This is a genomic window from Serratia sp. LS-1, assembly GCF_003719595.1.
In the GTDB taxonomy this organism is placed as follows: domain Bacteria; phylum Pseudomonadota; class Gammaproteobacteria; order Enterobacterales; family Enterobacteriaceae; genus Serratia; species Serratia ureilytica.
In genome coordinates this window covers 2,547,334-2,775,524 of sequence record NZ_CP033504.1, presented here as the reverse complement: position 1 = coordinate 2,775,524, position 228,191 = coordinate 2,547,334, and the positions used below count along the sequence as shown (strand labels likewise).

Here is a 228,191-nt window from a genome sequence, read left to right as displayed (position 1 = left end):
ACGTCGGTGGCACGGTGATCAAGGCCGGGCTGTACCGGGCAAGCGGCGAAGAGCTGGCGATCGCCGAGCGCGACGGCGCGGCGATTGCCGCCCAGCCGGGCTTCAGCGAACGCAATATGGACGCGTTGTGGGATGACGTTTGCGCGGCGATCCGCCAGACGCTGCATGCGGCGGGGCTGGCGGCCGGGCAGGTGCGCGGCGTTAGCTTTTCGGCGCACGGCAAAGGGCTGTACGCCATCGACCGCCACGGCAAACCGGTCGGCAACGGCATCCTCTCTTCGGACAACCGCGCAGCGGCCACGGCGGCTGAGCTGCGCCGCACCGGGGTGGACGCGCAGACCTACCCGCGCAGCCTGCAGCCGCTGTGGCCCAGCCACCCGGCGCTGCTGCTGCGCTGGCTGAAGCAGCGGCAGCCGGCGCAGTACGCCGCCGTCGATCGCATCCTGATGGCGCACGACTACCTGCGCTTTCGCCTCACCGGCGAGGCGGCGGCCGAGGTGACCAACATCTCCGGCAGCAACCTGTTTAACCAGCACAGCGGCGCTTACGATCCGGCGCTGATGGCGGCCTTCGGCATCGAAGAGGCGCAGGAGAAGACCGCGCCAACGATCGGCTCGGCGCAGCTGGCCGGGCGGGTGACGGCCGCGGCGGCGGCGCAGTGCGGCCTGCGAACGGGCACCGCGGTGTACGGCGGCCTGTTCGACGTGGTGGGCGCGGCGCTCAGCTCCGGCGTGGCCGACGATCGCACGCTCAGCGCGGTGGCGGGCACCTGGTCGATCGCCACCTGCGTGACCGAGCGCATCATTCCTGCCGATTACCCCTACGCCTGGGGGCGCTACTGCATCGACGGCCGCTATTTCGTGCACGAAGGCAGCCCGACCTCGGCCGGCAACCTGGCCTGGTTCCTGCGCCAGTTCTGCGCCGACGACCGGCAGCGCTACGCCCAGTTCAACGCCTGGGTGGCCGAGCGCCGCGAGCAGCCGAGCGGGCTGCTGTTCCTGCCTTATCTGTACGGCTCCAACCTCGGCGGCAACACGCCGGGCGGGCTGATCGGCCTGAGCGCCCACCACGAGATGGCGGACGTGGTGCAGGCGATCTACCAGGGCATCGTGTTTTCGCACCTGATCCATCAGGAGCGCATGGTGCAGCTGAACCCGCGCATCGAGCGGGTGCGCCTGACCGGCGGGCCGACGCAGTCCGAGGTCTGGATGCAGATGTACGCCGACGCCGGCAACCTGCCGCTCGAGGTGGTGGAAACGCGCCAGAGCGGCTGCCGCGCCGCCGCCCTGTGCGCCGCCGTCGGCGCCGGGGAGTACGCTGGGTTTGCCGAAGCGATCGCTGCCGCGCCGCCCAAACTGCGCTGTTATTATCCCGCGACCGCCGCCCACCGGCGCCTGCGCGCCCAGCAGGCGCGCTATCTGGCGGTCGCTCAGGCTTTGAGTGAGGTGACTGATGCAAACGACTAACGCCGCCTGTCTGGGGCTGTATGAAAAGGCGCTGCCCGCCGAACTGAGCTGGCCGCAGCGGCTGGCCACCGCCGCTGAGCTGGGCTTTGAATTTGTGGAGATGTCGATCGACGAACAGCCGGCGCGCCAGCAGCGGCTGGATTGGGATCGCCGTCAGCGGCTGGCGTTTATCCAGGCGCGGCTCGACAGCGGGGTGACGGTGCCGAGCCTGTGCCTGTCGGCGCACCGGCGCGATCCGTTTGGCAGCCATGACGCCGCCACCCGCGAGCGGGCGCGGGTGCTGATGAGCAAGGCGCTGGAACTGGCGACGGATCTTGGCATCCGCAACATCCAACTGGCGGGCTACGACGTCTATTACGAACCCGCCGATCGCCACAGCCGCGAACGCTTTATCGAGGGCATGCAGTGGGTGGCGGCGCAGGCCGCCAGAGCGCAGGTGATGCTGTCGGTGGAGGTGATGGACACGCCGTTCATCAACAGCATCAGCAAATGGCGCGACATCGCCCGCCACGTCAACAGCCCGTGGTTCACGGTGTATCCCGATCTCGGCAACCTCAGCGCCTGGGGCAACGACGTCGCCGCCGAGCTGGCGCTGGGCATCGGCAGCATCACCGCCATACACCTCAAAGACACCGTGGCGGTGGGGCCGGGCAGCGCCGGGCAGTTCCGCGACGTGCCGTTCGGCGAGGGCTGCGTGGATTTCGCCCACGCCTTTGCCGTGCTCAACGCGCTCGGCTATCGCGGCCCCTATCTGCTGGAGATGTGGGCGTGCGAAGACGGGCAGGATAAGCAACGCATCGCCCAGGCCAAGGCCTGGATCGAACAACAGATGAATGAGGGAGGCATCGCATGCTGAACGAACTCAAGCGGCAGGTGCTGGCCGCCAACCTCAGCCTGCCGGCATACGGGCTGGTGACCTTTACCTGGGGCAACGTCTCGGCGATCGACCGCCAGAGCGGGCTGGTGGTGATCAAACCTTCGGGCATCGCCTACGAGGCGATGACGCTGGAGGATTTGGTGGTGGTGGATCTGGAGGGCAAGGTGCGCGAAGGGCACCGCAAACCCTCATCCGACACCGCCACCCACCTGGCGCTGTACCGCGCCTTCGCCGATATCGGCGGCGTGGTGCACACTCACAGCCGCAACGCCACCATCTGGGCGCAGGCCGGGCAGCCGATCCCGGCGCTGGGCACCACCCACGCCGACTACTTTTACGGCGACATTCCCTGCACCCGGCCGATGAGCGAGGCGGAGATCGCCGGGGATTACGAGGGGGAAACCGGCAAGGTGATTATCGAGACCTTCAATCAGGCGGGGCGCGATCCGCAGCAGGTGCCGGGAGTGCTGGTCTATTCTCACGGCCCGTTCGCCTGGGGCAAGGACGCGGCGGATGCGGTGCACAACGCGGTGGTGCTGGAAGAGGTGGCGATCATGGCGATGGCGACGCGCCAGCTGGCGCCGGCCATCGCCCCGATGCAGCCGGAGCTGCTGGACAAACATTTCCTGCGCAAGCACGGCAAACACGCCTACTACGGGCAATAGCGCCCGTCAGCGATTCAACAGCGAGCCGGTGAAGAACTCTCTGCGCACCGGCAGTTCGCCGCGCGGGCTATTAATGGCGCTGAACAGCAGCTCCGCGGCGATCTCCCCCAGCTTTTGCGTATCGTGATACACCCCCGGAATGTGCAGGCCGTAAGCGCCGGCGCGCGGCGGCTCGTCTATCGAGAAGAACTTCACCTGCTGATAAAGCCCCATCTCGTGGCAGATGGCGATGGCGCCCAGCGTGATGATGCCGTTCAGGCCGATGATGTAATCCGGGCGGTTCTCCGGCTGCGCCAGATAGGCGCGCACCTCGCTTTCCTGCGAGGTGAAATCATAGTCGCCGTTGATGATATGAATCTCACGCCCGCTGCCCTGCAGCGCCGCGACGATGCCGGCGGTGCGCGTTAGCGTAATTTCGGAATCCGCCGGGCCGCCGATAATCAGCAGCTTCTTCTCCGGCTGCTCCGCCAGATAGCGCCCGGCCAGCACGCCGATCTCACGGTTATCGAGGAACACGCCGCTCAGCTTCTGATCGTAGAGATCGCGGTCGATCAGGATCAGCGGCACGCCGTACACCTCGGCCAGCTCGAGATAGGCGGGGCGGTAGCGCTTGTCGTCGCGCACCGCCGACAGCAGGATGCCGCGCGCCTTGTAGCCGAACAGCGCCTGAATGGCGCGCATTTCCGCCTCTTCGCTGCCGTCGGTGTCGAACAGCATGATCTGGTAGCCCTGCTGGCGCGCAATGCGCGACACGGTCTTGATCAGGCCGGAATAGAACGGGTTGTACATGCTGCTGGTGACGATGCCGATAATCTGGCTGCTGCTGCTTTTCAGACCCTGCGCGAAGGCGTTGGGCACATAGTTCAGCTCTTTGGCGATGGCGTGAATGCGCTCGCGAGTTTCCGGCTTGACCAGCTCGGGCTTATTGAAGGCGCGGGAAACGGTGATATTGGTCACCCTGGCGCGGCGGGCGATATCCACGATAGTGGCATTGGGATTGGCTTTCGACACCGTCTTTCCTTGCGTTATGCCTCAACAGATCCCTTATTGTAGGGAAAGGGCGGGGGCGGTGCTAGGGGGGAGTGGGGGGAGGGAAAATAATGGAATGAAAATAGAGGTAATAATGTCGTTGGTTTATTAATTTTGAGTTGAATCATTTTATGTGGTTATATTTTGTTGCGGCGGGATTTCGATAAGGTGTGTTTCATGGTCGAGGTTAGGTATCAATGGCTGTTTTGTGCCAGAAGCGGACATTGATAACATCACATTGCATTAATTATTTGGGAGCAGAACAATTCAATTGTAACAACCTGATATTAGGCGAATAACCAAATAGATATTTATAAAATTTCATTGAAATGATCTACGAAAAAATCAATAATGATGTTATTTCATACAAAAAAAAGATGTGGAAGATTATTAATAATACGAACGAAATACTGCATTTGTTTATTATGTAACATATGGTTTTGGAATAATATTAAGATATCGAGAAAAGGCATGTGAATATGGTTAATGTAAATAAGTACAATAATGAAGATAGAATCAAGTTGATTTTGAAAGGAGTGGAAAATGGCGATTATCCTGAAACTCTATTTAAGTATAGAGAGATAGAAAGAGCAATGCAGATTCTGAAGGATTGCACATTTAGGTTTTCCAGTCCTGCAAGATTTAATGATCCTTTTGATTGTTCACTTGACGAAGTTCTTAAATATGATCGCAATGAAATAAGTAATTGGCTAGATGTTATGTTTTCTTCAGAATCATCCTTAAATAATTCAGAAAAACTCAAAGGGATTAATAAAAATGATGTAATAGACGCTCTTTTGAATGACGAAGATAATCTTGTGTCTATTGTGAATGAATATAAAAACAAGGCTATAAACTCAAGAGGTGTTCTTTCCCTATCAAAGAAAGTAAATGAAATCCTTCTTTGGTCGCATTATGCAGGGAACCAATCAGGCGTTGCAATAGAACTTGAACTGAAGAAAGATCCATCATTCTTTCTCATGCCAAGAAATATGAATTATGTTGATTCATACAACCCTACAAACTACATCAATGATAGTTTAGAAACCATTAATCAAATTTTAAGTACTAAGTTTAGTCATTGGAAGTATGAGGATGAAGTTAGAATATATAAAGTTGATTCAGCAGATAAAGATGTAAAAATAAACCCGGAAGCTATTAAGGCGATTTATTTTGGTGTCAGAACTGAAGATAAAGATATACAAAGCATAAAGAAATTATGTCAATTATCTCACTTGCAACATGTTAAGTTTTTTAAAGGTGAAAAGGTTTATGGTCAGTTTAGTATAAAATTTATCCATATATGATGCATTAGTTATTATACTATAACCATTGATATTTTTCGCATTGATGACATTGCGATGTGAATAATATTGCAGTAAGCAGATGCGAACTTCCGCTACTCGCTTATAAGGGACAACCATACTCAAATTTCCCACATTGCAGGAGATTTGAGTATGAATACGTCACCGTGGAACAAAGACCGTATCATCGGCCAAAAAAGACCACTTCAGATATCTCATATCTGGGGGATCCGAATCCGGCTTGAACTGGAAGGTAAAACGCGCGATTTAGCTCTGTTCAATATGGCCCTGGACAGTAAGCTTCGAGGCTGTGATCTGGTCAAACTCAAAGTATCGGATGTGGCATATGGTAGCTCGGTTTCAAGCAGAGCAACGGTGTTGCAACAGAAAACCGGTAGCCCTGTGCAATTCGAGATAACCAAAGGGACAAGAGAAGCTGTTGCTGCATTGATAAAGCTTGGCAATTTGCACAGTAAAGACTTCTTGTTTCGGTCTCGGGTCGGAACTAACCAGTACATTTCAACCCGGCAATACAACCGAATCTTTCATGGGTGGGTAGAAAAACTTGGTCTCGAAGGTTCACTTTACAGCACACATTCAATGAGAAGAACAAAACCTTACCTGAGCTACAAGAAAACCAAGAATCTCCGGGTGATCCAACTTCTGTTGGGTCATAAGAAACTGGAAAACACAGTCCGTTATCTGGGCATTGAAGTCGATGATGCGTTAGAGATCTCTGAATCGATTGAAGTCTAAGGTTGTCAGGGCTGCAACAGCAGCCCTGTGCCAGGAGCGGACGTTACTAACGTGATGATGAGATCATCTACGAGAAACAAGTCATATGGGATATATTTCCAATAGAATATGAAAGATTAAACCCTGACTGGAGTTCATCCATTATTTATTACAAGTGAGATTTTATACAAGAAAAAGGATAAATATTAATTTTTCAGAAACCTCTAAATTCATGTAATTTTGAAGATAGCTCTTCATTCTTTTTTATGAAGTCTAATAAATACTCTTCAGTTATTATTACTTGATTTCCATCCTTATACTTAGTTGCTAACATCTGGTTATCATTATCTGATGAGATACCTTCCGGAGCGGTGATGCGAAAACTATGCATTATCCTATTGCGGATAATGACAAGCTCTTCAAAAAGAGTTGCAATAGTATCGTCTGATTTTTTTGAAATGGTTTCTTTGATAGGGATTTTAAGCTGGCCAGAAGTTTTATCTATTAACGCATACCAGTTGTAACTTTCATCATCATCTTCCCTTAAAATATTTTCAATGATAAAACCATTGTTGGAGTTGAAAACACAAACGGCAGTGCCAACAAGTTCTCTATATTTTTTTGACGGTAATGATTGGCGCGAAAAAACTTCATACATGATAATTTAACCCTCATGAAAGTAGGTGATAATATCAGAGTTGAACTCTGCTCCGGCAGTGGAGCGCAACCAAATTCGCAGCATTTTCAGTCCTATCCTAACTCTGCTCACTGTATGTCACAAGCGGAATTTAATAACATCAGGCTATCCCCTTAGCAGGACTGGTCACCAGTTATCTTTTGATAAATCAAGGGCTGCAGATTGAATCCATCGCTCATAGGCAGTTCCCAATTGCCCTATGCTTTGGATACCAGGGATATTCATTGTCAAAATAGCTTGATGGTTAACCTGTTTCGCCCCCCATAAATACCCATACTCTACGTACCCTCTGATTTTCAAAGCCCTACAAATTACTTCTTTTCTAAAAAAAGCATCAAGTTGAATGTTGTTTGTATAATTAAAGAGATGGTTCTCAGCATGCATCTCTATGAAGTCTTTTTTATTTTGTATTACTGACAACACTTTCTCTTTATTTAACACTCTACCATAATACGAGGTTCCATCATTGCAGTGTGCGTATATCTCATTGAAGTAAACGGATGCTCCTCGCCAATCAGCGAAGCTCAAGGACTCCCCGCTCAGGTGGTTATGATGCAAAACAAAGTTAGGCCAATTACTGATTGAGTCCAGCAATGCTGAAGAGGGATTTGCTCGGTTCTCTAGTTTTTCTGTACTGAATTCGAGTAGCGGACCTTTAGGGCAATGAAGTGAAGCAGAGTATTCCCAGCGTGCACACTCACCGGCTTCGACTAACAATAGTGCGGTTATTTGTTCTAAGTCAGTCATGTTTCTTAACATGCTTAGCTCCCATAGCTTATTGACTAATGTATATCGGCAACACGACTCCACATCTTGAGATATCTCTTCATTTTTTGAATCTAGATGTGAGCACAATCGTTTAGTTGCATCTTTATTACTTTTTTCACACTAGGTATGTCAATTTATAACGAAATTTAAACTTCCGCTCTTCGCTCACAGCAGACATGATGACTACTCATCGTGTCTGCTGCGTGCCAACAGCGGACATTGCTGGCACATGGTATGTTAGTTTAATGGGGGCAGGTCATCTCTTTACATGAAACCCATGCCATTGAATTATTTTTTGTCTGTTATTGCGCTGATCCCCCTTATTGTGAACCTCTTATCACCATTGAAATATAGAGGGGATTTGAAATAAGGACCATCTTTAATTCTTGTTGCTGTACTTATTAGATCCCCGATTGCTTTTTCGAGCCCTTTATCCGCAAATGCTATCGAGTCATCACCTATTGGATAACCGGGCGTTGTAACTGTACACGGTATATTAGGGTGATTAACACAATCTAATAAGTATTTGTAAAATACATCTTTGGGGATGACTAATCCAAACTCGCGCCATGCATATTTTCTCCCCCAATAGTAATCATTTTGCACAGCGTAATTTACTCTTGAATCATTCTTGCCTTTGTTTTCATCATGTTTTTCTCTTGAAACTAATTTTGCACATTCGTAGCTAATATATTGATTAACTACAGAGGACTTCGATACACAAGATATATCTACCATTTTAACTCCACCTGCTTCGGTAAATCCTATGTTGTATCTTTCTCCAGGGACTAGCTCGTTTTCAAAGTTAGCTTCGAATTGATAGGTTGTATCTGTTGTTGCTGGCTGGAATGTGTGTAGATAACGACCATTACCTAAATCATGTTTCTGGTAGTTCGTAACAATCAGGTCGTGAATTGTTTTTAAATCTCTCGACTTCATCATTTTATCCATTTTATAAAAGTGTATCGGTAAGCTTACCCCACTATCATACATCCGTACGCAGTGAGACTGAAAATAAACCTATATCAGATAACAGCCTTCTTTGTAAGAGCACTTCCTTTTCGTAGTTCCCTTCTGTGACAGTGCTTTGTGGTCAATTCATCGAAATACGGCGGGCATTTCTTGTGAGTTATTCCCGCATTCACTGCGGATATTCTCACCATGATTAGCAGATAACGCTCGCCGCAGTCTCATGACCGAACGGAGTTAGCGAATGAGCGCGGAAGCGGAAGAGCACCCGTTGCTGATGTGACCTGCTCCCTGTTGCTTACACGCCACAATTTAAGTAATGCCTTTATCAAATTGCGAACTTCCGCTTCTCGCTCAAAGCCGCCCTTCAAATGCCACCATTCAAAGCAATAAACCAGCGCCAGCAGCGCTGGAGCGATGGTGGTGAGGGGCTCTCATTGGGTGAAAACAACAATCCCCGCTTAAGAGCGATCGAAAAAGCAACGCGGACGATGAACTCTGCGATCGACCACCGGTAACAACACCGCTAATCTAGCAGCGACTTTTCACCCCCCAACCTCCCGCCACAACCCCGGCAACAGCCCCAATGTCTCATCAATCAGCGCCCGCCGGTCATTGCCCGGCTTCCAGATGGTCACCATGGTTTGGCTGATCCCCTGGTTGCCCACTTCGGTGCGCAGCGTGTTGACGTTTTTCCACCGTTCGGCATGCATATGCGTCGGCAGGAACCCCCAGCCGCAGCCCTGTTCGAGCAGGGCGCGCAGCATTTCCAGCTCGTTGGTGAAGATAGTGTGCCCGGAAATTTGCAGGCGGCGCGCCACCGGTTCGTCAGAATCCGGGTGCATGATCACCTGTGGCGCGAGCGAGAGCTCCAGCAGTGAAAGCGGCTGTTCCGCGCTGGGGAAAAGCGCTTTAGACGCGTAAAAATCCATCTCTATCGCCCCTAAGGCGCGCCACTCCATGGTGTCGCCCACGCTGCGGTTACGCGCCTGGCAGATGCCCAGATCGGCCTGGCCGTTTGCCAGCAGGCTTTCCGCTTCTTCGCGCGAGGCGTTAATCAGGCTCAAGCGCGTGTTGCGCTGGGCCATAGCGGCAATCAGCGCCTGCAGCAGCGCGCGGGGCGTAAAGGGATCGTAGACCAGCGAGATTTCCCGCGCCGCGCTCTTGGGCACGTCTTTGGCAAATGCCTCAAACGCTTTCACCTGGCGCATCAGCAGGTGTGCCTGGCGCTGCAACTGTTCGCCTTCCGGCGTCAGGTGCAGGCTGCGCCCCTCGCGCAGGAACAGCGCATAGCCCAAGCCATCCTCGAGAAAATCAATCAAATCGCGCAGCGTCGTGCGGTCTTTGCCCAGCTTGAGCGCGGCTTTCGCCAGGCTGCCGTGCTCGGCCACGGCGGTGAAGGCTTCCAGTTGGGCAAAGGAATAAATCAGGCTCGGCACGCGGTTCCCCCGTCGATTTTGCGGGGGATTTTCCCCCATCAGGCGTTTTTTATTATAGGCCGCGTTTTTTTAAGCTGAACGCCTTCCTGAGCTAAGCGAGAAAAAATATGAAAAGCAAAGTGTTTAACCGCAGCCTGTTGGCGGGCGTTGTCATCAGCCTCTGCAGCGGCCTGCTGGCGCCCGCCGCGCTGGCCGCCTGTGCGGGCTCCGAACTCAGCGCCTGTCCCGCACCTTTCGATGCCCGATTGCCGGACACGCACAAGATGCTCACCTGGAGCCAGAGCGACCGGGTGATCGGTTTTCGTAACGACTACCGCAACTATGCGGGGGATGTGTTTCATCACGGCAATGCCGCGCCGCTGGTGGCTGCCGCTAAACCGCTAACGGACGCCAGTTATCGGGTGAATGGCAAAACCTACAGCCTGCAGGACTATCTGCAGCGCCAGAACGTCAGCGGCATGCTGGTATTGAAAGACGGCAAAATCGCCTGGAAATATCTGGGGGAGGGCAATACCGACGCCACGCTGTGGACGTCGCGCTCGGTGGGCAAATCCGTGGTCGCCACGCTGGTGGGCGTGGCGATTAAACAGGGCAAGATCCGCTCGCTCGACGATCTCATCACGCAATACGAACCCGATCTGAAAGGCAGCGCGTGGGACGGCGTGACCCTCAGGCAGCTGATCACCCACACCTCCGGCGTGGCGTGGAATGAGGATTACACTAACCCGAAATCGGACTTCGCGCAGCTGACAGAGTGTGAAGCCAAACCCGGTACTTATGCCTGCGTGCGCAAGCTGGTGGCCGGTTTGCAGCGTGCACATCCGGCTGGGCAGAACTGGTCTTACTCCTCCGGCGGCGCGTGGCTGCTGGGCGACGTGCTGGAGCGCGCCACCGGCATGCCGCTGGCGGCCTATCTTGAGCAAAGCATCTGGCAGCCCTACGGCATGGCGAGCGACGGCGTGTGGCATGCTTACGCCAAAGGCCAGCACGACGTGGGTGCGCACGGCTTTAACGCCACGCTGGAAGACTGGGGGCGTTTCGGTGAGTTCATTCTGCATAACGGGACGTTGCCGAACGGCAAACAGATCCTGCCGGAAGATTGGGTAGCCCAGTCGGCCAACTGGACGCGGGCGGCGGGCTCGGTGTCGGCGGCGCATCCCAACGGCATCTACGGCTTCCAATGGTGGAACAACGAAGTGCCGGTGAATGCGGCCAACGTTGAGCCTGCTTCGCAGACCTCCCTCAAGCATTCCCTGTGGGCGCTGGGGATCTTCGGCCAGATGATCATGGTCAATCAGGCGGAGAATCTGGTGATCGTCCAGTGGTCCACCTGGCCGCAGGCGGAGCCGTCTTTCAGCGCGCAACCGCTGGAGGCATCGCTGATGTTTAGCGCGATAGCGAAGGAATTGCGTTAATTCCACAGAACGAGCAGGGGCGGTTGCCATTCCGCCCATGCATATAACAGCGCGGAAACGGCGGTCTGGGCTATGCTTTTCACCACATCCACTTTTCGCCGCAACGAGCGTGACAAAAGTGCGGCATGTCAGTCTAGGTTGGGGAGTGGCTAAATTGAAAATCGATTGGCATAGCGCATTGCTAACACGCGCCACGATCGTGGATAAAAGCTACAAAAATACGCAAAACGTTCGTCGTTTCATGGTTGAGGCGTGCGGAGAGGATTTTCGCTTCGATCGTGAATTTATGGCATGGATACGCAATGACATGCCAAAGACGTTAGGTGATGTCGTCGATGAGTGGCAGCGCAGGCACTCATAGTCGTTCGTAACCCCTAGCCGGTTAGGGTGCGGTTCGGGCAGCGCCTTATCGTTAGGTACTGGAACGGCCGTTCATTTTGCTCAAGTCTTCAAATGTTTCTCTATCATAAAGTCCGGCAAGGTGTGAAATTTCAGGGTGCCTTATTGGAATGAGGCATAGCGGTAAAATCGAGAGGGAGGAATAAGTAAGTGATTGGTCATTAATCCAGAACCAGATATTGACCAGCGGCGGTCGCATGATCTGGTGTTGATTATTTAGACAACAATAAACTTTCTCTCGTTCGCATCAATATCAGATGGCCTACCAACTTTTTTTCCAAGAGAAAAATTCCTTCCGTCGTGATAGATTGAATTCATGAAATATTTTTTTCAAATTCAAACTGTTTCAGATTTAATAATGAGGGAGTCATGGGTTTATTCACTTTGGAAGACCAAGAGTTCAAAAAGGTTGCTAAAACCACGTTTATGCGCGAATCGATCCTTGAACGCAGGGATATTCAGTCAGCAATAGCCAAGAATATGAGCGATTTTTTGCCCGATTGCTTGGTAATCCAGGAAGAGTTTAACAATTGGGAAAACAGCCAGCGTAGAATTGATTTACTCTGTATCGACAAGGCATTTAATCTGGTTGTTGTTGAGCTGAAGCGGGATGAACAAGGTGCGCATATGGAGCTTCAGGCGGTAAGGTATGCCGCTATGGTTTCACAAATGACGTTTAATGATGCTGCGGAGTGCTACCAAAAACATCTTGATAAAGAAGGTGTTGCTAAGAGCGCAGAGCAGGAGATACTCAAATTTTGTGAGCGAGACGAAAGCGAGATTGCTGACTTCAATACTCAGGTAAGGATTGTACTGATCTCAGCTGATTTCTCTACGGAAGTGACAAATACGGTACTTTGGCTGAACAATAATGGGCTAAATGTCAGCTGTTTCAAGTTAAGCCCTTATCTGCACCTTGATAAGGTATTGGTCAATTTTGAACAGATAATACCGCTGCCCGAAGCAAAAGATTTCTTGGTTAGACAGAAACGAAAAGAAACGGAAGCCAGGGATGCTAAAGAAAAAGGAGAGAGGGATTACTCGAAATTTATCTATAAGGGTGTGGTCTATAATAAAAGAAATCTGGCCTATGAGCTGATGAACGAATGGATTATGGATACTAATCCGTATGATATGCAGGTGATAGCGTCCATGTTTGGCGATGATATCCATCGCAGCCTTATTAAGGTTGAACAGGATGTGATTGCGTCACGGCGTAAACGATTTCATGATGAAACCATAGAGCTTGCCTCTGGTGAGATAGTGCTTATTACCAATCAATGGAGTATTGGCTCTATTCAAAAGTTGATAAATAAGTTTGTCAGCCTTGGCTATAACATTGAGACGCACCAGCAAGATTGATGTCAGACGGCCAATCAGATAGGCCTCAGCACACAAAGCGGAACCTTGCCCCTGCATGTGATGGCATTGTTCCGCCAGATACTCTCGGAACCATGCCAGGCACGCCTCTACACCAGCGCTTTCACTAACCCCGCCGATCAAACCGATGAACCAGCGCCAGCGCCAACGCCAGGAGCAACAGGGGCGGGGCAAGGGCGGTGAAGGGCGCGTTGAGGGCGAACAGCAACCCCAGATTGAGGACGATCTGGTAAGCGATGTAGGTCAGCAGCCCAATGATGACGCCGAGCGCTAATCGGCTGCCCATGCCGGGCGCACGTGGGGCGGTGAAGGTAAACGGGATGGCCAGCAGAATCATCGCCAGCACCAGCAGGGGCTGGCCGAGTTTTTTCCACAGCGCCAGGCGGTATTCGGTGCTGGGTTGCCCAGAGCCCTGTAGATAATCGATATAGCGATCCAGCTGTTGGAGTGAGAAGCTGCCGGCCGGCAGGGTCAGCTCTTTCAGGCTCGGCACGGCGAACAGCGAGCGCCAGAGCAGGCTATCTTGCCGATTAATCGTCTCCTTTCTGCCTTGCCAGCTTTTTTGCATCACGTTGTGCAGCAGCCAGTTGCCGTCGGCGGCGGTGCTGGCGCTGTCAGCGTAAATGTAAGACTCCAGCGCGCGGTTGGCCTGATAACGGAAGATCTCAATGCCGTGGGGCTGGTCGTTCTCATCGACGGTTTTGACCGTAACAAACTCGTTGCCGCGCCGCGCCCATAGCGGGTTCACGGTGACGTCGTTACTGTTCGACTGCGCCAGCGCGTTGTTCTTCATCTGCAGTGCGCGTTGCTGCAGCGGCGAAGCGGCCCATTCATCGAGGGCGCCGAGTGAGAGGTTCATCAGCAACCCGGCGGCGAGCATCACCAGCGCAATGCGGAATATCGACATCCCGGCGGAGCGGATCGCCGTCAGCTCCAGAGTTTTCGACAGCTGCCCCAGCCCGACGATACCGCCGAGCAGCGCGATAAACGGCCCCAGATCGACCAGGCTGCGCGGCAGGGTCATCACGGTCACCAACAGCGCCTGCTGCCAGCGGTAGCCGCCCGGAGTGACGTCCTCCAGCTCGTTGATCAGCGTGAAGGTGGTGAACAGCGGGATGAGCAACCCGGCCGCGGCGGCGAAGCCGATGAACACGTTGCGCATTAGGTAGCGGCTAAAAATAGTCATCGGGAGGGTTTCCGCAGCAGGGATAAGTCGCGCGCCAGCAGCAGGGCGATGCCGACAGCCATCGCTATCGGCACCAGCCAAACGCCGGGGATCGTCGGCAGAGAGCCGTTGGCCACCAGCGTGCGGCAAATGTTGCCGCCATAGAAAATCACGGTAAACAGCACCGTCAGGGGCAGCAGCGCGGCGTAGCGCCCCTGTCGCGGCTTGATGCGGCTCAAGGGGATCGCCAGCAGCACCATCAGCACGGTGGTCAGCCCGCGGCTCTCGCGCCATTGCAGTTCGGCGGCATCGCCCGGATCGGCGGAGCGCGCCAGCTCCGCCGGCGAGGCCGACTTGTGCCGGCTTTCGGCGCTGGGCACGAACGGTTTGAGCGCGATATCAAAGTTGTCGTAATTCTGCCCGTTGTCGTCGGCGCCCTCACGATCCAGCACATAGGCGGTGCCGGTTTTCAGCCGCACGGCGGGGCTGGCGGGGGAGGCGTCGAGCACCTCCACCGACTGCGCGCGGTACAGGTTGGTGTGATGGCCGCCGCGCACATAAATCAGGGCGTCCGTCAGGTGGTTGGCCGTTTTGTCGACGTGATTGGCGAGGATCATGCGGCCGTTGCCGCTGACGTTGAATTTGTCGGCCTGCAGGTGGCTCACGTCCAGCACCGACTGCGACTGTTGCTGGAGCTGATAAATATTGGCGTACGCCCAGGGCCTGCCATACAGCGACAGCAGCGTGACCGCGATCGCCAGCGGCACGGCGAGCAGCAGCACCGCCTTGTACAGCCGCAGCGGGCTGGCGCCGGCGGCCAGCATGGCGGTGATCTCCGCATCGCTGTACATCTGGCTCAGCGCCACCGCCACCGAGACATACAGCGCGACGGGCAATATCATCTCCAGCGCGATCAGCGATTTATAGAAAACCACGTCGGCCACCACCCGCAGCGCCAGCGTGCCGTTGGCGGCGTCGGTCAGGTAGCGCTGGGCGGAGTAGCTGGCGAACATGAAGATCAGAAACCCGGCGATCATCATCACCAGGCGGCGGATCTCAACCGTGATATAGCGTTCAATCAAAGGCATGCGTTATCGGCTCCCGGCGGCGTGCGCTTCATGGCGCCTCCCGCGCGATCAGGGCGCGCAGCAGGGCGATCACCTGGTCAACTTCCTGCGGGGTGAGTGCGCCGTCCTTCGCCCACTGCACGCGCCCGGCCTTGTCCAGCACTACGATGGTTGAGCTCTCCTCCGGCAGCCGCCAGGCCATGCGCCCCAGCCCGTCGCTGTCGACGATGAACTGCGCCCAGGGGTAATGCCGTTTGTTTTTCTCGATCTTGCCGCGCACGAAGAAGCCGGAGCCCGGTATCGCATCGTCGGTGTTGACGATGGTGGTGGGCTGGAAGCGGTCGCCCGGCAGGTTCGCGTCCTTGACGGCGTTGATCAGCAGCGAGTTCTTCTTTTTGGCGGAGGTGCGCCCGGCGATGTACTGGATCACCCGCACCTTGCCCGCCAGTTTTGCGCTGTTCCACGGCCGGTAGCTGAAATCGCCGTTGCGCAGCAGCAGCTCGCCGCGATCGGCGATGGCGATTGGCGCCACCGGCCGGCCCTGCACGAAGTTATGTGCCAGCGCCGCCAGCGGCGACAGCAGTAGCGCAAGGGCCAGCAAGCGAGGTAACGTCATCATGGCTACGGGCAACGCGCTTATCTGCCGGCCGCGACGGCCGACGGGGAAAACGACAGCGGAAAACGCGCCAGCAGCAGCTCCAGGCGCTGGCGGATATCGATGTCCAGCGTCGCCGGCCGGTCATAGATATCGCCGCCGGCCAGCTTGTCCGCCACCATCACGTCATGCCGGTCGCCCATCAGGCCGTTAATCGCCGCCAGGAAGCGCGAAATCTGCCGGGCCTCGCGGTTGTCCGGATCGATCGATCTCAGCGTGTCGTAAAACGACACCTGGCGACTGACGATTTTGCGCACGTCGTGGAACTGATGCCCGGTCAGCGCCGGGCCGGCGATCAGCGTCTGCAGCTGGCGCATCTGCTCCTGGCGGTAGGCGATAAAGCCCTGCGCGCTTTCCAGGCGGGTGTGGCGTAGCGCATAGCGCACGTAAGACCATACCGGCTTGCTGAGCAGCAGCCGCAGCAGGTTGCCGTAAAGCGTCAGGTTCTTCTGGTTGCCGTTGCGAAACGCGTCCTGAAAATGGCCGAGCACCACGGTGGTGGTGTGGAACAGGCGGTTGGCGCGGTGGGGCGCGCCGTACAGCTGCTGGGCGAAGCGCAGGTGCTTATAGCGGGCGCGGATATATTTGTAGCGCATGCGGGTAGCCGCCGCCAACTGCGGGTCTTGCAGGAAACCGTTCACCAGTTGCAGCAGCTCGCGGCGGGAAAAGCCGTCTTCCCAAAACTGCAGGCACAGCGCGTAGTTGTCCCGGATGCTCTCGGGGGAGCATTCCAGATCGATCTGCTGCGGCAGGCTGATATTCGCCTCGACCAGGTCATCCTCTTCCACGGCGACAAACAGCGCCTGGGTGGTTTCGGCGGAGAACTTCTTCCAATTCGTGTTAGCGGTCATTGATTACTCTCTTTGGGCACATTCAGCCCCAACATAAAGCGATTGCGGTAGGCGCCGATCGTCGGTATCAGGGATAACAGCACGTCTAAACATTGCCCCAGTAAATAAGCGAAGGCGGCGCCCTGCACGCCGAAGGCATACGCCATCGACACCAGCAGCGCAATGTAGGCCGCCGAGGCCGTCGCCTGCGCGATCAGGAAGGCACGCTGCTTGCCCGCCATAAACAGCAAGGATTCCTGCGGGAAGCCCATCATCGAGACGATGATCGCGCCCAGCATGATTTGAATCAGGTCATAGGCTTCCAGGTATTGCTGCCCGAAGACCGCGGAAATAAGCGGCTTGCCCACCAGCAACATCAACACCGCGACGGCCAGACCGATGCCGCCGGCCAGCAACGAAGAGCGCAGGCCCAGCAGCCACGGGGTCTTGGTGCGCGGATCCAGACGCATGATCTCGGGATAGAAGCTTTTCTCCAGCAGCTTGGCCGGGGTGCCCGTCGCATCGAAGAAGGTCATGGCGATCTTGAACAGCCCGGCGGCGGCCGGCCCGAGCACCACGCCCACCAGCACGGTGGTGCAGGAGTTGCGCGCGGCCCAGATGGTGTGGGCGATGTTGGTGGTCCAGACGAAGTTCCAGGCGCCCTCGATGCGGCGCGCGACGTTGAACAGGCGCGGCCTCAGCGCGCCGTGGATATCGCGACGGCGCAGCTCGCGCGCGGTGAACCACCAAAACAGCGTGCCGCCGATCAGGTTAGAGGCGTACCAGGTGACGATGAAACCGGGGAACCCCAGATCGAAATAATAGGAGATGACGCTGCCCACCGCCTGCAGGAACGGCTTGATCGCCTGCTGGATGGCGATGAGATCGAAGCGGTTGAAGGCGCGCAGCACGCCGGTCGGCGTGGACGAGGTCATCGACGGGATCAGGGTGCAGTACAGCATGGCGAGCCAGAAGCTTTCGCTGTCCAGCCCCAGGGCGTGTGACAAGAACGGCAGCATGATCATGCCGCCCAGCACGGCGATGACGCCGCTGGCGATATCCAGGCCGAAGGAGAACGCGACGACGTCGCGGAAGCGCCCGGTATTTTGATGCTCCAGCGCCGGGGTGCCGAATTGCACCACAAACTGCCAGGTCTGGAATTTGATGAAATCGCTGACCGCTTTGGTATAGGCCTGGATCACCACCAGCACGCCGAACATTTCAGGCGACATGCCCTTACCGGCGCAGGAGAGCGCCAGCAGGCCAAGCAGTGCGCTGGCGACGCTGCCGGAGCCTAAATAGGCGGCATTACGTAAAATGGAACGAAACGCGCCATCGGAAAACCATCGTTTCATAACTTAAACCAGCCATCATCATTATTTTTGTGCATCTTGTGTTCCGCACTCATGCGCTTGCCCTGCATCTTTTTAATAAACCTGAGTTTCTTTACCGGCGTTTTCGCCGGGTTGCCCGATGTCGCTCTGTGGGCGTTTCGCGGGATTCACCACGGCGGAAATGGCGTTGAGCGCGTTGCTCAGCACCTCGTCGTAAGGGGCTCTGGCGTCCAGCTCGATGATGCGCGCGCCGTTGTACTGCAGGCGCACCATGGCGGAAATCTTGTCTTTCAGCTCTTCATAGCTGTGATCGGGCTTGCGGGAAAACGCCGTATCGACGTCGATATCCAGGCGAATGATCAACTCCGGCCGATAGACGGCCATGCGTTGATATAAACGGCGTTCGCGCGCCGCCAGGCGGCGCAATAGCCGGCCTTTTGCGCGTTCCACGCCGATGCCGGGCCCATCGTAGTAAAAACCGGAAATTTCCGCCTGCGGGTAGCGATCGCTGATCACCAGCACGCCGCTCTGCGCCAGCCGCCGCACCTTGCGCAGGTTGGCGGCGCGCCACAGCGAAAAGCCGTACATGATCAGCGCCGCCCACAGCGCCGGCGGCCTGTTGCTCATGCGCTGGGTTTTATCGGATTTGGCCGCCAGACGCCGCTCCAGCCACACGCCGATGAACGGCAATTTCTTGATTTTGTCGCCGTCTTCGCCGGAGATCAGCCCTAAATAGCGGCGCTGCGTGGGGCGATGCTGCTGCAGGTTTTTCACCAGATCGGCGGTCAGCGTGGACTTGCCCGTGCCGTCGCTGCCCACCACGGCAATCAGCCCGGTGATGCAGCCGTGAGAGATATCCTGCTCGGCAGTGAGTTTATTTTTTTTCATCTGTTTCAGTACGAAAAGGTTATTTGGCGGCTAGGCATTGGCGGCCCTCAGCGATATTTTAACGGCGCGCAGCGAAGCATCGAAAATATGCTTGGCCGGCTCGCGGCCGTCCAAATCCAATATGTTAGCGCCGTTAAACGTCAGGTGCGGGATGACGGCGATCTTTTCACGCAACGCCGCCAACGAGTGATCGGGTTTGCGTGAATAGGCCGTTTGCTCGTCAATATCCAACCGAATTAATAATAAGGGCTGATAAGACGCCATCCAGTGGTACAGACGTTGTTCGCGTTTTCTCAGCCAGCGTATCCAGCGATTGCCGCCGGCGGTTTTCGCCAGCTGCGGGCCATCGAAACGAAATCCCGCCACTTCGGCCTGCGGATAACGATCGGTAATCAGCAATGCGCCGCGGCGACTTTTCTTCAGCATGCGGCGGAATTTAAAAACGCGCCAATAGGAAAGTAAAAAGATCACCAACGCCGTGGCATTATCAGGCGGCGTAGCAGGGCGATCGTGCACGCGCTGCGATTTCTTCAGCAAATAACGCCCGAAGGGTGCGCCAATAATCGGCAGCGAACTGATCCATTCGCCGATACGCCCGGAAGACTGGCCGAGATAAAGCAGTTCGGCAGGTTCTTGCGCCGATAAGGCCTCGACCAGACTGGCGGCCAGGGTGGATTTTCCCGAGCCGTCACAGCCGGTTATCGCTATTACGCGCACGGGCGAGCGATCAGATGAAGGTCTTATCTGCTGACTCACAATAATTAATCCAATGCGAAAAAAACTATTGTATTCCAATACGCCTTGGGTTCAAGATATTTATTGTGCTTTGCCGCGATAAAATAATGGGTTCGGTATTCCTGTTGGTTATTTGAATTGATATTTATGGCGTTCGTTCTTGTTATTTTGTGCTAATTGGCCGGGCGTGAGTCGGTTTCGCTTTTTATGTTAACTTTCGGCCTGGCTGACGGCGAAAAAAGAGCAGAGGTTTTCCATTTTCGCTTAATCTTTTGTGCGGTTTGGCGCGGCGTCATGGCAATTATCTTCGCGCTGCCGTCGCGGCCGTGAGCGATATTTCGTTTCAAATAGGGCATGCCGTTTCTGGTGTATTGAAAGAGAGTCTGATTATGAATGCAAAATTTCCGCCGCTGATTGCGGTTATCGGCAGCGACGGATCGGGTAAGTCCACCGTTTGTGAACATCTGATCGAATATGTGAAACATTATGGCCCGGCGGTGCAGGTGCATCTGGGCAAACAGGCGGGCAACGTCGGGCGCGCGGCGGCGAAACTGCCGCTGCTCGGGCGCTCGGTGGGCAAGGCTATCGAAAGCAATACCAAAAAAGTCAAAGCGAAGAAATCCCGCATCGGCCTGTTGCCGTCGGCGGTGATCATCGCCTTCGTGGGGCGGCGGCTGCTGCGGTTTCGCCGCATGCTGGCGTTTCGGCGGCAGGGGTTCATCGTGCTGACCGACCGTTTTCCGCAGGCGCAAATCCCCGGCGCTTATGATGGCACGGTATTTCCCGTCGATGTCGAAGGCAGCCGTTTCGTCCGTTGGCTGGCGGCGCGGGAGCGGGCGGCGTTTCAGTGGATGGCGAAGCAAAAACCGGATCTGGTGCTCAAGCTGAATGTCAGTCTGGACGTGGCCTGCGCCCGTAAACCCGATCACCGCAAAGCGGCGCTGGAGAAGAAGATCGCCGTCACGCCGTTATTGACCTTCGAAGGCGCCGACATCGTGGATCTCGATGCCGATCGGCCGATCGAGGAGGTGCTTTCGGCGGCGGAAAAAGCCATCGCGGAATTTATGGTGGTGCAGGGGTATCGCTATTCGGCTGATGGGGCATCAACGGCTGCGCACTGAGGTGCGCATCGGTTCGGCAGGGCGGCGTGGCCATTTTCGGCACCGCCGCCGCGGCCGAGAGGGAAAGCTTTATTTTTTCAGCGCCGCAAAGGCGCGCACGATGGTGTCGATTTCTTCATCGCTGTGCGCGGCATTGACGCTGCAGCGCAGCAAGGTCACGCCCGCCGGCGCGGCCGGCGGCAGCACCAGGTTCACATAGACGCCGTGGGCGATCAGCTCGCGCCAGAAACGCAACCCTTCTTCTTTTGAACCGATCATGACCGGCACCACCGGGCTGATGCGCGGCCCCAGGGTATAGCCCAGTTCGGCGAGGCCGTGGTACAGGCGGTGCGCATTGCTCCACAGTTTTTCCCGCAGCTCGGGATGGCGGGCGATTTTTTGCAGCGCCGTGCGCACCGAAGCGATGCTGGACGGCGACGGCGAAGCGGTAAAGATATACGGCCGGCTGCTGTAGCGCAGCACGTCCATCCCCTTGCCGCCGACGGCGAAGCCGCCGATCGAAGCCAGGCTTTTGCTGAAGGTGCCCAGGATGATATCCACGTCTTGCTCGACGCCCAGCGCTTCGGCCAGGCCGCGGCCGTGTTCGCCCATCACGCCGAAGGAATGCGCTTCGTCGACCAGCAGATACCCGCCCAATCGCCGCTTGATGTCGACGATTTCCACCAGCGGGGCGACGTCGCCCAGCATGCTGTAGATGCCTTCCACGATAATGATCGCTTCGCGCGCGCGTTCGCCCAGGCGCACCATGCGGCGCTCCAGATCGGCGGCGTCATTGTGGCGGAAGCGAATAATCTCCGCGCCGCCGAGGGCGCAGGCGTCGTAAATGCTCGCGTGGCTGTCCGCGTCGATCAGCACCACGGATCCCGGCCCCGCCAGCGTGCTGATGACGCCCAGGTTGGAGGTATAGCCGGTGGAGAACACGATGGCGCTCGGGCGATCGAAGAATTCCGCCAGCTCCCGTTCCAGCGTCAGGTGCGATCCGTAACTGCCGTTCGCCATGCGCGAGCCGGTGGTGCCGGTGCCGAGCGCGGCCAGAGCAGCCTGGCCGGCGGCGATCGCCTGCGCATCGAACGTCAGGCCAAGGTAATTATTGGTGCCGGCGAGGACAATCTTTTGATCGCCGATGCGCCCCTGGGTGGCGGAATACACTTCGTCGATACAGGTGCCGAACGGATTCAGACCGGACGTTTGAAATTGTTCACGGTCATTGGCGAGCCGCGCAAACTTATCATACAGTCCCATGGTTTTTCTCCAGATAAGGGCGCAGCGCGTCAAGCAGTTGCTCAGGCGTTCTGACATCAAGCAATATATTGATAGGAATGGAGATATCTAATTCATCTTCCAGCATCATCAGCAGATCCAAGACTCTGATGGATTCCAGGCCAAGATCATTGACGAGATCGCTATCAGGTTTTATTTCCACTCCGCCTTCGACGATACCTTGCAAACACGTCAGGATATAATCCATTACAGCATCGCGATTTAGCATAAGAACGTTGACACACCTCTACTTGGAATAATTAAAACAGCCCTTCACGCAGCGCGCGTTCCAAACTCACCTGTGGAAACCAATTAATCTGTTGCGACAGCGCCTGATTGTTGGCGGACCAGTCTTGATGGGTTAATTCGCGTATTTTGCTGCGCGTCAGCATCGGCTCCTGTTTTATCAGGCGGTTCCACACCACGCTGATATCCGCCAGGGCTTTCAGCAGCGGCAGCGGAATGCCCACCAGCCGCACCGGCCCGTGACGCACGGCGGCGCCGATGTCCCGCAGGCGCAGCCAGTCATAACCATCGGCCACGCCGTCGCACAGTTCGTAAATATTCGGCTGCGCGGGCTGCGCCAATAACCATTGGCCGACCGCCTTCGCCAAATCGCTCACGTGCAGAAAAGAGAGTCTGGCGTCAGGCGCGCCCAGCCGGGGCAGCACGCCGCGCAGCAGGCCGTTGAACAGCGGTTTCAGCTCTTTATCGCCCGGCCCGTAAACCGCCGTCGGGCGGAAAATCCCCAGCGCGATCTCGCCCGAAGCGGCGATCAATTGCTGCTCGGCGGCCTGTTTTGAATGGGCGTACCAGGACAGCGCCGGATGGCGCGCCGCCAGCGACGACATGAACAAGAAGCGATTGCAGCGGCCGTTCTGTTTGGCCGCCTGCATCAAATTCAGGCTGCCGGTGACGTTGCAGCGGGTGAACACCGCTTCCGCATGCCCGCGCACCTGGCCCGCACAATGCACGACGCACTCCGCGCCGCGCACCAGTTCGGTGAGCGAGGGCCGATCTTCCAGCGCGCCGGGGATCCACTGCAGGTTGTCTGCGGCGGCTTTGTCGGCTTGCCGCGTCAGGGCGCGCACGCTAAACCCCTGCGCCAGCAGTTCCCGGACGATATGCCGGCCGATAAAGCCGGTCGCGCCCGTCACCGCCACGGTGCCGCTCATTGCGCGAAACCGGCCAACTGCGGCATTTGCGGGTAGAGCGAAGCGCTCAGCCAGCGTTTCTTGGCTTCGGCGCGGGCGGGTTTGCCCGACGACGTGCGGGGAATGCTGTGCGGCGGCAGCAGCTCGATGTCCACCGCGATGCCGAATTCGCTTTGAATGCGCGCGCTCAGGGAATGCACGATCTGCTCCCGGCGCTCTTCCGAACTGACTCGGCATTGGATCTGCAAAATGATCCTGGCCGCTTCGTCGTGTTCTTCGGTCACGAAGGCGATCGCATCGCCGGAACGGATTTCCGGTTCGGATTCCGCGACGTACTCGATATCCTGCGGCCAGATATTGCGGCCGCGAATGATGATCAAATCCTTCTTGCGGCCGGTGACGTACAGATAGCCGTCCAGCAGGTAGCCCAGATCGCCGGTATCCATCCAGCCGGTCACCTGAATTTGCTGCTGGGACTCAGCATCGCAGAAATAGCCGTTCATCAGGCTGGGGCCGGAAATCGTGATATGGCCGACCTGGCGCTCCGGCAGCGGTTGCCCGGTTTCGCTGCGGATCTCGATGCGGTGGCCGGGCAGCGCACGGCCGCAGTTGACGAAGGTCGAGACGGCGCGGGTTTTTTTGCCCGGCGCGACCGCTTTACCCTCGTACTCCAAAATATCGCGGTCGACCGCGTTGGTTTGCGGGCCGGAGCAAGGATCGGAAAAGCTCACCGCCAGGGTGTTCTCGGCCAGCCCGTAGCACGGCATGAAGGCTTTGCTGTCGAAGTTGATGCTGCTGAAGTGTTCGCCAAACTGGCTGAGCAGCTCGGCCGGGATCGGCTCGGCGCCCACGCCGGCGACCCGCCAGCTGGAAAGATCCAGATCGGCCAGCTCTTTGGCGTTGCTGCGGCGCAGACACAGATCGTAGCCGAACGGCGGGGCGACGGACACCGTGCCGCGATTCTTGGCGATCAGTTTCAGCCACTGCATCGGGCGCATGGCGAAATCTTGCGTGCGCAGATAATCGACGGACAGCTGGGTCGCCACCGGCGTCAGCAGGAAACCGACCAGGCCCATATCGTGATAGAAGGGCAGCCACGACACGCAGCGATCGCCCGCGCGCAGCTTGATGCCGTCGCGACTGATCGCATTCAGGTTCGCCATCGCCGCCCGCTGGGTGATGATCACGCCGCGCGGGAAGCGGGTGCTGCCCGAAGTGTATTGGAGATAGGCGATATCGTCGGGCGAAGGCGCCGGCAGCGCGATCTCCGGCTCCGACAATGCGTTGAAATCCGCGTCGCTGAGAATGTGCATCGCTGACGCGTTTTCCGTGGCGGAGGCGATGAGCGGCGTCCACTCTTCGCTGCTGATGATAGCCGCCGGGTTGCAGCTGGCGATCAGCCCTTTCAGTTTGGCGGTGTAGGAGTCGCGCTGGCCCACGCCCATCGGGATCGCCAACGGCACCGCCACCAGGCCGGCATATTGGCAAGCGAAAAAGGCTTCGACGAACCCCGCGCTGGTTTCGGCGATAAGCGCCACGCGATCGCCTTTCTTGAGCTTCAGGGACAATAAACGCCGCGCGCCCGAGATCGCTTTTTGCTGCAGCGTGCGATAATCGAGAACGGTCACGAGTTGATTGCGCCGATCGTAAAAATTCATTCCCGTATTACCGAGCGCCGCGTAATCCAACGCGTCCACTAAAGTGGGGAAGTCCGCATAGCGCATGGGAAGAGAATGAACGGAACTTGTTTCAGACATAGACAAACTTAGCCATAGATTAAAAATCACCAAAAGAGTTAAATCACTCTTGGCGAGGTAATTGATGTTTTACTATGAATAGGTTTTGAATAAGTTTGTTATTCAACCATCTTCATTCCGCGAATTGCGTATATTGCCGTACTTGAGCGGCACGCCGGTTATTAACCCGGTAGCGCGTGAGCGGCCTGCATTATCAGCCTTGAGCGGCGACCTGGAGATATACGAGAGGTGATTGTAATACCCGAGGTTCGCCGTTCTTTAGTCTGCATCTGTCGGGCAGGAAATACCTGTCTGCTCATAGGTTATGACCTCATGCATGGCTATCTTCGAACTTAAACACTTCCTAAACAGTATGCCGCAAGAAATCAAAAAGTGAATGCCTCATTTAAGTTGATTCTTAAAAAGAGCATTAAGTGGTAAAAATGGCGGCGCGCCTCCTGATTAAAGTCGGTACACTTAAAGCGGCGGGTTTCTTTCGCCCAAATAGCACTAAATAATAAAAGAGCACGCATAGCGTAGCATGTCAGCGCCGCGTTGGGCTTTCCTTTTTTTGTTTAATCACGCCGCCTCAGTGCGCGTGATAGGCAAATAATGCGCTGGTTCACAGGGGGAAATATTCGGTTTTTCTTATCGTTGAACCGGAGGCGATACACAATCCAATAAAAGAGAACAGCATAAAAAATGCTAAAGGCGTTGTCGCGCTCATATTTAATTATTTTATTAAAACGTAAGGCTATTTATGATCCGTATTGAGAAAGTTCTGGATAAACGCGAACTTAAAGAATTTATTGCTTTCCCTTCGTTACTGTTTCGTGATGACCCGAACTGGATTGAGCCGCTGTATTTAGAGCGCGAAGAGCACCTGTCAAAGAAGAATCCCGGCACCGATCATATCGAATGGCAGGCGTGGGTGGCGAAAAAGCAGGGGAAGGTCGTCGGGCGCATCACCGCGCAAATCGATTCTCTGCACCGGGCGCTGCACGGAGAAGATTCCGGTCACTTCGGCATGATCGACGCCGTTGACGATCCCGCCGTGTTCAGCGCGTTATTCACGGCGGCGGAGGAGTGGTTGCGGTCCAAGGGCACGCGGAAAATCACCGGGCCGTTCAGCCTCAATATCAATCAGGAAAGCGGCCTGCTGGTCGAAGGGTTCGACACGCCGCCGTCGGCCCTGATGACCCATGCCAGACCTTACTACGCGGCCCAGATAGCGCAGCAAGGGTATAGCGAAGGGATTGATTTGCTTGCTTATTGGATGAAAAGAACCGACCTGCATTTTTCGCCGTCGCTGACCCGGATTATGGATCAGGTGCGCAAAAAGGTGACCGTTCGCCGCCTCAACCGCAAGCGCTTTCGCGAGGAGATGCAGGTGCTGCGCGAGGTATTCAACTCGGGGTGGCAGCATAACTGGGGGTTTGTTCCGTTCACCGAGCATGAGTTCGCCACCATGGGGGATCAGCTGAAGTTCCTGGTGCCCGACGATATGATCCATATCGCCGAGGTGGATGGCGCGCCCTGCGCCTTTATCGTCGGGTTGCCGAACATTAATGAGGCGATTGCCGATCTGCAGGGGCGGTTATTGCCGTTCGGTTGGGCGAAGTTATTGTGGCGGCTGAAAGTCAGCGGCGTTCGCACCGCGCGCGTGCCGCTGATGGGCGTTCGCCAGGAATATCAATTCAGCCGCATCGGGCCGATTATTGCATTGCTGTTGATTGAGGCGCTGCGCGAGCCGTTCGCCAAGCGCAATATCGACGCGCTGGAAATGTCCTGGATCCTGGAAACCAATACCGGCATGCGGACGATTTTAGAACGTATCGGCGCGGTGCCTTATAAGCGCTACCGTTTGTACGAAAAGACGCTTTAATCGACTGATATCGCATCGCCTTTTAACGCCATCAGGATAATAAGCGCATTGCGTGCGGCGCCGTTCGTTTTGGGGGACTGAGCGTGAGTGAAAGCATTGTCCCCAGAGTGGAACGGTTAAGGCCGTTAATTAATAAACCCGAGATAAATTCACGGCGCGTGATTTATTGAACCACGATCGCCGTGATGCTGAAGAGAGCAGAATGCATGCCTGTGGAAAAGAAAAAGGGAATAAGCCGATTAACCTACAGCATAAGGAACTCCTGGGCCGGCTTTATTGATGCCGCGCTGACCGAAAATGCGTTTCGTGAATTATTGGTTATTAACGCCATTTTACTGGTTGTTACATTTACTCTGGATATTACAAAAATGGAGCGGCTGTTATTAATCGCCTGCAGTTTCCTGCTGCTGGTGGTTGAGCTGCTTAATACGGCGATTGAAACCGTGGTCGATCGCATTTCGCTGGCGTTGCATCCGTTATCCAAACGCGCCAAAGATCTGGGCGGCGCAGCGCAGCTGGTGGCGGTGATAATGACCATCATTATTTGGGGGACGGTGCTGCTGGGAGGATAACGGCGAGGCGCGCTACGGCGTTAAACCGGTTGCTGCGGCTAAATAAGCGGCTATTATCGTTGCTTTACGCCTTTGGCGCCATGGTAAGGATAGGTTGCCGTTATGCCCGTGAATTTTGATCTCAACGATCTTTATGCGTTTCGCGCGCTGGTGGAGTACGGCAATTTTCGGCTGGCCGCAGAGTCCATCTGCCTGTCGCAGTCGGCATTGAGCCGCAGGATTGAGAAGCTGGAAAACGCGCTGGGCATCAAACTGTTCGATCGCACCACCCGGCGCGTGACCTTGACGCTGTACGGGCAGGCCTTCGCCGAACGTTCGGAGCAGTTGCTGATGAACGTCGAAGCGGTGATGGCTGATATCGATAAGGTCAGCCAAGAGCGGGTGGGGCTGGTCACCGTCGCCACGGTGCCGTCGGCGGCCTACTATTTCATGCCCGACGTGATACGCCGTTTCCGGCTTCGCTATCCGCGCGTGCGCGTTAAGCTGATCGACGGCAGCGCAGGCAATGTCATCGAGGCGGTCACCGGCGGCCAGGCCGATTTCGGCATCTGCTTCGCCGGGCGGCTGCAGCCTAATCTTGAGTTTGTGCCGTTGGTGGGGGACGTCTACGTGGCCGCCTGCCGGCGAGACCATCCGCTCGCCGGTAAAAAGAGCCTCAGCTGGCGGGAGTTTTATCAGCAGGATTACGTGTCGCTGGATAAAACCTCCGGCAATCGCAATCTGCTCGATCAGCGCCTGGAACACCTCGTGCCGGAACGCCCCAGCGTGTGTGAAACTCGCCATGTGACGACCATGCTGGGCATGGTTGAGGCGGGCATCGGCATTGCCGCCGTGCCCGCCATGTCGATGCCCGCTTCAGAGCACTCGGTGTTGACGTCGGTGCCGCTGGTCGATCCGGTGGTGAAACGCACCGTAGGCCTCATCAGACGCGGCGGCCGCATGCAGTCTTTCGTCGCCGCCGAGCTGGAAAAGCTGATTACTGAACAGTATCACTCTGCCTGACCGGCTGCGGCGCCGGCACGGTTCGCATGCCGGTCGCGCGAATGGTCGGCTGCGCCTGAGAGGAGGCGAGGAAGTCCAGCAGCGCTTTGCCTTCGCGGCGGTGTTCCGCCTTGGCGGTTACCGCGCCCGCGAAGCGGGTGATGTACTGCACGTTTTCAGGCAGCTCGCCGATAAAGGTCACGCCCGCCACGGGCAGCAATTCGCTGACCTGCTGGAAGCCCAGCGCGTATTTCCCCTGCGCCACTTCAGAGGCCACCGGGATGCGCTCAACCTTATGCGCTTTCCCTTTCACCTGTTCCTCGATGCCCAGCTTTTTGAACAGTTGGCCGCTGACATAGCGGCCGCTGGCGCTGTCGGAATAGGCGAAAGAGTCCGCCTGCAGCAAGACATTGCGCAGGTCGGCATCCGTTTTTATCACAGGCTTGGGCGCACCCTGTTTGACCACCATACCGATCGGCGAATCGGCCAGCTCCACGCGCGAACCCGGCTGGGTCCAGCCCTCTTTTTCCAGTTGGGTGAGCGCGTCGCCCACCATGATCAGCACATCGGCTTGCTCTCCGCGCGCCAGCCGCGCGGGGATCGCCTGCGGCGTTTTGCCCATCGAGGGGCCGGACACCAGAATGATTTTGTCGCCGCTTTGGGCTTCATATTCCGGGGCCAGCTTCTCCAGCGCGGCTTTGAAGCCGCCGGAGATCATGACGGTCACGTCTTTGGCCAGCGCCGCCGTACTGCAGGAGGCGCACACCAGCGCGGCGAGGATCGAACGAGTGAGTTTTTGCATGGCATCATTCCTTTTGAGATGGCGGCTTAGCGCGCGGTTTGCAGCGGCATGGCGATGCGGCGATACATATACAGCGTCGCCAGCAGGGCGCACAGCGCGGCGAAGCTCATCCAGTAACCCGGTGAAGCCTTGTCGCCGGTGTATTCGATCAACGCGGTGGAGACTACCGGCGTAAAGCCGCCGAATACCGCCGTCGCCAGGCTGTAGGCCAGCGAGAACCCGGCCACCCGCACTTCCGTTGGCATGATCTCCGTCAAGGCCGGGATCATGGCGCCGTTGTAGAGGCCGTAAATGAAGGACAGCCACATCAGCACGGCCAGCATCATGCTGAAGCTGGGCGCGGCGGCGAGCAGGCTCAGCGCCGGGTAGGCGGTGGCCAACGTCAGCAACGTCATGGCGACCAGCACCGGTTTGCGGCCGAAACGGTCCGACAGCGCGCCGCCGATGGGCAGCCAGATGAAGTTGGAGATCGCCACCAGCAGGGTGACCAGCAAGCTGTCGGAAGCGCTGAGCAGCAGCACCTTTTTGCCGAAGGTCGGCGCATAGACGGTGATCAGGTAAAACGCGGTGGTGGTCATGGCGACCATCAGCATGCCGGCGATCACCACCGGCCAGTTTTTCAGCAGGGTTTTAAACACGTCGCGCATCGCCAGGTGGTGACGGCGAGCGGTAAATTCCTGCGTCTCTTCCAGCTTGCGGCGCAGGAAGAAGATGAAGGGAACGATCAGGCAGCCGAACAGGAAAGGCAGGCGCCAGCCCCATTCGCGAATGGCGCTTTCTTCCAGCGCCGCATTGAGCGCGAAGCCCATGGCCGCCGCCACCATGATAGCCACCTGCTGGCTGCCGGACTGCCAGCTGGTGTAGAAGCCTTTACGGCCCGGCGTGGCGATTTCAGCCAGATAGACGGACACGCCGCCCAGCTCCGCGCCCGCCGAGAAGCCTTGCAACAGACGCCCGCACAGCACTAGCAGCGGCGCCCAAAGCCCGATGCTTTGGTAAGAGGGGATCAGCACGATCAGGAAGGTGCCCGCGGCCATGATCGACAGGGTCACGATCAACCCTTTGCGGCGGCCAACTTTATCTATGTAAGCGCCCAGCACGATGGCGCCGATCGGGCGCATCAGAAAACCTGCGCCGAATACCGCGAAGGTCATCATCAGCGAGGCGAACTCGCTGCTGGCCGGGAAAAAGGTGTGTGCGATGTAGGTAGCGTAAAAGCCGAACAGGAAAAAATCGAACTGCTCTAAAAAGTTGCCGGAGGTGACGCGCAGTATCGCGCCGGTTCTGGCCCGGGTGGTCATGGGTGAGGTAGAGGAATGCATCTTTATCTCCAGTTTGTTATTGGCGCTTGACGCTGCGCCTGTTGCTGAAGACTCGCTCAGGAAAATAAAGTAAATAAGCGCAATAAACTCATGGCGTGATGCGTTTGACGCATCAATCGGCGTTAACAATGTTGCCTAACCCGATGTAACGTGGCGTTAACAAGTTTGTCACTCATCGCCCGCTGCGCAGAACGCCGAAAACGTTATGCGCTTTTTGTGACAGGGTTCATAAAGGGGCGGCGGGGAAGCGCCCCGTGCCTCTGAACGATTGTTCGATACCGTGCGTAAAAAGGTGAATGCCTCGCACTGCGTTTGCAAAATACGTGGATGTACGTTCAGCCTTGCAGTATCCACGTATGCCTTTGCATGCTATCCCAGCGCCTCTCTGCTATAGCTTTACATCTATATAGTTACTGATCTATATTTTAGGGAGGTCCCGTGTGGGAAATTAAAACAACGGATGCATTTGATCATTGGTTCAGATCGCTTAGCGATGCCGATCGGGCCGGCGTACTTGCCGCATTGATGGTCCTGCGGGAAAAGGGGCCGGGGCTGCCCAGACCCTATGCCGATACGGTTAAAGGCTCACGTTACAGCAATATGAAAGAGTTGCGCATTCAGTGCCGGGGCGAACCGTTGCGGGCATTCTTCGCTTTCGATCCGTACCGTATTGGCATTGTGCTTTGCGCGGGCAATAAAGCCGGTAATGAAAAGCGTTTTTACGATCGGATGATCCAGGTTGCCGATCGGGAATTCACGAACTGGCTGAACACATTAAACGAGAAGGAGTGACGCGATGGGCAGAACGTTGGAACAGCTTATTGCGGATGAAAAGCCCGAGGTCGTGGCCAAAGCGCAGGCGCTGGCGGCGGACATCATGCTGAACATTCACCTTGCCGAGCTGCGTGAAAAAGTACAGAAAACGCAGGTTGAAATGGCGCAGGCGCTGGGGATCAGGCAGCCGACCGTTGCCGTGATGGAAAAACCGGGCCGCGATCTGAAACTGTCTTCGCTTAAACGCTATGTTGAGGCGGCCGGCGGCAAACTGCGCCTGGACATCGAACTGCCGGACGGCTCTCACTACGAGTTTGTGCTGTAAGCGCTAACGGCAGAAAGGCACAAAGCCCGCTCAGGTTCCCCGGAGCGGGCTTTGTGCACCAGGGAACCGTTGACACAAGCAGGCGGCCGTGAAAGCAACGAGGCTCAAGACGGGCAGGCTGTCTGAGCACTTTCGTTTGGGCCGGAAAGCGTTAAACAAGCCACCCGCACTCCCTTCGCGATGTCTTGCTTGCCCGTAACTGTCTCTTTGCTCCTTAGCTGAAACGATACAAATTATGTTGATAAATAGCTCGTTTCATGTGCAAAAACTCAACGTATTTCATTAAAACTGCGATGAAATTCGTATTTTTATCGCGCTATTTCTTCAAATACTCACCCGGTGAAGCTCATCACATTTCTTTAACCTGCTTAACAGTAGATTTTCCTTGTTTAGAAAAAAATCGATTCAGCTAAAGGGGAAGGGAAATGAAAAAGACATGGGTTGTGGCGGTGTTTTCGGCCCTGATTTCAGGGCAGGCGGCGGCGCAGAGTTGGGTGCTGACCAGCGCTGAAGATGGCGTGGAGAAAGGAAACTGGAAGATTTCGAGCGAGGCGCTGAAGGTGAAGGATAAAACGTTCAGCATTGAGCAGAAAGTGTTGCACGGCGGCAAGCAAGAAGGCAGCAAAGTCGTCATTATCCGCAGCGAGGATGGCCTGACCATCACGCTGAGCCCCACCCGCGGCATGAACCTCCTGCGGGCAGAAGGCTTTGGCGCGAAAATGGGATGGGATTCCCCGGTCAAAGAGGTGGTCAACCCCGCCTTTATCAACCTGGAAAGCCGCAATGGGCTCGGCTGGCTGGAAGGTTTCAATGAGATGATGGTGCGTTGTGGCTATGAGTGGACCGGGCATCCGGTGACCGACGCAGGGCAAATTTACACGTTGCACGGCAAAGCGGGCAATACGCCGGCCTCGCGGGTTGAGGTTGAGGTAGCGGATACGGCGCCGTATGAAATTCGTATTCGCGGCCTGATCAAAGAGAGCACATTCAAAAAAGCCGATCTGCAAACCCTGACCGAATTGCGCTATGTGCCCGGCAGCAACAGTTTCAGCCTGCATGATGTGTTAACCAACCGGGCGGACTATCCCCATGACTACCAGATTATTTATCACAGCAATTTCGGCGCGCCGATTCTGGAAAATGGCGCCCGCTTCCTGGCGCCGATGGCCAGCATCAGCCCGTTTAACGATTATGCCAAAGCCGGGCTGAAGACCTGGGGAACCTATGCCGGGCCAACCAAAGGGTTCGATGAAATGGTCTTTAACATTAAGCCATTATCGGATCCGAATCATCAAACGCTGGCGGCGCTGGTCAATAACGCAGGCGACAAAGGGGTGGCTATTCAGTTCGATACCCGCCAGTTGCCCGTTCTGACGCTGTGGAAGAATACCGATACGTTAAAACAGGGGTATGTGACGGGGATTGAGCCGGGCACCAGCTATGCCTACCCGGTCACTATTGAGCGCGAACAAAAACGCGTTAAGCAGCTGCAGCCTGGCGCCAGTGCGCAGTTTGATCTGACCTATACCTTGCTGCACAGCAAAGCGCAGGTGGCGGATCTGGAGAAGAAGATTGCGGATATTCAGGGCAAGGTAAAAATTGAAGAGAATGACGCGCCGATAGCCAAGGAGTAACGCTGCCTGTCCATGCATTCAGCGTTAAAGCAAAAAGCCCGCTTAAGTTTCCTTAAGCGGGCTTCTCTAAATATGGCTCCTCTGACTGGACTCGAACCAGTGACATACGGATTAACAGTCCGCCGTTCTACCGACTGAACTACAGAGGAATCGTTGGAACGGGGCGAATAATAGCGGGGCATCCGGGGTTTGTCAAAGCGCTAAACTGCAAAAAAAGCGCGTTTGCTGAGGGAATGAGCACCTTGCGCTGTTTTTCGGCATTTTCCATCGCTATGCGTTGATTTTTGCATCCCAAATCGTTTTGACGCCGCTTGCACACGCCTTTGCACGGCGATGGTGCAGGGCCGTTCTCCCACCCATACTTCCACTCGCGCTAACCGTATTGGCCAGACCCTGGTTAACGGCGCCACACGCCGCGCCGCAACTGATATGTAGGATGAATAAGCAAACAATATGTATTCGTCGTCACAATGGCTGGATTTTTGCTTACCCATTTTTGGGGAATGCGACTGCGCTCTCAAGAAAATTATTTTCCCCGTCTACACATAAAGTGACTGATCCGCGCCCCAGGGCGTTTCGCTACAACAGTGCTGAGGAAGATAACAATGTCATCGAAATTGATAAAAAGTCCGCTCGCTGCTTTGCTCATCGGTTGTTTAGGTACGGCGTTTTCCGCGCAGGCCGATATCGTCATCGGCGTCGCCGGGCCGTTCTCCGGGCCGAACGCCACCTACGGCGATCAGTATTGGCGCGGTGCTTCGCAGGCGGCGGCGGACATCAACGCCGCCGGCGGCATCAAAGGGGAAAAAATCAAGCTGGTGCAGGGGGATGACGCCTGCGAACCGAAACAGGCGGTCGCGGTCGCCAACCGGCTGGTGGATCAGGACAAGGTGTCGGCGGTGGTCGGCCACTTCTGTTCCTCTTCCACCATGCCGGCCTCCGAGGTGTATGACGAGGCCGGCATCATCGCCATCACCCCCGGCTCCACCAACCCGCATATCACCGAGCGCGGCATGAAGACCATGTTCCGCATGTGCGGGCGCGACGATCAGCAGGGGGTGATCGCCACCAACTACATGCTGGATACCCTGAAGGCCAAACGCATCGCGGTGATCCACGATAAAGACACCTACGGCCAGGGGCTGGCGGACGCCGCCAAGGCGGCAATGAACAAGCGCGGGGTTAAAGAGGTGCTGTATGAGGGGCTGTCGCGCGGCGAGAAAGACTTCAACGCCCTGGTGACCAAGATCGCCTCGGTCAAGCCGGACGTGGTCTACTTCGGCGGTTGCCATCCCGAAGCCGGGCCGCTGGTGCGCCAGATGCGCGAGCAGGGCGTGACCGCCAAGTTCTTCTCCGGCGACTGCGTGGTGACCGAAGAGCTGGTGACCGCTGCCGGCGGGCCGCAGTACACCAACGGCGTGCTGATGACCTTCGGCAACGATCCGCGCCAGATCGCGGAAGGCAAGGCGGTGATCGCCAAGTTCCGCGCCAGCGGCTTTGAGCCGGAAGGGTACACCCTTTACTCCTACGCTTCGATCCAGGCGATCGCCGCCGCCTTCAACGCCACCGGCGGCAAAGACAGCGCCAAGGCCGCCGAATGGCTGAAGTCGCACGATGTTGACACCGTGATGGGTAAAAAAGCCTGGGATCAGAAGGGCGATCTGAAGGTCTCGGATTACGTGGTCTATCAATGGGATGACAAGGGCAAATATCACCAACTGTAAACGGCCGAACATTGAGGGTGTGACCCTATGACCGACGGGCCGCCGCCTTGGCGCGCCCGTTCCGCGACTACCTTTGGGCCGCGTCGGACTGCGTTGGCGGCCTTACCAGGCGAGACTGCTCATTATGGATGTATTCTTTCTGCAACAGCTGATCAACGGCCTGACCCTTGGCGCGGTGTATGGCCTGATCGCCATCGGCTACACCATGGTTTACGGCATCATCGGCATGATCAACTTCGCCCACGGCGAGGTGTACATGATCTCCGCCTACCTGTGCGCCATCGGTCTGGCGCTGCTGTCGTTCTTCGGGCTGCAATCGTTCCCGCTGCTGATCCTCGGCACGCTGGTGTTCACCATCGTCATCACCGGGGTGTACGGCTGGGTGATCGAGCGTATCGCCTACAGGCCGCTGCGCAACTCCACCCGCCTGGCGCCGCTGATCTCCGCCATCGGCATGTCGTTAATCCTGCAAAACTATGCGCAGATAAGCCAGGGGCCGCGCCAGCAGGGCATCCCGACGCTGCTGAGCGGCGTGTTCCGCCTGGAATTCGACGGCGGCGTGGTGCAGATCACCTACACCAAGGTGTTCATTCTGGTGGCGTCGCTGCTCGGCATGGCGATCCTCACCTACATCATTCAGCGCACCCGGCTGGGGCGCATCTGCCGCGCCACCCAGCAGGATCGCAAAATGGCCTCGATTCTCGGCATCAATACCGATCGGGTGATCTCGCTGGTGTTCGTGATCGGCGCCGCCATGGCCGGGCTGGCCGGGGTACTGATCACCATGAACTATGGCACCTTCGATTTTTACGTCGGCTTTATCATCGGCATCAAGGCCTTCACCGCCGCGGTGTTGGGCGGCATCGGCTCGCTGCCGGGCGCGATGCTGGGCGGGCTGCTGCTCGGCGTGGCGGAGGCGCAGTTCGCCGGCATGGTGAATTCGGATTACAAGGACGTGTTCTCCTTCGGGTTGCTGGTGGCGATCCTGATCTTCCGCCCGCAGGGCCTGCTCGGCCGGCCGCTGGTCGCCAAGGTTTAAGGAGAACGCCATGTCGCAATCCGCAATCAACGGCGGGCTGAACGTCAAACGCAGCCTGCTGGATGCCGTTTTGGCCGGGCTGATCGCCCTGATCGTGTTCGGGCCGATCGTCGGCATCGTGCTGAACGGCTACAGCTTTAACTTCGAGCCGCACCGGCTGGTGTGGATCATCGTCGCGGTGATGGCCGGGCGGCTGCTGCTGAGCCTGTTCCTGCAAACCGCGCCGGGCCGCAAGGTGTTGGCGCGCTTCGACGGCGGCAACGACGGCGTTTACGTGCGTCCGCTGGGCTATAAATCCAATCTGCGCTGGTTCCTGCCGCTGATGGCGGCGATCGCGCTGCTGTTCCCGTTCGTCGCCACCAAATACCTGCTGACGGTGGCGATCCTCGGCCTGATCTACGTGCTGCTCGGACTGGGGCTGAACATTGTGGTCGGGTTGGCGGGGCTGCTCGATCTGGGGTACGTGGCGTTTTACGCCATCGGCGCCTACGGGCTGGCGTTGGGCTACCAGTATCTCGGGCTCGGTTTTTGGGCGATGCTGCCGCTCGGGGCGCTGATGGCGGCGTTGGCGGGCGCGCTGCTGGGCTTTCCGGTGCTGCGCATGCACGGCGACTATCTCGCCATCGTCACGCTCGGGTTCGGCGAGATCATCCGGCTGGTGCTGAACAACTGGATGTCGCTCACCGGCGGGCCGAACGGCATTTCGGTGCCGGCGCCGACAGTGTTCGGCCTGGAGTTCGGCCGGCGCGCTAAAGACGGCGGGGTGCCGATCCACGAGTTTCTCGGCATCGATTACAATCCTAATCTCAAGTTCATCTTCATCTACGCGATGCTGTTTTTGGTGGTGCTGCTGGTGCTGTACATCAAGCACCGGCTGACGCGCATGCCGATCGGCCGCGCCTGGGAGGCGCTGCGCGAGGACGAGATCGCCTGCCGCTCCCTCGGGCTGAACCACGTGCTGGTGAAGCTGTCGGCGTTTATGTTGGGCGCCTCCACCGCCGGGCTGGCGGGGGTGTTTTTCGCCACTTATCAGGGGTTCGTCAACCCGACTTCGTTCACCTTCTTCGAGTCGGCCCTGATCCTGGCGATCGTGGTGCTGGGCGGCATGGGCTCCACCCTCGGCGTGGTGTTGGCGGCCTTTGTGCTGACGGTGGCGCCGGAGCTGCTGCGCAGCTTCGCCGAATACCGGGTGCTGCTGTTTGGCGTGCTGATGGTGGCGATGATGATCTGGCGGCCGCGCGGGCTGGTGCGCATCAGCCGCGCCAGCTTTGCGGAACGCAAGGGGGTGGCGCCATGAGCGACGCCATTTTGCGGGTGGAACACCTGATGATGCGCTTTGGCGGCATCAAGGCGCTGAACGACGTCAATCTGGAGGTGGAGCGCGGTTCCATCACCGCCCTGATCGGCCCCAACGGCGCCGGCAAGACCACGGTGTTCAACTGCCTGACCGGTTTCTATCGCGCCACCGGCGGCGCGATCCTGCTCAATACCCACAAGCGGCCGACCGATGTGATCCAGGTGCTGGGGCAGAAGTTCCGCGCCGGCGACTGGATACGCCCGAAGCGGCTCGGTTCACGCCTCTATTACAAGATGTTCGGCGGCACCCACCTGGTCAACCGCGCCGGGCTGGCGCGCACCTTCCAGAATATCCGCCTGTTCCGCGAAATGTCGGTGGTGGAGAACCTGCTGGTGGCGCAGCACATGCAGAGCAACCGCAATCTGATCGCCGGGGTGCTGAATACGCCAGGCTACCGCCGGGCGGAAAGCGCCGCGCTCGATCACGCCTTCTACTGGCTGGAGGTGGTGGATCTGGCGGACTGCGCCAACCGGCTGGCGGGGGAGATGTCCTACGGCCAGCAGCGGCGGCTGGAGATCGCGCGCGCCATGTGCACCGCGCCGGAGATGATCTGCCTCGACGAACCGGCCGCCGGGCTGAACCCGGTGGAGACGGCCGCGCTGAGCCGCATCATCCGCTTCCTGCGCCGGGATCACGGCATCACGGTGCTGCTGATCGAGCATGACATGGGCATGGTAATGGAGATCTCCGATCGGGTGATCGTGCTCGATCACGGCGATGTGATCGCCCGCGGCACGCCGCAGGAGATTCAGCACAACGAGGCGGTGATCGCCGCTTACCTGGGCGCGGACGAAGAGGAGCTGGCGGGATGAGCGAAGCGATGTTGGAATTTCGCGAGGTCGATGTGTTTTACGGGCCGATCCAGGCGCTGCGCCAGGTGTCGCTACAGGTGAACGACGGGGAGACGGTGGCGCTGATCGGCGCCAACGGCGCGGGCAAGTCCACGCTGTTGATGTCGATCTTCGGTCAGCCGCGCATCGCCGGCGGGCAGATCCTGTTTCGCGGCGAGGACATCAGCCGCCGCTCCACGCACTTTGTTGCCAGCAGCGGCATCGCGCAGGCGCCGGAGGGGCGGCGCATCTTTCCGGACATGAGCGTGGAGGAGAACCTGCTGATGGGCACCATCACTGTCGGCAATCGCTACCTGGAAGAGGATTTACCGCGCATGTTCGAGCTGTTTCCGCGCCTGAAAGAGCGGCGCAACCAGCGGGCGATGACCATGTCCGGCGGCGAACAGCAGATGCTGGCGATCGCCCGTGCGCTGATGAGCCGGCCGAAGCTGTTGCTGCTGGATGAGCCGAGCCTGGGGCTGGCGCCGATCGTGGTGCGGCAGATCTTCGGGGTGCTGCGCGAACTGACCCGCAGCGGCATGACGCTGTTTCTGGTGGAGCAGAACGCCAACCATGCGCTGAAACTGTCCGATCGCGGCTATGTGATGGTCAACGGCCAGATCCGCCTCACCGGCAGCGGGGAAGAACTGTTGAACGATCCGCAGGTGAGAAAGGCGTATCTGGGCGGCGGCTGACAGCCGCCTGCGGGCAGGGAAGCCCGCGTTCATTTTTCGGCGTCGCGCTCTTGGCCATCGTAGTGCGAGCGGGCTGCCCTGAAGGCGTCGGCGGAGGAGATAATCCACGACCAGAGCGGCAGCATGTTGAGCAGCATTTCTTCCCCCGCCTCGGTGATGGTGTAAACCACGCGGGGCAGTTTTTCCTGATAATCGCAGCGCGATATCAACCCATCCCGCTCGAGATGGCGCAGCGTCCGCGTCAGCATTCTCTGCGTCACGCCCGCTAATTGGCGGCCTAGTTCGCCGTGGCGCAGCGGCCCGTGGGTGCCCAGGAGATGCAATACGCCCAGCGACCAACGGTTGCCCGCATGCGCGAGGATCTCGCGCTTCAACCCTTCATCGTCGTTGCTCAATGCTTCACAGAACGCTTGCGAAAATTGCAGCAGCGCTTCCCGATCGCTCGTCATATTCCTCCCCGGTATCATGCGTGTACCTAATTGAACCCGTTTTTGTCAGCTGTCAGGATGACGCAGTGTCAAGACAGGAGGCAAGCATGAAATCCACAAATCCATCCATCAATACCGTGCTCATACTCGGCGCCGGCGAACTGGGGCTGCCGGTACTGCGAGCGATGAGCCGGCAGGCTCAGTTATCTCCATCTTTAAAAATCAGCGTACTGCTCCGGCCGGAGGCCGCCCGCGCCGTGAGCGGCCCGCTCCGGGCGCGGCGGGATGAGCTGGCGCGGCTCGGGATCGCCGTGGTGGAAGGCGATCTGCAGCAAAGCGGGGTGGATGCGCTGAGCGTGCTGCTGCGTGGCTTTGATGCGGTAATCAACTGCAGCGGCTTCGTCGGCGGGGCGGGCACGCAGATAAAGATCACCCAGGCCGTTTTGCAGGCCGGCGTGGCGCGCTACTTCCCGTGGCAGTTCGGCGTGGACTACGATGTCGTCGGTAAAGGCAGCGGGCAGCCGGTGTGGGATGAACAGCTCGAGGTGCGTCACCTGCTGCGCGCGCAGAGCGCAACGGAGTGGGTGATTGTTTCCACGGGCATTTTCACCAGCTACCTGTTTGACTCGGGTTTTGGCGTGGTGGATGCGGAACGCAAAACCGTGCGCGCGCTGGGCGATTGGCAGTATGCGGTGACGCTGACCACTCCCGAGGACATTGGCCGGCTGACGGCCGCGATTTTTTTCCATCGGCCCGCGTTTCGCAACCAGGTGGTCTATATCGCCGGGGATACGCTGACCTACCGTGAGCTTGCCGATCTTATGCAGGCGCACTGGGGCGTGGAGGTCAACAGAGTCCTATTGGACAAAGAGCGGCTGCAGGCGGAGGTGCGGAATCATCCGCATGACGTCGGCGCGAAATACCGGTTGGCTTTCGCCCGACCCGACGGCGTGGCCTGGGATAAGGCGAACACCTTCAATGCGCGCCAGGGCATGGCCGCCACCACCGCCGGCCAGTGGCTGGCTTCTCAGGGTGGTTAATCGCCTGTGCGCCGCAGTCAGAACTGGCGCTGCATCCAGCGCACGTTCAGCCGCACCAGCGCGATGATGGCTCTGGAGAGCAGCCGCAGCCCGCCGGGCATGTCGCGGCGGCGAATGTCCAGCAGCAGCACGGTGCGCACCTGCGGGCTGTCGTTCCATACCTCGTGTTCGAAGGTATCGTCCCACAGCATGAACTCCCCTTCGCGCAGCCGGTATTCGCGGCCATCCACCTTCAGCACCGCCGCCGGCGCGCCGTCGGCGCGTTTGGGCATGTCCAGCACCAGATAGCCGCGCAGAATGCCGCGGAACGGGCCGCGATGGGGCGGCACCTGTTTGCCGGGCGCCAGGAAGGAGAGCGACGCGGACAGCACGTCCGGCGAGGAGGCGATCAGCGCCGCCAGCGTCGGGCAGCGTGCCAGGTTGCGGGGGATGGGCTGGCCATAGGCCTTCATGATGAACATGCGCCAGTCGCGCGCGTCGTTGGCGGAGATGGACGCCTGCTGGCTCATGATCTCGTGGAAGCGCGGGATATTGTGCAGATCGTGGGCGACCGTCAGCGCCTCTTCGCGGATCTGCCGCCATTGGGCGGTAAAGCGTTCGGCGTCGGGGAAGAGGGCCGCGCTGTCGAGCACCGGCTGGCCCTGGATGCGGCGATCGTAAACATTGCGCAGGGCAAGTACGGACCAATCATAAATCGCGGACATCATAATGACCTCGCCTCAGGAAACGCCAAAGGGACACTGCGCGGGTCTTCGGCGCGGCGCGTGGACGGCCGGGGAAGAGCGGCAGGAAAAATTGGTACGCTTCAATAGATTAGCACAGCATTTTGGCAACCGTGCGTCGGTGAGCGTGTCGATGGGCGGTGAAAAAAACCACACAATTAAAATGTGACGCGTATCGCATTTAGCGGGCCGGTTGGTTAAAATATCGCGACTTGCCCGCACCTGTCCGGATTTTTTTTACCATGGAACACGCTCCCGTTTCCCGCTCAACCGCCTGGTTGCGCGTGGTCATCCTCGCCGTCTCGGCCTTTATATTCAACACCACCGAGTTTATTCCGGTCGGTCTGCTGAGCGATATCGCCGCCAGCTTTTCGATGCAAACCGAACAGGTCGGCTTGATCATTACCATTTACGCCTGGATCGTCGCCGCCGCCTCGCTGGCGTGCATGCTGCTGACCAGCAAGATCGAGCGCCGCAAACTGTTGATCGGCGTGTTCATGCTGTTTATCGCCAGCCACATACTGACCGCCGTGGCCTGGAACTTTACCACGCTGGTTATCTCGCGCGCCGGCGTGGCGCTGGCGCACTCGGTGTTCTGGTCGATCACCGCCTCGCTGGCGATCCGCGTGGCGCCGCCGGGCAAGAAAGCCCAGGCGCTGAGCCTGCTGGCGGGCGGCACCGCGCTGGCGATGGTGCTCGGGTTGCCGCTCGGGCGGGTGGTGGGGCAGTTGCTCGGCTGGCGCATGACCTTTATCGGCATCGCGGTGTGCGCCACCCTGGCGCTGGTGCTGCTGTGGCGCCTGTTGCCGGTGCTGAAAAGCGAGCACTCCGGTTCGCTGGCCAGCGTGCCGCTGCTGTTCAAGCGCCCGGCGCTGGTGGCGCTTTACATGCTGACCATCATTGTGGTGACGGCGCACTTCACCGCCTACAGCTACATCGAGCCGTTTATCCAGACCGTGGCCGGGCTGTCGGAGAACTTCACCACGCTGATGCTGTTGCTGTTCGGCGCCGCCGGCATCGTCGGCAGCCTGCTGTTCAGCCGCTACAGCGAGCGTTTTCCTTCCGGCTTCTTTATCGGCGCCATTACGCTGCTGGCCCTGAGCCTGCTGCTGCTGTTGCCGGCCGCCGGCAGCGAAAGCCATCTGACGGTGCTGTGCATCTTCTGGGGCATGGCGATCATGGCGATCGGCCTGTCGATGCAGGCCAGGGTCTTGAGCCTGGCGCCGGACGCCACCGACGTGGCGATGGCGATCTTCTCCGGCCTGTACAACTTCGGCATCGGCAGCGGCGCGCTGCTGGGCAACCAGGTGAGCCTGCATCTGGGCATGGGCAACATCGGCTTCGTCGCCGCGCCGCTGGCGCTGATCGCCCTCGGCTGGTGCTTGCTGAGCGCCTACCGCAGCGAACGGCTGCAGCACCACCACAGCCGTTAACCTGCCGATTCGGGATGCCGCTGCGGCATCCCGCGCTACATTTTCCTGCTATAAAACAGGCTGCTGCAGCGTTTTATGCTTAACTTTTTTTCATAGTCTGCTAATTAAAAATTTAACTCCGACGCCGCTTCGCTAGCATAGAAAGTCATCAAAAATGTTAATGCGAGGTTAATGGTGAGTGAATCTGTAGCGGCGTCGCCGATCCATGCGCGGGATTTGGCGGCCAGAATCGACGCCTTGCCCGCGTCGGCCGGCCTGTGGCGCTTTATCATTCTGCTGTCGCTGGGCGGCTTTTTCGAACTCTACGATCTGTTCCAGACCGGCTATATCAGCACTGGCCTTATCGCCGACGGCATTTTCCACACCGGTGCGCAGGGCGTTTTCGGCGTGTCGGATCAGGCGGCCTTTGCCTCCGCCACCTTTCTCGGCCTGTTCGTCGGTGCCAGCCTGCTGAGCCCGTACGCCGATCGCTTCGGCCGGCGCGCCACCTTTATGTTCGCCCTGATCTGGTATGGCGCCTTCTCGCTGCTGTTGGCGTTTCAACAGCAGGCGGAATGGGTGATCTTTCTGCGTTTTCTGGTGGGCGTCGGGCTCGGCATCGAGTTGGTGACCATCGATACCTACCTGACGGAGTGGGTGCCCGCGCACTTGCGCACCCGGGCTTTCGCCTTCGCGTTCTTCGTGCAGTTTCTGTCGGTGCCGGCGGTGGCGCTGATGTCCTGGTGGCTGGTGCCGCAGACGATTTGGGGGCTGAGCGGCTGGCGCTATGTGGTGATCGCCGGCGCGCTGGCTTCGCTGGTGATTTGGCTGGTGCGCAAGGGGCTGCCGGAGTCGCCGCGTTGGCTGGTGCAACAGCGGCGCTATGCGCAGGCCCGGCAGGTAATGCGGGACATGGAACGGCGCTGCGGCGTGGCGGCCGCGGACTTCCCGTCGCGCCCGGTGGACGATGCCGAGGGAGCGCCGCTGCGCGGCCGCTTTCGCGACATCTGGGCGCCGCAATATCGCGATCGCACGCTGATGCTGGTAGTGATGAATTTCTTTCAGGCCATCGGCTTCTTCGGCTTCGGCAACTGGCTGCCGGCGCTGCTGTCGGGCAAGGGCGCGTCGGTCACCCACAGCCTGCTGTACGCTTTCTTTATCACGCTGGCCTACCCGCTGGGCTCGCTGCTGTGCAGCTTCTACGCCGACAAGATGGAGAACAAGTGGCAGATCGTGTTGTCCTGCCTGGTGACGGTGATCTTCGGCTCGCTGTTCGCACTGCAGAACAACCCGCTGTGGCTGATCCTGTGCGGTTTCTTCATCACCTGGTCCAACGCCTGGCTGACCTACAGCTACCACTCGTATCAATCCGAGATCTTCCCGACCCATATCCGCGCCCGCGCCGTCGGTTTCTGCTACTCCTTCAGCCGGCTGTCGACGGTGTTCAGCAGCATCATCATCGGCATTATCTTGCAGTACGGCGGTTCGCTGGGGGTGATCGCGTTTATCGTCGCCAGCATGCTGATCGTGATGCTGGTGATCGGGCTATTCGGCCCAAAAACGCGCGGTATCGATCTGGAAAACATCTGACGTTTTGCGCCGGCGGCGACGCCGGCTTCTTCAGCAAAAAAACTCGCGATCATGCGAAAATTATTCCGTTATCACTGCCTTTGCGCCTGCCGTACTGTTAACCCGTCCAAAATCCAATTCGATACCGAGCGGGGAACACGTCATGAGCACTCTTACCGCGCCCGATGGCGCACGCATTTTCTATAAGGATTGGGGCCGCGGCCAGCCGATCCTGTTCTCGCACGGTTGGCCGCTGTCCGCCGATGCCTGGGACAACCAGATGCTGTTTTTCGGCCAGAGCGGGTTCCGCGTGATCGCCCACGATCGCCGCGGCCACGGCCGTTCTGATCAAACCTGGCACGGCAACGACATCAACCAATACGCCGACGATCTGGCCCTGCTGATCGAAACGCTGGATCTGCGCGATCTGATCCTGGTCGGCCATTCCACCGGCGGCGGCGAAGTGGCGCGCTACATCGGCCGTCACGGCAGCGATCGGGTGGCGAAGGTGGTGCTGGTCGGCGCCGTGCCGCCGCTGATGCTGCAGACGCCGGTCAACCCAGAGGGCACGCCGATGGCGGCGTTCGACGGCATTCGCAGCGGCGTGGCGGGCAACCGCTCGCAGTTCTTCAAAGAGCTGGCGGTGCCGTTCTATGGCTTCCACTGCGACGAGGTGGAGAGCAACGCGGGGCTGATCGACAGCTTCTGGCTGATGGGCATGCAGGGCGGCGTGAAAGGGCAGTACGACTGCGTGCGCGCGTTCTCCGAAGTGGATTACACCGCCGATCTGCTGGCGATCGACAAGCCGACGCTGCTGGTGCACGGCGACGCCGATCAGATCGTGCCGATCGGCGCCTCGGCGCTGAAAGCCGCTAAGCTTATGCAACAGGCGGAGCTGAATGTTTACGCTGGCGGCTCTCACGGTTTGGCGCAGGCCGATCCCGATCGCTTCAACGCCGATCTGCTGGCCTTCATCCAGAATTCACCGTTTTAAGGGGGCGCGATGAACCTGACTGTTATCGCCGCCCGCTGCGCGCAGCGGCTGCACGCGCCTGCGGTGCGCTGGGTGCTGCTGCTCGCGATCTGCGCCGCCTATATTCAGGGCGGGCTGGTCAAGGCGCTGAACGTTGAGGGCGCCATCGCCGAGATGGCCCACTTCGGCCTGCAGCCGGCGGCGCTGTTCGCCGTGCTGGTGACGCTGCTGGAACTGGCGGCGTCGGCGCTGATCCTGAGCGGTTTTTATCGCTGGCTCGGCGCGTTGGCGCTGGCCGGTTTTACCCTGATGGCGACGCTGATGGCCAATCCGTTCTGGCAGTTCGACGGGGCGGAGCGCGACCTGATGATGAACGGATTTTTTGAACACCTCGGGCTGGCCGGCGCGCTGTTGCTGGTGGCATTTAACGATTTGAAGGAGCGAACGGATGGCTGAACAGACGGAAAACAAGGCGGCGGCGGGCGGCTTCGCGCCGCTGAAAATTCCATTATTTGCGGTGCTGTGGGGCGCCACGGTGCTCGGCAACGTCGGCAGTTTTATGCGCGACGTCGCCAGCTCGTGGCTGATCACCGACCTGTCGAGCAACCCTTCGGCGGTGGCGTTGATGCAAACCGCCGCCACGCTGCCGGTGTTCCTGCTGGCCATCCCGGCCGGGGTGCTGTCGGACATTCTCGATCGGCGACGCTTTCTGATCTTCGTGCAAATTCTGCTGGCCTGCGTCAGCGGCAGCCTGTTGCTGCTGTCGCAGACCGGCGCGCTGACGGTGGAATACCTGCTGGCGCTGACCTTCGTCGGCGGTATCGGCGCGGCGCTGATGGGGCCGACCTGGCAGGCGATCGTGCCGGAGCTGGTGCCGCGCGCCGAGCTGAAAAACGCCGTGGCGCTGAACTCGCTGGGCATCAACATCGCCCGCTCCATCGGCCCGGCGGCCGGCGGTTTGCTGCTGGCCAGCTTCGGTGCCGGCGCGGCCTACGGCGCGGACGTGATGAGCTATGTGCTGGTGATCGCGGCGCTGCTGTGGTGGAAGCGGCCGAAGGTTGAGGACAGCGGCCTGTCGGAACACTTCTTCGGCGCCTTCCGCGCCGGGCTGCGCTATGCCCGTTCCAGCCGCGAGCTGCACGTGGTGCTGCTGCGGGCGGCGGTGTTCTTCGCCTTCTCCAGCTCGGTTTGGGCGCTGCTGCCGCTGGTGGCGCGCCGCATGCTGGGCGGCAGCGCCGGTTTTTACGGTGTCTTGCTGGGGGCGGTGGGCGCCGGGGCGATCCTTGGGGCTATTGTGCTGCCGCGTCTGCGCCAGCGGCTGAACGCCGACGGGCTGGTGTTGCTGGCGGCGGTGCTGACGGCGGCGGTAATGGCGGCCCTGTCGCTGGCGCCGCCGCAGTGGTTGGCGGTGGTGCTGCTGCTGGTGCTGGGCGCCGGCTGGATTATTGCGCTGACCACGCTCAACGGCGCGGCGCAGGGCGTGCTGCCTAACTGGGTGCGCGGCCGCGGCCTGGCCATCTATCTGATGGTGTTCAACGGCGCGATGGCGGCGGGCAGCCTGTTGTGGGGGCTGGTGGCGCAGGAGCTGGGCGTGGCCGCCACGCTGCTGGTCGGCGGCGTCGGCCTGTTGGCGGCGGGGCTGCTGTTCCACCGCCTGCGTCTGCCGACCGGTGAGGCCGATCTGCAGCCGTCGAACCATTGGCCGGAGCCGTTGGTTAACACGCCGGTCGAGAACGATCGCGGCCCGGTGATGATTCAGGTGGAGTACCGCATTCGCGAGCAGGATCGGCCGCAGTTCTTGCGTACGCTGCTGATGCTGGAGCGGGCGCGTCGCCGCGATGGCGCTTACGCCTGGGGCATCACCGAGCACACCGGCGATCCGGAATGCATCATGGAGTGGTTCCTGGTGGAGTCCTGGGCAGAGCATCTGCGGCAGCACCAGCGGGTATCGCACGCCGACGCCGATCTGCAGCAGGAGGCGCTGCGCTTCCATATCGGCCCTGAGAAACCGGTGGTGCATCACTTCCTGTCGCTCGACCGGCGTCAGGTGAAGCATTAACTGCACGGCCAGGCGGTGAGAAGGTGCTATGCTTTTGGTCGGTTCGGCGGCGCGGCCGCCGTAAGACGAATGTAGTCAGCACAGGGAGACATATTGATGACGGCACCTTCTGCTTTTGCCCGCGAGCTTGGGCTGCGCTATCCGATCGTTCAGGGGCCGATGAACGGCGCGTCGCCGCCGGCGCTGGCGGTGGCGGTGAGCAACGCCGGGGCGCTGGGATCGTGCGCGGCGGCGCTGTTTTCCCCAGCGGTGATCCTCGAGCGCGTGCAGCAGATCCGCGCGCAGACCGCCGCGCCGTTCAACATCAACCTGTTTCTGCTCGATGAGCAGCACCCGGATCTCGCCGAGCTCAAGCGCGCCCAACACCTGCTGCGGCCGTTCCGTGAAGCGCTGGGGCTGAGTGAGCCGCCCATGCCAACCCAATTCGCCGAAAACAACCGCGACCAGATCGCGGCCCTGCTGGAGGCTGCGCCGCCGGTGGTCAGCTTCACCTTCGGCGTGCTGCCGCGCGCGACGGTCACGCAGTTCAAGAAGGCCGGCTCGCGGGTGATCGGCACCGCCACCACGGTGGCGGAAGCCCGCGCCTGGGAAGAGGCGGGCGCCGACTTCGTCTGCGTCTCGGGCGCGGAGGCGGGGGGGCATCGCCCGACCTTCCTTGGCGATATCGAACAGTCCTGCGTCGGCCTGATGGCCCTGTTGCCGCAGGTGGCGGCGGCGGTGAAGATCCCGGCGATCGCCGCAGGCGGCATCATGAACGGGCGCGGCATCGCGGCGGCGCAATTGCTGGGCGCGCAGGCGGCGCAGCTGGGCACCGCATTCCTGTGCAGCCCGGAGTCGGGCATCGCCGAAGCCTGGCGAGCGGCGCTGCGCAACGCTGGCGATGACAGCACGCGCCTGACGCGCGCCTTCAGCGGCCGCCCGGCGCGCGGCATCGTCAATGATTTCATGCGGCAGATGCGCGCGGAAGAGGCGCAGATCCTGCCTTATCCGGTGCAGAACGCGCTCACCGGCGATATCCGCCAGGCGGCGGCCAAGGCCGGACGCGCGGAGTTTATGTCGCTGTGGGCCGGGCAGGGCGTAGGCCTGGCGCGGCCGATGCCGGCGGCGGAGCTGGTCGCCACCCTGGCGGCGGAGCTGGAAGCGGTGTGACCTCGTCGGCGCGATTTATTGCTGTGGCAATGTAAAAAGACGCCGGGGTGAGGCCTGAGAGAGATAAACAGTCCGGCGTGAAGGCCGGACTGCGGGTTTGCCTTGGCTAGACGAGAATATCGGCGGAAGCGTCGACATGCCCAACGATTTTGACAAGGAAATCAGGCAATTGATTGCCGGAGAGATTGATGGCCAGATCGGTGACATTCTGCTGCGCGTCATAATTCAGCGCCGCTTCATACAACGAGCCGCTTAAACTATCCACGAAGTGCAATTCGCTCCCTTCGGCCTTAGCCGTCTGGTTGAGCCACGACAGGTCGATTTTATCCACCGCCGTCTGGAAATCGCGGATCCAATCCGGCGCGGCGGCTTGGCTGTCGCCGGCTTCGCGGAAGACGAAGGTGTCCGCGCCTGCATTGCCCCAGAGCTGATCGGCGCCGCCGGCACCGTAAATGATGTCGTTGCCTGCACCGCCTTTTAACGTATTGTTCAGCGCGTTGCCCACAAGAATGTCGGCGCCGCTGCCGCCGATGATATTTTCAATCTGCGCGCCGTAGGCGATGGCGATATTCGCCTTCAAGCCGCCGACATCAGAGAATGCGCCTTCGTTAATGTTGATGCGCTGATCCTGGCTGTAGCCTGAAAAATCCAGCGTGTCATTGCCGCCGGCATCCCAGATAGCCGCCACGATTTTGTCCGTGGACGCCTTAACGCTCAAAAAGTCTCGGTCCGTATTCGAGTTGAAACCATAGGTGGTATCGCCGGTGCGCGTGGTGGTATTCGCGCCGTAAAGCTTCTGTATGGCGGTAATATCATCCAGCTGCGGCCCCGATGGCCAAACGCCTTTATAGTCAGCGCTGGTGTATTGTTCGTTAAAATAGCTCATCAAAGAATATTGATGGTCGTCTTCATAATACTTCGCCGAGTTGGCGTAGGTGGGGTAGGTGGCATTTGACGCATCATAATTGCCGGGATGAGAAAGCCCCAACGCATGCCCTATTTCATGGGTGAGTGTATCCCTGGCGTAGTTATTGGTTTGCGGATTGGAGGCGTCGTAGCCGTTATTGCCGCTGATCCAAATGGTGCTTTTTAGATTGCTCTGCGTACTTTCATACGAGGTGTAATTGCCCCCGCTGGCCGCCTTATAAAAACCAAACTTGATATCTGCATTTTTCGCGTCGTTGCCTTTAACCTCGGTGAACGTGATGTTGGCCACATCCGACCAGGATTGCAATGAAAGCTTGGTTTGGGCTTGCTGGGCGGCGGTAAGCTGCGCGGCGCCCGTCTTGTCGCTGCCCGTATAGACGGGGAAAGAGTAGGTCAAGGTAGCCGCATGGTCGGTCACGCCTTTGCCATTGGCGGAATAATGGCTCCTCAGCAGCAGATCTGAAACCTCTTGCGTGGTATATGACGGTTTACTGCTCCCCGCGTGATCGCCTCTTTCATAACGGGTTAAATAATCGGAAATCTTATCGGTCGCTAATGACATATCAAACTCCTTTGGACGTTGACAATATTGCACCTAACGCTCTATATGCTCGTACACAGGTTTGAAAATCAGGGGTAATTAAAGTGATATCATTGGCTTGCCTCCTTGGTCCGGCTTGAATGTTGCGTTCAAGCGGAATATATCCTTATCATTAATCACGGTGAGGAATTAATTGTGCACTGTGATTGAGTTAAAGCAGTATAAACACAATTATTTTATTAATGAGTTATTCTTATATGAATCTTTTACATAAGATATGAGTAAAAGACGTGTTTAAATAACTCGTTGGAATTAAATCTTTATTTAATATTTCTCTGTAATCGGCGCGCGGCGTTTGCGTCGCTGATTTATCTTTCTGCTTTTCCAGCTTTTTATCTGTGAAATGCGGTGAGTAGCCGCCATTGCCGTAACGCATAGAGGCGGCCGCACGCCGGCTGTCGTCATTAATCGGATACGGGATTATTGAGGGCGCCCGCGTACACCGATTAACTTGCCTGATACTTAAAAACTGTAGGTGCCCTGCGCCAGGACGAAGTTCATGTTTTTTAGCCCGGCATGGTGCTGCAGGCTGTTGCTGACGTCGAAGTAGACATAGGCCACCTTGAACTGAAGATCGCTGCGCGGTGTCCAGGTTGTTTCGACCTGATACTGGTTGCCGATAAAGCGCGAGCCTTGCGCGCTGCCTTTCACCGGGCGCATCGGCCCGAGGTAGAAGGCATCCTCGCGGCGTTGCCGCCATAGCGCGTCCCAGCTGAAGTCGATGGACAGAGTTTGCCACGGCGTGATCGTGACCGAAGGATGAATGGCGATCAGGTTCGCCGGCGCCACCAGCCCGTTCTCGGTCAGGTAGGGCAGCTTGGGGTACATGGCGTTAAAGGTATTGAGCTGCCCGTCGTGACCGTTTTTATCGCCGCTGGCGATGCCGATTTTGCCGCCAAAGCGCGGCCGCCAGCGCCAGTCGTTCGCCGTATAGCCGGCGTGCGCCGACGCCGACCAGGCGCGGATGTCGCGCTGTTCCGCGCTGCCGAACTGCCAGGCGGCCTCATTGTCCCAGTCGAAGCCCTGCGCCGCGCCGAAAATGCGCGCGCCGACGGTGTAGCGCCGCTCTTGCCCGCTGAGCTGCGCGTAGTGGGCGTCGTTATCTTCAAAGCCGAAGGTATAAAGATCGAGCGAGGAAGCCAGCGGCGTCAGCGGTGTGGTGCCGTACAGCCCCCATACCTTTTGGCTGTTGTCGGTATCGTCGTCGAAACTGCCGGTTTTGAGCGTAATGGGGTGGCCGATAAAGGCGTCGAGGCGGTTTTTGTCCTTGACCCAACTGGCGCGGATAGCGTCGAAGGAGCGGCGCACGTTGGGGCCGTCGCGGGTGCCCAGCAGGTGCAGCGAGCCCAGCGCAATCTCCTGGCGGCCGATCCGCAGGGTGCCGAGGCCGTAGGCGGTGGGCAGTTTCATATCCACATAGTCCTGGCCGAGGTAGGCATGATCTTCGTCGGTCGGCTTGCGCCCGCGGTCGCGCGGCGTGGCCAGCGACGATCCCACCTGCACATAGGCGCCGACATAGTCGCCGTAGTCGAGGCGCGCGCCAACCAGCAAGCGCTGCATGAAGGTGTCGTCGCGTCCGCCGTTCAGATCCCGCTGATCCGTCCATTCATAGCGCTCGCGCAGTGAACCGTCGAAAGACAACGTGGCCGCATCGCCCAACGGGATGTTTTTCCAGGGGGAAGCGGCGGGCTCCGCCGCCAGCGCGGGGAGCGTGGAGAACAGCAACAGTGCGGGTAGCGTGCGTTTCATCATGGATATCCGAAGAAAAAAGCGCGCCGCAGCGCGCCTTGGGTTTATTTAGCCGTCTGGTGAATTTCGGCGATATAGCCGCCGGGGAAGCTCACCAGCGCCGAGGCGCGGCGTTCCGCCGCCGTCGAATGCCACAGCACCTGCGCGCCGCTGGCCGTCGCTTTGGCCAGCGTGGCCGACAGATCGTCGACGCCATAGCCGGTGCGCTCATGGCCGAACGGATAAGGCAGATGTCCGTCGGTGACGAAAATGCGCGTTTTGCCGAAGCGGGAGTCCAGTTCGATCTGGCGGATCTTGCCGTTGCCGTTACGGCCGATCGCCGCATCGCTGACTTGCGCGTCGCTCGCCACCTTGGCGTGCGAGAATGCCCGATAGCTGTTAAGGAAGTCGTCGACGCGATAGGCGGAGAGGTACAGGCGGTTTTCCGGCACGCTCAGCAGCGGCTTGTAGTTGGGCGCTTTGGTGTGCCAATAAAGCTGCATGTTGACGCCGCCGGGCCACTGGATCACCGCGTCGCGGCCAATCGGATCGTCGAAGGGTTCGACCTGCACATCGGCGCCGGCGGCCTTGGCTTGCTGAATGGCGGCGTCCATATCCCTGACCAGAAAACCGTTGCGCTCAGCGCCAAACGGATGCGGGATCGGCGTTTTGAAATCGAACACCGAGAAGCTGCCGGCCGGCGTAAGTATCAGCTGGGAGTAGGTTTCGCTGGGCGTGGGCGTGACGTTGACCAGCACGCGTTCGGTGCTGGTGCCGCCGAAGGTTTTCAGGATGCTGTCGACAAAGGCATCCATCTTGCCGCGTTCGACGTAGACATGGGTGGTGTCATACTGCGGCCCTACGGCGACAGACGCCGTATCGGCCGCCCATGACATCGCCGGGAGCAGCAGAGCAAGGGCCGATATTCTCAGCCGACGAGAAGAAATGCCGATAATATGTTGCATGTTGACCTCCAGGTAGCGGTTATATTCCTGAGTGAAGCGTAATTTTCCATGAGCTTTCCCGTCGGCTGAAAAATAAAAACCAAAAGCGCAATGCGCGCCGTGAAACATTAACGAAGGGCAAACGTCAGGCGCCCAGGCGAATATCGCGCAGGTGCAGAACATCTATTTTTATGGCGTAAAACGATGGGGCGCCTTTGCCGGCCAAACCCACTGCCGCTAAGGGACGGCGATGATGAGACCCGCCTCGCCGCGTGTTGAGGTGTATCGAGGATAATCCATAACGGTCATCTCCTTGATGGGATATATCGCATTAACGATGTGAGTTTACGCTCTTCATTGCCCTCTAAATATAAATACAGCATTAAAAGAATTGCCGCCCATCAAATTTTTATATGACTTGTTGAGTAAATACGAATAAGCGGGAAAAGAGAATATCGCGGCGCCTGACAGGGCTGACGGAGAGGGGGAGGCGGTGTTTATCTCGGGAGAGAAAACGGCCTGCCGAAGCAGGCCGTTGGAAGGCGTTACGCCAGATCGAAACGATCGAGGTTCATCACTTTGTTCCAGGCGGCGACGAAGTCGTGGGCGAACTTCTCTTGCCCGTCGGCGCTGCCGTAGACTTCGGCCAGCGCGCGCAGCTGCGCGTGCGAACCGAACACCAGATCGACGCGGGTGCCGGTCCATTTAACCGCGCCGCTGCGGCGATCGCGGCCTTCGAACAGGCCGTCTTCACCGACCGGGTGCCAGGTGGTGCCCATGTCGAGCAGGTTGACGAAGAAGTCGTTGGTCAGCGCCTGCGGGCGGTGGGTGAACACGCCGTGCTGCGTGCCGCCGACGTTGGCGCCGAGCACGCGCAGCCCGCCGACCAGCACCGTCATTTCCGGCGCGGTCAGGGTCAACAGCTGCGCCTTGTCGACCAGCAGCGTTTCGGCCGGCACGCGGTATTTGCCCTTCAGGAAGTTGCGGAAACCGTCGGCGAGCGGCTCCATCGCCTCGAAGGAGTCCACGTCGGTCTGTTCCTGCGAGGCGTCCATGCGGCCCGGGGCGAACGGCATCGTCAGGGTGAAACCGGCGTTCTTCGCCGCCTGTTCCACGCCCGCCGCGCCGGCCAGCACGATCAGATCCGCCAGCGAGACGCGTTTGCCGCCGGTCTGCGCATCGTTGAAGGCGCGTTGGATACTCTCCAGCTTGGCCAGCGTCGCGGCGAGCTGCGCAGGTTGGTTGACCGCCCAGTCCTTTTGCGGCGCCAGGCGAATGCGCGCGCCGTTGGCGCCGCCGCGCTTGTCTGAGCCGCGGAAGCTGGAAGCGGAAGCCCAGGCGGTGGAGACCAGCGCCGACACCGACAGGCCGGAAGCCAGCACGGCGTTTTTCAGCGCGGCGATGTCCTGCTCATCGATCAGCGGATGATCGACCGCCGGGATCGGATCCTGCCAAATCAACGCTTCCTGCGGCACTTCCGGGCCGAGGTAGCGCGCGCGCGGCCCCATGTCGCGGTGGGTCAGCTTGAACCAGGCGCGGGCGAAGGCGTCGGCCAGCTCCTCCGGGTGCTCATAGAAGCGGCGCGAAATCTTCTCGTAGGCCGGATCGAAGCGCAGCGACAGGTCGGTGGTCAGCATGGTCGGGCGGCGCTTCTTGTTCGGGTCGAAGGCGTCGGGAATGGTTTCGCCGATGTCTTTCGCCACCCACTGGTGCGCGCCGGCCGGGCTTTGGCTCAGCTCCCATTCGTATTCGAACAGGTGGCGGAAGAAGTCATGGTTCCACTGGGTCGGGGTGGTGGTCCAGGTCACTTCCAGGCCGCTGGTGATGGCGTCTTTGCCGACGCCGGTGCCGAAGGTGCTGTGCCAGCCGAGGCCCTGCGCTTCCAGTCCGGCCGCTTCCGGATCGGCGCCGACGTGAGACGCCGGGCCGGCGCCGTGGGTCTTGCCGAAGGTGTGGCCGCCGGCGATCAGCGCCACGGTTTCTTCGTCGTTCATCGCCATGCGGGCGAAGGTTTCACGGATGTCGCGCGCGGCGGCCACCGGATCAGGGTTGCCGTCCGGGCCTTCCGGGTTGACGTAGATCAGGCCCATCTGCACCGCCGCCAGCGGGTTTTCCAGATCGCGGTCGCCCGAGTAGCGGCTGTTCGGCCCGCCGCTCAGTTCCAGCCAGATCTTCTCAGACCCCCAGTAGACGTCGTCCGGCTCCCAGGTGTCGGCGCGGCCGCCGGCGTAGCCGAAGGTTTTGAAGCCCATCGATTCCAGCGCCACGTTGCCGGTCAGGATAATCAGATCGGCCCAGGAGATGTTGCGGCCATATTTCTGCTTGATTGGCCACAGCAGGCGGCGCGCCTTGTCGAGACTGACGTTGTCCGGCCAGCTGTTGAGCGGGGCGAAGCGCTGTTGGCCTTCGCCCGCGCCGCCGCGGCCGTCGCCGATGCGGTAGGTGCCGGCGCTGTGCCAGGCCATGCGGATGAACAGGCCGCCGTAGTGGCCGAAGTCCGCCGGCCACCATTCCTGCGAATCGGTCATCAGGGCGTGCAGATCCTGTTTGACCGCCGCCAGATCGAGGCTGTTGAAGGCATCGGCGTAGTTGAAGTCTTTATCCATCGGATCGGACAGGGGGGAGTGCTGGTGCAGCGGTTTCAGGCTGAGCTGATTAGGCCACCAATCCTGATTGGTGGGGCCGTTCTGCGGTGCGGGCTGCTTGCCGCCCGAAAACGGGCATTTGCTTTCAGTTGTCATAATGCGCTCTCTGCTTCCGTAAAGATGCTCCAGCCGCCGGGCGTGGAGCGGTTAACAAGGCATGCGGGTAAGGCTTGCGTCGGGTGTTGCGCTAAATAACTGAACTCAATCGATTGACGTCTCCCTCGCCGCCAACGGGCAAAGGGGGACATAGGGCTAAGCTTAGTCAGCGGCGGCGGAGAGATAAAATAGGAATGAGTGAATATTGTGATAGCTTGCGGCGATTTATGGGTGTGCTATTGATAGTCAACACGCCGCGTTATCGGCGCCGCAACATGAACGCGAGCACTGCGTCCGCCAGCTTGCCGAACGGCGCGCGCAGCAGGTCGGTAAAGCGCCAGCGGCTCTGGATGAAAACGCCTTTGGCGTGGCTCAGCGCCCGAAATCCTTCGATGCCGTGACAGGCTCCCATGCCGCTGGGGCCGATGCCGCCGAACGGCAGGTCGTCCTGGGCGAAGTGCAGCAGGGTGGCGTTGATGCTGACGTTGCCGGAGGCGGTGCGCGCCAGCAGCCGGTCCCGATCCTCGCCCGGCGGGCCGAAGTAGTAGAGCGCGAGCGGGCGGGGCGCGGCGTTGATAACGTCGATCGTTTCATCAAAGGCGGCGTAGGTGCGCACCGGCAGCAGCGGCCCGAAGATCTCTTCTTGCATGATCGCGCTGTCATCGGGGGCGCCGACGATAAGCGTAGGGGCCAGCGTGTTCGGCCGTTCAGACGCCGAGTCCGGGCGGTGGCCGACCGGATGGATTTTCGCGCCGCGCGCCTGGGCGTCGGCAAGCAGCGCTTGCAAGCGGCGATAGTGCCTGTTGTTGATGATGGCACCGTAGTCGTCGCCGGTTGGCCCGTCGGGATAAAAGCTTTTAACCGCCGCGTCATAGAGCGCCATGAAGCTTGCCAGATCGTCCTGATGAATCAGCAGGTAATCGGGCGCGATACAGGTTTGGCCCGCGTTCGACAGCTTGCCGAACGCCACGCTCTTGACGTTTCTGGCGTTAACCGCGCCGCGCGCCATAACGGCAGGGCTTTTGCCGCCCAGTTCGAGCGTTAACGGCACCAGATGTTTGCCGGCCGCCTGCATGACCTGACGGCCGATCGCCGTGCTGCCGGTGAACACCAGATGGTCGAACGCCAGCTCGCTGAATCTGGCCCCGACGTCCGGCCCGCCGGTCACGACGGCGACCTCATCGGCGGGAAACAGCGCCGCCAGCATCGTTTCGATCAGGCGGCTGGTATGCGGCGTGAGCTCCGAAGGTTTCAGCATCACGCGGTTGCCGGCGGCCAGGGCGGTGGCCAGCGGGATGAAGGTCAACGAGAAGGGATAGTTCCACGGCGCCATGATGCCAATCACGCCCTTGGGCTGATATTGCACATAGGCGCGTGCGGCCTGATACGGCAGGGCGACGTGGCGGCGCTCCGGCTTCATGAAGCGTTTCAGGTTGCGCAGCAGGTAATCGATCGCCTGAACGGTGACCAGAATCTCCAGAATGTCGGTTTCGTAAGGCGAACGGTGGCCGAAGTCCGCGCTGACGGCCGCCGCCAGCGCGGCGCGCTGGGCCAGAATGGCGCTCCGCAAGCGGCGCAGGGCGGCCTTGCGCTGTTGCATCGTCGGCGCGCCGTCGCGCAGGAAGGCGTGGCGCTGGGCGGCAAGCCGCGGCTCCATCGTCATGAGGATGTCATCTCCCTGCACTTGAATTCTCCTGATGCCGAGTGAAAGCGGGAATGCGGTTTGCCGAATTGTGTTTGACCTTAAAGTGAACTTTAAACCTATACTCGTTAAACGATCAACGCAAGATCGTCGGCCAACCGGGATGAGGGAGCCAGAGATCCCGGCGCCGTGCGCAGTATAAACCTTCTTTTTTAACCAGAGTGTAAATGGGAGAAACGACATGGGTTATGTAACGACCAGCGATGGCGTCGAGATTTTCTACAAGGATTGGGGCCCAAAAAACGGCAAGGTTATCTACTTCCACCACGGCTGGCCGCTGTCCAGCGATGACTGGGATGCCCAGATGCTGTTCTTCGTGAACAAAGGGTTCCGCGTGGTTGCGCACGATCGCCGCGGCCACGGCCGCTCCAGCCAGGTGTGGGAAGGGCACGACATGGATCACTACGCCGATGATGTCGCCGCGGTGGTAAAACACCTCGGCGTACAGGGCGCCATGCACGTGGGCCACTCGACCGGCGGCGGCGAGGTGGTGCGCTACATCGTGCGCCACGGCGAGGACAAGGTGTCCAAAGCGGTGCTGATCAGCGCGGTGCCGCCGCTGATGGTGAAAACGGACAGTAACCCGCAGGGCACCCCAAAATCGGTATTCGATGATTTCCAGGCGCAGCTGGCCGCCAACCGGGCGCAATTCTATTACGACGTGCCCGCCGGCCCGTTCTACGGCTATAACCGTCCGGGCGCCAAACCGTCGGAGGCCATTATCTGGAACTGGTGGCGGCAGGGCATGATGGGCGGCGCCAAGGCGCACTATGACGGCATCGTCGCCTTCTCGCAGACCGATTTCACCGAAGATCTCAAGAAGATTGCCATTCCGGTGCTGGTGATCCACGGCGACGACGACCAGGTGGTGCCTTATCAGGATTCCGGCGCGCTGTCGGCCAAGCTGGTGCAAAACGGCACGCTCCATACCTATAAGGGCGCGCCGCACGGCATACCGACTACCCATGCCGATCAGGTCAACGCCGATCTGCTGGCGTTCGTGAACAGTTAAGCGCGAACAAGCACTTTTGCTCCGCCCTGAGTGGGCGGAGTTTTTTTCATTGCGATGAGGAACGCCAATGCAAACGATCCTGGGCGCCAGTGGCCAGATCGCCCAAGAGCTGGCGCGTGAACTGAAGCGCGCGTACACCGATGATTTAAGATTGGTCAGCCGCAACCCGAGGAAGGTCAACGACAGCGATACGCTGGTCGCGGCCGACCTGCTCGATGCACAGCAGACCCTGGCGGCGGTGAAGGGCAGCGACGTGGTGTATTTCGCCGCCGGCCTGCCGCCGGATTCGGCGCTGTGGGAGCGGCAATTTCCGACCATGCTGCAGAATGCGTTGGACGCCAGCCGTACCGCGGGCGTGCCCTTTGTTTATTTCGACAATACCTATATGTATCCGCAGAACGGCGAGCCGCAGACGGAATCGACGCCGTTCGCGCCTCGGGGGCGCAAGGGACGGGTGCGCGCTCTGATGACCGAGAAGGTGCTCGACGAGATGGAGCGCAAGCAGATCCCCGTGCTGATCGGTCGTGCGCCCGAGTTTTATGGGCCGGGAAAAACGCAGAGCTTCACCAATGCGCTGATCGTCGACAGGCTGAAAGCGGGGGAAAAACCGCGCGTGCCGGTTCGCGACGACAGGCTGCGCACGCTGATCTGGACGCCCGACGCCAGCCGTGGGTTAGCCCGGCTCGGCAATACGCCCGACGCGTTCGGCCAGACGTGGCATCTCCCGTGCTGCGACGAGCGGCTCACCTATGCGCAGTTCGCCGCGTTGGCCTGCGAGGTGTTTGGGAAGGAGATTTCATATTCCGTTATCGGCAAATGGGCGTTGATCGCCGCGGGGTTGGTTTCGTCCGGGGCGCGAGAGATGCGCGAGCTGCTGCCGCGCTACGAGCACGATAACCTGTTCGACTCGACCAAGTTCAAACAGCGTTTTCCCGACTTCGCCGTCACGACGTATCGCGCCGGGCTGGAAACGATTTGGCGGGAGTGGAAAAACGCGCAAGCGCCGCGCTGAGGCGTCCGTCGCGCCATGAGCAGGCGCATTCGGCACCCTGTCATCACTCTGCCCTCATGATCCTCTCGCACCGTCTCGATCGGCGCGAGCGAGCCTCGCCCTTCACCGGGCGGGGCTTTTTATTGGCTGCGGCAGCGCGTCACCAGTGATAGCTGATGCCCATATCGAGTTTGTCCGACGCATCGACGCCGGGAGCGTGCCGAGAAAGGTTATTGAATTCATAGTTAATAAACACCTGCATGTTGCTATTGAGCAACCAGGTCACGCCCAACTCCTCGTAGTTCAATAAGTCGGTGTTGCGGCCTGCCCGGGCCTGTATCAAACGGGTATAGCCGATGTTGGGTTGGATGTGGTCCGTCAGCCGGTATTTGGCGAGCGCTTCATAACTGGACGCCGAGCCGCGGTTAGCGGTTTGTTGCGGGCTGATGGCGTTGTCGCTTTGGGTGAACACGGCCGCGAGATAGATTTTTTTCGACGCATAGAGAACCCCCTCGGCCAGCGTATCGATGCGCCGACGATAGCCGGCGGCGCGTTGCTGCCGCTGCGTGGTTTGAGACGCCGAAGCGGCGGCGATGAGGCTGAGCGTCGGCGTCAGCGCATAGCGGAAGGAGGCGCCGAACCCGTTGCCGTTTTGTTTGCCCAGCGCCTGTCGATCGTCGCCGTCTTTGAACTGATACTGCAGCGCGAGGGCGGCGTGCCGCTGAAACAGGCTGAAAGGTTTGCGGTAAGTGAGCAGGTTGTGCGCCCGGCCGCGCATAAAGTTGTCGATGTAGTTGTAGGCCATTTCTCTGAACAGCGGGGAGCGATCGGTCAGGGCGGTCACATCATAGAGCACGCCCCAGTTGCGGCCGATATCGAGGCTGCCCAGGGCGGCGTTCTGCACGCCGAGGTAGGCGAGCCGGGTGCTGTTTCGGGTGGCGTCGGCGAAGCTGACGGTATATTCCCAATGGGCGTAGGCCCGCCAGCGCGGCGCGATCTTTTTTTTGCCGATCAGGCCGAAATAGAGATAGCTGCGGTCGCCGTCGTCGCGTTCGCTTTGGCCGCTGTAGCGTCTGGCGATAATCGTGCCGTAGAAATTCAGGCTGCTGTGTTGCGATACCGTCAGCGGCACGGCGAAGGCGCTGCGCGGCAACAGGGCCAGCAGCGGGAGCCACAGGCTCGCCGAAAAAGCGCGAGGATTGCATTTTATCATGATGACGCCGTCCCTGTGCGCGGCAAGCCGGCCGGCTTGCCGTCCTGGTGAAGCTTAAGCGTGCGTGACGTGTTTAAAGTAGCTGACGATCCCCTGCGTGATGGCGGTGGCGATTTTATTTCGGAATGCAGGGGTACCCAGCAGCCTTTCTTCCTCGGGGTTGGTGATGAACGAGGTTTCCACCAATACCGAAGGAATGTACGGGGATTTCAACACCACGAAGGCCGCCTGTTCGGTATTTTTGGCATGCAAATGATGGATGGGCGCAATATGTTGGATCAGGTGCGAGCCCAGCGTCAGGCTTTCTTTGATGGTTTCCGTTTGTTCCAAATCAAACAGTATCTTCTGCAAATAGCGATCTTTCTTGATGACGTGGGGGCCGGCGAGATCGTCCGCCGCGTTTTCACTGTTCGATAAGTATTTCGCCATCGCGCTGCTGGCGCCCTTAGTGGAAAGCGCAAAGACCGAAGCGCCGCAGGCGCTGGGGCAGGTAAAGCCGTCGGCGTGAATCGACATGAAAAGATCCGCGCCGTGCCGGTGCGCGATCTCCACCCGATCGTACAGCGGAATAAAAACGTCGCTGTCGCGCGTCAGGCGGGCATCGATGCCGTGTCGATCGAGCTGCGCCCGCACGTTTCTGGCGATCGCCAGAACGACATGTTTTTCCAGCGAACCGGTGTGGCCAATGGCGCCGGAGTCGATGCCGCCATGGCCGGGATCCAACATGACCAGGAATCGTTTTCGCGCACCCTGAGGGCCCGCCTGTTTTTTGGGGCGTGGCAAGCCGTGGGCGCTAGCCAGCGGAGAAACGGCGCTATTGAGCGCCAGAGCCGCCAGCCCGGCCAGCATCATTCTGCGGCGGGACAAGCGCGTGTTCAAAAGGTCCTTCTTAGCCATAAGGTTAACCCGCATAAAGGGAAGGTCGTTGTGTTATAACATAACAACTTATGCTGGCATCATCGTCGTCTGTTAGCGCCTGTTACTTTTAATGTCATTCTATAAATCAACTGGTTTTTTATACTGAGTATATTTATTTAATTGGGTGTTTATATTGTGACTTATTTGTATTTCATTTGTTAATTCTTATTTTGAAACACTATGCAATCCAATATTTCAAATGAGATTTATTACCATCCAATAATGATATGTTATAACGTAATTACAAAAATTGATAAAAACGGCGTCTTTGCCGCCGGCATGCCGGCATAAAGACACCCACGTTTTTGGAGCGTTAACATGACTTTTAAACACCAGGAAAAAGAGACGCTAAATCTATTCGCGGTTCTCGCCGTCTCGTTAAGCACGGTCATCGCCATGCTCGACAGCACCATCGCTAACGTAGCGCTGCCGGTGATCGCGAAAGATTTCGCCGTTTCCGAATCGGCCTCCATCATGATTATCAATGCCTACCAGTTTGCCGTCGTCGCGTCGTTGATGCCCTTTGCGGCGCTGGGCAGAGCGGTGGGCAATAAAAAAATCTTTATGGCCGGGGTGGTGCTGTTTGCTTTCTCCTCGTTGGGCTGCGCGCTTTCCGACACGCTGGCGATGCTGACGGCGTTCCGAGTGATACAGGGCTTCGGCGCCGCGGCGGTGCTCAGCGTCAATGCGGCGCTGATTAAGGAGATCTACCCGGCAAGGCTGCTGGGGCGCGGCCTGGGGATTAACGTGATGGTGGTGTCGGTTTCCGCCGCCGCCGGGCCGTCCATCGCCTCGGCGATACTTTCTCAAACGAGCTGGAACTGGCTGTTCACCATCAATGTTCCCATCGCCTGCCTGTCGCTGCTGCTGAGCGTGATATTTCTGGGCTCCCGCGAGCGGCGCAGCGTTGGCTTCGACAGCGGGGGCGCCCTGTTGGTGTTTGTGCTGTTTATCGCTTTCTCGCTCAGCACGATGAGCATGACCACCCGCCATCTGCCGGCGGCGGCGCTGAGCTTTGCGGTATTCGCCGGACTGGCCGGGTGGCTGTACATCAATCAGAAAAGAAAGGCCAACGCCGCGCTGATCCCGGTCGCGATGCTGCATAACCCGACGCTGTCATTGTCTTTGCTGATGTCGATGCTGTCTTACAGCACCCAGCTTTTGGCTTTTGTATCGCTGCCTTTTTATTTCCACAATGTCCTGCAAAGAAACGTGGTGGAAATCGGTCTGCTGCTGACCGCCTGGCCGCTGGCCACCATGGTTTCGTCGTTGATTTCCGGCGATTTGACCAAGAAATACGATCCCAATCTCGTCGCCCTGTCAGGCCTCGCCTGCTTGTTGGCCGGCATGCTGCTGATGGCCAACCTGCCGGCCGATCCGTCGAATGGGGCGATCGTATGGCGTGTGGCGCTGTGCGGCATCGGTTTCGGCCTGTTTCAATCACCGAACAACCTGCTGATCATGACTTCGGTCTCTCATGAAAACAGCAGCATCGCCAGCGGTCTGTTGGGCAGTTCCCGGTTGATCGGGCAAATCGTCGGTTCGGCGTTAGTAGCGATTTTCTTCAATATGCGCGGCGCGCAAGCGACGACTATCAGCTTAATGGCGGGGGCGGCGTTCTCGTTTCTCTCTCTGGCCGTGAGCTATATGCGCTTCAAGTCCGCCGTTACGTTAAAAACCAGCAAATAAGCACGTTCGAGGTTTCCCATGCGATTCACACACCTGGTGCCGCTCATTATCGGGATGGCGGCGTTTTCCCTCAGCGGCTGCTCGACCTACCACGACGTGGCGCTGCAACAAAAAGAGGCGGGGCTCAATAGCCCGTATTATCTGTTGCAGCCGCCGGTGTATGTCGGCGATCGGCTGAAATACGGCCTGAAGGACGGCAGCGGCGGCGAGCTGACGGTAGCGAAGGTTGAACCGAAAGACATCGTTGCCGACAGCGGAAAAATCATTCCCCTGTCGCAACTCTCTTTCCTGCAGCGAAAAGACATTTCCGAAGGAAAAACCGCCGCGTTGGTCGGCGGCGGCGCGGTCGCCACCGCGGCGATCGTTTTCGTTGCCGGGATCACCATCATGGCCGCCGGCATCGCCGCCTCGGCCTGACACCGCTCATCGACGCGCGCCATTGCGCGTGCGCGCAGGAGGCCTCATGGCCGTAAAACTGACATTCATCGCCACCGCCTTGCTGGCGATAGCCGCTTTGCCGATGCTGCCTTGCGCCGGCGCCAGCCAGCCGGAAGCGGCCGCGCTGCCGCAGAGCGCGGCGGCGCAAACGCTGCCCGGCAGCTACCCGCGGATCGTCATCACCGGCAACTGCCCCTTCGGCGTGATCCTGGCCAACGAGGCGGCCTATCGGCACGTCGTCGGCGTCGGCCCCTGGGCATTCATGCATGCCGATATGCATGTGTTGAAAGACATGAAGCCTGACATCGGCAGGATCACGTCCGATTTCATCAATAAGGACTATCGGGTCAACATGGAGTCGTTAATGAATCTGCGGCCCGACATCATTTATTACTACGGCAAAAGCCAGGACGATCGGCTGGAAAGGGCGGGCGTGATGACGGTCGATCTGGACGCCGGCGGGAAGACCAAATACCAGCCGATGGTCACCCAGGTGTATTGGGAAAATACCTTCGCCGACACCCTTGGCCTGCCGCGCACGCATAAATTCAAAGACGCCTGGGAAAGGACCCTGAAGCAGATCCGCCCCTATGCCGCAGCCATCCGCGCGCAACACGTCAGGGCGTTATATCTGGAAGAAAGCGACGGCAGGCAGCTGAAGGTGAGCGGCCCGCACACCTACGGCGACACCTATCTGAAAATGGCCGGCATGGATAATGTCGCCGGAGATTTGCCGGTGAAGGGCGATGCCGGCAGGTACATCAACGTGTCGATGGAGCAGATCATGGCCTGGGATCCGGATGTGATTTTCGTGGTGTTCGGCAGCGCCAAAGCGCTGCTGCACGGGGGGATCCCCGGCCAGGCGTGGGAGACGCTCAGGGCGGTAAAAAACGGCAAGGTTTTCTCGACGCCGGTGGGCATTCATAACTGGGGGGGCCTGTCGGCGGAAACATCACTGCTGCCGCTGTTTATGATCAACCGGTATGCCCCTGAAGACATTAGCGACAAAACGCTGCGGGAGGAGACGCGCCGTTATTATCAGACGATGTTCTCTTATGCGATCCCGGACCGGTTGCTGGATGAGGTGCTGGCACAGCGCTAGTGCCACGGTTAAATAGCGTGAGTTCGTTGGAGGAGCTTGGAGATGCCGGGCAGAGGAAAATATGTGGCGATCATGGCGGGATTGTTTATTTCGCTCTGTGTGGTCGCCTTCGCATCACTGTTTGCCGGCCGCTATGCCTTGTCGGCCCACGATGTGGTGCAGATTTTATGGCAGGGGAACATGTCGGGGGAAAACCAGGCCCGCTATTCGGTGATTTTTAACCTGCGCGCGCCGCGGGTGGTGGCGGTGATGCTGGTGGGCGGCGGGTTGGCGGTCGCCGGCGCGACCTTTCAGGCGGTGCTGAAAAACGCGTTGGCCAGTCCGGACGTGCTGGGCACCTCTTCCGCCTCCGCCTTTGGCGCGGCGCTGGGCATTCTATTGAGTTTGCCCTTTGCCCTGAGTTCCCTGCTGTCGTTTCTTTTCGGCGTGGTGAGTTTGTTGCTGGTGCTGGGCATTTGCCGCCTCAAACGCCGGCAGGATGCGCTCACCACGATTTTGTCCGGCATGATTATCGCGTCGCTGTTTATCGCGTTTGTCTCGGTCATAAAATATGTCGCCGATCCGCAGGATACCTTGCCGGCGATCGTCTTCTGGCTAATGGGCAGCTTCGCTTCGGTGGCGAAAGCGCAGGTTTATTGGCTGATCCCGCTGTTTGCGGCGTGTTACCTGACTATCTACCGGCTCAGGTGGAACATGAACATTCTCTCGCTGGGGGACGACGAGGCGCGCATCGCCGGCCTGAATCCACCCCGGCTGAAGATCCTGCTGCTGATCGCCGCCTCCCTGCTGGTTTCCGCCTCGGTGAGCTTGGCCGGCGTGGTGGGGTGGGTCGGCTTGGTGATCCCGCATTTGGTGAGAAGCGTGCTGGGATATAACCACGGCCGCCTGATCCCGGCTTCGGCGCTGAGCGGGGCGCTGTTTTTGCTGGCGATCGACAATATCGCCAGAGGTGCCACCTATGCTGAAATCCCGATCGGCATCCTGACCGCACTGATCGGCGCGCCGCTTTTCGCTCTCCTTTTTATTATGAGCAGCAAACATGATCACAGTTAACCAGCTGACCCTGGGTTTCAAGGGGCGAGAACCCCTTCTTGACAACGTCAGTTTTCATCTGGCGCGGGGCGAGATCCTCAGCGTGCTCGGGCCGAACGGCGCCGGTAAAACCACGTTGCTGAGACACATCGCGGGCCTGTGCCGGCCCCTGTCTGGCGGGTGCAAGATCGGCCTGGTCGACAATCGGCCCGCCCGGTTGGCCTATGTGCCGCAGGCGAAAACGCCGCATTTCGCTTATGGGGTACTCGATTTTGTCACTTTCGGCTGTGCTCGCCAGGCGGGATGGTTCGCCAGGCCGCGGCGGCAAGATGTCGCCAGGGCGCAGGCGGTGTTGCATGCGCTGGAGATCGCGCCGCTGGCGCAGAAAAACATCAATCAGATCAGCGGCGGGGAACTGCAGATGTGTTATTTCGCCAAGGCGCTGGCGGCGGATCCCGACGTCATGATCCTCGACGAACCGGAGTCGAACCTGGATTTTTACAATCAGGCTAAAATGATCGAGATGCTCTGGCGCCTCGCCAAAGAGCGGCAGATGACGATCGTGCTGAATACGCATTTTCTGCATTACGCCGATCGCATCTCCGACAAGTGCCTGCTGATGAATAAGCGACAGTGCATGTTTGGCGATAAAAACGCCTTGCTGCAAGAGGATATCCTGGAGCGCTACTTCCAGGTGCCGGTGAGAAAGTGCCGGTACGAATATGCCGGCGTCAGCGAAGAAACGTTCATTGTCGCGCTACGGCACCCCGCTTGAGCGCCGCCAGTGCGAGGACGATTGAGGGATATCCCTCATTGCGGCCCCGCCGGCGGTTATTTAAGCTGAAAGAGAAATGCAACGGTGAATATGGAGATAATCATGACTGATTCAGTATCCAACGATCGTAATCCCACCCCGGATGTGGCGGAAGACAACGCGTTCTTCCCATCGCCTTACTCCCTCAGCCAGTACACCTCGTCCAAAACCGACTTCACGGGCGCCAGCTACCCGAACGCCTATCGCGGCGGTAAGTGGAAGGTGCTGATGATCGCCTCGCAAGAGCGCTACCTGCTGATGCAAAACGGCAAGTTCTTCTCTACCGGCAACCACCCGGTCGAGATGCTGTTGCCGATGTATCACCTGGATCTGGCCGGTTTCGAGATCGACATCGCCACGCCGTCCGGCGATCCGGTGAAGCTGGAGATGTGGGCGTTCCCGCATGAAGATGAAGCAGTCAAGGCCACCTACGAGAAGTACCGCAGCCAGCTCAAGCAGCCGAAAAAGTTGACGGAAGTGGTGAAGGATCTGGATGGCGGCAACTACCTCGGCGTTTTCATCCCCGGCGGCCACGGCGTGCTCAATGATATCCCGTTCAGCGAAGAGGTGAAAAAGACCCTGCACTGGGCGCATGACAACGATCGCTATGTGATTTCGCTGTGCCACGGGCCGGCCGGTTTGCTGGCGGCGGGCATTGGCGAGAGCAAAGAGGATTTCCTCTATCGCGGCTATGAGATGTGCGTGTTCCCGGACTCGCTCGATACCGGCGCCAACATCGACATCGGCTATATCCCCGGCCCGATGCCTTGGCTGGTGGGCGAACGCCTGCGCGAGCGGGGCGTTAAGATCGTCAACGCCGACATCACCGGCAAGGTGCATAAAGATCGGCGCTTGCTGACCGGCGACAGCCCGCTGGCTTCCAACAACCTCGGCAAACTGGCGGCAGAGACGCTGCTGGCCGACGTCGCCACGCGATGAGCGACGAGATCGCGCAGCGCGCTTTCCAGACGGCGCTGGCGATGGACCACGAGCGAACCCTGTCCGCCATTCAGGGGCGGGTTCGCGCCTTCGCCGCGCCGTTCGGTTTCGATCGCTTTGTGCTGTTTTCCGCTTCCGCCACGGCGGAGGCGGGGATCGAGCATATCTACTGGGTCGAGGGCGACTGGTTCGGCGACGGCGAGGCGGTCGATGCGTTGACCTACGTGCGGCACTGCCCGGTGACCCGGCACATGCTGCGGGCCAGCGAGCCGTTCTTCTGGACTAAAACCCGGGCGCAGCAGGGCGAGCGCTACCGGATTGTGCGCACGCCGCGCGGCGCCGGCCTGCACGGCGTGCAGATCCCGGTGTTTGGCCCGGCCGGTTTGGAGGGTGCCGTCAGCCTGGGGGGCGAGCGCATCGACGCTTCGCCGCCGGTGCGGCTGGCGCTGGCGCTGGTGGGTACGGCGGCCTTTCTGGCGGCGCGGCGGCTGTTCGCACCGGCGGCCGGCGAGGGAGAGGGCCGGCTGTCGGCGCGCGAGCGCGAGGTGCTGAGCTGGACCGCCATCGGCCGGCGGCAGGCGGATATCGCTGCGATGCTCGGCCTGTCTGAACGCACGGTGGAAAACCACCTGCGCCGCATTCGCCAACGCCTCGGCGCCGCCACCACCGCGCAGGCGATCAGCGTGGCGATCCGCCTGGGGGAGATCGCCCCCGAGAGCCGTTAGCCCGCCGCCATTTGCCGCAGCAGCCACTCGCGCAGCGCAATGATATCGGGGCGCTGCGCGGTCTCTTCGGTGGCCATCAGATAGTAGTTGGCGCCGGGTAACGCCATCTCGAACGGCGCGGCCAGCACGCCGCGCTGCAACAAATCGCGCGCCAGCAGCCGGCTGGCGATCACCACCCCCTGGCCCGCCACCGCCGCCTGCAGCGCATGGGTTTCGTCGCTGAAGGTCAGCCCGGCTTCCACGTTCAACCCTTCCGGCCCGTAGCGCCGCCGCCAGTTTTCCCAGGTCGGCGCGTCGGCGGGCACCTGCCGATGTTCCACGTGAAACAGCGTCACCCGCTGCAAATCTTCGATGCGCTCCAGCGCCAGCGCCGGGCTGGCCACCACGATAAAACGATCCTCATGCAGCAGGGTGCAGTGCAGATCGCTTTCCGGCGTTTCGCGGTAGCGAATGGCGACGTCCACGGTGCGCTGGCTGAGATCGACGCGCTCGACGCTGGTGTGCAGGCGCAGATCGATGGTGGGAAACTCCGCCTTGAAATCCGCCAGGCGCGGTACCAGCCAGTGGGTGAGAAAATTGGAGGTGGTGGTGACGGTCAGCGCCGGCGGCTGCTGGGCGCGGGTGATTTGGGCGACGGACTGCTCCAGAGCGGCGAAGGCGCGCTGGGTGCCGGCATACAGGATCTCGCCGGTCTCGGTCAGGCTGACGCCCTGCGCGCTGCGCTCGCACACCCGGCATTCCAGCACCGATTCCAGCAGCTTGATCTGATGGCTGACCGCCGTTGCGCTGACGCCCAACTCTTCGGCGGCATGTTTAAAGCTGCGACAGCCGGCCACGGCGTGGAAGGCGCGCAGCGCGCCCAGCGGCGGCAAACGGGGTTTTCTCATGGCTGAGTTATTCTCATCTAAGGCTGAAAACTATGAGTTTGTCTGACCGATTATACAAGAGATAGGCTACTGACATGTGAACAGGGAAATGAATTTATTTCATCATTTCCATCATGTCGGGAGTGAACGATGAGCCTTTATATCAACAACGGCGCCCTGGGCGCCATGGAACACACGGGAACGGCGGCGAGCGCCCTGGCGCTCAGCGTGCCGATCGCGGCGGGCGCTTTGCTGCTGGAGGCGGAGAGCCTGCTGGGCATCGGCGCAACGCTGATGCTGCTAACGGCATTGGCGCTGGCGTTTCTCGGCGCCGCCGCGCTGGCCCGCTGGCAGCCGCTGCGGAATCGGCCTGCGCTGGCTATGCTCCGCTACGGTTTTTTGCTGGCGGCGGCGGGATGGCTATTGACGCTGCTGATGCTGTTAGGCGGCCATGATTGGCCGGCCCTGCTGGCGGGTATCGCCCTCGGCGGCCTGGGCCAAGGCATAGCCTACCGCACGGCAGTGGGAGAGAAAGCGGCGTTCGCCGTGGCGTGCAGGCTGACGACGGTGGTGGCTAGCGTGGCCGTAGTGGTTGCCGCTTCGCTGGTGCAAACCTACGCCGCGCCGGGGATAAAGGGAGCCTGTTTCGCGCTGGCATTGCTGGTCGATCTGGCCTTATTGGGGGCGTTGATGGCGCGGATTGCGGAGCGGGACAGGGAGTGAGTCACCACGTTGAAGATAAACAGCCCGCCCGGTAAACCCGGCGGGCTTCGCTTAGGCGGCCGCCAGCTCTTGCGGCGTAACGGTTTGCAAGCCGACGAGCTGAATGGCCGGCTGCTCCAGCGTGATGCCGAAGTCGCCTTGATCCCAATTGTAGATATTGACGACGTGCTGATTGAGCGCGCTTTCGCCCTGCATGAATATCGACAGATCCTGCGTATGGGTTTGCGCGTTGTAGTTCAGCGAGAAGCTGCTGTTTGAGCCTTCGGCGCCGAAGGCCAGCAGGTGGTTATCGATAGACAGGGAAGAGGCCTGTAAAAAGCCCAGCTCGAAGCTGTCGTCGATGTAGATATTGTGGGTCTGCTTCACGGGAATATTCAGCAGGCTGTTGGGGAAGGGAACATCGTTGGACAACATGCTCAGGTTCACGCCGAGATAATCCTGCGGCGCGCTCCCACCCGGCGCAGTGGTATAACCGTGCTCGAAGCGAATCTCGCTGGAGCCTTTGCCCAGGTTAACCTCCAGGCCGTTGGCCGGCGTCAGCACCCGATCGTTAAAGGTGACGTTATCCTTAAAGTCCGTCAGCTTCACCGCCTCAATGTTGTACAGCCCGTCCTTAAAACCGTACAGCCCGATGCCGTTTTTCTCGACCACTCCGCGCCCGCCGTAGCTGCCCTGGGCGTCAAACTTCAGGTTTACCCCGTGCGACAGGCTGGAATAATCGACCGTATCATGGCCGCTGCCGCCGTCGATCACCGTCCAGCCGTAGTTGCCGGCGTTGTTTTGCCAGCCGTGCGGCACGCTGATGGTGTCGTCGCCGCTGCCGGTGTTAACGGCGATATTGCCGAACGCCAGCGTGAAATCGTCGTCATGCAGCGTACCGACGCGGTACAGATTCGGCGTGGACAGCACGTCGGCAATGTCGTTGAAAATCGCCGAGCCGATATCCAGCTTGCCGGGAATGAGGCTGCCGCCGCCGGTCACGCTGCTGCCGTAGGATTCGGTGTAGAAATCACGCGCCGCTTCGGCGGCGAGGCGGATGGTCTCGTGGCCAATGCCCAGGGTGGTCAAATAGGTGGGCACTTCGCCCGCCAGCAGCGTTTCAACCACGTAACTGAGGTTTTTCATCTGCATGGAGACCTGCGCCGCGGCAATCAGATCGTAAGTCCCGCCTTCCACCTTAAAGGCCGAGGTATCGTTGGTCGCCACCCATTCGGTAAAGAACGAGGTATCGCCTAAATAAGAGAACAATGTGGTGCCGGCCCAGGGGGAATAGTTGGGGGCGCCGGTCGAGGAGGCGTCGGTGAACACTTCGGACGCCGCCGCGCCGGCGTCGATCAGGCCGACCTCGTGAATGTCCGGCACTTTGGCGCTGCTGGGCGGGGCATCCGGCAGCGGCGCGTTGGGATCGCTGCTCAGATCGACGCCAAACAGCGTTTTGGCGAAGTTTTTGGCGATGTTGTCGGAGGCATTCTGAATGCGCGCCTCCCAGTCATCGGGCACATGCCCGGTGCGCAGCTCATACTGCAGCTTGGTTTGGTCGCGAATGTAATGGGCAAACGCCCCCTGATTCGAGTTCACGCCATAGGCGCCTTTGATCCAGGTATACACCGCGATATCCACGCCCTCAATGGGTTGGTTGGCATGGTTGGGATCGGTGAGCGCATCGACGGAGGCGGCATACACGGCCGGCCAGTCGCCGGCTTTGGCGGCCTCCCAAATCGCTTGCAGTTTTTCTCGGTCGGTAATGACGTAAGCCATATAAACACTCCTTGTTGCTGAGAGATTGCTGTGAAATTCAACATGATGAATGGAAGCGCGCGATGGAATAAAACCGAAACCCGAACAGCCAGAAACGCGCATGTCGCGATCTGCAGCGAACGATGGGCGGCAGGCGCCCATAGCGAAAGGATAGACGCAACTTGCTGAGCGAGAGAGATTGGCTTATCGATTGTTTTTACAGAATTATTGTTGTAAATCGGCGGGTAAATCCGCGTATTGGCGTCAGGAAGGCATTTCCGTCAGCTCGGTTAGGAATCTTCTTAGATAAAAGAGTGGGTTTCGCTGGTGGGGATTGGCTAAACGTTGGCGTTATGGCGGTGATTGTGGTTGCCGCGTTGCGGATTCACACCGACGGCAACGCCGGGGGCGGTTTCTCTCTGGCGCTGCCGGAGTGTGGAATGGTGTGGGCGTGGAATGGGTGGGGAAATGCTGGAGTGGTTAATCTGACAGTCGGCTTTGTGCCACAAGCGGACGTTGCGCGGTATGTTAGTTATGATACGAAATGTTTGCGTAAAATTTTTTCTAATAGTGAAAAAATTACCGTAACCCTTTTTGGAGTAATCGTCTGATAAGGTCGATATAAATAAAATTGCCATTTCTCCTGTCGCAGTTCTGGCAGAGGTTTTATGAGTTGACCATTTGCTAAGTACTCTCTACAGATAAAATCGCTGGACTGTACAACCGTTTTGCCAGCCAAAGCGGCCTGAATTTCTACGTATGGGTCCGTAGTATAAAATTCAATATGACGAGGAGAAAAAGTATTCACCGCGTCACTCATAAATTCAAAGATTTTTCCCGTTTCAGGATTAAGTAAACCGCTGAATGGATAACGTTGCCGAAGATCTTCTAAATCCGTTGGTGCTCCTAGGCGCGCAACGAGTTCTGGGGATGCAACCAAAATATGTTCCACCTGCGTGATATTTTTAATGATAAAGTTTGGATTAGGTTCTCGCCCGACGCGTATACCTATATCGATACGATGCTCGACAGTATCAAGTTTCCTTATATCTAAACGCCAGTCGATAAATAATTCAGGATATGGGCGTAGCGCAGTCAATAGTTCATATAACACTTGTTCATGCTTTGGAAATCGAAGAGACGTGATACGGACAATGCCCTTCATTTCATTATCATCTTTCGCCGTCTGAAATAGTTTTTCCGAATCCTCTAGCAGTCGCCTGGCTTGAGGTAAAAAATGCTCGCCAAAACTTGTGAGAAAGATCGAGCGAGTATTGCGTCTGAAAAGAGGTTCATCAAGCTGTTTCTCCAGCTCAGCGATTGTTCGTGTTACAACCGATGGTGAAACCGAAAGCTTTATAGAGGCTTCGCGGAAGTTGAGGGTCTCAGCGGCGATGATAAAAAACTTCAGAGCATCAAGTTTGTTCATGATTGTTGTGAAAATTGCAGTAATGTTTTTTGATATTAGCAATTAATTTGCAATTATTCCAGGCATATAATCAAATTATCAAACAAGTAACCTATCGTATCTTTTTATCAGAACTTAGAAGAGTAACTTATGGCAATACAACCCGTAGAATTAGACAAAGCCTATCGTTTATTGCAGGTCGGGCCAACGACGATGATATCGGCTAAAAATAATGGTATTGAAAATGTCATGGCAGCTGCCTGGGTGGGATTAGTAGGCAATAACAAAGTGATGGCCTTTATAGGCCCACAGGCATTTACACGCGGCCTTGTCGAAAGAAGTGGATATTACGTTGTCCAGATCCCAGTAGTAAATCAGATGGAAATGGTTTTATATGCTGGCGGTCACAGTTATTCTGATACACCCGATAAAAATAATAAAATCCCACTTTTTTATCAGAAAGAGTTCGATCTGCCTTTAGTTGAAGGTTGCGCTGGCTGGCTAGTCTGTAAGGTTATACCCAATGAAGAAAATGAAAAGCAGCACAACTTGTTCATGGGTGAAATTGTCGGAGCATGGAGTGATGACCGCGTTTTCAGGAATGGGCACTGGATTTTTGATGATGCGCCTGATGAATTACGTACTGTCCATTACGTGGCTGGCGGACAGTTTTACGCCATTGGAAATGGTACAAAATTTAATTATGGTCCGGGAAAAGACTAATCCTTACTTCTGTATAAGTGTAGCCATATAACATGGCTACATAGAGGTGGGAGCATAAAAATCAACCAGCTTAAGATGTCCGCTCCTCGCTCAAAGCAGACCTTCAGCTCAGTTAGCCTGCCCACTCCGTGCCAGGATCGGACGTTGGCATTTATCATAGCGGCTAAATATAAAAGTCAGTTACTCAATGGCAATTGCTGACTTTAAGGGTCTATCAACGGGGAGCAGTTCATACTGATTCTATGCCGCCTCTGGTTGCTCACATAGCGCGCCTCCCTTCGCATGACCGACTTCTCAGGTTCTCTCTCGTGCCAGAAGATAAGACATTATCATCCTCGTCGCTTCTCTCTTTATCACTGGCGACATGAGTTCATTCCGGCGAGAGGCGGAATGAACGATGCCCTCCAACGCATCTGCGAGAATGCGGGCCGCGACTAAGTGGTCCGTTTCAGTATCGTCTGACGGGGCCGCCGCACGGATGAGGTCTTCATAGCGACGATGATACTCACGCTCAAAAGCGTCATAGAATTCCCTCGGCGCGAGCGGAACCTCATCGATCAGAACACGATGCAGATCTTGGTTAGTCGCATGAAGCGTGACAACCGCATCAATCAATCGGCCAATATGTTCCTCGAGCGGAACCCTTTCGCCTTGTGTCTTGATATCAGGAAGCACTTTCAGGATTTCATCGAGATGCCGTTTCCGAATAGCCTCGGCAATTGCCAGATTATTTGGGAAATACTGATACAGCGATCCGATGCTGACGCCGGCAGTGTGCGCCACCTCGTTAGTCGTGAAGTTTGCCCAACCTCTCTGCGCCAAAACGCGAGCACCTGCCTCGACGATACTATCCACCGTGTTCTGGGAACGCTGCTGTTTAGGGCGTTTCCGCATCGCGCGGTGTTCTGTAGGAATGCGAGTAGCCATAAACAACCCCCATTATTAATATGAGCAAGTGCTCATATTTTGGATTTTACCAGAAAGAGCGAAATGAGTCTTATGGAGCGACCATTATGTCTGCAGGTTTATCAAACAACCGCGAAGTTAAACTTATCCGCCATGTGCAGGGAGAAATTCACCCCGAAGATTTCGCCATCATGGAAACGACCATTCCTGCGCCTGGACCGTATGAAGCCGTAGTCCGTAACCGTTGGTTCCGTGTATCCATCTCGACACGGTTGATGGCGCAGGAGGATGCAAAGGCCGCCGAAGGTATTCCGTTCCCGCCTCTCAACCCTGGAGACACTCTGGCGGACGGCGCGATCGGAGAAGTGGTCCAGACCGGATCGGGCTGCAGCCTTCCTGTAGGTAGCCTTGTCATGCATCCGTTCGGTTGGCGGGAATATGCTGTGATCCCCGAACACGACGGCAAGCTCATCGATTGCCGCGAACCTGACCCAGCGGCTTATCTCGGCCATGGCTGGACGGCCTATGCCGCGTTGACCCGAGGCGTTCAGGTGAAGAAAGGTGACACCGTGTTCGTTTCCAGCGGCGCGGGGGCCATTGGCTCGATGGCTGGACAGATCGCACGGCTCCTCGGCGCGACACGCGTGATTGGTAGCACGAGCAGAGCCAGCAAGGCCCGCTGGATGCAAGAGGAACTGGGCTATGATGCCGTCGTCACCCGAGACGGCGGCCCCATGAACGAGCAACTGGCGAAAGCCGCACCTGAAGGCATTGATGTCATCGTAGACATGGTGGGGGGTGAACAGCTCGCTGCGGCGATTAAGTTGGCAAGGGATGGTGCCCGTGGCGTTCTGCTCGGTGCGCTCACCGCTGAGCTGAACGCAGAAAAGGCGTCTTTGCAGGCTCCGGTTACATTGGACAGCTTTCAAATCATCTTCAAAGGTATGACATTACGCGGCTTCAGCGCGGATCATTCGCCCGATGCGTTTGGATTCTGGTTACGCGATCTGAAGACATGGAAGCGTGACGGACGCATTCATCTTACGTCCACGACCTTCAAGGGAATTGAAAGCTCGATATCTGCATTGCAGGAAGCCTGTGCCGGTCGCCTCAAAGGCGTGGTCCTGATCGAGCTATAAAACGGACGTCGTCATCTGGCATCGCGGTTAGGATGACTTACCCGCCATTCCTAAGCCTTATCGGTTAAATCGTCGTGTGATGGCGCAATGGCGTCTACGGAAAGTTCGCGTCACGCAGGCTGAAAACCACATTTTTCTCACATTGGAGTCAATATGACTAACACATATCATCGCGTGGGCAACGGACCCCACCCCGTTCTCGTTCTTCACGGTTGGTTCGGTGACGCGCACTCGTTCGAAGAGATTGAACCCTGGTTGAATGTCCACGCGTTCAACTATGTGTTCATGGATTATCGCGGCTATGGGGGCATGCAGGAAACGCGCGGCGCATACACGATCGATGAGATTGCCTCCGATGCGCTGGCGCTTATTGACGCTCTCGGCTTTCACGACTTCAGCCTGATAGGTCATTCGATGGGGGGGATGGTGATTGAGCGGATTGCAACGCGCGCGCCCAATCGAGTGCGGGCACTCGTTGCCGTTGCACCCGTTCCTTGCGGCGGCATTTCGTACGATGCTACGACGCGCCGCCTGCTTGAAGATGCTGCTGAGCAACTGGACAATCGAAAAGCCATCATAGACCGCAGTACTGGCGGACGGTTGCCCTTATCCTGGGTCGAATGGAAAGCAGCGTATTCGGTATCGCATTCCTCTCAGGAAGCATTTTCTGCGTATTTTCATGCATGGGCCGATACCGATTTCAGCGATGAGATTGTCGGTTCGCATCCGATAAAGGTGCTTGTGGGTGAGCACGATCCAACATTCAATGCCGGGTTAATGGCCAAAACCTATCTTCAACGCTATCCCCATGCAACGGTTGAGATTCTGGAAAACGCCGGCCACTATCCGATGAACGAGACACCGCTCGCGCTTGTCAGGGCTATCGAATCCTTCCTTGCCGAAACAGCCACTGTCGGACATATCCCCTCGTCCGCTCGGTGACGAGGGTAAGAGGCACAGAGGGCCTTAACTTGTCGGCATCTTTCATTCCAGCGGTGACTGGAATCGTTCGCGTTCTTATGCGCCAGAAGCGGGCACTCCATACCTCAAGGTAGAGTTTGCCATACCGAATAAGCCTCAGTGCGATGAAACAAATACCGACGCAGGCTGTGCGGGCGGAATGGCGAAGTGACGCTGCATGCGTTTTATCTCCTCTGCCGGTGGCAGGCCAAACAGACGCTTGAATTCGCGGTTAAATTGCGATGGGCTTTCATAGCCAACGGCGTAACTCGCGGCGGCGGCGGTGATTTGTTGGCGTACCATCAGCATCCGTGCCTGGTGCAGGCGTACCGATTTCACATACTGCATTGGCGGCATCTGCGTTATCGTTTTGAAATGGCTATGAAAGGTCGGCACGCTCATGCCGGCCATCATCGCCAGCTGCGTCAGCGTTAACGGCTCCGCATAAGCGGCATGGATGTGCTGCAACGCTTTACCGATTTTGCCAAACTGCCCCTGCAAGGCCAGCGCGGCACGCATTGCGTTGCCCTGTGCGCCTGTCAGCACGCGAAAATAAAGCTCACGCACCCGCGCCGGGCCGAGGATCGCCGCCTCAAGCGGGTTAGTCAGGACGTCAAGTAAGCGAAGTACGGCCATTTTTACCGCGCTGTCCATGGGGCTCGACATCATGCTTTGCGGCGCGACGGGAGGATGCGGGGCGCCATGCTGTTCAATCTGCAACATCAGTTCCGCGGCAAGCTGAAAATCCAGATGCATATAAATCGCCAGCAGCGGATGTGCTGCCGACGCGTCGGTTTCCATCACAAACGGCACCGGCACCGAAACCGCCAGGTAGTGCTGCTCATCATATAAATAGGTCTGTTGACCGAAATAGCCGCGTTTGCTGCCCTGGCAGACGATCACGATCCCCGGATCGTAAAGCACCGGCGTTCTGGCAAGCGGGCGATCGGAACGCAAAATTCGCACATCAGGTAGGGCAGTGAGGTTGTATCCCTCTTGCACCGCAAGTCTATTCATCAGGGCAATCATGTCGGACATCCCACCACCTCATAAAATCAGGCAAGAAAAAGAGAAAATACGGCCTAAAAATACGGCAGGGAAGAGAATACCATGCAACCTTCATGGTTCATGGGAGTTCTTTTTATGGCATCTGCAAAAACGATTTTAATTACCGGCGTCAGCAGTGGCTTTGGTCAGGCGCTGGCGCGGGAAGCCCTCGCCGTAGGGCATCGGGTTGTAGGGACGGTGCGCAACAGCGAAGCACTGCAGGCTTTCGCCGCGCTCGATACGCAGCGGGCTTTTGGCTATCTGCTTGATGTCACGGACGATGAACGTATTGATGAGGTGGTTGGAGAGATAGAGTCCGCCGTCGGTCCGATAGATGTGCTGGTGAACAATGCCGGTTACGGCCATGAAGGCATTCTGGAAGAATCCCCGCTTGCAGAGCTGCGCCGTCAGTTTGACGTCAATGTGTTTGGTGCGGTGGCAATGATCAAAGCCGTGCTACCGGGCATGCGCCAGCGCCGTCGGGGCCACATTATCAATATCACCTCAATGGGCAGTTTCATTACCTTGCCCGGTATCAGCTATTACTGCGGCAGCAAATTTGCACTGGAAGGAATATCAGAAACCTTAAGTAAAGAGCTTGCCCCGTTCAACCTACACGTGACCGCCGTGGCGCCTGGCTCGTTTCGGACGGACTGGGCCGGGCGTTCAATGGTGCGCAGCCCTCGTCGTCTTCCGGACTATGACGCGTTATTTGAACCTGTTCGTCAGGCGCGCCAGGAAAAAAGCGGCAAGCAACTCGGCGATCCGGTTAAGGCGGCTCACGCCATGCTGGCATTGATCGAGAGCGGGAACCCGCCTACGCATCTGTTGTTAGGCAGTGACGCATTAAGTTTGGTGCGGCAAAAGCTCGAGGCGTTAGGTCAGGAAATTGAACAATGGGAGAAACTCACCCGTTCAACGGATGGCTGAACGGTGTCGGGTAGCGAGAGCGTAGGGGATCGCCGATTATGATCCGCCCAACAGCAAAAATCCCGCTCAGGTTTCCCTGAGCGGGCTTCTCTAAATATGGCTCCTCTGACTGGACTCGAACCAGTGACATACGGATTAACAGTCCGCCGTTCTACCGACTGAACTACAGAGGAATCGTGTGAACGGGGCGAATAATAGCGAGGCGCCGTCGGCATGTCAAAGGCGGATTACACATTCTGTGACTGTTTGCTTACAGAATGCGCAACCCGTTGAGTTTTTTGGCAGATTTAGCCCTCGGGCGCTCGCTGCAAGCGCAGCTGATAGCGGTAAACACCGGCGGTGAGCAGGTAATCCCGGTGCACGCTCGGGCTCCAGGAGTCGTCGCCGCCCACCCCCATATGGAAACCGTCCAGATGCAGCCAGGTGCCTGCTTCCGGCTGCAGCAGATGCTGGTGGCTGCAGGCCATCAGCTGTTGCAGGCCGTAGCGGCTGAGCGAGAAGTGGAAGCGGCCGTCGATGCGCCAGCCGCCGTAGCGCAGGCTGCGGGTGTCGCAGCGCAGGCCGTTCTCGCCGGGGAAAATATATGGCGTGTGCAGATCCGCCAGCGGCAGGCGCCAGCGCCCGTGCTGCGCGGCCAGGCGGCGATCCGGGTAGTTCTCGTGCGGGCCCAGGCCCAGCCATTCCACCTGCGGTTGCACCGTCGCCAGTTGGCAGTGCAGGCCGATGCGCGCCGGCGGCGGCAGGGCGTCGGCCACCTCGACCTCCACGTTCACGCTCACCGCGCCCAGCGCGTCGAACAGCCACTGCTTGCGGCTAATCAGCAAAATCTGCCCGTCCACGCCGAACTGGTGTTCGCTCACCACCCGCACGCCGTTTTGCAGCGCATCGGCCTGCAACTGCGTGCAGCGCTCCTCCAGCCGGTACAGGCCCGCCAGCTTCCAGCGTTCGACCCAGGCGTTGGGATCGATATGGTCCGCCTCGCTGACGCCGATGTCGTTATCGATCGGCGCGCGCGCAAAGCCGTCGCGCAGCGGCGTCAGCAGCTGCGGCTGCTCATTCTGCCACCACTGCGTCAGGTGGCCGCTGCTGCGCTCGAAGCGCCAGCGCTGGTCGCCGTGGGTGAGCGTCAGCCCCTGATCGTCTTCAGCCAGCGTGGGCGGCACGCCCTGCGCCGGCGGCGGCGCGGGATGCAGCGCGCGCGGCACTCGCCACTGCTCCCAGGCGCAGCGGTGGTGCGCTTCGGACCAGTCGGTGGCCTGCGGCTGCACCACCTCCACGTTCAGCCACAGCTCGCCGGGCTGATGCAGCATCGGCAGGCGATCGAGCAGGGTGAAGCGAGTGCTGCCCTGCGGCGGCAGCGCCAGATCGAAGCTGCCGCTGGCGCGCTCCACGCCGTCCAGCTCCAGCCGCCAGTTGAGCTGCTCGTTGTCGGTGTGGCGGAACAGGTAATCGCTGGTGACGGTCAGCGTCAGCGAGGCGGCGTCGAAGGCGAAGCGGAACAGCTGCTGCGCCCGTTGCGCTTCAAACAGCGCCGGGTGCGGGGTGCGATCCGCGAACACCAGCCCGTTCAGGCAGAACTGGCGATCGTTGGGGGTGTCGCCGAAGTCGCCGCCGTAGGCCCAGAACTCTTCGCCGCGCTCGTCGCGTTTGATCAGCGCCTGATCGACCCAGTCCCAGACAAAGCCGCCCTGCAGGCGCGGATGTGCGTGGAACGCGCGCCAGTAGCGCTCGAAACCGCCAAAACTGTTGCCCATCGCGTGGGCGTATTCGCACAGGATCAGCGGGCGCGGCTCCTCCGGCAGGCCGATCCACTTGCCGATCGCCCATTTGGGCACCGCCGGGAACGGCTGATCCTGATCCACTCGCGCATACATCGGGCAGATGATGTCGGTGGCGGCGGTGTCGGCGCCGCCGCCTTCATATTGCACCGGGCGGGTCGGATCCTGGCTTTTCACCCAGCGGTACAGCGCGTCGTGGTTTGCGCCGTGGCCGGACTCGTTGCCCAGCGACCAGATAATGATGCAAGGGTGATTGCGATCGCGTTGCACCATGCGGGTGACGCGCTCGCTCATCGCCGGCAGCCACAGCGGATCGTCAGCCAGGCGGTTCATCGGCTGCATGCCGTGGGTCTCGATATTGGCTTCGTCCACCACGTACAGCCCGTAGCGATCGCACAGCCGATACCACAGCGGGTGGTTGGGGTAATGCGAGCAGCGCACCGCGTTGAAGTTGTGCTGCTTCATCAGCAGGATGTCGTGGCGCATCGTCGCCTCGTCCATCACCTGGCCGTGGCGCGGATGATGCTCGTGGCGGTTAACGCCGCGGATCAGCAGCGGCTGCCCGTTGAGCTTCAACAGCCCGCCGCTGATTTCCACCTGGCGGAAGCCGACGTCATAGGCCTCCACCTCGATAATCTCCCCTTCGGGCGAGAGCAGGGCGACGGTGGCGCGATACAGCGCGGGCGTTTCGGCGCTCCACAGCGCCGGGCGCTCCACCGGCAGCCGCAGGGTGACGCGATCGTCATAGGCGCCGCGCTCGTCCACGATCTCGCTGCCGAGGGGCTGGGTGCGTTCGGCCACCCGCGCGCCGTCGCGCCACAGCTGAACCTGCACCTGTAGCGGGCCGGGCCGGCTGGCGCGCGCCGTCACTACCAGTTCGCCGCGGGTAAAGCGGTCATGCAGCGGCGTGGTGATGCGCACATCGCTCAGGTGCGCGGCGGGTTTGTGCAGCAGGCTGACGTCGCGGAAGATGCCGCTCATGCGCCACATGTCCTGATCTTCCAGATAGCTGCCGTCGCACCAGCGCAGCACCATCACCGCCAGCCGGTTTTCACCCGGCCGCAGCCACGGGCTGAGATCGAACTCCGCCGGCAGGCGGCTGTCCTGCGAATAGCCGACCCAATGGCCGTTGCACCATAAATAGAACGCCGAGTTGACGCCGTCGAAGATGACGCGCGTCTGGCCGGCGGCCAGCCAGGCCGGATCGACGCTGAAGGCGCGCGAGTAGCAGCCGGTCGGGTTGTCTTCCGGCACGCGCGGCGGATCGACCGGGAACGGGTAGCGCACGTTGGTGTAGATCGGCGCGTCGTAGCCGGCAAGCTGCCAGTTGCCCGGCACCGCCAGCGGGGCGGCGTCCGGCAGATCCTGCTGCAGCCAGCTCTCCGGCGCGGCCTCTGGGCGCGGGAAATAGCTGAAGCGCCACTCGCCGTTCAGCGATCGGCGGCTGGCGCTGGGGGCGTCGTCGCGCGCGTCTTCCACCGTGCGCCAGCTGGCGAACGGCGGGTGGGCGTCCAGCCGGCGGTAGTGGGTGCAGGCGGGGTTTTGCCAGTCACGGCGGGCGAGGATCTCGGTCAGGGAAGCTAGGGGCGCAGCAGGCATCGGCGATCGTCCAGTCGGCTAGGTGATGCTCACCAAGATGCTGACCGGCGCATAAAAAGTAAAGCGGTTACACGCAACCTTGCAAGGGCGATCAAATAACCGTTAATGCGGCTCGCCGGCGCGATAGATCCGCTGTGGGCGGCCTACCTTGCCGTAAATGATCTCGGCGCGCAGCTGCTGCGCGGCGGTGCAAAACTCCAGATAACGGCGCGCGGTGGTGCGGCTGAGCCCCATTTTTTGCGCAACGCTTTCAGCGGTGTGCCGCGCGGCGGGTTCGGCGAACAGCGCGCGGACCTTGCCCAGCGTCAGCTCGTCGATGCCGGCGGGCAGCGCCGCCTGCTGCTCGCTGCGGGCGTAGGTATTGAACATCTCGTCGATGCGGCGCTGGTTGAGGCGCGCTTTGTCCTTCAACGCTTCGCGGCGCTGGCTGAAGCGCAGCAGCGTCTGGCTCAGCCGGTCATAGGCCAGCGGTTTGATCAGGTAGTCGAACACGCCGTAGCGCAACGCCTCGGCCACGGTGGCCATGTCGCTGGCGGCAGTGATGAACACGATGCCGCCGCGATACCCGCTCAGCGTCAGTTCGCGCAGCAGGGTGATGCCCTGGCCGTCCGGCAGAAAGTTGTCCAGCAGGATCAGATCCGGCTTGAAGCGTTCGGTCATGGCGCGCGCCTGCGCCAGCGTGCCGGCCAGCCAAATCTGGCGGCAGCCGCCGTTCTGGCGGATAAACTCCGCGTGCATCTCCGCCAGCGGCGTTTCGTCTTCAACGATCAGGATGTTCAGCCATTCCATAGTGCGACCCGTAATTGCAATAAAAATGCTAAGTGAATGTAAGTGAATTGCGGCGCCAAATAAAGATTATCTCAATAATAAACACCATAAGATTAATTAAGCAAATAAAGAACATTAAATAACTTATTAACCGGGATCGGTTTGTGAAATAGGTCAATAATCCGCGTTTTTTTTCTGCTTACCATGGGTTTATCGAACGAGAGGATGATTTTATCTTCATGGTTTTTAAGGTTTTAATTGCCATTTCTGATGTTAATTAAAATGCCTTTTTGTATTTCATTTGTTGTTTGCCAGTTAACCCAGAGAGCGTGTTATGTTAGGCGATGCCGTATTTAATCGGGTAAAGCGATCGGATCATAAAGCGATTTCGGAAATAAGCGCCTTCTTGCGCAGTAACGATCTGAATATCGACACCACGGTTGAAATATTTATTACCGTTACCCAGCACGACAAATTGGTCGCCTGCGGCGGCATCGCCGACAATATTATCAAATGCGTCGCCATCAGCCCGCTGATGCGCGGCGAAGGGTTGGCGCTGGCGCTGGCGACCGAGCTGGTGAACCTGGCCTACGAGCGCCACCACACCCAGCTGTTTATCTACACCAAGGTGCAGAACGAGCCGCTGTTCCGCCAGTGCGGTTTCTACCCGATCGCCACCGTGCCGGGCATCGTGGTGCTGATGGAAAACAGCCCGTGCCGCCTGAAGCGCTACGCCGCCCAGCTGGCGAGCCAGCGCCGGCCGGGCGACACCATCGGCAGTATCGTGATGAACGCCAACCCCTTTACCCGCGGGCACCAGTATCTGGTGCGTCAGGCGGCCAAGCGCTGCGACTGGCTGCACCTGTTTCTGGTGAAGGAAAACACCTCGCGCTTCAGCTATGAAGACCGGCGCCGGCTGGTGCTGGCCGGCACCGCCGATATCCCCAACCTCACGGTACACGAAGGCTCGCAGTACGTGATCTCGCGCGCCACTTTCCCCTGTTACTTCATCAAGGACCAGGGCGTGGCCGACGACTGTTACACCGAAATCGATCTGAAGATCTTCCGCCAGTATCTGGCGCCCGCGCTGGGCATCACCCACCGCTTCGTCGGCAACGAGCCGTTCTGCGCGGTGACCGCGAAATACAACCGCGACATGCGCTACTGGCTGGAAACGCCGGCGCTGCCCAGCCCGCCGATCGCGCTGGTGGAAATCGAGCGTTTGCAATATCAGGGCACGGCGATCTCCGCCTCCTGGGTGCGCAAGCTGCTGGCGGCGGGGGACTTCCACGCCGCCGCGCCGCTGGTGCCGCCGGACACCCTGTACTACCTGCAGGATCTGCAAACGCAGCGCCGGGCCAAGGCGGCCCCGCATCCTTTTGAGTCCGCACAATCAGGTGAATGATGAAAATTATCCGAGAAGCAATGGCCGGCACGCTGGAATCCAGCGATGTCATGGTGCGCATCGCGCCCGCCGAGGGGCCGCAGCACGATCTGTTGATCGCCAGCAGCGTGGAAAAACAGTTCGGCGCGGCGATCCGCCGCACCCTGCTGGAGGTGCTGCAGCGTTATGAGGTGGAGCCGGTGCAGGTGATCGTCGACGACAAAGGGGCGCTGGACTGCGTGCTGCGCGCCCGGCTGGAAACCGCGCTGATGCGCGCCTGCGAGGGCGGCCAACTGCCGTGGGAGGCGAAAGATGAAAACGCTGAATAAAACCCGGCTGCGCCGCAGCATGCTGTTCGTTCCCGGCGCTAACGCGGCGATGGTCAGCAACGCCTTTATCTATCAGGCTGATGCGCTGATGTTCGATCTGGAAGACTCGGTGATCCTGCGTGAAAAAGACGCGGCGCGCCGGCTGGTGTACCACGCGTTGCAGCATCCGCTGTACCAGGAGGTGGAAACCATCGTGCGCGTCAATGCGCTCGATTCCGCCTACGGCCTGGCGGACTTGCAGGCGGTGGTGCGCGGCGGCGCGGACATCGTGCGCCTGCCGAAGACCGACAGCGCGCAGGACGTTGTCGACATGGAGCGCGAGATCGCCGCCATCGAGGCGGCCTGCGGCCGGCCGGTAGGCAGCACCGGGCTGCTGGCGGCGATCGAATCGGCTCAGGGCATCACCAACGCGGTGGCGATCGCGCACGCTTCGCCGCGGCTTATCGGCATCGCGCTGGGGGCGGAAGACTATGTGCGCAACCTGCGCACCGAACGCTCGCCGGAGGGCATTGAGCTGCTGTTCGCCCGCTGCTCGCTGCTGCAGGCGGCGCGCGCCGCCGGCATTCAGGCGTTCGACACCGTCTACTCCGACGCCAACAACGAGACCGGCTTCCTGCAGGAAGCGGCGCTGATCAAACAGCTCGGCTTCGACGGCAAATCGCTGATCAACCCGCGCCAGATTGAGCTGCTGCACAACCTGTACGCGCCGACCGCCAAAGAGGTGGCGCACGCGCAGCGGGTGGTGGACGCCGCCGAAGCGGCGGAGCGGGAAGGGCGCGGCGTGGTGTCGCTCAACGGAAAAATGGTCGACAGCCCGGTGATTGAACGCGCCCGGCTGGTGCTGGAGCGCGCCGCGCTGTCCGGCTTACGGGAAGAACCGGCGCAGCACGGGGAGGAAGCATGATGAACCGCCAACAACGATTGATGACCTTCGCCAACCCGGCGGATCTGCCGGGCTATCAGGACGTGTCCAAAGCCAACCTGCAGGCGCGTAAACCGCGCGATCTCAAGCTGTGCGACTCCTTGCAGGAAGCGGTGCGCCGCAGCGGGCTGCAGGACGGCATGACCATCTCCTTCCACCATGCATTTCGCGGCGGCGATCTGGCGCTCAATCAGGTGATGGAGACGCTGGCGGCGATGGGGTTCCGCAACCTGACGCTGGCCTCCAGCTCGCTGACCGACTGCCATGCGCCGTTGGTTGAGCATATCCGCCACGGCGTGGTGAGCCGCATTTACACCTCCGGGCTGCGCGGCCCGCTGGCGGACGCCGTTTCGCGCGGCTTGCTGGCGGAGCCGGTGCAAATTCACTCGCACGGCGGCCGGGTCAATCTGATCGAATCCGGCGAGCTGAAGATAGACGTGGCCTTCCTCGGCGTGCCGGCCTGTGATGAGTTCGGCAACGCCAACGGCTACAGCGGTGAAGCCTGCTGCGGCTCGCTCGGCTATGCGCGGGTGGACGCCGAGGCGGCGGGTACCGTGGTGTTGCTGACCGAGCAGCTGGTGCCGTATCCGCATCATCCCGCCAGCCTGGCGCAGGATCGGGTGGATCTGATCGTGCAGTTGGAGCGGGTGGGCGACGCCGACAAGATCGGCGCCGACGCCACGCGCATGACCTCTAACCCGCGCGAGCTGTTGATCGCCCGCCGCGCCGCCGAGGTGATCGCCGGCTCCGGCTACTTCACTGAAGGGTTCTCGCTGCAAACCGGCACCGGCGGCGCCTCGCTGGCGGTGACCCGGTTCCTGGAGGACAAGATGCGCGCCCGCGGCATTCGCGCCGCGTTCGCCCTCGGCGGCATCACCTCGACCATGGTGGATCTGCACGAGAAGGGGTTGATCGGCAAGCTGCTGGACGTGCAGAGCTTCGATCGGGCGGCGGCGACCTCGCTGGCGCGCAACCCGCGCCATATCGAAATCAGCGCCAACCAGTACGCCAACTTCAGCTCCAAGGGCGCGTCGGTCGATCGGCTCGACGTGGTGGTGCTGAGCGCGCTGGAAATCGACACCGGCTTCAACGTTAACGTGCTGACCGGCTCCGACGGCGTGCTGCGCGGCGCGTCCGGCGGCCACTGCGACACCGCCGCCGCCGCGCGGCTGGCGATCATCGTCGCGCCGTTGGTGCGCGGGCGCATCCCGACGCTGGTGGAGCAGGTGACCACCTGCGTCACGCCGGGCTCCAGCATCGACATTCTGGTGACCGACCACGGCATCGCCGTCAACCCGGCGCGGCCGGAGCTGGCGCAGCGCCTGCGGGAGGCCGGGCTTGAGGTGGTGAGCATCGACTGGCTGCGCGCCCGCGCGCTGCAGCTGACCGGCGAACCGCAGCCGATCGCGTTTACCGACAAGGTGGTGGCGGTGGTGCGCTACCGCGACGGCTCGGTGATCGACGTGGTGCATCAGGTGGCGGAGTAAACGATGGCCGCCGTCGATCCTCAACTGGCCGCCGAACGTGCGGTCAGCCTGCCGGAGCTGCTCACCAGCCGCGAATGCCGTCAGGCGCGCCAGCAGGCGTGGCTGGCGCAGCACGAGTGCACGCTGCTGGTGCTGACGCTGGTGGTGCCCGGCCCGGTGAAGGACAGCGCGTTGACGCGCGGCATTTTCAACCTCGGGTGGGCGGCGCTGCTGCGGCTGTGCGCCGAACAGGGCTGGCCGAGCCCGCAGGCCGAGGCGCTGGCGCTCGCCACCGGCTGCGAAGGGTTTGTGGCGCTGCGCGCCGACGCCCAACGGGTAAAAGATTGCGCTATGCAGCTGGAGGTGAGCCGCCCGATCGGCCGGCTGTGGGATATCGACGTGCTGGATGCGCAGGGGCGAATCCTGTCGCGCCGCGACATCGGCCTGCCGGCGCGGCGCTGCCTGCTGTGCGGCCAACCGGCCAAGATCTGCGCCCGCCAGCGGCGGCATGGCAGCGAGCAGCTGCTGCAAGAAATGGAAAGGATGTTCAACGATGCGATCTCTGCCGATTAATCCACCCGCCCGCCGAGCCGAGCCGGCCTGCGACTTCGCCCGCGCCGCCTTTCGCGCGCTGTTGGTGGAGGTCAACCTCACGCCCAAACCGGGGCTGGTGGATCGCCATAACACCGGCGCCCATCGCGACATGGATCTTGGGCATTTCTACCGCAGCGCCCGCGCCATCGGCGTGTGGCTGCCGCGTTTTATCCAGCGCGGCCGCGAAGACGCCTGCCGGCCGGCGGAGCGGCAGTTGGCGCGGCTGCGGCCGCTCGGCCTGGCCTGCGAAAACCAGATGTTTCGCGCCACCGGCGGCATTAACACCCATAAGGGCAGCGTGTTCTCACTCGGGTTGCTGTGCGCCGCCTTCGGCCGCCTGCAGCAGCAGGGCCGGGCCATCAGTGCCGCATCGTTATGCGCCGAAGTGGCGGCGATGTGCCGAGGGCTGGTGGACAGCGAGCTGCGATGCAACAACGCCGGGCAGACCGCCGGCCAGCGCTTGTTCGCTGCGTATGGCCTCAGCGGCGCGCGCGGCGAGGCGGAATCCGGTTTTCGGTTGGTGCTTGACGGCGCGCTGCCGCTGTATCGGCAACGGCTGGCCGCCGGTGGCGACGAACAGCGGGCGCTGCTGGACAGCCTGCTGTGGCTGATGGCCCACAACGATGACACCAACGTCGCCTCGCGCGGCGGCCTGCGCGGGCTGCGCTGGCTGCGGCGCCGGGCGGCCTTGCTGCTGGCGCAGGGCGGCTCGGCGGGGGAAGCGGGCCTGGCGCGCCTGCGGCGCTTCGATGCCGACTGCATTGCCCGCAACCTCAGCCCCGGCGGCAGCGCCGACTTGTTGATAGTGACCTGGCTGCTGGCGCAGCTGGGTGCCCAAGAATAATAACCAAGCCTTCAGGAGAGTCCCTATGTCCCAAACCCAGGAAAAGATCTGGAAAGCGATAGCGCCGCTGGCGGTGCTCGCGATCCTGTTATTGATACCGGTGCCCGACGGCATGCCGCCGCAGGCGTGGCACTATTTCGCCATCTTTGTGGCGATGATCGTCGGCATGATTCTGGAGCCGATCCCGGCCACCGCCATCAGCTTTATCGCGGTGACCGTCAGCGTGCTGAGCGCCAACTGGGTGCTGTTCGGCGCGCAGGAACTGGCGGAGCCGGGCTTCAAGGCCGGTAAAGAGGCGCTGAAATGGGGGCTGGCAGGCTTCTCCAGCACCACCGTCTGGCTGGTGTTCGGCGCCTTTATCTTCGCGCTGGGCTACGAGGCCACCGGGCTGGGGCGGCGCATCGCGCTGTTCCTGGTGAAATTCATGGGCAAGCGCACGCTGACGCTGGGCTATGCGGTGGTGATCATCGATATCCTGCTGGCGCCGTTCACGCCGTCCAACACCGCGCGCACCGGCGGCACGGTGTTCCCGGTGGTGAAAAACCTGCCGCCGCTGTTCGATTCCTTCCCTAACGATCCCTCTTCGCGCCGCATCGGCGGCTACCTGATGTGGATGATGGTGGTCGGCACCAGCATCAGCTCTTCGATGTTCGTCACCGGCGCCGCGCCGAACGTGCTGGGCATCGAGTTCGTCGGCAAGATAGCCGGGGTGCACATCAGCTGGATGCAGTGGTTCCTGGCGTTCCTGCCAGTTGGCCTGCTGCTGCTGATCATCGCGCCGTTGATCTCCTACTACCTCTACAAACCGGGCGTGACCCACAGCAGCGAAGTGGCCGCCTGGGCGAATACCGCGCTGGGGGAAATGGGTAAGCTGACGCGCAAGGAGTACACCCTGATCGGCCTGGTGCTGCTCAGCCTGTGCCTGTGGGTGTTCGGCGGCAAGGTGCTGGACGCCACCGCGGTGTGCCTGTTGGCGGTGTCGCTGATGCTGGCGCTGCACGTGGTGTCGTGGAAAGACATTACCAAATACTCCAGCGCCTGGAATACGCTGGTTAACCTGGCGACGCTGGTGGTGATGGCCAACGGCCTGACGCGCTCCGGCTTTATCGACTGGTTCGCCCAAACCATGAGCACCCACCTGGACGGCTTCTCGCCGAACATGACGGTAGTGGCGCTGGTGCTGGTGTTCTACTTCGCCCACTACCTGTTCGCCAGCCTGTCGGCGCACACCGCCACCATGCTGCCGGTGATCCTGGCGGTCGGCAAAGGGTTGCCGGGCGTGCCGATGGAGCAGCTGTCGATGCTGCTGGTGCTGTCGATCGGCATCATGGGCGTGCTGACGCCGTATGCCACCGGGCCAGGGGTGATCATCTACGGCTGCGGCTATGTGAAGTCGAAAGACTACTGGCGCCTGGGGGGCATTCTCGGCGTGGTGTACATCGCCGCGCTGCTGCTGATCGGCTGGCCAATCATGAGCCTGTGGTACTGAGTTGACGCACAGCGGCCGCCGCCCGGTGGCCGCTGGTACGATCTTTTCCCGTGAACCCTGTCACACACTTGTCACACTAACCCCGCCATCATACGCAGGCAAACGCTAACACCTTAAAAATAATCATTTTCCGGGAGCCTCTGCGGATGAGAAAAAAAACGTTATTGCTGTGCCTGCCTTTGTTATTCACCGGGAACGCGCTGGCGGACGCCGGCGGTTATCAACTGGAACAGGTGCTGGTGATGAGCCGCCATAACCTGCGCGCGCCGCTGGCCAACAACGGCAGCGTGCTGGCGCAGTCCACGCCGAAGGCCTGGCCGGCCTGGGAAACGCCGGGCGGCCAGCTGACCACCAAGGGCGGGGTGCTGGAAGTGCATATGGGGCACTATTTCAACGCCTGGCTGAAGCAGACCGGCCTGTTGCCGCAAGAGGGCTGCCCGACCGCCGGCAGCGTGTACGTCTACGCCAACAGCCTGCAGCGCACGGTGGCCACCGCGCAGTTCTTCAGCAATGGCGCGTTCCCCGGCTGCGACGTCAGCGTGCACCATCAGGACAAGATGGGCGAGATGGATCCGACCTTCAACCCGATCATCACCGACACCAGCGAGGCCTTCAACCAGCAGGCGCTGGCGGCGATGAACGCCGCGCTGGGATCGCTGAAGCTGGACGCCTCTTATCAGCAGTTGGCGAAGATCATCGACTACAAGGATTCCGCCGCCTGCAAGACCGACAAACACTGCGACCTGACCAAAGAAGCCAGCGTGATGAGCGCGGTGCCGGGCAAAGAGCCGGGCGTCTCCGGCCCGCTGCGGGTGGGCAACTCGCTGGTGGACGCCTTTATGCTGCAGTACTACGAAGGTTTCCCGATGAAAGAGGTGGCCTGGGGCAAAATCGCCACGCCGCACCAGTGGCAGCAGCTGGCGCAGTTGAAAGACGGCTATCAGGATTCGCTGTTCACCTCGCCGGTGGTGGCGCAGAACGTCGCCAAGCCGCTGCTGACCTACATCAACAACGCGCTGCTGGGCGAGCGCAAACCGGACGCGCCGAAGCTGACGGTGCTGGTGGGCCACGACTCCAATATCGCCTCGCTGCTGTCGGCCATGCAGTTCCAGCCGTATCAGCTGCCGCAGCAGTACGAGAAAACGCCGATCGGCGGCAAACTGGTGTTCCAGCGCTGGCGCGACGCGCAGAACGACCGTGAATTGCTGAAGATCGAGTACGTCTATCAGTCCACCGAACAGCTGCGCAAGGCGACGCCGCTGACGCTGCAAACCCCGCCGCAGCGCGTGACGCTGGCGCTGAAAGGCTGCCCGATCGATAAAGACGGCTTCTGCGCCTGGAGCGATTTCGAGAAGACCATGAAAGGCATCTTGTAATGCCCGGCCTCTCTCCCGAATGCGGGGGAGAGGCCTTTTCCCACTTCGTCCAACGCGCCGCCGCGCGGGACTTAACGCCATTTATTTTGCCCAGGGTCATTGTTGCAGGCCGTTTCGGGGGCTAACATCATCAGCCTGCCTGCTTATCATGGATACCGCCGTTGCCCACTTTTATCCGCAATATCGAATTTTTCACGCCGGACGGCTATCCGGGCCAGGTGGCGCGCTGCCAGTTTGCGCTGGCGGAGTATCGCGACGACGGTTTTCCCGAGGCGGGATTTGCGCTGCCGGACCATCTGGCGCGCGCGGTGCCGAAACGCCGTGCGGAGTATCTGGCCGGGCGTGTGCTGGCGCGGCAGCTGCTGGCGCCGCTCGGTTTCGCCGATTTCACCCTGGCGCGCGGCGAAGATCGCGCGCCGCAGTGGCCGACGGGCATCGCCGGGGCGCTGAGCCATAATTCGCATACCGCGCTGTGTGCCGTACACCGAGAGAGCGGGCTGGGCGGCGTTGGGCTGGATGTGGAGACGCTGCTGTCCGTGGCGCGAGCGGAGGAGCTGTGGAGCGCGATCGTTTCACCGGCGGAGCGCGAGACGTTGCTGGGCGAAACGCTGCCGTTCAACGAGCTGCTGACGCTGACGTTTTCCGCCAAAGAGAGCCTGTTCAAAGCGCTGTACCCGCAGGTGCGCCGATATTTCGATTTTCTTGATGCGCGGATGGTGGCGGTGGATGCGCAGCGGCAGACGTTCGAATTGGCGCTGCTCACCACGTTGACGCCGCATTGCTGCGCCGGACGGCGTTTCGCCGGGCGGTTTTGGCGTGAAGGTGACGATGTCACGACTTTTATTTTTTGCTAAAACACAATAATAACAGTGTGTTATTTCTTGTTGTGGCGTAACGCGAATTTGCCGCGGCGTGCGGAAAGATTCATTCATCGGAGATTGACCGACGGTGGGGATCCGGTGTAATTTACCCACCCTTTACAGCTAATGATAATTATTCGCATAAACATTATCATTGGTGAGGCGCAACAAAGGAGTGGTCTTGTGGCGACACTGACGACAGAAAACCAAACCTTCTCCGGGTTTGAGTACGCCGAACAATCGACCTTTTTGTACCGGTCAGAATTCCGTTCCCTCTCCGCCCACGGCGTGTTTGAGCGTATCGAGACGCCGGCGTTCGGCGGCGAGCAGGAAGGCAGCGCGCTGGCGCAGCATATTCGCCAGGCGCTGGCGCGCGCCAAAGCCGCCGGCCAGGCGGCCCCGGTGGTGGTGGGCGCCATTCCGTTCGACACGCGCCGGCCTTCCTGCCTGTATATCCCTGAAGAAAGCCGATTCGTCGCCAACGACAGCTTTATCCGCGCCGCGCGCCCGATGCTGCAACAGCCGCATCGCCTGGTCGCCTGCACCAGTATTCCAGACGAACCGCGATTCAAACACGCGGTCGCGGAAGCGGTCAGCCGCTTTAAACAAGGCAAGCTGGACAAGGCGGTGCTGTCGCGCATCCTCGATATCGAGCTGGAACAACCGGTGGCCGGCCACCGGATCCTCAATAACCTGATGGTGCAGAACCCGACCGGTTACCACTTCTCCCTGCCGCTGGCCGATGGCAGCGTGTTGATCGGCGCCAGCCCTGAACTGCTGATCCGCAAGCAGGGCGGCGAGATCCACACCAATCCGCTGGCGGGCTCGGCGCGCCGACAGGACGATCCGCAGCAGGATCGCCTCGGCAGCGAGCGCCTGATGCGCTCGACCAAAGACAAATACGAACACAAGCTGGTGATCGACGATATTCGTCGGCATCTAGCGCCGCTGTGCGCCACCCTGAGCGTACCCAGCGGCCCGTCGCTGCTCAGCACCGGCACCATGTGGCACCTGTCCACCCGCATTCGCGGCGAGTTGCTGAATCCGGATCTCAACGTGATGCAGCTGGCCTGCCTGCTGCATCCGACGCCGGCGCTGTGCGGCTTCCCGACCGAAAGCGCCCGCCAGCTGATCGCCGCTCTGGAACCGCACGATCGCGGCTTGTTCAGCGGCATTGTCGGCTGGTGCGACGCCAACGGCGACGGCGAGTGGGCGATCGTCATCCGCAGCGGGCTGCTGCGCGGCAACCGGGTGCGGCTGTTCGCCGGCGCGGGCATCGTCGCCGCCTCGACGCCGCAGTCCGAGTGGATGGAAACCACCGCCAAACTGGGCACCATGCTCAACGCTTTCGGCCTGAACAGCGGCGCGCTGTAGGCCTCTTTGCGGCGCAGTGCGCGCCGCATCCTATCCTTTTCGCAGGAGACAACGATGAACAACAACATGACCCGGCGGTGCGCCCGGATGGCGGTGCGCGCATGAGCATTCAGATGGATTTCACCGGCAAACGCGTGTGGGTGACCGGCGCGGCGCGCGGCATCGGCGAGCAGATCGCCCGCCACTTTTTAACCCAGGGCGCCGAGGTGGTGGGGTTTGACCGAGAATTCGCCAATCCGGATCTGCCTTACCCCTGCGTGACGTTGGACATCAGCCGGCCGGAGCAGGTGGAGGCGGTGTGCCGCCAACAGCTGGCGGAGAACCCGCGACTGGACGTGTTGGTCAACGCCGCCGGCATTCTGCGCATGGGCAATACCGAAGATCTGAGCGTGGATGACTGGCACCAGTGCATCAACGTCAACGCCTCGGGGGCGTTTTACCTGTTCCGCGCCGTGCTGCCGCACTTCAAGGCGCAGCGCAGCGGGGCGATCGTCAGCATCGGCTCCAACGCCGCGCACGTGCCGCGCGCGCAGATGGCGGCCTACTGCGCCTCCAAGGCGGCGCTGACCAGCCTGAACCACTGCGTGGGGTTGGAGATGGCGCCGTTCGGCGTGCGGTGCAATCTGGTGTCGCCGGGCTCGACCGACACGCCGATGCAGCGCGGCATGTGGCAGACCGACGATGCGCAGCAACGCACCATTGCCGGCTTCCCCGAGATGTTCAAGCTGGGGATCCCGCTGGGTAAAATCGCGCGTCCGGACGAAATCGCCAACGCGGTGCTGTTCCTGGCCTCGGATTTGGCCAGCCACATCACCATGCAGGACATCGTGATCGACGGCGGCGCCACGCTGGCCGCCTGAGTCAGACCCGCTGGCGGCGCAGCAGGTGCTGCGCGCCTTCCGCCGCCAGCAGCAGCACCGCCAGCCAGATCGCCAGATAGGTTGGCCATTCGCTTTGGCTGATGCTCTCGCCGAGCAGCAGCGCGACAAGCACCAGCAGCACCGGTTCCACATAGCTCAGCAGGCCGAACAGGCTGAACGGCAGCATGCGGCTGGCGAGGATGTAACACACCAGTGCCACGGCGCTGATGACGCCGAGCAGCGGAATGCGCCAATACAGCTCGGCATTGATCTGCAGCGCCGCCGCGCCGCCGTCGCCGAAGGCGAACCAGGCCGCCGCCGGCAGCATCAGCGTCAGCTCGCACCACAGGCCGCCGAGATTGTCGGTGCCGAAACGCCGCCGCAAAATAAAGTAGAGCGGATACCCCAGCGCTACCACCAGCGTCGGCCACGATACGCCGCCCGCCTGATACAGCTCATTGCCCACCCCCGCCACGGCGCACGCCACCGCCAGTTTTTGCAGCAGCGACAGCCGATCGCGGTAGATCAAACGGCCCGCCAGCACCATGGTCAGCGGCAGCAGAAAATAGCCGAGCGACACGTCGAGCGCCTTGCCGTGCAGCGGCGCCCACAGGAACAGCCACAGCTGCACCCCCAGCAGCGCCGAGGTGAGCAGCAGGCCCAGCAGACGCGGCGGCCGTTGGCCTATCCCGACCAGCGTGTCGCTCACCTTGCGCCAATCGCCAGACAGCGCCATGAACAGCGTCAGGAACGGCAGCGTCAGCAGCGTGCGCCAGCCGTAGACCTGTTCGCCGTTCAGCGGGGTGAGGGTAGAGGTGAAGTAATACATCGCGCCGAACAAGATGGAGGCGACGACCGAAAGAGTGATGCCCTTAATCACACGCATTCCTGGTGAGTGATTGATTTTATGGCGGCTACTGTAGAGAAATTTGCCGCCAACGACAATGGCGCAGCCGGGCGCTGGACAATCGGCGGCGGCGGGTTACAATGGATACTGTGTATTCATACAGGTTTTGGCGATGACAATCGATCTTTTTGAAGACGCGCTACCGCCGCCGTGGCGTGAAGAGATCGCCCCCGGCGCGGTGGTGATGCACGGCTTTGTGCGCGATCACGGGCCGGCACTGCTGGCGGCGGTGCGGGGCGTGGTGGCGCAGGTGCCGTGGCAGCATTTGACCACCCCCGGCGGGCATGTGATGTCGGTGGCGATGAGCTGGTGCGGCAACGGCTGGACCAGCGACAGCCGCGGCTACCGTTACTCGGAACGCGACGCGCGCAGCGGCAAACGCTGGCCGCCGATCCCGCCTATTCTGATGGCGTTGGCGGACGAAGCCGCGCAGCAGGCGGGCTTTGGCCCCTTCGTGCCGGATTCCTGTTTGATGAACCGTTACGATCCGGGCAGCAAGCTGTCGCTGCATCAGGATAAAGACGAGCACGACTTCGGCGCGCCGATCGTCTCGGTGTCGCTCGGGTTGCCGGCGGTATTTCAGTTCGGCGGCCTGCAACGCAGCGATCGGGCGCGGCGCATCCCGCTGGCGCACGGCGACGTGGTGGTGTGGGGCGGCCCGTCGCGGCTCTGTTTCCACGGCATCCTGCCGGTCAAGGAAGGCTACCACTCGCTGGTGGGGCCGCACCGCATCAACATCACGCTACGCAAGGCGCTTTAGCTGCGGCTCCTGCGCCAGGCAGGCGACGAGATAGTCGATAAACACCCGCAGTTTGGGCGGCAGATACTGGTTGGGCGCGTAAAGCAACCACAGGCCGCCGTGATAGCTGCTGAGGAAATCCCATTCCGGCAGTACCTGCACGATCTCGCCCTCGTCGAGCGCCTGGCGGGCGGTAAAGTACGGTAGGCTGCCGATGCCGATATGCCGTTTCACCGCGTCCAGCCGCACGCCGGTGTGGTTGGCGGCGTAGCGGCCGCGCACGTTGACCGTCACCGTTTTGCCGCTGCGGCGGAACTTCCATTGCGCGTCGCTCGGCGTTTCTCCCAGATAGATGCAGCTGTGCGCCGCCAGATCGTGCGGGTGCTGTGGCGCGCGGTGCTGCGCCAGATAGTGCGGCGTGGCGCACAGCAGGTGGTCTATTCGCATCAGCTGACGGCCGATCAAGCCCGGCGACGGGCGATCGGTAATGCGTAGCGCCAGATCGACGCGGTCGTCGATCAGATCCATATAACGATCTTCCAGCCGCAGCCTCACGTCCACCTTCGGGTAACGTCGCAGGAACTCCGGCATGTGCGGATGCAGCACGAAACGGCCTACCGCCTTGGGCACGCTGACGCTGACCAGCCCTTCGGGCTCTGCGGCGCCGCGCCCGCCGATCGCCATCACCGCGTCGGCCGCCGCCAGCAGGGTGCGGCAGTGCGCAAACGCCTCTTCGCCGCTTTCGCTCAGCCGCAGTTTACGGGTGGTGCGATGCAGCAGCTGCAGCGCCAGCGCCTGTTCGAGCTTCGCCACGCTGCGGCTGACGGCGGAAGGTGAAGCGCCCAGTTTGCGGGCGGCGGCGGAAAAGCTGCCGCTCTCCACGACCTGGACGAAAACGGCCATTTCGGCCAACAGCGCGTAAGAAAGATTTGTGCTCATGACGCAAAGGTCCATTGTGATGGCGACGGATTATGCTCCGATTATGACATGAATATAATGGCTCTTCGAACCGAGGAGAAAAATGATGACCGAGCGACGTTATTACTACAGCGACGATTTACAGGGCCAGGCGCAGGTATTGAGCTGTGAGCCGGCCGAGGCGGGCGCTTACGCCGTGGAACTGGACGCCACGCTGTTTCACCCGCAGGGCGGCGGGCAGCCGGCCGACGTGGGAGCGTTGAACGGCGTCGCCGTGTTGCGGGTGCAGCAGCAGGGGGATAGGGTGTTGCACTATACCGCGGCGCCGCTGCCGATCGGGCCGGTCAATATGCAGGTCGACGAAGCGCAACGCCGGCTGCACGCCCGCTGGCACTCCGGCGGCCATCTGATCGGCTGGCTGGGGGAAACCCGCGGTTGGCGGCCGGTGAAAGCGCATCATTGGCCGGGAGAAGGGCGCATCACGTTCACGCCAGGGCCGGACGTACAGACGCTGGAGGCGGCGTTTTTACACGCGGAGCTGGCGCGCCTGATCGCCGCCGATTTGCCGCGTCGCCAACAGGCGGTGGACGGGATGCGCCAGATCGGTTTCGGCGATCTGCCCGCCTACGGCTGCGGCGGCACGCATGTCGCCACGTTGGGCGAGGTGGGCGCGATCGCGATTACCGGAGTAAAGATGAAGAAAGGGCAGCTGATCGTGCAGTATGCGCTGGAATAAAAGCGTCAGCGCCCGGCCTGCCGCAGCTGGGTGCAGAAGGCGCACTGGCATCCCGCCACCGGCACCGCCTCACAGCGGCCGATATTCACCGGCTGGGCATCCATAGCGTGAAAGCCGTAAAACAGATTTTCGATGTTCTGTTCCGCCGCACGCGCCTGTTCGGTGCGCGGCTCGGGCACTTTTGACTGAAACGCCGCAGCCTTGCCGGCCAACAGGCTGAGAAACAGCAGCGACAGCTGGATTTTCATCGTCGTCTTCCCTTTACTTTTTTTTGATACGTTATAACAAAACCAAAGCACCGCCAAGCGCCGCTCTCGCGCTCGGCGCCCGCCGGCGCGTGAGCCGGTGCGGTGAACGCCTGAGCTAAATTCGGATTAATCGTTGATTTTATTGAAATTGATGAAATAGTCAGATGCCATCATCCAGGGCATGACAGGGCAGCCAATATTCTAAATACTTAATTGAAGAGGCGCTCGGGGCAGGAGAAGCGCTTTGGGCGCGCGCTTTTGCAGGGCGCGCCCGCCGTTTTTGGCATGGACTGCATTTTCTCAGTGTCGTGGATTGTAAAATGGATTTTTGTAACCGGATTTCCGTGTGTTTATTGACGTTTAATTCATCGCGCCTGCTGCGTGACGTGTTGCAACCTGTGGCGGCGTTCGCCGATGAAATCATCGTGGTGGATTCGGGCAGTACTGACTGCACCTTGGCCATTTGCGACGACTTCAATATCAAGCCTCTTTATCACCCGTTTGAAACCCATGGCCGGCAAATGAATTACGCCATATCCCGCGCGCGACATGACTGGGTTTTGTGCCTGGACAGCGATGAGATCATGGATGATGAAGCGGTCGACGCGATGCGGCTTTTCAAGCGCACCCCAGGCCCCGACAAAAATAACGCCTATCGCATTCGTCGCGATTGGTTTGTGTTGGGACAGGCGGTCAGAACGCTTTATCCCGTCTCGTCACCGGATTACCCCATTCGCTTTTTTCATCGCCAGGTGGTGAAGTTCAATGATGCGCCGGTAGATGATGCGGCGGAAGGGGGCGCATCCACCTTGATACTGGCCGGGCACGTTAAACACGACACTTTTTTCTCAATCGAGGAAGTGTTTGCCAAGCTGAACAGCTATACGGCGCGTGTGGTGAAATACAAGGCGATAAGGCCATCGATTCTCCGAGGGGTGATTAGCGCCATCGGCGCATTTTTCAAGTGGTACATTTTCAGCGGCGCCTGGAAAGCGGGCCGGGTCGGGGCCGTGACCGGCGTTTACGCGGTGTCCTACAGCTTTTTGAAGTATTTCAAGGCGTGGTACCACAGATAGCCGAACGGCGGGCGTGGCGTGAGCTCCCGTTCGATTGCGGCGCGCGATTACGGCGTTGGGCCGGCAATCGCGCGCCGAAGGCGGGGGGCGAACCGCCTTCATCTCCTCGTTTAAACGCTGTCTTCAGCGATCAGCACCTCAGTAATATCAATGCGATGCAGCAGCTTTCTCTGTTTCTCATGGCTGATTTTCTTCATGCGGCGCAGCCGATACAGCTCTTCTCTTTCCGCGTGCAACGAGGCTAAGTACAGCTGCTTTTCCAGCCGCTTCAGCGCCACGATATTCTTAACGTCTTCTTTAGTCAGAATTTTACGTTGCAGCACGTCCAGCATCCGCCGCGTCGTTTCTTCAATCAGTTCCGGCGTGGCGTCGTCCGGCGGGGCGACGAGCAGCTTTTCCTTGGTTTCGTTGACGGCCTTGGTCGCCGCGCTCGCCAAGGCTTCTGAAACGGAGAAAGCCTCTTCCTGATCTTCTTCCGGCGGCAGATTGCCGCGCAACAGGAAGGGCAGCGTGACGATGCCGACGACGATCGACAGCAAGATGACTCCCGAGGCGATAAACACCAGCTGATACCGCCCCGGGAATGGCGAGCCATCCAATAGAAACAGCGGAATTGACAGCACGCCCGCCAGGGTCACCGCCCCTCGCACCCCGGCAAAGGCGGCGACGAACAGATCGCGCGTGCTGAATTTCGAAAATAACAGCGGATCTTTGCGCATCAGGGTCGCGCTGCCGACCTTCATCAGCCACAGCCAAATCAAACGCACGGCGATCAAACTAAAATAGATGATCACCACGTAAGCCAGCAGTGTCTCCAGGCTGATGGAATGATCGATACCGGTTTGCGCCACGGTGAAGTTCAAGATGCCCGGCAGCTGCAGCCCAAGCAGAATAAACACCATGCCGTTAAACACGAACTCGAGCATTTCCCAAATATTATTGGTGCGTAAACGCACCAGCGGCATGCTGCGATTCACTTTGGATTGGCCAATCATCATGCCGGCGCTGACGGCGGCCAGGATGCCGGATACGCCGATTCTTTCCGCAATCAGATAGCAGGAAAAGGGCAGTAACAGCGAGAAAATAATCTGGGTGGCGGAATCGTTATACATCCATTTATGGATGAACTTAACCATTTGATTATAGAGAAAGACAATAATGATGCCGCACAGCACCCCGCCAATCGATACCTGAAGAAAGGTCAGAAAGGCGCTCTCCAGGGTAAACGCCATCGCGCCGAGCGCGACAGCGATGGAGAAGTTGAGGGAAACCAACCCGGAGGCGTCGTTCATCAGCGCCTCCCCTTCAATTACGCTCATCACGGGTTTGGGCATGCGTCCTTTACCGACGATGCCGGACAGCGCCACGGCGTCCGTTGGCGACAGAACGGCGGCCAGGGCAAATGCGGCGGCGAGGGGGATTGACGGGAGCAGGAAGTGGATCAGATAACCCACCCCGACGACCGTGATGATCACCAGCACCAGGGCCAGACAAAGGATTTCTCTGCCGTAATGGATGAACTCTTGCGCCGGCGTTTTCCAACCGTCGGCGAACAGCAGCGGGGGAATAAACAGCATCAAGAAAAGCTCGGGATTGAAGTCGATATGCAACCCAAACTGCGGCCAGGCCAACACGGCGCCAACGATGATTTGCATCAGCGGAAGCGGGATTTGGAAGGGCAATATGCGCGTCACGACGCCGGACAACGAGACGGTGAGCAATAAGATCAATATGGTGAAGAATGTTTCCATCGTGAACCTTTTGTGGATTTAATTTTTCTCGCCGTTATCAAACGGTTTTTCTGCATGCCGCCCCTCTGGCGGGCTCGTCGGCCAAGGCTGAGCAGCGGCCACGGCGGCCGCTGTCGATAAAGAAAGCGCAGTTGAGCAAGGCCGGTCTTCGCCCCGCTGGCCTGTGTGATGGCGCAGGCAAACGGGGCAAAGGGTTAAGGCAGCGCAAACGCCATCACGTAATCGCCGGTTTCTGACGAATGCGCGGCGCCGCCGACCACAATAACAATGTATTGCTTGCCGGTTTTAGGCGAAACGTAGCTCATCGGCGTCGCGCTCGCGCCGACCGGCAGCGCATATTTCCAGACTTCTTTGCCGGTGCTGCTGTTATAGGCGCGCAGATAATAGTCCTGGAAGCCGGCGAAGAAGACCAGGCCGCCGGCGGTCGTCATGGTGCCCGCGTAGGTGGGCATGCCAACCGGCATCGGCAGGTGCGATCTGATGCCCAGCGGCCCCATTTTTTCGGCGGTGCCGGCCGGTATCTGCCAGGCGATCTTTTTGTTTTTGTAATCGACGGCGGTGATCGTGCCGTAAGGGGGTTGGTTGCAAGGCACTTCGAGCGGCGATATCCACATCAACGTGATCATGCCGTATGGCGTGCCGATCATGGGAGAAGGCCCGTGGCCATCGATCACTTTTTGCGGGTACTGCTTCGCGACGCGTTCATAGCTGTCGCGCGCCACTAACCAAAACACATTCGGGATGCGCACATCGTTCATGTAAGCCATATGGTTTACAGGATCAATCGACATGCTCCCCCAGTTGAGTCCGCCTAAATTGCCGGGCTGCTCGAGCGTTGGGCGGGTGCCGATCGGGGTCATGTCGCCCTGGTAATTCATCTGTTTGAACAGGATGCGGCAGGCCATCTGGTCAAACAGGGTGGTGCCCCACATTTTTTCTTCGGTCAGGCGCTCGGCGCCAATGGTCGGCATGCCGACGGAGAACGGCTGGGTTGGCGAGAGGCGCTCTTCCTCTGCGGCGCCTTGCGTCGGCACGGCTTTCTCTTCAACCTGCGCCAGCGGTTTGCCGGTCTCCCGGTTCAGGTAGAAAATCTGCCCGCGTTTGGTGCCGAGCAAAAGGGCGGGCACCGGGCGATGTTGCTCATCAAAACCGTCTACCAGCGCGGGTTGGGACGCGAGGTCATAATCCCAAATGTCGTGATGCGTGGTTTGGAATTTCCAGCGCTCACGGCCTGTTTCAATATCAATGGCGACCAGGGCAGAGTTGTACTCATCCGAATTTTCCGGGCGATTCATGCCGTAATAGTCGGGCGTTGCATTGCCAAGCGGCGCATACAACAAGCCTAATTTGTCGTCATAGGCGGCGGTGGTCCACATATTCGGCGTGCCGCGCGTATAGGTGCTTCCGGCCGGCGGCGCCTTGGTGATGCCCGGATTGCCTAAGTCCCACGCCCAGTCCAACTCGCCGGTTTTGGCGTCGAACGCCCTGATGACGCCGGAAGGCTCGCCTTTCATTACGTTATCGATAACCCAGCCGCCGACGATAATCTTCCTTCTGGCGATGGTCGGCGCCGAGGTTTGGAAGTAATAACCCGGTTTGACTTCCCCCATATGCTGGCCGAGATTCACCTCACCGTTTTGACCGAAGGCGGGGCATTTCTGGCCCGTTTTGGCATCCAGCGCAATGAGGCGGGCATCGATCGTGGTGTGAACGATCGTTTTCTCGCACAGAGCGCCTGGCGCAACATCCTCATTTTTGTAGTAGCCAAGCCCGCGGCAGCGTTGCCAAACGGGGGAGGTGGAATGCGAGTCAAATTTCCAGCGCGCTTTACCCGTATCGGCATCGATAGCGGTGATAAGACCGTTGGGCGTGCAGCTATACACCACATCATCAATCGCGAGCGGGGTATTTTGGTCCACGCCCGGCCGGAAATCGCCGGTGCGATACACCCAGGCGAGTTTCAGATCTTTGACGGTTGAACGGTTCACCTGATTGAACGGCGCGTAGCGCGTTCCTTCCGTCGTGCGGCCATAGGCGCTCCAATCGGCAGGCGCATTGTCGCTTTTGCTCTCGATAAACGTCACGTCGCCAGCAGGGGTAATTTCGCCATGGGGAAAGAAGGCGCCGATAAAGAAAGCGACAAAGGCCACGGATAATGCCGAACCGGCGATGTAAGCCTGCTTTTGACTCTTGGCGCCGTGCAGGTACGAGGGAAGTAAAAACGCGGCGATAATAGAGAGGCCGGCGGGCACCAGCAGACGAGGGAACAATGCCCAGTAGTTAAGCCCCGATTCCCAAAGCGCCCACAGCACCGTCATCAAAAACAGCAGGCCGGTTAAGTAACAAGCCGATTTGCTGCGCTTGAGGACCAGCACTGCGGCGGCGATGTAGCCTATCCCGGTAATGGCATAGTAGAACGATCCGCCGAGGGCGATCAGCCAAATTCCCCCCACGGTTAACGCGACGCCAGAAAAAACCAGCAAGCAAAAGAACGTGATTATTGCGGCTCTCTTACCAAACGATGTTCTAATCATATGTTTTCCTTTGACTTTTAAATCCACATTGGATCACCATCCCATCGCTGCCAACGCGTGAAAATGCCGGCGCGAAAGGCAAGGCATGTCCCGCCTTGAGACTTTTTATTCTTTAACGCTTTAGGGGCATTGAGTTGTCGTTTTGATATCCATTTCAACAGTGGCCATTGCGGCTTGGATCAGTCGCCAGACCAAGATAAGGGGTTTTTATTGGGCGATGACAGAACGCGCGCGATAAAAATAACCATCAACATTTTTATTTAATACCGGGTTGTAACCGTCTCGCAGAGATACGGTTTTGGGTGCGCTGGGCAATCCGATATTTTATTGCAGTGATAAGCGCATTGAATGAAAGAGCCTCTCTGGACTAATTATTTAGAGTGATGATGAATGCGAAATTGCTTTTAATCACGAGGTTGCGTAGAGGTTTACCCTGCGTTGAGTTCAGGGTGAAACATCATTCTTTATCAAGCCGGTGTCGATAGAAACGGCGAAAAAAATGATTTAATGCCATTCTTTCCCCATCGACATAGACAATATAACCTTTCCCGCGTTCGCCGACGGTGACTTTTTCAACATTAACATTAGGATAGTGTTTTTTTAGGTTTTTAGACCATACTTGAATACTCATAATTCTATTTTCCTGACGCGCTTTATTCTTGTTTAAGGCATATTGATAGCACCCGTAAAAATAAGTCTCGTAGAAATAAAATATCGTCACTACCTGGGGATGTCTACAAGCGTGCGGGCGGGATAAAGCGAAAAATGCCGGTTGCGCTCAGGCGGGGTATTTAGTGCAAATAGAATAAAAACAATAAGTTATCCAATCGGCCGCACAAAAAGCAAATGTGGGTAACACATTGATATTTAAGGTTTTGGTACGTAAGTCATATCGAAGTCAACGCTTAACGGATAAGCGGTAATTCCTTGTGGGGGCGAGAAGAACTCATCTTGGCGCGATCTTCATGGCGATATTGACGTGTTTTCCAATTAGATAAGTCTTAAAGTTGGCGCTTTGCAGCGAGTGGGTAATGAGTGGTTTTGAGCCTAAATTCAGCATAAATCTTTATTGTTTAATATAAATCATTACCCTTTTTAATAAATGGCAACGCCGATAGTGACAGGGTTACCGCGCTGGCCCTGGCGCTACCTCTTTCTCTCTGTGCTTGATAGGGAAGACAATGGGGATATAGGTCTTCATCTCTATTCTATCGCCGCCTTTGGGGGTGATAATTTCAATGAGAAAGCGATCGATCATGCCAACTTTATTTATCGGGAATGATTTGGTGTAGATACTTTGCGTGAATTTTTGCGCCTCATCGCTTGCGCCGTCATAACTGAACTCTGCATAAAGTTGCATGTCTTTTTTTCCCTGGGCGTCGGCCAGAGAGGCAAGCACGCTGCCAAGACAGTCTTCTTCAGAAATATAGAGGGTCTTCAAATAGATGCTGACGTAATTCTCTTTCTTGATGCTCGCGCCAAAATTGAAAAAGTTAATCACGCCGCTATCCGTTTTTTTCATGTTATCAATTGCCGCCAATCGCAGCGCGGAAACCGCAGGATGGAAGTGATCTATCTCTGCATCAACGCCATCCCCTGAATCGTCGAAAAATTTTGGCAGGTGCACATAGCGATGCTCGGGAATGCCGTCGAGAAACAGCAATGGGATGGCGGAGGACACGTCCCACGATTTACTTTTGCGATACTGCATCGGCGAGGTTCTGAATTGCTTGCGAAACGCCCGTTCAAAGGATTGATATGACTGAAAGTTCAGCGCTTTAACGATATCGGAAATAGAGAGATTCGTCGCTTTCAACATAAATGCGGCGCGAATGAGTTTTCTGCCCCTCACATAGCTCCCGAAAGTCATCCCTGTTTCATCTTTAAACGCTTTTTGGATATGCCCGCGTGAATATCCGCTTTTTTCTGACAGCATCTCAACGGTGAGCTTCTCATTGAACCCACTTTCTTCCACCCAGGCGAGCAGCTCCTCAATGACTTTGGTTATAAACATGCAGGAGCTCCCTTTTAGTTATCTGCCTAATGGTTGCGTTGGGTAAAATAACGCGTTATCGGTATTCAGCGATAAGCCCCCAATTTATCCGTTCTTTTAGGAAATATCCTGAGTATAGAACGCTTGCAATATTAACGCGGTAAATTAAAAAAAATGTACTTAAAAGTGTCATTTACCAAATAGCAGCGTATGGCGAAGAAGGAGAAAGTGCAGGGATACATTTTAAGTGTATTAATTTATTGATTTTTATGAGTTTGTATGAATGAATCAAGGCGGTTGGAGCACATTTTTTGCTCATTGATAGATAAAAACTCTATATGGCTGTCAATTTATTGACAGTAACATCTTTTCGAATCGAAATAATTAACTATTCTATGTTTAAGAGTGGGTGGTTAAGCGGCAAATAGGCCAGGCAGGGGATTGCGCAATTAAATAATGGTTAATCCAAGGGGGTATCAAGGATAATGACATTCAGGGAGGAGTATGAGGGGGGGATTTTCACGAGAAATAGCGTTTGCTATTTATCTTCTGGCTATGGCCTGCGTTTTTTGAGGCAGAATAAACGCTGAGCGTTGTTCTGTCTTGGCGTCCGTGGTTTATCAGCGTTTTTCCACACGACTTCTTTGTGAATCTCATCTTGTGCGAGAGGTGAATCGGCATCTTTCGCCCTGGAAATGATTTTTGTGCAACGTGATGCGTGGATATATTTGAACGGATATGGGAATGCCATTCTTCGAAAGAAAGCAAGCCGGACAGCTTTTGGTTCCGCAAGAAGAGAGATGCATTCAATAATAAAAATAGCAAGATGACAGGCTTTACTATGGATTGTTCTAACAAGTTCAGACGCAATATTTTAGATGAGATAATCGCTATCATTGAAAAAGCCATTGATACACAAAGCCATGTATCAATAAGGGCGCTATCCATTAAGTCAGGGTATTCCATCGGGCATTTACAGCGGATGTTCTATTTGTATGAAGGGATGAAGATAGGGACCTATATCAGAAAGCGCAGACTAAGCCGCGCGACGTTATTGCTGAAATGTACCGATATGAAGATCTATGAAATCGCGTTGCTCTCCGGGTTTAGTTCTCAGCAATCATTTAGCCGTGCGTTTTCAAATCAATTCGGTTGCCCGCCGAGAACATTCAGAACCCTGCGCGATTGGCCTTTTCTCAATTATCAACCGATTATTGGCTTCGATAAAGAGCCTTTCCCCAGCAGCATCGTGTACTTGAATTTGCATGAGTATTACGAGAATAAAAGGATCGTGCAACTGCTTTCGCCGGTAATCAGCCGGGGGCAGATGAAGGTAAACGTAAAGAATCCAATAACCTGTAGCCTGTACAACGCATCGGCAAAGTACATTGCGATCAGACGCAATGAAAAAAAGATGAGCGAAAATGAGTTCATCCTATCGCTCTATGAGGGGGTGTTGGCTTCCCTGGATATCTTCATCACGCAAAGCGTAATCTTTAAAATTCACGATCACTGCCCAGGTGAAAAGGAAAACGTCAGCATGTGGTATTTCATCCCGATAAAATGAGCTTTGTTTATCGCGCGCGGCAGCAGGTTGCCTGATCACAACGGAAAGCTTGGGTTATGCCATCGATATTTTGATGGCGCCCTCCCGTCAACGCCCCATAAGCCTGTTGCCGCCAACGGAACGGTTGATGAGGGAGAAAAAAAACCGACCGCGAGGGTCGGTAAGCATGGGGTATTCAATAGGTATGACAACACTACAATTAAATAATAGCGCGCGTTGAGGTTTTGTCTTTACCGAAAAGTGTTATCTCACGGAACAATAGACTCGGCATGCGCGCATCCTCTTTGGCAATAAGACGTGGGGCCTGCGACGCGCAGGCGTCATGAAATGAAGATAAAAAAAGCCGGCGATTAACGCCGGCCAATGAAACATCGACAATCTCTCTGAGATGCACGGCCCTACACGGGAAATAAGGCCATGCAGTTGCTATGTAATCCTACCTGGCGCGTTTTTTTTTACCAAAAAGCGATATTTTTTGTCAGGGGAGGTGGGAGAATAAAAAAGCCGGTCGTGACGACCGGCGAATGCGAAAATAACAGGGTAACGTTAATTGAAAGTGCACATAAAATGATAGCGAATTAATCCTAGCACTGACATCGGCGGTATATTTTACCTAAAAATGTCTTTGCGGCATTGGCATTACCGCCCGGCTCCGACGGCGGTATGAGTTTGTGCGCAGAGGAGAAAGGGCGGCCGATGCTGCGCCCTCCGAAACCAGGCTAAGATCCCAGCGGCCAAACCGCCTCGCGCACGGCGATCGCTTTGGGCAACAGCCCCAGGGCGTAGAAGCGGTCGGCGATGCTTTGCTGCTGGCGGATCACCTGCAAATCCATGGCGCGGATCTCGTGGCTGCGGCGCGACAGCGCGAGTTCCAGCGAGGCGCTCGCCAGCCCCAGTTCGTCGGAAAGGTGACGAGCGGCTTCTCTCGGCTGCGCGGCAATGTAGCGGCCGGTGTGCTGCAATGCTTGCATCAGCGGCTGCAACAGATCGCCCGAGCGTTCGGCGAACTCGCGGCGCGCCAGATAGAATTGCTGATTGAGCACCCGTTGGGTGCCGTCGGCGATCACGCGCAGTTCCCCGCTGCGCTGCGCGTCGCTGAGCAGCGGATCCCACATCATCCAGGCGTCCACCGCCTGCAGGTCGGTCGCCGACAGCGGATACTTCGGCGGCGCATAAACGATGCGCACATCGTTCAACGTCATTCCCTGTTCGTCCAACATCTGCAGCAATAAATAGTGCACGTTGGAGCCTTTGTTGAGTGCGATGCGTTTGCCGCGCAGATCGGCGGCGCTGCGTATCGGGCTGTCTTGCGGCACCACCATCGCCACGCTTTGCGGCGCCGGCGGCTCAAACCCGACATACACCAGCGCGTTGCCCTGCGCCTGCGCGAAGATCGGCGGCACTTCGCCGGTGGTGCCGAAGTCTATTTCATCGCCGTCGAGCGCGTGCAGCAGCTGCGGCCCGGCGGGAAACTCGCTCCACAGTACGCTGATGCGCTGTGCGGCGAAGTGCTGTTCCAGGCTTTGCCGCGCCTTGAGCACGCCGAGGTTGCCAAATTTTTGATAGCCGATGCGCAGTTCGCGTTCGGGCAGCGGCGCTGCGCTGATGGCCGGCGAATGCGCGGGCGCGCCGACGCTGCGGCGGCGCGGTTTGATCAGACCAAGATGCGCCAAATGGGTGCGCAGGGTATTGCGGCTGACGCCGAGCAAGGCCGCCGCCTGCAGCTGGTTGCCGCCGCTGCGTTCGAAGGCGTTGCGCACCAGCGCATCCAGCACCCGTTGGTAGAGCTGGGTACCGTCGCCTTGCAACTGCTGCTGCACGAAGCGATCGATGGCGTCGTCACCGCCGCCGCCGTGATCCGTCAGGCGTTGCGTGAGCCGCAGTTGCTGCGGGGCGATCGGCCCCTCCTGGCTCAGCAAGACCGCATTATGCAGCGTGTTCTCCAGCTCGCGCACGTTGCCGGGCCAGGGGTAGTCCAGCAGCGCCTGCTGCGCCTCCACCGTCAACTGCAGCGGCGGCCGTCCCAGCCGGCGGGCGTACAGCGAAAGAAAGTGTCTGGTCAGCGCCGGAATGTCCTCTGGCCGCTGGCGCAACGGGGGTAAGGTCACCGCCGCGACGTTCAGCCGGTAATAGAGGTCTTCGCGGAAGCGTCGTTGGCGGATTGCGCCGGCCAGATCGACGTGGGTGGCGGCGATGACCCGCACATCGATCTTCAGCGGTTTGCGCGAACCGACGCGGGTGATTTCCCGTTCCTGCAACACGCGCAGCAGCTTGACCTGCAGCGACAGGTTGAGTTCGCCGATCTCGTCCAGCAGCAGGGTGCCGCCTTCCGCCGCTTCGAACCAGCCCTGATGGGTGCCGACGGCGCCGGTGAAGGCGCCTTTCTCATGGCCGAACAATTCGGCTTCCGCCAGGCTTTCCGTCAGCGCGCCGCAGTTGACCGCCAAAAAAGGGCGATGGCGGCGCGCGCTGTGGTGGTGCAGATAGCGCGCCACCACCTCTTTGCCTGTGCCGGTTTCGCCGACGATCAGTACGGTGGCATCGGTGGGGGCCAGCCGATCGAGCACGCTTTGCAGAGCGAGCGACGCCGGATCGATCAGCACCGGTTTGTCGGCGGCGAACGGTTGGGGATCGTACATGGGCGTCTCCTGGCTGACGGCGAAGGGGGAAAAAATCTTATCCCAGCCCATGAGCGGCCGCGAGAGGGTAAAAGGCGCACGGTGCTGCATTGGCAACAGCTTTTCGCCGCCGCCTGCTGCCAATGCAGCAGCGCTCGGGCGGTAATGTCTTTTCAACGCATTGATATGTATTGCTTTTTAAAATCCGCCACTGTGGCATGCATCCTGCTTTTCGGTTTATAACCAAGCAAGATTTTTCTATCGATAAATATTGAGAATAGTTATATAGGAAAAGCATAAATGACTGAGTCAGCGAAAGAACGCATCAACGTTTTCTGGTTTCTACCGACCCACGGCGATGGCCGCTATCTGGGCACGGCGCAGGGCGGGCGCCCGGTAGACTTGCCTTACTTGCAGCAAGTGGCGCTGGCCGCCGATAACCTCGGCTATTACGGCGTGCTGATCCCAACCGGTAAAAGCTGCGAGGATTCCTGGTTGGTGGCGGCGGCGCTGGCACCGATCACCCGTCGGTTGCGCTATCTGGTGGCGGTGCGCCCCGGCCTGCAGCCGCCGAGTCTGGCGGCGCGCATGGCCGCGACGCTGGATCGGTTGTCGGACGGGCGCCTGCTGATCAACGTGGTGACCGGCGGCGATCCGGTGGAAAACAAAGGGGATGGCATCTTCCTCAGCCATGCCGAACGCTACGAGGTGACACAGGAATTTCTCACGGTGTATCAACGGCTGCTGCAAGGGGAGAAGGTGGATTTCAGCGGTAAGCATATTCGCGTCGAAGGCGCCGAACTGCTGTTCCCGCCGGTGCAGGAAAACGGCCCGCCGCTCTATTTCGGCGGCTCCTCGCCGGAAGCGATCGACATCGCCGCCGGGCAGATCGACACCTACCTGACCTGGGGCGAGCCGCTGGCTCAGGTGGCGGAAAAGCTGGCGGCGGTGCGCCAGCGCGCCGAGCGGCAGGGGCGTAAACTCAGCTACGGCATTCGCCTGCACGTTATCGTGCGCGAAACCGAAGACGAAGCCTGGGCGGCGGCTGAGCGCCTGATCGCGCATCTGGATGACGACACCATCGCGGCGGCGCAGCAGATCTTTGCGCGCATGGACTCCACCGGCCAGCGCCGCATGAGCGAGCTGCATGGCGGCTCGCGCGAGAGTCTGCGCATCGGCCCCAACCTGTGGGCCGGCGTCGGCCTGGTGCGCGGCGGCGCCGGCACCGCGTTGGTGGGCAATCCGCAGCAGGTGGCGGCGCGCATACGCGAGTATCAGGCGCTGGGCATCGACAATTTCATCCTTTCCGGCTATCCGCATCTGGAAGAGGCCCACCGCTTCGCCGAACTGGTGATGCCGCTGTTGCCGCTGGCGCAGCCGGCCCATCAGACGGCCCGCACGATCAATACCGGCCCGTTCGGCGAAACCATCGGCGGCGATCGTCGCCCCGGCCCGGCGCAGCGGGAGGGCTGATGGCGAAGCGTGCCCATATTATCGTTATCGGCGGCGGTTTCACCGGCGCGGCGCTGGCGATCCAGCTGGCGCGCGGAGCGGTGGATGTCACGGTGATCGAACCGCGCGCGGCGCCGGGCTATGGCGTGGCCTACTCGACCACTGAACCGACCCACCGCATCAACGTCCCGGCCGATCGGATGCAGCTGGCGGATGAACCGGCGGGGGATTTTGACCGCTGGTATCGCTTGGGCGGCGGATTGGTGGCCGATCCGCAGGCGTTGTGGCGCGACGGTAAAGCCTATCCGCAGCGCGGCGCCTTCGGCCGCTATGTCGAGGAACGTTTCCATCAGGCGGCGCAGTCGGGCCGGGCCCGCTTGCGGCACCTGCGCGATCGGGCGCTGCACCTACAGCCGCAGGCGCAGGGCGCGACCGTCATCACCGCCGGCGGCGAACGGCTGTGGGGCGACTATGTGGTGTTGGCGACCAGTCATCCGCCGCCCGCGCTGCCGCGGCAGATCGCCCCGGAGCTGGCGTGCGATGCGCGTCTGATCGCCAATCCCTGGGCGGCGGAGGCGCTGGACGAAGTTGAACCCGGTGAGGCGTTGGCGATCGTCGGCACTGGGCTGACGATGGCCGATACGGTGGCGGCGTTGCACCGCCGCGGGCATCGCGGGCCGATTATCGCGTTCTCTCGTCACGGCCTGTTGCCGCGTGCCAATGCCGAAGGGGAGTACCCGACGTGGTCGTTTACCCCGCCATCCGGACTGCGTGACGGGGTGCGGCAGGTGCGCCTTGAGGTGGCGCGCGCCGCTGGGCAACGGGTGCCGTGGCAGGCGGTGTTGGACGCGGTGCGCGCCCAGGGCCAGCGTCTGTGGCAAGCGTTGACGCTGACCGAACAGCAGCGCTTTCTGCGGCATCTGCGCGCCTATTGGGACGTGCACCGCTATCGCATTGCGCCGCAGGTGAGCACGCTGCTGGCGGAGCAACAGGCGGCGGGCACGCTGCAGGTTTTGGCCGCTCGTCTGCGGCGGGCGGAACCCTCGCCGCAGGGCGTGCGCTTGACGATTCTGCCGCGCCAGGGCGCAGAGCGGGCGCTGCAGGCGCAGCGGCTGCTGATCACCACGGGCCCGGCTCATGCCGGCCTGATCGCCGCCAGCCCGTTGCTCAGCTCGCTGGCTGAGCAGGGGGCGCTGCGCGCCGATCCGCTGGGATTGGGGCTGTGGGTCAATGCCGCCAGCCAGGCGATCGGCGGCGACGGCCTTGCCAACCCGCGGCTGCTGGTGGCCGGCCCGGCGGCGCGCGGCCGCTTCGGCGAACTGATGGGGCTGCCGCAGGTGGCGGAACACGCCGAAAGCGTCGCGCGTCATCTGCTGGCGGCGATCGCCGCCGGAGGGTGACAGTGCGATTTACCGGCAGACTCAAGCGTCAGTCCGCCCACACCTGCGTGCTGCGCGGGCTGTCCATCTGATAATCCGAGTAGGGGCGGGTGAAGAACTCGCGCCCCAACTCGCGGGCGGCCCGCAGCGGGTTGCGCGGATCGCGGGCGATCTCGCCGCGTTGGTTGCCGGCGCCGTGCACCAGCCCAACGAAGGCGGAATGGGTGTAGCGGCTGAACTCCTGGATCTGATGCACGATGCCCAGCGCCGCGCCGGGGTAGGCCTCTTCCGACGCCACCGCCAGCCCGATGCGCTTGCCGCTCATGCGTTGGTGCACGTCCGCCGCCTGAGGGTAGGCATTGGAATAGAAGCTGAACGAGCGATCGAAAAAGGCCTTGGTTTGCGCCGACATGCCGTACCAGTAAATCGGCGTGCAAAATACCGCGCCGTCGGCCGGCAGGAAGTGCTCCAGGAACAACTCGGCGTAGCGATCGGCCGGCGGCGGCGTATGGCGTTCATCGCTCAGAAAACCGCTCAGGTAATCGTCGAGAAAATGCAGGCTGGCGACGGTGCCGGCTTCGGCGGCGCCCGCCATGATCGCCTGTGCCAGCGTGGCGCTGTTGCCGTCGCGGCGCGGGCTGCCGACCAGCACCGCCAAACGCTTGGGTTGATGAGTTGCATTCATGTCATATTCCTCTGTGTGAAATGAATTCAGCCTTACTCTAGAAACAAACCCCGGCGGGCGACAAATGACGGCTTTTCTGCCAGGATGAATTCAACTCACTTGGAGAGGCTTCGCCATGTTCGCCACGCTGCCCGTCAACGCATTACGCACCTTCGAATCCGCCGCTCGCCTGCGCAGCTTCAAACTGGCGGCGGCCGAGCTGGCGGTGACGCCGACGGCGATATCACACCAGATCAAAGCGTTGGAGCAGCAGTTGGGGTTTGCGCTGTTCGAGCGGGTGCCGCGCGGCGTGCGGCTGACACCGAAGGGGGAAACGCTGTTTGCCGGGGTGCACGGCGCGCTGCTGGACGTCGCCGCCACGCTCGAAGGCCTGCGGCCGCAGCCCAGCGCAGGCTCGCTGTGCGTTTCGGTGACGCACTCGTTCGCGGCGCTGTGGCTGGTGCCGCGCCTGGGGCGCTTCTATCAGGCGTATCCGCACTATCTGGTGCGCCTGGAGGCCTGCGCCGAGGTGATCGATCTGCAGCAAGACGCCAGCGTGGACGTGGCGGTGCGCTACAGCTGCGCGCACTATCCCGCGCTGCATCAGGCGGCGCGGCTGGAGGAAAGCTTTGGCGTCTACGCCGCGCCGGGGCTGGCCGCCGCCGAGCCGGAAAATCCGGTGCTGATCACCGTCAAGTGGGGGGATTCGGCGCAGTACGACAGCGGCTGGCATGACTGGTGCCGGGCCGCCGGGGTCGATTGGTGGCGGCGCCATGCGGCGATGCGCAGCTATCACGAGGAGCATTACGCCCTGCAGGCGGCGGTGGCCGGGCAAGGGTGGGTGCTCGCCAGCTCGGTGATGGTGTCCGAGATGGTGGACAACGGCCTGCTGGCGGCGTACCGGCCCGAGGTGCGCGTACCGGGCGCCGCATACAGCGTGCTGTGCGCGCCGGGGCGCGAGCGGCATCCGCCGGTCAGGGCGTTTCTGGCCTGGCTGCAGCAGGAATTGCCGCAGGACAATGGCACGAAATAAAAGTTTTACCGTCCTAAGCTGTGGGAATATCAGCGAACTTTTGTTTTTACTTCACTGCGAGAACCTATCATGAGCCAGCCAAGAATCTCCGATTACCCGATTGATGCGCAATTTATCGAGCGCTGGTCGCCGCGCGCGATGACCAACGACGCCATCGACGATCAAACGCTGCTGAGCTTCTTTGAAGCGGCGCGCTGGTCGCCTTCGGCCTACAACATTCAGCCGTGGCGCTTTGCCTACAGCAAGCACGGCTCCGACAGCTGGGAGAACTACCTGGAGTTCCTGATCGACTTCAACCGCGGCTGGGCGCAACACGCTTCGGCGCTGGTGGTGATCGTCTCCAAAACCACCAGCCTGAACGGCGAGCGGCTGGTGGACAACCCGACCCACGCGTTCGACACCGGCGCCGCCTGGGCCAACCTGGCGCATCAGGCGCACCTGAAAGGCTGGCTGACCCACTGCATGAGCGGCATTCACCACGACAAGATTAAGGCGGCGCTGCAGCTGCCGGACGATTATGCGGTGCACGCCATGGTGGCGATCGGCAAACCGGGCGACAAATCCCGCCTGCCGGATTTCCTGCAGGAGAAAGAAGCGCCGTCGGGCCGCCTGCCGCTGGGCAACACCGTCAGCGAAGGGCTGAATTTCACGCTGTGATCGCGCCTTCTCGCCGAGGCCCGCTTGGCGGGCCTTTTTTATGCGGCGAGTAAAACTTTGGGAGTATGTTCGCGTTCGCCCATTCGCTGTATATTTTGTTATATAGCGATTGCGTGATAAGGAGGAACCGATGGGGGATCATTTTGGCAAAGGGCTGTTGGCGGGATTAAAAGCGGACAACCTGAAACCCGAGGCGGAGCTGTCGCGCTTTTGCTCCGACTACAAGCGCGGTTTCGTGCTCGGCTATGCGCACCATTTGGCGCAGCGCTGCGGCGACGAGAACCGGGCGGCGTTCGAGGCCGGGCAGCTCAGCCGCGCCTATGGGCTTGGCAGCGAGCCGATGAGCGAGTTCTTCTCCGGCGGCGACAGCCGGTTGGCGGAGAAGTTTTTCCGCGCCGGCTATAACCGCCCGGCGCAGGGTTAGGGCAGACGGCCGTCAGGCGGCGCTCAGCACTGCCACCATATACACGCACGGTTGGTCGCTCTGATTTTCAAATCGGCAGTCCGCTGGCGGGCCGAGCTCCAGGCAGTCTCCCTCGGCCATCTCATGGCGCGCGTCACCCTCGATAAAGACCAGTGCGCCGGATAAGACCCAGATCAGCTGACGTTTGAACGCGTACACCGAAGCCGGCATCGGGATCGCCGCGCCGGCCGGCAGTTCGATGCGCACCAGATCGAGCGGCAAATCGGTGCGGGGCGACACGTGGCGCCGCACGTAACCGCTCTCGGGATCGACCCAGACCGGCTGATCTTCCCGGCGCAGCAGCCGGCCTTCCTGCGTTTCCGCTCGGGCGATCAGCTTGGACATGCTGAGGCCGAACGCGCCCGCCAGTCTGCCCAACAGCATCGCCGTCGGGCTGCTCTCGCCGCGTTCGATCTTATGAACCATCGCCCGTGAGACGCCAGCCCGTTCGGCCAAATCGGACAGCGACCAGTGGCGCGCTTCGCGTTCAATGCGAATGCGTGCGCCGATCAGCTGATTTAGATTGTCTAATTTAATATTCATATCGTAGTATTATAGTGGACAATTGGCCGGGGTAAACCATGATTATACGAAATGCGACGTTCAACGATAGCGCGGCGATTGCCGCTATCTATAACGACGCGGTGTTGAACAGCACCGCCATCTGGAATGAACAAACCGTGGATGCGGCCAACCGCGCGGCGTGGATCGGCGAACGGCAGGCGGCGGGTTACCCGGTGCTGGTGGCGGTGAACGCCGAGGACGAGGCGATCGGCTACGCGTCGTTCGGCGACTGGCGCGCCTGGGACGGTTATCGCCACACCGTGGAACATTCGGTGTATGTCCATCAGGCGCATCGCGGCGCAGGGATTGGCAAGGCGCTGCTGCTGGCGCTGATCGCACGGGCGCGGGAAATCGGCAAACATGTGATGGTGGCCGGCATCGAATCCGGCAATCAGGCCTCGATTAAGCTGCATCTGGCGCTGGGGTTCCGCGACGTGGGGCGCATGGAACAGGTGGGCGCCAAATTCGGCCAATGGTTGGATCTGACGTTCCTGCAACTGAGGCTCGACGAACGGGTGACGCCGCCCGCGCGCTGATCCCGGGAGACAGGGCGATGAATATGCTGTTACTGCTGATCGCGGCCGGGATGGGGCTGGTGGTGCAGAATCTGCTGATGGTGCGCATCACCGAAAGCGTCTCGACCATCCTTATCACGCTGGTGATCAACTCCAGCGTCGGTTTGTTGCTGCTGGTAGGGTTGCTGCTGGCCAAAAACGGCCTCGGCGCGGTGACGGAAGTGACCGGCGCCGCCAGGTGGTGGATGCTGTTGCCGGGGCTGCTGGGATCGCTGTTCGTGTTCGCCGGCATCCTGGGCTACCAAAAACTGGGCGCGGCGGCCACCATTTCGATCCTGGTCGCCAGCCAGCTGTGCATGGGGCTGTTGGTGGACGTCTACCGCGCCGGCCCGGCGGCGCTGCGCGAGAATCTGCCGGCGCTGTTCGGCGCTCTGCTGCTGGTGGCGGGCGCCTATCTGGTGGCGAAACGCAGCTTTTGACGGCGGCTGAAAGGCAAAAAGCCCGCTCGGGTTTCCCTGAGCGGGCTTCTCTAAATATGGCTCCTCTGACTGGACTCGAACCAGTGACATACGGATTAACAGTCCGCCGTTCTACCGACTGAACTACAGAGGAATCGTGTGAACGGGGCGAATAATAGCGGGGCGGTTGCGGCTTGTAAAGCGCGAAAACGCCCGGCGCGCGCGTTTGCTGCAAGATTACCCAACCTGCTGCTTTTTCTCGCTTTTATCGCTTACCTCACGCGCAGCGCCGCCGGATTGCCCGCTGAGGCGGCGCCGTTGCCTGCCGGTGGTGCAACGCGTGCCCTGCGTTGTGGCGCGCCTCGCCCGATAAACGGCCATTTGTCGCCGTTTTTGGCCTTTTGACGACTCTGGCCTGGATCTTGCTGCGGTTGCATGACCGGATTTCGGCATTCTCAATTTAGCGGCTCGCTGGAGGCACTATGAATCTCAGACGTCTGAAGTACTTCGTGAAAATCGTCGATGTCGGCAGCCTGACCCAGGCGGCGGAGGTGTTGCATATCGCCCAGCCGGCGCTCAGCCAGCAGTTGGCGACGCTGGAGGGGGAGCTGAAGCAACAGCTGCTGATCCGCACCAAGCGCGGGGTGCAGCCGACCGAGGCCGGCAACATTCTGTATGCCCACGCGCAAACCATTTTGCGCCAGTGCGAGCAGGCGCAGAGCGCGGTCAACAGCGCCGGGCAGGCGATGAGCGGCCAGGTGTCTCTCGGGTTGGCGTCGGGGAGCACCGCAGCGCAGCTGGCGCTGCCGCTGCTGCAAACCCTGCGCGATCAGCAGCCGGGCATTTTGCTCAGCCTGCATGAAAACAGCGGCGCGGCGCTGGCCGGACAGGTGGCCAACCAGACGCTGGACATGGCGATGGTCTACGGCGCCAAAATGCCCGCCGGTCTGCACACCGTCGCGCTGATGCGGGAGGATCTCTATCTGGTGGCGACGCGCGCGGTGCCGCATCCCGGTAACAGCGTCGAGCTGCTGGACGTGGCGCGGCTGAACCTGTTCCTGCCGCGCGAGGGGGATGCGGTGCGCAACCAACTGGAGGAGGCGATGGCGCTGCGCAAGCTGGCTGTCAACGTGGTGGGGGAGATTGAATCCTCGGGTGCGCTGAGCGCCGCGATCGCCGGCGGGTTGGGGGCGACCGTATTGCCGGAGTCGGTGGCGCGCGCGATGATCGGCCCGGCCAAGGCCTGGATGGCGCGCATCAATGCGCCGACGATGTCGGTGCCGCTGTCGCTGTGCATGTCGGGCCAACAGTCGCTGTCCGCCCCGGCGCTGCTGGTGAAAGACCTGCTGCTGTCGATCGCCGGTGGCCGCAGCCAGGAGAAGCGCGCGCTGGCGCTGGTGCGTTGAGGAAAAAACGGCCCGCCGCAGCGGGCCTGAGCACCGTTATCGGAACGGCGGTTCGTTGAAGGTGCGCAGCTTGCGTGAGTGCAGGCGATCGCCCTCGGCGCGCAACAGATCGATGGCGCAGATGCCGATCTGCAGGTGTTCTGAGATTGCCCCTTCATAGAAGCGGTTGGCCTGGCCCGGCAGTTTTATTTCACCGTGCAGCGGTTTGTCGGAGACGCACAGCAGCGTGCCGTACGGCACCCGGAAGCGGTAACCCTGAGCGGCGATGGTGGCGCTCTCCATGTCGACCGCCACCGCGCGGCTGAGGTTGAAGCGCCGCGCCGAAGCGGAGTAACGCAGCTCCCAGTTGCGATCGTCGGTGGTGACCACGGTGCCGGTGCGCAAACGCTGTTTGACCTCTTCACCGGGCATGCCGCTGACCATCTTGGTGGCGTCGTACAGGGCGCGCTGCACCTCGGCGATGCTCGGGATCGGGATATCCGGCGGCAGCACCGCATCCAGCACGTGATCGTCGCGCAGATAGGCGTGGGCCAGCACGTAATCGCCGATCTTCTGGCTTTCGCGCAGGCCGCCGCAGTGGCCGATCATCAGCCAGGCGCTCGGGCGCAGCACCGCCAGGTGATCGCAGATGGTTTTGGCGTTGGACGGGCCGACGCCGATGTTGATCAGCGTGATGCCCTGGCCGGTGCGCGAGATCAGGTGATAGGCCGGCATCTGGTGGTTTTTCCACGCCAGATCGGACACCGCCTGTTCGGGCGCGCTGGTTTCCGGCGTGATGTAGGTACCGCCGGCGCTGGAGAGCGCGATGTACGGGCTGGCCGGATCGGCGATCTGCGCGCAGGCCCAGCGCACGAACTCGTCCACATAGCGGGTGTAGTTGGTGAACAGCACGAACGGCTGGAAATGCTCCACCGGGGTGCCGGTGTAGTGCCGCAGACGCGCCAGCGAGAAATCCGCGCGCAGCGCATCGAAATGCGACAGCGGGAAATGGTTGTCGGTGGTGTGGTACAGGCCGTCGGCGGTCTCGTCACCGATCTGCGCCAGCTCGGTGGTGGGGAAATGCTGCGCGATACCGGCGCTCATTGAGCGATCGAGCGCCAGGCTGGAGCCGTCGATCACATAAGGGAACGGGATCTCCTGCTGCGACGGCGCCACTTCGATATGGGCGGCGTAGTCGTGTTCCAGCATCGCCAGCTGTTCGGCCAGATAGTGGCGGAACAGCTGCGGCCGGGTCACGGTGGTGCTGTAGCTGCCGGGATGGGTAAAGCGGCCGAAGGCGCGGGTTTTGCTCGGGCCGGATTGCTGCCCGTCCCAGCTGACGCGCAGTTCGGGATACACGAACAGTCCGGCGGCGCGCGCTTGCGCATCCGGCAGGGTGCCGTGGCTGATAAAGTCACTGACCGCCTGCCGCAGCGCGTCTACCGCGGCGTCATACAGGGCTTCCAGTTGATCGAGTGCCTGATCGGCGCTGAGGCCGCTGCGAGGTGGGGCATAGCTCATACTTTCTCCTTCGATGTCCCGGCTCTGGCGGGATTGGCGGCGTTTCACCGTCACAGGTTAGCCGAAGAAGGGCGTAAAAGCTTGGTCGAAATGACGGGCGCGGCAAAGAAATTACCGCGCCCGTGAAGGCGGAGAGATCAGGAGGCGGGACTTGCCGCTTCGACCTTCAGCGACACCAGGCCGATGCCCAGCTTCTTCGGCGTGAAGCCGCCGCTGGCGTTCTCTTTCGGCTCGGTCGGCGCCGGCGGGGTAATGCTGATCTTCTGCGCGCCGCGCGGGTTATCGAAGCGCAGGGTGACGGTGCTGTCCTGTTCGCCGAGCGACACGAAGCGCTCTTCGTCGCCGACGCGCACTGAAATCGGTTCGCCGACGTTGTTGCCGTAGGCGCGGGCGCGCAGCACCAGATCGAAGCTTTTCGGCAGCGGGTCGACGTAATCGATGTCGACCGCCGGCGCCAGATTGGCGTCGGACCAGCGGCCCCATTCCTCGACGACGGAGACGCCGGTGATGGCCTTCACCTGTTCCGGCATGCCGGGCAGCATGAACTCGATGGCGTCCGCCCGGTATTTCACCGCCGCGTCGTCCACCTGCAGGCGGGCGACGGCGTTTTGGTAATCGGCGACGCTGTCCGCCGCCGGGCCGGTGAAGTTCACCTTGCCGTTGAAGCGTTCGCCGCTGGCCTGCGCGATCTGCGGCGGCGAGGCGAGGGTGCCGGAGGCCACGCAGATGTCAGTGCTCAGCGCCAACTGCGGCGCCCAGACCCGGCCGATCTCGTAGCATTTATCGACCCAGACGAATTTCTCCCCCGCCCCCAGCCCGGCCAGCTGCTTGCGCAGCGGGGTGGAGAGGTAGACGTTGAACATCGGTTCGATGCGGTTGTCGCCCACCCGCAGGATGAACGGCACCTTGTAGGTGACGCCGGAGAAGCTGAAGCTGCGCTGGCGCGTGTCCACGCTGTAGTCGCTGATGCGGTTCGGCAGGCCCCACTGATTGATCACCGCCGGTTTCCAGCCGTTGATTTTCTCTTCGATATTCAGGAACACCGTAGACAGCGACGGCGCCGACAGGCTGCTGCGGCCGAGGCCGATATAGTTGTCACCGCCCATCACGTCCAGCACCGTGGCGCCGTTATCCAGCGTGCTGCGTTTCTCGTTGCGCTGCTCCGCCTGCGGCCGGGTGCCGTCGATGATAAAGAACAGGTTGCGGCGCTTCTGTTTGGTCAGGATGTCGTAGGCGGTGTTGTTCATCGCCAGATGATCGGAGGACACCACGATCACGGTGTTGCTGAAATAGGGCGAGCGTTTGATTTTGTCGATCAGCGCGGCGATGTGTTGCTGGCTGCAGGCCACCGCGCTCAGCGAGCGGTTTTCCTTGTTCTGCCAGGCGTAGCTTTTCTTGCTGCAGCCGGCGGAGATAAAACCGTCCGGGTGATGGGTATCGACGGTCAGGGTAAACAGCGAGAACGGCTGGCGCTGTTTGGACAGCTCGACAAACTTGCCGTACACCACGTCCAGCACGCTGTCGTCGTACCAGCCCCAGTCGTTTTTGTAGCTCGGATCGGCGACCTGATCGCGCAGCTCTTTGAAACCGTAAACGTGGTCGAAGCCGTGGGATTTCAGGAAGGTGTCTTTACCGGCGAACGCCAGCTCGGCGCCCTGATAGAAAGAGTTGCTGTAGCCGGCGGCCTTCAGCACGTCGCCCAGGCAGACGTTCTCCGGGTAGAAGGTGGAGACCGCGCTGGAGGCGTTGCCGTCGAAGGGCGCGAACAGCGGAATGCCGCACTGTGAGGCGACCATGCCGGCGATGGTGTAACCGGTGCCCGGCAATTGCTGGGTGTTGCTGAAATCGATGCTGTCTGCGCGCAGGGCGTTCAGCTCGTCGGCCAGGCCGGGAAACAGCTCGGTATCGAGGTAGGTGCGCTCCAGGCTCTCGGCATAGATGTACACCAGATTCGGCCGTTTGCCCTGCACGGTCTTTTTCGGCGCCTTGTAGTAGGTGGTGAAATCGGCGGTATCGCCGACGATCTGGCTCTTGACCAGCAGCGAGATGTCCTGAAACGCCGGGGTGGTGCCGACCGAGAACAGCGCCAGCAGCACGGCGACGAGGCTGTAGGCCACGCTGCTGCCTTTGGCCTTGCGGCGCAGCAGGCTGCGGGCCAGCACCGCGAAGATAAGCCCCAGCGCCGCCAGCAGGCCGATGAACGGCAGCACGTATTTGCTGATGCCCGCGCCTTTGAGGCTGCTGGTGACGGTGTAGATCACCGCATCGGTGATGCCGTCGCCGGTGAAGTAGTTGCTGGCGATCAGAATGACGTTCAGCACCAGATAGCTGCCGAGCAGCGTTAGCAGAATGGCGAACCACCAGCGGTTGGCGGCGGCCCGGGTGCGATAAATCAAGATCGACGCCAAAAAAAGAACAAACGAAACGACTGCGAGAACCATCCGCCAAACCTTGTCTGATTGGAAAAAAACGTTGCTGCCCTGGTCTGCGCCGCCGACCGTGCCGCAGCGCGAAAAGTGAAGGGTATAGCCTATTGTCGGCGGCGGAACAACGCGCGATGTCCCGCTCCGGCCGACGGTCGGCGGCTATTGTACATTTTTATGACAATAGTGTGACGTTAATCACGTCGGCGGCGGCCGCGGCGGCGAAATCTTGCTGGTCGGAGGTTTCGCTCTACGCTTAATGAGCGCCACGACGGCGCGTCCATCAGTCATTCAGGAGGAAGTATGCAGACGATTCCCGCCGCGGTACTCGACGATCTGGCCCCGCAAGGCGTGTTGCGCGCGGCGATCAATCTCGGCAATCCGGTGCTGGCGCAGGCCGGGCCCGGCGGTAAACCGCAAGGCGCTTCGGTTGAGCTGGCTGCCGCGCTGGCTCGCGAACTGGACGTGGCGCTGGAGCTGGTGACCTATGACGCGGCCGGCAAGGTGTTCGCCGACCTGGACAGCGGCGCCTGGAACCTGGCGTTTATGGCCATCGAACCGGTGCGCGCGGCGCAAATTGCCTTCAGCGAACCCTACGTGATCATTGAGGGGACTTACCTGGTGGCGAACGACGCGCCTTACTTTGAGGTGGCGCAGCTCGACAGGCCGGAGGTGCGCATTGCGGTCGGCCAGGGCGCTGCGTACGATCTGTTTTTGTCGCGTACGCTGCAGCAGGCGCAGCTGGTGCGGGCGGCAACTTCCGCCGAGGCGATCGCGCTGTTTTTCGAACGCGGGCTGGAGGCGGCGGCCGGCGTGCGTCAACCGCTGCTGGCCGCCGCGGCCGCTCATCCCGGCTACCGAGTGCTGGATGGGCATTTCACCGCCATTCGCCAGGCGATGGCGGTGCCGAGGCAAAAAACGCAGGGCGCCGCCTACGTGAACGCGTTTATCGAACGCTGCAAGGCCAACGGGCTGGTGAAGGCGGCCTTGCAGCGCAGTGGCCAGGGCGAGGTGACGGTGGCGCCGCCGGCCGCCTCGGCGTGATCAGTTCAGCTCTACCGCGTACTGTTCCACCGGGGTGATTTTCTTGATCAGCTTGTTGTCGAACAGGAACTGTTCGTAAGCTTGGTAGCGCGCGCGATCCAACTTGGCCGGATCGCGGGCGAACAGCGGCAGGCTGGCTTGCCACGCCTGTTTGTTCAACTCGGTATTCAGCTCCGGGTGCGCCTTGGCGAACGCCAGCCAGGTGTCCTGCGGGTGCGCATGCAGGTAGTCGCTGCCTTGCTTCAACGCGGCGAGGAACTTGCGGATTTTCGGCTCGTTCACCGCATCGCGGTTGGCGACGATGATTAGCTCGTCGTAGGCCGGCACGCCGTAATCTTCGACGTTGAACACCACCGGCGTCTTGCCCTGCAGCTTCAGCTCCAGCGCTTCGATGTTGCGGTAGCCGCCGATCACCGCATCGACCTGGCCCGCCAGCAGGGCGCTGGTCAGCTGGAAGTTGACGTTGATAAGCTTGATGTCCTGCGGCTTGAGGTGTTCGTGTTCGACCATGGTGGCCAGCGTCGCTTGTTCGATGCCGCTGACCGAGTAACCCACCGTTTTGCCCTTGAGATCCGCCGGCGACGTGATGCTTTTATCCAGCGCGATCACCGTATTCAACGGCGTGTTGATCAGCGTGCCGACGCGCATCAGCGGCAGGCCCTGATCGGCGAAGAAATGCAGCTGCGGCTGATAGGTGATGGCGAGGTCGGCCTGTTTGGCGGCCACCAGCCGCGGCGGCAGCGCCGGATCGGACGGCGGCACGATCTTGACGTCCAGCCCTGCGGCCTTGAAGGCGCCGATCTGCTCGGCCACCATAATCGGCGCGTGATCGGGGTTGATGTACCAGTCGAGCACCAGCGTCAGCTTTTCGGCCGCGCCGGCCTGGCCGGTGATGGCGGCGCCCAGCAGCAGCCCGCAGAGGGTTTGTTTGATCATGGTCGTTCCTTTATCCCTGGTTATGATTGCAATCATCAGTCGTTTTCCGGCGCCCAGGCGATCAGGCGCCGCAGCAGCGCATCCACCGCGGCCCACAGCAGCACGGTCATCAGCACCAAAATAAACAGCGCGGCGAAGCAGACGTCGGTCTGCATGCGCGCGTTGGCGTTCAGCATCACGTAGCCCAGACCTTCGGCCGAGCCGACCCATTCGCCGATGATGGCGCCGATCGGCGCGACGGCGGCGGCCATGCGCAGGCCGGAGCCGAAGGCCGGCAGCGCCGCCATCAGCCGCACGTGCCGCAGCTGCGCCCAGCGCGAAGCGCGCATCGTGCGCGCCAGATCGAGATAGTCGTTGTTGACCCGGCGCAGCCCGTCGAAAAAGGCCGACACCACCGGGAAGAAAATCACCAGCACCGCCATCGCCACCTTGGCGCTCATGCCGAAGCCGAACCACAGCACCAGCAATGGGGCCAGGGCGAACACCGGTATCGCCTGGCTGGTGACCACCAGCGGCATCAGCCAGCGCTGCAGGCGCGGCGAGAAGATCATGCACAGCGCCAGCGCCGCGCCGAGCAGCACGCCGAGCGCGAGACCGCTGACGATCTCCGAAGCCGTGACCAGCGTGTGCCAGGCGAGATAGCCGCGTCCGTCCCACAGCGCCTGCGCCACCGCGCCCGGCGTGGGCAGCAGAAAGGCCGGAATGCCGCTTTGCGCCGCCAGCCACCACAGCAGCAGCAGGCCGATGAAGACCGTCAACCCACGCCGCAGACGGGTGAAGCCGCGCTCTTTGGCGATATTCATTGCGCTGCCCTCACCATTTGCAGCAGCAGCTCGGCCTGGCTTTTCAGCAGGTCGGCGTCATCCGGCGCGCGCGGCGGTTGCCCGCTGATGCGGTGGGTATCGTCGAGGCCCAGCGGCCAAGGCGACAGCACCAGCAGCCGGTGGCTCAGGCGGCAAGCCTCCATCGGATCGTGGGTGATCAGCAGCACGGTGTTTTGCGCCAGCAGCTCGGCGGCCAGGCTCTGGATCTCGGCGCGGGTAATGGCGTCCAGCGCGGAAAAGGGTTCGTCCATCAGCACGATTGGCTGGCGTTCGTAGAGCGTGCGGGCGATGGCGGCGCGCTGGCGCATGCCGCCGGACAGCGCGGCGGGCAGGCTGCGGCTATGCGCGGCCAGGCCTACGCGTTCGAGCAGGTGCGCCGTCCACGCCCGATCCGGCGCTTCGCCGCGCAGCCGCGAGCCGAGGGCGACATTGTCTTCGACGCTCAGCCACGGATAGAGCAGGTCTTTTTGCCCCATGTAGGCGATGCGCCCGGCGATCGGCAGGCCGTCGCTGCCGCTCACCGTGCCCGAGCTGGCCTGCGCCAGCCCGGCGATGATCTTCAGCAGGCTGGTTTTGCCGGCGCCGCTGGCGCCGAGCAGGGAGACGAAGCTGCCGCCGGCGATGTCGAAGCTCAGCCGCTCAAAGATCGTCTGTTGACCGAAGCGCAGAGTGAGATCCCGCACCTGGATGCCGGGCGGGAGGCGCGGGGAGGTCATGAGGCGTTCAGCCCCATTTGCCAAAATGCCGCTTCCAGCTGAGTGGCGGTGGTGAAAATCTGCGCCAGCTCGGTAAAGCGGCTTTGTGCGCCGCGCTGGTGGCCGACGGTTTCCAGCAGTTCGATGGCGGCGTGCACGCCGGCCAGATAGCCCTCGTCGCCGTAGTTGCGGATCCAGGAGGCGTAAGGATTGCCCTCCATTTGGGTGGCGGGATCGTGCAGCAGCCGCAGGCCGATTTCGGCATAACCGGCCACGCAGGGCAGCAGGCCGGCCAGCAGATCGAGGGCGTCGCCGGCATGGCCGATGTCCAGCACGTAGCGAGTGTAGTTCATGGTTTCCGCCGCCTCCGGCTGGGCGGCGATCTGCGCTTCATTCAGCCCCCATTCGGCGCAGTAGGCCACGTGCAGCGGCAGTTCGGCGACGATGCCGTTGAGCGAGGCGGTGGCGGCGCGCATCTCCGGCAGGGTGCGCAGCTTGCTGACCAGCAGCGCGTAGGCGCGGGCGAAGTGCAGCAGGAACAGGTAGTCCTGCGTCAGGTAGCGGCGAAAAGCGCGTTCAGGCAGGGTGCCGGCGGCCAGCTGCTGCAGAAACGGGTGATCGACGTAATTTTGCCAGTGGCTGCCGGCCTGTTGGCGCAGCCGGCCGTAAAGACCGCTTTCGAACAGGGTGGTGATGGACATGGGACCTCCTTGAGTCAGTGGAGATCCGGGCACGCTGAGGTATGAACAGGCAACGGGTGATCGCGCGGTTGCCTAACCGTCCCTTCGCTGGCATGACCCAGATCAGGTTCAAAGGGTTCGGCTTGCGCCATCTCAGCCCGTAACAGGACACCCCTCGGAGCTGCCTGTTATACGACATTTGTTTTTTGATTACAATCGCCGGGCGGCGCGGCGGCAATCGGTTCGTTTAGTGCGATCGGGGGCGATTTTGCTGGCGCAAAGCGCGCGATTTTTGTCACTGTAGGCCCATGTTTTGCCTTTGAGGACGATGCCCGATGAAAAAGATTGGTTTTCTCTCGTTTGGCCACTGGACGCCTTCCGCCCAGTCCGGTACCCGTTCCGCGGCGGATGCGCTGCTGCAGTCCATCGATTTGGCGGTCGCCGCCGAAGATCTGGGGGCGGACGGCGCCTATTTTCGCGTGCACCACTTCGCACGCCAGCTGGGGTCGCCGTTCCCGCTGCTGGCCGCCATTGGCGCCAAAACCCAACGCATCGAGATCGGCACCGGCGTGATCGACATGCGTTATGAAAATCCGCTGTACATGGTGGAAGACGCTGGCGCGGCGGATCTGATCGCCGGCGGGCGGCTGCAGCTCGGCATCAGCCGTGGCTCGCCGGAACAGGTGATCGACGGCTGGCGCTATTTCGGCTATGCCCCGGCCGACGGCGAGACCGACGCGGACATGGCCCGCCGCCATACCGAAGTGTTCCTGGAAGCGCTGCGCGGCGAAGGGTTCGCCGAACCCAATCCGCAGCCGATGTTCCCGAATCCGCCCGGGCTGCTGCGGCCAGAGCCGTTTTCCGCCGGGCTGCGCGATCGCATCTGGTGGGGCGCCGGTTCGAACGCCACCGCCGTCTGGGCGGCGAAGCTCGGCATGCACCTGCAAAGCTCGACGCTCAAGAACGACGAGACCGGCGAACCCTTCCACATCCAGCAGGCCAAGCAGATCCGCGCCTACCGCGCCGCCTGGCAAGAGGCCGGCCACGCGCATGAGCCGCGGGTTTCCGTGAGCCGCAGCATCTTCGCGCTGGTGGATCAGCGGGATCGCAACTACTTCGGCGGCGGTGGCAAGGAGGGCGATCAGCTCGGATATATCGACGCGCAGACCCGGGCGATCTTCGGCCGCAGCTATGCCGCCGAGCCGGACGCGCTGATCGAACAGCTGGCGCAGGACGAGGCCATCGCCGAAGCGGATACGTTGCTGCTGACCGTGCCTAATCAGCTGGGCGTGGATTACAATGCGCACGTCATCGAATCGATTTTAACCCATGTCGCGCCGGCGCTCGGCTGGCGCTAAACGGAGGAGTGGCATGTCACGCATTTTCATTACCGGTTCGGTCGATGGGCTGGGCCGCGCCGCCGCGCAAACGCTGTTGGACGAAGGGCATCAGGTGATTCTGCATGCGCGCGCACCCGGCCGTCTGGACGCGGTGCGCGATCTGCTGGATCGCGGTGCACAGGCGGCGATCGGCGATTTGTCCGATGTGCAGCAGATCCGGCAGCTTGCCGAGCAGGTCAATCGCCTCGGCCGCCCGGACGCGGTGATCCACAATGCCGGCATGTTTACCGGGCTGCAGGTGATGCCGGTGAACGTCATGGCGCCCTACCTGCTGACGGCCCTGATCGAACGCCCCAAGCGTGTCGTCTACCTGAGCAGCAGCATGCATTTTGACGGCGTGGCGGAACTGAACGGCGTGGATTGGCTTGGCGGCGCTGGCGGTTCTTATTCGGACAGCAAGCTGTTCGTCACCGCGCTGGCCGCCGCCGTGGCGCGCCTGTGGCCTGACGTGATCAGCAGCGCGGTCGATCCCGGTTGGGTGCCGACCAAAATGGGCGGCGCGGACGCGCCCGACGATCTGGCGCTGGGGCATGTGACGCAGGCGTGGTTGGTGACCAGCGATGAACCGCAGGCCCTGGCGTCCGGCGGCTATTGGCACCACCAGCAGCGGCTTGAACCTCACGCGGCGGTGCACGATGAGGCGTTTCAAACGGCGCTGTTGGCGCAATTGGCGCGCGCCGGCGGGGCGCACCTGCCGCAGGCTTGATGGCCGTTCCTTCCTGGCCCGCCGGTGATTATCGGCGGGCTTTTTTTATGCCCGCAGGGTGAACCGACGGGGCTTTTCTTATACAGTGGTCGCCTGGCCTGTTTTGATTGTTATTTATATTATCGCCATGCACTCATTCCTGATTATCGTCCCTGAAGGGGGCATGCTGTTCGAAGCGGCGGGCATCGCCGATATCCTGATGCAGGCTAATCGCCTGAGCCCTGCCGAGACGCCGCTGTATCAGATCGCGGTCGCCACCACGCAATCTCACCGGGTGGTGCACGGCCTGTCCGGGCTGAGCCTGTTGGCCGATCATCGCCTGGCGGATCTCGATCCGGCCCAGCCGCGCGATACCGTGATCGTCGCCGGCAAAGGGGCGAGCGAAGAAGAGGGCGCCCTGGTGGCGGCTTGGCTGCGCCGCGCGGCGCCGCAGACGCGCCGTATCGCCTCCGTTTGCGGCGGCGCACTGTTGCTGGCCGAAGCCGGGTTGCTGGACGGACGGCGGGCGACCACCCACTGGCGACTGGCGGAAACGCTGCAGGCGCGTTTCCCGCAGGTGCAGGTCGAAAACGGCCCGATCTACGTGCAGGACGGGCCGATTTGGACCTCCGGCGGCGTCAGCTCCGGCTTCGACCTGACGCTGGCGCTGGTGGAGGACGACTACGGCTTCGTGCAGGCGCGTGAAGTGGCGCAGGATCTGGTGATGTTTCTGCGCCGCCCCGGCGGGCAGGCGCAGTTCAGCCGCTACCCGCTCAACCAGGCCAAATCGCCGGGCCCGATCCGCGACCTGCAGTCCTGGATCCTGGAGAATCTCGCCGACGATCTCAGCGTTGAACGGTTGGCCGAACGCGTGGCGATGAGCCCGCGCAACTTTACCCGCGTGTTCACCCGCGAGACGGGCATTTCTCCCGCCAAATTCGTCGAAGAAGGGCGGTTGCATACCGCCAGACAGCGCCTGGAGCAGAGTGCGCAAGGCATCGAACAGATCGCCCTGGCCACCGGCTTTGGCAACGGCCTTAACCTGCGGCGGGTGTTTGAGCGAAAACTGCAGCTGACCCCGAGCGAATACCGCGAACGCTTTCATGCGCGCAATTTGGCGTAAATTGATCGGTAAACGTCATTTACGCCGCTTCGAGGCAGGGCTAGAGTTGAGGCAAAGCCCAAAACGAGGAGTGCATCATGGTGAGAGTAGGCATTAATGGATTTGGCAGGATCGGACGCAACGTGCTGCGCGCGGCGCTGGGGCGCAGCGATTTTGAAGTGGTGGCGATCAACGATCTGACGGACAGCAAAACGCTGGCGCACCTGCTGAAATACGACACGCTTTCCGGCACGCTGGCGGCCAGGGTGGAAGCCGGCGACAACCAGCTGCTGCTGGACGGCCGGCCGATTCAGGTGTTTTCGCAGCGCGATCCCGCCGAGATCCCCTGGAGCAGCGTGGGCGTTGACGTGGTGATCGAAGCGACGGGCTTCTTTACCGATAAAGCCAAGGCGGAAGTGCACATCACGCACGGCGGCGCCAAGCGGGTGATTATCTCGGCGCCGGCCAAGAACGACGACATCACCATCGTCATGGGGGTTAACGACCAGCTCTACGATCCGGCGCTGCATAAGGTGGTCAGCAACGGCAGCTGCACCACCAACGGGCTGGCGCCCGCCGCGCAGGTGCTGCATCAGGCGTTCGGCATCGAATACGGGCTGATGAACACCACTCACGCCTATACCAACAGCCAGGCGCTGCACGATCAGCCGGAAAAAGATCTGCGTGGCGCGCGGGCGGCGGCGGAGTCTATCGTGCCTTACTCCAGCGGTGCGGCCAAGGCGCTCGGCAAGGTGATCCCCGAGCTGGACGGCCGCCTGACCGGTTATTCACTGCGGGTGCCGGTGCCGGTGGTTTCCATTGTCGATCTGACGGTGACGCTGAAACGCCCGGCGACGGTGGAGGAGATCAACGCCGCTTTCCGCGCGGCGGCGGCGTCCGGCCCGCTGAAAGGGATCCTGGGGTACAGCGATGAACCGCTGGTGTCGAGCGACTATCGCGGCGATGCGCGTTCGTCGATCATCGACGGCCTGTCCACGCTGGTGATCGGCGGCAACCTGGTGAAAGTGCTCGCCTGGTATGACAACGAATGGGGCTTCTCCAACCGCTTGGTCGATCTGGCGCTGCTGATGGAACAACGCGGGCTGTAAACGCCCAACAGCAAAAAGCCCGCTTAAGTTTCCTTAAGCGGACTTCTCTAAATATGGCTCCTCTGACTGGACTCGAACCAGTGACATACGGATTAACAGTCCGCCGTTCTACCGACTGAACTACAGAGGAATCGTGTGAACGGGGCGCATCATATCCAGCGGCTCCGGGTGTGTCAACGCTAAATTGCCCCAGGCGGTGCGACTGCTCGGTATCTGAGCAATAAGCTCGTCAATCAGCCCATTGCGCGTCGTTTTCCGCCTGGTCTCGCAGCAGGCGCGCCAGCGGATCCTGGCGGTAGAAGCGGCAAAAGTGCTGATACAGCGCCGGGAAGCGTTCGGCCAGCAGTTCGGGAGCGCTGAAGAAATACTCCGACAGCACGGCGAAGCACTCGGCCGCATCGGTGGCGGCGTAGGCATCCATGCTGGCGGCCTCTTCGCCGACCATGTCGATCTCGTCCTGCAGGCTTTCCATCGCGGCGTGCAGATCATGTTCCCAGGCGGCCACCTCGCGCAGCGGGATCGGCGGCACGCCGGTGGCGACGCCGCCGTTGCGCATATCCAGTTTGTGTACCGCTTCGTGGATCACCAGATTAAAACCGGAAAGGTCGAAAGAGTCCTGCACGTCTTGCCAGTTGAGCACGATCGGCCCCTGTTCCCAGCTTTGGCCGGACTGCACCACCGGCCCCGAGTGCACCAGGCCGATCTCGTCCTGCCATTCGTCTTCCACCACGAATGGGGTGGGGTAGAGCAGAATTTCGTTGAAGCCGTCGAGGCACTCCGCGCCCAGCTCCAGCACCGGCAAGGCGAACAGCAGGGCGATGCGCGCCTGCATCTGCGAGGTGAGCTGCAGTCCCTGCAGCGGCACGATGCGCTTTTGCTGCAAAATCTGCCCGGCAACGGCCACCAGCCGCTGCTGCTCCTGCTCATTCAGCGGCGAGAGCAGCGGGATCGCCAGCGCGTCCCGCCACTGTGCCTGGGTATCCGCCTCGGGGTGAGAAGGTTGAGTCGCTTTCCACGGCCATTTAATCATCAGGTTGCTCGTAAAGTCGTCACTTGAACGTTCAGCGGTATGCTAATGCTGTAAAAATGCCGTAAAAGCGGGCATGATAGCAAGCGTTGTCAGGAGAGATGCCGGAGCGGCTGAACGGACCAGTCTCGAAAACTGGAGTAGGGGCAACTCTACCGGGGGTTCAAATCCCCCTCTCTCCGCCATTATTCAATCACTTACGAAAAAATCTTTCAACGATCCCCATCACAGTTAAAGCGCCCCGGCCCTGCAGGCCGACACGCCTTCCCCTTTGTTCTCGATTATTTCCCGACGCAATCAAACATCATTCGAACGCGCATCCAGATAGGCGGCATATTGATGCTCTGTCGCTTGACGCGCCTGATGACGCCGCTTGGCGACGATCATCGCCACCGTCAGCAGGGCGGGCAGCGCCAGGACGGCGAAAATGGTGCTGAAGCTCCAACCGAGCGCTAGCATTTCAGCCCCGGCCAGCGCGCTTAAGATAGCGCCCAAACGGCCGATGCCGTGCATCCAGCTGGAGCCGGTGGCTCGCGCTTCGGTGGGGTAAAAGCTGGCCGACAACGCGTTCATGCCGGTGTTGGCGCCCCCGATGCAGAACCCGATGGCCATCGCGCAGCCGCCCATCAGGAGGGGGTAACCCATCGCCATCCCCATCAGCAGAGTGAACAGCGCCCCCAACCCATAAATCGACGCCAACGCGCGATGCGGTTCGGATCTGTCCATCAACCACCCGGAAAATAGCGACCCTAATGTCCCGCCCGCCTGAAACAGCGCGGTGATGACCGCCGCTTGCGCGATGTTGAAACCGCTGTCTTTAATCAGCAGCGGCAGCCAACTGCCTAAGGTGTAGTACAGAAACAGCGCGCTAAAATACGCGCCCCACAGCATTAAACTGCCGAAGCGGTACCGTGCGCTCACCACCAGTTTAACCGGATGAGTGCAGACCTGGCCCGGCGGGGGCAGAACGACGGTAGAATGTCGAAAATCGCGATCGGGCGCCAGTTTCGCCAGAATGCGCTGAATGCCGCCCTGATCTGCCCGTTTCGCCACCAGGAAACACACCGACTCGGGTAACGCCGCCATCAGCACGGGCGCGAACAGCAGGGGCAAGATCCCGCCGAGCAGCAGCACGGCATGCCAGCCGAAGCGCGGCATCAGCCAGGACGCGGCGAATCCGCCCAAGGCGGCGCCAAAGGTGAAGCCGCAGAAAACCACGGTAATCAAGAAAGCGCGGCGTCGGGCGGGCGCGAACTCCGCCACCAGGGTGCCGACATTCGGCATGGCGGCGCCGAGCCCCAATCCGGTGAGCAGGCGAAATAACATCATCTGCTCCATATTTTGAGAAAACGCCGTCACCAGCGTCCAAACGCCAAAAAAGAACACGCTGTTGATGATGACGACTTTGCGGCCGAATCTGTCTGACAATGGCCCGGATAGCATCGCGCCCAGCGACAGGCCAATCAGCGCCGCGCTGATCACCAGCCCCAGTTCGCGGTTAGTGATTTGCCAATCCGCCTTAAGCTCTGGCGCAATAAATCCCATGATAACGATATCGAATCCATCCAGAGCAATGATGCAAAAGCCGAGCAGCACGATCATCTTTTGCCATTTGCCTAACGGGCGGTCGTCGATCAGCGCCCGAACATTGATTGCGTTGTTTCCCGACATGGAGGTGCCCCCGGTGCAGTAGTTGAGTGTCATCACTATAAGCAGCCCCTGGGTGGACGTTAAACGGCGATAATCGAAAAAATGTGCGTTTATCGGACAATTGAGCCGGCGGTGAGTGACGAGGCAGTGTTAACTTTATGTTATGAAAAGGGATTGCCGTGAGAATGGCGGCGCCGGAGGCCACTGAGAGTGTGAGCGCGATCATTAACCTTTTCAGTAAGATGGAAGAACAGGCGGGCCTTGATGGCCCGCGCGATTAACGCATGGCGGTGAGCCGAACCGGGGCGTTGGCGGCCCCAAAGCCGCGGTAGCCGCCTCGGCGCTCCAGAAGTTCGAAGAAGAAGCGGCCTTTTTCATAAGGAACGGTGTAGACATGCAGCAATTCACCGCCCTGATCGTCTCGATCGTAGAGCACATTGCCCGCTTGCAGCTGTGAGAGGAAAGCGGGGTCCAGATCGAAACGCGCTCTGAGATCGTGATAGTAGTTATCGGGAATACGCAGCGTTTTTAATCCGCGCGCCTGCGCCGCTTTCACCATGCTGAACAGCTCCTCGCAGCCAAAGGCGACGTGCTGCAAGCCTGCGCCCTGATAGGCGGTTAGCGCCTGGGCAATTTGCGTTTCCCGGCTCACCGACATATTCAGCGGCAGCCGGATGGCGTCGTTGGGGCTGCGCAAGACGCGGCTGCGAACCAAACCCAGCGGATCGGGCAATTCCCACTCGTTGTCCTGCACAAAACCCGGCACGCTGCGCAGGAACATGATCCAGTTGCCGCTCGATTCATCAGCCAGCGCAATCGCCAGGTGATCGATGCTTTGCAGCGCGGGCGGCGGCGCGCTGCGATGCGTCAGATGAAAATCAGCGTGATAAATATCGTTCTTGGGATCTTCGTCCGCTTCCACCAGATAAATCAGGCTGCCGTCCGGTGCGCACAGCGCGGGGATTTGCCGCTCGTTGGGGCCGGTTTCTCCTTGCCAGATGGCGTACCCGTAGTCTTGCGCCCGTTGCAGTAAACGCGCTACGCCGCGCACCCGCCACGCCACGGCGCACAGGGAAATGCCGTGCAGGTGATAATAGCCGCTGGCTTGGCTTTCCGGCTGGGCATTCAGAATGACATTCACTTTGCCGTTGCGATAGAGGGCGACGCTTTTGGAGCGGTGCTCGCCGGCGTGAACCAATCCCAGCTGCGTCAGCCATTGGCCCATCGCCAGCCCGTCGTTGTGCGAGACGGCAAATTCGATAAACTCCAGCGCCAGCAAGGGCGGATGCGGCTGCGAATGGAATAAGGAACGTTCCATGAGCGAGGCCATGGCGTTGGGCAGCAGAGGCTGTTTGGCCAACCAGTCATAGGTTTGCTCCTCCAGCCACAACAACGATCGGAAACCGTCCTGGGCCGTGGGGAGTACCGGCGAGGCGCGGAAACCATCGTTAAATATCTCCAGCGACCAGGTGCCGCGATAGCCATGCGCGGAAAGTTGGGTCATGAACTGGGTCAGATTCAGCTCCCCCTGGCCGGGGAAGCAGCGGAAATGGCGACTCCAGGCGAGCACATCCATCTTCAACAGCGGGGCGTCCGCCAGTTGGACAAACACGATTTTTTCGGGCGGCACGTCCTCGAGGCCATCGAGGTTATCGCCGCGCGACAGGATATGAAAACTATCGAGAATGATCCCCAACGCCGGATGATCTACGGCCTTCACGCGCGCCCAGGCGTCGCGCCACATATTCACGTGACGTCCCCAGGCCAGCGCTTCATAACCGACAGTAATATCATACTCGACGGCCAACTCCGCCAACGCGCGCAAATCGCTCACTTGCGTGGCCATGTCTTCGCTGCTGTCGGGCGAGACATTGCTGCAGAGCAGCATGCGAGAACAGCCCAGTTGCTGCATGACTTCGAACTTGCGCGCCGCGCGGGAAAGGTTCTGCGCCAGCGTTTCGCGCGGGCCTCCTTCGAAGTCCCGAAACGGTTGGAACAGTAAAATTTCCAGGCCCAGTTCGGCGCACAACTCACGGATTTCCGCCGGTGAGCCGGGGTAGTAGACCAGATCGTTATCGAAAATTTCGACGCCATCAAAGCCTGCGGCGGCGATAGCCCGCAGTTTTTCCGGCAGCGAACCCGATACCGAGACCGTCGCGATAGAACGTTTCATCATTGCCTCCAGTTAAGCGGTCATGGATGACCTGAAAGCGACCATTCAGCAGCGAGGCGGACCACCGACGGGAATTGAATCATGTTATGGACCAAATGAAATGTTTCGTCAATTCAGAACATTCCATTACTTTTGGTTATATAAAGCGATCGATTTTCTCACTTTACTTTTACATATTGCGCTTCCTACACTCTGACGACATGTACCCTCAAATAATAAGGATACCGGGATGAAAAGTGATTGGATGGCGCGAGAACTGGTGCATCGAGATTACAGTCATCACCCGCCGGCGCTGGCGCCGCTGTATAAAACCAGCGTGCTGCGGTCGCCGCGCAATGCATTAATTTCATTGCAAAACTCGCTGTCTGAACTGACCGCCCCCGTCTTCACGCCAACGGATATCGGCCCGCTGGATCACGATCTGATTCTGAATTACGCCAAAGACGGCTTACCGATCGGCGAGCGGATCATCGTGCATGGATTTGTGCGGGATGCCTTCGGGGCGCCGGTGCGCAACGCCCTGGTCGAGGTATGGCAGGCCAATGCGGGAGGGCGCTATCGTCACAAGAAAGATCAGTATCTGGCGCCTATCGATCCCAACTTTGGCGGCTGCGGCAGGATGCTGACCGACGACAACGGGTATTACTGTTTTCGTACGATCAAGCCGGGCCCGTATCCCTGGCGCAATCAGGTCAGCGACTGGCGTCCGGCGCATATTCACTTCTCGCTCTCCGGCGAGGCGTTCGCGCAGCGCTTGATCACGCAGATGTATTTTGAAGGCGATCCGTTGCTCGTTCGCTGCCCCATCTTGCAGTCGGTAGGCAGTGACGATGCGATGCGCACGCTGATTGCCGAGCTGGATATGCACGCCGCCGTGCCGCTGGACAGCCTGGCTTACCGCTTTGATCTGGTGCTGCGGGGCCATCGAGCCACGTGGTTTGAGAACCGTACACAGGGAGCCGCGTGATGAAAAAGTACTTGTCTGAAACGGCCTCGCAAACCGCCGGGCCTTATGTGCACATCGGTTTGGCGCCGCATGCCGCCGGCTTTGATATTTTCGAGCGTAATTTCACCCATGTGTTGACGCAACCGGAGACGCGCGGGGAGCGCATCGTGGTGGAAGGGCATGTCTATGACGGCTCCGGCACGCCGGTTCGAGACGCGCTGGTCGAAGTCTGGCAGGCCAATGCCGCCGGGCGATATCAGCACCCCGCCGACGGCCAGTTGGATAAACCCGACGATCCGGCGTTTCGCGGCTGGGGGCGAACCTGTTCGGATTTCACCAGCGGCCTGTGGCAATTCGAGACGATTAAACCGGGGCGCGTGACGGGGCGCGACGGCCGGTTGATGGCGCCCCATCTCAATCTGTGGATAGTGGCCCGCGGCATCAACATCGGGTTGAACACGCGTCTCTACTTTGCCGACGAACAGGCGGCCAATGCCGAAGATCCGGTGTTGAATCTCATCGAGTGGGAAAAACGGCGCAGCACGTTATTGGCGCAAAGGCGGCAGCGCGGGGATCAGACGGTGTACCATTTCGACATCTGGTTACAGGGCGAGAACGAAACCGTTTTTTTTGATATTTGATCCTCTGTTCGCCCTGACAATGAGCTTGCCGCGCCGGCGGCAAGTTAATACTATAAATCATGAACATGACTTCTCGCTTTAGCCAACGCATCCGCCTTCGTCATCTGCACGCCTTTGTCGCTACCGCGCAACAGGGGACGTTGGTGCGCGCCGCACAGCAATTGGGCATCACGCAGCCCGCGCTCTCTAAAACGCTCAACGAACTGGAAAGCCTGGCCGGCGAGCGCCTTTTTTCGCGCAATCGGCAGGGGGCGGAACTGACCGCCGCCGGAACGCGTTTCCTGCAGGATGCCAGTCGCGTTTTGGATGCGCTGAATGTGTTGGGGCGCACGCTTGCCTCGGACAGCGAGGCGCTGCCGGCGCCGCTGCATATCGGCGCGCTGCCCACCACGCTGGTGAGCCTGGTCGCGCCGGTCGTGGTGGGGTTGCAGCAGCAATCCCCCGGCTGGCGCATGCAGGTTACGACTCTGGCCAACGATGCGCTGATGATGGCGGTGAGATCGGGGCAATTAACGTTAGGCATCGGGCGCATGTCAGACCCCTCCCGCATGGAGGGGCTCAACTTCGAGCTGCTGTACCATGAAACGCTGCGGCTGGTGGTTGCGCCTCATCATCCGCTGTTGCATTCGGATGTCTCGCTGGCGGAGGCGTTGAGCTGGCCATTAGTGCTCTCCCCGCGGGGTACGGTGCCGCGTCAGAATGCGGAGGCGCTCATTGTCAGCCACGGGCTGGCGGTGCCGGAAGGGTGCGTCGAGACGTTGTCGGTCACGCTGGCGCGCTGCCTGACGCTACAGTATGGCTATGTGTGGCTGGTGCCTTACGGCGCGGTGCGTGACGACTTGTTCAGCAATCACCTGCGTGCGCTGCCGTTGCCTACCCAGGGCATGGCCGAGCCGCTGGGCATCATTACCCGGCAAGAGGCGCTCTCGTCCCCTGAGCAGCAGCGCCTGATTGCTGCGCTGCGCCAAAGGGTGCTGGATGTGCCGGTATAACCGCGTCTTCTAGTCGTCCGAGCGCCGCCCGGCGTCGTGTTCGGCAAAGACGGACTGCGCCAGATGAAAAGCGGCGTTCGAGGCGGGTAAGCCGCAGTAAAGCGCCGCATGCATCAGAACTTCTTTGATCTCTTCACGCGTGACGCCGTTATTGAAGGCGGCCCGGATATGCATTTTCAGCTCAGCTTCGCGATTCAAGGCGATCAGCATCGCGATGGTGATCAGGCTGCGGGTATGGCGCGACAAGCCCGGACGCGTCCATATTTCCCCCCAGGCGTAGCGAGTGATGAAATGCTGAAACTCCTCGTTGAGCGGCGACAGCGCCGCGAGGGTATTATCGACATGCTCATCGCCCAACACCGCTCTGCGCACCGTCAGGCCTTGCTGATAACGTTGCCGCTGCGTGAGCTGCTCATCCAAAAAGGCCCGGAACGCGCGGTTAAATGCCCGCCAGGCTTCGATGCTGGACAGGTGGGCGGCGGGCAGGATGACGCATTGCGCGTCGGGAATGCCTGCCGCCAAGGCTTTTGCATCGTCGACGGTCGTTACCGCATCCTCATGTCCGGCGATAACCAGCGTCGGAACGCGGATGCCTGCCAGCTCGGCCCGCAAATCGGCGGTCGCCAGCGCGTCGCAGCAAGCGGCATAGCCCTCGGGATCGCAGGCGGTGAGCTGTTGCACGACGGTTTGCACCTTGACGGGGGCGGATTGGCAAAATGCCGGGGTGAACCAGCGCGCTGCCGCGCCATCGCTGACGGCGGACATGCCGCACTGGCGCACCCGCGCGGCGCGTTCTCGCCAATGCTCCGTCACCCCGATTTTCGCGGCGCTATTGGCGATCGTCAGCGTCAGCAAGCGATCGGCATGAAAGCGCGCCAGCCATAACCCCGTCAGCCCCCCCATGGAGATGCCGCAGAAATGCACCCGATCAATCGCCAGAGTGTCCAGCAGGGACAGCACCTGTTCGCCCAGTCGCGCCAGCGAGCCGGGCCGTTCATCGGGCGCAGAGTCGCCGTGGCCGGCAACGTCGTAGCGCAGAATGCGATAGTGGGCGATGAACGCGTCGCGCTGCGGCTGCCACATTGCCAATGAGGTGCCCAGCGAGTTGCCAAACAGAATAACCGGGGCGTTTTCAGGCCCCTCAAGGACATAATTCAACATGATTGCTCCCTTTCGGCCATCGCCAGGACTTGTTGAATGAAACGCTGCGTGCTGCCGGTGGCATTGGCCGGATCGAGCAAGGTTTCCAGGGTTTCCCGGCTGAGTCGGGAAGAGACTTCCGCATCGGCGCACAGAAGGGTTAACAGGGGTTGCTGGGTGGCCAGGGCTTGCCGGCAGCACCGTTCTATATGATGGTGCGCCTGTTGACGGCCGAGGGTGGGGGCCAAGGCCAGGGTAACCGATTCAGCCATGATCAGCCCTTGCGTCAGCGCCAGATTGCGCCTCATCGCCGCTTCATGCACCTCCAGACCGTTAATGAGATCCAGGCTTTGCGCCAATGCCGCCCCGCTCAGCACCAGGAGCTGCGGCAGGCTTTGCCACTCGGCCTGCCAGCCGCCCAGCGCGCGTTCGTGCTCCTGCACCAGGCCGGCATACAATCCGGACATCAACGCAGGCAGACGGTTGGCCGCGCTGAGGATGGCAGCGCAAAGTACCGGATTGCGCTTATGCGGCATCGTGGAGGAGCCGCCGCGTCCGGGGGCCGACGGTTCGCTGATTTCAGCGACTTCGGTCTGCATCAACAAAGACATGTCGCGCGCCAGCTTGCCGAGTGAGCCCGTCAGGCCGGCATACCAACTCGCCAGCTCCAACAACCGATCGCGTTGGGTATGCCACGGCGTGGCGCTGCGCGGCAGAGCCAGCGCTTGCGCCAGCGCCCGCTCAACGCGCTCGCCCTGTTCGCCGAGCGAGGCGAGCGTGCCGGCCGCGCCGCCGAATTGCAACGCGAGCACGCGTGGCCGCATTTCAGCCAGACGAGCCCGATAGCGCAGCAAGGCGTCCAGCGTGCCGGCCAGCTTCAGCCCCAGCGTCGTTGGCAAAGCGTGTTGCAGCCAGGTGCGGCCCACCATTAACGTTGCGCTATGGCGCCGGCATTGCGCCGTCAGCGCCGCAATTAGCTGATTGAGCAGCGCGTCGGTTTTATCGAGCGCGCTGCGCAGTTGCAGCATCAGCCCGCTGTCAATCGCATCCTGACTGGTCGCCCCCCAGTGAACGAAACGCGCCGCTTCCGGTGAGGTTTGCGCCACCAACGTCGTCAATTGTTTGACGAGGGGAATGGCTAAATTGCCCGCCAATCCGGCGGACTGCGTCAGCGCGGCTGCGTCGAGCTTTTCCGCCTGGCAGTGGCTGCGTATGATCCGCACGGACGCGTCATCGATAATCCCTGCAGACGCCAGGGCCTGCGCCAGACCGGCTTCGAAATCAAGCATGCCCTGCAGCAGCGCCGTGTCGCTGAAGCAGGGCGTTAATGGCGAAGCCATAAACATTGCGCTATAGAGAGACATTCGTTATATCCGTTCCAGAATCAAGGCGACGCCTTGCCCGACACCGACGCACATGGTGCACAGGGCAAAACGCCCGCCGGTGCGCCGCAGTTGATAAGCGGCGGTCATGGCCAACCTGCCGCCGGATGCCCCCAGGGGATGCCCCAGCGCGATAGCGCCGCCGTTAGGGTTGACCTGTTCCGCGTCATCCGGCAGTCCCAGAGCGCGCGTCACGGCCAGCGCCTGGGCGGCAAAGGCTTCATTCAACTCGATGACGTCCATTTGCGCCAGGCTCAAACCGGTTTGCGCCAGCACTTTGCGGACTGCGGGAACCGGCCCGTAACCCATGATGCGCGGCTCTACGCCGCAGGCGGACATGCCGACCACACGCGCCAGCGGGGCGAGTCCATACTGCACCGCCGCGCGTTCGCTGGCAATGAGCAGGGCGCTGGCCCCGTCGTTGATGCCCGAGGCGTTGCCGGCGGTGACGCTCCCCTCGGGGCGCACGACGCCTTTCAGGGCGGACAGCGCGGCCAAAGAAGTGCTGCGGGGATGTTCGTCGCGAACCAGGCTGAGCGGCTCGCCTTTGCGTTGCGGAATGCTGACGGCGATCAGTTCCTCATCAAACAGGCCCAGCTCCTGAGCGCGGGCGGTGCGCTGTTGGCTGCGCAATGCAAAGGCGTCTTGATCGGCGCGGCTGACGGCGAAATCGCGAGCCACATTTTCGGCGGTTTCAGGCATGGTTTCGACACCGAACTGCGCGCGCATTTGCGGGTTGATAAAGCGCCATCCCATCGTCGTATCTTCCATTTTCAGCGATCGGCTGAAGGCGCTGTCCGCTTTGCCGGTGACAAAGGGCGCGCGCGACATGCTTTCCACGCCGCCCGCGATGATGACCTCCGCTTCGCCGCATTTAATGGCGCGCGCCGCCATGCCTACCGCGTCCAATCCCGAACCGCACAGGCGATTGAGGGTGGTGCCCGGCACGGTGTGGGGCAATCCGGCCAACAGCAGCGCCATTCGCGCCACGTTGCGGTTGTCTTCACCGGCCTGGTTGGCGCACCCCAGAATAACGTCATCAATGGCGTGGGGATCCAACTGCGGCAGTCGGGCAAGCAGCGCCTTCAGGGGCAGAGCGGCCAAATCGTCGGCGCGCAGCGCGGATAATGCGCCGCCGTAACGGCCGAATGGCGTACGAACGGCATCGCAGATAAAAGCCTGTTGCATGGCGATTTCCTCAAGCGGGGATCAAGTCAGATTGCAGTAAACGTATCGGGGTTAACGCTTGCAGCGCGTCAAAGGTGAGCCCCGGACACAGCTCCAGCACCTGCGGGCCGTCCGGGGTGATATCAATGATTGCCAAATCCGAATAAATGCGGCTGACGCAGGCCAATCCGGTCAGCGGGTAGCTGCACTGTTCCACCAGCTTGCATTCGCCGGTCTTGGTCAGATAGTCCATCATCACATAGACTTTGCGCGCGCCGATGGCCAGATCCATGGCGCCGCCCACCGCCGGGATCGCGTCTTCGGCGCCGGTGCTCCAGTTGGCCAGATCGCCGGCAGCCGAGACCTGATACGCCCCCATCACGCAGATATCGAGGTGGCCGCCGCGCATCATGGTAAAAGAGTCGGCGTGATGGAAATAACTGCCGCCGGGCAGCAAGGTCACCCGTTCTTTACCGGCGTTGATGAGTTCCGGATCTTCTTCGCCCGGCGCGGGTGACGGCCCCATGCCGAGCAGGCCGTTTTCGCTGTGCAGAATCACCTCTTTGTCGGCGGGCAGGTAGTTAGCGATGCGGGTCGGCAGCCCAATCCCGAGGTTGACGTAGGCGCCTTCCGGAATATCGCGCGCTACCCGTTGGGCTAATTGGTCGCGGGTTAATTTTTGCATGTTATGACTCCTCAGGCAGAGAGGGAAAAGGTCGCGGGGTGCGCCACCGCCACCAGGCGCTGGACGAAGATGCCCGGCGTTATCACGTTTTCCGGATCCAGTGCGCCAAGCGGCACCAATTCAGCGACCTGCGCTATCGTCGTGGCGGCGGCCATCGCCATCACCGGGCCAAAATTACGCGCCGCTTTGCGGTAAACCAGATTGCCCCAGCGGTCACCCCGATGGGCCTTTATCAAGGCGAAATCCGCCTTTAAGGGCGTTTCAAATACGTAATGCCGTCCGTCGATTTCACGCGTTTCTTTGCCTTGCGCCAGCGGCGTGCCAAAGGCGGTTGGGGTGAAAATGCCGCCCAACCCGCTGCCGGCGGCCTGCATGCGGGCGGCAAGGTTGCCCTGAGGCACCAGTTCCAGTTCGATCGCGCCGCGGCGATAGAGGTCGTCAAAGACCCACGAATCGGCCTGGCGCGGGAAGGAACAAATCATCTTTCGCACACAGCCGGTCTTGAGCAGCGCCGCGAGGCCGCTGTCGCCGTTGCCGGCGTTATTGCTGATTACCGTCAGCTCGCGGGCACCGTGTTCAATCAGCGCATCGATCAGTTCCAGCGGCTGTCCCGCGGGGCCAAAGCCGCCAATCATGATGCTCGCGCCGTCCGGAATGATGGACACGGCGTCTTCCAGGGTGGCCACACTTTTATCGATCATCTGTTGTTCCTTTCATTCGGCGCCCGCCGGGGGAGTGTTTATCGTCAATGGGAAAAGTAGATCGTCCCTTTCAGGCAAACAATACCGATTATCGAAAAAGTGTGCGATTATCGGCTATTCTTTGAGAGGCATTCGCAGGTTGTGATCGTCGGCACACCGATATTTCAGGCAGACAGCGGGGTAACGAGGATGGAAAAAGAACAGGAAATTACGCGCAGCAGCACCGATCCCTGGAAGGGGGATCCCGACTTTATGGCCTCTTTGGCGCGAGGATTGGAGGTCCTGCAGGCTTTTACGCCGCAGCGGCGGCTGATGTCGGTGTCGCAGATTAGCCAGCGTACCGGCATTCCGCGCGCGGCGGTGCGCCGCTGCCTTTACACCCTGAGTAAGCTGGGCTTTGTGTACGCGGAAGACGGCAAGAATTATGAGCTGCGCCCGCGCGTCTTGTCGCTGGGTCACAACTGGCTGGGGGCTTCGCCGTTGGCCAACGCCGCGCAGCCGGTGTTGAGGCAACTCAGCCAGACGCTCAATGAGTCCTGTTCCATGGCCATATTGGACGGCGATGACATTCTTTATATCGCCCGCGCATCAACTTCGCGGATCATGACCATCGATTTGCACGTCGGCAGCCGCTTACCCGCCAGCACGACGTCGATGGGGCGGGTGCTGCTCAGCGGGCTTGCCAGTGAGACGTTGAACGACTATTTGGCGCGATTGACTCAACTGCGTTACACCAGCCATACCCTGGTGAGCGTCAGCGCATTGCGGGAAGAGCTGGCGCGCGTGCGTCAGCAGGGATATGCCATCAACGATCAGGAGCTGGAGATTGGCCTGCGTTCACTGGCGGTGCCGCTCACCACGCCGGACGGCCGCATCGCCGCGGCGTTGAACGTCGGCGTGCATGCCGGTCAGGTTTCCGCAGAGCGTTTGCACCAGCACCACCTGCCTTTGTTGCGCTCGGCCGCCGAAGAGATATCGCTGTTGTTGCACGACTCACCTTGAGCGAGCGCGCAGGGGGCGTATGCGCCCGATTTTTCCGCATCTTGCGGCGCGATGCGGTGTTGTATTGTGGGCCGCGGGTAAGGTAATTTGCTGAGGGCATGATGACTGACGCGGGGGCCAACGGACATGAACGAAAGAATCGACTACCACATCGAGAAATACCATTTCGCGCCGCTGGATGAAGCCCCGCGGCTTGCGCGCCAGTGGAGCGAGGTGTTGAACGAGTGTCGCCAGACGCAGGCGGGCGCGGAAGAGCGCCTGCGCATTGCGTTGCTCAACGTGGACTATGTGACCAGTTTCGAATTGCCGTTTCGCTTATTGCTGGTGCGGGCGCCGCAGCTGATTGCCGGCCTGCGCGATGAGCTGTCGATCAGTCAAAAAAATGTGGTGTTCAACGGCAAGCGCTTTGGCTGCGTTTACAGCCTGAAGAGCGATTTAAGCGACGTGCCCGAGGCCTTCCAATACGGTCTGTCGACCCGCATTCACCGAACATCGGCGTCGGGCGTGGACGCGCTGCCTTACCGGGAAATCGCCAAGGCGCTCAAGGCGCCGCGTGAGCGGCTTAAGCTGGCGCTGGAGCAGGGGCTGCGCGTCACGGCGCTGGACGGACTGTTCTGGTTCGGCATACAGCGCATCGCCGCCGAAGTGCGCAGGCTAAGAAAAACCGGCATGACGATCGTGACGGCGGAAACGGAGATTTTCGACACCCTGACCGGCACGACGCGCAAGGTACCGGTTTACCGGCTGGCCGATCGTTAATGGCCGTTATAGATAAAGAGGAGGCTCAGACCAGAAACCTCCTTATTGATAGCGCGGTTTATCGATAGGCTTCATTGCGCGCGATGGCATACTTCCCGCTGCCCAGCAGCAGTATGGCGACCCCACCCATAAAGAACACCAGTTCGTTTTCAATGCCCCAGGCGCCGACGTCGGTGACGGTGAAGACCTTGCCGGTGCCTACCATCAAAAACGCCACCACCAGCGTGAGGGCGTAAACCCCTGCGGCGGGGCGGGTGAACAGCCCCAAAACGATCAGTATCGGCGCCAGGATCTCCCCAACATATACGCCATAGGCGATGAAGGCGGGCAGCCCTTGTTGTTGTAACGCATCGGCGATCCAGCCGACGCCATGCTGAACTTTCGCGACGCCGTGAAACAGCATCAGCCCGCCGAAGGTTAGCCTGAGCGCCAATTTGCCTGCGTCCGGGTGGTCAAAAAAGCGAGTGAATGCCGCATTGAGTGACTTAACCATGGCTTTTTCTCCTGAATAGGAATGATTTTCAATCAATATATCAGTCGGATGAATGCGAAAGCTGTTCTGGATCAGGAAAACGGTGGGCTTGGCGCTAAATCGCCGGACGAGGCCAGCGATGCTGCCTGATTTTTAGGCGGAATAACCTGTGCGCACGGGCCGAACCGGGGATGAGAAAAGTCATCGGCAGGGTTGGCCCGCCGCGTAGCCCATCTCTTTTCTGTATGTGTTGGCTACCTGATTTGCGTTTTCATCAATGATTGTCAAAGGACAGGCAACGTAAAGATTCATAAGGTTTTTTTGCAGCAATGAAAAGGTGCGCGTTTTCGCTTTAATAACCCAATAGAGTTACCTTTATTTTTATTTTGAACCGCTAAATCATTAACGCTTTTTTTCGGCCTTTTTATTGGGAATTATCTTGCTTATTTTGCCTTGCGAAAGTTGATCCTGTGGGACGCACGGCCAGTGGCGGGTTTTATTTTTATAGATTTTCTTATTTTTTGATGACAATTCAATGCCGAAGAGAATGAGTGAGATTGACTGAGGGGGTTATGAGTGGGTGTAAATTTCCATGAACTATTTTTCCTGGCGTAAAAGTAATCGATTCAGCGCTGTTTTAAGTTATTGAATTGTTTGTTTTATGTATATTGATTTGTTATTTTTTTATTAAAAAAATAATATTTTTTCTTGATATTGGGTTTGCCTTTGCTAGTATCAAATTAGTGGTCTTATCAGTTAGGGAAACATTTCTTGTATATGGAACAGATCGCTGGTCTTAACACGGTTACTGTCGTTGCAGCGCTTACGTGGTTATTTCGCGGTTATAGTAAATGATATCTCTAATGCCACTTTAGTCTGCGAGACCCTTTACTGCAGTGGTGCTTTTGCCGCGGTAAGCCGTATGAGAACACACATGAAGGGGAATTGAATCTTAAATTATTCTGATCATTACCCTGAGTTAACTATAAAAGAACGATACTTTATCCACCAGGCTGTTTGTGTACCAATAGGTATTCGGTGCACCACGGCGGAATGTTAATCTGTGCTTTAGCTTTAAAATTAATAATCAAAACTCTCGCCAAATTGTTTATTTTCACACCAGGTTTCGCATGTGTAAGTACTGAGTGCTGGAAATGAAAGTCACACTGCCATCGTCTTCTATTGATCATTGCGTGCTACCCGCTTGCAAGAAACGACTGGCTGTCATGGTTTTATGAAAAAATTTCACTATTTACTGTGGTTATCATTTGCTAATTAAATTATTTGTATCCAGTGGTATTACTGGAATTATCCTACCAAGGATGAAACGTTGTTTTTAGGGCAGTTTTTGATTTTTTTCCTATTCTTAGCTTGCATAATTATCGTTTGCAATTTATTGATTTTAAAAGGAAAAAATAAATATGTAAATGTAAAATAGTTTAAACCGATCACTGTGATTATATTGATAGGTTCAATCTATTATTGTTGTTAATATTAATACATCTAAACAATTTGCGAGCTTGGTGACGACTAACTTACGCTAAAAGGACTCTGGGAAAGACTGGCGAACGTAAAAGCCCGCTTTATTAGGCTTTATGTTTCTAGTGCTGATTGAAAAGGATATCAGGCCATGAATGAAGTCATCTCAACGGAAGTGAATGGCGTCGAATTTGATCCACGATACAGTGAAATTGAATTCACGCTTTCGGAATATGACAGCCAAACCGATCCGCTTAATGCCGTAGACAATGCGCGTGATATCAATTGGCACGCCATTCGCGAGCAGTCTGCCGCGTTGCTGGAACAGTGCTTCGATTTACATGTCGTGCTGTGGTTTATGCGCGCCAATCTTCATATCGACGGTTTTTCGGCCTTCTACCAGGGCATTAAGGATATTGACGCCAAATATGCCGAGGAGGGCGCCACCATTTTCCCTCAGGCGGATATGGAACCCTCATCGGACAGCTTTCATGCGGCCGCATTAGGGTGGCTCGCCACATCGTCCTGTCTGCACGAAATCAAGAACAGCAAGATTTTTCCCGACACGCCGTTAACCACCGACGAGCTGCTGAATATGCGGCTTGACGAGCAGGAAGGCAAAAGCCTGCATTTTTCGGAGGTGGTAAAGGTGCTGGGGCAAGCCGACAGTTATTTTGCCGGCAGAAATCTGCCTTCGCTGAAAGAGCAATTGGCGCTGGAAATCGATGCGCTGGAGCGCGTCGAGAATTACGCCAATCTGCAGGCTGAAGATTATCGTTTGGACTGCCGGCAGGTGCGCGACTATTTGAAACAGTTCAACCGCCAGCTGGCTTCACTGGAACAGCAGGAATTGCCGGCTGAACGGGATGACGCGGAGATTGACTCGCCGGATGCTGACGCGCCTGTCGCCATGCCCGGCAAATATATCCGTTCCCGGCAGGATGTCATCTTGCTGTTGGATCAGGTTTTGGACTATTTCCAAAACTATGAGCCCAGCCATCCGGCCCCCATTCTTATTCGACGTTCACAAAAAATGATCGGTATGGACTTCGCGACGATTGTTGAGGAGCTTTTGCCGGAATCTCTGGCCTCGTTAAATCAATTGTCCGGGAAGTAATTTTTATCACAAAGGAGTTTTCCAATGGCTAAGGACTCAAGCTCTCAGAAATTTATCGGTAAAAATAACGCGCCGCGCGTGCAAATTGAATATGACGTAGAGCTTTACGGTTCACAAAAGAAAGTGGAGTTGCCCTTTGTTACGGGGGTCATGTCCGATCTCTCTGGGCATCGGAAAAAGCCTTTGCTGCCGATCGAAGAGCGGAAATTCCTGACCTTTGATCAGGACAACTTCAACGATCGCATGCGCGCCATCAAGCCTCGTCTGCAATTTTACGTAGAGAACACCCTGAGCGAAGACGATGCGTTGCTGGACGTGGAATTGGAGTTTGAATCGATGGATGACTTCACGCCTGGCGCCATCGCCAAACGGGTTCCGCAGATGCAACGCCTGCTTGAAGCCCGGGAGCATCTCACGGAGCTGATCACCTATATGGATGGTAAATCCAGCGCGGAAGAAGTGGTGAAGAATCTGCTGGAGAAACCCGATTTTCTGCATCGTTTGGTGACGGATGCGCGTAAAACGGTCGCGGATGCGGAACAGGATGTGCAGGATTCCGGCAATAAAGGAGATGAGGAATGAGAGCGAGGCAACGACGCTATTCGGCTAAGCAGCAGGCTACGGCAGTCGCTGAAGTTGAAACGCAGGAAACGGAAAATGAGCTTGACGGTTTGCTCAAGCGTTCATTCCGGCCCAGAACGAACGAGGCTTCGGAAGCGGTTCGTCGGGCTATCGGCACGCTGTCCGAATATGCCAATAAAGGCAAGGTCAAGGTCAGCCAGGATGTCGTATTGACCATTGAATCGTTGATTGCCCAGATCGACGAACAGCTTTCGCAACAGATGAACAATATCTTGCACCACAAGGAGTTCCAGAAGCTGGAGTCCGCCTGGCAAGGTTTGAGTTATCTGGTCGATAACACCAACGTCAGCGAAACGCTCAAGATCCGGGTGTTGAACATCAGTCAGGATGAGCTGACGCGCAATTTGCGCCGCTATCGGGGCTCCGCCTGGGATCAAAGCCCGGTGTTCAAACAGATTTACGAACAGGAATATGGTCAGTTCGGCGGCGAGCCGTTCGGTTGCATCATCGGCGATTTTGAATTCGATCACAGCCCGATGAGCGTTACGCTGCTGACCGAGTTGGCGAAAATTTCCGCGGCGTCGCACTGTCCGTTCATTTCCGCCGCGTCGCCGTCGCTGCTGCAGATGAGCAAGTGGAACGAACTGGGCAACCCGCGGGATATCGGCAAGATTTTCACCACGCCGGAATATGCGTCCTGGCGCCGCCTGCGCGAAAGCAACGACTCGCGTTACCTGGTGTTGACGATGCCGCGTTTCCTGTCGCGTTTGCCTTATGGGGCGAAAACCAACCCGATCGAAGAGTTCGCTTTCGAGGAGTCCGTCAGGCCGGATGTGGATGATGATTTTTCCTGGGCCAACTCGGCGTATGCGATGGGCGTCAACATCAACCGCGCGTTCCATGAGTACGGCTGGTGTTCGAAGATTCGCGGCATCGAATCCGGCGGCTCGGTGGAAGAACTGCCCGCCTACGCGTTTCCTTCCGATGAGGGCGGATATGAACTGACGTGCCCGACGGAAGTGGCCATTTCCGATCGGCGCGAGCAAGAGCTTTCCGACGCCGGGTTCTTGCCCCTGGTCTATCGCAAGCATTCCGATTTCGCCGCTTTTATCGGTTCTTGCACCATGCACGCGCCGGCGAAATACGAGGATCCCGACGCGACGGCCAACGCCAAGCTGTCTTCGCGCTTGCCTTATATTTTCGCCACGTGCCGATTCGCGCACTATTTGAAATGCATCGTGCGCGACAAAATCGGTTCTTTTCGGTCCAGGGACGATATGCAGCTGTGGCTGAATGACTGGCTGATGAACTACGTCGATGGCGATCCTTCCGTATCGACCGAGGCGACCAAGGCGCGTCGTCCATTAGCCGCCGCCGAGGTGCGCGTTGAGGATGTGGAAGACGATCCGGGTTATTACCGCGCGCATTTCTATTTGCGCCCGCATTACCAGTTGGAAGGCATGACCGTGTCCTTGCGACTTGTATCAAAACTTCCGTCAGCCAAAAAAGATGGGAGCAGATAAGTTACGGCTGGTCATTGGTTTGGATATTGCCGACGTTAATTATTAAATGGCGTTGGTGGGAATTGATATTTCATTGAAATTTAGTGGCGCTGTTTTTTACGCTATTGCTATTTATTAATGGCTAATGGGTTCTCATTGTCGCTATTTCAATGATCGCGTAGGCAATATAACGACTTATCTGAATAGACTTTTCAATTAACGAAGTAGACCTATCAGTCAAGGAGACAAAAAATGAGCACGAAAGCTTTAGTAGACTATTTTTTGAAAATTGAGGGTGTTGATGGTGAATCACCCGACCAAACCTACCCTGGCTGGATTCAGCTGCAAGCCTGGCAATGGGCGGAAGAAAACGCCGGCCGTTGGGGGTTCGGGAGCGGCGGCGGTTCAGGCAAAGTCGAGATGAAAGACTTTGAGTTTCGCATGGTGAGCAATAAGGCTTCGCCGAAACTGTTCCTGATGTGCGCCACCGGCGAGCATATTCCTCAGGCAAAACTTGTTTGCCGTAAATCAGGCCAGGGTCAGCAAGACTTCATTGCCGTGACCTTCAGCAACTGCCTGGTTTCTTCATTCAAGACCGTGGGTAATATGCCGCTGAATTCCACCATCGGTACTGAAATCGATACCGTGCTGCCAACCGACGTTATCAAGCTGAATTTCGCACGTATCGAAGTTGAGTACAAAGAGCAAAACAATGATGGCTCCATGGGTGCGGTAATTAAGACGGGGTATGACCTCAAGCTTAATGCCCGTATCTGATCATTGATGTCACAACACTAATTGCAGGCTGTCTGCCCGCAGCGATTGCGGGCAGACATAAGCCTTATCGCGAGGTGTTAAATGAAAGCGTCATTGCCCATGCTATTCGATAAGCTCAGCGTGAGACATCAAAGCGCCAGCGCCGATAATTGGCGGCGTGTTTTGGTGCGTGATATCGAATTTTTACTGAATGACGCATCGCGCAGCGCTGATTTGAAACTTCATGATTATGCGCACAGCGAAAGTTCGGTATTGAATTATGGCCTGCCGTCGCTGAGCCAACGCATACCGATTAATACCGATCCGTTAACGCTGGCGAGACATATACAAAGAATCATTACTTCGTTTGAGCCGCGTCTGGATCCGAAAACGATTCGTGTGGTGCCTGTAGTGAATGAACGCCAATCGTATGTGCTGGCGATTTTATTCGATATTTATGGCACCTGCTCATTACCGGGTGACGAAATGCTGGTTAATTTGCGCATCGCTCTTGATTATTCCTGTGGCGCCGTACACGTATTTGATTAATAGGGGTGACTATGTTCAGTGAGCGCTTTCTCCAATTATATAATGATGAGCTGCGTTATTTTCGCGAGGCCGGTCGTCAGTTCGCCTCTTCTCATCCCCAGGTCGCCCAGCATTTAGGCATGCATATCGACGGCGTGCTGGATCCTTTCGTTGAGCGTCTGTTGGAGGGCTCCGCGTTCCTTTGCACCCGCATCCAGGAAAAGCTGAACAATGAGCAGCCGGAATTTGCCCTGCAAATGCTCTCACGCCTGGCGCCGCTGTGGTATACGCCGGTTCCCGCGATCGCTACCGTCGCGATTAAGCCCGATCTCTCTTTTCCCCAGTGGCACAGCCAGGTTGACCTGCCGCGCGGGAGCCGCATGACCCTCAACGATATCTCGCTGAACAACAAACCCGCCACGTTCACCACGGCGCGGCATATTAAAGTGCAGCCCGTTGAGATTTCACTGGCGGAATGTGAGATTTTGCCGCCGCACCATTTGCCTGACGGCGCCGCCAGACACATGCAGGATTGCTCGGCCTACGTCAGGATATGCCTGACGACGCACGGCGTGCTTCCCGTCTCGGAGCTGGATCTCGAGCCGCTGCACCTGACGCTGGCGGAAGATACGGTGCGGGCCAATCAACTGCTGGCCGCGTTGCTTAATCGCACCTTGCGCATCGTGCTATGGGCGAAAAGCGACGACCGGCCAATCGTCAAAGTCTTGCAGCCGGACAGCTTGCGCCTGGGCGGCGTCAGCGATGAAGAAGCCTTGTTGCCCACCGTGGTGGGGGAACTGCCCGGCAACCGGCTGATGCGCGAATACTTCGCCGCGCCAAGCCGCTTCTTCAGCCTGGAGCTGCATGGCGTGCAGGATTTTCTGCGACAATGTGAACGCGTTCACGAGTTCGAGATCTTGTTCGCGCTGGAGCAACGCCCACTCACTCTGATCGGTCGCGTCAACGCCAGGGATTTTCATCTTTTCGCGACCCCGGTCATCAACCTGTATCGCCGCCATTGCTCGCCGGTGCTGCTGACGGATGAGCGCACGGAGCACCAGCTGGTGGTCGATCGTTTGAACACCTCGCTGTATGAGATACACAGCGTAAAACAAGTGAAAGGCATGCTGCCCGACGGCAACCCGGTGATTTTCTCTTCGCTGCAGGCCGACGTGCAGTACGACTGCGAGCGGGAGCCGGCCGGTTATACGCTGCACCGTCGCCGGGAGCCGTCGCCCTCCAAGTACAATAATCCGCACCTGCCCAACGAAGATACCTTCATCGCCATCTCGCCGGGCAAAAGCGGCATCGACATCGACGACATCACGTCGCTCAGCGTCGAGGCGCTGGTATGCGAACGGCATCTGGTGCCGGCGCACCTTCAGCAGCCGCATTTCCAGCTGGAAACGGCGATGCCGATCCACCAGGTGGAGATCGTCCGCTACCCGAGCAACCCGGTCGCGGTGCCGAACATCAGCCAGGCGTGGCAGGCGATCCAGATGCTGGCCTCCAATCCTTTGCGCCATGCGCGCCCCGACGTTCAGGATTGTTCGGCGCTGTTGCGCGACTGGCTGTCGTTGTTCTGCCATCAGGATGACTCCAGCCAGCGCAAGCGCATCGCCAGCATTAAAAACGCCTGGGTGGAGCACCATTTCGAACGCAATCAGGGGCCGGGGCCGCTGGCCTGGATCCGCGGAGCCGAGATCGCCGTCAACTTAAGCGCCAACCATCATGCCGACCACGGCGCCTATCTGTTCGGCAAAATATTGCACCACGCGTTGAGCCAATACGGCGACCTGAACCAAACGTTAAGCATGAAGCTGTTGCTAGATGGGGAAACCCACGCCGACTGGGGGGCGCTCTACTATGGCTGATATGTCGTTGATGCGTGAAACGGCGCTCTCGTTGGAGCCGGCGCCGACGCCGGGGGCGCAAAGCGAAAGCGCGGGCCAGGCCGAAATCCGCGGGCTGTCCAATCGACAGGATTTTTTCGAGCTGCTCCGGCGTATCGAACGCGCGCAGCCGGATGCGCCGCGGCTCGGCGTCTCCAACGATCGCAGCCGCGAAAGGCTCTGCATTACCCAGCCGGCGGATATGGCGTTCGCTTCGCGTGAAATCGCCTCTATCGTGCAGCGCCCTAAGCAAGTGCTGATTCAGGCGCGGCATTTCGGCATGTTCGCCCCCTACGGCCCGCTGCCGATCCATGTGACCGAGCACGCGCGCACCGAAGTCATCGCCAGACGCAACCAGGCGTTCCAGCAGTTCGTCGGCATCGTCAGCCAGCGCTTCGCCGTATTGCACTACCGGGCCTGGGCGCAGCTGAAGGCGATGATCGGCCATGAGCATGACGATGACAAAAACCCGTTCTTGCGCCATTTGCGCCAGACGGTGGGCGTCGATACGGCGCTGACGGTGAACCCGCATATCCAGCGCCTGCGCGAGGCGTACCCCGGCACTTATCTGCCCGGTCGCCGCTCGCTGCGGCAGCTCAACAAGATGTTGGCGGCCTATTTCGCCGTTCCCATCACGATTACGCCGCGCTACGCCAAGTGGATCGACGACGGCAAGCAAAGCGGCAGCCAAAAGCTGGGCAAGTTGGGCAGCACGCGCATCGGCAGCCGCTTTTTCGATGCCCAGTACGGCGCGCATATTCAGATCGGCCCGCTGGGGGCCCCGCAGTATCAGCAGTATCAGCGCGGCAGCAGGCGGCTGCAGGCGTTGGTGAGCATCTGTCATGACTTTACGAGCCATCAGCTGATGCTGGATGTCAGCCTGCTGATTGCCACGGAGCCGGGCATGGCGGCGCAGCTGGGCGGCAAGTCGCTGAGTAAAGACAGCTGGCTGAAACCTAAGACAGGGACGTTTAGGCAGCTGGTTTATCAATCAACAACTTAATATAAGGAAATTTAAGGTGTATCAACGAGAACGTCTTTTTTCGCGATTGGGCCACTTTGCCTATCAGTCGTTCGTCGAAGCGACCAAGCTGTGCCGAACCTTCAGGCACGAATACGTGGAGCTGGAACACTGGCTGAAAGTCCTGGTGGACAAGGAACGCGGCGACTTGCCGATGATCCTGGCGCACTACGCCATCAACAGTCAGCGCATCAGCGATGCGTTGGATCGCATTCTTCATACCTTGCCTAACCGGACGAATGCGGTGGTGGACCTGTCGACGCAACTGGAAACGGTGGTGGAAAGAGGGCTGCTGATGAGCCAGCTCGCCGAAACGCCGTCCGGCGGGGTGCGCACCATTCATATCTTGGTCGGCATTCTGCAGGATCCCACGTTGCAGCGCAGCCTGTACCGGCTGAGCGACGAGTTCAAAAAACTGCCGATCCCGCAGCTGTTCGACGATTATCCGGCGATTCTGGCGGAGTCCGTCGAGAATGAGGAAGAGGAAGAAGAGGTCTACAGCGCCCACGGCGATGCGCCGGAGGCGTCCGAGACGGTCGATATTCTCGATAAATGGTGCGCCGATCTGACCCGCCAGGCGCGCGACGGTGAAATCGACCCGGTGATTGGCCGCGAAGCGGAGCTGCGCCAGGTGATCGACATCTTGCTGCGTCGCCGGCAGAACAACCCGATTTTGGTGGGTGAAGCCGGGGTCGGCAAAACGGCGGTGGCAGAAGCGCTGGCCTGCAAGATAGCCCAGGGGCAGGTGCCGCCGCTGCTGCAGGGCGCCCGGTTGCTGTCTTTGGATCTGGGGCGCATGCAGGCCGGGGCGAGCATGAGGGGCGAATTCGAATCGCGCCTGAAAGCGCTGATCGACGCCATCGCGCATTCGGCGGTGCCGGTGATCCTGTTTTGCGACGAGGCGCATACGCTGGTGGGCGCCGGCGGGCAGGCCGGCACCGGCGACGCCGTCAACCTGTTGAAACCGATGTTGGCCAGGGGGGCGCTGCGCATGGTGGCGGCGACGACCTGGTCGGAATACAAACAGTTCATCGAGCCGGACGCCGCGCTGACGCGCCGTTTCCAGTACGTGTTGGTTTCTGAACCTGACGAAGAGAATGCGGTGAACATGATGCGCGCCATCGCCCCGCATTTTGCGCAGCACCACAGCGTCAAGATCCGCGAGTCGGCGCTGCAGGCGGCGGTGCATTTGTCGCTGCGCCATCTGCCGTCGCGGCAACTGCCGGACAAAGCCATCAGCTTGCTGGACACCGCCTGCGCGCGGGTGGCGCTGAGCCAGCATGCGCTGCCTGAAAAAATCGAGTCACTCGAGGCCGGGTTGGCGGTGAAGCGCACCGAAATGAACGGCCTGCAGGAGGAAAGCAAATTCGACGATCTGGCGCTCACCCGCATCACTGAATTGCAGCAGACCCTCAGCGACATGGAAGGTGAACTGGATGCGCTGCGTCAGCGGCAGGCGCAGGAGCAACAGGCGGTCACCACCTTGCTCGACGCGGAGCGGCAGTCGCCGGAGCGCTTGCCGCAGTTGGCCTCCGAGCTGGGAGCCTTGCAAGACGGCGGCCTGCCGTTGGTGTATCCGTGGGTGGACGACCGCGTTGTGGCGGAGGTGTTGTCGGATTGGACCGGCATCCCCACCGGCCGCATGCTGCAAAGCGATCTGGACAATGCGCTCAATCTCAACCAACTGCTGAGCCGCCAGATATTCGGCCAGCAGACGGCGATCGATGAAATCGCGCAGGCGGTGCGCATCTCCCGCGCCGGCATTCAGGCGCACGATCGGCCATTGGGCGTTTTCATGCTGTCCGGCCCGAGCGGCGTCGGCAAAACGGAGACCGCGTTTGCGCTGGCGGAGGCGATGTACGGCGGCGCGCATAACCTGATCGTCTTCAATATGAGCGAGTTTCAGGAATCGCATACCGTTTCCACCCTGAAAGGGGCGCCGCCGGGCTATGTCGGCTACGGCAAGGGCGGCAAGTTGACGGAGGCGGTGCGCCGCAAACCTTATTCCATCGTCTTGCTCGACGAATTCGACAAGGCGCATCCCGATATCCACGAGGCGTTTTATCAAGTCTTCGACAAGGGCGTGATGGAAGACGGTGAGGGCCGCATGATCAGCTTCCGCCAGTGTTTCATTTTAATGACGAGCAATATCGGCGCCGGCGAAATAGAAGCGACGCTGGCGGAAACGCCGGATCTGAAAACCGAAGCGCTGCGGCCGATGCTGCACGACGTGCTGGCGCGCTTCTTCCCGGCGGCGCTGTTGGCGCGCATGAACGTCATTCCCTACGTGCCGCTTTCTACCGAAGCGATAACCCATATCGCCACCAAACAGATTTCACGTTTACAACAGCGTTTGCACAAAGAAGTGGGCGTGTCGCTGGTGCTGGAAGGCGACATTCCAGGCTGGATAGCCAAACGCATCAGCGCCCATCCTTCGCGCGGCAGAGCGGTCGAGTCGCTGCTGCAGCAGGCGATTTTGCCGCCCATCAGCAATGAAGTGCTGCAGCGCAAACGGACGGGACAGGAACTGCAGAATATCCAACTCATGGTCGAGAACGATAGTTTAAGTGTTTATTTCGACTGATTTTTAATTTGCCGCCGGCCCGCAAACGCGGGGCGGGGTTCGATATCGGATCAGAGAGGTTGTTATGCCTTTAATCGAAATTGATAACCCGGTGTTAGCCGAATTAAATGCGTTTCCACTCAGCTTCACCACCAAAGAAGGGTTGTCGAGCAACTCGCAATATACGCTCGAATTCGAATGTGAACAGGCGGACGTTGATTATGAATCTCTGCTGGGTCAAGGGATCAGCATTCAAATAGAAAGGCCGGATTTCGGCGCGCGGCCGTTTTACGCTTACGTGATCGGCGCCTCCGATTCGGGGCAGCATCAGGATAAGTTCGTCTATAAGCTGGAGCTGAGCACCTGGCTGTGGTTTTTGATGCAGAACCGCAACAGCCGCATTTTCCAGGATTTGAACGTGCTCGACATCATCGAGCAAATCTTCTCGCGCTACGGTTTTGCCGACTACCGTCTGGATATTCAAGGCACTTATCCGACGCGTGAATATTGCGTGCAGTTTTCTGAAACGGATTTCGCGTTTATCAGCCGCCTGCTTGAAGACGAAGGTATCTGGTATTACTTCGATCACGCCGAGGATAAACACACGCTGGTGATCACCGACCGGCAGAATTTCGACGATCTGGATTTCGGTTACGCCGTGTTGCCGTTCATGCCGGACAGCGAAGAAAACCGCGCCATCCGCGAAGGGATCCAGCGCATCCAGCGTTCACGCAAAGTGCGCCCGAATGAAATCGTGCTGCGCGACTTCGACTTCCAGAACCCGCGTAAAAACCTGCAAACCAAGGTGGAAGAGAGCCGCCTCGGCCTGCAGAACACCCCGTTGGAGTGGTACGACTACGCGGCGGGTTATGTGGATACCGAACGCGGTGAAAACCTGGCGCGGCTGCGCCTTGAAGAAATGCAAAGCGACGGCCATCTGCTGTTTGGCGAGAGCAACGCCGTCGGGTTGATGGCCGGCAAGGATTTCTCCTTGATTTTGCACCCGGACGCCAACCGCAACCGCCGCTTCAAGCTGACTCGCTGCGACTATGTGTTCGTGCAAGACGGCCCGGACAGCAGCAGCGACGGCCGCAACGTCACCTGCCGTTTCAATGCGTTGAACGACGACGTGCCGTTCCGCCCGCTGCGCGAAACGCCAAAGCCGCAGATGCCGGGCATCCAGAGCGCCACCGTGGTCGGCGCGCCCAACTCCGAAGTGCATACCGACAAATTTGCGCGCATCCGCGTGCATTTCCACTGGGATCGCTACAAAACCACCGAGGAAGACAGCTCTTGCTGGATCCGCGTGGTGCAGGCCTGGGCCGGGAAAGGCTGGGGCGTGATCGCCATGCCGCGCGTCGGTCAGGAAGTGCTGGTGACCTATGTCGACGGCGATCTCGATCGTCCGATGGTGACCGGGATTGTGTATAACGGCGACAACCCGCCGCCTTATCAGTTACCTGAATACATCAACTACTCGGGCATGGTGTCGCGTTCGCTGCGCTTCGGCAAGCCGCAGCATGCCAGCCAGTTGACCTTCGATGACAACCGCAACAACGAACGCGTCATGCTGCATGCCGAACGCGATCTGCAAACCACGGTGGAGCGCAACCAGGCCACCGAGGTGGGAATGGACAAGTTCGACATCATCCGCCGCACCTTTACCGACTGGTTCACCAACCACGTCTCTTACAAGGATTACGTCTTCAGCATTACCGGGTTTGACGCCTCGATTAAAGGCGTCAGCGCGTCGATGACCGGCGTCAGCCTCACCGCCACCGGCGTGAGCACCTCGTTTACCGGCGTCAGCACCTCGTTCACCGGCGTGAGCACGTCATTTACCGGCGTCAGCACTTCGTTCACCGGGCTGAGCACCTCGTTTACCGGGCAGAGCACCAGCTGCACCGGCGTATCAAACTCGATGACCGGCGAAAGCAACTCCTTCACCAGCATCAGCAACAGCATGACCGGCGAAAGCAACAGCTACACCACGGTCAGCACCAGCCAGACCGGCAGCAGCACCAGCTTTACCGGCGTCAGCGTCAGTACCACCGGCTCGTCGACCAGCACCACCGGCTGCAGCATCAGCACCACCGGATCGTCGACCAGCACCACCGGCTGCAGCATCAGCACCACCGGCAGCAGCGTGAGCACCACCGGCAGCAGCGTCGGCACCACCGGCAGCAGCGTCAGCAGCACCGGCAGCAGCGTCAGCAATACCGGCAGCAGCGTCAGCAATACCGGCAGCAGCACCAGCACGACAGGGGTGTCGATCAGCTATACCGGCGCGTCACTGTCCGAGACCGGCGTCGATTTGAAAAAAGTCGGGATGCAAAGCAAAAACTAACGAGGCGCGGCAATGAGAATCATACGGCCACAGCAATTGGTGGCGATTAAAGGAAGTTACCAGATCGGGACAGACAGCCGGCTCGGCATCAGCGTCGTGGCCGGATGCTACCTGTCCCGGCCTGAACACTTCGTGAACGAAGCCGAAATCTGGGAGGCGTGGAAGCGCGTGCCGCTCAGCCTGCCGATATTGGATGTTGCCGAGCCGAAGCCGTTCGCCGAATACCTGATCGCCGGCCATGCCGGCATCGGTCAGCCGGTGAAAACGCTGAATGTCAGCGCCGACATCGGCGGGCTGAAGCGCCGTTGGCGGGTCGAGGGCGAGGGACGGCGCGGCGCGATGGAGGTGGAACCCTTCCTCAGCGTGCCGCTGGATCACACCTCCGCCTGGGGCGGCAAAGACAACAAGGAGAACCCGTTTGGCCGCGGCTGCAATGACGGGCTGCGGCCGCTGCTGATGACGCTGTCCCCCGAGGGGACCGCGCAGGAGCGCTCTCCGCTGGCGGCGCCGGCGCCGGTGCCGCACGAGTTTGCGCTGCGCAAGGCGCACATCGATAAGGTGGCGGGCCAGATCGCCGGCAAAGCCTATCTCGAGACGGCATTCCCCGGGCTGCCGGCCAATATCGATCGGCGTTATTTTCAGATGGCGCCGCCGGCTCAGTGGTTGCCGGAAGCGGCGTGGCCGGATCGGGTGCCCTTCGAGTTGCAGGGCGTCGGCGCGCAAAGCGAGGCGATTCGCGGCGAGCTGCCGGCGGTGCGCGGACGGGCGTTCATCCGCCGTCACGATAGCGACAGCCTCGAGGAAATCGAGCTGCAGCGCAAAACGCTGTGGTTCCTGCCCGACAGCGACATCGCTTTGCTTATCTTCACCGGCAATGCGCCGTTGACGCATCTGCTGGACGAGTCCATCGAGTCCGTCATGCTGGCGTTGGATCGCTGCGATGCGCCGCGCTCGTTCGACTATTTCCAACAGGTATTCCGCAAGCGCAGCGACGATGACGCCTCGCCCTTTGAGTTTCTGTTCGATCCGGATCTGATGCCGGCGGAGATGGGGTTGAACGTCATCCAGGCGGTGTCGGATCACCCCAGCGATTTGCGTTACGATCCGTCGCCCACCTCTCTGGGCGATTCCGCCGTGTTCTATCAACGTATCCGCGAGGCGATCGCCTTGCACCAGCAACAAGCGGCGGCGGAGCCCGCTTCCGTGACGTTGCCCGACTTGCCGGATCTTCCCGCCGAAGACGGCAATGACGCGTTTTTCCCCGATAGCGCGACCGTGGAAGGGAAGACTTTCAGCGGTTTGCGCTGTGAGGCGCTGTCGGGCCGGCATTTTCTGCAGTGCCGCTTTGAGCGCTGCGATTTCTCGCAGGCTTCCCTCGACGGCTGCACCTTCGAAAACTGCGTTTTTGATGCGGTCAATTTGACGCAGGCGGCGCTGCGCCAGATCCGCATGATCTCGTGCACGCTGCAAAAGCCGTTGCTGGCGGAAAGCGTGTGGCAAGAGGCGGTCTTGGAACGGGTGACGCTGGCGGAGCCTCAGGGGCAAGGGCTGCGCGCCGACCACGTGAAGCTGGATAACTGCGTTTTCGAACGGGGCGATTTCACCGCGAGCCGCTTTGAACACGCGGCGATCGGCAACGGCATGTTTAATGGCGCGACGCTGATTCGTGCGCAGTTTCTGCAAGGCGAGCTGGACGCGTGCGTGTTTAACCGCTGCCTCGCCGAAGAGGCGGTTGCGCTGGAGATGACGCTCACCAAAAACTCGTTCCTTGGCGGCAACTGGCGCGGCGTGCGCTTCGAACGCTGCCGCGTCGAGAGCCTGACGGCGGGCATGCAGGCGAACTTTTCCCACGCTGTGTTCAGCGATAGCTGTTTCACCAAAGTGGGATTGAAAGCGGCGCGCATGGAGAGGTGCCAACTGCTGTACAGCGTTTTCACTGAATGCAACTTTGACGAGGCCGATCTGACGGCCTGCGCGATCGCCGGCTGCGATCTGGCCGGCGTGCGGTTTAAAGACAGCCTGTTGACGCACTCACGTTGGCAAAACAGCAGCGCTCAGCAAGGCCTGTTTTATAACGCCGATCTGCGCGATGCGGAATTTGACCAGTGCAATCTGGCGGCGGCGCATCTGGCGATGACCTGGCAGGACGCCGGCACGCGGTTCAGCGGTTGTCTGCTGGAGCGCGCGTGTTGGGTGCCGCGCAGAATCATTCATGGGGACTATGTGCATGAAAACTGAAAGCCGCGTGATTCAACAGGCGCTGCCTGACCGAGAGGCGATCGAACTGGAGGTCGCCCAGGCGGTGGCGCAGACGCCGCCCATGCCGCGGATCTTCAAGAAACGCCGGTTCCACGATCGCGAGCTGAAAGGGTTGACGCTGAGCGACTGCTTTTTCATCGACTGTCATTTCGAACGCGTCACGTTTGAAGGCTGTGATTTGCGGGCGGTGCGCTTTGAGGGCTGCACCCTGCAGCAGGTCAACGTGGTCGGCGGCAGCCTGATGCGCCTGTCGTTCAACGAATGCCGGTTTGAGAACCTGACGCTGCAACAGGGGCTGCTGTGCAATTTGGCGTGCAACGACACCACGCTGCAGGGGTGTTACGTCGGCGATTGTCTGCTGGATGACTGCGGTTTGATCCGGTGCGAGGTCAACGGCGCGGAAATTGAACGCAGCAGCCTGGGGCATCTGGCCGTGCAGTCCAGCACCCTGACCAACCTGATGTTTCACCAGGACGTGATACAGGACGCCAACTGGTACGCCTGCCAGCTCACGCAGTGCCTGTGGCAGGCGTCGACCCTCGAGCGCCACATCATGGGGAGTTGCCGGCTGGAGACGTGCAGCTGGCAGACGATCGCGGGGCAGGCGCGCATCTGGTTCACCTGCCGCCTGTCGGGCTGCACTTTGGCTCAGCTACAGCTGCAGGGCGCCAGTTTTCACCGCAGCGAGCTGGAGGGGTGTTCGTTCGCCGACAGCGATCTGACCTCGGCGATCTTCGCTGAAGCGCAGGCGCTGCGCTGCGATTTCGAGCGCGCGACGCTGATCCTGGCGCAGGGGCAGAAGGCCCGGTTCAGCGAATGTGCGATGGGCGGCGCCAACTGGGGGCGCGCCATCTTGCCGCAAGCGGAATTCAGGGCGTGCGATCTGGCGTTAGCCAATCTTGAGCAGGCCGAACTGCGGGAAGCGAACCTGATCGAACAGCCGTTGACCGCCGCTCAGCAACAGAGCGCTCGCCTGCATGGCGCGCAGCGTCATCGCGCCGAAAACGTGCCGCTTACCGCCGATCCGTTCTTGAGCGCGATCGACGCCTGGTATGCGCATCAACAACCGGGGCCGCGGCAACCGTCGTATCAACGGCCAACAGGAGTAAGCAGATATGTATAAATCCAGAAGAGAGCATCAGAAGGTCTATGCCAACGCCAGGGTGACGCCTTTGCAGTTGGTGCGCAGCGCTCCGCTTCCCGAACAAGGGGGGCGCAAGGTGGTGACGCTGGCGGCCGACGCCAACGGCGGTCTGTATGTCGATGGCATGCGCGCGCATTGTCTGGCGGTCGCCACCAGCTGCCTGGTTCAGCCGCTGGCGGGCGATCGCGTTTGCGTCATCGCCGACGGCGACAAGTTGGTCATCACCGAGATCCTGTCGCGGCAACAGGCGAACGCCGTCATGACGCTGGACAGCCGCTGCGCCAACTTGCGCATCGTGGCGCCGGAGATCGAGCTGCAGGGCGGCAAGCGGCTGACGCTGCGCAGCCCGCACTTCACGCTGCTGACGCGCAGCAGCCGTTGGGTTGCCGAAACGCTGCACCAAATCTCTCAACGCCTGTTTGTGCGCAGCAAGCACGCGAGCCGGCGGGTGGAGGAAACCGACGAGGTGCTGGCCAAGCACATCATTCAGGATGCGCGGCAATCCCTCGTCATCAACAGTGAAATTGGTTCCCTGAAGTCTTCGGCGGTGCTGAAGATCGACGGTGGCCAGATACATATGGGGTAAACCACCATGACTGCAGCCAATACCAACATGGGCGGGATCGGCTTTGCCGGCTGCGACCCGATGATACCGGCGCCGGGCCCGAACACCTCGCCCAACAACACCGGCATACCGAACGTGCCTAACATTTTCATTTCCGGCGGCAATGAACAAAACCTCGGCACCACTCGTGTGGCCACCGCCGATTCGGGCGGAGTGATCGGCGCTGCCTCGGGGACGCATTCGGCCCAGGCGCAGCCGGTGCAGGGATCGGGTAAGTATTTCTCCGGCGGCATGCCGGTCACGCGGCTAGGTGATTCCAGCACGACGAACAACAACAACATGGTCTGCACTCAGGTCGCGCCGAGCCAGACCAAATGTTTCGTTAATGCATAGGAGTTCAGCATGGTGAAAACGCTCCGGGGGATTGCGACAGGGGGACTGTTGGCGGTGGGGATGCTCGGCGGATGCAGCTGGTTTTCTCACGATGAGGCTGCGGATGCGGGGCGTCGGTTGCGGTTTATCGACGTCGAGGTGACCGCCAACGACAACGTGAACCCGAATGCCGCCGGGGAGGCGCAGCCGGTCAAGGTGTGCGTGATAGAAACCAATCGCTCGGGGTGGATGCCTGAGGGAATTGGCGACGGCGCCCCTTGCCGCGAGACGGCGCCGTCGGAAGGGGCGCTGAGCCGGCACCAGAGCATTTTGCAACCGAGGGAGACGTTGCGTTATCGCTTCGAGGTGCCGGCGGGGCAAGAGCGATGGGTCGTCGTCGGGGCGGAGTTTCAGCAAATCAGCGGCGTGTTGCCGCTCGCCGAGCAAAAGTCCCCTGCGCAGGCTGATTCGCAAATGAAGGTGATGGTGGGGATGACGTCACTCAGCATAGTGACTAACGACAAAATGGATGAATGACATGTTACCTAAACAACGCGTCGCCTGGGTAGAAGGCATGTTGATGGAACCGCAGCATTTCCAGCAGCAGGAACGTTTTTTCGAGCACTTGATTGAAGCGCGCTTGCGCAGCGTCGAAACCTTCACCTGGGGGTTCCTGACGCTGGAGATCGACAACGGGCTATTGGAACAGGGCAAGTTTGCGCTGAAGAAAGCCAAGGGCGTTTTCCCCGACGGCACGGCGTTCAGCATGCCTGAGGATATTCCGCTGCCGCCGCCGCTGGTGCTGGGAGAAGGCTGCCAGGGGAAAGTGGTGTGCCTGTCCGTGCTGATGGATATCGCCGGCAACGCCCAGATCGATCTTATCCAGGATGCGCGAAAAAGCAGCCGTTTTCGCACCATGGACGCCGAGGTGCCGGATCGCAACCACGGCGTCAGCCTGGAAGGGACCCCGCGCGTGTGCACGATGCAACTGGGCAGCCTGGTGACGCGGCTAAGCCTGGAGGACGCGGTCAGCAGCGCGGAAAGCGTGCTGCCGGTCGGTTTCGTGCGCGAGCTGACCAGCGATCGTCGGGTGCTGCTGGATGAGCGCGCCTTGCCGCCGATGCTGGATTTCCGCGCCATCGGCTGGCTGCCCGCGTTCACCACCGAATTGCTTGGGCTGATCAGCCAGCGTCTGGAGTCGGTTTTCCGCCCGGACGTGCATATGACGATCGGCGGGCTTTCCGAGCTGCTGGAACTGCTGCTGCTGCAAACCTTGAGCGAGTTCAATTTGCGCATCAGCCAACTGCTGGCCAGCCCGCAGGTACATCCTGAAACCCTGTTCGACACGTTGCTGAGCCTGCTGGGGCGGCTCAGCATCATTCCCGGCGGCGAACGCCTCTGGGATCGGGCCGATTTGGTGTATCTGCACGATGAACCGCACAACTGCTACTTCCAGCTGTTTGCCTCGATTCGCCGCGCGCTGTCGCTGGTGATCGAAGCGCCGGCGGTGGCGTTGCCGTTTATCGATCGCGGCGACAGCATTTATCTGTGCCCGAACGACTCGCAGCTGCGCCTGGAAAAACTGGTGTTCGCCGTCAGCTGCGGTTTGTCCATCGAGCATCTGCGCTCGTATTTCCCCGCGCAGGTCAAACTGGGGCCGGTCGAGAAAATCATTCAGCTGATCGATCTGCAATTACCGGGCGCTCGCTTGCTGCCGATGGCCTCGCCGCCGCGGCACATACCGTATTACCCGAACAGCATCTATTTCGAGGTTGATCATGCCGACCCGATTTATAAGGAAATGATGGCCGGCTCGGCGATGGCGCTCAGCATCGTGGGTGATTTCCCCGACCTGCGTTTTGACGTCTGGGGATTAAGGCAAGGGAGGGTGGGATGAACGAATTCGAGAGAAAAATACGCGAGGCGATGGCGGTAACGCGCAACAACGCGACGCCGCGCCTTCCCGCGTCCGGCTCGGTGGGCAAAACGACGGCGGAGATCGCCGCGCTGTCCTTCGGCGCGCGGGCGCTGGCCGCCAAGCTGCGGCCGGGAAGCGCCGGGGTGGCGACGCCCCCCGAACCCAAGCCTTATGAAGCGGAAAGCGTTGCGCCGGAAAGCAGCGAGCCCGCGCCGGGCGAGCGCCCGGCCGAGGCGGCGCCGACCTCGAGCGGGCTGTTCGGCCGCGCCGCGCTGAGCAAGCCCGGCGTGATGATGGGCCATTGGGACAACCCGCTGATCGCCGCCGCTATCCCGGTCCTGCTGCAGGTGGAGCGGGTGCGCGATCAGAAACAGCTGAATCCGGGCGCGGTACGCGCGCAGATCGTGCGCGAGATCCAACAATTTCAGCAGACGCTGCTGGCGGATCACATCGCGCCGAGCGATGTGGACAAGCTGGCCTATCTGCTGTGCTCCTACGTGGATGAGTGCTGCATGAGCACGCTCGAATCCGGCGAACTGAATCTCAGCCTGCTGGTGGAGTTTTATCGCGACGCCTGGGGCGGGGAAAAGTGCTTCGAGCACCTGCAGGCCTATCTGGCCGCCTCGCCGCGCAACAAGGAGATCCTGGCGTTTTACGATCTGATCCTGTCGCTGGGCTTCGAAGGGCAATACCACGTAATGGAACGCGGCGCGGTGCTGTTGGCCGACGTGCGCAACCGTCTTGACGGCTATCTGTACAGCCAGAACCCGACGCAGACGCTGGCCGATGCCGAGCCGAGCAACGTGGTGCGCAAGGCGACCCGCATCACGCCGCTGAAGCTGCTGTGCTACGGCCTGGCCATCGCGCTGCTGGCGTACGCCTCGGCCGCCTGGTATCTGCACGATCAGTCCCGCGCGCTGCGCAACGCCATTTTGGCCTGGACGCCGCCGCAGCCGCGCAAAATCAACATCATGGAGACGCTGCCGCAGCCGCTGCCGCAAATCCTCAGCGAAGGGTGGCTGGAGGTGCGCGCCGATCCGCGCGGCTGGCTGTTGATCTTCACCTCCGACGGCGCGTTCGCCACCGGGCAGTCGAAGCTGTCGGAAGAGTTTAAAAAGAAACGCAACATTGAGCGTTTGGGGGAAGCGCTGGCGCCGTGGCCGGGCGATCTGGAGGTCATCGGGCATACCGACAACAAACCGTATCGCAACACCTCCAACAACTCCAACCTGAAACTGTCCGAGGCTCGCGCGCAGACGGTCGCCGACAAGCTGCGCGAATCCTTGGCCAACAGTAAATACAACCGCACCGTGACATCGGTCGGCAAGGGCGATCAGGAGCCGCTGGACGACAACGCGACGGAAGAAGGGCGCCGCCGCAACCGCCGCGTGGACATCCTTTGGAAAATCGGCGAGAGGGAGATGGCTTCACCGTCTGCAACGTTAAATCAGGCAGGGGTAGCCGCCGAGGTCCCCGAGGATAACTAAGACATCCGCCGGCGTAGAGATAATAAGGAAATTATATGATACGTAGATCATTCATATTGGTGATTGCCTTGCTGCTGTGTGCGGTGGTGTGGTGGATTGGGCCGTTGATCGCCATCGGCACCTATCGGCCGCTGCTGTCGGTCTGGGTCAGGGGCATCATCATCGCGCTGATCCTGTGCTGGGCGCTCTGGCCGTTCGTGGCGACGTTCTTATCCTGGGTGTTCCGCCACGCGCGAGCGCCGGCCCCGGCCAAACGCAAGACCGCCCAGCGAGATCGCGTGACCTCGCGCTTTTACGACGCCTTGCGCACCTTGCAGTACGTCGGCACGGCGAAGCAGCGCACCCCTTGGCAGCGCTTCAAATACCGCCTGACGCGCCGTTACGTCAGCGAAAAGCCGTGGTTTCTGGTCATCGGGCCGCCGGGCAGCGGCAAAACCTCGCTGATCGGCGAAAGCGGCGAACGCTTCTTGCTGGCCGAGCACTATGGCCTGCAGCAGACGGTGGACGTCGGGCCGACCCAGGATTGCAACTGGTGGCTGGCGGAGAATTCGGTGTATGTCGACACCTCCGGCGAATGGCTGCAGTTGAACGGCCTGGGGGAAGAGGGCGCCAGGGCGCGCGACACTCTGTTCAAACTGATCCGCCGCCATCGCCGCCATCCGGGCATCGACGGCATCATGCTGTGTCTGGATGCGCGTTGGTTGCTGCACGCCTCGCTGACGGAGAGAAAGTCGGTCGCCGACGCACTGCGCGTTCGCCTGCTGGAGATGGCCTCGTGGTTCCGCAGCGAGCTGCCGGTCTATCTCACCATCAGCCACCTCGATCAACTGGTCGGCGGCGAGACCTTCCTGTCCATGCTGGGCGACGATCTGTTGCAAAAAGGCATGGGCTTCAGCCTGAACCGCGCCGAACAGGGAGAAACCCCCTTCGAGCAGTATGAAACCCTCTACCGGGAGATGGTGGCGCGCGTCAGCCATCACGTGCTCGAACTGTTGCACGATGCGCCGGACGGCCAAAACCGCCAACAGCTGCTGTTCTTCACCGAATCGCTGGGGTCGCTGGGCAACCCGCTGTATTCCCTGTTAGAGCAGATCTTCCCGCAAACGCCGGTGGGCTACGCCTGCCATCTGCAGCAGGTGTGGCTGGGCAGCACCATCGCCTTGCCGCCGCAGGGGGCGATCTACAACGCGGAAGCGGCGGATATCTATGAAGCTCGCCCGACCGGGCGCATTTACCATCCGGAGCTGGATTACGCCCGGCAAGAACGCGGGGTGATGCAGCAGTCTTCGCACGCCAGGCCGCTCGGCAGCCGCATGAGCTCCCTGGGCCGCTATGTGCTGGTGCTCATTCTGTTGGCGGTCTCGTTTAACCTGCTGGCGATGCGTTACCTGTGGGAGAGCGATTACATCTCCTACATTGCGGCGCGCTTCGATGAGACAAAGCGCATCGTGCGCGAAATTCCGGTGACTAACCGCGTCAGCGACGATGTCATTTCCGCCTATGAGCAGCTGGGGTACATGAACGCGCAATTGGGCGGCGAAGTGTCGCCGGTGCCGAATCCCTATTTCGAGCACAAGCTGATCAACAGCGCGGCGCAAAAAACCTACCAACGCCATTTGCTGCAGATCTTCTGGCCGGCGGTGGAAAACTATATCGCGGACGAACTCAAGAATGATGTCTCGGCGTCCAACAAGGACGTCTACGGCACCCTGAAAGTGTACCTGATGATGGGCGAACCTTCGCACCGCTCCGCCGAAGCCTTGGTCGACTGGTTCATGGCGCGCTGGGAAACCTTTATGCCGCAGGGTTACACCGACATGAACAAAGGCATCTTTGCTTACCATCTGCGGGAGATGTTCTCTTTGCCGGACGCGCCGGTCATGAAGATGAACGGCGATCTGCTGCGCCTGGCGCGGGTGAAAGCGATGAACATTCCGATGCAGGTGCGGGTGGTGCGCCGCATCGAAGAGAAACCGTTGCCGGCGGCGATCAACGATATTTCGTTAGCCGACGCCGCCGGGCCGAACGTCTCCTTGATGCTGCGCCGCAAGAGCCAGGCGACGGTCACCGATACCGCCGTGCCGGGGTTCTATACCCGCGCCAGCTATCGCGACGTTTTCCTGGCGCAGCTCGATGACGCCGCCAAGGACATGATCGAAGAAGAGTCCTGGGTGCTGCGCGACAGCGCGGAAGGGAAAAACGCGGTGAACTCGCTGGCCTCGGCGCAGAAGCTGGCCGACGAGGCGAGGAAGCTATACCTCATCGAGTATGCCGACAAATGGGATGCTTTCATGCGCGACGTGCGCGCCCGGCCGGTCAACGGGCTTGAGGATGCGGCGATCCTGGCGCGTCAACTGTCCGACCCTTCTTCCCCGCTGGCTAATCTGGTGCGCTTCGCCGCGCGCGAAACCAGCATGACCGGCACCAACCAGGGCGATGCGGCAAGCTGGTTCGATCGCCAGCGCAATCGCATCGAGCAGCAGCGGCGCGACATCCTCGGCGAGATTTCCGGCGAGCGCGCGCGTTTTCGTCTCACGCCGGAACGCGCGGTGGAAGATCGCTTCGAGCTGCTGCGCCGTCTGGGCTATCAGCTGTTACAGACCACCAACGCCAGCAACGATCCGCTGAGCCGCAGTTTCGAAGCGCTGTACAGCCAGTTGACCACCTTGTCCACCTCGCTGCGCGGCGGCCAGGTGGTGCCCGCCGGAGGCACGCTGAAGCGTCTGCAGTTGGATGCGGCGCGCCAGCCGGAACCGGTGCGCAGCGTGATGATGGATCTGTTGCAGGTCGGGGACAGCCAGACGATTCAGCAGAGCCAAAAGAACCTGAGCAAAGGCGCTTCGTCGCTGGCCTCCGGCTTGTGCAAGAGCAGCATCAGCGGGCGTTATCCGTTCTCGCGCAACGCCAGAGCGGAGGTCGGCATCGAGGACTTCTCGCGCATGTTTGGCCAAAGCGGCGCGATGCAGCAGTTCTTCGATGAGAACCTGGCCCCTTATGTGGACGTCAACGCGCAGAAATGGAATGCCAAACCGGGTTCAGAGGGGATCGTCAATGCCAGCACGCTGGGCGCGTTTGAAAATGCCCGCCTGATCCGCGATACCTTCTTCACCGCCGGCGACAAGCTGTCCTTCTCCATGTTCATCAGGCCGTTGTCCCTGACGCCGACCATTACGGAGGCGACCCTGGATATCGATGGGCAGGTTATTAACTACAGCCATGGCTTCAGCCAGCCTACCCGTATCGATTGGCCGGGCCCGAAAGGCGGCAGCTATGTTCGACTCACCTTCCGCACCGGCACCGGCCAGATCCAGGTCGCCAGTTTCGACGGGCCCTGGGCCTTGTTCCGGATGTTCGACGCCAGCAATCCCGTGCCGCTCGCCAGCGACAGGCGAGAGCTGACGATGTCGATGTCGTCGGTGGTGGGCGTGCTCAAACTGGAATTGCGCTCGACGATGAAAGATTTCCCACTTTGGTCACGGGCGTTGCGAGGATTCTCGTGCCCGAAAGCGATGTAAACACAACCGTAAAGAGGTGATAAACATGTTAGATCCAGCCAAAATTTTAGAAACCATGAAGGCCGGCGGCAATTTGGGCACCAATTCCCAATCGTCGCTGAGTCAACCGTTTATGCAAGGCGTCAGCAATATTCAAATGTCGGGGCCGGATGCGGCCAAGTCGGTCATGAGTAATGTGACAAAATCTTGCGATGATATGTTCGGCAATATGAAGGGCATTTTTAATGGTCTGCAATCGAATGTGAACGCACACCAAAAAATGCAAACGAGCGAGCAGCCGAAAGATTTTAATGTTTCCATGGACGATCTTCGTCCGGCGATTGCGAAAGGGTTCCCGCACGAAATGGCGGACTTCTTTTCCAAAGTGCCGAAACTGTAATCAAAAACTCGATGGATAAAATACCGGGAGGCGGAAATGCCTCCTGGTATTCACAAGGAGTGTTGCGATGATCTATGACTGGATGCTCAAAAACGCCAATAAACGCATGGGTTTTTTTATCATGGTGATACCCAGCCTGTTTTTTTGGATATTGGTTTTTCTGACCTTATCTATTTTTTGATTCTTTGATGTAAAAAAAAGCACCCGCGAAGGTGCTTAAAATGAAGCGAATTAAAAAATAGGAAGGGATGATTATGAGTTGTTATTACAGTTTAGAGATGATCTGCAATCCGCTGGAAATCAGCGCATCGACGGCCAGACCAATACCTTTACCGATGGTGCCGACAACAGTTTTGGCATCCGGGTTAACACCGGCAATCGCGGAAATGGTATCAATACCTGTACCTACCGCACTGCCAATCAGTGTGCCTACGTCACCAAAAAAACCAGCACCGTTAACTTGTTCAATTTCTACTGCGGATAGTTCTTTCATGATTGAAACTCCTTTTTCAGTTAGCCCTTTACTTCAGGCAATTTCATTATTGCAAATCAGGTCATTTTTTCAATAAAACTCGTGCTGTTTTTTTATACTATTGTGTTTTTTGTTAGATTGATTTTGCATCGTTAGATTATATATTGCCGAAACCTGGGTTTTTATATCTTACTCGCCTTGAACGGCGGCGGTTTTATGAGGTTATTATTTTAAATCGGAATGATATATACCAGAAGGGAGACCTTATGAAGGTATTGACGACGCCGGAAAGACCTTTCCGGTATGATGAGCTTGCGGATAAAATCATCCGGGAGGCCAGGAGCCGCTTGGGCTGCGCCGTTCTGCGGTTTTTAGACTGCATGATCCTGGGTTATGGCCCGCCGGTGATAGTCTTTGATATCTATAATAATCACGGTAAGTTGCAAACGTTCAAAGTCATTCTTCCTCTTGGGAGCGACAAGCAGCTAAAAAAAGATCACCTCGGGTTGGTTTCCTGCCTGGAGGCTAAAAAATTGATGAGGATAAAAAAAATATAAATCATCCCGCTCGTCAACGATGCCGCGTTATCTTTCTGCGCTGCGCATCACTCCTGAAAAATCTTTACTCCTACCAGGCATTTCTTGCGCGGGCGGCCGATGGGTTCGCCTTCTTCTTTTTTGTTGCCGTCTACATGAAAGGGCGGGAATCACTTACTGCCATAAAGTGTAGCTTTTTTTTATGCAATTTTTTTACAATAAAATGAATATGGTTATACTCTGTTTAATAGGGTCTGCGATGACCCCGCCGCCTCGTGCGAAAAAAGCATTATCCTGCCTTTATCATAAGTAAATTCCTAATGCATAAACGGATTCTCTTAACAATCAATGTCACGCAATGTTATGTTCTATATTATGTGTTTTTTCGATATTTATCTGGATATATTGCGCTCTTGGAGTAAAATTAACGTATCAGAGAAAAATCTTAGCACCGTGATGCTGATGGCAATGATGCCTTATAAATATATCTTACGATAACAATTTCCCTTGCGAAGCGCGGCCGCTTACCGCGTCTTGCTTTTGTATGCTCTCCAGGGCAGATGATTTATATAACCCTATATATAAAATGCACTTTTGCGAGGCAAGGTCTTTTTTGCTTCGCCTATAACGCTTTTTTATTAAAAAGCACGTTAAAACAAAAAATAATCACAGCAATGATATTGCAGTAAGGAGAGTGAGCAAGCGTAGTCAAAAGGGAGGTTTGTTAATGGAGCGCGTCAATATCGCTATTGTGGATAAAAATCAATTCTTCAAGCTGGGGTTGAGTCTTGCCTTGCAAGAAGGTTTTCTCACGAATGGCATTAAGGCCAAGATCACGGGAGAAGAACGTGCCAACATCATATTCAGGGCGCCGGACAAGCGGGTGTCCATAAATTTTTGTCATACCCAGCTTTTGCAGGGCAACTTTTCTTCTATTCCGCTCTATTTTTCAATATTGGAGCATAAAAAGACATTCCCTAAAATTCATTGCAATTTGGAAGCCGGAAGTATTACGCGCAAAGACAGCGTGGCGGCGATCGTGGACAAGGTCATGTTCTGCTATCGCAAGAAAAATAGTTTGGTTTCAAGCTATTGCCCGCGTTGTCGTACCCAGTTGACCTTTAGCGAGGGGAAAGTGTGCCGTTTAATCCATCTGGGCTATTCACAAAACCAAACGGCGATGTTGCTCGGCATCAGCCCGAAAACGGTGAGTATTCATAAACGTTCGGCTATGAGAAAACTGAACATCGATAATAATATTGAATTCTTGCGCTGGTTAAAAATGCACAGCGACTCTTGTTAATCAGGGAAAGGACGCGAACGGTCCGGCGCCGTATTATCAGCGGCGCTGAGCGGTCATCTTTTATTGATTTCCGCCCGGCATGGAATCGGTTTTATAGGGAGATAAAACATGGCTGTCTTTGTGAGAGAAGCGGTTTCTCATAATCATTTCAAATTATTGCAGGAGCTTTATGGCAGAGATTTGGGCGGGGAGCGTTTCCTGCACTGGAAGCATTTGCTCGATCCGCATTGTGGGGCGCCGATGGAAAAAACAGGCATATTTTACAAGGATCAAGAACGTTATCTCGGGATGTTTGTATCCAGTTTTTATCCTTTTAAAATCAATGAATTGTCTTTTAATGTTAATATGCTTGGCGATCTTGGGATCCACCGTCAGGTCAAATCTTCCACCGTCTTGAAAGATTTTTTCCTGCAGGCCAGGCGTTCGGATGTGGCGGCGGATATCTGCTTTTCCGATGACAGGAAGATCAGGGTTTATGAAAAGATTTTTAGAAAGTATTTAACGACCAATACGCAAATCTATCCCTTCGTCGAATTAACCTTAAAGCCTGATAAGTTTATGGCCTTTCGTTTTACCGAGGGCGGACAAGCGCGGCAGGCCAGCTTTATCAATAATCTGGGGCGAGAAAAAGATCATCGCGCATTTGAATATATTGAAAAACATCCTCTGTATCATAAAATTCATTATATCAATAAAGGCAATCTCTACGCTGTGATTGGCTGTTCCAGTGAGTGTGCCGAACTTTTGGATATTTCCAATCCTTCCAGGGAGTGTTTTTCCTGGGCCATCGGCGTTTGTCGGCACCTGCATAGCCGTTGCAAAGTGATGATCCCTATTGGTTTTTACAAGTCGATTTGCGCTCAGGCGGCGGAGGTCATTGCAGAAAAGCGCATCAACATGCTGATCGGTTATTACTCAGAAAAGATAAGCGAGCTGATGCCGAAAGAGGTTTGGGTATGCCGCATGGATCGCCGTTAAGCAGGGCACGTGTATTCTAAATGGAGTGTTTGTCATGGAAGAGATTCCTGTATCACCCTATTCAAAAGTTTTTATCGATGAATATGACCGCCATCCAGAGGGCTGTAATTACAACGTATTGGTGCTGCAGCGTATTGAGGGCGCGCTGGATCCCATCAGATTACAAGCTGCGCTGAATGCGCTGGTGCAAGATCATGTCCTGCTGAACAGCCATATTCATGAACGGAATGGCGAACTGTATTGGCGTCGCAATGACGCAATCCATCCTTTGCAGCATTACACGGACCGCACGCTGCTGACCCAAGTGATTCGCCAGCCCTTCGACATTTACCGCGGGCCGCTTTATCGTTGGGCGCTTTTCGCCGAGGGGCCGGGGCGCTATACCCTGGCGCTGGTGGGCCATCATCTGGTGATCGACGGCGCGTCTTCCGACGAGTTTTTCTCATTGGTGAGCCAGTACTATGGTCAACAGCGGCTATCGACCCGCCTCGAGGCGGCCGAGATTGCCGCCATCAACCGGCAGCTGCAGCGCGAGGTGGAACAACTGGCCGCCGATGGAGCGCTGGCCCACTGGCGGGCCGAAGCGGCAAATTTGGGCGCGATAGACGTGCCCTTTGAGAAAAGCGGCGCCGTGCGAAACGATGAGGCGGCCGAGCTGCGTTTCCAGGTGCCCAAAGCGCAATGGAAAGCGCTGAAGCAGAGCGCGGGAATACGGCGAATGAATGACTTTCTGGCGTTGCTGGTGCTGTGGGGCATCTTGATGGCGCGCAGCGGCAATCAGGAAACGGTCTATATCAGCTATCCGGTGTCGATAAAAAAGGGGCAAAGATTTGCGCTTGGCGGGCATGTCAACACCAGCGTGATGCCCCTCGCGCTGCGTGACGGCGAAGGCTTCGCCGCCGTTTATCAACGCGCGCTGGCGTTTATTACCGCCGCGGCGCCGCACTCGCGCCAACGGTTTAACCAACTGCCCACGCAACAGGTGGTGCAGGCGCTGGGTATCCGCGCGATGCCGATTTCCTTTGCCCAAACCAACCTGCGCGATGCGGCATTGGCGCTGGCCGATTGCGCCACTTCGCCGTTGTTTGAAGCCAACCACGATATGGCCAGCGCGTCGCTTTCCCTGGAATATGAGGATCGGGCCGACAGCGATGCCTTGCAGTTCCGGCTGCGTTTTCGTCAGGACATGTTTGACGAAGATGACATGCGCGACTGCGCGGAACATTTCATGCGCTTGATGCAAGCGGCGATGCGCGCGCCTGACGCGCCTTTACGCCACCTCGGCTTTTATCCCGCCGCCGATATGCCGCCAGATGACGACGCGGCCCCCGCGTTGCCGAGAGAAACCCTCAGCGCCCGGTTTGAGGCGATCGCGCTGCGTTATCCGGATAAGATTGCGCTGGAGTTTGAGGGGCTGCATGTCAGCTACCGTGAGCTGAACGGCATGGCGAATAGCCTGGCGCGCGAAATTACGTTCCGCTACCAAGCGCTGACCGGGGTCGCCCCTCAGGCGGACACGCTGATTGCGCTGTACAGCGAGAAAAGCCTGGAAATGGTGGTGGCGCTGCTGGCGGTGCTCAAAACCGGTGCGGCCTATGTGCCGCTCTCCTGCAATTATCCTCAGGCGCGCATTCGGCATATTCTCGAAGAAACGCGCGCGCCGGTGCTCATCGCCGGGGAAAGCCTGCAGTCGGCCGCCGAGGCGCTGGCGGCGATGATGCCGCACGCCGTGTCCGTCCTCACGCTGGGCGATCTGAACCGCCTGCCGCACGAGCGGCAGAATCTGCCGGCCATCACCGGCGCCGACCGGCTCGGCGCGGTGATCTATACCTCGGGATCGACGGGGATCCCGAAAGGCGTGATGCTCGAGCAACACGCGATGTGCGGGTTGGCGACCGCATCCGGCATCGCTGTCACGCCCGATGACGTGTTGCTCTTCCTCTCGAGCCCGGCGTTCGATGCGGCGACGTTCGAGGTGTGGGGCGCATTGCTCAACGGCGCCAAATTGGTCGTCGTGCGCGACACGGAGGATATCGCCGGCGATGTGCCGCAGCTGGAGGCCTTGCTGCGTCGGCAGCAGGTATCGATTCTGTGGGCGACGCGCAGCCTGTTCGATCATCTTTACCTCAGTCACCCCGACCTGTTCGCCGGGCTGCGCTGTCTGCTTGTGGGCGGGGAGGCGCTGACCGCCACGCTTATGCAGCGCCTGGTGCGGCAAGCCAACCGCCCGCAGCAGGTCATCAATGGCTATGGCCCGACGGAATGCACCACGTTCACCACGATGTACGCCATCGCGGCGGATGAAACCCGCAGCAGCATCCCGATTGGGCGAGCCATACCGGGGCGCGAACTTCATGTGCTGGATCGCTGGCTGCAGCCGTTGCCGCCAGGGCTGGCCGGCGAGCTGTATATCGGCGGAGACGCGCTGGCGCGCGGCTATCTCAACCAGCCGCAGCAGACGCAAGAGCGTTTCATTACGTTGAACGGGCGACGCTTGTATAAAAGCGGCGATCGGGTGCGAGAGTTGCGCGACGGCAATCTGGAGTATCTCGGCAGAAACGATTGCCAGGTGAAAATCCGCGGTTTCAGAATTGAACTCAGCGAAATAGAAAATACGATCAATGCGCTGGAGGGCGTCGAGAAATGCGTCGTGGTGGATGTCGTCCATCGCGATAGCAAGCGCCTTGCCGCGTATGTGCTGATGGCGCGGGGCGAGCCGCTGGATCCTGCCGATTTGCGCGCCCGGCTGGAGCGGATCCTGCCGGATTACATGGTGCCGTCCAGCTATGTCGCGCTCGACGAGATACCGCTGACGGTGAACGGCAAGCTGGATCGCACGGCGCTGCCCGCTCCGCAATTCGCGCAAAACGAGCGATATGCCGCGCCGCAGAATGCGCTGGAGGCGTTGATTTGCGCCCTGTGGGCGGAGATCCTCGGCGTTGAACGGGTTGGGGTGGATGACGACTTCTTTCGTCTGGGCGGCGATTCGATCCAAAGCATCGTGTTCACCAGCGAATTAAGCAAGTCGGGCTATCACAGCAACTCGCGTGCGGTGTTCGAAACCCGGAATGCGCGGGCGCTGGCCAAGCGCATCTTGCAGCAACGGGACGCGATTGCGCCGCTCAATGAACAGGGCGAGCTGCAGGGCGAATTCGAATTGCTGCCGATTCAGCGCTGGTACAACGAGCAGCCGCCGCAACATCGCGCTTTCTTCAACCAGACTTTTTTGGTGCGGGTGCCGCCGATGTCCGCCGAGCGCGTGGCCGATCTGGTCAACGGGCTGGCGTCGCGCCATGACATGCTGCGCGCGCGGTTTAGCGCCGACGATGCCGGCGCGCTGGTCGCGCAGCGCTATCTGTCGGTGGCCGACGGCGGCCCTTCATGGGGATACTATGACCTGGCGCTTTGTCGCCAAAGCCGCGCCGAACTTCTGCATCAATGGCAATCGGGGTTTGATCCGGTAGAAGGGCCGCTGTGCCGCTTCGTCTACATTTTCGACAGCAGCGCGCCCGGCTACGCGTTGATGTTCTGCGCATTCCATCATCTGATCATCGACGTGGTGTCCTGGCGCATCATCGTCAGAGACATGCGACGATTGCATCAGGGGGAATCGCTGTCGGCGAAAGGCACCAGCTACCGGCAGTGGGGCGAGACGTTAAGGCACTACGCGGCGAGCCGGCATGACCAATGCGCTTACTGGTTGGCGATGATCGCCGGGCAACCCGATTACGCCACGCTCAGCGAGGGGGCGCAGAGTCCGGCGTTTTGCCGCTTAGAGTGCGACGCGGCGTTGACGACGCTGTTGATGGACACCTGTCATCAGGCCTACCGCACCTCGACCCGCGAGGTGTTGCTGGCGGCGCTGGCGCCGGTGCTGCAGGCCTGGCATGGCCGTGCGGACAGTTACCTGACGCTCGAACACCATGGCCGCGATATCAATGACGATAAGATCCAGCTCGACGACACCGTCGGCTGGTTCACCGCCTTACTGCCTTTGCGCATCACCGCGCATCAGAGCCCAAAACACACGCTGCGCGCCACCAAGGACACATTAAGAAAGATGCCGGATCACGGCATCGGCTATTCGGCGCTGAAATACGGTTCAGCGTCGGACGACGAAGCGATAGCCTGTCTGCGGCGCCACCGCTTGCCGGCCATTTCATTCAACTATCTCGGCGTCTTTAACGAACAGACTGACGACGCCCTGTGGGCCTTGATCGACCAAACGGCGGATCTGGAAAACGGCGCGCTGCCGGCGAGCGACAATGTGCTGGATCTGGTGCTCTACGTGCACGGCGACCGGCTGAGCATCGTGATGTCGGGCTTATTGCCGCAGGCGACGCTGGCCCGGATCGGTTCGCACTATAGGGCGAGCGTGTCGGCGCTGGTCGAACACTGTTGCCACGAGGCGAGCCAGGGCGTTCGCCTCGCCAGCCCGGGGGACTTCCCCCATGCCGACGTCAGCCTCGCCGAGTTGGACCACTGGCAGCAACGTCATCGCATCGCCGCCGTTTTCGAGGCTACGGTTACGCAGCGGGAACTGATGTATTTCAACCGGCTTAACCGCGAGTATCAGATCGATCAGGCCGTTTATGAGGTGGCCGGCCCGCTGCAGCCGGAGGTGTTGAACCAGGCCTGGTCGCTGGCGCTGCAGCGATTTGAAATGCTGCGCGCCGGGTTTGGCGATCAAACCCGCCGTGGGCGGCCCAACGTCTTCATCTGCGAGACGCTGCAGGCGCCGATCGCGATCGAGGATTGGACCGATGCGCCGCCGTCCTCGCTGGAAGAAAGGATGGAAGCGCTGTTGGCCCGGGAACGAGAAACCTCGTTTGAGCTGGATGCGCCGCCGTTGATCCGCTGGCGCCTGATCAAGTTGAACGCCGATGAGCACTATCTGGTGCAGACCTTTAACCATATCTTGTTCGACGGTTGGTCCCTCGGCGTTCTGTTCGAACACTGGTTCAACGACTACCTCACCTTGCTGGAAGGGGGCGCGCCGACGCTGGAAATTAACCGATTTGAGCCGTTCGCCGCTTATGTGCGCGCGCACGGCGACGATCCCGAAGCGCAGGCGTTCTGGGCGGACTATTTGCGCGGAGCGCCGGTCAACCAACGTTTGCCGTTGAGCGCTTCGCCGGATGCCGCGCCGCAGGGGCGACGCATGCGGCAATATGGCGCGGAATTCACCGCGGAACAGGTGGCAAGCCTCACCGCGTTTTGCCGGCGCCAGGGGATCACGGTCAATCAACTGACGCAGCTGGCCTGGATGCTGGCGCTGGCCGAAGCGCTGGCCTGTGACGATATCGCGATCGGCACGACCATGAGCGAGCGCCCGGCGGACATTGAGCAGGTGCAGACGCTGTTTGGCCTGTGTGTCGCCAGCCCGGTGCTGCGCCTGCAGGCGATTCGCCGCCGGCCCATTTATGCGTTGCTGGCCGATATCGCGGATTCCCAGACGCTGAGGCAGAAGTACGCCTTTTCCGAACTGAACCGTTACGACGAACAATGGGTGCCCACTTCGCCGTTCGGCAGCCTGTTTGTGTTTGAAAACATGCCGCAACCGCAGAAGGATCCGCGCTTGCCGTTTACGTTCCGGGTGACGGATATCGTCAGCGGCAGCAACCACCAGACGGTGCTGTGCTTGTTCCCCGAAGCGGAACGGCTCGCCATTTCACTGTTTTATGATTCTCACGAGATAGCTCAGGAGACCATCGTTGCGGTAGGACGCCGTTTTCAGGCCATTGCGCTCGCGATCGCTCACCTTCCGCCCGACAGCGAAATCCGCGCCGAAGACGGGATTATCCAGACGGAGGAGGCGTGATATGTGGCTTGCTATCGACGGCAAAATAAAATACCGGGCGATCGTGAGCGATCTTGACGGAACCTTGCTGGATCCTGCCGGGAATCTGTCTGATCTGACGGTGGAAACGCTCAATATCCTGCATGCCCGCGGGCTGGAAATCGTCATCGCGACAGGCCGTTGCGATGCGGATGCGCGCGGGATTGTGGATGGCTTGGGGTTCTCGCCGGCGATCGTCTCCTGCAATGGCGCGATGGTCAATATCGAGGGGCGGCCGGTGGCGGATAAACGCTATTTCCTGCCTCGCGACAGCCAAATGATGTTGATGGATTACCTCTTCGCCTGTCCGCTCCACGTGACGTTGTTCACCCAGGAAGGATGGATGATGGCCGAAGAGAATCCGCATTTTGCCGACTATATCAAAACCTCGGGCGTCGCTTGCCGCTATGTCGAACCGGAGGCGATGAAACGGCAACCGATCCTGAAAGTGCTGCTGCAGGGTGAAGCGGCGCTGATCGAGCGGTTTTACGACGAGGTCAGTCAGGCTTTCGGAAAAACGCTGTCCATCTGTAAGTCCTCTGCGGAAACGATAGACATCATGGATAAGCATATTTCCAAGGCCAGAAGCGTGGCCGACTATCTGAGCGCCAAACAGATAGCGATGCGCGATTGCCTCTCTTTCGGCGATGCGATGAACGATTTGGACATGCTGCGCTGGGCCGGAACGGGGGTGGTGATGGGCAATGCCATGGGCGAATTGAAGCGCGCGCTGCCGTTTAACCCGATTGCGCTGCCCAACAGCCGCAATGGCGTCGCCGATTATCTCTGCCGTGAGTTCGGCCTGTTCTGACATTGTCACCGCCGCGCGGGTGAACGCATTGGCAACAGGGTCTTTCGTGGGCAGATAACAAGGAGGTGAACAAACAGTGAGGGTTTCATTTTTTCATTACTAAACATGTCGATAAATACAAAGGAGACAGTATGAAAGAACTGACTGAAGCAGAAGTCATGGCGGTTTCCGGCGCAGGCATCGCTTCCGATGCCGGCAAAATCCTGGGCAATGGCATTGGCGCCATCGTAGATGCCGGTACCGGTCTATTCGGGATCCACGCGGATGCGGCGGGCGCCGGCGCCAAACTCGGTGAGGGCATTGGCGCCGTCATCGATGCCGGGATTAGCGCCTTCTCGCAGCTGTTTGGCCGTAAATCGTCATAAGCCCGGCCCTTAATGAAAAGTGCCCGCAAGGGCACTTTTACCTCGCTCATGTCGGGAGCCGGAAGAACGGCAAAGGGAGAGTTCATGGCGAATAAAATCATCTTGATCATGGTCATCAATCTGTTCGTGGCGGTGGCGTTGGCGGTGTTTAACTTTATCTATATCCAAAAGAAGGTGGATATACGCGCCCCCAATGACGCCACGCCCTTTCAGGTGACCGAGAAAGCGCAGGGCAGGATCGTCTCCATGCAGCAGACTTCGGTATTTCTGAACAACAATCCTGTGGTGGCGTTTACCTTGGAAATCAACGCCAGGCGCAAACAGTTTACGATCGCTGACCATCGGGAGGTGGTGCTGTATATCGCCATGAGCCGTTATGAGGAAAACGGCGTTTACAGCCTATTGCTGGGCGAGAACGACAGAGACGTGGCGTTCGAAAAGGACAGCTTTGGCTATCCGATACGCTTTCATCAGGTGCTCTAGGCGCGCGGAAGGTTTCCTGCCGCCAGGCGGCGTACAAGGGATTTGCCACGGACAAAGGGGGAGGAAAAAATGCTGAAACGCATCGGATACATCGCGCTGATTTGCCTGGCCTTAATCGGCGGGCGGCAGGCCATGGCGGCAGAGGAAGACCGCTGCTTTGCGGACGAACATCCCGCCTTGCACACCGTTATTCCTTGTTATAACAATCAGTTGGCCATATTGCCTCTGTCATATTCGTTAAAGGGCGTGGATAACGGCCATGACGTGTCGATACGCCATTATCGGTTGATGTCGCAATCCTGGTCGCCGCAAGACGCCATCCGGCCGACGCAATGGTGGCACGATGTGGATATTTATATCCCCAACGGGGCGCTTGCCCGTAAAGCGTTGGTGCTGATGAGCGATGACTGCGCTTGCGCCGCCGCCGGGGCGAGCGGGCCAGGCAAGCAAAATGCGGCATTTTCCGTCGCTACGCCGGCGGCCTTGGCGGCGGAAAGTCACACCATCGTGATTGTCGTCAACCGGCTGCCTTATCCGTACCTGGAATATCAAAATGAGGGGCGGCGTCGTGCGGGGGAGGACAGCCAGGCCCGAGGCTGGCGATTGTTCCTGGACGATGCGGATGAGTACTTGATGATGCCGCTGGCGATCCCCATGACGGCGGCCTTGTCGCAAACCATGACGCTGGCGCAGCGCGAATTGAGCCGATGGGGGATAGATCAATTCATCGTGGCGGGCGCGGCGAGCGGCGCAACCGCGGCGTGGCTGGCGTCATTGTCGGATGAGCGCATCGATGCCGTCGTCGCCATGTTCCCGGATGGGGTCGCGGCGCGGCAGGTCTTGAAGCATACCTATCGTACGTATGGCGGCCGTTGGCCGTTGGCGTTTCATCCTTATTACCAACTCGGCATCGATCGGCGCATAGAGACGCCGGCGTTCGACAAACTGATGCAAATAGCGGATCCCACCGCTTATCCGCCGCCGACGGCGGGAGAGCGGCCAGCGGCGGCGAAATATGTCATCATCGCCAGCGGCGACGAACGTTATCCGCCGGACAGCACGCGATTCTATTTCAGCGCCTCACCGGGAGAGGCTTCGCTGCGCGTGATTGCCGACGGGGATCGCGCGGCAAGCCGGCCGGCCGCCGAACGCGCCATACTGGCGATGATCAAGCGCCGCCAGCGCGATATCGCGTTGCCGACGATCGAGGTGCAAGGCAGCGCCGCGGATGCTGCGGTGCGCACGCTGCGTTTTTCCGAACCGCCGGCCACCGTGCGGCGTTGGAGCGCGCACAACCGCACGGCCCGAGATTTTCGTTATTCGTGCGGCGTACGCTTTACCCCGGAGCCGTTGGCCGCAGCGGAGGCCGATCGCGGCGAGTTTCGTCTGGCCGCCCCGGCGCAAGGCTGGGAGGCCACCTTTATCGAGGCGGTGTTCAACGATGGGTTTATCGCGACCACGCCGGTCTTTATCACGCCTGACGATAACTATCCGTCCGTCGTTCCCGCGGGCGATGGCCTGGCGTGTGAAACCCTACCCGGCAGAGGGCTGGGGGAAGATTATCGCCATGACGATTAATTAGCGGCGCCGAAAAACAATAAGGCGGCAATGCGTTATTCTGCGCGACAGAGCGCATTGTTGCCTTGTTTTCGAAATAGTGAACGGCGTCAGACAGAATATTTCTGCGTAACGCCATTTTCTCGTTGTCACATGACCGCGCCGGTTTCACGAACGGCGAATGCTTTATTCTCCCTCCTGTTCGATAAACCGTTATCGCCATGCTTTTCCTATTCCTCTGCTCCTCTCGCTGCCGCCGCGTCGTGATGCCTTTCGTAATATAACTGTCATTTATTTCAGGGCGAGTTTTATCGCCCGGCTTTCATTTTACGGCGATGTCGCCCGATTTTCCGGCTGAGGGGGAAATGAGGAGGATCTGGCGAAAGCGCCTTCGAATAGCGCGAGAATAAATTCCCTGGCGGCCAGATGATTGAATCAAGAAACGCCGATTTGGCGGTTTTTTCAAAATAAAATTAAGAATGATGCTAATTCTATTTGGGGTAATTATCTTTTCTCATCTTTACATTGATTTTATGTATTGCTAAAGGGGGAAAGCTAAGCATAATTAACTGTGAAAGGAGCGGAGCTCCTATTCTCCCTGTCCGGGCTCTCCGTGGCGGGGATATTTTGAAGTCTGTCTAATCAAAAGGAGAAGTACCCATGATGGAAAAAAAAGTGATTATGTTGGCATTTGTCGCGGCAGCGTGTTCAAGCGCTTTACCTGCTCTGGCAGCAGATGGTCAGGTTAATTTTACCGGGAATATTGTCGATGCTGCGTGCAAGGTCACGAATGACTTGAGTAATCCATTAAATGTTGTTTTGGGTGATGTGGCCCGAACGGCATTTGCGGGTGGCAAGGGATCAACGTCCAGCGCGACAAAATTCACGCTGGAAGTCACCGATTGTCCGGATACGGTAAAAAGCGCCACCGTTAAGTTCGACGGCGCGGCCGATAACGGCGACAGCAACGTATTGCAGCTGACCCAGGAAACGGATGTCGCTACCGGCGTCGGTATCCAACTGTCTGATATTTCTAACAGTGTTCTGCCGCTTTACACGGCGTCGACGGCTTATCCGTTGGCTTCCGGCAGCGGCGTGAAAAATAACCTCGATTTTACCGCCCGCTATATTTCCACGCAGGCAGATGTTACCGCCGGTAAAGCTAATAGCGTCGCCACCTTTACGCTGAATTATAACTGATAATATTTTCTTGCCCGCTGGTTCACAGCGGGCTGTATTGCCTCGGAGATAATATTATGCGTTTTAATCGCTACGGCGCCTTAGCGGCTTTCATTATTTTATTGTTTGCGTCTACGGTTCACGCCGGCGTGGTGATTGGCGGGACGCGGGTGATATTCAACGGCGAAAAAAAAGAAGCGTCAATCAGCGTGGAGAATCCGGATAAAGAACCGTATTTGATTCAGTCCTGGCTGGAGAATCAACAAAGCGGGGTGGATAAAATCGCGTTTATCGTTACGCCGCCTTTATTTCGGCTGGACGGCAACCAGGAAAATATGCTGCGCATCGTGAAAGTGGGCGATGACTTACCGAAAGATAAAGAAAGCTTGTATTGGATGAATATTAAATCCATTCCTTCAACAACCCAGGCGGGTAAATCGAATACGCTGCAAATAGCGGTCAAGACCCGCATTAAATTGATTTATCGGCCGGCGCCGCTGCTCCGCCAGGTGCCCGAAGAAGTGACGCAGCAGCTGAAATGGCAGCGTGTCGGTTCAGAATTAAAACTCACCAACCCAACGCCTTATTATATGAACTTTCATTATGTCCGCATCGGGGGGCGGGAAATGAAAGAGGTGGCGTATATCGCGCCGATGAGCAGCGAAATGTTTGCATTGCCCGTGGCGGGCGCAACGTCGGTAAGCTGGAAATTAATTAATGATTATGGCGGCACAGGGAAAGAACATCAGTCAGGTATTTAATCTGTAAGGGAAGGCAGACAGAGGGATAAAACATTTCAATAATGGAGCTAATGAATGATAACTCAAAAGCGTATATTAGCGAAGCGGGATGCTTGGCTGAAACGCATAGCCTTATTCACGGCAACAACGGCGGTATGCGGCAACATGGCTAATCCCGCCTTCTCTCGTGACTATTTTAATCCGGCGTTGCTGGAAACCGGGCGCTCAGGTCAGCAGCACGTCGATCTGTCGATTTTTGAAAATGGCCAGCAGGTTCCCGGCACGTATCGGGTCGATATTTGGGTGAACGACATGCTGCTGGAAACGCGCGAGGTGTCGTTCGCTCGGCGGGCCGGCAGCGACGAGAAGGCCGATCTGCAGCCTTGTCTGACGCGGGAAGATCTGAAACGGCTTGGGGTGAAAGTTGAACTGTTTCCCGGTTTGGCCGGTGCCGATCGCTGCGCGAATTTGGCCGCGATCCCGCAGGCCTCGGCGCAATTTCAATTTAACCGCCAACGCCTGATGCTGAGTATCCCCCAGGCGGCGTTGGAAAATAAGGTGCGCGGATACGTTCCGCCGGAACAATGGGATGAAGGCCTGCCGGCGATGCTGCTGAACTATGGCTTCACCGGCAGCAACAGCAAGGGGCGCGATCGATTCACCCAGAGCGCAAGCAGTTATTACCTTAACCTGCGGCCGGGCTTCAACCTGGGCGCCTGGCGAGTGCGGAACTACACCACCTGGAGCTACAACAGCGCCGGCGGCGGGCGAGCGTCGGAGGATCGTTGGGACTCCGTCTATACCTACGCCCAGCGCAATATCATCCGCCTGAAAAGCTTGCTGACGCTCGGCGAAAGCAGCAGCCCGTCCGATGTGTTTGACAGCGTATCGTTTCGCGGCGCGCAGCTGGCTTCCGATGACGACATGTTGCCGGAAAGCCTGCGCGGTTATGCGCCGGTGGTGCGCGGCATCGCGCGCAGCAATGCGCAAGTGGTCATTCGCCAAAACGGCTATGTCATCTACCAGAGTTACGTTGCGCCGGGCGCGTTTGAAATTTCGGACATGTACCCGACCGGCGGCAGCGGCGATTTGGAGGTGACTATCAAGGAGGCGGACGGCAGCGAACAGCACCTGACCGTTCCCTTCGCCAGCCTGCCGGTGCTGCAACGCGAAGGGCGGCTGAAATATGCGCTGACCTCGGGGCAATACCGCACTTACGATCACAGCGTGGATAAAAAGATCTTCTCGCAGGCCAGCCTGATTTATGGCTTGCCCGCCGGTTTCACCCTGTATGGCGGCGGCCAATTCGCCGGGCCGTATCAATCGCTGGCATTGGGTCTGGGCAAGAACCTGGGCGAGTTCGGCGCCCTGTCGGCCGACGTCACCCAGGCGTGGGCAAAGCAGGAGCATCAACCGAAAAGCGATGGTCAGTCATGGCGCGTGCGGTACAGCAAAAATATCGTCGAGACGGGGACGAACTTCGCCATCGCCGGCTACCGCTATTCGACCAGCGGCTACTATGGGCTGCAGGAAGTGCTGGACACCTATCGCAGCGGCAACCGTTACGCCCCGATAGACCGCCGCAAGAATCGCGGCGAAATCACGCTGAACCAGAATTTATGGGAAGGGGCGGGGTCGCTTTCACTCAGCGCGGTCTCCGAAGACTATTGGGGCTCCGAGCGCAATATGCAGTCGCTGAGCGCGGGTTACAACAATAGCTGGAATGGCATCAGCTACGGTTTTAACTACAGCTATAGCCGGAATTCACAGGCTATTTACGGCGATTCGAACCGCGGGCGCATTTACGATCGCGATCAGATCTTCGCTTTCAACATCAGCGTGCCATTAGAGAAATGGCTGAGCAACACCTACGCCACCTACAACCTCAACACCAGCAAAAAAGGCAATACCAGCCATACGGCGGGCCTCAACGGCACGGCGCTGGCCGGCGGCAACCTCAGTTGGAGCGTACAGGAAGGGTATGGCAGCCAGGGCCAGGGCAACAGCGGCAACGCCAACGCCGACTGGCGCGCGACGTACGGCGAACTCACGGCGGGCTACGCCTACGATCGCAGTCAACAGCGCGTCAACTACGGGGTGAAGGGCGGGGTGATCGCCCATGAAGACGGCGTGACCTTCGGTCAACCGTTCGGCGAAACCGTCGCCCTGGTGCAGGCGGCCGGCGCGAGCGATGTGGCGGTCGGCAATCAGGTCGGGGTGAAAACCGACTGGCGCGGCTACGCGATCGTTCCTTACGCCACGCCTTATCGCAACAATTCGATTCGCCTCGATGTCGACAGCTTGCCGGATGATGTCGATCTCGAGTTGACGAACCAGTCGGTCACGCCGACTCGCGGCGCGGTGAGCCGGGCGAATTTCAAAGCCAACGTCGGCAGACGGATTTTGATGAAGGTGACGGACTCGCAGGGGGCCCCCCTGCCGCTGGGCGCCAGCCTGCGTCTTGCCGAGGGGGCGACTCAGCCGTTCCTGGTCGGCGGCGACGGCGTGGTCTATCTGAGCGGCATGGCGGAAAAGGGCCTGATCATCGCGCAGTGGGGCAGGAATGGCGAGAACCAATGCCGCATCCGTTACCAGTTGCCGGCGGAGCCGCCGTCAGCGGGTCTCCAAACCCTAAACGGCGTTTGCCAATAGATCTCGCTCTATTTCCATCATGACTTTTAAGTGAGAGTGAAAATGAACGTTTTTCTCAGGATATTCGGTTACGGCGCCCTGGTGTGGCTGGCGACGCTCACGACGGCGGTTTATGCCGGCACCTGTACCACCAACGCGAAAACCGCCCGTATGGGGTTGCTGACGCTGGCCGTGGATCCGCGCATTGAAGTCGGCGAGCAGTTGGCTGTTCGAACGGAGAACAGCATTAACGGCACGACGTTTTCTTTTCTTTGTTCCGGTTCGGTCGCCTATCGCTCCATGTCGCCGCTGACGCCGAGCGCGCTGCCCGGCGTATTTGAAACGGGCATCGAGGGCGTGGGGGTGACGATTTCAGACCTATGGCAGAGCAATAAGAACGTGCCCGTCAACACGGCGATTTCGCCCAACTTGCTGACGCCGTGGATCAATCGAAACGATGTTCGGCTGACGTTTATTAAAACCGGCCCGATCAAAACCGGCGGCGATATGGGCGGGAAAATTATCGCCAGATATTATCTGGATTCGACCTCCATTTTGGATATCAGTATTTCCGGCATGAAGGTCATTCAGAAAAGTTGCCTGGTTGATTTGAACTATAAAAATCAAACGGTAAATCTGGGCAGCCCTAAACGCAGCGAGTTTAACGGCGTCGGCAGCACGGCGGCGTCTTCCGAACGCAATTTTTCCGTGGTTCTGCAATGTCAGGAGGACAATATTCCGGTTCAGGTCACGTTCGAGGCGGCCGGAAATTCGCCTGGCGTGGGAATGATTGATATCGCCGACGGCGCCGATGCGGCGAAGGGCGTCGCCGTGGAAGTGTTGGATGAGAACCGTAATCCATTAACGTTTTCCAGACCGATCAATTACCACACCGCGGCTGAAAAAGAGATCAGGATCCCCTTGATGGCGCGCTATAAGCAAACGGGAGCCATTAGCCCCGGACAGGCCGACGCGGTGATGACATTCACCATTACGCAGAATTAAAGAGACCCCTATTAAAAATATAATGTCGTCTGTTCGCGCGACATTATTGGTGGCATCAGGCGCTGCAGGCCGATGCCAATGCAATGACAACACGCATGTATGGCAGTGTTTGTCCGTTTAAATATGGAGATTAACCAATGAAAGAACTGTCTGTTATCGAAATGAATGAAGTGTCAGGCGCTTATTCCTGGGATATGAGCAATGGACTGTCGGGGCTGATTGGCAGCGCCGTCTCCAATGCCGCGGAAGCCGTTTCATCCATCGCTCTGGGCGCCTCCGTGGGCAGCATGGCGGGCGCCGTCATCGGCGGTAAGCATGGCGGCGACGGCGGCGGCCTGCTGGGCGTCGGCTCGATTGGCCAGGGCGTCGGCATGGTCGCCGGCGGCATCCTGGGCGGCGTAGCCAGCGGCGTGGCCGCAGCCGTTATTGGCTGGGACACCACGCTGGAATACTCCAAAAAAGGCCTCGATGGGCTGATTAACGGCACCATCAGCTAAATCCATACGCGGTCCAAAGCCGCAGCGTTCTCGCTGCGGCTGTCTCCCGGTCAGGCAAGCGCAGGTTCTTCCTATGAGTGATAATAAGAGCAGGAATATTTTCCGCCAGGAGGCGGTCAATTATCAACGTCAAAGATGGACCGGCAGGGCGCTGTTAATTTCCGGCGCGTCGAGCCATGTGATTGCCGCCACCTGTTTCACTTTTATTCTGATCCTGGCGGGCGCACTCTATTTTTGCGAGTACACGCGCCGGGTCGATGTTGAAGGCGAGGTGATCAGCATCCCGCATTCCACCAATGTGTTTTCCTCCCAATACGGTTACGTGAGCCAGGCATTCCATAAAGCCGGTGACGTCGTGGAAAAGGACGAGCCGCTGTATGTGATTGATGTCTCGAGAAGCACCACGTCCGGCAATGTCAGCCATATCGCGGCCAGCGAAATAAGCAAACAGATTAGCAATCTGGATTCGATAATCAGCAAGCTGAATAAAAATAAAACCGCCATGCTGGATAATTTGCGCAAACAGATCAATAGCTATGAAAACGCCTATAAAGAAACCGAGAAACTGAACCTCAGCGCCAAAGAGGGGATGGATAAAATGCGCGATAGCCTGAAAAATTACGAACACTATTTGACGAAAGGCCTGATCACCAAAGATCAGTTAAATTATCAGCGCTCGCTCTTTCAACAACAGCAAAGCTCGTATCAGGCGCTCTACAGCCAAAAGATCCAGCAAAATATTCAACTGTCGCAGTTGCGCAGCGATTTGCTGATTCGCGCCGCCGATTACGACAATCAGATATCGCAAAGCGAATCGCAACGCAGTGATTTACAACGCCAGCTGGCGGAGTCCAATGCCGGCGGCCAGGTCATTATCAAAGCGCCGCTCAAGGGGAAAATCGAGTCGCTGAGCGTGACCGCCGGGCAGGTGGTCGAGAGCGGCAGCAGTCTGGCGCAAATCAAACCGATTGATAACATCAAATATTATCTGGTTTTATGGCTGCCGAATAACAGTTTGCCCTACGTGAAAATCGGCGATGGCATCAACATTCGCTATGAAGCCTTCCCGTCGGATAAATTCGGTCAGTTTCCGGGAAAAATAGAATCCATCTCGTCGGTCCCCGCCTCCCCGCAGGAAATGTCGGAATACAGCAGCGGAAATAAAAGGGAAAGGAACGCCTACTACAAAGTGCTGGCGTCAATCAGCGACACGCAATTCAGCGATAAAGGCAAATATCTCGAAATCAGCAGCGGGCTGCAGGCCAGGGTCATCGTCTTCCTGGATAAGAAACCGCTTTATCAGTGGGCGATCGCGCCTTTGTATGACATAAAAAACAGCGTCGTGGGGCGAGTCGATGAAGGACAATAATCTCTTTGAACGGATCAACGAGAAGTTAACATTCTCACTGCGCAAGCGGGTGCCGAGCATCTTGCAGTCGGAGTCATCGGAATGCGGCCTGGCGTGCCTCGCCATGATCGCCTCCTATTACGGGTTTAATGTGGATATGCTGAGCCTGCGGCAGCGATTCGGCATTTCCACCCAGGGCGCGACCCTGGGGACGATCTCTCAAATCGCGTCGCAAATCCAGCTGAAGACGCGCGCCTTGTCCTTGGACATCGACGAAATCAATCAGCTGAAAACGCCCTGCATACTGCACTGGAATATGAATCACTTCGTGGTGTTGGTTAAGGTGCAGCGCGCCGGTTTTGTCATTCACGATCCGGCCTTCGGGCGCAGAGTGATCGGGCTGCAGGAGATGTCGAATCACTTTACCGGCATCGCGTTGGAGCTGTGGCCCGACAGGGCCTTTCAAAAAGAGACCCTCAAGACCCGTTTGCGCCTGCTGGATTTGATGAAAAACATCGAGGGCCTGCCGGGGACGCTGCTCAAGATCTTTGCGTTATCGATAGTCATCGAATCGGTCAACCTGCTGCTGCCGGTGGGAACGCAACTGGTGACCGACCATGTCATTCAGGCGCATGACTACAGCCTGCTGACGGTCATCTGTTTGGGGCTGATCTTCTTCACCTTGTTCCGCGCGGTGGTCAGTATCGCCAGGGCCTGGATCTCCATCGTGCTCGGGACGCTGACCGATATTCAGTGGAAGACGACGCTGTTTGAACACCTGATGAAGCTGCCGCTGGATTTTTTCGAGAAACGGCACCTGGGGGACATTCAATCGCGCTTTTCCTCGCTGGATGCGATCAGAACCACCTTTACCAATAATATCGTCAGCGGGATCATCGACGGCATCATGACGGTCGGGCTGTTCGCGATGATGATGGTCTACGGCGGCTGGCTGGTCTGGGTCGTGGCGGGCTTCACTCTGATCTACATCCTCATCAGGATGATGACTTACAGAACCTACCGTCAATTCTCGGAGGAGCAGATCGTCAAGGCGGCCAAGGCCAACTCGCATTTCATGGAGACGCTGTACGGCATCTCGACCGTCAAGGCGCTGGGCATCAAGGAAACGCGCTCCAGCTATTGGCTCAATCTGAACGTCGACGCCGCCAATACCAATATCAAAATCACCCGATTCAATATGATGTTCGGCGGGATCAATACCTTTATCACGACGCTCGATCAGGTGGCGATCCTGTGGCTTGGCGCCATGATGGTCATCGACAATTCCATGACGCTCGGCATGTTCATGGCGTTCAATGCCTATCGCGGCCAGTTCTCTCAGCGGGCCTCGAGCCTGATCGACCTGGCGATCGGCTTGCGCATGCTGTCGCTGCACAATGAGAGGATATCCGACATCGTCTTTACCGATGCGGAGACGGAGTCCGCGCCGCGACAGGTCTTCCCCTCGGGCACGGGGATTGCCATTGAGGTAAAAAATCTTACGTATCAATATGACGCGCTGTCGCGGCCGATCTTCAAAGAGCTGAACATGCGCATTGCGGCCGGCGAAAGCGTGGCCGTCGTGGGCGCCTCCGGCGCGGGCAAGACCACCTTGCTGAAGGTGATGTGCGGTTTGCTCAGCCCCACTTCCGGCCAGGTTTTGGCCGACGCGATGGATATCCATAAAGTCGGGGTGAATAACTACCGTAACGCGATCGCCTGCGTGCTGCAGGACGACCGGCTGTTCTCCGGGTCCATTGCGGAAAACATCAGCGGGTTTGAGGTCAATGCCAATAAAGAGCTGATCATGGCCTGCGCGATACACAGCAATATCCACGATGAAATCATGCAGATGCCGATGGGCTACGAAACCCTGATCGGCGAGTTGGGCAACGGCATCTCCGGCGGGCAAAAGCAACGTTTGTTTATCGCGCGCGCCCTCTATCGCCGCCCGAGCGTGCTGTTTATGGATGAAGCGACCAGCCATCTGGACGTTGAGAATGAGTCGGCGATCAACCGGGCGATATCTTCGCTGAATATTACGCGCGTGATCGTCGCCCACAGAAAGTCGACCATCGACTCGGCCGACAGGGTAGTGGTGCTGGGGGCCGAGAGCGGCGCGCCGGCAGGCGGCGGTGAATAAAGGGCGCTTGCCGGCGCCGGGGCGAAGCCGGCAATGCAGGCTGTCCCCACGGCGAAAATCGCGGTAAAATGCAGCAGTTGACCCTATCGCATTCCATCAGGCCGTCGAACCCGCTATGAAAACGCGCAAACCGCGCCGCCCGCCCGGGCGGTGGATCTATTACATCCTGCATGAAGACATGCTGTGGCCTTGCCCGGTCAAATGGGAGTGGGAGAGCGGCTATAACGCCTGGCTGCCGTTTTACTATTCCCCCACGCTGGAATTCGTCGCCGGCAACCCCGCCCGCGCCACCAAGGTCAGCAGCGGCCGACGTTAAGCGGGCCGCGCGTGCTGCTCGCCTTGCCGCCCGACGTCCGCTCACCTAAGATCATCTCATCACCCACAGGTTTTCCCGGAGCCCCCATGTTGACTCTGTTTCGCACGTCTCTTTGCGGCGCGGTGGCATTGCTGCTGCTCGCCGGTTGTCAGCAGACGGCGCATAAACCGGCGCCGCCGCTGCAGGCGCAGCTGGATCACATCGCTTCGATGCTGGCCGGCGGACACTTCCTGCGCGTGGACTGCGGGCGCAGCGAGATACCGGACGATGTGAAGCTGCAGCGCACCGCAATGCGCGCGGCGCAGCGCCGCGGCTGGGACACGCAGGCGGCAGGGTATCGGCAGTTGCCGGCGCTTACCCAGGCGCGTTACCTGACCCTGCAACAGGACAATCAGCTGCTGACGGAAAAATGCGCTGCGCTCAGCCGCAGCACCGCCCGCTTTATCGCGGCGGCGCAGGCCGATCAGGAAGATTACATGGAGTAGCGCGCCGGCATGCCTTTCGGGCGCGCTTTATGGGCGCCCCAAAATTCTTTGCAGGATAACGATTTATCGATCATCATTTGAAATGATGTTTCACTTTTACCCATCGAGTCCATCTTGAACCTGTATGCCGCACTGCGTCAGCGCGTGGAAAATACGCGCTGGTACGCCAAACGGAAAAGCTACCGCGTGCTGTTCTGGCGCGAGATCACGCCACTGGCGGTGCCCATCTTTCTGGAGAACGCCTGTGTCCTGCTGATGGGGGTGCTGAGCACCTTTCTGGTGAGCTGGCTCGGCAAAGAGGCGATGGCCGGAGTGGGGCTGGCGGACAGTTTCAACATGGTGATCATCGCCTTTTTCGCCGCGGTGGATCTCGGCACCACCGTGGTGGTGGCCTTCAGCCTCGGCAAGCGCGATCGCCGGCGGGCGCGAGCGGCGGCGCGTCAGTCGCTGGTGCTGATGACCGGCGTGGCGCTGCTGTTGGCGGCGGGCATTCACCTGGCGGGCGAGCCTATCATTGATGTGATCGCCGGCGCGGCCTCGCCGGAGGTGAAAGCGCTGGCGCTCTCTTACCTGCAAACCACGGTGTGGAGCTACCCGGCGGCGGCGATTGCGTTGATCGGCAGCGGCGCCCTGCGCGGCGCGGGCAACACCAAGATCCCGCTGCTTATCAATGGCGGCATGAATATCCTCAATATCATCATCAGCAGCATCCTGATTTACGGCATGCTGGGCTGGCATGGCCTGGGGTTCGTCGGCGCCGGGCTGGGGCTGACGATTTCCCGCTATATCGGCGCCATCGCCATCCTCTACGTGCTGGCGATCGGCTTTAATCCGGCGCTGCACATCACGTTGAAAAGCTATTTCACGCCGCTCAAGATGAGCATCCTGTGGGAAGTGTTGGGGATCGGCATTCCCGCCAGCGTCGAGTCGGTACTGTTTAACGGCGGCAAGCTGTTGACGCAGATGTTTGTCGCCGGCATGGGCACCAACGTGATCGCCGGCAACTTTATCGCTTTCTCCATCGCTTCGTTGATCAACCTGCCGGGCAACGCGTTGGGATCGGCCTCGACCATTATCGTCGGCAGGCGGCTCGGCAAAGGCGAGATCGGCCAGGCGGAGCGGCAGCTGCGCCATATTTTCTGGCTGTCGACCCTTGGGCTGACCGCCATCGCCTGGGGCACCGCGCCGCTGGCCGGGGTGTTCGCCGCGTTTTATACCTCGCAGGATGATGTGAAAACGGTGGTGAAAACCCTGATCTGGCTCAACGCCGCCTTTATGCCGATCTGGGCCGCTTCCTGGGTCTTGCCCGCCGGGTTGAAAGGCGCGCGCGACGCCCGCTTCGCCATGTGGGTGACGATGCTCGGTATGTGGGGGTGCCGCGTGGTGGCCGGCTACGCGTTGGGCATCGAACTGGGCATGGGCGTGGTGGGCGTCTGGTTGGGGATGTTCCTCGATTGGGCGGTGCGCGGCGCCTTATTCTACTGGCGCATGGTCAGCGGGCGCTGGCTGTGGAAATATCCGCGAGCCAGGCGCTCGGACGCCGGGTGACGATCCGCCGCCGACAGCCGCGGCAAGGTCAATACAGCAGCGTCATCGCGCTGAAGAACAACAGCGTCAAGGCGATGATGATGAGGTTTTGCGTGGCTTTGCGCACCAGTTTGCTGGCGCTCAGGCGGCTGTCGATGACGTAGAGCAGCGGCACCATCAGCAGCACATAGGCGAACATCAGCATGGCGGTAAAGGGCTGCAGGTTCATTCATGTTCCTCCTGGGCGTCATCATGGCCGATCAGGTGTATCAGTACGGCTTGCGTCTGGCGGTGCTGGCCGATAAAGGGCGACGTGGCTGGCGATGCCGGCGCGAACGTCAGGCCGGCGCGTCGCGTTTTCACCGCCGCTTGCAGAATCTTCTTTCGATGCTTCCGAGTATGGTCGACCATGCGCCTCCGAATAGGGCCGCCCGAAGGCGGCCGATCGTTGTATTGCCCATTAAGCTGGAGAGGATCGCAGCCGCTGCCGGGGCCGCAGAGGTATAATATTGCGAATGATAACCATTATCAATAATGGAGATGAAAAAATTAAGGGTATTGCGAGGGGGCAGCCGGCGGGGCGGGAAAAGAAAAAGCACGCCTTGCGGCGTGCTTTGCGGGGTACTAACGGCGGTGGTTACTTCTGATCGGGCAGGGCGTAAGCGACCACGTAGTCGCCCAGCTTGGTGCCGAAGGAACCGTGGCCGCCGGCGTAGATCAGCACGTACTGCTTGCCGTTGACCTCATAGGTCATCGGCGTCGCCTGGCCGCCGGCCGGCAAGCGCGCTTCCCACAGTTTTTCACCGTTGGTCACGCTGAAGGCGCGCAGGTAGTTGTCCGCGGTGGCGCCGATGAAGAACACGTTACCGGCGGTGGTCACCGGGCCGCCCAGCATCGGCATGCCCATTTTGAACGGCAGCGGCAACGGTGAGCTGTCGCGCACGGTGCCGATGCGTTTTTTCCACACGATGTCGTTGGTTTTCAGATCCACGGCGGAAATGTAACCCCAGGCCGGCTGTTTGCACGGCAGGCCGAACGGCGACAGGAACGGGTTCAGGGTGACGCCGAACGGCACGCCATACTGCGGTTGTACGCCAGACTCGGTACCGCTGCCGCCTTTGTCGCCTTCCGGCGGCTCAATCGGGTTGCCTGGGCCGCGCGGGATCAGTTTGGAGACGAACGGCAGCGCGATCGGGTTGGCGATGGCGATTTCGCGATCGGTATCGACGGCCAGGCCGCCCCATTCGAACATGCCCAGGTTACCCGGGAACACCAGCGTGCCCTGCTCGGAAGGCGGGGTGAAGGTGCCTTCATAACGCAGGCTGTGGAACATCACGCGGCAGACCAGCTGATCATAGATGGTCGCGCCCCACATGTCGGCGCCGGTCAGTTTCTTCTCAGGACGGAAGGTCAACTCGGAGAACGGCTGGGTCGGTGACAGGCGATCGCCCTTGGCCGGGCCTTGCGGTACCGGTTTCTCCGGTGCCGGCACCACCAGTTCGCCGTTGGTACGGTTCAGCACGAAGATGTTGCCGGTTTTGGTCGGCACATAGATGACCGGCACTTTTTTACCGCTCTTGTCGGTAATGTCCGCCAGGGTCGGCTGCGCCGGCACGTCCATATCCCACAGGTCATGGTGGACCGTCTGATAGAACCAGGCCAGTTTGCCGGTGGAGGCGTTCAGCGCCAACAGGCCGCTGGCGTAGCGTTCCATTTCCGGGGTGCGATCGCCGCCCCAGATGTCCGGAGTGGAAACGCCCATCGGCAGGTAAACGATATCCAGCTTGGCGTCATAGGCGGCAGGCGCCCAGGAGTTCGGCGAGTTCGGCACGAAGTGGTGCTCGTCCGCCGGGATGGCGTTCGGATCTTTCGCGCCCGGATCGAAGGCCCACAGCAGCTTGCCGCTGTTGACGTCGAAGCCGCGGATCACGCCGGAAGGCTCGCGGTTGGAGTAGTTGTCGGTCACGGCACCGGCGACGACGATCACTTTATCGGTGATCACCGGCGGCGAGGTCGGCTCGTAGTGGCCCGGCGTCGCATACGGCATATTGCTCTGCAGGTTCAGCTCACCATTGTTGGCGAAGTCCGGGCAGGGTTTGCCGGTTTCGGCGTCCAGTGCGAACAGACGGCCGTCGTTGACCGGCAGAATGATGCGGCGTGCGCACATCGCCGGAGCGGCGTCGCCGGCGGCGCCTGCGGCTGCGGCGGTTTCGTGGTAAGACACGCCGCGACAGGTGATGTGCTGGAAGGTTGGGTTGTATTTCAGCTGCGGATCAAACTTCCATTTTTCTTTACCGGTGGCGGCATCCAGCGCGAACAGCTTCTGGTGCGGCGTACACATGTAAAGGGTATCGCGGATTTTGATCGGCGTGACTTCGTTGGTGATCTCACCCGGATCGTTGGCGGTCTTCAGATCGCCGGTCTGGAAACGCCAAACCTCTTGCAGCTGGCCAACGTTTTTGTCGTTGATCTGGCTCAGCGGCGAGTAACGGGTGCCTTCCTGGGTGCGGCCATAGGCCGGCCAGTCGGCGCCGGTGGCGTCTTTCGGTTGTACCTGGGCGGCGTCGAGGGTGCCGTTAATCTCTTGCGGATCGTTGAACACGGCATAGGCCAGCGCGATGACGGTGATCGCCAGCGCCGCGCTCAGCGCGCCGTAGGCGAATTTGCCGTTGGCCACCAGCTTGCGGTAGATAAACGGCAACACCAGCCACAGGCCGAAGAAGAAGGTGACGTCCAGGCGCGGCGTCAGCGCCCAGAAGTCCGGGCCCACTTCCCACAGGGCCCAAATCGTGGTGCCCAGCAGGAATACCGCGTACAGCAGCAGCGCGGTGGCGCGGCGGCGGAACAGCAGCCAGGAGGTCGCCAGCAGCACCAGCCCGGCGATGATGTAATACAGCGAACCGCCCAACTTGGCCAGCCAGATGCCGCCGCCGAGCAGATAAAGCCCGCTCAGCGCGGCAAACAGCGCCGTTATGACGATAAGCGGCGATAGTGACGCTTTATTTTGCATAGCAATACCCTTACCAAAAATGAAAGTCCCCGATTTAGAGATTAAGCCAAATCGGAAAAAACACGCGGTTTCTCCCTATTATTTCAGCGAGAAGCCGCTAGGGTGACGTAAAACCCATCCCGTTTTTTAACCTTAAGGTGCTTTGCCTTATTCAAAGCGATAAGACAAGGTGGCGCCGCCACCCCAGTTGCGCCCCGGCGCCGGCTCGAAGTAGCGGCCGTTGCCTTCGTTGACGATCACCGAACCGACGTATCGGCGATCGAAAACATTGTCCACCCGGCTGAACACGTCCAGCGCCCAGCGGTTCCAGGTAAAGCGATAACCGGCGTTTACGCCGGCCACGGTGTAAGAAGGAGCCTGCGCGCTGTTGGCGTCATTGGCCTGAATGTCGCTCATGTAGCGCAGCTCCGCGCCGGCGTGCCAGCCTTCCGGCGGGGCATAGGCCAGCGAGGCGTAGCCCATGTTGCGGGCGATGCCCGGCAGGCGATTGCCGGCGGGAATGGTTTGAGCCGGGGTACAAACGGCTTTGCCGCACATTTCGCTGCGATAGGTGGCGTCCAGCAGCGTCCAGGCCATATGCAGGCGCCAGTCCAGCGCGAACTCTTGATCCAGCGCCAGTTCCAGGCCGCGCCGCCGGGTTTTGCCGGCGTTGGCGTAGCTGGTGCGCCCACCGCTGCTTTCCGCCACCACCAGCTCGTTGTCGGTATCGGTCTGGAACAGGGCGGCGCTCACCAGGCCGTTGCCGAGGCGCAGTTTGCTGCCCAGTTCGACGGTGTCGCTGGTGGACGGCTGCAGACCGATGTTCAGGCCGGCTTGGCCGTCGGGGCGATAGGAGAGTTCGTTGATGGTCGGGGTTTCAAAGCCGCGGCCTGCGGAGAGATAAACGTTCCACGCCGGATTGATTTTATAGTTGAGCGAGCCCATCGGCAGCCACTGGTGGTAGCGTTTGCTGCCGCTGTCGTCGCCGTTGCGCGGCGTGATGTAGTAGTCGGTCGAGTCGAAGCTGACCGTGCTGTAGCGCAGGCCGGCGTCCAGCGTCCAGTGCGGCGTCAGTTGCCAGGAGGTTTGCAGGTAAGGATCCAGGTTCCAGATGCGGTTTTTCTCGTTGCGCCGCTGGTCGCCTTTCTCGCCGTAGTCCACTGTGCCGTCTCGCAGAATAAAGTTTTCAAACCCCTGCCGGCGTTCGGTCATGGTTTCATAATCCAGACCGCCGATCAGTGTTACCGGTAACGAGGCGAGAGTATCCTCATGCTTCCAGCGAGTGTCAATGCCCTGATATTTTCTTTCCAGCACGATCACCCCGCCGGCGTGGGTAGGGTTGAGCTGCGGCCCGCGTGGAATGGATTGGTACTGCGTGGTGTGGCGCTCGCCGTGGTAGGCGGTCAGCGTCAGTTCGTCGCGCTCGCTCATCTGGCGCTGATAGCGCAGGCCGGCCTGAGTCTGATCGAGCGACTTGCGGGTGTTGTATTGATCCGCGCGCGGCGCCTGGCGCGGGTTTTCCTTCCATTCCGCTTCGGTCAGGCCGCCCGGATCGCCGGCGTCAATGGAGACGCTGTTGAACATCAGCGTCAGGGTACTGACGTCGTCCAACCGCACGCCGAGCTTGCCGTTGCCGAGGTTTTTCCGCGCGGCGCTGTGATCGCGATAGCCCTGAGTGGTGAAGCGGGTGCCGGAGATAGCGTAGTTGACGTCGCCGGCCTGGGTGCCGTCGCCGGTGGCGCCGGTCGCTTTCACCCCGTAGCGCCAGGTGTTGTCGCTGCCGAAATAGCTGCCGGCCTCCAGCGTTGGCGGCTGGGCGCCGGTCTGTGTGTCAACGTTGATCACCCCGCCCGAAGCGTTGCCGTACAGCGCGGAATAGGGGCCGCGCAGCACCTCGATGCGCTCGACGGAGTTGATGTCGATGTTGGAGGTTTGTCCCTGGCCGTCGGGCATGGTGGCGGGGATGCCGTCGACGTACATGCGCACCCCGCGCACGCCGAACATCGATCGGCTGCCGAATCCGCGTATCGACAGCTGCAGATCCTGCGCATAGTTTTGTCGGTTTTGAAGCTGCAGGCCCGGCACGCTGCCAAGGTTTTCCGACAGGTTAATCTGCGGTGCGGCGTTGCGCAGGTCCTGGCCGTCGATCACGCTAACGGACACCGGCGATCCCAGCTCGGTCAATCCGATGGGTTGCGCCATTACCACCAGCGTATCGCTGTCTTTCTGATCCGCCGCCAGGGCCGAACCGATGCAGACCGGCTGCAGCAATAACAGGGTTGCCGGGGTCAAGACGGGACGTTTTTTATTCATCAGATAATTCTGCCAATAATGCTGAAAAAATTGCCCGCAAGTGGGCGAAAATAGCCATTTGTGACTCCCTGTACTGGCATTCAATGGGAGGGAAACTGCATCCTGCAACGAGTATAGGATATTCCGACACCGTACGCTTTGGAATAGCGCAACTGAAAGATGCGGGTTTTCATTTAAGAAGATTCTCTTTTTTATCGCTTTTCCTGCGATGCCTTTAAATTAGATCTATTTATATTAAATATATTCCTATCTTTGTTTTTAATTTATTTACAATAGTTATTTTATTTATGAATGAAAATCCGTGAATCATTTTTAAATGACAAATTATTTTTTATGTCATTGTTTTTGTTGGTTTTAGTTTATTTGTGTTTTTGTGGCTTTATTTTTTATAAAAATAAAATAATATTCGCTCTTATGTTTTTTAAGTTTTCGCCTAACAGCTCAATCGCATAACCATCACGGTATTTATGCCATGCATAAATATCTATTCATATATTATTGGAATATATTAAAAGGGAATTGATTCATGGGCGCGATCATCGCTTCACCCTATACCCACACGTTTTGGAATGAATACGTCCTCAATCCACACTCCTGCGAGTACAACCTGGTGCTGGATCAGACCATTGAGGGGGCGCTGGACGTCGATCGACTGCGCGCGGCGGTCGAGGGCGTGTGCCGGGACTATATTCTGTTTCACCATGTCCTCGACGACAGCTCGCCGCAATTACGCTGGGTAAAGACGGAGAAGAAAATTGCGTTGGAAACGCTTGATGCCGATTGCGATGTCGGCAAATTAATCAATACGCCGTTCGATCTCCGGGAGGGGCCGCTGTGCCGCTTCTACCTGATTGAGTTGGCGCCGCAGCGCTATAATTTGATCATTGTCGTTCATCACATCCTGATCGACGGCCTGTCCGGCCAGGAGTTCTACAACGCCGTTTCCGCCTATTACAATCGCGGGGCGGCCGTGGCGCCGCCGCAGGCGGATGAAACGGACATTTGTCGATTGTACCGGCGCTATGAGGCGGATATCGCGGCGTTGAAGCAGGACTTCGCTTCCGCGTCATTCTGGGGCGACCGGTTGGCCGAATGCGCCCCGCGCGTAGCGTTGCCTTATCTCCCCGGTGAAGCCCCCGAAGCCCCCGGCGCCGGCGAAGTGCGCTTTACGTTGCCGTTCGCCGAGTGGCAGGCGCTGAAGTCTGGCGTCAGATATGCCAACCCATTCCTGATATTCAAAACGCTGTGGGCGTTGCTGATCGCCCGGCAATCCGCGCAGGACACGGTGCATATCGGTTATCCCGTCGCGCCGGACGGCGGCGAGCCGCTGTTCTTCGGCGCCCAGGTCAACACCGCGGTGTTTCCCTTAACGCTCGCCCCGCAAGCCACGTTCAACCAGCTGTACCGCGCGACGCTGGCCTACAGCAAAGCGCTCAAGGCGACGGGCAAGCTGCGGCACAGCCAATTGCCGGTTTATGACATGCTGAACCTCAGCCCGGTGCGCGAGCTGAACGTCAATTTCACTCAGGCTTACCTGAAAGATGCGCCGCTGGCGCTTGACGGTTGCCGCATCGGCGTCAATCACCGTTACAACGTCGATCTGGCCGGTTCGGAACTGCTGCTGGAGTATCAGCCGACCGAGCAGGCCTTTGAGTTTCGCCTGCGTTATCGGCCCGATCTGTTCGACGCCACGCAAATGGCGGAGATGGCGGAGCAGTATCTCGGGCTATTGCAGCGTGCGCTAGCCGAACCGGACGCGCCGATAGCCGCGTGGCCGCAGCTCACGGCGCAGCAGGTTTTACGCTGCCGCGACGCCTGGGAGAGCGAGCCGGACACGGCCGACCCAGGAGCGACACTGCTCGACGGCGTGGCTCGCCAGGTGCGCCGTCATCCGGAACGCATCGCCGTAACCGATGCCAACGGTTCGCTCAGCTACCGCCAACTGGCGCAGCGCAGCGATCGCCTGGCAATACGGCTGAGGGAAGAATATCGCCGGTTGCGCGGCGCCGCCATGCCGCCAGAGACGCTGATCCCGCTGTATCTGCAGCGCAGCGCGGAAGCGGTGGTGGCGATGCTGGCCATCATGAAGGCGGGCGGTGCCTATGTGCCGCTGGATCCCGCGGCGCCGGCGCAGCGCCTGGAATATATTCTGCAAGAGGTGAACAGCCCCATCGTCCTGACGGAAAGCGCATTGCAAGGGGAGGTGCGGCGTCTGGCGCCGGACGGCGTTTGCCTGGCGGCGGATGAATCGCTTGCCGATGCGGATGCCGCGAGCCTGCCGAATGTCGAAGCCCGGCAATTGGCCTACGTGATTTACACCTCCGGCACCAGCGGGCGGCCGAAAGGTACGCTGTGCGAACACCGGGGCGCGGCCAACATGGTGCGGGGTCATACGCAGCGTTTGCTGCGCAATGAATCGGGCGCGCTCAACTGCCTGCAGTTCGCGTCGCTGGCCTTTGACGCGCACGTGTTTGAAGTGTTCATGGCCCTGAGCAACGGCCACCGGCTGTTCATCGCGGGCGAGGCGCAGCGGCGCGATCCGGCGCTGTTGTGCGGCCAAATGGCGGCCTGGGGCATCGAAGCCTGTTTCCTGCCGCCGGCGCTGCTTGGCACTTTGCCTGACCTGCCGGCTTCGGTGCGCTATCTCGCGACCGGCGGCGAGGCGACCGCGCAGGAGGCGCTCGACCATTACCTGGCCTGCGGCATGCAGGTTGCCAATCTGTACGGCCCGACCGAGGCTTCGGTCAGCGCCAGTCTGAATATTTATCGCCGCAACGGCGCGCGCAATATCGGCCACGCCATCGCCAATATGCGTTGTTATGTGGTTGACGAGCATGACAATCTAATGCCGCTGGGGGCGGAGGGCGAGCTGTGTCTGGCCGGCGCCGGCCTGGCGCGCGGATACCTGAACCTGCCGGCGCTGACGGAAGCCGCATTCGTCGCCAATCCTTTTGAACTGCGTGAGCCTTACCGGCGCCTGTATCGCACCGGCGACCGGGTACGGCGCTTGGCCGACGGCAGCCTGGACTATCTTGGGCGACACGACCAGCAGATCAAGATCAACGGCTATCGCATCGAGTTGGGCGAGATCGAAATGCAGCTGCGCGCGCTGCCCGAGGTGGCCGAGGCGGTGGTGACCCTGCGCCCCGGCACGACGGACCAACTGGCGGCCTGGTATGTGCCGAAGCCCGGCGCGACGCCGCAGGCCGGCGACATCTTGCAACGCCTGGCGGCGCAGCTGCCGCATTATATGTTGCCGTCGGCGCTGTCGGCGCTGTCGGCGCTGCCGCTGACGGTGAGCCGCAAGGTCGATTACCGGGCATTGCCGGAACCGCTGCCGGTCGAGCGGCAAACGGCGTTTCGCCAACCGGGCACGCCGCTGGAGACTCAGCTTTCTACACTGTTCAATCGGCTGCTGGGCGGCCATGTCGGCATGGACGACAACTTCTTCCGCCTCGGCGGCAACTCCATTATGGCCATCAGGCTGTGTCACGAAGTGAATAAATTGCCGGGGGCGAAGATCTCGGTGCTGACGTTGAATCAGCATCCGACGGTGGCCGCGCTGAGCGAGCATATCGCCGCTCAACGGCAGGCGCCGTCGGATGAGCCGCCCATCCTCCCCGGCGAGCTGCGGGAGGGGCCGCTGTCGCTTCAGCAGTCGCGATTGTGGTTTGTTCAGCAACTGTCGGCGGACGCCACGCACTATCTGTCGCCGGTGCTGCTGCGGCTGGCGCCGGACATCGATGACCAACGTTTTGCGGACTGTCTGCAGGCGATCGTCGAGCGCCACCAGATCCTGCGTAGCCTGATTCGCCAGAATGAGCGGGGCGAAGCCAGCCAGTGGGTCAGCGACGCCGTGCTGCCGGTGCCTTTGCTGACGGTGAGCAGCGCTGAGTTTGACATGGCGCTGGCGCAGGCCTGCAGCCGGCCGATGGATTTGACGCGCGATCTGCCGCTGCGCGCCACGCGCTATCGTTACCGCGATGCGGCGGGCGGGGAAACGGCCGTTTGTCTGTTGGTGTTCCATCACATCGTCTTTGACGGTTGGTCGCTTGAGGTGCTGCTGCAGGAGCTGGACGCGCGCTATCGGGGAAGGTGGCGTAAAGCGACAGAGCCGGCGCTGCAATACCTCGACTATGCGTGCTGGCAACAAGCGCCGGAAAATGTGCAGCGCCGGGCCGACGAATTGGCCTTTTGGCAACGAGAGCTGGCGGGCTGGCAGCCGCTCTCGCTGCCGGTGGATTTTTTGCGGCCGGCGGTCTTCGACGTACGCGGCGACAACAGCGAAGTGCCGCTGCCGGCGGCGCTGGTGAAGGCGCTGGAGGCGTTGGCGCGCCGAGAGGGCGTGACGCTGCATGCCGTGATGCTGGCGGGGTTCATGCTGTTGCTTGCCCGCTACAGCGGTCAGAACGATGTCATGGTGGGTACGCCGCTGGCGAACCGCAATCGCCCTGAGCTGGGGAATCTGATCGGGTTCTTTGTCAATACGCTGCCTTTACGCCGGCAGATCGACCCCCGTCAGGGCGTCGCCGAGTTTGTGCGAGAGGTTGCGGCCACGACGCTGCGGGCGCAGCAGCATCAGACGCTGTCGCTGGAGGCGCTGGTGGACGCTCTGGCGCTGCCGCGCGACTTTTCGCGGCATCCGCTGTTCCAGGTCATGTTCGCGCTGGAGGGCGAGAGCGGCGCGCAGGCGCGTCCGGACTGGCTGTCGGTGGTCGATCTGAGCGCGGATGAGCGCACTGCCAAGTTCGATCTGACGCTCACGCTGACGCCGCAGGGGGAGCAGATGCGCGCGCGCTTCAACTTCGCGTCGGCGCTGTTCAGCAAAGCGTCGATGGATCGGTTGGCCGGCTACTATCTCGCCCTATTGCAACAGATGGCGCGCCACGATGACTGGCCGCTGGAAAATATTCGTCTGCAGCCGCAGAGCCCGGCGCTGCCTGCGGCGCCGGCCTTTAGCTATGCGTTTGAACGTTGCCTGCAACAGGATTTCGTGCGGCATGCGCAGCGCAATCCGCAGGCCGTCGCGGTGATCGACGCGCAGGGGGAAATGACGTACGGCGAACTGCACGAGGCGGCGTTAACGCTGGCCACTCAACTGCGTGTGCAGGGCAAGATGACCGGCGACGCCATCGCCGTCGTCGCCGACAAGGGGCGCCGGCAGCCGATCGCCCTGTTGGCGGCGCTGATGTGCGGCAAGGCGTTTTTGCCGATGGAGGCGACATGGCCGCCGCAGCGGCGGCTGAAGGTGATGGCGCAGGCCGGCATCAATACGTTGCTCAGCGATGCGCCCTGGGCCTGCGACGAGATCAACCTGGTCGAACTGAATGCCGACGGGCTGGCGGCGCAGTTGCCGCTGCCGGAGAGGCGCCTGCCGGCGGTGGAGGCCGGTCCTGACAGCCTGGCCTATATCATTTTCACTTCGGGCTCGACCGGCACGCCCAAGGGCGTGGCGATCGAACATCGCAGCGCGGTGAACATGCTGGAAGGCGTTCGGCGGTATTTCGGGTTCAACGAGCGGGATCGCAGCCTGGCGCTTAGCGCGTTGAGCTTCGATCTGGCGATCTTCGATATTTTCAGCCCGTTGAGCGCGGGCGGCGCGGTTGTGATGCCGGCCGAGCGAGATCGGGTCAATCCGCAAGCCTGGTATCAGCTGATGATGACACATCGAGTGACGCAATGGTTGAGCGCACCGGCCCTGATGGAGCTGTTGCTGGACTATGTAAACGGCGCGGGGCTGGCGGCCGGGCCTGCGCCGGCGCTGCGGGCGGTGATGGTGGGGGGCGACTGGATCGCCACCTCGCTGCCGGAACGCTGCCTGGCCTGGGCGCCGCACGTCCGCTTCTGCAGCGCCGGCGGCGCTACGGAGGCGGCGATCTTCACCATGCTGTATGAGGTGCCGCGAGGCGAGAAAATTCGCTCGGTCAGCATCCCTTACGGTAAACCGTTGCCGCACCAGCGTTGCTACATTCTGGATGCCGGACGACGGCCCGCGGCGCCGGGCGTGCGCGGGGAGATCTATCTGGCCGGTGAAGGGTTGGCGCGCGAGTATTACGGCGATACGCAACGCACCGCCGAGAGTTTCTTCTGGCATGAGGAGCTGCAGGAGCGGGTGTATCGCACCGGCGACGCGGGCCGATGGCTCGAGGACGGCAATGTGGAGTTCCTGGGGCGTCTCGATCAGCAGGTCAAGCTGAACGGCTACCGTATCGAGCTGGGTGAAATAGAGCATGCCGCGCTTGCCTATCCGGGGGTGACCGCCTGTTGTTGCGTGCTCGTCACTGACCCTCAGCCCTGTCTGGCCGCTTACTTCGTTGCCGATGAGGCGATCGCCCCGCAGGATTTGGCGCAGCATTTGAGCAGCCAACTGCCTCCTTACATGGTGCCGCAGGCGCTGATGCAGCTAGCACAGCTGCCACTGACCGAAAACGGCAAGATAGCCCGACAGGCGTTGCCGCCGCCGAAAAGGACGGCGCGCGAGTTCGTCGCGGCGCAGAACGAGCGGGAGAACGCTTGCCTGGCGGTGTGGCGCGATCTGTTGCAGCGGCAGGATATCGGCGTGGAGGACAATTTCTTCTCGCTGGGCGGCAATTCCCTTCTGGCGATCCAGGCCTGTTACCAGATCGGTCAGCGGTTGGGGATCGAGGTGACGTTGAGCGAGCTGGGCCGGTTCCCGACGATCCGTTCATTGTGCCGTGCGTTGCTGCGGCAGGGGGAGGGCGCCGCGCCGATGTCGATCCCGCCGCTGCGGCAACGCGAGTATCCGCTCTCCGCCTCACAGCTGCAGCTGTGGTTTATCGAGAACCTGAACGGCGGCGGCAATCTTTATCATGTGTCGATGCTGTTCCGTCTCCACGACGATGTCTGTCTGACGGCTTACGAGCGCAGTCTGCAGGCGGTCGTCGCCCGGCATCAGGTGTTGCACAGCCTGATTGCCCAGAAGCCGTCCCAAATTGCCGTCGCCCGGGCCTGTGAACAAACGCTTTCGCTGGAGCGCGTGGCGCTGGAGGCGGCGCGCTGGCCGGACAGACTGCGGCAGGATATCGATCGGCCGTTTGCCCTGGAGGCGGAGTTGCCGATCAGAGCGAGCGTTTACCAGGTGGTGCAGCCTGATGGCGGGCGGGTGACTTACAGCCTGATCCTGGTGCACCACCTGGCGTTTGACGGCTGGTCGCAGTCGGTGCTGCTGCAGGAGTTGGATGCGCTGTATCAGGCGCAGCGGCAAGGGCGGGAGGCTGAGCTGGCGGCGTTGCCGTTGCAATATGGCGACTATGCCGTCTGGCAGCGGCGCTGGCTGGACTCCGCGCTGGCGGATGAGGCGAAAGCGTATTGGCGACAAGCGCTGGATGGGTGGCAGGCGCTGGAGATGCCGCTCGATTTCGTGCGGCCGGCGCGCTTCGATCATCGCGGCGCCAATCACGTCATCGCGCTGCCGGAGGCCCTGACGATGCAGGCGGCGCAGTTCGCCCGGCGGCAAGGCGTCACGCCGTTTGCGCTGTATCTTGCGGCCTTTAATCTGCTGCTCGGTTACTTCAGCGGCCAGCAAGACATTCTGGTCGGCACGCCGGTCGCTAACCGGCCGGTGGCGGAGACCCGCTCGGCGATCGGATTCTTCGTCAATACGCTGCCGTTGCGCTCGCAAATAGACGATGCGGCGTCGCTGAACGATTATGTGCATCGGGTCTTTGATGGCGTGCTGCAGGCGCAGCGGCATCAGAATTTACCGTTGGATCAGTTGATTGAGCTACTGCAGGTGCCGCGCGATCTGTCGCGCCATCCGCTGTTTCAGACGCTGTTCGCGCTGGAAGAGGCGGGTGAAGCGCCGGCCTGGCTGGCGCCGCAGGATCTGTTGACACACTATCAGGCGGCCAAATTCGATTTGACGCTGAGCATACAGTCGGCGCCGCAAGGCGGCAGGGCGATCTTCAACTATGCCACCGCCCTGTTTGCACCGGCGACGCTGGCGCTGTTGGGTGAGTATTATCTGACGATCCTCACGCAGATCGTCAATCACGGGGAGCAGCGCGTCAGTCAGTTGGCGCTGGTATCGGCGAGTGAAACGGCGCGGCAGCGCGCCTTCCGTCAATCCTGTCCGCCGGCCTACGATTTCGAACGCGCCATCCATCATGATTTTATCCGTCAGGCCGAGCGCGATCCGCAGCGGGTGGCGATTGTCGATGAATGGGGTGAGCTGAACTACGGTGAGCTGTATCGGCGTGCGTTGGCGCTGTCGTTGCAGCTGCGCGAGCATGCGGATATGCGCGCCGACACCATCGCGGTGATGGTGGACAAAGGGCGGGCGCAAATCATTGCGGTGCTGGCGATCCTGATGGCCGGCAAGGCCTATTTGCCGCTGGATGGCGCCTGGCCGGAACGCCGCCGCCTGGATATCGTCGCGCAGTCGCAGACCCGGGTTATTCTCAGCAGCCGCGAGTGGGCGGCCCACGGTAACGCCAGACTGTTGACGATCGATCCGCAAGGTGCGGTCAACGCGTTACCGCCGGCGGCGCCGGGTGAGCCGGTCTTGCCGGCGCCTTCCGCGCTGGCCTATGTGATCTTCACCTCCGGTTCTACCGGCACGCCGAAAGGGGTGGCGATAGAACATCGCGGCGCGGTGAACAGCATCATCGATACCTTACACCAGCTGGAACTCGGCGCGGACGATCGCGGGTTGGCGCTCAGCGCGCTGAGCTTCGACATTTCGGTGTTCGATATTTTCGGCCTGCTGTCGGTGGGCGGCGCCATCGTGATGCCGTCCGAAACCGAACGCTATCAGCCGGAGGCTTGGCATCGGTTGTTGATGACTCAGGGGGTGACCTTCTGGAATTCCGCGCCTTCGGTGATGACGCTGCTGGTGGAGCAGCTGGAGTCCGCCGCGTCGCAGGCGCAGTGGCCGCATTTGCGCAACGTGGTGCTGGTGGGCGAGGTGATCTCGCGTTCACTGCCGGCGCGCATTCGCCAATGGCGGCCAGGGTGCCGGGTAGTCAGCGCCGGGGGCGCGACCGAAAGCTCCATTTGGTCGATTTTGTACGACATTCCGAAAACGCCGATCCTGGCGCCCAGCGTGCCTTATGGCCGGGCGATGGCCCATCAGCGTTTCTATGTGCTGGATCGCCATCTGCGCGTGTTGCCGCCCTGCTTACCGGGGGAGCAGTACATCGGTGGGGCCGGCGTGGCGCGCGGCTATTACCGCAATCCGTCGCTGACCGAGGAAAAATTCATCTACCATCCGGAACTGGGGGAGCGGCTTTATCGCACCGGCGATGCCGGGCGCTATTTGCCGGACGGCAATCTGGAGTTCCTCGGCCGTATGGATTTTCAGGTGAAAATCAATGGCTACCGCGTCGAGCTGGGGGAGGTCGAGCAATGTGCGCTGGCGTTCGGCGCGATCAAATCCTGCTGCGCCGTGGTGCTGTCAGAGGCGCATCGGCAGCGTCTGGCGCTGTATTACGTCAGTGAGGCGCCGCTGGAGGAGTCGGCGCTGCTGGCCTTTATGAGCGGGCAATTGCCGCTATACATGCTGCCTGCGGCGCTGGTGCGGCTGGAAGCGTTGCCGTACAACTCCAGCGGCAAGCTGGATCGCAAGGCGTTGCCTGTGCCGGCGGTGAGGGAACCGCAGGCCTATGTCGCTCCCGCGAACGCGCTGGAGCAGCAGTTGTGCGCATTGTGGCAGGAGGCGCTGCAGTGCGAGCAGGTCGGCATGACGGACGATTTCTTCCTGCTGGGCGGCACTTCGATCAAGGCGATCTCCCTGTGCGTCGGCATGGGGGCGCTGATGGCCGCGCCGGTGCCGGTGGTGCAGCTGTTGCAAAGCCGCACCCTGAAAAATCTGCTGGCCGCCAACGAGCGCCGTTTGGTCATGCCGCTTAACCGCCGGACAGACGGCGTGCCCACTGTGTGGATGATCCACCCGGCACTGGTGGGCGCGGAGGCGTTTCATGCTTTCGCTCAGCCGTTGCAAGGGCGACTCAATTGCTATGGCGTCGATAACCATAATCTTTACCATCAACCGACCATCGACTCGCTCGGCGAGCTGGCCGAACGGTATTTGAACGACATGATTGCCGCCGGCCTGCTGCAAGACGCCGGGCCGGTGCGCATTCTCGGGTGGTCGCTGGGGGGCATCATCGCGCTGGAGATCGCCGCTCGCCTGGAGGCGCGCGGCTGCCGTAACGTGCAGCTGTATCTGCTGGACAGCTTCTATCGGCAGACCACGGCGGAGCTGCCGCTGGAGCAACTGCTGCCTGCGCTGGGCATCGAGGGCGAGGCGGCGACACGCGCCATGGCCGCCGGGCAGGCGGAGCGGCGGCTGTCAGAGGGAAGGCTGAGCCGCCGATTGCAGACCACGAAAGTGACGCTGTTTAAGGCGACGGAGGGTAACCCGCAGTTGCCGGAGGCGATAACGGCGCCGCTGCTGGCGCTGGAAGATAATGGGCTGGGCGCGGTTTGCGCGCAGCTCAAGATTATCCCGCTGGCCTGTCATCATCATAATATTTTGCAGTGTGAGGAGGCGATCGGCAACGTACTCAATCAGGACGCCTGATTGGCTCACCGGCTCCGTACAGGCAGGCGGAGCCGGCAAGCCAGGCATTGCGGCGCAGGGGCCGAGGAAGGCGAGGGCTAACGCGGTCGCTTTCCTCTGCGCGCGTCAGCGGCAGCCGATATGGATAGCGACCGCATCAGGCGCCCAGGCCGCCGAGGCACAGGTATTTGATCTCGAGATAGTCTTCGATGCCGTATTTTGAGCCTTCACGGCCCAAACCGGAGTGTTTCATGCCGCCGAACGGCGCCACTTCGGTGGAGATCAGCCCTTCGTTGATGCCGACAATGCCGTACTCCAGCGCTTCGGCCACGCGCATCACCCGGCCGATGTCGCGGCTGTAGAAGTAAGCGGCCAGGCCGAACGGCGTGTCGTTGGCCAGTTCGACGGCGTCGGCTTCCTGGCTGAAGCGGATCAGGGGCGCCACCGGGCCGAACGTCTCCTCGCGGAAGATTTTCGCCGTGCGCGGCACGTCGGTCAGGATGGTCGGGCTGAAGAAATTGCCGCCCAGCGCGTCAGGCTTGCCGCCCAGCAGCACCGAGGCGCCGTGCTCGACGGCGTCGGCGATGTGCTCGCGCACTTTCTCCACCGCGTCCGGGTTAATCAACGGGCCGATGGTGACGCCGTCATCCAGGCCGTTACCGACTTTCAGCTTGGCGACGGCGGCTTTCAGTTTGGCGGCGAAGGCATCGTATACGCCGTCTTGCACCAGAAAACGGTTGGTGCAGACGCAGGTCTGGCCGGCGTTGCGGTATTTCGAGGCGACCGCGCCGGCCACGGCGGCGTCCAGATCGGCGTCGTTGAACACGATAAACGGCGCGTTGCCGCCCAGCTCCATGCTGGTTTTCTTGATGGTGGGCGCACACTGGGCCAGCAGCTGCGCTCCCACTTCGGTGCTGCCGGTGAAGGAGAGTTTACGCACGTCCGGGTTGGCGGTGAGTTCGCCGCCGATGCCTTTGCTGGGGCCGGTTATCACGTTGCACACCCCGGCGGGCAACCCGGCGCGCTCCGCCAGCACGGCGATCGCCAGCGCCGAGAACGGCGTTTGGCTGGCGGGGCGGATCACCCCGGTGCAGCCGGCGGCCCAGCCGGGGCCTGCTTTACGGGTGATCATCGCCGCCGGGAAGTTCCACGGGGTGATGGCGGCGAACACGCCGATCGGCTCTTTTTGCACGATGATGCGGCGACCGGCCTGCGGTTGTGGAATGGTGTCGCCATACACCCGCTTGCCTTCCTCGGCGAACCATTCGATAAAGGAGGCGGCATAAGCGATTTCACCGCGGCTTTCGGCCAGCGGTTTGCCCTGTTCCGCCGTCATGATGCGCGCCAGATCTTCCTGATTTTCCATCATCAGCTCAAACAGCCGCCGCAGCTTGCCGGCGCGCTCTTTGGCGGTCAGCGCGCGCCAGGCGGGCAGCGCTTTTTTGGCGGCGGCGATGGCGCGAGCGGTTTCTTCGGCGCCGAAGGCCGGCACGTGGCCGATCCGCTCGCCGTTGGCGGGGTTATGAATGGCGATCGTGCGGCCTTCCTGGGCCGGCAACCATTGCCCGTCGATGTAATTGGCCTCGCGGAACAGCGTGGGATCCTTGAGGGTGGCGCGGATACTGATGCTCATGAGTCTCTTCCTTTGCTGAGTTCAACGGAGTGGTCTATTCCATACGGCTACCCTTTACCCTAGCAAACTTTGCCGCCGCCGTTTGCCAACGCGACGACAAGATGGCCGTTTTCTCACTGCGCATCTTCTGTACAAAAAATATCCGCCGTCGGGTCGATACTGAAAGAGCAGGCATATGACCCTTTTCGATGTGATTAAAAGGAGTGTGCGAATGATGAAATCAGTAGACAGACATCTCGCGGCCTACGGCAGCGAAATGGATTTTTTGGCGTCGAGCATCGCCCTGATGGAATGGCAAGGGCGGCAGATTGACGCCGGGCAGGTGGCCGGCAATATGTCGGAGCAGCAAAGCCGCCTGTTCTTTGCGCGGTTGAATTATTTTCGTCAGCTTTATCAGGCCGCATCGGCGGCCGAACACAGCCTGTAATTTCCGATCCAGCCCCGCCGCCGCGGGGCTTTTCATTTCAGCTCAGCGGCGCCACACCCCGGTCGCCAGCGTCGCCGGCGAATACTCCAGATTGCGCCCTCGCCACGGCAGCGCCGCCGCAAAACGCCAGGCGCGGCGCACGTCAAACCGCCAATAGCGTTCCGCCCCTTCGACGCCGGGATCCCCTTCCGCCTGCCAGAGGATTTGCGTTTCCCCCTGCAGATGCAGCACGTCGCCGCGATCGAAATCGATGAACAGCAGCGCCGCCCGCGGTTCGGCGAGCAGATTGCCCAACGTGTTCATGTAGCGGTTGCCGCGAAAGTCCGGCATCCACAGCGTGTCGCCTTCCAGATGGATAAAGCCGGGGCGGCCGCCGCGATGGGAAATATCCACGCCGCCCTGCGGCAGTGTCAGGTGCGCGCAGCTGGCGACGAAGCAGGTGTCCGCGGCGCGGATCAGCGCCTGCGCCGCCGCATCCAGCACGGCCAAATGCTCAACCGGCTGCGGCCGGCTGTCCACCGGGTAGAGTTCGCGGCGCTGAATGTACTGCGGGCAGTTGCCGAAGCTTTGCTGAACGAGGATTTCCACCCGGTTTTTGTCGGTGCGGCCGATGGCGCCGTTGGCGCGGTTGCGCCGCCGGTTGCTGAAATCCAGCCCCAGCGCGCCGACCGGCTTGCCGGGCAGCAACAGCGCCTGGGCGGGATCGTCGCCGCGGCGCGGCGCGCTGATGCGTAAATGCGTGTCGTCCGGCGTGCGTAAAAATCCGGGCGGGCCGGTGAACAGGGTGGCGATGGGCCAGCCTTGTTCATCCAGCGTGGCGACAAACAGGTAGGGCAGCGCGGCGAAAAACGCGCGGTGCTGATCCGGCATCGCGGGGTAGATGCCGCCGCCTACGCCGCCAAACCCGGCCAGCGTCTGTGCGCGCAGCTCATCGGGATGGAACAGTTGCGGGATCATGGCGTCAGCTCCCCGCCGGTTCCGGCAGGGCCGGCATGGCAAAGTAGCCGGGCAGTACAGCGATGCGCGCCGCCCAGCGACGTATCGCAGGGTAAGGCGACAGCGAAATGCCGCCTTCAGCCGCGACCGCCACGTAGCTGTGGCAGGCCAGATCGGCGATGGTGGGGTGTTCGGTGGCCAGGTAGTCCCGCTCGCTCAGATGCTGTTCCATCTGCGGCAGGAAACGATCGCTGACCGCCCGCGCCGCCTGATAGTCCTCCGGCACGGCGAATTGGGCGATCAGTCGGCAGGCCGCCGGGCCGTAGCGGACTTCACCGGCGGCTTTGGAAAGCCAGGCCTGCACTCGCGCCGCCGCGGCCGGCTGTTCCGGCAGCCAGTGGCTGTCCGGCGCATAGCGCTTCACCAGATAGACCAGAATGGCGTTGCTGTCGGCCAGCGTCAGATCGCCATCCTGCAAGACCGGGATCTGGCCGAACGGGTTGAGCCGGCGGAAGGCTGCGCTCTGCCGTACGTCCGCCGAGGCTTCGACCCATGCATAGGGCAGCGCCAGCATGCGCAGCAGCAACGCCACGCGATGAACGTGGCCGGAAAGCGGGGTGCCGTAGAGTGTGATGGTGGACATGGCGTTTCTCCTCAGTGCTTTTTGTCAGCATACTCTTGCGTTGAACGAGCGAAATCCGGCAATGTGGAAATTGATAATTTCACTTTTCGGAAGAATCTATGGATCGGTTAGACGAGTTGGCGATTTTCGTGGCGGTGGTGCAGCAAGGCAGCCTGGCGGCGGCCGGGCGCAAACTGCGGCGTTCGGCGCCGGCGATCACCCGGGCCATCGCCGCGCTGGAACAGCGTTTCGGCACCCGATTGGTGGAGCGCACGACCCGGCGGCTGGCGCCCACCGAGGCGGGTGCGCGGCTGTTGGAGCGCGCGCAACAGCTGCTGCAGGATTATCAGGCGGTGGTGCAGGATACCGCCGAAGCGCAGCTGAGCGGCTTGCTGCGCGTTACCTCGCCGGTGCAGTTCGGCCGCCGGTACGTGGCGCCGGTGGTGATGGCATTTCTCGATGATTACCCGCAGATGCAGATCGAAATGGTATTGAACGATCGCAATCTCGATCTGATTGACGAAGGGTTGGATATCGCGGTGCGCATCGGTCATCTGCAGGACTCTTCCCGCGTGGCGCGGCGGCTGGGGCAGGTCAGCCGGGTGACGGTCGCCAGCCCGGATTACCTGGCGCGCTGCGGTGAACCGCGATCGCCGGCGCAGCTGGCGAAGCACGCCACCATCGTCGGCACCCAGCGGCCGTCGCTGCGCGAATGGCGCTTCGGCCCGCAGGAAAACGGCGAGCGCGTGCGATTGACGCCCCGGCTGTTGCTCAACGACGTGGAAGCGCAACTGCTGGCGGTGCGCGCCGGCAAGGGCGTCGCCCGGTTGCTCTCGTATCAGGTGGCGGACGATTTGGCCGCCGGTACGCTGGTGCGGCTGTTGACGGATCATGAGCCGTTGCCGATGCCGGTACAGCTGGTGGCGCAGCAGGCGCAGCACATGCCGCTGAAGGTGCGCGCCTTTTGGGATTATGCATTTGAACGGCTCAGCGCCTTGCCGCAAATTCAGCTGGACGGGCGGGGGAAATAAACGCAAAAAGTTTCATGGGTTAAACTTTTTCATTATTCATCAGGTTTTATTTTACCGGGCGCGCATTGCTGATGCGCCCGTCTTGACAATAATGTTGTCGGTGCTAATAGTTAATTCACATCTTAAATAATAAACGAAGTTTAATATATGAAACCACTTGCGGGGAGTTATGACAACGGCGCCACGGTGGATAATGAAGCGGCTATTTTGACTTCATTTCAAACCCGCAGCGCGGCTGTTTATAAACAGACGCGCCATGAAAATAATATTGCTTATGGCAACGGCGAACGTGAAACATTTGATTGGCTCTATTCTGCAAAGCAGCATCAGGGGACGTTAATTTTTATTCACGGCGGCTATTGGCAATTTTGCGATAAGGCGGATTTCGCCTTTATCGCCGCCGGGCCGCTGGCGTTGGGTTTTGACGTGGTGTTGGTGGAATATGCGCTCGCACCGGCGGTGGATCTCAACGAAATATGCCGACAGATCGGAATGGCACTGGATGCCATTCAGCGCCGCCTGCCGCCGCACTACGCCCATCCGGTTTATCTGTGCGGCCATTCCGCCGGCGGGCAGCTGGCGGCGCTCTGGCAGCAGCATGCGTTGGTGGATGCCGTCTTTCCCATCAGCGGCCTGTTCGAGCTGGCGCCGCTGCAACAAAGTTATGTCAATCGGGCGCTGCAGTTGACCACGCGGCAAATTGAAACGCTCAGCCCGGCGCGCCGCCTGCCGACGCGCGGCAAGCCGCTTACGCTGTATTACGGCGCATTGGAGCTGCCGGAACTGAGAGGTCAGTCGCAACACTATCATGCGGCGCTGCGCCAACGCGGGCTGCCGGCTGAACTGGTCGCGGTGCCAGGCGCCAACCATTTCACCATCCTGGATGCGTTGTTCGCCGCCGACGGCGCGCTGCTTCGCCAACTTGACCACCACAGGAACCACTGACATGCGCGAGATTGTAGAGACCGGGCTGCCGGATATCGGCCAGCCTTTTTCCTGGGCCACCCGGGGCGGCGGCATGCTGTTTACCGCCCATGGCCCGGTGCGGGCGGACGGCAGCATCGACACCGGCGCGCCGGAGCGACAGATTGCGCTGACCTTCGATAACCTGGCGCAGACGCTGAAGGCGGCGGGCAGCCACAGCGATAAGGTGCTGCAGGTGATCGTGTATCTTACCGACGTTAACGACGTTAAATGGCTCGATGATATTTACCGGAAATACTTTAATTATCCTTATCCCAATCGCTCCACGGTTATCGTCGAGAAATTGGTGGTGCCCGGAATGAAAATAGAAATTACCGTCAGCGCCATCGCCTGATTTAATTTCTCCTTAAGCCTGTCTTCATATTAATTCAATAACGAGTTAAGGATGCGTCATGTTTAAACAGATTGCACCTTCCGCCGCCGATCCTATTCCATCGCTGATGGAAGCCTATTTGCAGGATCCCAATCCGAAAAAAGTGAATTTAGGCATTGGGCTGTATTACGATCGGCAGGGGAATATTCCGCTGATGCAGGCGGTTGAGGCGGCCGAGCAGCGGTTGCTGGCGCTGCGCCGCCCGCACGGTTATCCGCCGATCGAAGGTTCGCCGCAGTTCGCCCGCCAGGTGCAGGCGCTGCTGTTCGGTGAGCAACAGGCGGCCGAGATCGCCACGGTGCAGACCGTCGGCGGCTCCGGCGCGTTGAAGCTGGCGGCGGATTTTTTGCGCCACTTTCTGGCGCGCGGTGAAATCTGGGTGTCCGATCCTACCTGGGCCAATCATTGGGCGATTTTCGAAGGCGCCGGGCTGCGGGTGAATACCTATCCCTACTTTGATGAAGCGGCGGGCGGCCTGCGTTTCGCCGCCATGCTCGACGCGCTGGACAGCCTGCCGCCGGGCAGCGTGGTCTTGCTGCACCCTTGTTGCCACAACCCAACCGGCACCGATCTGACGGCGGAGCAGTGGCGCGCCACGCTCGCCGTGCTGCAACGACGCAGCCTGCTGCCGCTGTTCGACATCGCCTATCAGGGCTTCGGCGACGGGCTGGAGGAAGACTGCTTTGCATTGCGCGAAGCGCTGAAAACCGATCTGCCGTTTTTGGTCTGCAATTCGTTTTCCAAAAACGTCGCGCTGTACGGCCAGCGTCTGGGCGCGCTGTCGGTGCGCTGCGCCGACGCGGAAAATGCCGCCAACGTCAAAGGGGCGTTAAAAACGCTGATCCGCCGCAGCTACTCCTGCCCGCCGACGCACGGCAGCCAGATCGTGGAAACCCTGCTTGGCGACGCCGAACTCGGCGAGCTTTGGCGCGATGAGCTGGCGGAAATGCGCTCACGCATCAAGCAAATGCGTGAACAGCTGGCCGCCGGGCTGGCGCAGGGCGGCTCTTCGCTGGATCACCGGCGCATTCGCGAGCAGCGCGGCATGTTCAGCTATACCGGCCTGAACGAAGCGCAGCTGCAGACCCTGCGGCAGCGCTACGCCATCTATCTGGTCTCGCCCGGCCGCATGTGTCTGCCGGGGCTTAACCCCGGCAACATCGACTATGTGACCGCCGCCATTCTCGACGTCACCCGTACCGCCTAACTCCGCCCGGGAGCACAGCCATGCCACAGATGAATGATTTTGAGCATATCGCCCGCCGCCAGGGCGGGTTGAACAAGCATCTTACCGCCGGGCAGATGTCGATGCTGGCGATCGGCGGCGCCATCGGCACCGGGCTGTTTCTCGGCAGCGCCTACGCCATCCAGATGGCGGGGCCGTCGGTATTGCTGAGCTACCTGATCGGCGGCGTCATTGCGCTGCTGCTGATGGGCAGCCTGGCGGAAATGACCTCCGAACACCCGACGCCCGGCTCGTTCGGCGACTACGCCGAATTCTACCTCGGCCCGCTGTTCGGTTTTCTGGTGCGTTACTCTTACTGGTCCTGCGTGGTGCTGGCGGTGGGCACCGAAGTCACCGCCATCGGCATGTACATGCAGTTCTGGTTCCCGGCGACGCCGACCTGGCCGTGGGTGCTGCTGTTCTCGGCGGCGGTGATCGTTGTCAACGTGATCGGCGTGAAATCGTTCGGCCAGGTGGAATACGCGCTGTCCACCGTCAAAGTGACGGCGATCGTGGCGTTTATTCTGATCGGCATCGGCATTCTGGCGTTCTCGGGCAACCCGGCCTATGGTCTGCGCAACCTGACCGCCGGCGGCTTTATGCCGTTTGGCGTCAAGGGCATGTGGTTCGCGGTGATCGTGTCCATCTTCAGCTACCTGAGCATTGAAATGATCGCGGTGGCCGCCGGCGAGGCGAAGAATCCGGTGATTGCGGTGAAGGCGGCGTTCAAGGGCACCATCGTGCGGCTGTTCATCTTCTACATGCTGTCGATCGCCCTGATGCTGGCCATCGTGCCCTGGCGCCAGTCCGGCACCGGCGAAAGCCCGTTCCTGATGGCGATGAACGTGATCCATCTGCCCGCCGCCGCCGGTATTTTCAACTTTATCGTGCTGGTGGCGGCGCTGTCGGCAATGAACAGCCAGCTGTATATCACCACTCGCATGATGTTCTCGCTGTCGCGCGCCGGGCAGGCGCCGGCGGCGTTGGGGCGCGTCAGCCGGCGCGGTATTCCGGTCAATGCGCTGGCGATGTCGTGCATCGGTATCGTGGTGTCTATCGTGCTGAGCCTGGTGGCGCCGGAAACCTCGTTCGCCGCCATGATGTCTATCTCGGTGTATGGCGCCTGCTTTACCTGGCTGATGATTTTCGTCACCCACCTGTTCTTCCGCCGCCGGCATCGGCAGACCCACCTGAAATTTCGCATGTGGGGCTTTCCCTATACCACCTTGCTCGGCACCGGGCTGATGGCAGCGTTGATGATCTCGACGGCGTTTACCGAATTCTTCCGCATGACGCTGTGGTTCGGTATTCCGTTCACCTTGCTGCTGGTGGCGGCTTATCACTTCCAGAGCCGCCGCGCGGTTGCGCCGTCGCCACTCAAGGCGCCGGAAGTGGAGTAATAAGGGGAGGGGCTGAGGCGCATCTCAGCCCCTGAGACTAAAGCTGGCTTTTCGGGATCAGGTGGTCGCCGAAGCTCAGGCGCCGGCGGCCCGGTTCGATTTCGGTCAGTGGCGCCACTTCGTGCAGCGAGGATTTGCAGCGCTGCACCAAATCCTGATACTCGCGGGTGCCGGCGATCTTCCAGGCCAGCTCCTGTTCGGTCAGATCGCGCAGCACGCGCGCCGGGCTGCCGACCACCAGCTTGTTGGCTTCGATCACCGCCGCGGCTTTGACGAACGCCATCGCGCCGACGATGGTGTTCTCGCCGATCTCCGCACCGTCCATCACCACCGCGTTCATGCCCACCATCGCGTTGCGGCGAATGCGGCAGCCGTGCAGGATGGCGCCGTGGCCGATATGGCCGTCTTCTTCCACCACCGTGTCCTGCTGCGGGAAGCCGTGCATCACGCAGTTGTCCTGAATGTTGGCGCCGTCGCAGATCACCAGGCGGCCAAAATCGCCGCGCAGGCTGGCGTTCGGGCCGATATACACGTGTTTGCCGACGATCACGTCGCCGATCAGCACCGCCGTCGGGTGCACGTAACTGCTGGGGTCAACGACCGGCGTCAGGCCGTCAATCTGATACACAGGCATAGCGTGAGTTCCTTAACATGTAGGGTCGCGCGGCAGGCCGCCGAAGCGCCGATAGTAGCCGGCGGCCGGCGCGGGCAGGGCGCCGATGGTGGTCTCCGCCAGCGCGCTGACGTAGTCCGTCGCGGCGCGATCGACCTGCTGATAGAGATTGATGCACAGATTGCGGGCGATCTGGCCCTCCCACTGGGCGGGCAACAGCGCGTCCGGCAGCAGCGGATCTTTCAACACCACGCGACGGAAGAAGTGAATCAATAATAGCTTAATCTGGAAACAGCGCAGCGGCGTCAGCGCCGCCGGGTCGACTTCGCGCAGCAGCGCCATCAGCGGCCGGAAAGAGACGATAAACTCATGATAACCGGCCGCTACCTCGCTCAATGACCAGCAGTCGGCCACCAGTTTCTGCAGCGTTTGCTCGGAGCGATTGTAGGGGTAATCGGCGCGGAAGTAGATCACCTGCTCGCTGGCGTTCAATTCGCCGAGCAGCGCCGTCACGTCGGTTTGCGCATGGGTGGGGGCGGCCATCAGGTTGTTGGCGATCTGCCCGAACCCGAGCCAGCCCAGCTCTTTTTTCAGCCGCGCGCGCGCGTTTTTTTCGGCGCATTCCAGTAGCAACAGCTCCCATTTGCCGTCCCAGGCGGGCTGCTCGCGCAGATAGATCTTCGATTCGGCGTGGCGGAACTGGCGCATGCCCTGCTCGGTCACGCGGTAGAAGCTGCGGCGGCCGATTTTCTCCACCGCCAGCCACCCCTCTTTCTGCAGGCGGAACACCGAGGTGCGCACGAAGCGATCGCCGAAACCGAAGGCCTCCAGCAGCGCGCTCAGGCTGCCGAGCCACACTTCGCCGCCGCGGTGGCTGAGCGCGTCGCCGTACAGCGAAATGATCAGCGACGTGCCGCTGATCGGCTGGGCGTCGACGGCATGGCGAATGAACTCATCCAGTTTATGTTCCATATTTTTCCATGGGTTAGCCTTCGATGAGCCACAACATTACCATAATTTGATTTGGGGCGGCGTCATCCGTGACGCCGTGCGCCTCAGCGCGGCCGCAGATCGACCACGCGCTGCGCCTTGCCTTCCGAGCGCGGAATATCGCCGCAGTTGGCGATGCTGACGTCGGTGCTGACGCCCACGATCGATTTGATGTGGTGGCGCAGCTGGTGGCAGATATCGCAACGCTGCTGATGGCTGAGGCTGAGCGCCGATTCTTTCAGCTCGACGCGCACCGCCAGCGTGTCCAGATGCCCGCTGCGGCTGACCTGCAGTTGATAGTGCGGCGACAGCTGCTCGAACTGCATGATCTGTTCTTCCACCTGCGACGGGAAGACGTTGACGCCGCGGATGATCAGCATGTCGTCGGAGCGGCCGGTGATCTTGCCCATGCGGCGCATCTGGCGTGCGTCGCCCGGCAGCAGCCGGGTGAGATCGCGGGTGCGGTAGCGGATCACCGGCAGCGCCTCTTTGGTCAGGGTGGTGAACACCAGTTCGCCGTGCTCGCCGTCCGGCAGGGCGATACCGGTCTCCGGGCAGATGATCTCCGGCAGGAAGTGGTCTTCCCAAATGGTGGGGCCGCCGCCGCTTTCCAGACATTCCATCGCCACGCCCGGCCCCATCACCTCCGATAGGCCGTAAATATCCAGCGCCTTGATGCCCATGCGGGTTTCGATTTCGTGGCGCAGGGCTTCGGTCCAGGGTTCGGCGCCGAACACGCCGAGCCGCAGCGAGCAGCCGCGCGCGTCGCCGCCCATTTTGCGCTCCAGTTCATCGATCAGCGTCAGGCAGTAGGACGGCGTCACCATGATGATGTCGGGTTTGAAATCGAGGATCAGCTGCGCCTGGCGTTCCGTCTGCCCGCCGGACATCGGGATCACCGTGGCGCCGAGCCGCTCCGCGCCGTAGTGCGCCCCCAGTCCGCCGGTAAACAGGCCGTAACCGTAGGCGACGTGCACCTTGTCTTTGGCGGTGGCGCCGCCGGCGCGCAGGCAGCGGGCGACGATATCGGCCCAGTTATCGATGTCGCGCTGGGTGTAGCCCACCACCGTCGGGCGGCCGGTGGTGCCCGAGGAAGCGTGGATGCGCACCACCTGTTCCATCGGCACCGCGAAGGTGTCGAACGGGTAGTTGTCGCGCAGATCCTGCTTGGTGGTGTAGGGGAAGCGCGCCAGATCGCTCAGCTGCTTAAGATCGTCGGGGTGTACGCCCGCCTGATCGAACTTGCGCTTGTACATCGGTACATTGTCGTAGGCGTGGTGCAGCGTCCACTTCAAACGCGCCAACTGCAACGCTTCAATCTCATCGCGCGAGGCGAATTCGATCGTTTCGAGGGGCTGTGGATTTATTGTCATGGTTAGCCTCAGGGGTCAGACACGCTCAATGATCATGGCGATGCCTTGGCCCACGCCGATGCACATGGTGCACAGAGCGTAGCGGCCGGCTCGCCGTTCCAGTTCAAACAGGGCGGCCAGCGCCAGGCGCGCGCCGCTCATGCCCAGCGGGTGCCCCAGAGCGATCGCGCCGCCGTTGGGGTTGACCTGCGGGGCATCGTCCGGCAGGCCAAGCTGGCGCATCACCGCCAACGCCTGGGCGGCGAACGCTTCGTTCAGTTCGATGACGTCCATCTGCGCCAGGCTCAGCCCGGCGATCTCCAGCACCTTGCGGGTGGCCGGCAGCGGGCCGATGCCCATCAGCCGCGGCTCCACGCCGCAGGTGGCGGTGGCAAGGATGCGCGCGCGCGGCGTCAGGCCCTGGCGCGCCGCCATCGCTTCGGAGGCGACGATCAGCGCGGCCGCGCCGTCGTTCAGCCCCGAGGCGTTGCCGGCGGTGACGCTGCCGGGCTGACGGAACGGGGTTTTCAGCGCCTGCAGCTGATCGAAGGTGGTGTCGGCGCGCGGGTGTTCATCCTGGCTGAACAGGGTGACTGCGCCTTTTTTACCGGTGAGGCTGACCGGCGCTATCTCCTGCGCCAGGTATCCCAGCGCCTGCGCCCGGGCGGCGCGCTGCTGGCTGCGCAGCGCAAAGGCGTCCTGATCGGCGCGGCTGATGTTGAACTGCGCCGCGACGTTTTCGGCGGTCTCCGGCATCGAATCGGTGCCGAACTCGGCCTGCATGCGCGGGTTGACGAAGCGCCAGCCGAGGGTGGTGTCGTACAACTGCGCCTGGCGGCTGAAGGCGCTGTCGGCCTTGCCCATCACCAGCGGCGCTCGGGTCATCGATTCCGCGCCGCCGGCCAGCATCAGCCCGGCGTCGCCGGCTTTGATGCTGCGCGCCGCCATCGCCAGCGCGTCCAGACCCGAACCGCACAGGCGGTTCACCGTGGTGCCGGAAACGCCGACCGGCAATCCGGCCAGCAGCAGCGCCATGCGCGCCAGATTGCGGTTGTCTTCCCCGGCCTGGTTGGCGCAGCCGAGGATCACATCGTCCAGCTGCGCCCAATCCACCTGTGGATAGCGCTCCAGCAGCACGCGCAGCGGCAGGGCGGCGAGATCGTCGGCCCTCACCTGGGCCAGCGCGCCGCCATAGCGGCCGATCGGGGTGCGCACGCCGTCGCAGATAAATGCCTGATTCATGCCTGATCTCCTAAAATGCTGTGGCCGAGGCGGTGCGCGCGGCCGCGAAACCAGGCGACGGTTTTGCCCTGTTGATTGACGATTTCGACGTCATACAGCCCGGTGGCTTTGCCCTGATGGCGCATCTGCGCGCTGGCGGTGAGGCGATCGCCGGCCAGCGCCGGGCGGACGAAGTCGATGCTGCAGCCGGAAGCCACCGCCGCCAGCCCCTGGCTGTTACAGGCGTAGGCGAAGGCGGTATCCGCCAGGCTGAACAGCTGGCCGCCATGGCAAGTCTGGTGGCCATTGAGCATCTGCGGGCCGACGGTCATGCTGACCTGCGCGTACCCTACGTCGACGGCATCGATGTGCATCCCCATCGCCTGAGCGCAGGTATCTTGCTGGAACATCTGTTCGGCGCAGCGCTGAGCCAGCGCGCGCGGCGTATTGGCGTTCATTGTTCGGCTCCTGAGAAAGAGGCGGGGGAAGCGTAGCGGCGCAGCAGCGGCATCGGGCGATAGCGGGCCTCGCCGTAATAGCGTTGCAGGTTTTCCAGCGTCGTCAGGATGTGGCGCCAGCCGAGCGCGGCGCCCCAGGCGAGCGGGCCGCGCGGATAGTTGACCCCGCGCAGCATCGCCAGATCGGTATCCTCGGCGCTGGCGACGCCTTTGTTCACCACGTCGAGCGCTTCGTTGGCCAGCATGGCCAGGGTGCGCATCGTTAGCAGGCCGGGGTAATCCGGCAACGGGATGACGCGTTTGCCGAGGGACTGCAGCAGACGGATCGCTTTGGCATTGTGTTGCGCGCCGTTTTGCGCCGCGCAGCTGATGGCGATGGCGGAGGCATGCGCATAGTCGGCACAGAGATCGAACAGCACCACGGGCATTCCACGTTCGTCGGCCAGTTGGCCGGCGGTTTTACCATTGGTTAACATCAGTGTAACGTCGTCGATCGTGACGTGCGGGCTGGTCTGGCCAGGTTGTTTGATCGCCCCCGCATTTTCGCTTAACAGCTGCGCCAAATCGGCCAGCGAAGACCAGTCGCCGTGCAGCGTAACGCGCTGCGGCAGCGCGGCCTGCGCCGGTGGCGCAAAGGCGATCATCTCTGCGGTGGGGCGTTGCGCGTCGTAGCGGTAGAAGCCGCGGCCGGATTTGCGGCCGAGGCGCCCGGCGGCCACCAGCTCCTGCTGCACCAGCGAGGGGGTGAAGCGCGGATCCTGGTAGAAGGCCTGATACACCGAGTCGGTCACGGCGTAATTGACGTCCTGGCCGATCAGATCGGTCAACTGCAGCGGGCCCATGGCGAAACCGCCGGCGTCGCGCATTACCGCATCCAGGGTGGCGGCGTCGGCCACCCGTTCTTCCAGCGCGCGCAAGCTTTCGGCGTAGAACGGCCGCGCCACGCGGTTGACGATGAATCCCGGCGTCGAGCGGCACACGACGCTCTGCTTACCCCAGCGCTGCGCCAGGGCTTGCAGCGCGGCGAGGGTCTCGGCCCCGGTCTCCAGACCGCTGACGATCTCCACCAGCTTCATCAGCGGTGCCGGGTTGAAGAAGTGCAGCCCGGCCATGCGCTGCGGGTGTTGCAAGGCGCCGGCGATGGCGGTGATCGACAGCGAGGAAGTATTGCTGGCGAACAGCGCCGTGGGCGAGCAGACCGCTTCCAGATCGCGGAACAGGCTCTGCTTGATCGCCAGATTTTCCGCCACCGCTTCAATCACCAGCGCGCTGTCGGCCAGTTGCTCGAGCGAATCGGCGCGTTCGAGACGCGCCAGCAGCGCCTCGGTGGTGTTTGCGTCGGCCTTGCTGCCGTCGACCCGCTGCCGCAGGCGGCGAGCGAGTTCGTCGATCGCGCGCTGGGCGGCGGCGGGGGCGATATCGAACAGCCGCACCGGGTGACCGGCGGCGGCGGCCACCTGCGCAATGCCGATGCCCATGGTGCCGGCGCCGATCACTGCCACCTGGCCGTTAAGAAGGGGCGCGTTCATGGCTATTTCCCGCTGAAGTTTGGCGTGCGTTTGGCGAAGAACGCGCTGACGCCTTCGCGGTAGTCGTCGCTGCGGCCGCCCAATCGCTGCAGATCGCGCTCCAGATCGAGTTGTTGATCGAGGCTGTTGGTGGCCGAACTGTAGATGGCTTTCTTGATTAGCCCCAGACCGTAAGTCGGCTGGGTGGCCAGATGGCGCGCCAGCGTTTGCGTGCGGTCGGCCAATTCATCCGCCGGCACCACCTGCCAGATCATGCCCCACTCCAGCGCCTGTTGGGCGCTGATTTTGTCGCCCAGCATGGCCATGCCCATCGCGCGGGCGTGGCCGGCCAGCCGCGGCAGGAACCAGCTGCCGCCGGAATCCGGCACCAGCCCCAGGCGGCAGAACGACTGAATAAAGCCGGCGTTGTCGGCGGCGATCACGATGTCGCACGCCAGAGCCAGCGCGGCGCCGGCGCCGGCCGCCACGCCGTTGACCGCGCACACCACCGGTTTGGGCAGGGCGGTCAGGCGACGGATCAGGGGGTTGTAGAAACGTTCGACCGACAGGCCGAGGTCCGGCGCCTGTTGATCGGCGCTGACGTTGCGATCGTTGAGATCCTGCCCGGCGCAGAAACCGCGGCCGGCGCCGGCGATCAGCAGGCAGCGCACGTTGTCGTCGCGTTCGGCTTGCGTCAGCGCTTCGCTCAGTTGGCGATGCATCTCGTCGTTAAAGCTGTTGAGCCGATCCGGCCGGTTGAGGGTCAGCGTCAACACGCCGGCGTCGAGATGGCTGAGAATCAATGCGTTATCCATAAATCAGCGCCCCTGATAGTTTGGCGTACGTTTTTCGAAAAAGGCGGCGATGCCTTCGCGGCGATCGTCGGTGGCGGCCAGGGTGACAAATTGCTGACGCTCCATCGCCAGCCCCTGGCTAAGGCCGATTTCCTCGGCCTGTTTCAGCGCCTGTTTGGCGGCGCGCAGCGCCAGCGGCGCCTGGCGGCTGATGCGATCGGCAATCTGCTGCGTGCGCTCCAGCGTCAGGGCATCGACACATACTTCGCTGATCAGGCCGGCCTGCAGCGCGGTGCGGGCGTCGATGGCTTCGCCGGTCAGCACCATCTGGCTGGCGCGCGCCTTGCCGACGCAGCGGATCAGGCGCTGGGTGCCCCCGGCGCCCGGCATCAGGCCGAGGGTGATCTCCGGCAGGCCGAAGCGGGCGCTTTCGCCGCCGATGACGATGTCGCAGGCCAGCGCCAGCTCGCAGCCGGCGCCCAGGGCATAACCGTTCACCGCCGCCAGCAGCGGTTTGCTGAACTGCGTCAGCCGTTGCCACAGCTGCGGACGGCGATCCGCCAGCGTGGCCGGCAGATCCTGCTGTTGCAGTTCGCGCAGATCGGCGCCGGCGGCGAAGAAGCGCGCCGCGCCGGCGATCACCACGGCGCCCACGCCGCTGTCGGCGTCGGCCTGCTCCAGCTGGGCAACCAGCTGTTCCAGACACGGCGTGCTTAGGGCGTTACGCGCCTCCGGGCGATGCAGCGTCAGCGTGACCACGCGGTGTTGCTGCTGATGCAAAATAAACGGGGTATCCATCGCGGCTCCTAGACGTCGAAGTCCAACACCACGCCGTCGCCTTTCGGCCACGACTGGCAGCTCAATACGTAGCCCGCCGCCAGCTGATCCGGCTCCAGGCTGTAGTTGACGCCCATCTCCACCTGGCCGGCCTTCAGACGGCATTTGCAGGTGGCGCACACGCCGCCTTTGCAGGCGTAGGGCAGATCGGCGCCCTGGCGCAGCGCGGCATCGAGAATGCTGTCGTCCTGTTCGCCGACCTCGATATCCAACCGGCGGCCGTCGAGCAGGATCGCCACCCGGGTGGCGTTGCGATCGCCGCTGTGGCGCGGGCGGGTGACCAGGCCGCTGGTGTTGAAACGTTCGCTGTGGATGTGGTTGGCCGGTACGCCGGCCTGTTCCAGCACGGTCTGCGCGTCGTCCATCATCGATTCCGGCCCGCAGATGAAGGCGTGGTCATAGTCGCGGAAATCCAGCAGCGCGCCGCCGATCGCCGCCAGGCGCTCACGGTCGATGCGGCCGCTGAGCAGCGGGCTGTCGAGGCTCTCCTGGCTGAACAGGTACAGCGGCTGAAAACGCTGCGGATAGCGGTTTTTCAGATCCGACAGCGCCTCTTTGAACATCATTGAACGGCTGTTGCGGTTGCCGTAGATCAGGGTGAAGCTGCTGCCCGGCTCAAGCTGCAGCGTCGCTTTGATGATCGACAGCATCGGCGTGATGCCGGAGCCGGCGGCGATCGCCAGGTAATTGCCGCGGCGCTCCGCCTGCGGCTGATAGCCGAAGCGCCCCTGCGGCACCATCACTTCCAGCGCATCGCCGACTTTCAGCATACGGTTGACGAAGCCGGAGAAACGGCCCCGATCAATCGCTTTTACGCCGATCTGCAGCAGGCCTTCCTGCGGTGAACTGCAGATGGAATAGCAACGCCGCAGCTCTTCGCCGTTGACCCGCGCCTTGAGCGTCAGGTGCTGGCCGGGGGTGTAGCGGTATTGGTTTTGCAGCTCTTCGGGCACCCGCAGGGTGATGGCTACGGCGTCCGGCGTTTCGCGCTCGATGGCGGCGACGTTCAGGCGATGAAAGACCGTCATGGTGTCAGCGCTCCTATATGCATTTGAAGTAGTCGAACGGTTCCCGGCAGTCGCAGCAGCGGTACAGCGCTTTACAGGCGGTGGAGCCGAACTCGCTGATCTTCTCGCTGTGGGTGCTGCCGCAGCGCGGGCAGGCGACCGGGCCGTGGGCGTGCGGCCGATCGCAGGTGTGGCCCTGCGGGGGCGCTACGCCGTATTGCCGCAGCCGCTCGCGGGCGTCGGCGTTCATCCAGTCGGTGGTCCAGGCCGGGCTGAGGCGAATGTCCACCCGCACCGGGCTGAAGCCGGCGGCCGTCAGCCGCTGCTCGATGGCGTTGAGTAAAAATTCGGTGGCCGGGCAGCCGGAATAGGTTGGGGTGAAGGTCACGCGCCAGCCGCTGCCGTCGCGCACCACGTCGCGCACCATGCCCAAATCGGTGATCGACAGCACCGGCAGTTCGGGATCGCTGATCTGCTGCAGGCAGTGCCAAATCTGCGGGATTTCGGCGGGTTGCAAACGAGTG

The 228,191-nt window shown here is 59.9% G+C and carries 194 protein-coding genes, 5 tRNA genes, 1 pseudogene and 1 riboswitch (2 of these 201 only partly in view); of the genes and pseudogenes, 118 read left to right on the top strand and 82 right to left on the bottom strand.

What is annotated here, in order from left to right:
• The 3 genes in view from EDY99_RS13325 to araD are tightly spaced (each overlapping or abutting the next) and all read left to right on the top strand, a layout consistent with a single transcriptional unit that may run on beyond the window.
• Positions 1–1,466, top strand: partial view of an FGGY-family carbohydrate kinase gene (locus EDY99_RS13325; protein ID WP_123061833.1) — the 3' portion only. Its footprint begins 22 nt before the window's first position; only the last 1,466 of its 1,488 coding nucleotides appear in the window; the start codon falls outside the window, past its left edge; the stop codon is at positions 1,464–1,466.
• On the top strand, positions 1,453–2,322 hold the full coding sequence (locus tag EDY99_RS13320; protein ID WP_123061832.1) for an L-ribulose-5-phosphate 3-epimerase: 870 nt from the start codon (positions 1,453–1,455) through the stop codon (positions 2,320–2,322). The genes EDY99_RS13325 and EDY99_RS13320 overlap by 14 nt, the downstream gene beginning before the upstream one ends.
• Positions 2,316–3,008 (top strand): L-ribulose-5-phosphate 4-epimerase, encoded by a 693-nt coding sequence (gene araD / locus EDY99_RS13315; protein WP_033632583.1) that lies wholly within the window; start codon positions 2,316–2,318, stop codon positions 3,006–3,008. The genes EDY99_RS13320 and araD overlap by 7 nt, the downstream gene beginning before the upstream one ends.
• A gap of 6 nt (positions 3,009–3,014) precedes the next feature.
• Here araD and EDY99_RS13310 read toward each other — a convergent pair whose 3' ends face one another.
• Positions 3,015–4,019: a LacI family DNA-binding transcriptional regulator gene (locus EDY99_RS13310; protein ID WP_123061831.1), complete on the bottom strand. Its 1,005-nt coding sequence runs from the start codon at positions 4,017–4,019 to the stop codon at positions 3,015–3,017.
• Positions 4,020–4,516: 497 nt separating this feature from the next.
• Between EDY99_RS13310 and EDY99_RS13305 the strand changes: the two genes are divergently transcribed.
• Together EDY99_RS13305 and EDY99_RS13300 are read left to right on the top strand one after the other, a co-directional pair.
• The gene (locus EDY99_RS13305) at positions 4,517–5,344 is read left to right on the top strand and encodes a DUF2971 domain-containing protein (protein ID WP_071845126.1); all 828 of its coding nucleotides are present in this window, start codon (positions 4,517–4,519) and stop codon (positions 5,342–5,344) included.
• 150 nt (positions 5,345–5,494) lie between these two features.
• Positions 5,495–6,097: a site-specific integrase gene (locus tag EDY99_RS13300; protein ID WP_060660469.1), complete on the top strand. Its 603-nt coding sequence runs from the start codon at positions 5,495–5,497 to the stop codon at positions 6,095–6,097.
• A gap of 193 nt (positions 6,098–6,290) precedes the next feature.
• Here the strand turns inward: EDY99_RS13300 and EDY99_RS13295 are convergent, their stop codons facing one another.
• The 4 genes from EDY99_RS13295 to EDY99_RS13285 all read right to left on the bottom strand — a co-directional run bounded on the left by EDY99_RS13295 (position 6,291) and on the right by EDY99_RS13285 (position 9,949).
• A complete protein-coding gene (locus EDY99_RS13295) occupies positions 6,291–6,734 on the bottom strand; it encodes a hypothetical protein (protein ID WP_060660470.1) in 444 nt (147 codons plus the stop codon).
• A 165-nt stretch (positions 6,735–6,899) separates the two neighbouring features.
• Entirely contained in the window at positions 6,900–7,532 is a 633-nt protein-coding gene (locus EDY99_RS24625) for a hypothetical protein (RefSeq protein WP_164489279.1), read from the bottom strand.
• Positions 7,533–7,829: 297 nt separating this feature from the next.
• On the bottom strand, positions 7,830–8,480 hold the full coding sequence (locus EDY99_RS13290) for a hypothetical protein (RefSeq protein ID WP_071845175.1): 651 nt from the start codon (positions 8,478–8,480) through the stop codon (positions 7,830–7,832).
• A gap of 575 nt (positions 8,481–9,055) precedes the next feature.
• Positions 9,056–9,949: a LysR family transcriptional regulator gene (locus EDY99_RS13285; protein ID WP_123061830.1), complete on the bottom strand. Its 894-nt coding sequence runs from the start codon at positions 9,947–9,949 to the stop codon at positions 9,056–9,058.
• 107 nt (positions 9,950–10,056) lie between these two features.
• Between EDY99_RS13285 and EDY99_RS13280 the strand changes: the two genes are divergently transcribed.
• The 3 genes from EDY99_RS13280 to EDY99_RS13270 all read left to right on the top strand — a co-directional run bounded on the left by EDY99_RS13280 (position 10,057) and on the right by EDY99_RS13270 (position 13,125).
• Positions 10,057–11,364 (top strand): serine hydrolase, encoded by a 1,308-nt coding sequence (locus tag EDY99_RS13280; RefSeq protein WP_123061829.1) that lies wholly within the window; start codon positions 10,057–10,059, stop codon positions 11,362–11,364.
• A gap of 154 nt (positions 11,365–11,518) precedes the next feature.
• Positions 11,519–11,725: a DUF6434 domain-containing protein gene (locus EDY99_RS13275; RefSeq protein WP_047025471.1), complete on the top strand. Its 207-nt coding sequence runs from the start codon at positions 11,519–11,521 to the stop codon at positions 11,723–11,725.
• 407 nt (positions 11,726–12,132) lie between these two features.
• Entirely contained in the window at positions 12,133–13,125 is a 993-nt protein-coding gene (locus EDY99_RS13270; RefSeq protein WP_047025346.1) for a hypothetical protein, read from the top strand.
• A 124-nt stretch (positions 13,126–13,249) separates the two neighbouring features.
• Here the strand turns inward: EDY99_RS13270 and lptG are convergent, their stop codons facing one another.
• The 7 genes from lptG to EDY99_RS13235 form a co-directional block, all read right to left on the bottom strand.
• Positions 13,250–14,329 carry an LPS export ABC transporter permease LptG gene (gene lptG / locus EDY99_RS13265; RefSeq protein ID WP_123061828.1) on the bottom strand — a complete coding sequence of 360 codons (1,080 nt, stop codon included), beginning with the start codon at positions 14,327–14,329 and terminating at the stop codon, positions 13,250–13,252.
• A complete protein-coding gene (gene lptF / locus EDY99_RS13260; protein ID WP_042785029.1) occupies positions 14,326–15,396 on the bottom strand; it encodes an LPS export ABC transporter permease LptF in 1,071 nt (356 codons plus the stop codon). The genes lptG and lptF overlap by 4 nt, the downstream gene beginning before the upstream one ends.
• Before the next feature lie 28 nt (positions 15,397–15,424).
• A complete protein-coding gene (locus tag EDY99_RS13255; protein WP_123062178.1) occupies positions 15,425–15,991 on the bottom strand; it encodes a YtfJ family protein in 567 nt (188 codons plus the stop codon).
• Between the two features lie 20 nt (positions 15,992–16,011).
• Positions 16,012–16,881, bottom strand: a complete 870-nt coding sequence (locus EDY99_RS13250) for a hypothetical protein (RefSeq protein ID WP_033643767.1) — start codon at positions 16,879–16,881, stop codon at positions 16,012–16,014.
• Positions 16,878–18,215 carry a lipopolysaccharide biosynthesis protein gene (locus EDY99_RS13245; RefSeq protein WP_004935553.1) on the bottom strand — a complete coding sequence of 446 codons (1,338 nt, stop codon included), beginning with the start codon at positions 18,213–18,215 and terminating at the stop codon, positions 16,878–16,880. Before EDY99_RS13245 ends, EDY99_RS13250 begins: the two co-directional genes overlap by 4 nt.
• Positions 18,216–18,287: 72 nt before the next feature.
• Entirely contained in the window at positions 18,288–19,082 is a 795-nt protein-coding gene (locus EDY99_RS13240) for a hypothetical protein (RefSeq protein WP_046687454.1), read from the bottom strand.
• Positions 19,083–19,112: 30 nt separating this feature from the next.
• Positions 19,113–19,838, bottom strand: coding sequence for a lipoprotein (locus tag EDY99_RS13235; RefSeq protein WP_033643765.1), 726 nt, complete (start codon positions 19,836–19,838; stop codon positions 19,113–19,115).
• 368 nt (positions 19,839–20,206) lie between these two features.
• Between EDY99_RS13235 and EDY99_RS13230 the strand changes: the two genes are divergently transcribed.
• On the top strand, positions 20,207–20,938 hold the full coding sequence (locus EDY99_RS13230) for an ATP-binding protein (RefSeq protein ID WP_060660483.1): 732 nt from the start codon (positions 20,207–20,209) through the stop codon (positions 20,936–20,938).
• A 69-nt stretch (positions 20,939–21,007) separates the two neighbouring features.
• Here EDY99_RS13230 and EDY99_RS13225 read toward each other — a convergent pair whose 3' ends face one another.
• The 4 genes from EDY99_RS13225 to EDY99_RS13210 are packed head-to-tail and all read right to left on the bottom strand — an operon-like array spanning position 21,008 to position 25,109.
• Complete coding sequence (locus EDY99_RS13225; RefSeq protein WP_123061827.1) at positions 21,008–22,180, bottom strand: aminotransferase class I/II-fold pyridoxal phosphate-dependent enzyme; 1,173 nt, start codon at positions 22,178–22,180, stop codon at positions 21,008–21,010.
• Positions 22,167–22,427 carry an acyl carrier protein gene (locus EDY99_RS13220; RefSeq protein ID WP_015378483.1) on the bottom strand — a complete coding sequence of 87 codons (261 nt, stop codon included), beginning with the start codon at positions 22,425–22,427 and terminating at the stop codon, positions 22,167–22,169. Before EDY99_RS13220 ends, EDY99_RS13225 begins: the two co-directional genes overlap by 14 nt.
• A gap of 31 nt (positions 22,428–22,458) precedes the next feature.
• Positions 22,459–23,373, bottom strand: a complete 915-nt coding sequence (locus EDY99_RS13215; RefSeq protein ID WP_123061826.1) for an NAD(P)-dependent oxidoreductase — start codon at positions 23,371–23,373, stop codon at positions 22,459–22,461.
• On the bottom strand, positions 23,370–25,109 hold the full coding sequence (locus EDY99_RS13210; RefSeq protein ID WP_123061825.1) for a fatty acyl-AMP ligase: 1,740 nt from the start codon (positions 25,107–25,109) through the stop codon (positions 23,370–23,372). The genes EDY99_RS13215 and EDY99_RS13210 overlap by 4 nt, the downstream gene beginning before the upstream one ends.
• 739 nt (positions 25,110–25,848) lie before the next feature.
• Between EDY99_RS13210 and EDY99_RS13205 the strand changes: the two genes are divergently transcribed.
• The 3 genes from EDY99_RS13205 to EDY99_RS13195 all read left to right on the top strand — a co-directional run bounded on the left by EDY99_RS13205 (position 25,849) and on the right by EDY99_RS13195 (position 28,547).
• Positions 25,849–26,973, top strand: a complete 1,125-nt coding sequence (locus tag EDY99_RS13205; RefSeq protein WP_123061824.1) for an N-acetyltransferase — start codon at positions 25,849–25,851, stop codon at positions 26,971–26,973.
• Between the two features lie 185 nt (positions 26,974–27,158).
• On the top strand, positions 27,159–27,545 hold the full coding sequence (locus EDY99_RS13200) for a diacylglycerol kinase (protein WP_223524775.1): 387 nt from the start codon (positions 27,159–27,161) through the stop codon (positions 27,543–27,545).
• 102 nt (positions 27,546–27,647) lie between these two features.
• Positions 27,648–28,547, top strand: a complete 900-nt coding sequence (locus EDY99_RS13195) for a LysR family transcriptional regulator (RefSeq protein ID WP_033643758.1) — start codon at positions 27,648–27,650, stop codon at positions 28,545–28,547.
• On the opposite strand, the gene EDY99_RS13190 is transcribed toward EDY99_RS13195, so the two are convergent.
• Positions 28,522–29,328, bottom strand: coding sequence for a substrate-binding domain-containing protein (locus EDY99_RS13190; protein WP_123061823.1), 807 nt, complete (start codon positions 29,326–29,328; stop codon positions 28,522–28,524). The genes EDY99_RS13195 and EDY99_RS13190 overlap by 26 nt on opposite strands.
• A gap of 26 nt (positions 29,329–29,354) precedes the next feature.
• Positions 29,355–30,650: an MFS transporter gene (locus EDY99_RS13185; protein WP_123061822.1), complete on the bottom strand. Its 1,296-nt coding sequence runs from the start codon at positions 30,648–30,650 to the stop codon at positions 29,355–29,357.
• 438 nt (positions 30,651–31,088) lie between these two features.
• Here EDY99_RS13185 and EDY99_RS13180 point away from each other — a divergent pair, with 438 nt between their 5' ends.
• The 3 genes from EDY99_RS13180 to EDY99_RS13170 all read left to right on the top strand — a co-directional run bounded on the left by EDY99_RS13180 (position 31,089) and on the right by EDY99_RS13170 (position 33,383).
• Positions 31,089–31,442, top strand: coding sequence for a type II toxin-antitoxin system RelE/ParE family toxin (locus EDY99_RS13180; protein WP_089194950.1), 354 nt, complete (start codon positions 31,089–31,091; stop codon positions 31,440–31,442).
• A 4-nt stretch (positions 31,443–31,446) separates the two neighbouring features.
• On the top strand, positions 31,447–31,749 hold the full coding sequence (locus EDY99_RS13175; protein WP_016927038.1) for an XRE family transcriptional regulator: 303 nt from the start codon (positions 31,447–31,449) through the stop codon (positions 31,747–31,749).
• A 425-nt stretch (positions 31,750–32,174) separates the two neighbouring features.
• Positions 32,175–33,383 carry an aldose 1-epimerase family protein gene (locus tag EDY99_RS13170; protein WP_123061821.1) on the top strand — a complete coding sequence of 403 codons (1,209 nt, stop codon included), beginning with the start codon at positions 32,175–32,177 and terminating at the stop codon, positions 33,381–33,383.
• 73 nt (positions 33,384–33,456) lie between these two features.
• Here EDY99_RS13170 and EDY99_RS13165 read toward each other — a convergent pair.
• Positions 33,457–33,532, bottom strand: a tRNA-Asn gene (locus tag EDY99_RS13165).
• 456 nt (positions 33,533–33,988) lie between these two features.
• On the opposite strand from EDY99_RS13165, the gene EDY99_RS13160 reads away from it, so the two are divergent.
• The 5 genes from EDY99_RS13160 to EDY99_RS13140 all read left to right on the top strand — a co-directional run bounded on the left by EDY99_RS13160 (position 33,989) and on the right by EDY99_RS13140 (position 39,028).
• Positions 33,989–35,107 (top strand): branched-chain amino acid ABC transporter substrate-binding protein, encoded by a 1,119-nt coding sequence (locus tag EDY99_RS13160; protein ID WP_123061820.1) that lies wholly within the window; start codon positions 33,989–33,991, stop codon positions 35,105–35,107.
• A gap of 124 nt (positions 35,108–35,231) precedes the next feature.
• Entirely contained in the window at positions 35,232–36,146 is a 915-nt protein-coding gene (locus EDY99_RS13155) for a branched-chain amino acid ABC transporter permease (protein ID WP_033643752.1), read from the top strand.
• Positions 36,147–36,156: 10 nt separating this feature from the next.
• Entirely contained in the window at positions 36,157–37,443 is a 1,287-nt protein-coding gene (gene livM / locus EDY99_RS13150) for a high-affinity branched-chain amino acid ABC transporter permease LivM (RefSeq protein ID WP_042785016.1), read from the top strand.
• Complete coding sequence (locus EDY99_RS13145; RefSeq protein WP_033651873.1) at positions 37,440–38,315, top strand: ABC transporter ATP-binding protein; 876 nt, start codon at positions 37,440–37,442, stop codon at positions 38,313–38,315. Before livM ends, EDY99_RS13145 begins: the two co-directional genes overlap by 4 nt.
• Positions 38,312–39,028, top strand: a complete 717-nt coding sequence (locus EDY99_RS13140; protein WP_123061819.1) for an ABC transporter ATP-binding protein — start codon at positions 38,312–38,314, stop codon at positions 39,026–39,028. Before EDY99_RS13145 ends, EDY99_RS13140 begins: the two co-directional genes overlap by 4 nt.
• A 29-nt stretch (positions 39,029–39,057) precedes the next feature.
• On the opposite strand, the gene EDY99_RS13135 is transcribed toward EDY99_RS13140, so the two are convergent.
• Positions 39,058–39,477, bottom strand: a complete 420-nt coding sequence (locus EDY99_RS13135; RefSeq protein WP_042785014.1) for a helix-turn-helix domain-containing protein — start codon at positions 39,475–39,477, stop codon at positions 39,058–39,060.
• Positions 39,478–39,563: 86 nt separating this feature from the next.
• Here EDY99_RS13135 and EDY99_RS13130 point away from each other — a divergent pair, with 86 nt between their 5' ends.
• On the top strand, positions 39,564–40,496 hold the full coding sequence (locus EDY99_RS13130) for an aromatic alcohol reductase (protein WP_123061818.1): 933 nt from the start codon (positions 39,564–39,566) through the stop codon (positions 40,494–40,496).
• 17 nt (positions 40,497–40,513) lie between these two features.
• On the opposite strand, the gene EDY99_RS13125 is transcribed toward EDY99_RS13130, so the two are convergent.
• Entirely contained in the window at positions 40,514–41,200 is a 687-nt protein-coding gene (locus tag EDY99_RS13125; protein WP_046688516.1) for an aspartyl/asparaginyl beta-hydroxylase domain-containing protein, read from the bottom strand.
• A 260-nt stretch (positions 41,201–41,460) separates the two neighbouring features.
• On the opposite strand from EDY99_RS13125, the gene EDY99_RS13120 reads away from it, so the two are divergent.
• From EDY99_RS13120 to EDY99_RS13095, 6 genes are all read left to right on the top strand, one after another.
• Positions 41,461–42,651, top strand: a complete 1,191-nt coding sequence (locus tag EDY99_RS13120; protein ID WP_042785012.1) for a sugar transporter — start codon at positions 41,461–41,463, stop codon at positions 42,649–42,651.
• Between the two features lie 171 nt (positions 42,652–42,822).
• Positions 42,823–44,220 (top strand): MFS transporter, encoded by a 1,398-nt coding sequence (locus EDY99_RS13115; RefSeq protein WP_004928618.1) that lies wholly within the window; start codon positions 42,823–42,825, stop codon positions 44,218–44,220.
• A gap of 142 nt (positions 44,221–44,362) precedes the next feature.
• Positions 44,363–45,193, top strand: coding sequence for an alpha/beta fold hydrolase (locus tag EDY99_RS13110; protein WP_033643745.1), 831 nt, complete (start codon positions 44,363–44,365; stop codon positions 45,191–45,193).
• Positions 45,194–45,202: 9 nt separating this feature from the next.
• The gene (locus EDY99_RS13105; RefSeq protein WP_060660502.1) at positions 45,203–45,628 is read left to right on the top strand and encodes a DoxX family protein; all 426 of its coding nucleotides are present in this window, start codon (positions 45,203–45,205) and stop codon (positions 45,626–45,628) included.
• Complete coding sequence (locus EDY99_RS13100; RefSeq protein ID WP_033643743.1) at positions 45,621–47,231, top strand: MFS transporter; 1,611 nt, start codon at positions 45,621–45,623, stop codon at positions 47,229–47,231. Before EDY99_RS13105 ends, EDY99_RS13100 begins: the two co-directional genes overlap by 8 nt.
• Before the next feature lie 96 nt (positions 47,232–47,327).
• Positions 47,328–48,380: a nitronate monooxygenase family protein gene (locus EDY99_RS13095; RefSeq protein WP_122016235.1), complete on the top strand. Its 1,053-nt coding sequence runs from the start codon at positions 47,328–47,330 to the stop codon at positions 48,378–48,380.
• A 106-nt stretch (positions 48,381–48,486) separates the two neighbouring features.
• On the opposite strand, the gene EDY99_RS13090 is transcribed toward EDY99_RS13095, so the two are convergent.
• From EDY99_RS13090 to EDY99_RS13070, 5 genes are all read right to left on the bottom strand, one after another.
• Positions 48,487–49,869, bottom strand: a complete 1,383-nt coding sequence (locus EDY99_RS13090) for a serralysin family metalloprotease (RefSeq protein WP_033643741.1) — start codon at positions 49,867–49,869, stop codon at positions 48,487–48,489.
• Between the two features lie 501 nt (positions 49,870–50,370).
• A complete protein-coding gene (locus EDY99_RS13085; protein ID WP_123061817.1) occupies positions 50,371–51,660 on the bottom strand; it encodes an alginate export family protein in 1,290 nt (429 codons plus the stop codon).
• Between the two features lie 41 nt (positions 51,661–51,701).
• Complete coding sequence (locus tag EDY99_RS13080; RefSeq protein WP_046688515.1) at positions 51,702–52,601, bottom strand: glyoxalase/bleomycin resistance/dioxygenase family protein; 900 nt, start codon at positions 52,599–52,601, stop codon at positions 51,702–51,704.
• Positions 52,602–53,125: 524 nt separating this feature from the next.
• Positions 53,126–55,321, bottom strand: a complete 2,196-nt coding sequence (gene katG, locus EDY99_RS13075) for a catalase/peroxidase HPI (protein WP_123061816.1) — start codon at positions 55,319–55,321, stop codon at positions 53,126–53,128.
• Between the two features lie 259 nt (positions 55,322–55,580).
• The gene (locus EDY99_RS13070) at positions 55,581–56,984 is read right to left on the bottom strand and encodes a coniferyl aldehyde dehydrogenase (protein ID WP_164489278.1); all 1,404 of its coding nucleotides are present in this window, start codon (positions 56,982–56,984) and stop codon (positions 55,581–55,583) included.
• A 220-nt stretch (positions 56,985–57,204) separates the two neighbouring features.
• Here EDY99_RS13070 and EDY99_RS13065 point away from each other — a divergent pair, with 220 nt between their 5' ends.
• Both EDY99_RS13065 and EDY99_RS13060 read left to right on the top strand, forming a co-directional pair.
• Positions 57,205–58,035 (top strand): alpha/beta fold hydrolase, encoded by an 831-nt coding sequence (locus tag EDY99_RS13065; protein ID WP_033643735.1) that lies wholly within the window; start codon positions 57,205–57,207, stop codon positions 58,033–58,035.
• Between the two features lie 67 nt (positions 58,036–58,102).
• The gene (locus EDY99_RS13060) at positions 58,103–59,047 is read left to right on the top strand and encodes an NAD-dependent epimerase/dehydratase family protein (protein WP_033643734.1); all 945 of its coding nucleotides are present in this window, start codon (positions 58,103–58,105) and stop codon (positions 59,045–59,047) included.
• 139 nt (positions 59,048–59,186) lie between these two features.
• Here the strand turns inward: EDY99_RS13060 and EDY99_RS13055 are convergent, their stop codons facing one another.
• On the bottom strand, positions 59,187–60,239 hold the full coding sequence (locus EDY99_RS13055) for a porin (RefSeq protein ID WP_033651859.1): 1,053 nt from the start codon (positions 60,237–60,239) through the stop codon (positions 59,187–59,189).
• Positions 60,240–60,293: 54 nt separating this feature from the next.
• On the bottom strand, positions 60,294–61,136 hold the full coding sequence (gene amiA / locus EDY99_RS13050) for an N-acetylmuramoyl-L-alanine amidase AmiA (RefSeq protein ID WP_033643732.1): 843 nt from the start codon (positions 61,134–61,136) through the stop codon (positions 60,294–60,296).
• Between the two features lie 339 nt (positions 61,137–61,475).
• Between amiA and EDY99_RS13045 the strand changes: the two genes are divergently transcribed.
• From EDY99_RS13045 to EDY99_RS13015, 7 genes are all read left to right on the top strand, one after another.
• The gene (locus EDY99_RS13045; protein WP_033651857.1) at positions 61,476–62,846 is read left to right on the top strand and encodes an MFS transporter; all 1,371 of its coding nucleotides are present in this window, start codon (positions 61,476–61,478) and stop codon (positions 62,844–62,846) included.
• A gap of 18 nt (positions 62,847–62,864) precedes the next feature.
• Entirely contained in the window at positions 62,865–63,263 is a 399-nt protein-coding gene (locus tag EDY99_RS13040; protein ID WP_047574509.1) for a hypothetical protein, read from the top strand.
• A 46-nt stretch (positions 63,264–63,309) separates the two neighbouring features.
• Positions 63,310–64,386: an ABC transporter substrate-binding protein gene (locus tag EDY99_RS13035; protein WP_226772917.1), complete on the top strand. Its 1,077-nt coding sequence runs from the start codon at positions 63,310–63,312 to the stop codon at positions 64,384–64,386.
• 42 nt (positions 64,387–64,428) lie between these two features.
• The gene (locus tag EDY99_RS13030) at positions 64,429–65,439 is read left to right on the top strand and encodes an iron ABC transporter permease (RefSeq protein WP_123061815.1); all 1,011 of its coding nucleotides are present in this window, start codon (positions 64,429–64,431) and stop codon (positions 65,437–65,439) included.
• Complete coding sequence (locus EDY99_RS13025; protein ID WP_123061814.1) at positions 65,426–66,193, top strand: ABC transporter ATP-binding protein; 768 nt, start codon at positions 65,426–65,428, stop codon at positions 66,191–66,193. Before EDY99_RS13030 ends, EDY99_RS13025 begins: the two co-directional genes overlap by 14 nt.
• A gap of 102 nt (positions 66,194–66,295) precedes the next feature.
• Positions 66,296–67,171 (top strand): glyoxalase III HchA, encoded by an 876-nt coding sequence (gene hchA / locus EDY99_RS13020; protein WP_123061813.1) that lies wholly within the window; start codon positions 66,296–66,298, stop codon positions 67,169–67,171.
• Positions 67,168–67,896 (top strand): PA1136 family autoinducer-binding transcriptional regulator, encoded by a 729-nt coding sequence (locus tag EDY99_RS13015; protein ID WP_123061812.1) that lies wholly within the window; start codon positions 67,168–67,170, stop codon positions 67,894–67,896. Before hchA ends, EDY99_RS13015 begins: the two co-directional genes overlap by 4 nt.
• Here EDY99_RS13015 and EDY99_RS13010 read toward each other — a convergent pair.
• Positions 67,893–68,783: a LysR substrate-binding domain-containing protein gene (locus EDY99_RS13010; RefSeq protein WP_123061811.1), complete on the bottom strand. Its 891-nt coding sequence runs from the start codon at positions 68,781–68,783 to the stop codon at positions 67,893–67,895. The genes EDY99_RS13015 and EDY99_RS13010 overlap by 4 nt on opposite strands.
• A 129-nt stretch (positions 68,784–68,912) precedes the next feature.
• Here EDY99_RS13010 and EDY99_RS13005 point away from each other — a divergent pair, with 129 nt between their 5' ends.
• Positions 68,913–69,485: a hypothetical protein gene (locus tag EDY99_RS13005; RefSeq protein WP_101452828.1), complete on the top strand. Its 573-nt coding sequence runs from the start codon at positions 68,913–68,915 to the stop codon at positions 69,483–69,485.
• Positions 69,486–69,536: 51 nt separating this feature from the next.
• On the opposite strand, the gene EDY99_RS13000 is transcribed toward EDY99_RS13005, so the two are convergent.
• Together EDY99_RS13000 and EDY99_RS12995 are read right to left on the bottom strand one after the other, a co-directional pair.
• On the bottom strand, positions 69,537–71,243 hold the full coding sequence (locus EDY99_RS13000; RefSeq protein WP_101452829.1) for a hemolysin: 1,707 nt from the start codon (positions 71,241–71,243) through the stop codon (positions 69,537–69,539).
• 511 nt (positions 71,244–71,754) lie between these two features.
• Positions 71,755–72,651 (bottom strand): LysR family transcriptional regulator, encoded by an 897-nt coding sequence (locus EDY99_RS12995; protein ID WP_071883593.1) that lies wholly within the window; start codon positions 72,649–72,651, stop codon positions 71,755–71,757.
• Positions 72,652–72,780: 129 nt separating this feature from the next.
• Here EDY99_RS12995 and EDY99_RS12990 point away from each other — a divergent pair, with 129 nt between their 5' ends.
• Positions 72,781–73,353, top strand: a complete 573-nt coding sequence (locus EDY99_RS12990; RefSeq protein WP_047574518.1) for a flavin reductase family protein — start codon at positions 72,781–72,783, stop codon at positions 73,351–73,353.
• Between the two features lie 294 nt (positions 73,354–73,647).
• Here EDY99_RS12990 and EDY99_RS12985 read toward each other — a convergent pair whose 3' ends face one another.
• Positions 73,648–74,280 carry a TetR/AcrR family transcriptional regulator gene (locus tag EDY99_RS12985; RefSeq protein ID WP_206424497.1) on the bottom strand — a complete coding sequence of 211 codons (633 nt, stop codon included), beginning with the start codon at positions 74,278–74,280 and terminating at the stop codon, positions 73,648–73,650.
• An 86-nt stretch (positions 74,281–74,366) separates the two neighbouring features.
• On the opposite strand from EDY99_RS12985, the gene EDY99_RS12980 reads away from it, so the two are divergent.
• Positions 74,367–75,398 (top strand): NADP-dependent oxidoreductase, encoded by a 1,032-nt coding sequence (locus EDY99_RS12980; protein WP_123061809.1) that lies wholly within the window; start codon positions 74,367–74,369, stop codon positions 75,396–75,398.
• Positions 75,399–75,551: 153 nt separating this feature from the next.
• Complete coding sequence (locus EDY99_RS12975) at positions 75,552–76,340, top strand: alpha/beta fold hydrolase (RefSeq protein WP_047574528.1); 789 nt, start codon at positions 75,552–75,554, stop codon at positions 76,338–76,340.
• A 135-nt stretch (positions 76,341–76,475) separates the two neighbouring features.
• Here the strand turns inward: EDY99_RS12975 and EDY99_RS12970 are convergent, their stop codons facing one another.
• Entirely contained in the window at positions 76,476–77,396 is a 921-nt protein-coding gene (locus EDY99_RS12970) for an AraC family transcriptional regulator (protein WP_123061808.1), read from the bottom strand.
• Between the two features lie 105 nt (positions 77,397–77,501).
• On the opposite strand from EDY99_RS12970, the gene EDY99_RS12965 reads away from it, so the two are divergent.
• Entirely contained in the window at positions 77,502–78,335 is an 834-nt protein-coding gene (locus EDY99_RS12965) for an oxidoreductase (RefSeq protein ID WP_033644318.1), read from the top strand.
• A 97-nt stretch (positions 78,336–78,432) separates the two neighbouring features.
• Here the strand turns inward: EDY99_RS12965 and EDY99_RS12960 are convergent.
• The 3 genes from EDY99_RS12960 to dpiA form a co-directional block, all read right to left on the bottom strand.
• Positions 78,433–78,508 (bottom strand) — tRNA-Asn (locus EDY99_RS12960).
• A gap of 114 nt (positions 78,509–78,622) precedes the next feature.
• A complete protein-coding gene (locus tag EDY99_RS12955; protein ID WP_123061807.1) occupies positions 78,623–81,712 on the bottom strand; it encodes a beta-galactosidase in 3,090 nt (1,029 codons plus the stop codon).
• Positions 81,713–81,814: 102 nt separating this feature from the next.
• Entirely contained in the window at positions 81,815–82,501 is a 687-nt protein-coding gene (dpiA, locus tag EDY99_RS12950; protein ID WP_047574538.1) for a two-component response regulator DpiA, read from the bottom strand.
• 313 nt (positions 82,502–82,814) lie between these two features.
• Here dpiA and citC point away from each other — a divergent pair, with 313 nt between their 5' ends.
• The 11 genes from citC to dhbA all read left to right on the top strand — a co-directional run bounded on the left by citC (position 82,815) and on the right by dhbA (position 93,978).
• Positions 82,815–83,885 (top strand): [citrate (pro-3S)-lyase] ligase, encoded by a 1,071-nt coding sequence (gene citC, locus EDY99_RS12945; RefSeq protein WP_004940809.1) that lies wholly within the window; start codon positions 82,815–82,817, stop codon positions 83,883–83,885.
• Positions 83,885–84,193, top strand: a complete 309-nt coding sequence (gene citD / locus EDY99_RS12940) for a citrate lyase acyl carrier protein (RefSeq protein WP_004940811.1) — start codon at positions 83,885–83,887, stop codon at positions 84,191–84,193. Before citC ends, citD begins: the two co-directional genes overlap by 1 nt.
• On the top strand, positions 84,177–85,097 hold the full coding sequence (gene citE / locus EDY99_RS12935) for a citrate (pro-3S)-lyase subunit beta (protein WP_042784990.1): 921 nt from the start codon (positions 84,177–84,179) through the stop codon (positions 85,095–85,097). The genes citD and citE overlap by 17 nt, the downstream gene beginning before the upstream one ends.
• The gene (gene citF / locus EDY99_RS12930; RefSeq protein ID WP_028130661.1) at positions 85,097–86,602 is read left to right on the top strand and encodes a citrate lyase subunit alpha; all 1,506 of its coding nucleotides are present in this window, start codon (positions 85,097–85,099) and stop codon (positions 86,600–86,602) included. Before citE ends, citF begins: the two co-directional genes overlap by 1 nt.
• A gap of 3 nt (positions 86,603–86,605) precedes the next feature.
• Complete coding sequence (gene citX, locus EDY99_RS12925; RefSeq protein WP_033651845.1) at positions 86,606–87,154, top strand: citrate lyase holo-[acyl-carrier protein] synthase; 549 nt, start codon at positions 86,606–86,608, stop codon at positions 87,152–87,154.
• A complete protein-coding gene (gene citG / locus EDY99_RS12920) occupies positions 87,135–88,019 on the top strand; it encodes a triphosphoribosyl-dephospho-CoA synthase CitG (RefSeq protein ID WP_033651844.1) in 885 nt (294 codons plus the stop codon). The genes citX and citG overlap by 20 nt, the downstream gene beginning before the upstream one ends.
• A gap of 25 nt (positions 88,020–88,044) precedes the next feature.
• Entirely contained in the window at positions 88,045–89,508 is a 1,464-nt protein-coding gene (locus tag EDY99_RS12915) for an anion permease (RefSeq protein ID WP_033643712.1), read from the top strand.
• 146 nt (positions 89,509–89,654) lie between these two features.
• Positions 89,655–90,884: a bifunctional glucose-1-phosphatase/inositol phosphatase gene (agp, locus tag EDY99_RS12910; protein WP_123061806.1), complete on the top strand. Its 1,230-nt coding sequence runs from the start codon at positions 89,655–89,657 to the stop codon at positions 90,882–90,884.
• A 161-nt stretch (positions 90,885–91,045) separates the two neighbouring features.
• On the top strand, positions 91,046–91,738 hold the full coding sequence (locus tag EDY99_RS12905; RefSeq protein WP_123061805.1) for a 4'-phosphopantetheinyl transferase: 693 nt from the start codon (positions 91,046–91,048) through the stop codon (positions 91,736–91,738).
• A 189-nt stretch (positions 91,739–91,927) separates the two neighbouring features.
• Positions 91,928–93,118 carry an isochorismate synthase MenF gene (locus tag EDY99_RS12900; RefSeq protein ID WP_046896443.1) on the top strand — a complete coding sequence of 397 codons (1,191 nt, stop codon included), beginning with the start codon at positions 91,928–91,930 and terminating at the stop codon, positions 93,116–93,118.
• 101 nt (positions 93,119–93,219) lie between these two features.
• The gene (dhbA, locus tag EDY99_RS12895) at positions 93,220–93,978 is read left to right on the top strand and encodes a 2,3-dihydro-2,3-dihydroxybenzoate dehydrogenase (protein WP_039565253.1); all 759 of its coding nucleotides are present in this window, start codon (positions 93,220–93,222) and stop codon (positions 93,976–93,978) included.
• A 1-nt stretch (position 93,979) separates the two neighbouring features.
• Here the strand turns inward: dhbA and rarD are convergent, their stop codons facing one another.
• Positions 93,980–94,858 (bottom strand): EamA family transporter RarD, encoded by an 879-nt coding sequence (gene rarD / locus EDY99_RS12890; protein WP_072627347.1) that lies wholly within the window; start codon positions 94,856–94,858, stop codon positions 93,980–93,982.
• A 139-nt stretch (positions 94,859–94,997) separates the two neighbouring features.
• On the opposite strand from rarD, the gene alkB reads away from it, so the two are divergent.
• Entirely contained in the window at positions 94,998–95,645 is a 648-nt protein-coding gene (gene alkB, locus EDY99_RS12885) for a DNA oxidative demethylase AlkB (protein ID WP_069099988.1), read from the top strand.
• Here the strand turns inward: alkB and EDY99_RS12880 are convergent.
• The gene (locus tag EDY99_RS12880; RefSeq protein ID WP_060660522.1) at positions 95,628–96,563 is read right to left on the bottom strand and encodes a LysR family transcriptional regulator; all 936 of its coding nucleotides are present in this window, start codon (positions 96,561–96,563) and stop codon (positions 95,628–95,630) included. The genes alkB and EDY99_RS12880 overlap by 18 nt on opposite strands.
• 85 nt (positions 96,564–96,648) lie before the next feature.
• On the opposite strand from EDY99_RS12880, the gene EDY99_RS12875 reads away from it, so the two are divergent.
• Positions 96,649–97,278 (top strand): hypothetical protein, encoded by a 630-nt coding sequence (locus EDY99_RS12875; protein ID WP_060660523.1) that lies wholly within the window; start codon positions 96,649–96,651, stop codon positions 97,276–97,278.
• 5 nt (positions 97,279–97,283) lie between these two features.
• Here EDY99_RS12875 and EDY99_RS12870 read toward each other — a convergent pair whose 3' ends face one another.
• Entirely contained in the window at positions 97,284–97,526 is a 243-nt protein-coding gene (locus tag EDY99_RS12870) for a hypothetical protein (protein WP_015378427.1), read from the bottom strand.
• Between the two features lie 320 nt (positions 97,527–97,846).
• Between EDY99_RS12870 and EDY99_RS12865 the strand changes: the two genes are divergently transcribed.
• On the top strand, positions 97,847–98,602 hold the full coding sequence (locus EDY99_RS12865) for a glycosyltransferase family 2 protein (protein WP_123061804.1): 756 nt from the start codon (positions 97,847–97,849) through the stop codon (positions 98,600–98,602).
• 110 nt (positions 98,603–98,712) lie between these two features.
• Here EDY99_RS12865 and EDY99_RS12860 read toward each other — a convergent pair whose 3' ends face one another.
• The 4 genes from EDY99_RS12860 to EDY99_RS12850 form a co-directional block, all read right to left on the bottom strand.
• Positions 98,713–100,353, bottom strand: coding sequence for a Na+/H+ antiporter (locus EDY99_RS12860; protein ID WP_016927100.1), 1,641 nt, complete (start codon positions 100,351–100,353; stop codon positions 98,713–98,715).
• A 194-nt stretch (positions 100,354–100,547) separates the two neighbouring features.
• Entirely contained in the window at positions 100,548–102,887 is a 2,340-nt protein-coding gene (locus EDY99_RS12855; protein ID WP_123061803.1) for a membrane-bound PQQ-dependent dehydrogenase, glucose/quinate/shikimate family, read from the bottom strand.
• A 457-nt stretch (positions 102,888–103,344) separates the two neighbouring features.
• On the bottom strand, positions 103,345–103,518 hold the full coding sequence (locus tag EDY99_RS24620) for a hypothetical protein (RefSeq protein WP_154219870.1): 174 nt from the start codon (positions 103,516–103,518) through the stop codon (positions 103,345–103,347).
• A gap of 495 nt (positions 103,519–104,013) precedes the next feature.
• Positions 104,014–104,901, bottom strand: a complete 888-nt coding sequence (locus tag EDY99_RS12850; RefSeq protein ID WP_033643699.1) for a helix-turn-helix domain-containing protein — start codon at positions 104,899–104,901, stop codon at positions 104,014–104,016.
• Between the two features lie 697 nt (positions 104,902–105,598).
• On the opposite strand from EDY99_RS12850, the gene EDY99_RS12845 reads away from it, so the two are divergent.
• Entirely contained in the window at positions 105,599–106,447 is an 849-nt protein-coding gene (locus tag EDY99_RS12845) for a helix-turn-helix domain-containing protein (protein ID WP_223524802.1), read from the top strand.
• Between the two features lie 719 nt (positions 106,448–107,166).
• Here the strand turns inward: EDY99_RS12845 and EDY99_RS12840 are convergent.
• On the bottom strand, positions 107,167–109,086 hold the full coding sequence (locus EDY99_RS12840; RefSeq protein WP_123061802.1) for a sigma-54-dependent Fis family transcriptional regulator: 1,920 nt from the start codon (positions 109,084–109,086) through the stop codon (positions 107,167–107,169).
• A gap of 279 nt (positions 109,087–109,365) precedes the next feature.
• On the opposite strand from EDY99_RS12840, the gene ssuD reads away from it, so the two are divergent.
• Both ssuD and EDY99_RS12830 read left to right on the top strand, forming a co-directional pair.
• A complete protein-coding gene (gene ssuD / locus EDY99_RS12835; protein ID WP_047025380.1) occupies positions 109,366–110,538 on the top strand; it encodes an FMNH2-dependent alkanesulfonate monooxygenase in 1,173 nt (390 codons plus the stop codon).
• Complete coding sequence (locus tag EDY99_RS12830) at positions 110,538–111,917, top strand: FAD/NAD(P)-binding protein (protein WP_123061801.1); 1,380 nt, start codon at positions 110,538–110,540, stop codon at positions 111,915–111,917. The genes ssuD and EDY99_RS12830 overlap by 1 nt, the downstream gene beginning before the upstream one ends.
• A gap of 28 nt (positions 111,918–111,945) precedes the next feature.
• On the opposite strand, the gene EDY99_RS12825 is transcribed toward EDY99_RS12830, so the two are convergent.
• Positions 111,946–112,581, bottom strand: a complete 636-nt coding sequence (locus EDY99_RS12825) for a flavodoxin family protein (RefSeq protein WP_047574567.1) — start codon at positions 112,579–112,581, stop codon at positions 111,946–111,948.
• Between the two features lie 115 nt (positions 112,582–112,696).
• Here EDY99_RS12825 and EDY99_RS12820 point away from each other — a divergent pair, with 115 nt between their 5' ends.
• The 3 genes from EDY99_RS12820 to EDY99_RS12810 all read left to right on the top strand — a co-directional run bounded on the left by EDY99_RS12820 (position 112,697) and on the right by EDY99_RS12810 (position 114,674).
• The gene (locus EDY99_RS12820) at positions 112,697–113,593 is read left to right on the top strand and encodes a LysR substrate-binding domain-containing protein (RefSeq protein ID WP_123061800.1); all 897 of its coding nucleotides are present in this window, start codon (positions 112,697–112,699) and stop codon (positions 113,591–113,593) included.
• 69 nt (positions 113,594–113,662) lie between these two features.
• Positions 113,663–114,250 (top strand): nitroreductase family protein, encoded by a 588-nt coding sequence (locus EDY99_RS12815; RefSeq protein ID WP_033643691.1) that lies wholly within the window; start codon positions 113,663–113,665, stop codon positions 114,248–114,250.
• Positions 114,251–114,380: 130 nt separating this feature from the next.
• Positions 114,381–114,674: a DUF2623 family protein gene (locus tag EDY99_RS12810; protein ID WP_033643690.1), complete on the top strand. Its 294-nt coding sequence runs from the start codon at positions 114,381–114,383 to the stop codon at positions 114,672–114,674.
• A gap of 12 nt (positions 114,675–114,686) precedes the next feature.
• Here the strand turns inward: EDY99_RS12810 and EDY99_RS12805 are convergent, their stop codons facing one another.
• Positions 114,687–115,256, bottom strand: a complete 570-nt coding sequence (locus tag EDY99_RS12805) for an XRE family transcriptional regulator (RefSeq protein WP_033643689.1) — start codon at positions 115,254–115,256, stop codon at positions 114,687–114,689.
• A 38-nt stretch (positions 115,257–115,294) separates the two neighbouring features.
• On the opposite strand from EDY99_RS12805, the gene EDY99_RS12800 reads away from it, so the two are divergent.
• On the top strand, positions 115,295–115,813 hold the full coding sequence (locus tag EDY99_RS12800) for a GNAT family N-acetyltransferase (RefSeq protein WP_033643688.1): 519 nt from the start codon (positions 115,295–115,297) through the stop codon (positions 115,811–115,813).
• A gap of 17 nt (positions 115,814–115,830) precedes the next feature.
• The gene (locus EDY99_RS12795) at positions 115,831–116,271 is read left to right on the top strand and encodes a DMT family transporter (RefSeq protein WP_033643687.1); all 441 of its coding nucleotides are present in this window, start codon (positions 115,831–115,833) and stop codon (positions 116,269–116,271) included.
• Between the two features lie 57 nt (positions 116,272–116,328).
• Here the strand turns inward: EDY99_RS12795 and EDY99_RS12790 are convergent.
• Positions 116,329–116,404: transfer RNA gene (locus EDY99_RS12790), tRNA-Asn, on the bottom strand.
• Positions 116,405–116,732: 328 nt separating this feature from the next.
• Between EDY99_RS12790 and nac the strand changes: the two genes are divergently transcribed.
• Entirely contained in the window at positions 116,733–117,656 is a 924-nt protein-coding gene (gene nac, locus EDY99_RS12785) for a nitrogen assimilation transcriptional regulator NAC (RefSeq protein WP_033643686.1), read from the top strand.
• A 36-nt stretch (positions 117,657–117,692) separates the two neighbouring features.
• On the opposite strand, the gene EDY99_RS12780 is transcribed toward nac, so the two are convergent.
• Together EDY99_RS12780 and opgB are read right to left on the bottom strand one after the other, a co-directional pair.
• Entirely contained in the window at positions 117,693–119,156 is a 1,464-nt protein-coding gene (locus EDY99_RS12780) for an AMP nucleosidase (RefSeq protein WP_123061799.1), read from the bottom strand.
• Positions 119,157–119,293: 137 nt separating this feature from the next.
• Entirely contained in the window at positions 119,294–121,597 is a 2,304-nt protein-coding gene (opgB, locus tag EDY99_RS12775) for a phosphatidylglycerol--membrane-oligosaccharide glycerophosphotransferase (protein WP_123061798.1), read from the bottom strand.
• Positions 121,598–121,882: 285 nt separating this feature from the next.
• Between opgB and EDY99_RS12770 the strand changes: the two genes are divergently transcribed.
• Positions 121,883–122,623, top strand: coding sequence for a transporter substrate-binding domain-containing protein (locus EDY99_RS12770; RefSeq protein ID WP_033643683.1), 741 nt, complete (start codon positions 121,883–121,885; stop codon positions 122,621–122,623).
• Here the strand turns inward: EDY99_RS12770 and EDY99_RS12765 are convergent, their stop codons facing one another.
• The 4 genes from EDY99_RS12765 to EDY99_RS12750 are packed head-to-tail and all read right to left on the bottom strand — an operon-like array spanning position 122,624 to position 125,779.
• The gene (locus tag EDY99_RS12765) at positions 122,624–123,559 is read right to left on the bottom strand and encodes an ABC transporter substrate-binding protein (RefSeq protein WP_033643682.1); all 936 of its coding nucleotides are present in this window, start codon (positions 123,557–123,559) and stop codon (positions 122,624–122,626) included.
• 35 nt (positions 123,560–123,594) lie between these two features.
• Positions 123,595–124,362: an ABC transporter permease gene (locus EDY99_RS12760; RefSeq protein WP_069100808.1), complete on the bottom strand. Its 768-nt coding sequence runs from the start codon at positions 124,360–124,362 to the stop codon at positions 123,595–123,597.
• Positions 124,359–125,099 (bottom strand): ABC transporter ATP-binding protein, encoded by a 741-nt coding sequence (locus EDY99_RS12755; protein WP_033651821.1) that lies wholly within the window; start codon positions 125,097–125,099, stop codon positions 124,359–124,361. Before EDY99_RS12755 ends, EDY99_RS12760 begins: the two co-directional genes overlap by 4 nt.
• Entirely contained in the window at positions 125,096–125,779 is a 684-nt protein-coding gene (locus EDY99_RS12750) for a TenA family protein (protein WP_069100809.1), read from the bottom strand. The genes EDY99_RS12755 and EDY99_RS12750 overlap by 4 nt, the downstream gene beginning before the upstream one ends.
• A gap of 62 nt (positions 125,780–125,841) precedes the next feature.
• A riboswitch (TPP riboswitch) is annotated at positions 125,842–125,944 on the bottom strand.
• Between the two features lie 149 nt (positions 125,945–126,093).
• On the opposite strand from EDY99_RS12750, the gene EDY99_RS12745 reads away from it, so the two are divergent.
• The 4 genes from EDY99_RS12745 (at position 126,094) to gap (ending at position 130,054) form a co-directional block, all read left to right on the top strand.
• Positions 126,094–127,116 carry an LLM class flavin-dependent oxidoreductase gene (locus EDY99_RS12745; protein ID WP_123061797.1) on the top strand — a complete coding sequence of 341 codons (1,023 nt, stop codon included), beginning with the start codon at positions 126,094–126,096 and terminating at the stop codon, positions 127,114–127,116.
• 13 nt (positions 127,117–127,129) lie between these two features.
• Positions 127,130–127,864 carry an SDR family NAD(P)-dependent oxidoreductase gene (locus tag EDY99_RS12740; RefSeq protein WP_123061796.1) on the top strand — a complete coding sequence of 245 codons (735 nt, stop codon included), beginning with the start codon at positions 127,130–127,132 and terminating at the stop codon, positions 127,862–127,864.
• Between the two features lie 127 nt (positions 127,865–127,991).
• The gene (locus EDY99_RS12735) at positions 127,992–128,966 is read left to right on the top strand and encodes a GlxA family transcriptional regulator (RefSeq protein WP_123062175.1); all 975 of its coding nucleotides are present in this window, start codon (positions 127,992–127,994) and stop codon (positions 128,964–128,966) included.
• Between the two features lie 77 nt (positions 128,967–129,043).
• A complete protein-coding gene (gene gap, locus EDY99_RS12730; RefSeq protein WP_015378397.1) occupies positions 129,044–130,054 on the top strand; it encodes a type I glyceraldehyde-3-phosphate dehydrogenase in 1,011 nt (336 codons plus the stop codon).
• Positions 130,055–130,108: 54 nt separating this feature from the next.
• Here the strand turns inward: gap and EDY99_RS12725 are convergent.
• Positions 130,109–130,184: transfer RNA gene (locus EDY99_RS12725), tRNA-Asn, on the bottom strand.
• A gap of 99 nt (positions 130,185–130,283) precedes the next feature.
• Positions 130,284–131,084, bottom strand: coding sequence for a DgsA anti-repressor MtfA (gene mtfA, locus EDY99_RS12720; protein WP_046687397.1), 801 nt, complete (start codon positions 131,082–131,084; stop codon positions 130,284–130,286).
• A 92-nt stretch (positions 131,085–131,176) separates the two neighbouring features.
• Here mtfA and EDY99_RS12715 point away from each other — a divergent pair.
• Positions 131,177–131,266: transfer RNA gene (locus tag EDY99_RS12715), tRNA-Ser, on the top strand.
• 112 nt (positions 131,267–131,378) lie between these two features.
• Here EDY99_RS12715 and EDY99_RS12710 read toward each other — a convergent pair.
• Both EDY99_RS12710 and EDY99_RS12705 read right to left on the bottom strand, forming a co-directional pair.
• Positions 131,379–132,752 (bottom strand): aromatic acid/H+ symport family MFS transporter, encoded by a 1,374-nt coding sequence (locus EDY99_RS12710; protein WP_046687396.1) that lies wholly within the window; start codon positions 132,750–132,752, stop codon positions 131,379–131,381.
• A gap of 256 nt (positions 132,753–133,008) precedes the next feature.
• A complete protein-coding gene (locus EDY99_RS12705) occupies positions 133,009–134,904 on the bottom strand; it encodes a bifunctional sugar phosphate isomerase/epimerase/4-hydroxyphenylpyruvate dioxygenase family protein (RefSeq protein ID WP_123061795.1) in 1,896 nt (631 codons plus the stop codon).
• Between the two features lie 229 nt (positions 134,905–135,133).
• Here EDY99_RS12705 and pcaH point away from each other — a divergent pair, with 229 nt between their 5' ends.
• Genes pcaH through EDY99_RS12690 form a run of 3 tightly spaced genes read left to right on the top strand, consistent with a single transcriptional unit; the run spans position 135,134 to position 137,483 of the window.
• Positions 135,134–135,871 (top strand): protocatechuate 3,4-dioxygenase subunit beta, encoded by a 738-nt coding sequence (gene pcaH / locus EDY99_RS12700; RefSeq protein ID WP_016927158.1) that lies wholly within the window; start codon positions 135,134–135,136, stop codon positions 135,869–135,871.
• Positions 135,871–136,491 (top strand): protocatechuate 3,4-dioxygenase subunit alpha, encoded by a 621-nt coding sequence (pcaG, locus tag EDY99_RS12695; protein ID WP_016927159.1) that lies wholly within the window; start codon positions 135,871–135,873, stop codon positions 136,489–136,491. The genes pcaH and pcaG overlap by 1 nt, the downstream gene beginning before the upstream one ends.
• Before the next feature lie 59 nt (positions 136,492–136,550).
• Positions 136,551–137,483 (top strand): LysR substrate-binding domain-containing protein, encoded by a 933-nt coding sequence (locus EDY99_RS12690; protein WP_028128141.1) that lies wholly within the window; start codon positions 136,551–136,553, stop codon positions 137,481–137,483.
• A gap of 9 nt (positions 137,484–137,492) precedes the next feature.
• Here the strand turns inward: EDY99_RS12690 and pcaC are convergent, their stop codons facing one another.
• The 6 genes and pseudogenes from pcaC to EDY99_RS12665 form a co-directional block, all read right to left on the bottom strand.
• Complete coding sequence (gene pcaC / locus EDY99_RS24835; RefSeq protein ID WP_223524804.1) at positions 137,493–137,903, bottom strand: 4-carboxymuconolactone decarboxylase; 411 nt, start codon at positions 137,901–137,903, stop codon at positions 137,493–137,495.
• Positions 137,904–138,647 (bottom strand): annotated as a pseudogene (gene pcaD, locus EDY99_RS24830) (3-oxoadipate enol-lactonase); the annotation flags it as partial. It lies immediately after the preceding gene.
• Complete coding sequence (locus EDY99_RS12680; protein ID WP_123061794.1) at positions 138,638–139,987, bottom strand: 3-carboxy-cis,cis-muconate cycloisomerase; 1,350 nt, start codon at positions 139,985–139,987, stop codon at positions 138,638–138,640. The pseudogene pcaD and the gene EDY99_RS12680, both read right to left, overlap by 10 nt.
• Positions 139,988–139,990: 3 nt before the next feature.
• Positions 139,991–141,193: a 3-oxoadipyl-CoA thiolase gene (gene pcaF, locus EDY99_RS12675; protein ID WP_016927163.1), complete on the bottom strand. Its 1,203-nt coding sequence runs from the start codon at positions 141,191–141,193 to the stop codon at positions 139,991–139,993.
• 10 nt (positions 141,194–141,203) lie between these two features.
• The gene (locus EDY99_RS12670) at positions 141,204–141,857 is read right to left on the bottom strand and encodes a 3-oxoacid CoA-transferase subunit B (RefSeq protein ID WP_123061793.1); all 654 of its coding nucleotides are present in this window, start codon (positions 141,855–141,857) and stop codon (positions 141,204–141,206) included.
• 11 nt (positions 141,858–141,868) lie between these two features.
• A complete protein-coding gene (locus EDY99_RS12665) occupies positions 141,869–142,558 on the bottom strand; it encodes a 3-oxoacid CoA-transferase subunit A (protein ID WP_033651809.1) in 690 nt (229 codons plus the stop codon).
• 189 nt (positions 142,559–142,747) lie between these two features.
• Here EDY99_RS12665 and EDY99_RS12660 point away from each other — a divergent pair, with 189 nt between their 5' ends.
• Positions 142,748–143,560 carry an IclR family transcriptional regulator C-terminal domain-containing protein gene (locus EDY99_RS12660; protein ID WP_033643667.1) on the top strand — a complete coding sequence of 271 codons (813 nt, stop codon included), beginning with the start codon at positions 142,748–142,750 and terminating at the stop codon, positions 143,558–143,560.
• A 126-nt stretch (positions 143,561–143,686) separates the two neighbouring features.
• The gene (locus EDY99_RS12655; protein ID WP_033643666.1) at positions 143,687–144,319 is read left to right on the top strand and encodes a helix-turn-helix domain-containing protein; all 633 of its coding nucleotides are present in this window, start codon (positions 143,687–143,689) and stop codon (positions 144,317–144,319) included.
• A 58-nt stretch (positions 144,320–144,377) separates the two neighbouring features.
• Here EDY99_RS12655 and EDY99_RS12650 read toward each other — a convergent pair whose 3' ends face one another.
• Positions 144,378–144,812, bottom strand: a complete 435-nt coding sequence (locus tag EDY99_RS12650; RefSeq protein ID WP_033643665.1) for a DoxX family protein — start codon at positions 144,810–144,812, stop codon at positions 144,378–144,380.
• 1,609 nt (positions 144,813–146,421) lie between these two features.
• On the opposite strand from EDY99_RS12650, the gene EDY99_RS12645 reads away from it, so the two are divergent.
• The 18 genes from EDY99_RS12645 to EDY99_RS12560 all read left to right on the top strand — a co-directional run bounded on the left by EDY99_RS12645 (position 146,422) and on the right by EDY99_RS12560 (position 170,217).
• Entirely contained in the window at positions 146,422–147,387 is a 966-nt protein-coding gene (locus EDY99_RS12645) for an ImpA family type VI secretion system protein (protein WP_033643664.1), read from the top strand.
• Positions 147,388–147,411: 24 nt separating this feature from the next.
• Positions 147,412–147,969 (top strand): type VI secretion system contractile sheath small subunit, encoded by a 558-nt coding sequence (gene tssB / locus EDY99_RS12640; RefSeq protein ID WP_033643663.1) that lies wholly within the window; start codon positions 147,412–147,414, stop codon positions 147,967–147,969.
• Positions 147,966–149,492, top strand: coding sequence for a type VI secretion system contractile sheath large subunit (gene tssC / locus EDY99_RS12635; RefSeq protein WP_033643662.1), 1,527 nt, complete (start codon positions 147,966–147,968; stop codon positions 149,490–149,492). The genes tssB and tssC overlap by 4 nt, the downstream gene beginning before the upstream one ends.
• Positions 149,493–149,723: 231 nt before the next feature.
• Positions 149,724–150,248 carry an Hcp family type VI secretion system effector gene (locus EDY99_RS12630; protein WP_004935369.1) on the top strand — a complete coding sequence of 175 codons (525 nt, stop codon included), beginning with the start codon at positions 149,724–149,726 and terminating at the stop codon, positions 150,246–150,248.
• A gap of 81 nt (positions 150,249–150,329) precedes the next feature.
• Positions 150,330–150,776, top strand: coding sequence for a type VI secretion system baseplate subunit TssE (locus EDY99_RS12625; RefSeq protein WP_015378391.1), 447 nt, complete (start codon positions 150,330–150,332; stop codon positions 150,774–150,776).
• 11 nt (positions 150,777–150,787) lie between these two features.
• Entirely contained in the window at positions 150,788–152,629 is a 1,842-nt protein-coding gene (tssF, locus tag EDY99_RS12620) for a type VI secretion system baseplate subunit TssF (RefSeq protein WP_033643661.1), read from the top strand.
• Positions 152,622–153,650, top strand: a complete 1,029-nt coding sequence (gene tssG, locus EDY99_RS12615) for a type VI secretion system baseplate subunit TssG (RefSeq protein WP_046687388.1) — start codon at positions 152,622–152,624, stop codon at positions 153,648–153,650. The genes tssF and tssG overlap by 8 nt, the downstream gene beginning before the upstream one ends.
• Before the next feature lie 16 nt (positions 153,651–153,666).
• Positions 153,667–156,252: a type VI secretion system ATPase TssH gene (gene tssH / locus EDY99_RS12610; RefSeq protein WP_123061792.1), complete on the top strand. Its 2,586-nt coding sequence runs from the start codon at positions 153,667–153,669 to the stop codon at positions 156,250–156,252.
• Positions 156,253–156,316: 64 nt separating this feature from the next.
• A complete protein-coding gene (vgrG, locus tag EDY99_RS12605; protein WP_004935351.1) occupies positions 156,317–158,578 on the top strand; it encodes a type VI secretion system tip protein VgrG in 2,262 nt (753 codons plus the stop codon).
• Between the two features lie 12 nt (positions 158,579–158,590).
• Positions 158,591–160,816 (top strand): DUF2169 domain-containing protein, encoded by a 2,226-nt coding sequence (locus tag EDY99_RS12600; protein WP_047574604.1) that lies wholly within the window; start codon positions 158,591–158,593, stop codon positions 160,814–160,816.
• Entirely contained in the window at positions 160,806–161,960 is a 1,155-nt protein-coding gene (locus EDY99_RS12595; RefSeq protein WP_228287357.1) for a pentapeptide repeat-containing protein, read from the top strand. The genes EDY99_RS12600 and EDY99_RS12595 overlap by 11 nt, the downstream gene beginning before the upstream one ends.
• A complete protein-coding gene (locus EDY99_RS12590; protein ID WP_033643657.1) occupies positions 161,953–162,567 on the top strand; it encodes a DUF3540 domain-containing protein in 615 nt (204 codons plus the stop codon). The genes EDY99_RS12595 and EDY99_RS12590 overlap by 8 nt, the downstream gene beginning before the upstream one ends.
• A gap of 6 nt (positions 162,568–162,573) precedes the next feature.
• A complete protein-coding gene (locus EDY99_RS12585; protein ID WP_033643656.1) occupies positions 162,574–162,939 on the top strand; it encodes a PAAR-like domain-containing protein in 366 nt (121 codons plus the stop codon).
• Between the two features lie 9 nt (positions 162,940–162,948).
• Positions 162,949–163,455 carry a type VI secretion lipoprotein TssJ gene (locus EDY99_RS12580; protein ID WP_033643655.1) on the top strand — a complete coding sequence of 169 codons (507 nt, stop codon included), beginning with the start codon at positions 162,949–162,951 and terminating at the stop codon, positions 163,453–163,455.
• Position 163,456: 1 nt separating this feature from the next.
• Positions 163,457–164,815 (top strand): type VI secretion system baseplate subunit TssK, encoded by a 1,359-nt coding sequence (gene tssK / locus EDY99_RS12575; protein ID WP_021505816.1) that lies wholly within the window; start codon positions 163,457–163,459, stop codon positions 164,813–164,815.
• Complete coding sequence (gene icmH / locus EDY99_RS12570; protein ID WP_033643654.1) at positions 164,812–166,323, top strand: type IVB secretion system protein IcmH/DotU; 1,512 nt, start codon at positions 164,812–164,814, stop codon at positions 166,321–166,323. The genes tssK and icmH overlap by 4 nt, the downstream gene beginning before the upstream one ends.
• 35 nt (positions 166,324–166,358) lie before the next feature.
• Positions 166,359–169,838, top strand: a complete 3,480-nt coding sequence (gene tssM / locus EDY99_RS12565; RefSeq protein WP_033643653.1) for a type VI secretion system membrane subunit TssM — start codon at positions 166,359–166,361, stop codon at positions 169,836–169,838.
• Positions 169,839–169,863: 25 nt separating this feature from the next.
• Positions 169,864–170,217 carry a DUF6277 family protein gene (locus tag EDY99_RS12560; protein WP_033632662.1) on the top strand — a complete coding sequence of 118 codons (354 nt, stop codon included), beginning with the start codon at positions 169,864–169,866 and terminating at the stop codon, positions 170,215–170,217.
• Positions 170,218–170,482: 265 nt separating this feature from the next.
• Here the strand turns inward: EDY99_RS12560 and EDY99_RS12555 are convergent, their stop codons facing one another.
• Positions 170,483–170,710, bottom strand: a complete 228-nt coding sequence (locus EDY99_RS12555) for a hypothetical protein (RefSeq protein WP_004935320.1) — start codon at positions 170,708–170,710, stop codon at positions 170,483–170,485.
• Between the two features lie 245 nt (positions 170,711–170,955).
• Between EDY99_RS12555 and EDY99_RS12550 the strand changes: the two genes are divergently transcribed.
• The 18 genes from EDY99_RS12550 (at position 170,956) to EDY99_RS12465 (ending at position 194,453) form a co-directional block, all read left to right on the top strand.
• Positions 170,956–171,246, top strand: coding sequence for a hypothetical protein (locus tag EDY99_RS12550; protein WP_004935318.1), 291 nt, complete (start codon positions 170,956–170,958; stop codon positions 171,244–171,246).
• A gap of 706 nt (positions 171,247–171,952) precedes the next feature.
• Positions 171,953–172,528, top strand: coding sequence for a LuxR family transcriptional regulator (locus tag EDY99_RS12545; protein ID WP_004935315.1), 576 nt, complete (start codon positions 171,953–171,955; stop codon positions 172,526–172,528).
• Between the two features lie 108 nt (positions 172,529–172,636).
• Positions 172,637–173,506, top strand: coding sequence for a hypothetical protein (locus EDY99_RS12540; RefSeq protein ID WP_060660534.1), 870 nt, complete (start codon positions 172,637–172,639; stop codon positions 173,504–173,506).
• Between the two features lie 34 nt (positions 173,507–173,540).
• Positions 173,541–179,327 carry a non-ribosomal peptide synthetase gene (locus EDY99_RS12535; RefSeq protein WP_123061791.1) on the top strand — a complete coding sequence of 1,929 codons (5,787 nt, stop codon included), beginning with the start codon at positions 173,541–173,543 and terminating at the stop codon, positions 179,325–179,327.
• Position 179,328: 1 nt separating this feature from the next.
• Positions 179,329–180,156, top strand: a complete 828-nt coding sequence (locus EDY99_RS12530; RefSeq protein WP_033643650.1) for a Cof-type HAD-IIB family hydrolase — start codon at positions 179,329–179,331, stop codon at positions 180,154–180,156.
• Positions 180,157–180,287: 131 nt separating this feature from the next.
• Positions 180,288–180,521 (top strand): hypothetical protein, encoded by a 234-nt coding sequence (locus EDY99_RS12525; RefSeq protein WP_004935304.1) that lies wholly within the window; start codon positions 180,288–180,290, stop codon positions 180,519–180,521.
• An 84-nt stretch (positions 180,522–180,605) separates the two neighbouring features.
• Positions 180,606–181,004, top strand: a complete 399-nt coding sequence (locus EDY99_RS12520; protein ID WP_042784953.1) for a hypothetical protein — start codon at positions 180,606–180,608, stop codon at positions 181,002–181,004.
• A gap of 69 nt (positions 181,005–181,073) precedes the next feature.
• Positions 181,074–182,582, top strand: coding sequence for a PhoPQ-activated protein PqaA family protein (locus EDY99_RS12515; RefSeq protein ID WP_047574616.1), 1,509 nt, complete (start codon positions 181,074–181,076; stop codon positions 182,580–182,582).
• Positions 182,583–183,221: 639 nt separating this feature from the next.
• Positions 183,222–183,761, top strand: a complete 540-nt coding sequence (locus EDY99_RS12510; protein ID WP_004935293.1) for a fimbrial protein — start codon at positions 183,222–183,224, stop codon at positions 183,759–183,761.
• Between the two features lie 56 nt (positions 183,762–183,817).
• A complete protein-coding gene (locus tag EDY99_RS12505; RefSeq protein WP_033632666.1) occupies positions 183,818–184,501 on the top strand; it encodes a molecular chaperone in 684 nt (227 codons plus the stop codon).
• Between the two features lie 54 nt (positions 184,502–184,555).
• Complete coding sequence (locus tag EDY99_RS12500; protein ID WP_060660536.1) at positions 184,556–187,132, top strand: fimbria/pilus outer membrane usher protein; 2,577 nt, start codon at positions 184,556–184,558, stop codon at positions 187,130–187,132.
• 42 nt (positions 187,133–187,174) lie between these two features.
• Positions 187,175–188,116: a fimbrial protein gene (locus tag EDY99_RS12495; RefSeq protein WP_033643645.1), complete on the top strand. Its 942-nt coding sequence runs from the start codon at positions 187,175–187,177 to the stop codon at positions 188,114–188,116.
• A 137-nt stretch (positions 188,117–188,253) separates the two neighbouring features.
• Positions 188,254–188,613, top strand: coding sequence for a hypothetical protein (locus EDY99_RS12490; protein WP_004935280.1), 360 nt, complete (start codon positions 188,254–188,256; stop codon positions 188,611–188,613).
• 73 nt (positions 188,614–188,686) lie between these two features.
• Positions 188,687–189,982 carry an HlyD family secretion protein gene (locus tag EDY99_RS12485; RefSeq protein WP_004935276.1) on the top strand — a complete coding sequence of 432 codons (1,296 nt, stop codon included), beginning with the start codon at positions 188,687–188,689 and terminating at the stop codon, positions 189,980–189,982.
• The gene (locus EDY99_RS12480; RefSeq protein ID WP_123061790.1) at positions 189,969–192,104 is read left to right on the top strand and encodes a peptidase domain-containing ABC transporter; all 2,136 of its coding nucleotides are present in this window, start codon (positions 189,969–189,971) and stop codon (positions 192,102–192,104) included. Before EDY99_RS12485 ends, EDY99_RS12480 begins: the two co-directional genes overlap by 14 nt.
• 115 nt (positions 192,105–192,219) lie before the next feature.
• On the top strand, positions 192,220–192,420 hold the full coding sequence (locus EDY99_RS12475) for a hypothetical protein (RefSeq protein WP_015378375.1): 201 nt from the start codon (positions 192,220–192,222) through the stop codon (positions 192,418–192,420).
• An 86-nt stretch (positions 192,421–192,506) separates the two neighbouring features.
• Positions 192,507–192,905 (top strand): type II secretion system pilot lipoprotein GspS, encoded by a 399-nt coding sequence (gene gspS / locus EDY99_RS12470; protein WP_033650789.1) that lies wholly within the window; start codon positions 192,507–192,509, stop codon positions 192,903–192,905.
• A gap of 114 nt (positions 192,906–193,019) precedes the next feature.
• Positions 193,020–194,453: an EmmdR/YeeO family multidrug/toxin efflux MATE transporter gene (locus EDY99_RS12465; RefSeq protein WP_033650790.1), complete on the top strand. Its 1,434-nt coding sequence runs from the start codon at positions 193,020–193,022 to the stop codon at positions 194,451–194,453.
• A 28-nt stretch (positions 194,454–194,481) separates the two neighbouring features.
• Here EDY99_RS12465 and EDY99_RS12460 read toward each other — a convergent pair whose 3' ends face one another.
• The 4 genes from EDY99_RS12460 to pqqU all read right to left on the bottom strand — a co-directional run bounded on the left by EDY99_RS12460 (position 194,482) and on the right by pqqU (position 199,734).
• The gene (locus tag EDY99_RS12460) at positions 194,482–194,661 is read right to left on the bottom strand and encodes a hypothetical protein (RefSeq protein ID WP_015378373.1); all 180 of its coding nucleotides are present in this window, start codon (positions 194,659–194,661) and stop codon (positions 194,482–194,484) included.
• Positions 194,658–194,843 carry a hypothetical protein gene (locus EDY99_RS12455; protein WP_033643635.1) on the bottom strand — a complete coding sequence of 62 codons (186 nt, stop codon included), beginning with the start codon at positions 194,841–194,843 and terminating at the stop codon, positions 194,658–194,660. Before EDY99_RS12455 ends, EDY99_RS12460 begins: the two co-directional genes overlap by 4 nt.
• Before the next feature lie 226 nt (positions 194,844–195,069).
• Positions 195,070–197,442 carry a glucose/quinate/shikimate family membrane-bound PQQ-dependent dehydrogenase gene (locus EDY99_RS12450; RefSeq protein ID WP_033650791.1) on the bottom strand — a complete coding sequence of 791 codons (2,373 nt, stop codon included), beginning with the start codon at positions 197,440–197,442 and terminating at the stop codon, positions 195,070–195,072.
• A gap of 147 nt (positions 197,443–197,589) precedes the next feature.
• A complete protein-coding gene (pqqU, locus tag EDY99_RS12445) occupies positions 197,590–199,734 on the bottom strand; it encodes a TonB-dependent receptor PqqU (RefSeq protein WP_046896518.1) in 2,145 nt (714 codons plus the stop codon).
• Positions 199,735–200,260: 526 nt separating this feature from the next.
• Between pqqU and EDY99_RS12440 the strand changes: the two genes are divergently transcribed.
• Entirely contained in the window at positions 200,261–210,277 is a 10,017-nt protein-coding gene (locus tag EDY99_RS12440; RefSeq protein WP_123061789.1) for a non-ribosomal peptide synthetase, read from the top strand.
• A gap of 136 nt (positions 210,278–210,413) precedes the next feature.
• Here EDY99_RS12440 and gabD read toward each other — a convergent pair whose 3' ends face one another.
• Complete coding sequence (gene gabD, locus EDY99_RS12435) at positions 210,414–211,889, bottom strand: NADP-dependent succinate-semialdehyde dehydrogenase (RefSeq protein ID WP_089194911.1); 1,476 nt, start codon at positions 211,887–211,889, stop codon at positions 210,414–210,416.
• A 211-nt stretch (positions 211,890–212,100) separates the two neighbouring features.
• Here gabD and EDY99_RS12430 point away from each other — a divergent pair, with 211 nt between their 5' ends.
• Positions 212,101–212,316 carry a glycogen synthase gene (locus tag EDY99_RS12430; protein WP_004935234.1) on the top strand — a complete coding sequence of 72 codons (216 nt, stop codon included), beginning with the start codon at positions 212,101–212,103 and terminating at the stop codon, positions 212,314–212,316.
• A gap of 42 nt (positions 212,317–212,358) precedes the next feature.
• On the opposite strand, the gene EDY99_RS12425 is transcribed toward EDY99_RS12430, so the two are convergent.
• Together EDY99_RS12425 and EDY99_RS12420 are read right to left on the bottom strand one after the other, a co-directional pair.
• On the bottom strand, positions 212,359–213,273 hold the full coding sequence (locus EDY99_RS12425) for a pyridoxamine 5'-phosphate oxidase family protein (RefSeq protein WP_033650796.1): 915 nt from the start codon (positions 213,271–213,273) through the stop codon (positions 212,359–212,361).
• A gap of 4 nt (positions 213,274–213,277) precedes the next feature.
• Entirely contained in the window at positions 213,278–213,895 is a 618-nt protein-coding gene (locus tag EDY99_RS12420; protein ID WP_060660543.1) for a glutathione S-transferase family protein, read from the bottom strand.
• 98 nt (positions 213,896–213,993) lie between these two features.
• Here EDY99_RS12420 and EDY99_RS12415 point away from each other — a divergent pair, with 98 nt between their 5' ends.
• The 5 genes from EDY99_RS12415 (at position 213,994) to EDY99_RS12395 (ending at position 218,887) form a co-directional block, all read left to right on the top strand.
• Complete coding sequence (locus EDY99_RS12415; RefSeq protein WP_116286308.1) at positions 213,994–214,905, top strand: LysR family transcriptional regulator; 912 nt, start codon at positions 213,994–213,996, stop codon at positions 214,903–214,905.
• Positions 214,906–215,052: 147 nt separating this feature from the next.
• On the top strand, positions 215,053–215,850 hold the full coding sequence (locus tag EDY99_RS12410) for an alpha/beta hydrolase (protein ID WP_116286307.1): 798 nt from the start codon (positions 215,053–215,055) through the stop codon (positions 215,848–215,850).
• Between the two features lies 1 nt (position 215,851).
• Positions 215,852–216,223 carry a RidA family protein gene (locus EDY99_RS12405; protein WP_033643621.1) on the top strand — a complete coding sequence of 124 codons (372 nt, stop codon included), beginning with the start codon at positions 215,852–215,854 and terminating at the stop codon, positions 216,221–216,223.
• 58 nt (positions 216,224–216,281) lie between these two features.
• Positions 216,282–217,469: an amino acid aminotransferase gene (locus tag EDY99_RS12400; protein WP_123061788.1), complete on the top strand. Its 1,188-nt coding sequence runs from the start codon at positions 216,282–216,284 to the stop codon at positions 217,467–217,469.
• A 20-nt stretch (positions 217,470–217,489) separates the two neighbouring features.
• Entirely contained in the window at positions 217,490–218,887 is a 1,398-nt protein-coding gene (locus tag EDY99_RS12395; RefSeq protein ID WP_047025410.1) for an amino acid permease, read from the top strand.
• 37 nt (positions 218,888–218,924) lie between these two features.
• Here the strand turns inward: EDY99_RS12395 and paaY are convergent, their stop codons facing one another.
• The 10 genes from paaY to paaD all read right to left on the bottom strand — a co-directional run.
• On the bottom strand, positions 218,925–219,521 hold the full coding sequence (gene paaY / locus EDY99_RS12390) for a phenylacetic acid degradation protein PaaY (protein ID WP_033643617.1): 597 nt from the start codon (positions 219,519–219,521) through the stop codon (positions 218,925–218,927).
• A gap of 12 nt (positions 219,522–219,533) precedes the next feature.
• Entirely contained in the window at positions 219,534–220,472 is a 939-nt protein-coding gene (paaX, locus tag EDY99_RS12385; RefSeq protein WP_046687375.1) for a phenylacetic acid degradation operon negative regulatory protein PaaX, read from the bottom strand.
• Between the two features lie 83 nt (positions 220,473–220,555).
• The gene (paaK, locus tag EDY99_RS12380) at positions 220,556–221,863 is read right to left on the bottom strand and encodes a phenylacetate--CoA ligase PaaK (RefSeq protein WP_016927188.1); all 1,308 of its coding nucleotides are present in this window, start codon (positions 221,861–221,863) and stop codon (positions 220,556–220,558) included.
• Between the two features lie 15 nt (positions 221,864–221,878).
• Positions 221,879–223,084, bottom strand: coding sequence for a 3-oxoadipyl-CoA thiolase (pcaF, locus tag EDY99_RS12375; protein ID WP_108681033.1), 1,206 nt, complete (start codon positions 223,082–223,084; stop codon positions 221,879–221,881).
• Positions 223,081–223,521, bottom strand: coding sequence for a hydroxyphenylacetyl-CoA thioesterase PaaI (gene paaI, locus EDY99_RS12370; RefSeq protein WP_033643614.1), 441 nt, complete (start codon positions 223,519–223,521; stop codon positions 223,081–223,083). Before paaI ends, pcaF (EDY99_RS12375) begins: the two co-directional genes overlap by 4 nt.
• Entirely contained in the window at positions 223,518–225,050 is a 1,533-nt protein-coding gene (locus tag EDY99_RS12365; protein WP_116286305.1) for a 3-hydroxyacyl-CoA dehydrogenase, read from the bottom strand. Before EDY99_RS12365 ends, paaI begins: the two co-directional genes overlap by 4 nt.
• A 2-nt stretch (positions 225,051–225,052) precedes the next feature.
• Positions 225,053–225,844: a 2-(1,2-epoxy-1,2-dihydrophenyl)acetyl-CoA isomerase PaaG gene (paaG, locus tag EDY99_RS12360; RefSeq protein ID WP_033643612.1), complete on the bottom strand. Its 792-nt coding sequence runs from the start codon at positions 225,842–225,844 to the stop codon at positions 225,053–225,055.
• Positions 225,845–225,847: 3 nt separating this feature from the next.
• Complete coding sequence (gene paaF, locus EDY99_RS12355) at positions 225,848–226,621, bottom strand: 2,3-dehydroadipyl-CoA hydratase PaaF (protein ID WP_123061787.1); 774 nt, start codon at positions 226,619–226,621, stop codon at positions 225,848–225,850.
• 8 nt (positions 226,622–226,629) lie between these two features.
• The gene (gene paaE, locus EDY99_RS12350; RefSeq protein ID WP_123061786.1) at positions 226,630–227,688 is read right to left on the bottom strand and encodes a 1,2-phenylacetyl-CoA epoxidase subunit PaaE; all 1,059 of its coding nucleotides are present in this window, start codon (positions 227,686–227,688) and stop codon (positions 226,630–226,632) included.
• 13 nt (positions 227,689–227,701) lie between these two features.
• Positions 227,702–228,191 carry the 3' portion of a 1,2-phenylacetyl-CoA epoxidase subunit PaaD gene (gene paaD / locus EDY99_RS12345; RefSeq protein ID WP_033643609.1) on the bottom strand. 8 nt of this gene lie beyond the right edge of the window, so the window shows 490 of its 498 coding nt (coding positions 9–498); the start codon falls outside the window, past its right edge; the stop codon is at positions 227,702–227,704.

What these genes read in the sequence shown, in the direction of transcription:
- EDY99_RS13320 (WP_123061832.1), top strand. Translation starts at nt 1,453, where the DNA reads ATGCAAACGACTAACGCCGCCTGTCTGGGGCTGTATGAAAAGGCGCTG.
- araD (WP_033632583.1), top strand. Translation starts at nt 2,316, where the DNA reads ATGCTGAACGAACTCAAGCGGCAGGTGCTGGCCGCCAACCTCAGCCTG.
- EDY99_RS13305 (WP_071845126.1), top strand. Translation starts at nt 4,517, where the DNA reads ATGGTTAATGTAAATAAGTACAATAATGAAGATAGAATCAAGTTGATT.
- EDY99_RS13300 (WP_060660469.1), top strand. Translation starts at nt 5,495, where the DNA reads ATGAATACGTCACCGTGGAACAAAGACCGTATCATCGGCCAAAAAAGA.
- EDY99_RS13295 (WP_060660470.1), bottom strand. Translation starts at nt 6,734, where the DNA reads ATGTATGAAGTTTTTTCGCGCCAATCATTACCGTCAAAAAAATATAGA.
- EDY99_RS24625 (WP_164489279.1), bottom strand. Translation starts at nt 7,532, where the DNA reads ATGTTAAGAAACATGACTGACTTAGAACAAATAACCGCACTATTGTTA.
- EDY99_RS13290 (WP_071845175.1), bottom strand. Translation starts at nt 8,480, where the DNA reads ATGAAGTCGAGAGATTTAAAAACAATTCACGACCTGATTGTTACGAAC.
- EDY99_RS13280 (WP_123061829.1), top strand. Translation starts at nt 10,057, where the DNA reads ATGAAAAGCAAAGTGTTTAACCGCAGCCTGTTGGCGGGCGTTGTCATC.
- EDY99_RS13270 (WP_047025346.1), top strand. Translation starts at nt 12,133, where the DNA reads ATGGGTTTATTCACTTTGGAAGACCAAGAGTTCAAAAAGGTTGCTAAA.
- lptG (WP_123061828.1), bottom strand. Translation starts at nt 14,329, where the DNA reads ATGACTATTTTTAGCCGCTACCTAATGCGCAACGTGTTCATCGGCTTC.
- lptF (WP_042785029.1), bottom strand. Translation starts at nt 15,396, where the DNA reads ATGCCTTTGATTGAACGCTATATCACGGTTGAGATCCGCCGCCTGGTG.
- EDY99_RS13255 (WP_123062178.1), bottom strand. Translation starts at nt 15,991, where the DNA reads ATGACGTTACCTCGCTTGCTGGCCCTTGCGCTACTGCTGTCGCCGCTG.
- EDY99_RS13250 (WP_033643767.1), bottom strand. Translation starts at nt 16,881, where the DNA reads ATGACCGCTAACACGAATTGGAAGAAGTTCTCCGCCGAAACCACCCAG.
- EDY99_RS13245 (WP_004935553.1), bottom strand. Translation starts at nt 18,215, where the DNA reads ATGAAACGATGGTTTTCCGATGGCGCGTTTCGTTCCATTTTACGTAAT.
- EDY99_RS13240 (WP_046687454.1), bottom strand. Translation starts at nt 19,082, where the DNA reads ATGAAAAAAAATAAACTCACTGCCGAGCAGGATATCTCTCACGGCTGC.
- EDY99_RS13230 (WP_060660483.1), top strand. Translation starts at nt 20,207, where the DNA reads ATGAATGCAAAATTTCCGCCGCTGATTGCGGTTATCGGCAGCGACGGA.
- EDY99_RS13225 (WP_123061827.1), bottom strand. Translation starts at nt 22,180, where the DNA reads ATGGGACTGTATGATAAGTTTGCGCGGCTCGCCAATGACCGTGAACAA.
- EDY99_RS13220 (WP_015378483.1), bottom strand. Translation starts at nt 22,427, where the DNA reads ATGCTAAATCGCGATGCTGTAATGGATTATATCCTGACGTGTTTGCAA.
- EDY99_RS13215 (WP_123061826.1), bottom strand. Translation starts at nt 23,373, where the DNA reads ATGAGCGGCACCGTGGCGGTGACGGGCGCGACCGGCTTTATCGGCCGG.
- EDY99_RS13210 (WP_123061825.1), bottom strand. Translation starts at nt 25,109, where the DNA reads ATGTCTGAAACAAGTTCCGTTCATTCTCTTCCCATGCGCTATGCGGAC.
- EDY99_RS13205 (WP_123061824.1), top strand. Translation starts at nt 25,849, where the DNA reads ATGATCCGTATTGAGAAAGTTCTGGATAAACGCGAACTTAAAGAATTT.
- EDY99_RS13200 (WP_223524775.1), top strand. Translation starts at nt 27,159, where the DNA reads ATGCTGAAGAGAGCAGAATGCATGCCTGTGGAAAAGAAAAAGGGAATA.
- EDY99_RS13195 (WP_033643758.1), top strand. Translation starts at nt 27,648, where the DNA reads ATGCCCGTGAATTTTGATCTCAACGATCTTTATGCGTTTCGCGCGCTG.
- EDY99_RS13190 (WP_123061823.1), bottom strand. Translation starts at nt 29,328, where the DNA reads ATGCAAAAACTCACTCGTTCGATCCTCGCCGCGCTGGTGTGCGCCTCC.
- EDY99_RS13185 (WP_123061822.1), bottom strand. Translation starts at nt 30,650, where the DNA reads ATGCATTCCTCTACCTCACCCATGACCACCCGGGCCAGAACCGGCGCG.
- EDY99_RS13175 (WP_016927038.1), top strand. Translation starts at nt 31,447, where the DNA reads ATGGGCAGAACGTTGGAACAGCTTATTGCGGATGAAAAGCCCGAGGTC.
- EDY99_RS13170 (WP_123061821.1), top strand. Translation starts at nt 32,175, where the DNA reads ATGAAAAAGACATGGGTTGTGGCGGTGTTTTCGGCCCTGATTTCAGGG.
- EDY99_RS13160 (WP_123061820.1), top strand. Translation starts at nt 33,989, where the DNA reads ATGTCATCGAAATTGATAAAAAGTCCGCTCGCTGCTTTGCTCATCGGT.
- EDY99_RS13155 (WP_033643752.1), top strand. Translation starts at nt 35,232, where the DNA reads ATGGATGTATTCTTTCTGCAACAGCTGATCAACGGCCTGACCCTTGGC.
- livM (WP_042785016.1), top strand. Translation starts at nt 36,157, where the DNA reads ATGTCGCAATCCGCAATCAACGGCGGGCTGAACGTCAAACGCAGCCTG.
- EDY99_RS13145 (WP_033651873.1), top strand. Translation starts at nt 37,440, where the DNA reads ATGAGCGACGCCATTTTGCGGGTGGAACACCTGATGATGCGCTTTGGC.
- EDY99_RS13140 (WP_123061819.1), top strand. Translation starts at nt 38,312, where the DNA reads ATGAGCGAAGCGATGTTGGAATTTCGCGAGGTCGATGTGTTTTACGGG.
- EDY99_RS13135 (WP_042785014.1), bottom strand. Translation starts at nt 39,477, where the DNA reads ATGACGAGCGATCGGGAAGCGCTGCTGCAATTTTCGCAAGCGTTCTGT.
- EDY99_RS13130 (WP_123061818.1), top strand. Translation starts at nt 39,564, where the DNA reads ATGAAATCCACAAATCCATCCATCAATACCGTGCTCATACTCGGCGCC.
- EDY99_RS13125 (WP_046688516.1), bottom strand. Translation starts at nt 41,200, where the DNA reads ATGTCCGCGATTTATGATTGGTCCGTACTTGCCCTGCGCAATGTTTAC.
- EDY99_RS13120 (WP_042785012.1), top strand. Translation starts at nt 41,461, where the DNA reads ATGGAACACGCTCCCGTTTCCCGCTCAACCGCCTGGTTGCGCGTGGTC.
- EDY99_RS13115 (WP_004928618.1), top strand. Translation starts at nt 42,823, where the DNA reads ATGGTGAGTGAATCTGTAGCGGCGTCGCCGATCCATGCGCGGGATTTG.
- EDY99_RS13110 (WP_033643745.1), top strand. Translation starts at nt 44,363, where the DNA reads ATGAGCACTCTTACCGCGCCCGATGGCGCACGCATTTTCTATAAGGAT.
- EDY99_RS13105 (WP_060660502.1), top strand. Translation starts at nt 45,203, where the DNA reads ATGAACCTGACTGTTATCGCCGCCCGCTGCGCGCAGCGGCTGCACGCG.
- EDY99_RS13100 (WP_033643743.1), top strand. Translation starts at nt 45,621, where the DNA reads ATGGCTGAACAGACGGAAAACAAGGCGGCGGCGGGCGGCTTCGCGCCG.
- EDY99_RS13095 (WP_122016235.1), top strand. Translation starts at nt 47,328, where the DNA reads ATGACGGCACCTTCTGCTTTTGCCCGCGAGCTTGGGCTGCGCTATCCG.
- EDY99_RS13090 (WP_033643741.1), bottom strand. Translation starts at nt 49,869, where the DNA reads ATGTCATTAGCGACCGATAAGATTTCCGATTATTTAACCCGTTATGAA.
- EDY99_RS13085 (WP_123061817.1), bottom strand. Translation starts at nt 51,660, where the DNA reads ATGATGAAACGCACGCTACCCGCACTGTTGCTGTTCTCCACGCTCCCC.
- EDY99_RS13080 (WP_046688515.1), bottom strand. Translation starts at nt 52,601, where the DNA reads ATGCAACATATTATCGGCATTTCTTCTCGTCGGCTGAGAATATCGGCC.
- katG (WP_123061816.1), bottom strand. Translation starts at nt 55,321, where the DNA reads ATGACAACTGAAAGCAAATGCCCGTTTTCGGGCGGCAAGCAGCCCGCA.
- EDY99_RS13070 (WP_164489278.1), bottom strand. Translation starts at nt 56,984, where the DNA reads ATGACGATGGAGCCGCGGCTTGCCGCCCAGCGCCACGCCTTCCTGCGC.
- EDY99_RS13065 (WP_033643735.1), top strand. Translation starts at nt 57,205, where the DNA reads ATGGGTTATGTAACGACCAGCGATGGCGTCGAGATTTTCTACAAGGAT.
- EDY99_RS13060 (WP_033643734.1), top strand. Translation starts at nt 58,103, where the DNA reads ATGCAAACGATCCTGGGCGCCAGTGGCCAGATCGCCCAAGAGCTGGCG.
- EDY99_RS13055 (WP_033651859.1), bottom strand. Translation starts at nt 60,239, where the DNA reads ATGATAAAATGCAATCCTCGCGCTTTTTCGGCGAGCCTGTGGCTCCCG.
- amiA (WP_033643732.1), bottom strand. Translation starts at nt 61,136, where the DNA reads ATGGCTAAGAAGGACCTTTTGAACACGCGCTTGTCCCGCCGCAGAATG.
- EDY99_RS13045 (WP_033651857.1), top strand. Translation starts at nt 61,476, where the DNA reads ATGACTTTTAAACACCAGGAAAAAGAGACGCTAAATCTATTCGCGGTT.
- EDY99_RS13040 (WP_047574509.1), top strand. Translation starts at nt 62,865, where the DNA reads ATGCGATTCACACACCTGGTGCCGCTCATTATCGGGATGGCGGCGTTT.
- EDY99_RS13035 (WP_226772917.1), top strand. Translation starts at nt 63,310, where the DNA reads ATGGCCGTAAAACTGACATTCATCGCCACCGCCTTGCTGGCGATAGCC.
- EDY99_RS13030 (WP_123061815.1), top strand. Translation starts at nt 64,429, where the DNA reads ATGCCGGGCAGAGGAAAATATGTGGCGATCATGGCGGGATTGTTTATT.
- EDY99_RS13025 (WP_123061814.1), top strand. Translation starts at nt 65,426, where the DNA reads ATGATCACAGTTAACCAGCTGACCCTGGGTTTCAAGGGGCGAGAACCC.
- hchA (WP_123061813.1), top strand. Translation starts at nt 66,296, where the DNA reads ATGACTGATTCAGTATCCAACGATCGTAATCCCACCCCGGATGTGGCG.
- EDY99_RS13015 (WP_123061812.1), top strand. Translation starts at nt 67,168, where the DNA reads ATGAGCGACGAGATCGCGCAGCGCGCTTTCCAGACGGCGCTGGCGATG.
- EDY99_RS13010 (WP_123061811.1), bottom strand. Translation starts at nt 68,783, where the DNA reads ATGAGAAAACCCCGTTTGCCGCCGCTGGGCGCGCTGCGCGCCTTCCAC.
- EDY99_RS13005 (WP_101452828.1), top strand. Translation starts at nt 68,913, where the DNA reads ATGAGCCTTTATATCAACAACGGCGCCCTGGGCGCCATGGAACACACG.
- EDY99_RS13000 (WP_101452829.1), bottom strand. Translation starts at nt 71,243, where the DNA reads ATGGCTTACGTCATTACCGACCGAGAAAAACTGCAAGCGATTTGGGAG.
- EDY99_RS12995 (WP_071883593.1), bottom strand. Translation starts at nt 72,651, where the DNA reads ATGAACAAACTTGATGCTCTGAAGTTTTTTATCATCGCCGCTGAGACC.
- EDY99_RS12990 (WP_047574518.1), top strand. Translation starts at nt 72,781, where the DNA reads ATGGCAATACAACCCGTAGAATTAGACAAAGCCTATCGTTTATTGCAG.
- EDY99_RS12985 (WP_206424497.1), bottom strand. Translation starts at nt 74,280, where the DNA reads ATGGCTACTCGCATTCCTACAGAACACCGCGCGATGCGGAAACGCCCT.
- EDY99_RS12980 (WP_123061809.1), top strand. Translation starts at nt 74,367, where the DNA reads ATGTCTGCAGGTTTATCAAACAACCGCGAAGTTAAACTTATCCGCCAT.
- EDY99_RS12975 (WP_047574528.1), top strand. Translation starts at nt 75,552, where the DNA reads ATGACTAACACATATCATCGCGTGGGCAACGGACCCCACCCCGTTCTC.
- EDY99_RS12970 (WP_123061808.1), bottom strand. Translation starts at nt 77,396, where the DNA reads ATGTCCGACATGATTGCCCTGATGAATAGACTTGCGGTGCAAGAGGGA.
- EDY99_RS12965 (WP_033644318.1), top strand. Translation starts at nt 77,502, where the DNA reads ATGGCATCTGCAAAAACGATTTTAATTACCGGCGTCAGCAGTGGCTTT.
- EDY99_RS12955 (WP_123061807.1), bottom strand. Translation starts at nt 81,712, where the DNA reads ATGCCTGCTGCGCCCCTAGCTTCCCTGACCGAGATCCTCGCCCGCCGT.
- dpiA (WP_047574538.1), bottom strand. Translation starts at nt 82,501, where the DNA reads ATGGAATGGCTGAACATCCTGATCGTTGAAGACGAAACGCCGCTGGCG.
- citC (WP_004940809.1), top strand. Translation starts at nt 82,815, where the DNA reads ATGTTAGGCGATGCCGTATTTAATCGGGTAAAGCGATCGGATCATAAA.
- citD (WP_004940811.1), top strand. Translation starts at nt 83,885, where the DNA reads ATGAAAATTATCCGAGAAGCAATGGCCGGCACGCTGGAATCCAGCGAT.
- citE (WP_042784990.1), top strand. Translation starts at nt 84,177, where the DNA reads ATGAAAACGCTGAATAAAACCCGGCTGCGCCGCAGCATGCTGTTCGTT.
- citF (WP_028130661.1), top strand. Translation starts at nt 85,097, where the DNA reads ATGAACCGCCAACAACGATTGATGACCTTCGCCAACCCGGCGGATCTG.
- citX (WP_033651845.1), top strand. Translation starts at nt 86,606, where the DNA reads ATGGCCGCCGTCGATCCTCAACTGGCCGCCGAACGTGCGGTCAGCCTG.
- citG (WP_033651844.1), top strand. Translation starts at nt 87,135, where the DNA reads ATGCGATCTCTGCCGATTAATCCACCCGCCCGCCGAGCCGAGCCGGCC.
- EDY99_RS12915 (WP_033643712.1), top strand. Translation starts at nt 88,045, where the DNA reads ATGTCCCAAACCCAGGAAAAGATCTGGAAAGCGATAGCGCCGCTGGCG.
- agp (WP_123061806.1), top strand. Translation starts at nt 89,655, where the DNA reads ATGAGAAAAAAAACGTTATTGCTGTGCCTGCCTTTGTTATTCACCGGG.
- dhbA (WP_039565253.1), top strand. Translation starts at nt 93,220, where the DNA reads ATGAGCATTCAGATGGATTTCACCGGCAAACGCGTGTGGGTGACCGGC.
- alkB (WP_069099988.1), top strand. Translation starts at nt 94,998, where the DNA reads ATGACAATCGATCTTTTTGAAGACGCGCTACCGCCGCCGTGGCGTGAA.
- EDY99_RS12880 (WP_060660522.1), bottom strand. Translation starts at nt 96,563, where the DNA reads ATGAGCACAAATCTTTCTTACGCGCTGTTGGCCGAAATGGCCGTTTTC.
- EDY99_RS12875 (WP_060660523.1), top strand. Translation starts at nt 96,649, where the DNA reads ATGACCGAGCGACGTTATTACTACAGCGACGATTTACAGGGCCAGGCG.
- EDY99_RS12870 (WP_015378427.1), bottom strand. Translation starts at nt 97,526, where the DNA reads ATGAAAATCCAGCTGTCGCTGCTGTTTCTCAGCCTGTTGGCCGGCAAG.
- EDY99_RS12865 (WP_123061804.1), top strand. Translation starts at nt 97,847, where the DNA reads ATGGATTTTTGTAACCGGATTTCCGTGTGTTTATTGACGTTTAATTCA.
- EDY99_RS12860 (WP_016927100.1), bottom strand. Translation starts at nt 100,353, where the DNA reads ATGGAAACATTCTTCACCATATTGATCTTATTGCTCACCGTCTCGTTG.
- EDY99_RS12855 (WP_123061803.1), bottom strand. Translation starts at nt 102,887, where the DNA reads ATGATTAGAACATCGTTTGGTAAGAGAGCCGCAATAATCACGTTCTTT.
- EDY99_RS24620 (WP_154219870.1), bottom strand. Translation starts at nt 103,518, where the DNA reads ATGAGTATTCAAGTATGGTCTAAAAACCTAAAAAAACACTATCCTAAT.
- EDY99_RS12850 (WP_033643699.1), bottom strand. Translation starts at nt 104,901, where the DNA reads ATGTTTATAACCAAAGTCATTGAGGAGCTGCTCGCCTGGGTGGAAGAA.
- EDY99_RS12840 (WP_123061802.1), bottom strand. Translation starts at nt 109,086, where the DNA reads ATGTACGATCCCCAACCGTTCGCCGCCGACAAACCGGTGCTGATCGAT.
- ssuD (WP_047025380.1), top strand. Translation starts at nt 109,366, where the DNA reads ATGACTGAGTCAGCGAAAGAACGCATCAACGTTTTCTGGTTTCTACCG.
- EDY99_RS12830 (WP_123061801.1), top strand. Translation starts at nt 110,538, where the DNA reads ATGGCGAAGCGTGCCCATATTATCGTTATCGGCGGCGGTTTCACCGGC.
- EDY99_RS12825 (WP_047574567.1), bottom strand. Translation starts at nt 112,581, where the DNA reads ATGAATGCAACTCATCAACCCAAGCGTTTGGCGGTGCTGGTCGGCAGC.
- EDY99_RS12820 (WP_123061800.1), top strand. Translation starts at nt 112,697, where the DNA reads ATGTTCGCCACGCTGCCCGTCAACGCATTACGCACCTTCGAATCCGCC.
- EDY99_RS12815 (WP_033643691.1), top strand. Translation starts at nt 113,663, where the DNA reads ATGAGCCAGCCAAGAATCTCCGATTACCCGATTGATGCGCAATTTATC.
- EDY99_RS12810 (WP_033643690.1), top strand. Translation starts at nt 114,381, where the DNA reads ATGGGGGATCATTTTGGCAAAGGGCTGTTGGCGGGATTAAAAGCGGAC.
- EDY99_RS12805 (WP_033643689.1), bottom strand. Translation starts at nt 115,256, where the DNA reads ATGAATATTAAATTAGACAATCTAAATCAGCTGATCGGCGCACGCATT.
- EDY99_RS12800 (WP_033643688.1), top strand. Translation starts at nt 115,295, where the DNA reads ATGATTATACGAAATGCGACGTTCAACGATAGCGCGGCGATTGCCGCT.
- EDY99_RS12795 (WP_033643687.1), top strand. Translation starts at nt 115,831, where the DNA reads ATGAATATGCTGTTACTGCTGATCGCGGCCGGGATGGGGCTGGTGGTG.
- nac (WP_033643686.1), top strand. Translation starts at nt 116,733, where the DNA reads ATGAATCTCAGACGTCTGAAGTACTTCGTGAAAATCGTCGATGTCGGC.
- EDY99_RS12780 (WP_123061799.1), bottom strand. Translation starts at nt 119,156, where the DNA reads ATGAGCTATGCCCCACCTCGCAGCGGCCTCAGCGCCGATCAGGCACTC.
- opgB (WP_123061798.1), bottom strand. Translation starts at nt 121,597, where the DNA reads ATGGTTCTCGCAGTCGTTTCGTTTGTTCTTTTTTTGGCGTCGATCTTG.
- EDY99_RS12770 (WP_033643683.1), top strand. Translation starts at nt 121,883, where the DNA reads ATGCAGACGATTCCCGCCGCGGTACTCGACGATCTGGCCCCGCAAGGC.
- EDY99_RS12765 (WP_033643682.1), bottom strand. Translation starts at nt 123,559, where the DNA reads ATGATCAAACAAACCCTCTGCGGGCTGCTGCTGGGCGCCGCCATCACC.
- EDY99_RS12760 (WP_069100808.1), bottom strand. Translation starts at nt 124,362, where the DNA reads ATGAATATCGCCAAAGAGCGCGGCTTCACCCGTCTGCGGCGTGGGTTG.
- EDY99_RS12755 (WP_033651821.1), bottom strand. Translation starts at nt 125,099, where the DNA reads ATGACCTCCCCGCGCCTCCCGCCCGGCATCCAGGTGCGGGATCTCACT.
- EDY99_RS12750 (WP_069100809.1), bottom strand. Translation starts at nt 125,779, where the DNA reads ATGTCCATCACCACCCTGTTCGAAAGCGGTCTTTACGGCCGGCTGCGC.
- EDY99_RS12745 (WP_123061797.1), top strand. Translation starts at nt 126,094, where the DNA reads ATGAAAAAGATTGGTTTTCTCTCGTTTGGCCACTGGACGCCTTCCGCC.
- EDY99_RS12740 (WP_123061796.1), top strand. Translation starts at nt 127,130, where the DNA reads ATGTCACGCATTTTCATTACCGGTTCGGTCGATGGGCTGGGCCGCGCC.
- EDY99_RS12735 (WP_123062175.1), top strand. Translation starts at nt 127,992, where the DNA reads ATGCACTCATTCCTGATTATCGTCCCTGAAGGGGGCATGCTGTTCGAA.
- gap (WP_015378397.1), top strand. Translation starts at nt 129,044, where the DNA reads ATGGTGAGAGTAGGCATTAATGGATTTGGCAGGATCGGACGCAACGTG.
- mtfA (WP_046687397.1), bottom strand. Translation starts at nt 131,084, where the DNA reads ATGATTAAATGGCCGTGGAAAGCGACTCAACCTTCTCACCCCGAGGCG.
- EDY99_RS12710 (WP_046687396.1), bottom strand. Translation starts at nt 132,752, where the DNA reads ATGTCGGGAAACAACGCAATCAATGTTCGGGCGCTGATCGACGACCGC.
- EDY99_RS12705 (WP_123061795.1), bottom strand. Translation starts at nt 134,904, where the DNA reads ATGAAACGTTCTATCGCGACGGTCTCGGTATCGGGTTCGCTGCCGGAA.
- pcaH (WP_016927158.1), top strand. Translation starts at nt 135,134, where the DNA reads ATGAAAAGTGATTGGATGGCGCGAGAACTGGTGCATCGAGATTACAGT.
- pcaG (WP_016927159.1), top strand. Translation starts at nt 135,871, where the DNA reads ATGAAAAAGTACTTGTCTGAAACGGCCTCGCAAACCGCCGGGCCTTAT.
- EDY99_RS12690 (WP_028128141.1), top strand. Translation starts at nt 136,551, where the DNA reads ATGAACATGACTTCTCGCTTTAGCCAACGCATCCGCCTTCGTCATCTG.
- EDY99_RS12680 (WP_123061794.1), bottom strand. Translation starts at nt 139,987, where the DNA reads ATGTCTCTCTATAGCGCAATGTTTATGGCTTCGCCATTAACGCCCTGC.
- pcaF (WP_016927163.1), bottom strand. Translation starts at nt 141,193, where the DNA reads ATGCAACAGGCTTTTATCTGCGATGCCGTTCGTACGCCATTCGGCCGT.
- EDY99_RS12670 (WP_123061793.1), bottom strand. Translation starts at nt 141,857, where the DNA reads ATGCAAAAATTAACCCGCGACCAATTAGCCCAACGGGTAGCGCGCGAT.
- EDY99_RS12665 (WP_033651809.1), bottom strand. Translation starts at nt 142,558, where the DNA reads ATGATCGATAAAAGTGTGGCCACCCTGGAAGACGCCGTGTCCATCATT.
- EDY99_RS12660 (WP_033643667.1), top strand. Translation starts at nt 142,748, where the DNA reads ATGGAAAAAGAACAGGAAATTACGCGCAGCAGCACCGATCCCTGGAAG.
- EDY99_RS12655 (WP_033643666.1), top strand. Translation starts at nt 143,687, where the DNA reads ATGAACGAAAGAATCGACTACCACATCGAGAAATACCATTTCGCGCCG.
- EDY99_RS12650 (WP_033643665.1), bottom strand. Translation starts at nt 144,812, where the DNA reads ATGGTTAAGTCACTCAATGCGGCATTCACTCGCTTTTTTGACCACCCG.
- EDY99_RS12645 (WP_033643664.1), top strand. Translation starts at nt 146,422, where the DNA reads ATGAATGAAGTCATCTCAACGGAAGTGAATGGCGTCGAATTTGATCCA.
- tssB (WP_033643663.1), top strand. Translation starts at nt 147,412, where the DNA reads ATGGCTAAGGACTCAAGCTCTCAGAAATTTATCGGTAAAAATAACGCG.
- tssC (WP_033643662.1), top strand. Translation starts at nt 147,966, where the DNA reads ATGAGAGCGAGGCAACGACGCTATTCGGCTAAGCAGCAGGCTACGGCA.
- EDY99_RS12630 (WP_004935369.1), top strand. Translation starts at nt 149,724, where the DNA reads ATGAGCACGAAAGCTTTAGTAGACTATTTTTTGAAAATTGAGGGTGTT.
- EDY99_RS12625 (WP_015378391.1), top strand. Translation starts at nt 150,330, where the DNA reads ATGAAAGCGTCATTGCCCATGCTATTCGATAAGCTCAGCGTGAGACAT.
- tssF (WP_033643661.1), top strand. Translation starts at nt 150,788, where the DNA reads ATGTTCAGTGAGCGCTTTCTCCAATTATATAATGATGAGCTGCGTTAT.
- tssG (WP_046687388.1), top strand. Translation starts at nt 152,622, where the DNA reads ATGGCTGATATGTCGTTGATGCGTGAAACGGCGCTCTCGTTGGAGCCG.
- vgrG (WP_004935351.1), top strand. Translation starts at nt 156,317, where the DNA reads ATGCCTTTAATCGAAATTGATAACCCGGTGTTAGCCGAATTAAATGCG.
- EDY99_RS12600 (WP_047574604.1), top strand. Translation starts at nt 158,591, where the DNA reads ATGAGAATCATACGGCCACAGCAATTGGTGGCGATTAAAGGAAGTTAC.
- EDY99_RS12595 (WP_228287357.1), top strand. Translation starts at nt 160,806, where the DNA reads ATGAAAACTGAAAGCCGCGTGATTCAACAGGCGCTGCCTGACCGAGAG.
- EDY99_RS12590 (WP_033643657.1), top strand. Translation starts at nt 161,953, where the DNA reads ATGTATAAATCCAGAAGAGAGCATCAGAAGGTCTATGCCAACGCCAGG.
- EDY99_RS12585 (WP_033643656.1), top strand. Translation starts at nt 162,574, where the DNA reads ATGACTGCAGCCAATACCAACATGGGCGGGATCGGCTTTGCCGGCTGC.
- EDY99_RS12580 (WP_033643655.1), top strand. Translation starts at nt 162,949, where the DNA reads ATGGTGAAAACGCTCCGGGGGATTGCGACAGGGGGACTGTTGGCGGTG.
- tssK (WP_021505816.1), top strand. Translation starts at nt 163,457, where the DNA reads ATGTTACCTAAACAACGCGTCGCCTGGGTAGAAGGCATGTTGATGGAA.
- icmH (WP_033643654.1), top strand. Translation starts at nt 164,812, where the DNA reads ATGAACGAATTCGAGAGAAAAATACGCGAGGCGATGGCGGTAACGCGC.
- tssM (WP_033643653.1), top strand. Translation starts at nt 166,359, where the DNA reads ATGATACGTAGATCATTCATATTGGTGATTGCCTTGCTGCTGTGTGCG.
- EDY99_RS12560 (WP_033632662.1), top strand. Translation starts at nt 169,864, where the DNA reads ATGTTAGATCCAGCCAAAATTTTAGAAACCATGAAGGCCGGCGGCAAT.
- EDY99_RS12555 (WP_004935320.1), bottom strand. Translation starts at nt 170,710, where the DNA reads ATGAAAGAACTATCCGCAGTAGAAATTGAACAAGTTAACGGTGCTGGT.
- EDY99_RS12550 (WP_004935318.1), top strand. Translation starts at nt 170,956, where the DNA reads ATGAAGGTATTGACGACGCCGGAAAGACCTTTCCGGTATGATGAGCTT.
- EDY99_RS12545 (WP_004935315.1), top strand. Translation starts at nt 171,953, where the DNA reads ATGGAGCGCGTCAATATCGCTATTGTGGATAAAAATCAATTCTTCAAG.
- EDY99_RS12540 (WP_060660534.1), top strand. Translation starts at nt 172,637, where the DNA reads ATGGCTGTCTTTGTGAGAGAAGCGGTTTCTCATAATCATTTCAAATTA.
- EDY99_RS12535 (WP_123061791.1), top strand. Translation starts at nt 173,541, where the DNA reads ATGGAAGAGATTCCTGTATCACCCTATTCAAAAGTTTTTATCGATGAA.
- EDY99_RS12530 (WP_033643650.1), top strand. Translation starts at nt 179,329, where the DNA reads ATGTGGCTTGCTATCGACGGCAAAATAAAATACCGGGCGATCGTGAGC.
- EDY99_RS12525 (WP_004935304.1), top strand. Translation starts at nt 180,288, where the DNA reads ATGAAAGAACTGACTGAAGCAGAAGTCATGGCGGTTTCCGGCGCAGGC.
- EDY99_RS12520 (WP_042784953.1), top strand. Translation starts at nt 180,606, where the DNA reads ATGGCGAATAAAATCATCTTGATCATGGTCATCAATCTGTTCGTGGCG.
- EDY99_RS12515 (WP_047574616.1), top strand. Translation starts at nt 181,074, where the DNA reads ATGCTGAAACGCATCGGATACATCGCGCTGATTTGCCTGGCCTTAATC.
- EDY99_RS12510 (WP_004935293.1), top strand. Translation starts at nt 183,222, where the DNA reads ATGATGGAAAAAAAAGTGATTATGTTGGCATTTGTCGCGGCAGCGTGT.
- EDY99_RS12505 (WP_033632666.1), top strand. Translation starts at nt 183,818, where the DNA reads ATGCGTTTTAATCGCTACGGCGCCTTAGCGGCTTTCATTATTTTATTG.
- EDY99_RS12500 (WP_060660536.1), top strand. Translation starts at nt 184,556, where the DNA reads ATGATAACTCAAAAGCGTATATTAGCGAAGCGGGATGCTTGGCTGAAA.
- EDY99_RS12495 (WP_033643645.1), top strand. Translation starts at nt 187,175, where the DNA reads ATGAACGTTTTTCTCAGGATATTCGGTTACGGCGCCCTGGTGTGGCTG.
- EDY99_RS12490 (WP_004935280.1), top strand. Translation starts at nt 188,254, where the DNA reads ATGAAAGAACTGTCTGTTATCGAAATGAATGAAGTGTCAGGCGCTTAT.
- EDY99_RS12485 (WP_004935276.1), top strand. Translation starts at nt 188,687, where the DNA reads ATGAGTGATAATAAGAGCAGGAATATTTTCCGCCAGGAGGCGGTCAAT.
- EDY99_RS12480 (WP_123061790.1), top strand. Translation starts at nt 189,969, where the DNA reads ATGAAGGACAATAATCTCTTTGAACGGATCAACGAGAAGTTAACATTC.
- EDY99_RS12475 (WP_015378375.1), top strand. Translation starts at nt 192,220, where the DNA reads ATGAAAACGCGCAAACCGCGCCGCCCGCCCGGGCGGTGGATCTATTAC.
- gspS (WP_033650789.1), top strand. Translation starts at nt 192,507, where the DNA reads ATGTTGACTCTGTTTCGCACGTCTCTTTGCGGCGCGGTGGCATTGCTG.
- EDY99_RS12460 (WP_015378373.1), bottom strand. Translation starts at nt 194,661, where the DNA reads ATGAACCTGCAGCCCTTTACCGCCATGCTGATGTTCGCCTATGTGCTG.
- EDY99_RS12455 (WP_033643635.1), bottom strand. Translation starts at nt 194,843, where the DNA reads ATGGTCGACCATACTCGGAAGCATCGAAAGAAGATTCTGCAAGCGGCG.
- EDY99_RS12450 (WP_033650791.1), bottom strand. Translation starts at nt 197,442, where the DNA reads ATGCAAAATAAAGCGTCACTATCGCCGCTTATCGTCATAACGGCGCTG.
- pqqU (WP_046896518.1), bottom strand. Translation starts at nt 199,734, where the DNA reads ATGAATAAAAAACGTCCCGTCTTGACCCCGGCAACCCTGTTATTGCTG.
- EDY99_RS12440 (WP_123061789.1), top strand. Translation starts at nt 200,261, where the DNA reads ATGGGCGCGATCATCGCTTCACCCTATACCCACACGTTTTGGAATGAA.
- gabD (WP_089194911.1), bottom strand. Translation starts at nt 211,889, where the DNA reads ATGAGCATCAGTATCCGCGCCACCCTCAAGGATCCCACGCTGTTCCGC.
- EDY99_RS12430 (WP_004935234.1), top strand. Translation starts at nt 212,101, where the DNA reads ATGATGAAATCAGTAGACAGACATCTCGCGGCCTACGGCAGCGAAATG.
- EDY99_RS12425 (WP_033650796.1), bottom strand. Translation starts at nt 213,273, where the DNA reads ATGATCCCGCAACTGTTCCATCCCGATGAGCTGCGCGCACAGACGCTG.
- EDY99_RS12420 (WP_060660543.1), bottom strand. Translation starts at nt 213,895, where the DNA reads ATGTCCACCATCACACTCTACGGCACCCCGCTTTCCGGCCACGTTCAT.
- EDY99_RS12415 (WP_116286308.1), top strand. Translation starts at nt 213,994, where the DNA reads ATGGATCGGTTAGACGAGTTGGCGATTTTCGTGGCGGTGGTGCAGCAA.
- EDY99_RS12410 (WP_116286307.1), top strand. Translation starts at nt 215,053, where the DNA reads ATGAAACCACTTGCGGGGAGTTATGACAACGGCGCCACGGTGGATAAT.
- EDY99_RS12405 (WP_033643621.1), top strand. Translation starts at nt 215,852, where the DNA reads ATGCGCGAGATTGTAGAGACCGGGCTGCCGGATATCGGCCAGCCTTTT.
- EDY99_RS12400 (WP_123061788.1), top strand. Translation starts at nt 216,282, where the DNA reads ATGTTTAAACAGATTGCACCTTCCGCCGCCGATCCTATTCCATCGCTG.
- EDY99_RS12395 (WP_047025410.1), top strand. Translation starts at nt 217,490, where the DNA reads ATGCCACAGATGAATGATTTTGAGCATATCGCCCGCCGCCAGGGCGGG.
- paaY (WP_033643617.1), bottom strand. Translation starts at nt 219,521, where the DNA reads ATGCCTGTGTATCAGATTGACGGCCTGACGCCGGTCGTTGACCCCAGC.
- paaX (WP_046687375.1), bottom strand. Translation starts at nt 220,472, where the DNA reads ATGGAACATAAACTGGATGAGTTCATTCGCCATGCCGTCGACGCCCAG.
- paaK (WP_016927188.1), bottom strand. Translation starts at nt 221,863, where the DNA reads ATGACAATAAATCCACAGCCCCTCGAAACGATCGAATTCGCCTCGCGC.
- pcaF (WP_108681033.1), bottom strand. Translation starts at nt 223,084, where the DNA reads ATGAATCAGGCATTTATCTGCGACGGCGTGCGCACCCCGATCGGCCGC.
- paaI (WP_033643614.1), bottom strand. Translation starts at nt 223,521, where the DNA reads ATGAACGCCAATACGCCGCGCGCGCTGGCTCAGCGCTGCGCCGAACAG.
- EDY99_RS12365 (WP_116286305.1), bottom strand. Translation starts at nt 225,050, where the DNA reads ATGAACGCGCCCCTTCTTAACGGCCAGGTGGCAGTGATCGGCGCCGGC.
- paaG (WP_033643612.1), bottom strand. Translation starts at nt 225,844, where the DNA reads ATGGATAACGCATTGATTCTCAGCCATCTCGACGCCGGCGTGTTGACG.
- paaF (WP_123061787.1), bottom strand. Translation starts at nt 226,621, where the DNA reads ATGGATACCCCGTTTATTTTGCATCAGCAGCAACACCGCGTGGTCACG.
- paaE (WP_123061786.1), bottom strand. Translation starts at nt 227,688, where the DNA reads ATGACGGTCTTTCATCGCCTGAACGTCGCCGCCATCGAGCGCGAAACG.